Raw genomic sequence first — 226,865 nt, forward strand, 5'->3', positions numbered from 1 at the left:
CGGGCGAGCCGACGGCCGTGCAGATCCACGAGGAGAGCGGGGCCGGCAGCGGTCCGGCCGCCCGGGCCCGCACGGTCTGGGCCGGGCGGCTGCTGGTCTACGGCTCGGTGGTGCTGGTCTGCGGTCGCGGGATCGCGCCCGCGGACATCGAGTTGGACCAGCTGGACGGCGCCGGCCACGAGCGCTTCACGGTCGGCCGCACCGAGCTGCTACGCGGGGTGGCCGCGCGCCGCCGCCGGCGCCTGGCCCAGCTCCAGCGCAGCCACCTGGCGCTCAGCGGCCTGGACGCGCACCGGGCGCTGCTGGAGTTCAGCGTCGAGCGCACGCTGGCCCACCGGGCGCACCGGCTCTCCCGCGGCCGCACCCGGATGCCGCGCCGGCTGCGGGTCGCCGAGCCGCCCGAGCAGTGGGAGGCCGCGGTCCGCCAGCAGATGCACTACGCCTGTGAGAGTCGCACCGAGGCCTGCGCGGCGATCGGCTCGATGGTCGGCCACCTGCTGCTGCTCGCCGAGCGGACCGAGTGGCTGATCGGCAGCGCGCAGGGACGGGCCGCGCTGGAGGAGGTGATCCGCTACACGGCGTTCGCCAGCCAGGTGCCGAGCCTGCCCGCGCAGCGGGCCTGGGAGGAGCTGAGCCGCCGGCGGACGGGCGCGGCCGAGGAGGTGGAGTGCGCCGAGCAGGCGTGGCTGGCGGCCTGGGAGCAGTGGCGCAGGGAGCGCGGGCGCTGAGTAGACAGGGGTGCAGCCGCCCGGGCCAACGCCCCCGTCAGCTCGGCTCGTTCGGCTCCTCGGACGGCAGGCGCAGCTGGAGCATCGCCAGCAGCCGCTGCTGCGGCTGGGCCAGGTCGATCCCGGTCAACTGCTCGGCCCGCCGCACCCGGTAGCGCAGCGTGTTGGGGTGGATGTGCAGCGCCTGCGCCGCCACCCGCACCTCGCCCAGCGCGTCCAGCCAGGCCAGCACCGACTCGGCCAGCCGGGTGCCGTGCCGGGCGTCGTACGCGGTGAGCGCCGCCAGCCGCGGATCGCGCAGCGCAGGCCGCTCCTGGAGCAGCGCGAGCACCTCGCTGACCAGCACCTCCGCCTGCACGTCGATCAGCGCGGCCACCTCGGGCACCACCCCGCCGCGCCCCATCGCGTCCAGGATCCGGTCCGCCTGGGCCCGGGAGGCGGGCACCGCCGCCAGGCCGTGCACGGTGCTGCCGATCGCGGCCCGCAGCGTGATGCCCAGGTGGTCGCGGGCCGCGTCGACCACCTCCTGGGCCCAGTCCCGCACGGTGGTCATCGGCAGGTTGGCCGGCAGTTCGGGCAGCAGCACGTAGACCCGGCTGTCGATCGGCGCGAGCAGCGCGCCCCGGTGCCGGGCGGCGGTGTGCACCGAGATCAGGCCGGTCACCTCGGTGCGGCTCAGGTCGGCGCCGACCGCCGCGTAGGCGAGCACGGTGGCCGGGCGGTGCTGGTGCAGGCCCAGGTGGGTGGCCAGCGACTGGGGTCCGGTGCTGCCTTCGAGCAGGCCGGTGAGCAGGGTCCGGGTCAGCCGGACGTCGGCCGACAGCTCGCGGCGGCGCCGCATCAGTTGGGCCGCCGCCACCCGGGCCGCGCCGACCAGCGCCTGCTCGGCCTGCGGGGCGAGCGGCTGCGAGCCCTCCTGGACCCAGATCGTGCCCAACGGCTGGGCGCCGGCCCTGATCCCGATCGCCAGCCGGCGGCGCAGGCCGAGCTCGGGGTGCGGCTCGACCGCGATCACGCTGTCCGAGCTGCGCAGGTGCTGGAAGATGCCCCACTCGCGGAGCTTGGACAGGTACGGCTCGGGCCCCTGCCAGCCCAGGATGGACAGCCGCCGCAGGTCGTCCACCTCGTCCGAGTCGGCCGACCGGGAGTAGGCCAGCACCCGGCTGGAGGTGTCCTCGATCGAGACGATCCCGCCGGTCAGCACGGCGGTGGTCTGGGCCAGTGCGAAGAGGTCGCCGACGCCGCCGGCCCCCGAGCCGGCCTCGGTGCTCTCCGGCAGGTCCGGGCCGTTGATCACCGCGCGGGCCAGCGCGTCCAGTTGCTCCCAGCGGGTCTCGCTGCGCACCGAGAGCAGCGCCACGCCCGCCTCGGTGGCCGCCTCGCGCAGGGCGTCGGCCTGGCCCGGGGCGTCCAGCTTGACGGCGACGGCCGCCGCCTTGGCCCGTCCGGCGGCGCGCAGCGCGGGCAGCGCGGCGCGGCCGCGGGCGCCGATGGCCAGCACCAGCTCGCCGGGGTTGGCGGTGGCCGGGTCCTCGGGGTCGAGGATCGCCACCTCGCGCACCGGGACGTCCAGGCCGGCGGGCGCGGCCTGCAGCTCGACCAGGGGCTCGCCCAGCGACATGAGCAGTTGACGGAGCGGGAGGCCGGTGGTGCTCATCCGGGGCCTCCTCGGGTTCGTGTTGCCGGGCGTGCGGCTCGTGCTGCCGGACGTACTGCGTGATGTTCATCCACTCGGACAATGCCGTACGGATGACTTTAGCCGCCTGGCCAACCATGCGGGCCCGGCTCGAGCCTTAACGTTCCTTCATGGCCCGCGTGTGACCCCCGCACTGGCCACCCCCACGACTCGAAGGAGAGCGCGCGCTCATGGACGCTGTAACCCAGGTCCCCGCGCCGGTGAACGAGCCGGTCCACAGCTACGCCCCCGGCAGCCCGGAACGGGCCCGCCTGGAGGCCAAGCTGAAGGAGCTGGGGGGCCAGGAGCCCGTCCAGCTGACCATGACGATCAACGGTGAGCGCCGGATGGGCGCGGGCACCGAGATCCACGTCGTCCAGCCGCACAACCACGCGGCTCGGCTCGGCACCCTGCGCAACGCCACCCAGGCCGACGCGCAGGACGCCATCGACACTGCCCTGGCGGCCGCTCCCGCCTGGCAGGCGCTCTCCTTCGACTCGCGCGCCGCGATCTTCCTGCGCGCCGCCGACCTGCTGGCCGGCCCCTGGCGCGAGACGCTGGCCGCGGCCACCATGCTCGGCCAGTCCAAGACCGCGCAGCAGGCCGAGATCGACTCCTCCTGCGAGCTGATCGACTTCCTGCGCTTCAACGTGCACTTCGCCCGGCAGATCATCGCCGAGCAGCCGATCTCCTCCGACGGCGTGTGGAACCGCAGCGACCACCGCCCGCTGGAGGGCTTCGTCTACGCGATCACCCCGTTCAACTTCACCGCCATCGCGGGCAACCTGCCCACCGCTCCGGCGCTGATGGGCAACGTGGTGCTCTGGAAGCCGTCCCCCACCCAGCAGTTCTCCGCGCACCTGCTGATGGAGCTGCTGGAGGAGGCCGGGCTGCCCAAGGGCGTCATCAACATGGTGACCGGCGACGGCCTGGACGTCTCCGCCGTGGCGCTCAAGCACCCCGCGCTGGCCGGCATCCACTTCACCGGCTCCACCCCGACCTTCCAGCACCTGTGGCGCGAGGTCGGCAACAACATCGCCGGTTACCGCAGCTACCCGCGGATCGTCGGCGAGACCGGTGGCAAGGACTTCCTGGTCGCCCACCCGTCGGCCGACCCGAAGGTGCTGAAGACCGCGATGACCCGCGGCGCCTTCGAGTTCCAGGGCCAGAAGTGCTCGGCGCTCTCCCGCGCCTACGTGCCCGCCTCGATCTGGGCTGGTCTGAAGGACGAGTTCCAGGCCGAGGTCGAGGGCCTGACCATGGGCGACGTCACCGACCTCGCGAACTTCATGAGCGCCGTGATCGACGAGCGCGCCTTCGCCAAGAACAAGGCCGCGATCGACCGCGCCCAGGCCGACCCGTCGGTCGAGGTGCTGGCCGGCGGGACCTACGACGACTCGGTCGGCTACTTCGTCCGCCCGACCGTGCTGGTCTGCGCCGACCCGGCGAGCGAGTACTTCCGCGACGAGTACTTCGGCCCGATCCTGGCCGTCCACGTCTACGAGGACGACAAGTACGACGAGATGCTGGCGCAGATGGAGTCGGTCTCGCCCTACGGCCTGACCGGTTCGATCCTCGCCCAGGACCGCGCCGCCGCCCAGGACGCGATGCACAAGCTGCGCTTCGCGGCCGGCAACTTCTACATCAACGACAAGCCGACCGGCGCGGTCGTCGGCCAGCAGCCGTTCGGCGGCGGCCGGGCCTCCGGGACCAACGACAAGGCCGGCGCCAAGCAGAACCTGGCGCGCTGGACCTCGACCCGGTCGATCAAGGAGACGTTCGTCCCGCCGACGGACTACCGCTACCCGCACATGGGCTGACGGTCCATCAGATCCATCCTTCCCGGGGCGGCGGCCCACCCTCAGCCGCCGCCCCACCCCTTTCTCCCCCACGTTCTCTCTCCCCCACACCTGTGATCCAGGAGTACCGATGCTCCGTTCCGCCCTCCTCGCCGCCTCCCGCTCGCCGCAGGTGCGCACCCTCGTGGAGAAGTTCCCGCCGACCCACGCGATAGTCGAGCGCTTCGTCGCCGGCGAGCTGCTCGACCAGGGCATCACCGCCACCGACGAGCTGGTCGCCACCGGCCGCAAGGTCACCCTCGACCACCTCGGCGAGGACACCAAGGACGCCGCCCAGGCGGCCGGCACCGCCGAGGCCTACGAGCTGCTGCTGGCCGCGCTCAAGGAGACCGGCCTTGCGGCGAACGCCGAGGTCTCGGTCAAGCTCTCCGCGGTCGGCCAGTTCCTCCCGGTGGACGGCGAGAAGATCGCGCTGGAGAACGCCCGGCGGATCTGCGAGGCCGCCGCGGACGCGGGCACCACGGTCACCCTGGACATGGAGGACCACACCACCACCGACTCGACGCTGGGCATCGCTCGCGAGCTGCGCGCCGACTTCCCGTGGCTGGGCGTCGTGCTGCAGGCCTACCTGCGCCGCACCGAGGACGACTGCCGGGAGTTCGCCGCCGCCGGTTCGCGCGTGCGCCTCTGCAAGGGTGCCTACAAGGAGCCGGAGTCGGTCGCCTTCCAGGGCAAGCACGACGTCGACCTGGCCTACGTGCGCGCGCTCAAGGTCCTGATGGCGGGCGAGGGTTACCCGATGATCGCCTCGCACGACCCCAACATGATCAAGATCGCCGGCCAGCTCGCCGAGTGGAACGGCCGCACCCGCGACAGCTTCGAGTACCAGATGCTCTACGGCATCCGCCCCGAGGAGCAGCTGCGCCTGGCCGAGGCGGGCAACACCATGCGGGTGTACCTGCCGTACGGGCAGGAGTGGTACGGCTACTTCATGCGTCGCCTGGCGGAGCGTCCGGCGAACCTGACGTTCTTCCTGCGGGCGATGGCGACCCGGGGCTGACGGTCGGTCAGCTGGGCTGAGCTGTGGCGGAGTCGAATTCGGCTCCGCCACAGTCGTGTTCGTAGAGCCTGCGTAGTGATCCACTGGGAGCCGACGCTCATCCGCGCGTCCATCGCCGCAACCCTTCCGGCGGACCTGGCGCGAATGCGACATGTCATGTTCCAGCCATGCCATCGGCCTTTCCCGGGGGCGCTGGGGGCGCCAGCATCCGTCTGCCCCGTGTCGGCGGCAGCCGACACTCATCCGGTACCGCTCGGTATGTCAGGAGAGACATGTCCGGACTGGCTAGAAAAGGCTCCTTACTCCTCGCCGGTGCTCTCGCCGCCGCGACGGCGCTCACCGCTCCGGCGTTCGCCGCCTCCCAGGCCGCCTCCCACGGCCCGCGCGCGCCCCGCGCCACCGCTCCAGCCCTCACGCCCGCCCTCACGCAGATCAGCAGTGACCCGTACTCCGACTCGCAGGCCCAGCACGCCACCGAGGTCGAGCCGGACACGTTCAGTTCCGGCAGCACGATCGTCTCCGCCTTCCAGGTCGGCCGGGTCACCGGCGGCGGCGCCTCCAACATCGGATGGGCGACGTCGAGCGACGGCGGCCAGAGCTGGACGCACGGGTTCATGCCCGCCACCACCGCCAACACCGGCGGCCCCTACGGGCAGGTGAGCGACGCCTCGGTGGCCTACGACGCCAAGGACGGCGTCTGGATGGTCTCCTGGCTCGGCATCACCACCGGCAGCAACGTCGACGTCGAACTCAGCCGTTCCACCGACGGCGGCCACACCTGGGGCAACCCCGTCGCCGTGTCCACCAACGCGTCGTACGACAAGAACTGGACGGTCTGCGACGACCACGCCACCAGCCCGTACTACGGGCACTGCTACACCGAGTACGACGACGCCGGCGCCGGCGACATCGAGCACATGCGCACGTCGACCGACGGCGGAGCGACCTGGGGCAACGAGCTGGGCCCGGCCGACAACCCCAGCGGGCTGGGCGGCCAGCCGGTCGTGCAGCCCGGCGGCACCGTGGTGGTGCCGTTCTCGTCGGCCAGTTCGGACGCCGAGGACGCCTTCGTCTCGACCGACGGCGGCGCGAGCTGGGGTGCCAGCGTGCAGATCGCCACCGTCTCGCACCACACGGTCTCCGGGCTTGAGGACGCTGCGGCGGACACCGCGAAGCTGCCCCCGCGCGACACTCTGCGCGAGAGTTCGCTGCCGTCCGCCGAGATCGACGCCTCCGGCACGGTCTACGCGGTCTGGTCCGACTGCCGCTTCCGCAGCGGCTGCACGAGCAACGACATCATCATGTCGACCTCCACCGACGGCACGTCGTGGAGCACGCCGGTGCGGGTGCCGATCGACGCGGCCACCAGCACGGTGGACCACTTCACGCCGGGCATCGGCGTGGATCCGAGCAGCTCGGGCAGCACCGCCCGCCTCGGTCTGACGTACTACTACTACCCGAACGCCTCCTGCACGGACACGACCTGCCAGCTGGACGCGGGCTACGTCTCCTCCACCGACGGCGGTGCCACCTGGACCGCGCCCCTCCAGCTGGCCGGCCCGATGACGCTGGCCTGGCTGCCGAACACCAGCCAGGGCCGGATGTTCGGCGACTACATCTCCACCTCCGTCCTCGCCGGCGGCAACGCCGTCCCCGTCATCCCGGTCGCCCACGCCCCCAACGGCAGCACGTTCGACGTGGCGATGTACGCACCGACCGGCGGTCTGCCGGTCGGTCAGGCCTCGGGAAACACCGTCACCGTCGCCAGCCCGGGCAACCAGACCAGCACCGCCGGCACCGCGGTCTCGCTGCAGATCTCCGGCAGCGACTCCGCCTCCGGCCAGAGCCTGACCTACTCCGCGACGGGCCTGCCGGCGGGGCTGTCGATCTCCGCCTCCGGTCTGATCTCCGGCACCCCGACCACCGCCGGCACCTCCTCGGTGACGGTCAAGGCGACGGACGGCACGGGCGCGTCCGGCCAGATGTCGTTCACCTGGACGATCAACCCCAGCGGCGGCACCGAGACCGTCACCGTGACCGGCCCGGGTAACCAGACCAGCACCGTCGGCACCGCGGCCGCACTGCAGATCACCGGCTCGGACTCGGCGAGCAAACCACTCACCTACTCCGCCACGGGCCTGCCCGCCGGCCTGTCGATCTCCGCCTCCGGTCTGATCTCCGGCACCCCGACCACCGCCGGCACCTCCACGGTGACCGTCACCGCCTCCTCCGGCACCGCCTCCGGGTCCACCACTTTCACCTGGACCGTCAACCCCAGCAGTGGCTGCAGCAGCCCGGGCCAGAAGCTCGGCAACCCCGGCTTCGAGACCGGCACCGCCTCCCCCTGGACCGCCTCGGCCGGCGTCATCGACAACTCCAGCAGCGAACCCGCCCACTCCGGCAGTTGGAAAGCCTGGCTGGACGGCTACGGCAGCACCCACACCGACACCCTCTCGCAGACCGTCACCATCCCCGCCGGCTGCACCGCGACCCTGAACTTCTACCTCCACATCGACACCGCCGAGACCGGCACCACCGCCTACGACACCCTCAAGCTGCAGGTCGGCAGCACCACGCTGGCCACCTACTCGAACCTCAACAGCAACACCGGCTACACCCTGCACTCCTTCAACCTGTCCAGCTATGCCGGACAGACCGTGACCCTCAAGTTCACCGGCACCGAGGACGCCTCCCTGCAGACCAGCTTCGTCATCGACGACACCGCGCTCAACGCCTCCTGATCCCGAGGGGCTCCCCCCGTCACCCGAGCACAGGGGGAGCCCCTCAGCAGGCCCATCCGGCGACCGGTTCGGGAGGCAGCAGCAGCCGTCCACCGGATCGAACCGCCTCGGCCGGCCGCAGTTCCCGGGCCGCAGGCGGCCACTTATGCTGGGGTCGTGACACCGAGAGCGGGGCAGGCGACAACGCTGCGGGCGGATGCCGCGCGCAACCGCGCCCGGGTCCTGCAGGTCGCCCGCGCGCAGTTGGCCGCCGGTGACCGCTCTCTGCAGTTGAACGTCATCGCCCGGCTCGCCGGTGTGGGCGTGGGGACCGTGTACCGGCACTTCCCCAACCGCCATGCGCTGATCGAGGCGCTCTCGGCGGAGCGCTTCCGGGAGCTGGTCGAAGAGGCGCAGGCGGCAGCCGACGCCGAGGACGCGCTCGCGGGCCTGCACCGCCTCCTGCGCTTCGCGCTTGACCGCGCGCTGGACGAGCCTGGTTTCGCGGCCGTGCTGGAGTCCGCGGGCGATGCCGACGCGCAGACCTCGGAAATGAAGGCCGAGCTCGACCGAGCCGTCGCCGATCTGCTGGACCGCGCCCGCCGGGCCGGCGCCATCCGGAGCGGCATCGGGGCGGATGACGTTCGCCGCCTGCTCTGCGGCGTCGAGCATGCCGTGCGCTCCGGGCACAGCGATCCGGCGCGCCGGGAGCTCTACCTCGGCGTCCTCCTCGAGGGTCTGCGCCCTCCGCGCTGACGGCGGCACGACCCACTCCCCACTCCCCACTCCCCACTCCCCACTCCCCGTTAACCGGATAGGTATCCGGTTGTGCTAGCGTGCCCGCACAGAAACGGATAGCTATCCGAATAATCCGGCAGCAGCGAAGGGCAGAGCAATGAGTCAACGGGCAGTGGTGACAGCGGGCACCGGGGGCATCGGCCTGGAGACCGCCAAGGCACTCGCGGAGCAGGGGTTCGCCGTCACTGTGGTCGGCCGCAACGCCGAGCGCGGCACGAGCGCCGTCGAGCGGATCGCAGCGGTGGCAACCGGAGCCGCACCGCGATTCGTGGCTGCCGACCTCGCATCGCTCGACCAGGTACGAGCGCTGGCCGCGCACCTGGCGGCCGAGGGTCCGCTGAAGGTGCTGGTCAATAACGTCGGCGCCATGTTCGCGCGCAGGCAGCAGACGCTCGACGGCATCGAGGCGTCGTTCGCCGTCAACCACCTCTCGCCGTACCTGCTGACCGAGCTACTGCTCGACCAGCTCCAAGCAGACACGCCGAGCCGGATCGTCAACGTCACCTCAGGCGCGATCAAGGTCGCCAAGCGCACCTTCGACGCCGTGGAACCACCGGGCGGCTACTACGGCTTCCACTGGTACGGCCGCGCCAAGCTCGCCAACCTCGCCTACACCCTGCACCTGGCCGAGCGCCTGCACGGCACCGGCATCACCGTCTTCGCAGCCGACCCCGGCGGCGCCGCGACCGACATGACCAACGGCACCATGACCTCACCGAAGATCGTCTCCCCGGCACTGCGCCTGCTGTGGCCGCTGGTCCGCCGGACCTTCGAACGCTCCACCGCCGGCCCGGCAACCGTTGCCGCCCGGCCGTCCGTCTTCGCCGCCACCGACACTTCACTCGACGGGCGGACCGGCCTGCTCATCGGGCCCGAGGCCCGGCCTGTCCCCGCCTTCCGCGGTGCCACCGACCCCCAGGTCATCGACAACGTCCTCAGGCTCAGCCGGCAGTTGGCACCGCTGCATCGCGGTGGGCAGGCCTCAGTGAACATGTAGTCGCGACGTTCTGTGACTGCTGGAGAGACCTGGCAGCCACGACCTGGGAAGCGTGGTTGCCATGAACATCGGCGAGGATATCGCCCGGGTGCTTGCCGCCGAGGGTCTCACCGTGTACGTGTACAGGGCCTGAAGGTGCTCGACAGCGACCGTCTCGAACAGCTGGACCTGCCGGATCACGAGACTGTCGTCGAGTGGCCCGAGTACATGCCCATGTTCTTCCCGGAGGTGAGCGGTGACAGCGGTTCCGACGCTTGAGGAACTCTTCGCCGCGTGCCAACGGTCGGCCGTCCACCTGGAGATGCGCGACGGCTACATGCGTGACGATCCCAGGTTCATCGCCTGGCAGGCCGGGACGCTCAACCTCTCGGCTCTCGACGAGGCAGAGCGACCGTGGATGGCCTTGATGACCGAGACCACCAGCCGCGGCGTCCGAATTCGGCGAGCGCGGATCGTCTCGGAGCCGATCAGTGACTACGTGCGGTACGAGTACGACCTCACCCCGGGCAACGTTGCCTCCGGCGAGCTCGTCAGGTGGCTGCCGCGGCGCCAGAGCACTGACCTGGCTCTGCCGGGCAACGATTTCTGGCTGTTCGACGATGAGACGTTGTTGCTCAACCACTTCGACGGGGACGGCAGTTTTCTCGACCACGAGCTGATCACGGATCCAGCGGTCAGCAAGCTCTGCAGCACCGCGTTCGAATCGGTCTGGAACCGCGCCATCCCGCACGAGGAGTACCGGCCGGCCTGACCGACACCTGCGCGTGGGGATCACCGCCCGGGTGTACCTGCCCTACGGGCAGGAGTGGTACGGCTACTTCATGTGTCGCCTGGCGGAGCGTCCGGCGAACCTGACGTTCTTCCTGCGGGCGGTGGCGACCCGGGGCTGACGGACGGTCAGCTGGGCTGAGCTGTGGCGGAGTCGAATTCGGCTCCGCCACAGTCGCGCTCGCTAGCGCGCGTTGCTGCTCAGCAGGCGGTGCGGGCCAAGGAAGTACGAGAGCGCCGCGAGTGACGGGCCGTCCTGGACCTGACCGGTGGCCAGCAGCTTCAGCAGCTCGGACTCGGGCATCCACTCCACCCGAGTCGCCTCACTCCCGTCGATGGGCGCCCCGATCTGCTCGCAGGCGGTGGCGTGGAAACACTGGAAGCGCATCGTGCTGATGCCCGCCAGTGCGTCGTACTCCACCAGCGGCGTGACGCTTGCCGGCCGCCAGCCGGTCTCCTCCTCGATTTCCCGGCTGATCGCCACGGCCGGGTCCTCTCCGGGCTCCGCCCAACCGGCCGGGACCTCCCAGCCCCAGTGATCGGTGATGAACCGGTGCCGGTACAGCAACAGGAAACGGCCCTGCTCGTCAGTGACAACGGACGTCACGGACGCCTTCGGCATCGTGACCACGTGATGGTCGATCCGGCCGACGCCGGGGATCTCGACGTCATCCAGCCAGACCTCGACGTAGGGGCTGTCGTAGACGCGCCGCCGCCCGTAGCTCTTCCACTCCACCGGGCGGGCCTCCTCAGACGCGAACGAGCTGGTGCTTCGACTCTCTCACGCGCTCCTCAAGCTCCCTCACCGGTGCAGCCGCCCGCCGGATCAACGGCTCGACCACGCTGCTCTCCGCGACGGGGGCCACGTGCTCGCCGAGGGGGCTTGTGCGCTGGCGTGCTTCTCGGTCCTGGGGCTACTGTGCGCAGCCAGCCGGTAACGGGACCGGCATGGAGGGAGAGCAGCAGCATGAAGCTCACGTTCATCGGCTCCACGTCCGAAGAGGGCAACTGCCCGACGCTGTACGAGACCCCGACGGGCGACATCGTCGTCCAGGGCTACCGCCTGGAGGACGACGAGGCGCTCGGCCAGCTGCGGGACGTGTTGCCGGGGGAGGCATTCGTTGTGGTTCCGCGCGACCTGCTCACTCGCTTCGCGCCGAGGAACTGATATGGCCGAGGTTGTGCCCTTTGGGCACATCAAGCACCTGTTCGAGGAGTTCAGGCACACGGCCTGGCGGCTGGAGACTCGGCGCGGCTACGCGGTCGACCGGGTGACGGAGCGGTACCGCCAGTTTCAGGCTGGATCCTTGCCGCCGCAGCCCGCTGACAATCCGTGGCACCTGAACGTACGTGCTCAGACTGCGGCGGGGAAGCGCTTCGAGCGGGTTCGCCTGGTCGATGACCCGCCAACCGTGGGACAGCGTTTCCTGGCGGCCTCGGGGCTGAGTAACGTCCAGGCTGGCGAGGACATCCGGATGCTGCCTCGAGAGGTCGCGGTCGAGTTGGCACTGCCTGACTTCGACTTTTGGCTGTTCGACTCAAAGGTCATGGCTCGGTTCCACTTCGACGCCGACGACGACACGCTCGGTGTCGAGCTGACAGAGGATCCGGCCGTGGTCGTCGCGGCGTGCCAGGCTCGGGATGCTGCCTGGCACCATGCTGTCCCTCTCGCCGAGTTCGCGATGGCGGTACCGTCCATCGTGTGACAACGGACTTTCAGCGGGCGCGTGAAGCCCTCGGTGCACGGATGCGGGACATCCGCACCGAGGGCGGCGTGTCTGGCCGCACGATGGCCAAGCGGCTCGGCTGGCCACCCTCGAAAGTCTCTAAGCTGGAGACCGGCAAGCAAACTCCAACTCCTGCCGATCTCGATGCGTGGGCGACCGCTGCTGACCGGCCGGAGGCTGCGGCAGAGTTGCAGGGACGCCTGCGCGGGCTGGAGACGAATCTCCGATCATGGCGTCGGCAACTGTCCGGTGGTTACCGGCCTCGTCAGGATGAGGCCACCGCGCAGGAGCGCGTCACGGAGAGCATCAGGGCCTACGAGGCGACCGTGATACCGGGAATGCTCCAGACCCCGGACTACGCGCGGCACCTGCTCCAGCACAGCGCTGACCTGCGGCAGGCTCCGCGCGATATCGACGCCGGGGTGCTGGCCAGGATGAAGCGGCAAGAGGCCCTCTATCGACCTGGGCGCATGTTCCACGCGTTGCTGTGGGAAGCGGCCCTGCGGGTCCTGGCCTGCCCTCCAGAAGTGATGGCTGGTCAACTGGACCGTCTTGCCGGCTTGATCGGCATGCCGACAGTTCAGCTCGGCATCATCCCGCTTGGTGTCCCCATGACCATTACGCCTCGCCACGGATTCTGGATCTACGACGAACGGCTCGTCATCGTCGAGACGATCACTGCAGAGATGTGGCTCGATGATGCTGACGACATCGCGATGTACGGCAAGGTGTGGGAACGCCTGGACCGTGCGGCGGTCTATGGGTCGCGCGCGCACCGAGTGATCGCTGCTGCGGCAGCTGCTCTGCGAACGGCCTGAGGAATACCGAGAAGCCCGGGCAGCGCGATTCGAAATTCGGAGAAACAGCGCGGTCCTGGAGAAGCACGTACCTCTACCGTCGTCGGCATGGCAGATCTTGCGGCGTCCGTGCCGCAGCCCAACGGGCTGCCGCCTGCGGACCTTCGTCTCTCCTACGCGCAACTCCATGAACATGCGTGCGTCCAGTGCGGCGGTACTGAGCCGCCCTTGGTACCGGCCGGGCACCGGACCGTGGACGGTCTGGTGTGGGTCGTGGTGGCGTGCCCTGAGCATGCCGGGGTGGCGGCGTGATCGAGACCGACACTCGGTACCCGGGCCTGCACCGCGCTGCCGACCGCCTTGATCGAGAGGACGAGTTGATGAAGCCGTACCAGACCAGGGCGCTCGCCGAACTGCGCGCCCTCGGCCGCCGCCTGGACGCCGCCGCGAAGCAGGGCGCCGACGCGAGCGCGCTGGATCCGCTGCTCGCCGACATGCGGCACCTGCACGTGGGGATCGCCGACCACCTGGCCGCCGAGCTCGGCCTACCGCTCCGCCGCAGGGCGCGCCCGGCGGCGCTGCTCGTACGCGGCCGGACGGCCGGCCCGTGCCCTGGTGTCACCGGGGCACGGGCCGTCGACGTCCGTGCGGCACGCCTGACCGGCGCTCAGGCCAGCCAGTACCCGAAGTACGCCAGCCCCAGCCCGGCCAGCAGGATCAGCGGTCCGGGCAGGTAGTCCGCCGGCTTCTCGGCGACCTTCCAGGTGCCGACGATCGCCGCGACGCCGGTGCCCACCACGACGAGCGCGATGAGCTCGATCACCGCCACCACCAGGCCGATCCAGCCCGGGGTGTGGTTGGTGACGGTGAAGCTGGCCAGCGGCCGGATCTGGTACCTCACGTGCTACTGCCCTTCCGCCGCCAGTGCCTGGAGATCCGACTCGATGCCGGAGCCCGAAGCATAGACGGAGGCGTTGACGCCGATCGCCCGGCTCTGCTTGTAGATCTCGTCCTGGAGCTTGCCGGTCTCGCTGAGGTTGTCGCCGCCGGTCCGGCCCTTGGCGTCCATGTTCTCGCCGTCCTTGGCGCTGCGGTGATTGCCGAGGGCGCCGGTGGCGGCGTTGGTGAGGGCGTCCTGCCACATCGCGGAGCCGCTGGCGTCGTTCTGCCAGTCGGCGACCTCCGCGCCCGCGACGTTGCCCAGGGCGCCGTTGATCAGGTTGCCGGCCTTGCCGTTCCCGGTGAGCGCGTTGGCCACCATGTTCGGCATCTTCACCCCGCCGGCCAGCACCGCGCCGCCGCCGGCGAAGAGGGCCGTGCCGCCCGCGTCCCAGGCGCCGCCCTCCAAGTCCTTCGTGTAGGTGACCGGTTGGCCGCTCAGCGCCTGGTTCAGCATGGTGCTGCCGGAGTCGGCGACGAAGTTGGTCGCGAAGGTGGGGATCGCCTTCTCCAGGAAGGTGCCGCTGATCTTGGCGACCGTCTTCATGATCGTCTCCAGCACGGAGATGGTCTTCTCGGAGAGGCTGGTGAACTTCTCCAGCAGTTCCGCGATCTTCTCGGCGGCCGTGGTGAAGTTCTTCACCAGCTCCATGATCTTGGCCACCCGGGAGGCCACCGCCGCGTTCGCGACCAGGTCCGAGAGGAAGCCGGTGAAGAACGACAGCGCGGCGCCCGCCACCTCCATCTCGGCGATCTGGACCCCGATGTCGATGATCTCCTTGTTGATGCTGTCGATCTCATCGGCATAGGACCGCAGGCCACCGGCCACCTGGTGGAAGTTCCCGGCCACCTCGTCGACGACCTTCTTGACGCCCTGCCAGTGCTTGACGAACGCGTCGTGCGCCGGACCCGACCAGTCCTTCGCGTCGAGCGCGCTGATCGCGCTGTCGACCGCGGTGCCGAGCCCGGTCAGCTCGTTGCCCATGGTGTCCCAGGTCTGCGCGATCGAGCGCAGCGCGTCCCCGTCACCGCCCGGCAGTTCCACGCCGCACGCTTGCAGGACCTCGAGGACCTTGCCGTCGATCCATCCGTTGATGCTCATCGTGTCGCCCCCCGCTCAGACCGCGCGGCCAACGGACTTGGCCTGCGTCTCCACGGCCCGGTCCACGTCGGTGTAGCAGCCGGCGGTCGCCGTCAGCCGCTCGCCGGTGCCGTCCAGCACCTGGGAGAGCTGGCCCAGTGCCTTGCTGACGTTGGTGAGCAGCGAGGCATAGTTCTTCGCCGCGCCGTCGCAGGCGCCGAGCACTCCGAAGGCGGCGGCGGGGTTCGAGGCGCCCGACTCGAACGTCGAGATCTGTGTGGTGAGGTCATGCGCCTCGGTGTGGAACTTGGTCGCCAGGCTGGCCACCGTCGGTGGGTGCACCTGGAACTGCTGTCCGGCCATTCTCTGTTCCCCGTTCTGGGTGTTGCCTTGCCAATCCACTGGATCCCAGTAGCGCGACATGATGCCACACGGTGGGTCAGGTGCGGCCGGCGAGACCAGATGTGACGAACGGGGCGCGGGTGGTGCGGAGTTGGTGTTGGTCGTGCACGGTCGGAGTGTCGGCGGCAGGGCGGGGCGGGCGCTGCCGATGGTGCGCAGGTGGCTCGTCGGTGGCGGGCCGGCACTTCCTTGTAGGAAAACCGCACAGTTGGTATGGTTTCTCTCTCGGTCGACTCGGCGAAGGGGCGAGCAGTGCAGGTGAGGGCGGAGCGGACGCGGTCGCTGCTGGTGGTGGCGGCGGCGGAGGCCTTCGGTCGGCACGGCTTTCGTGGAGCCACGGTGGGGGAGATCGCCGCGGCGGCGGGGGTGTCGACCGGGGCGCTGCACTTTCACTTCCCCACCAAGGGGGACCTCGGAGCGGCTGTTCAGGCTGCCGGGTGCGGGAAGCTGGCGGATATCGGCGCGCGGTTGGAGTCGCGACGCTCGCACCCCGTGCAGGAGTTGATCGATCTCTCGCAGATCGTGCTGGAGTGGCTGGCCCGCGACGTCACGGTGCGGGTGGCCGTCCGGATGTGGCACCAACTGCCGCCGGCGGTCGGGGGCGCGCCGGATTTCTGCGGCGACTGGCTGGAGCGGATCGGCGCTCTGGCGCTGATGACCGAGCGGGCCGGCGTCCTGTGCGAAGGGCGGGCGGCGTCATCGGTGGCGGCGTCGGTGGCGGGGGCGATGGTGGGCGCGGAGTTGCTGGCGGGAGCCGGGGGTCCCTGTCGCAGTGTCGCGCAGGTGGCGGAGTGCTGGCGGCTGTTGCTGCCGGGACTGGTGGGTGAGGCTGCGGCTGCCGGGCTCAATCCGTACGGTTCGTTGCGGCTCGGCGCGGGTGCGGTGGGGCCGAGGGCGTAGTGAGCAGTCGGGCGGCGTACTCGAACTGGGTGCGTACCCGTTCCGGACCGCCGAGGAACGGGGCCATGGCCTGGGCCCCGAGCAGGGCGCCGAACAGCACCGTGGCGAGCGGTTCGGCGTCGGGGGCGTCGGAGGTGTCGGCGGCCTCGGAGGCATCAGCGGCCTCAGTGGCCGAGACCGGGCTGATGGCGTCGACCAGCCGTCGGCAGTGCCCGGCGGGCGGGGCCGGGGCGCGCTCGACGATCAGGCGAAGTCCGGCCCGGACCACGACGGAGCGGCGGTGCAGGCGCGACAGGGTGGCGGCGGGCGGTGCCTTGGCCTGGGCGAGTTCGGCGAGCAGCCGGGCCGCGCAGGACTCGACCACTCCGGCGGCCAGGTCCTCCTTGTGGGCGAAGTGGAACTGCACTCCGCCGCTCGTCAGGCCGGACCTTCGGACGATCTCCGCGAACCCCGCACCCGCGTAGCCGAGTTCCTCGAAGGCGGCCGCGGCGCCCTCGATGATGGCCATTCTGGAGCGCACCGCGCGCTCTTGCATCGACAGCCACCTCCGTCGCCGGCGTCCTGATCATCACCTTCGTGGGCATCTGTGCCGTGAGCCACCACCGTAAGGGCGGGCAACTCTTGTCGGCAAAAGAAACCGCATGCTAGGTTTGTTATTGCTGCGGGAGCAGCGACCCAATCGGTTGAGGGGGAACCGTTCGTGATCGTCATGGAAAGTGCCGCAAGACCGTCCAGAGTGGAACTCGCGGATCTGGAGAGCCTGTTCGCGGGATCGGTGGCGCGCCGTCTGGTGCACCGGGCGGCCATCTCGGAGGTGCTCATCACGGGATGCCGATCGGTCGAGTCGGATGTCATCACAGTAGGTGCACAACTCCCGAGGGCGCACAGCTTTTATGAATCGATCGAAGGCCGCTGGCACGACCCGATGCTGGTGGCCGAGGCCATCCGGCAGGCCGGACTGGTCATCGCCCACCAGGAGTTCGGTGTCCCGTTCGGGCACCAGTTCCTGATGCAGGACATGACCTACGACGTCGACCCGGGCGGGCTGCTCGTCGGAGGCATGCCGGCCGATCTGGTGCTGTCGGTCGAGACGGGGGAGATCGTCCGGCGCGGCTACTACATCGCGGGTGCCCGACTGGATGTGACGATTCATCGGGACGGCCACTGGATCGGCACCGGATCGGCCCGCTTCGACTGCGTGTCGCCTGCCGTCTACTCCCGGATGCGGGCGCTCGGCGGCTGCGAACCCGCGGTCCCCCGGCCGCCGGCACCGGTCCCGCCCGTCCTGGTCGGGCGGGAGCGCGCGTCCGATGTGGTGCTGTCGCCCAGCGGTCGGGCCGACTGCTGGCTGCTCCGGGCCGACCCCTCGCACCCGGTGCTCTTCGACCACCCGGTCGACCATGCGCCCGGGATGCTGCTCGCCGAGGCGGCCCGGCAGGCCGCGACCGCACTGCTCGGATCGCGGAGCATGGGCAGCGCGGCGGCGCCGCTGCCGCTGGCCTTCCACATCGGCTACTCCCGCTACGTCGAGCTGAACGCTCCCTGCCTGGTGCGGGCCGTCCTGCTGGAGCAGTTCGGCGAGCTCGCGCTGGTGCGGGTGACCATCGAGCAGGGCGGCAGGAGTGCGGTCGAGGCCAGGCTGACCATGAGGGCCGCGGTCCGTGGCTGATCGGACACGGCCGCGCAGGCTGCTGGTCACCGGTGCGACGGGGTTCGTCGGCGCTGCGGTGCTGCGGGAGTTGACGCGGCGTGCGGACCAGGGGGTGGAACTGAGGCTGCTCGCGCGACGGGTTCCGGTGGACAGCGCGAGGGTGGACGGCATGGCGGCGGACGGCACGTCCGACCGCGCTTTACGAGAGGCCTGGACAGCCGCCGATCTGACCGATCCCGCGTCGCTGGCCGGTTGTTGTGAGGGCGTGGACACGGTGCTGCACCTGGCCTCGCTGATCGGGGGCGATCCCGAGCAGTGCCGCCGGACCAACGTGGACGGCACCGAGGCGCTGCTCGCCGAAGCCGGCCGGGCGGGTGTCCGGCGCGTGATCCAGCTCAGCACCGCGGCCGTGTACGGGGACGGACCGCATCGAGGCTGCCTGGAAGGGGAGTTGATCCCGGAACCGGTGTCGCCGACCAGCCGGACCCGGCTCGCGGCGGAGCAGGCGGTGCTGGCCCGGGGTGGGCTGGTGTTGCGTCCGAACCTGATCTACGGGCGTGGCGACCGGTGGGTGGTGCCGGGCGTGGCCGACCTGCTGCGCAGGGTGCCGGCCTGGCCCGAGGGCGGACGGGCGCGCGTCTCGATGATCTCGGTGGACGGCCTGGCCGGCGCGCTGGTCGAGCTCGCGCTGGGGCGGGCCGAGTGGACGGGCGGTGTGCTGCACGCTGTGCATCCGGAGCCGGTGACGGTCCGGGAGTTGTTGGCAGGTGTCTGCCGCATCCTCGGGTTGGCGGAGCCGACCGAGGAATTGAGCCGGGACCAGCTGGCCGAGCGCCTGGTCGTGGCGGGCGGTCCGGTCGGCGACCGTAGGCCCGCGCTGCTCACCTCGGACCGTTGGTACGACGGCGGGGCGCTGTGGCGACTGCTCGGCCGATCGCCCGGACCGGGCTTCGCGGACCGGCTGGCGGGAGACGCGCGGTGGTACCGGAGCGTGTTGCGCGCGGGGTGACCTCGAAGGCCCGAAGGCGCCAGGGGGCGCTGCCCGATCAGCGGGCAGCGCCCCCTGGCGTCCGGTCAGGCGCGGGTGAGGACGGAGGCCAGTCGGGCTGTGACGTCGGAGATCGGGCCCATCGCGTCGACGCGGCGGAGCAGGCCGCGCTGCCGGTAGTGGTCGGCCAGCGGCGCGGTCTCGGCGTGGTACAGCCGTTGGCGGTGCAGGACCGTCTCGGGCTGGTCGTCGGCGCGCTGGTACAGCTCACCGCCGCAGCGATCGCAGACACCGGGCAGCACCGGCGGTGCGGAGTCCAGGTGGTGGGTGTGGGCCGGTTCGAGGCGGCAGATCCGGCGGCCGGCGATCCGGCGGACCACCTCCTGGTCCGGCAGGTCGAGCAGGAGCGCCGCGTCCAGGGCGCGCTCGCCGGCCTCCAGCAGCGAGTCGAGCGCCCGCGCCTGCTCGATGCTGCGCGGGAACCCGTCGAGCAGGAAACCCTCGGCGGCGTCGGGTTCCCCGAGCCGGGACCGGACCAGCGTGACGGTCAGGTCGGTCGGCACCAGCTCTCCGGCTGCCAGGAGTTCTCGTACCTGGTCGCCGAGCGGGGTGCGGCGGTTGATGTGGTCGCGGAACAGGTCGCCGGTGGAGATGTGCGGTACGCCCAACTCCCCGGCCAGCAGGCCTGCCTGGGTGCCTTTGCCCGCGCCTGGCGGGCCGAGCAGAACGATGCGCATGGAGAGCCTTTCTCGGTCGGCCGACTGCCTGACTGCCAACTGCCTGACTGCCAACTGCCTGACTGCCTGGCAACCTAACTGCCTAACTGCCTAACTGCTCGCGACAGTCCGGGGACGCGGGGTGGGTGCGGGCAAGCTGACGGTCTCGACGGCGACTTGACGTCGGCTCAGGATCGCGACGAGACCGGCGGACAGCAGCATCATCGCGCCGGCCAGCCAGAGGCCGGGTTCGGTCGAGCCGGTGAGGTCCTTGAGCCAGCCCGTGACGTACGGGGCGGCGAAGCCGCTGAGGCTGCCCACGGTGTTGACCACGGCGATGCCGACCACGGCCGCGTCACGGCTGAGCATCTCGGTGGGCAGCGCCCAGAACACCGGGATGGCCGACAGGACGGCGACCGCGCAGACGGTGATCGCGGCCATGGTCAGCAGCGGGCCGTGCAGGTAGAGCGCGAACGGGATCACCGCTCCGGCCACCAGGGACGGCCAGATGACGTACGGCGCCCGCGATTCGGCGCGCTGGGCGCGCCTGGCCCAGCCGACCAGGACCGCTGCGGCGACCAGATAGGGGACGGCGTTGATGAGGCCGCGCTGGATGATCGAGAAGTGGTGGCCGGCCTGGGTCTCGAAGCCGCCGATGATGGTGGGCAGGAAGAAGCCGAGCGCGTACTGGCCGTAGATGATGCCGAAGTAGGCGAACGCCAGTCCCCAGACCCGCGGCGCCGGCAGGCTGCCGGACCAGCGGCGGCTCGCGGGCGGGCTGGTCGGCGTGGCGTCCTGGTCGAGGCGCGAGCGCAGCAGCTGCCGTTCCGCTCCGGTCAACCAGCGTGCCTGTTCCGGGCCGTCGGGCAGCAGGTACCAGACCACGACCGCGAGGGCGAGGGCCGGCAGCCCCTCGAAGAGGAACATCGACCGCCAGCCCGCGAGGCCGAACAGCCCGTTGCTCCACTGGATGAGCAGCGCGGAGAGCGGTGCGCCGAGGGCCGTGGAGAGCGGGAGGGAGAGGAAGAACCAGGCGGTGAGCCTGGTGCGGACCTCGCGGGGGAACCACATCGTCAGGTAGAGCACGATGCCGGGCAGGCAGCCGGCTTCCGCCATGCCCAACAGCAGCCGGGCGACCTCCAGTTGGCCTGCTCCCTGGACGTAGGCGGTTGCGGTGGCGACCACGCCCCAGGAGACCAGGATGCGCACCAGCCACTTGCGGGCGCCGAATCGGCGCAGCGCCAGGTTGCTGGGCACCTCGAGAAGGGAGTAGCCGAGGAAGAAGATGCCCGAGGCCAACCCGAAGGCGGCCGAGCTCAGACCCAGATCGTGGTTCATGCCGTTCGGGCCGGCGAAGGCGATGTTGCTGCGGTCGAGGTAGCTCACCAGGTAGAGCAGGCCCAGCAGTGGCAGCAGCCGTACGGCCGCCTTGCGGTAGACCGCGCGCGCCGCGCCGTCCTCCGGCCGGCTCCGCTTCGGTCTGACTCCGGTCGGCGGGGTCGCGATTCGGGACATGGGTTTTCCCCCAGAGAGTGTGTGCGGACCGCGGGCGCATTTTGACATGAGCGCGGAAGCCGCGAGATCGATGGAGTTTCCGAGCAGGTCTCGGCCGATCCGGCCGGAATATCAACTGCTTTCGGATCCGGCGTGACGCTAAATGAATGCGAGTGCACAGCGCAAGCTTTTTCGAATCTGCGCAGGTCGGCCTCCCCGGTCGCGGGGCGGGCGGGATCGCGGTTGACAACCAGACCGCACGTGCGGTTTGCTTTGTCCAGTCACCGAAGCGGACCGCGTCCGCCATCCGAGACGGGATCATGAATTGGCTGGTCAGACCCTTGCCGAGAAGGTGTGGAACGCACACCTGGTGAGTCGGCAGTCCGGAGAGCCGGACATCCTCTACATCGACATGCACCTGCTGCATGAGGTGACGAGCCCACAGGCGTTCGACGGGCTCGCACTGCGCGGTCGAAAGGTCCGGCACCCGGAGCTCACGCTCGCCACCGAGGACCACAATGTGCCGACCTCGGACATCTTCCGTCCTATCGCCGATCCGGTTTCCCGGGCTCAGGTCGACGCGATCCGTGAGAACTGCAGGAAATTCGGCGTGAAAATCCACGCACTGGGAGATCCCGGTCAGGGAATCGTCCATGTCATCGGTCCCGAGACGGGTCTCACCCAGCCCGGTATGACGGTGGTCTGCGGCGACTCGCACACCTCGACGCACGGCGCGTTCGGTGCGCTCGCCTTCGGCATCGGCACCAGCGAGGTCGAGCACGTCATGGCCACCCAGACGCTGCGGCTGCGCCCGTTCCGCACCATGGCCGTCAACCTGATCGGGACCCCGCAGCCCGGGGTCACCGCGAAGGACATCATCCTCGCGGTGATCGGCCGGATCGGCACCGGCGGCGGCCAGGGCCACGTCATCGAGTACCGGGGCGAGGTGCTCGCCGGGATGTCGATGGAAGCCCGGATGACCATCTGCAACATGTCGATCGAGGCGGGCGCCAGGGCCGGCATGATCGCGCCGGACGAGACCACCTTCGGCTATCTCAAGGGCCGCACCTACGCCCCGAAGGACGAGCGGTGGGACGCCGCCGTCGAATACTGGCGCACGCTGCGCACCGACGAGGACGCGGTCTTCGACCGGGTGGTCGATGTCGACATCTCCGAGCTGACCCCGTACGTCAGTTGGGGAACCAACCCGGGGCAGGTGGCCCCGCTGGCCGCCACGGTGCCCGCGCCGGGCGACTTCGCGGATCCGGTCAAGCGCGCGGCCTGCGAGCGGGCCCTGGAGTACATGGACCTGACGCCTGGTCAGCCACTGGCCGGGATCGCGGTCGACACCGTCTTCCTGGGTTCCTGCACCAACGGCCGGCTCGAGGACCTGCGGGCGGCGGCCGAGGTGTTGCGGGGCCGCAGGGTCGCCGGAGGCGTGCGGATGCTGGTCGTCCCGGGCTCGGAGCGGGTCCGCGAGGCTGCCGAACTCGAGGGTCTGCACCAGGTGTTCCTGGACGCGGGCGCGGAGTGGCGCAACGCCGGCTGCTCGATGTGCATGGCGATGAACCCGGACTTCCTGCAGCCGGGCCAGCGTGCCGCCTCCACCTCCAACCGCAACTTCGAGGGCCGGCAGGGCGCGGGCTCCCGCACCCACCTGGTCTCACCGGCGGTCGCCGCCGCCACCGCCGTCGCCGGGGCGCTCTGCTCCCCGGGTGCGCTGCCCGCCGCCGAGTCCCTCCCCGCCCAGCACACCGCCGAGGTCTGACCATGGAAGCCTTCCGTATCCACACCGGCCGGGTCCTGCCGATGCGGCGCAGCAACATCGACACCGACCAGCTGATCCCGGTCCGCTTTCTCAAGCGCCTCACCCGTACCGGCTACGCGGACGGCCTGTTCGCCGCCTGGCGCGAGGAGCCCGGCTTCGAGCTCGACCGGCCCGAGTACCAGGGCGCGACCGTCCTGGTCGCGGGACCCGAGTTCGGCACCGGCTCGTCCCGGGAGCACGCCGTCTGGTCGCTGCTCGACCACGGCTTCCGGGTGGTGATCTCCTCCCGCTTCGCCGACATCTTCCGCGGCAACTCGCTCAAGAACGGCCTGCTGACGATCCAGTTGGACCAGGAGGTCGTGGAGGCCCTCTGGGAGCGTGCCGAGCAGGCCCCCGACCAGCCGGTCACGGTCGACCTGGAGGCCCTCCAGGTGCGCGCCGCGGACCTGACCGTCGACTTCGAGCTCGACCCCTACCACCGCATGCGCCTGCTGGAAGGCCTCGACGAGATCGACGCCACCCTGCGGTACGAGGACGCCGTCCGGGCCTTCGAGGCCACCCGGCCCAGCTGGTTGCCGACGGTCGAGGTCGCCTGAATCCACACCGACAACGGCAGAAAGGGGGGAACCATGCTCAGCGGCGTCAGGGGATTCACCGCCTACCGCATCCTGTCCCGTAGCTACTTCCACCTGACCATCCTCTTCGTCTACTTCTACGACCGGCAGCTGTCCATCCCCGCCGTCGAGGCCGTCCTGGCGGTCTACGGGGCCGCCCTGGCCCTCGCCGGACCGGTGGTCCGCCCGATCGCGGCCCGGCTCAGCCTCACCGCGACGGTCGGGCTGGGCGAGGCGCTCAAGGCGCTCGGCCTGCTGCTGCTGGCCGCGCCCGGTGGCACGCCGGTCGCGGTGGTGGCACAGATCATCGCCGCGCTCGGCTTCTCGCTGGCCAGTGGCACTGACTCGGCGCTGCTCTCGGAGCTCTGCCGCCGGGACGGCGAGGACGCCCGCGGCTGGGAGAGCCGCAGCGGCTCGCTGACCTTCATCGCGGCACTGATCGCCGGCATCGCCGGCGCGGTGCTCTACCAGGTGGGGCGTGAACTGCCCTTCATCCTCTCGGCGGTGATGTCGGCGCTGGCCGCGATCGTCGTGGTGAGCGTCGGGCGCGGGCTGGAGCACGTCGCCGCCCCGGCCGGGAAGCCCTCGCAGGCGGCCGCCGGGCGAGCGGGGTTCGGCCCGGTGCTGCGGTGGAGCGCCTTCTACACCGTGGTCCGCGGCTCGGTGCTCGCCCTCTTCATCGGGTTCCTGCCCTACTTGCTGTACGTGCGACTGCACGCCTCACTGCCGGTGTTCGGGCTGATCCTCGGCTCGTACACGCTCAGCGGCTACTTCAGCGCCCGCTTCGCCAAGCCGCTGGTCGAGCGGCTCGGGGCGCGCGGGACGGCCGTGGTGTCCGTGGGCCTGACCGGTCTCGGGCTGCTGGTGCTCCTCTGGCAAGAGAACGTCGCCGGGGCAGCCGTGGCCACGGTGGCGCTCGGCGCCGGTGTCGGTGGCGTGCGGCCCATGGTGGTCGGTGCGGTGAACGCGGCGCTGGCCGACCGTCCCGCCCTCGAGCGGGCCGCCGCGCTGCGCGGCAACGAGGCGCGGTTCGCCGCCTTCAACACGCTGCTGATCCTGCTGGCCGGCGTGGCCCTGGACCGGGTTCCGTTCTCGCACCTGGTGGCCGGCATCGCCGCCGGCTACCTGGCGGTGGCGGCGATCGTCCTGGTCGCGCTGCCCCGCCCGCACGCGGCGGCCGCTCCGGCGGCCCAGCCCGCGACGGCTTCCTGAAACCTGACGCTTCATCACTTGTCAAGAAAGGCACACATCATGGCCGACATCCGGCACCGGGCCGCGCTCAGCAACGCCCTCGCCCAGGAGATTCTCGCCGCAGCCGTGCAGGCGGCGGAGGGGCTCGGCATCCCCTCCGCCATCGCGGTGGTCGACGAGTCCGGGCACCTGAACGCCTTCGCCCGGATGGACGGGGCGGCGCTGCTCACCATCGACATCGCCCAGGACAAGGCGTACACCGCGGCCGGCTTCGGCCTCGGCACCGACTCCTGGCACGAGTTCGTCAAGGACGACGCACCGCTCGCCATGGGCGCCCCGACCGGGATCCGCCGCCTGATCGTCTTCGGCGGCGGGCTCCCGATCAGCGTGGACGGCCAGGTCGTCGGCGGCGTGGGCGTCAGCGGCGGCCACTGGTCGGACGACGTCAAGATCGCGAAGGCCGCGCTCGACGTCCTCTCCTGACTCCGTCCCCTGACGCCGTTTCCTGGCTCCGTCTCCTGACTCCGCGGGGGCTCTGCGCCTCCTGCGGTCCGGTGGTGCGGCCGGTACCCCCGGCCGGCCGCACCACCATCTCCAACCAACACACCTGTGAACAGAAGGACTTGACCATCATGACCGTCACCACGCCCGAGACCGTCACCGCCGAGGCCATCGCCGCGCACCTGAAGGAGTTCATCGTGGACTCGCTCTTCATCGACATCGACCCGAGCGAGATCGGCGACGACTCGCTGCTCGGTACCGAGATCGGTGTCGACTCGCTCGGCTTCGCCGAGCTCATGGCCCACCTGGAGGACACCTACTCGATCGCCATCTCGGACGGCGAGTTCCTGCCCGAGAACTTCGCCACCGTCCAGCGCATCGTCGGCCTGGTCCTCGGCAAGCTCGGCGGCGCGGCGCCGAACGCCGCCTGACGACACGTCACACTGAGGGGGACAGTCAAATGATCATCAATGTGGAGCATCCGGTCGAGGATGTCGAGGTGGACGAGTTCGAGGTGGTCCACTTCGCCAACTACGTGCGCTGGTACGGGGCCGCGCTGAAGGAGTTCCTGGCCCGCTACAGCGAGCCGGCCGGCTTCTTCGGCGACGGGATCGAGGTCCGCGTCGCCAGGGTCCGTGCGTCGTACAGCAGTTCCGCCCGGCGCGACGACCGGGTGTCGATCTCGATCAGCCGGGTGGACAACCAGGGCCGATCGCTGCGCCTGCACTTCCGCGCCGAGGCCCGGGGCGAGTTGCTCGCCCGCGCCGAGCTGAACCTGGTCTTCGTCCGGACCGAACCGTACGGCCTGGTCCGGGTACCGGAGGCGCTCGCCGCCCGGCTGGCCGCCGAGCAGGCCGAGTCGGCCGCCCGGCGCGACCCAGCGGGGAGAGCCGCATGAACGGCGCTACCGCTCGCACGGTCGCCGTGGCCGCCGCAGGCGCGGTCACCTGCCTCGGCGACTCGGTCGAGTCGACCTGGTCGGGCCTGCTGGCCGGCCGGACCGGTCTCGGTCCGATCGACCTCTTCTCCGTCGAGAACCGCCGCAGCGCGACCGGCGGCGTCGTCCCCGGCCACGCCGGACTGCGCGGCGGGGCCCGGCTGGCAAAGCTCTGCACCGGTGCCCTGGCGGCGGCGCTCGGCGACGCGGCCGAGGCAGGCCTGACCGCCGAGCAACTGGCCGAGGCCTGGGTGGTGCTGGGGATCAGCCTCGGCGACATCTTCGAGCAGACCGGCCTGGACGTCGAACTCGACCACTTCTGGGAGGAGGTGGCCAGGCCGCTCGGCCTCACCGGACCGGTGATCCCGCTCTCCTCCGCCTGCTCCTCGGGCACCGACGCGGTGGCCTACGGCGCCGACCTGGTCACCTCGGGCGCCGCCCGGGTGGTGCTGGCCATCGGCCTGGACTCGCTGGAGCCCGGCAAGTTCACCGGTCACTCCGGTCTCAAGACGATGTCCCCGGACCGCTGCCGCCCCTACGACGCCGAGTCCGACGGAACGACCCTCGCCGAGGGTGCCTGCTGCCTGGTGCTCACCGCCGGCGGACTGCTCCGCGAAGAGCCGCTCGGCTGGGTCCGGGGCTGGGCCGCCTCCACCGACGTGGAGTCGCTGACCTCTCCCGACATGTCGGGCCGCAACGCCTCCCGCATGATCGCCGAGGCGCTGGCCATGGCGAAGGCGGACGCCGGCCAGGTGGGCTACCTGAACGGCCACGGCTCCGGCACTCCGGTCAACGACGAGATGGAGGCGGCCGTGTACCGCGCCGTCTTCCCAGCCCTGGACGTGCCGGTCTCGGCCACCAAGGGCGCGCTGGGGCACACCCTCGGCGCCACCGGCACGGTCGAGGCGCTGGCCACCGTCCTGGCGCTGCGTGAGCGGACCGCCCCGCCGACCGCGGGTCTGCGCGAGCCGCACCCGCGCTGGGCGGGCGTGCCGCTGGTCACCGACAGCCCGGCCGAGCTGGACGACCGCGAGCTGGGCGTCAGCGTCACCTACGGCTTCGGCGGGGCCAACTCCTGCCTGGTCGTGGCCGGCGGTGCCCGATGAGCCGCGTACTGGTGATCACCGGTGCGAGTGGCCTGGTCGGCGCCGAGCTGACCGCCGCGCTGCTGCCCCGGTTCGACCGGGTGCTGGCGCTGAGCCGGGGAGCCGCCGATCTCGGCGCGCTGCGGGCCGCGGTCCGCGCGGCCCGCCCCGGCGGGGCCGAGGAGACCCGGTTGCTGGACCGTCTCGATGCCATGCCGGTGGGCGAGTTGAGCCGCGGGGCGCTCGCCGCCCGGGGCATCGACGAGATCGCCCAGGTGTGGAACGTGGCGGCGGAGCTCTCGTACGACCACGCCAGGCTGCGCGAGACGGTGGCGGCCAACACCGCTGCCCCGTTGCGGCTGCTCGACCTCTGCCGTCCGACGGAGCGGTTCTTCCAGATCTCGACCGTCGGCGTCACCGGACCCGGCCGGCGCGGCCTGCGCCGGGTGATCCGCGAGGAAGCGCTGTGGGAGGTCGACGCGGTCAACCCGTACGTCGTCGCCAAGCTGATGGCCGAACACCTGCTCGACGCACGCGGCGAGGCGACCGGACATCCCGTCAGCTCGCTGCGGATCGGCTCGGTGCTCGGACCCGCGCACCGCGCGCCGGTGCGCCGCAACCGGGCCGGCTACTTCACCCTGGCCGAGATGACGGCCCGCGCCCTGCGCTCAGGCCGACCGCTCTCCCTGGACGTCGACCCGGCGGGCACCCCGCCGCTGCTGCACGTCGACGATTTGGCCGCCGCCTGCCGCGAGCTCGCCGAGCGGGCGCGGACCGGCGCCGAGGTCCACGGCTACTACCACCTGGGCGACCAGCGGCTGACCAACCAGGCGGCCGCCGCGGCGGTCAACGCCGAGCTCGGTGCCGAGGTGCTGCGCATCGGCGAGCACCGCACCGCGCTCGACCGGGCGCACGCCGCGGTCAACGCGGACAACCTCGCCTTCATGGACTGCGCGTTCACCTTCGACCGCACGGTGCTGGAGTCCCACCTCCCGCCGCTGGCCACCCCGCGCGTCAACGCCGCCTCCTACGCCGGGTTCCTGGCGCGCGAGGTGCGTGGCGCGGGTGCTGCCACCGCCGCGAGGAGGGCCGCGTGACGCCCCGGGTGCTGGGCGCACCGCTGACCGTGACCCCGGTGGCCGACGGCCACGGCGGCTGGTCGGCCGAGCTGGAACTGGACCCGGACTGGCCGATCTTCGCGGAGCACTTCCCGGGCAACCCGATGTTCCCCGGCTCGCTCACCGTCCGGCTGATGTCCGCCCTGGCGGAGAGTGCCCTCGGCGCGGCTCGGTACGAGGTGCGGGAGGTCCGGTTCGGCACCGCCCTGGTGCCACCGGCCGTGGTCCGGCTCCGCGCGGTGCCGGACCCGGCGCGGACCGACACGCTGCGTTGCCAGGTCCTGCTGTCCACCACCGACGGAGAAACCGTCGCCGCCCGAGGGGAGGTCACCCGCCATGTCCACCGATGAAGCCGAGTCCACCGATGAAGCCGAGTCCGCCAGCGAAGCCGAGTCCACCAGTCAGTCCGGGACCCGGCCCGTCGTCATCGTGACCGGCGGTGCCCGGGGCATCGGCCGGGCCGTCGTCGAACGGCTGGCCGGCGCCGGGTACGACGTCGAGTTCACCTATCTGACGTCGCGTCAGGCCGCCGACGAAGTGGTCGCGGCCACCGAGGGCCGGGCCAGGGCCTCCCGGGTCGACGGCCGCGATCCGGTGCAGGTCGCCGATTTCGTGGCCGCTGCGGCCGGCCGGGGTGCGCTGCAGGCGCTGGTCAACAACCAGGGGCTGACCATCGACAAGCTGGTCGGGCAGGTCACCTGGACCGACCTGGAGGAGCTGCTGGTCACCAACCTGGGCAGCGCCGTCACCTTCACCCACGCGGTACTGCCGCACCTGATCCGGGGCCGCCGGGGGGACGTCGTCTTCATCTCATCCCAGGCCCGGCGCAACGCCCGGGTGGGCAACGCGATGTACGGCGTCTCCAAGGCCGCGCTGACCCGTTACGCGGCCAACATCGCGCTGGAGGGCGCCCGGTTCAACGTGCTCGCCAATGTCGTCGAGCCCGGATTCGTCGAGACCGACCTGACCCGCAGCATGCTGACCGGCAAGGCCCGGCAGAAGTACCTGCTGGAGATACCGCTGCGCCGCCTGACCCGGCCGCGTGACGTGGCCGAGGTGGTGGAGGCCCTGGTGCTGCGCCGCCCGTCCCTGGTCGGCGCGGTGCTGCCGGTCGCCGGAGGTGCCCAGCTGTGATCACCGAACGAGGGGAACGAGAGATGCTCACCGCCGAACAGCCCACGCCGGTCCGGGCGGCCGGCCTGCTCGCCGGCCGGCGCGGGCTGGTGCTGGGCGTGGTCAACCAGCGCTCCATCGCCTGGGGGATCGCCGAGCGGCTGGCCGCCGAGGGTGCCGAGCTCGGCTTCACCTACCGCAGCAGGTCGGCCGGGCAGTGGTTGGCCCGCGCCACTCCGAGGCTCGGCGGGCAGCCGTGGCTGTACCGGTGCGATGTCAACGATGACGGCGAACTGGCCTCCGTCGGCGACGAGTTCGCCAAGGCCGGCGGTGCCAGGGCCGGTAGTGCCGGAGACGGTGCTGCCGAGGCTGGTGGCGTCGAGGGCGGGAAGATCGACTTCGTGGTGCACGCCGTGGCCCACGGCGACCGCGAGGAGTTGGCCGGCGGCCTGGCTTCGACCAGCCGCAAGGGATTCACCGAGTGCATGGAGTCCTCGGTCTACTCGCTGATCGGCCTGACCGGCGCGCTGCGCCCCCACCTCTCGGACCGGGCAAGCATCCTGACGCTCTCCTACCTGGGCTCCGAGCGGGTCTGCCACGGCTACAACGTCCTCGGCGTGGCCAAGGCCGCGCTGGAGTCCGCGGCCCGCTACCTGGCGGCCGAACTGGGGCCGCAGGGCACCCGGGTGAACGTGCTCTCCGCCGGGCCGATGCGCACGCTGGCCACCTTCGGGCTGCCGAACTTCTCGGCCTCGATGTCCCAGCGTGCCGGACGCAGTCCGCTCGGCCGGGCGATCAACACGGCGGACGTCGCGGGCACCGCGCTCTACCTGCTCAGCGACCTGTCCTCGGGGGTGACCGGCGAGACCGTCTACGTCGACGCCGGCTACCACATCATGGGCACCTGGCCGGGCGAGCCGAGCCATGACTGAGCTGCTCAGTGCGCCCGCCCGCACGGCGACCGGCTGGTTCCTCGCCCTGTGCGGGCCGCTGGAGACCGCTACCGACGCGGACGGCCACATCACCGCCCGGGCCGACTACCTCCAGCCGCCCGACCTGCCGGCGCAGGCCCTGGAGGCGCTCGCCCTGGAGGCGCTGCACCAGATCAGCTGCCGGCTGGCCGCGCTGGCCAGGGGAGCGGAGCGCTGCGTACCGGCCCGGCTGGTGGAGTTCCGGGCCGTCGACGCGGTCGACGCCGTCGATGTCGGCGAGTCCGGCGCACCCGCCGAGCAGGGCGTGCTCCGGGCCCGGCTGCTGAGGTCGGGCCTGCTGTCCACCGTGGCGGCCTCGCTCGTCCACGGTTCCACCACGTACCACGCGACCGTCTGCGCCCAGGAGATCAGGGGAAGGTGAACATGAACGCAGTTGTCTTCGACGGCCTGCCCGGCCTCTACCGGCTCGGCCGGGCCGTGGTGCTCGCCACCCCAGGCCGACTGGACGCGGTCCATGCGGTGGCGACCGCGACCGCGGTGACCGAGGTGTCCCAGCGCAAGCTGCGCGGCCGGCTCGATCCGGCCTCGCTGCTGGCCGAGCTGGCCGCGACCGAGCTCGCCGCCGTGCAGCCGTCCGCCGCCGAACCGGCCAGGCGCGGGGTCTTCCTCGCCAGCCGGCGCGGCAACCAGGAGTCGGTGCGCCGATTCTCCGGGGAACTGGCCTCGGGGCGGCGCAGCCCCGCCACCTTCTCCGGCGCCGGGTACAACATCGTGGCGCAGAGCGCGGCCCGCGCGCTGCCCGCGCACGGCCCGTCCGTCGTGCTGGCCGGACGCCGGGCGAGCCTGGACGGGGCGCTCTTCCTGGCGGCCCTGCGGCTGCGGTCCGGGGCGGTCGACACCGCCTACACCGGCCTGGTCGGCTGGGTGCCGGGGGAGGGCGGGCCGGCCGGCGGTGAAGGTCTGTGCGTGCTCACCACCCTGACCAGGGCAGCTGCCCTGCCCGAGGCGGAGGAGCCGCACCGGATCGACCCGAGCGCCGCCTTCGAGGCGACCCGGGCCGGTGCCCGTCCGCTCGGGGAGCTCGGGCCCGAGGAGGTCGCGGCGCTGCGCCGGATCGACGCGGCCGCCGGAGCGCCGGTCCTGGTGGGTGCCGCATGACCGCGCCCATCCTGAGCAGCCCGGACCGGACGACCGCCTGGATCCACCCGCAGGCCGAGCTGGTCGAGCACCGGGCCGCCGGGGTCCGGGTGCTGCGCAGCGCCGATCTGCTGGAACTGGTCGAGCACCGGGCCGCGGACTGGCAGCGGCTCGGGCTCGCCCCGGGGGAGCGGGTGATCGTCGCCACCGGCAGCAGGCTCGGCACGCTGCTGGACGTCGCCTCGGCCTGGGACCTGGGGCTGGTTCCGGTGCTGCTCTCGGACAGCCTCGCACCCGAGAGTTACCGCATCCTCGCCGAGCACACCGGCGCGGCAGCCGTGCGGGCGACCCCCGCCGCCGCGCGCTCCTGGTCCGCCGGCCCGGCCCGACCACTGCCCGGACGGGACCAGGACGCGGTCCTGCTGGACCTGCGCGGCGACGGCGGACCACGGACGACCCCGGATGGCCCGGACGTCCCGGCCGAGGAGCCCACCCTGGTGCTGGCCACCTCCGGCAGTACCGGCCTCCCCAAGGCCGTGGTGCACCGCCGGTCGAGCCTGCTGCACAACGCCGCCATGCACTGGTCCAGCGTCGGGGAACCGCGACCCGGTGACCGCTATCTGCTGTCCCAGTCGCTGTTCTTCTCCTCGGCCTTCGTCTGCGGCGTGCTGGGCGTCCTGGCCCGGGGCATGCAACTCTCGCTGCTGGAGCCGCCGTTCGCGGTGACGGCGTGGGCAGAGGTGGCCGCCCGGCGGGAGATCACGCACACCGCGCTCACCCCGCACCTGCTGATGCGGCTGCTCACGGCCGGCGTGGAGCTGCCCGGCAGCCTGCGTCAGGTCACGGTCGGCGGCGACCGCCTGGGCCGTACGGCGGTCGGCGAGCTGCGCCGCAGCGGGGTCCGGGAGATCTTCACCACCTACGGCCTGACGGAGGCGGGCCCCCGGGTGGCCACCAACCGGCTGGGCGAGGACCCGACGGACTGGGACACCCTCGGGGAGCCGCTGCCCGGCGTGGAACTGCGCCTGGCCGACGGCGACGCGGGCCCCGGCGAGTTGCTGGTCCGGACGCCGACCGCGCAGGCCGGGTGCTACCGCGAGGGCAGCTTCGCGGGCTGGCCGGCCGGGACCGAGGTGCCCACCGGCGACCTCGGTGAGCTGACCTCGACGGGCCGGATCCGGCTGGTCGGCCGGGCCCGTCGGGTCGCGTCGGTCGCCGGGGAGAAGATCTACCTGGGCCTGGTGGAAAGGGTGTTGGGCGAGCACCCGGCGGTCGGTGCGGCGCTGGTCGCGCTCGACGCGGACGGTGTGCTCGCCGCCAGCATCCTGCCCCGGAGCGGCGCGGCCGTGTCGCCGCAGGACCTGCGCGGGTGGTGCCGCGGACGGCTGCGCGCGGTCGAGATCCCGCGCCGGTTCACCGCCGTCGATGCCGGCACCCGGCTGAGCAAGTAACGGCCGGCCGGCATCAATCAACTGACACAACGTCAACCGACTGACACAGATCGAAACTGACAGAGCATCAAGAGAGGCTGAAGCCATGAGCACTGCCAATCCCACCCAGGCCGTCGGGAAGGTCGTCCACCCCACCGACGACAATCTGCGGGTCGCCGCCGAGCTGATCACCAACGGTGGTGTGGTGGTGGCCCCGTCGGACACCAACCTGGCGCTGACCCTGGACCCGTGGAACCGTGCCGCGGTCGAGCGCGCCTTCGCCATCAAGCGCCGGCCGCCGACCTCGCCGCTGACCCTGTTCGTCCGTGACCCGCAGGACTGGCGGGACTACACCGTCGTCCCGCAGTCGCTGGTGACCCCGGTGGAGCGGCTGACCGCGGCCTTCTGGCCGGGCCCGTTCAACATCATCCTGCCGCGCAACACCCGGGTCCCGGACCACCTGGTCTGCGGCGGTCCGACCGTCGCGATCGGCTGCCTGTCCAACCCCACCATCCAGCGCCTGCTGGAGTTCACCCAGAAGCCGGTCGCGATGACCTCGGCCAACCTGTCCGGCCAGGCCGACGGTGTGCTGGTGGACCTGGACCTGGCGGTCACTCAGATCGGCGAGGCCGTCGACCTGGTGATCCGCGGCGGCAACCAGGGCACCACGCTGTCCTCCACCATCGTGACCCTGGTGGACGGCCGGTTCCGGATCCAGCGCGCCGGCGATGTCACCGCCGAGCAGATTCGCGCTGCCCTGGGCGACCGGGCCGATCTGCTGGCCGCCTGACGGACCGGAAGTATCCGTCAGGCGGCAGGTGCCTGGAGGGGCCGGAGGAGTCCGACGGGGTGGGAGGGTCGTCCTTCCACCCCTCGGGGCGCTCCGGCGAGCCGTCAGGCGGCGGCCGGCGACCCTTCCAGTCGCAGCTCCGGCAGGGCCTCGGGCCGGGCCAGGTTCGGCAGGACCAGTTCCCACATCGAGGTGATCCGTCGGTCCAGATCCTGGCGGCCGCTGAGCACCTCCGCGATCAGCTGGATCCCGGTGAACATGCCGACCAGGGCCTCGGCCGCGGCGTCGACGTCCACCCCGTCCCGCAGGGCGTCCTCCTCGCGGGCCACCAGCAGCAGCGCGCGCACGCCGGCGATCCACTGGAGGTAGGGCGTGGGGTCGGGGCTGGAGAAGGAGCCGTACTCGATGACCAGCCGGACGGCGCCGCGCGCGATGGGATCGGTCCGCAGGCCGTGCGCGAAGCGGTGCGACAGGTCGATCAGCCCCTGAAGCCCGGAGCCCTCGGCGCTCTCGCCGCCCGCCAGCCAGTTCGCCTGCTCCGCCACGACGGCCTTGGCGAGGTCCTCCTTGGACGAGAAGTGGAAGTAGACCGCGCCCTTGGTCACCCCGGCGGTCGCCAGGATCTGCGCCATGCTGGCGCTCGCGTAGCCGTGTTCGGCGAACACCTGGGCCGCCGCTTCGAGCACTTTCGATCGGGTCTGGACCGCTCGCTCCTGTTGTGCCATGACTCTTCTTTCCGAGGGTGTGGGGAGATTCGGTGCGAGCTCCACTGCTAGAAACCGCACGGTAGGTACTTTACTCTGCGTGGTTCAGCGTCACCAGGCCACGGAAGTCGTGCTCCGCCCCACCAGCGCGGCGGCCACCGCCACCTCGGTCCCGGCCAGGCCCACCGAACAGAACACGGTCAGCTCGTCGGCCGCGGTCCGGCCCGGGTGCGCCCCCGCCACCACCTCGCCCAGCTCCACCACGCGCCGCTGGTCGAAGAGGCTGTCCGCGGCCAGCTGCGCCCGGGAGTCCGTGCACACGGCGTCGGCCCGGGACCGCAGGTCAGGCGGGATCTCGTGCCGCTCGACGCCCTTGAGGCCGAGCGTCTGCAGATGGGTACCGGGCGAGAGCCAGGAGGTCTCGATCACCGGCACCTCGCTGCTGGTCGCCAGCACGACGATATCCCGCTCCCGCACCGCCTCCGAAGCATCGGCCGCGACCCGCACCGGGAGGCCGAACTCCCGTTCCGCCCGGGCGGCGAAGCGCGACGCGCTGGTCCGGCTGCGCGAACAGACGACTACTTCGTCAAGTTCACGGACCGTGCGGATCGCCCAGAGCTGGGCCCAGGCCTGCGGACCGGCGCCGACCAGCCCGATCGACCGGGCCTGCGGCCGGGCCCACAGATCGACCGCGACGGCCCCGATCGCCCCGGTCCGCCGGGCGCCCAGCTGATGGCCGGTGACCAGAGCCCGCAGCGATCGCCGGGGCGTGTCCCAGAGCGCGACCAGTTGCTCGGATCCGCTCAGCGTGTCGTACACCCGGAAGCCGTGCCACTCGCCGTCCAACTGCCCGGCGGTGAAGACCAGATCACCCCCGTTCAGCTCCGCGTGCACCCGCGCGGGGGCGCTGAGTCCGCCGCTGTGGTGCGCGAGCAGGGCCTGGCGGACCGCGGTGATGGCGGTGGCCGGGTCGAGCCGGGCCCGGACGTCGGCGTCCGAGAGTAGAAGGGGAGGCATCCGACGATTCTCCACCGGCTCCGTGGGGCGCGGAAGGGCGCTGCTGGTCCGCGTCCACCGGGTGCGCAGCCGGCGATCAGGCGCCCGCGGTCACGGCCTTGAGCTCGTCGAGCGACTCGCGGAGCACGGCTGACAGTTCCCGCTCGGCGTCCTGCTGGAGCCAGCGCTCGAACCCGACCTTGAAGACGGCGATCCCCGCCTCGGCCGCCAGGCTCGCGGCCGGGTCGGGGACGCCGCGCCCGCGCAACGCGTCCGCCAGGGCTGAGGCGAGTGCGGCGAGCTTGATCAGCTCGCGCTCCTGCAACTCCGGGTGCGCGGCGATGATCGTCTGACGCTGCCGGGAACCTTCACGGCCCCCCTGGAACTCGGCGCCGACCGCCTCGAGCGCTGCGCTGATCGCGTCGATCGGCGGCGCGGTGTCGGGTGCGCCGGTGACCGCGGTCGCCAGGAGTTCCTCCAGAGCGCGCGCGCCCCCGAACAGGACCTCGCGCTTGTCGGCGAAGTGCCGGAAGAACGTCCGCTCGGTGAGCCCCGCCCGCTTGGCGATCTCCGCCACCGTGGTCTGTCCGTACCCGCGCTCGACATACAGCTCGAATGCCGCCTGCTGCAGGCGGCCACGCGCGTTCGGTTCCCATCGACCCATGGCCCGATTCTATGCGATGACAGTAGATGACATCAGCTCGCATCGGAGCTAGGCTGATGACAGCGCCTGACATCGACTGTCGGGCGAGTGGTCGCGACCCGTCGGTCGCGGACCCTGTCACGAGAACAGCCGCTCATCTGGAGGTCTTCTCATGCGTGTCTTCGTCACCGGCGCGTCCGGCTGGATCGGATCCGCTGTCGTTCCCGAGCTCCTCGACGCAGGTCACCAGGTCGTTGGGCTCGCTCGTTCGGACGCCGCAGCGGCAGCCCTCACCGCGGCGGGCGTCGAGGTGCAGCGCGGCACGATCGACGACCTCGACAGCCTGCGGAACGCGGCTGCCGCGTCGGACGGCGTGATCCACCTCGCGTTCAAGCACGACATCGCCTTCAGCGGCGACTTCCAGGGCGCCGCCGACGCGGATCGCCGTGCCATCGAGACCTTCGGCGACGCCCTCGCCGGTTCCGACCGGCCGTTCGTCATCGCCTCCGGCCTGTTCGGGCTCGCCCAGGATCGGGCGTCGACCGAGCAGGACGGGCACGGTCCCGTCACCTCGACCGGCGTCGCGGAGGCCCGGCGGGCCAACGCCGAGCTGACGCTCTCCCTCGCGTCGCGCGGCGTCCGTTCGTCCATCGTGCGCCTGGCGCCGACGGTGCACGGCGAAGGTGACCACGGTTTCATGGCGACCCTGGTCGGCAACGCCCGCGAGAAGGGTGCCTCGGGCTACCTCGGCGACGGGGCCAACCGCTGGCCCGCCGTGCACCGGCTCGATGCCGCACGGCTGTTCCGCCTCGCGCTGGAGCAGGCCCCGGCGGGATCGACGCTGCACGGCGTCGGGGAAGAGGGCGTGCCGATCCGCGCCGTCGCCGAGGTGATCGGGCAGCGGCTCGGCATCCCGGTCGTCCCGGTCGCTCCCGAGCAGGCGGGCGAGTACTTCACCTGGCTGGCCGGCTTCATCGGGCTCGACATCCCCGCCTCGAACGCGCTGACCCGCGAGCTGCTGGGGTGGGAGCCCAAGCAGCCCGGACTGCTCGAGGACCTCGCCGCCCACTACGGCTGATACTGCTGACCGGCGGCGGCTGAGCGGGGCCGCCGCCGTCGTGCCGAAGCCGCGCCGCCACCGTGCCGTAGCACGGTGGCGGCGCGGCTTCGTGTCCCTGGGCGCGCCGGCCGGTGCGCCCGTCAGTGCCCGACCCGCTTCGGCAGCCGGGTCCCCAGCGCGATCACCACGAGCGTGAGCGCCAGTTGCAGCGTCAGCACCAGCGCCAGCGCGTGTTGCATCCCCATCGACGACGAGACCGACAGGAACAGCGTGCCGAGCGTCGCCACGCCCAGGGCCAGGCTGGACTGCTGGGTGGTGGCCAGGATGCCGCCGCCGACGCCGGCCCGCTCCACCGGCACCTCGGAGAGCACCAGGCGGATCAGCGGCGGCATCACCAGGCCCTGCCCGGTACCGGCGAGCGCCATGCCCGGCAGCAGCGTCAGCGGGCTCAGCCCCGACCAGTCGGTGAGGACGGTGGCCACCAGCACCCCCAGGCCGACGACTTGGACGATCGCGCCGGTCACGATCACCTTGGAGCCGAAGCGGGCCAGCAGCCGGGGCCCGGCGAGCGAGGCGGCGAAGAAGCCGACCGCCATCGGCACCATCGCGAAGCCGGAGGCGATCGGGCCCTCGCGCAGGCCGAGTTGCAGCGCGACGGCCATCACCATCATGAAGCCGCCGAAGCCGGCGAAGAACGGCACGGCCATGGTCAGCCCGGTCCGCAGCCCGTGCACCCGCAGCAGCGACATCGGCACGAGCGGGATCCGCCCGGCGCGCTCCGCCGCCCGCTCCACCGCGACGAAAGCGGCCAGCACGAACGGGAAGGCGGCCAGCAGCACCCAGGTCCACCAGGGCCAGCCGAGCGAGCGGCCCTCCATCAGCGGGACGAGCAGCGCCAGCAGCGAGGCGGCGAGCAGCACGGTGCCGGGCAGGTCGACCCGGGCCGGGTGGGCGGAGCGGGTCTCCGGCACCGCGCGCAGCGCCAGCACCGCGGCGACCACCGCGACCGGAACGTTCACCAGGAAGATGAACCGCCAGCCGGTGCCGAACAGGTCCGCCGAGAGCAGCACCCCGCCGAGCACCTGGCCGATCACCACGGCGATGCCGCCGACGGCGCCGTAGATGCCCATCGCCCGGGCCTTGCGCTCGCCCTGGGTGGCGGACTGGATGGTGGCCAGCGCCTGCGGCAGCATCAGCGCGGCCGCGGCGCCCTGCGCCACCCGCGCCGCGACCAGCGCGAGCGCGGTGGGCGCGACGCCGCAGGCCAGCGAGGTCAGCCCGAAGGCCAGCGCACCCGTGATGAACAGCCGGCGGCGCCCGTAGAGGTCGCCGAGCCGACCGCCGAGCACCAGCAGCACCGCGTAGGCGATGCCGTACCCGGCGACGAACAGCTCCAGCATGGCCGGACCGGCGGAGAGGTCGCGGTCGATGGTCGGCAGCGCGACGTTGACGATGAAGAAGTCCAGCATCGGCAGGAAAGCGCCGAGCAGGACGGTGATCAGGCCCAGCGTGCTCAGTTTCGGTTGAGCGGTGCCGGCCTTCGGCGGAGCGGTCAGGTGCTCGGGCTGCGTGGTGTCGGGCTGCGTGGTGTCGAGCCCCGGCTGCACGGGCGAGTTGCCGCCGAGGCGGGTGACGCGCGGTAGCACGTTCGCCCGGCTCGCGGTCGTGCGGAGGGAGGTGGTCTGAGTGCTCACGGGTACTAGACTCGGCCCTGTCTCAGCCTGGTACCAGAGTGTGGTTATCCAGGTATAAGAAGTACCTGGCAATGGGATCGGCGCAGGGGCATCCTAGAAGACATGGCAGCAACCACCGCACCCGCCACCACCGCACCCGCCGCTCTCGAACTGGTCCACTCGGCCTCCGGGCCCGACCAGGTCCGACGCCGCGAGCTGGCCGCGTTCCTGCGCAGCCGGCGCGAGCGCATCTCGCCCGACCAGGTCGGTCTGCCCGCCGGAGGCCGGCGCCGCACGCCGGGGCTGCGCCGCGAGGAGGTGGCGCAGCTCGCCGCCGTCGGAGTCACCTGGTACACCTGGCTGGAACAGGCCCGGGACATCCAGGTGTCCGCCCAGGTGCTGGACGCGATCGCGCGCGGACTGCTGCTGAACGCCGGGGAGCGCGAGCACCTCTTCATCCTCGCGGGCGCCGCCGACCCGTCGCCGGCCAAGGTCTGCCCGGTGGTGACACCCGCCGTGCGGGCGGTCCTGGACCAACTGGGACCGCTGCCCGCCTGCGTGGTCAACCCGCGCTACGACCTGATCGCCTACAACCGGGTGTACCGCCGGCTGGTGGGCGACCTCGACGCCGTCCCGCCCGAGGACCGGAACATCATGTGGCTGGCCTTCACCGACCCGGCCTGGCGCGAGGCGCTGATCGACTGGGAGCGCGCGACGCACTCCATGGTGGGCAAGTTCCGTGCCGCGATGGCGGATCACGTCGCCGAGCCGCCGTACAAGACCCTGCTGAAGAAGCTGCTGCTGGCCTCGCCCGAGTTCGCCGAGCTGTGGGAGCGCCATGACGTCGCCGGCACCGGCGACGGTCAGAAGCGGTTCCTCAACTCCCAAGTCGGCCTGCTGAACTTCGACTTCACCAACCTCTGGCTCGGCCCGCGCCCCGGCTACCGCATGATCACCTACGCTCCGGCCGATCCGGAGACCCGGGCCGGGCTGGAGCGGCTCGCGGCGATGTGACTGCGGGTCAGGATCTTTGGGACAGGAACGGGACACCGTCACAGCCCTGTCCTGGCACGGTGCTCAGCCTGGTTTGACCGTGCTCGGCCGTGTGACCCTGGTGGTGGTCGCGGCGGGGAGCCGCGAACCGACATCCTTGGGAGGGGTCCAGATGCGTGTTCGGCGTGCCCTGGCGGCAAGTGTGGTGGCGGTCGTGGCGGGGTTGGCGCTGACCGCCTGTCAGGACGATGTGAGCGGCAGTGTGACCACGGGCGCCGGGCAGCCGACCGCCGCGCGGACCGGCAGCGGGTCCACCGGCACCGGATCCACCGACACTGGGTCCACCGGCAGTGGCTCGTCGGGCTCGTCCGGTTCAACTGGCTCGTCCGGCGCGGCGGCGAGTGGCCACTGCACCACCGCCGACCTGGGCATCAGCACGTCCGTGGGCAAGGCGACACCGCCGGAGCCCGACCTGGCCTCGGTCAACGTCTCGTTCACCAACAAGGCAGGCGCGCGCTGCACGCTCTACGGCTTCGCCGGGGTGGACCTGACCACCGGCGAAGGCCCCACCTCGGTGCCGCGCGGCCCGCACGACGGGAGCACCGTCACCCTCGCCGCCGGGGCGAGCACCCAGTTCACCATCTGGTACCGCACCAATCCCCCCGGCCACCCCGGCACCAAGGTCACCGGTATGACGATCACCCCGCCCGGCGAGACCCACTCGGTCAAACTGGCCTGGCCCGGCGCCGAGTTCGCCACCGGCGCCGACGCGGGCGGGACGGACACCCTGTACCTGGAGCCGGTCGGCTACCACGGCTGACCTGCCGGCCCCGCACCGCTCGCGTCAACGGTGCGGGGCCTGGTCAGGGGCGGGCGGTTACTTGGCGGGACAGGGGACGACGAGCGAGTCGACCTCGCCCTGCGTGGGTGCGACGACGACGGCGTTGACGCCGAGCGCGCTCATCGCGGTGTCGGTGCCGGCGGCTTCGGTGTCCTCCGGCACGTAGACGCACTCGCCCAGCAGGCCCAGCGCGATGGTGCCCTCGGAGGCGTACTCGGGGGCGAAGCCGGTGTTGTCGACGACCTCGGCGTAGGCGCCGGCCTGGACGGTGAAGGTGGGGCTGGTGGCGTACAGCGCCTGGTTGTCGATGACGGCCGGGTCATCGCTCTGGTAGTCCGCAGTGGTCGTGTAGAGGCAGACGCTGTCGAAGGGGCAGCCGTGGTCGGAACTGGCCGGTGCGGCAAGGGGGGTGGCGGCGGGGCGGGTCACTGCGGCGGACCTGGCGGCGGTGCCGCTGAGGTTGTCGATCCAGGACCGCAAGCCGGGCTCGGCGACATCGGCGAAGACGGCGGGGTAGTCCGAGGTGCAGCCGAACTTGCCCCAGGAGACGATGCCGACCAGCACGGCCGTGCCGCCCTGGTCCTGGACGAGCGGGCCGCCGCTGTCACCGTTGCAGGAGGTCAGCCCGTCGTTGGCGCCGCCCGCGCACATCATGTTCTTGGTGATCAGGTTGATGTCGCCCCATCGGCCGTTGCAGGTGGCGCGGTCGACGACGTTCAGGCCGGCGTACTGCGCCTGCACCGGAAGGGGCGCCCCGTACGCCGTCCTGCCCCACCCGGCCACCTGAACCGCCCCGGACGCCACCGAGCCGGCAGCGGCCAGCGGGATCGCGGCGGCGTTGACGCCGTCCAGCGGGATCGGGCTCGACAGCTTGAGGACCGCGAGGTCGTTGTCGATCGTCGAGCTGCTGTAACTCGGGTGCATGATGACGCGGTTGAGGGATGCCTTCGTCCCGGCGGTCCGGTTCGCCGAGCCGTAGGAGACCTTGAGCGAGGACGTCGTGCCGCCGTCCGCGCAGTGCGCCGCCGTCAGCACCGTGGTCGCGTCCAGGATGGCGCCGCCGCAGATGTGCGAGTCGCCGAAGATGCCGGAGGACACGACGGACACCAGGTAGGGGAACTGACCCTGGGCCGCGTCACTGCCGCCGACGACCGCGCCGGCCGGTGGCGCGGCGACGAGTCCGATCAGCAGCGCGACGATCGCGACCAACCCCTGCGTAAGCCTGCTCTTGATCATCTCGGAATCCCTCCCCATCCGGCACTGGGCCCGATGCCCGTGCCGTCGGCCGGGGTTGATCATAGGGAGCTGACGCGAACATGACGGGCTGTTACGGGAAACTCGATCCCTCCGAGCGAACACCTCACCCGTCGGCGCGCCGCCGTGCCGTGATCCGCTAGGGTCTCGCTTCGCCGTGTCGCGGCGACGTGGTGAGCGTGTGGGGCAAGTTGAAGCAGCACCGCGGGCACTGACCGGCGGCTGGGGCCATCAGCTGAAGGGCGCGGCCCACAGCGGGATGCGGCGCAGATCGTCCAGCGTGCACCGCAGCCCGGCCAGCGCGCAGAGCACGCGCAGGTTGATCGCCCCGTCCGGTTCGCCCTCGTCGAGGTCCTCCTGGTCGAAGGTTCCGGCGGCCTCGACGGCGTCGCGCAGCGCGGCGGGGATCTCCTCCTCCTCGTCAGCGGTCGGGTCGAGTTCCTCGTAGACCGCGAACAGCGACTCGCCGTCGACCGCGTACTCGAGGTTCGTGTCCGCGTTGATGCTGAAGGTGCTGGTCGCCGCCTCCCTGCCGGTAGCCGACAGCAGCGTCGCCGGGGTGTCGCCGTCGAGTGTGAAGCCGGTCAGCCCGCCGTCGTCGTAGACGAACGTCCAGTCGCCCACCCGCCCGGCCAGCAGGACCGCGCCGCTGTCGGTCGGGCCGATCGCCGCCCGCGCGAGCGACGTCCACTCGTCGGGGCGTTCGGCGGGCAGCTCGCAGGAGGTGATGAGCGCGGGCTTGGCACCGAGCGCCAGCAGGGCGTCCTGCGGGCTCAGGTCGCGGACCACGTGCACGGTGTGGTTCGGGTGCTCGGACGCCAGGTCGGTGATCCAGACGGGGGTGCCGTCCTCGTCGAGCGTGTCTGCGGGGAAGCCGGGGGTCGGCATGTTCTCTCCTCGGGCGGATGGTGCTTCGCTTGAGGACACGGATGGGGAGCGCTCGGCGGATCAATTCCGGTTGCAGCAGGCCCTGGCACTTGGAGCAGGTCGACAGCCATGCGGGGGCCGAAGCCGCTGGCGGGTCAGAAGGGGCTCAGCTCGTCATTGGCCACGTCCACCGATTCCGCCACCGAACCATCCGAAAATCCGATGGCCGGATCGTGCACGCCGACCTACGCTCCGACCATCATGAAGTTCCGTGTCGAGTTCACCGAGCAGGCGGGAAGGCTCCGCGACTACCTCCCACCCGCTGACCGGCGGTCGCTGTTGAGGCTCGTCAGCAAGATCGCCGAGAATCCCTACGGCCCCGACACCCACCTCGCCTACACGAACGACGACCTCACACGGTCGAGTTGGTCCGATTCCGCCATGGTGAAGTACATCGTGGTCCCGGCTTGGAAGGTCGTCTACGTCGTGGAAGCGGACATCTACGACGCGGACCGGGGTTTCAACATCATCTGAGGCCGCGCCGCCCAACGCTGCGAACGCACCCACAACCGCAGCGAGTAGCGTCCGCTGGAGCGGCCCCCGCCGCGAAGTGCAGCCCCTGCTCCCCGCCTGGCGCGGACGAGTGAAATTCCCTCGAAGCCGCCCGCCGCCACGTGCCGGGCCGCCAGGATTGGCCGGGTGACCGCGACCACGCCCGCCCGCCCCGCCCCGGCAGACCTCTGGCACCACTACGGCCGCAACCGGGCCGCCACCGACCGCACCGTCCCCTCCTCCTTCTTCTGGACCTGGGGCCAGGACACCGGTCCGGGCGCCGAACTCCTCGGTGCCCTGGCCGGCCGGCACGTGGCCGACCTCGGCTCCGGCGCCGCTCGCCACGCCGCCCACCTCGCCGTCCAGCACAACCCCGCGCAGGTCGACGCCATCGACGCATCGCCCGCCCAGCACGCCATCGCGCTCGACCTCTACAGCCATCTCGCGCCCACGCTGCGACCCGTCCACGCCGACGTGACCCAGCACCTGATCGACCACCCCGACCACTACGACGCCGCCTACAGCGTCTTCGGCGCCGTCGACTTCGCCGACCCCCGCCGGTTGCTGCCCGCCACCGCCACGGCGCTGCGTCCCGGCGGGCTGTTCGTCGTCGCCACGCTCGGCCACTACCTGACCGGCGCGCCGGCCGAGCCGGATGTCGTCCACGCCGACATCCCGGCCAAGAACCCCGATGGCACCGCGGCGACGATGCGCCGCTGGGTCCTCCAGGAGCACGTCTGGACCAAGCTGTTGGACGAGGCAGGGTTCACCGGCATCACCGCCGACCTCCTGCCGCCGGCTACGCCGGGCCCGCGCGCGGCCGACACCCTGCTGCTGCGCGCCTGCCGCCAGCCCTGAACCTGCTCGCCCAGTAAGGGGTGTCGTTGACGGTGACCAGCAGTCCGTGGCGCGCCGTGGCTACTACTGCCCCCACTGCTCCTTGGTGATCTCGTACCGCACGCCTCCATGCTCGGAGCCCTCGATCATCTCCATGTCGGCGGGAGTAGGGATGGTGTCCGCGAGCGTCATTTCGAGCTTCTCCATGACGTTGCGCGAACCGTGGTTCACGGACATCGTGTCAGCCCAGACCATGCGCACACCGAGCTCCGTGAACGCCTTGCCCAGCAAGGCTCGCGAGCCCTCGGTGGCATAACCCTTGCCCCAAGCCGCTTGCCGCAGCCGGTAGCCGAGCTCGACTTCGTCCAGCGGGCCCTCCGGCTCGGGACGCAGGATGAACCAGCCGATGAACGCGCCGCCGTCCTTCTCGTGCGCGGCGAACAGTCCGAGGTCGCCGCCCCACTTCTCGTAGCCGGCGAGGATGTTCGGCAGGTGGCGCTCGCGGACGACCTCCGGTGCTGTCGGATTGCCGCCGGTCAGGTAGCGCATCACCGCCGGGTCGCTGTCCAGCTCGATCAGCAGGTCCGCGTCATCGGCAGTGAAGCGGCGCAGGGCCAGGCGCTCGGTCTCCAGGTAGGTGTCCACGAGTCGATCATGCCTGAAGCTGGTCGGACAGCCCAACGGTTTTCCTCGGCAACGGGGGCGCCCTGGTGCCCGCCCGAGGGTCACCGCCCAGGCCCCCGCAATGACCTGTGCAAGAGGCCACTTGGGCAGGGAAAACGCAACTTCGACATGGGGCGCGGAGGCAGCTACCTTCACCTGGTCTTCGGCTATCGCCCACGGCCGCACAGGAGTTCCTTCAGGCCGAGCCGCCCGCAGGTCCACACCAGGCACCCCCAACCAGGGAGAGACGCATGCCCCATCTTGCGCTGTACACATTCGGCGTTCTGAAGTCACCTCTCGCCGATCCCGCACCTCTCACGAACGAGTTCTACGACAGCGGCGAGGCCATCTACCGGAAGATCAGCCAGCACCCCGGGTACCTCGCTCGCGCTGAAGCGGCAGACGGCGACCGGGGCGCACTCTTCGACTTGGACTGGGGTGCATGGGGAGAGTTCGCCGTACCGACCTGGTACGGCAAGGGTCGTACGGTGGAAACCACCGCCCTGGCCGCGACCCTCTCACTCTGGACCGACCTGCACCTCGCCTTCGACGCCATCTACACCGGTCTGCACCGTGGGGCGCTGAACAGGCGTTACGACTGGTTCGAGAGGACAGGACGCCCGAATTACGTGTGCTGGTGGGTCTCTGACGGCGTGACACCCACCTGGCAGGACGGGGTTTCCAGGCTGGAACACCTCCACGACCACGGCTCCGCGCCGCACGCCTTCACCTTCCACCACTCGTTCGCCCCGGAGGGAACTCCGACCAGGATCGAAGGCATCGGGTCGAAGAGCGACCAGGTTCGCTGACAAGGAAGCCTGAACGACCAAAGGTGATGTGTCAGTACCAGGGGCGAGGGTCAGGTATCGACAGTTCGAGTACCAGGGATGGGGACACGATGCGGATCCTGTTCGACGGCGAGATCCATGTGCACTACGGCCAGTTCTATGTCGAGAGCGACGATGACTTCGAGGTCGATCTGGCCCAGGCGTTCGCCGGGCAGGTCGTCGGGCTGTGCGGTGGTGCGCGGGAGGGTGCGCTGTTCTTGCAGACCGGTCTGCACACCGGCAAGGTCGGGCTGGCCGTCGAACTGCACGACGAGCAGCCGGTGTTGGATGATGCATGGGAGGAGGCCGTGGAGGTTCCGTTCACTCCGGTCTCGCCGTCCTCCAACCTGCTCGAGTGGGCCGGTGCGGCCGAATGGTCGCTGGACCTCGAGGAGCGGTCGTATCGGGTCCGCTACTGCGCCCGGGGGATGGCGGAGGGGAGGGAGGCGGACACCCGGAAGCGGGAGGAGCCCCAACTGGATCGTTATCTGCTTCAGTTCTGGCCGTGCCCGCCCGCCCCTGATCGCGTGCTGAGGCAGACCACCGAGATAGCGGCCTACTGGCACGAGTACGCCCGCGAGCTCCCGGCGCCCCGCTCTACTCCGTGACCCCTGCCTGAGCCGGGCGACCGCCGCCGAAGGTGATTCTGTACCGGTTGTCGGGTGCTCGCGGGGGAAGGGTGCGGGGCGCGTGGGTGGGTGCGCCCCGCTGGGGGTGATGGGGGGTCAGGTGGTGGTGGCGAGGGTGAGGAAGGCGGTCCAGCTGGGGGACGGGAAGGAGAGGGCTGGGCCGGTCTTGTCCTTGGAGTCGCGGACGTGGATGGTGGTGGGGGTGGCGGCGACCTCGATGCATTCGCCGCCTTCGTTGTTGCTGTGGCTGCTCTTGACCCAGGCGACCTCGATGCACTCGCCGCCTTCGGCGTTGCTGTAGCTGCTCTTGAACCAGGTGAGTTGCGCGGTGCTCATAGTTCTCCCAGCATCTTCTCGATCAGAGCCAGGGACTCCGACGGCGTGAGTGCCTGGGCCCTGAGGCTGCCGTACTTTGCGGCCAGGATACGGACTTCCTCGGGATTCCTGGTCAGATGGCTGAAGCTCTGAACCTCGATGTAGCCGAGCTGAGGCTTCCCCTTGGGAGTGAGCAGGATGAACGGGCCGCTCATGCCGGCGTGCTCGGTGCGTTCGAGGGGCATCACCTGGATCTCGACGTTGCGCTTCCGACCAGCACGGAGGATCTTCTCCAACTGCCCGGCGTGTACGGATCGACCAGCGATCGGTCGGCGCAGTACGGATTCCTCGATGATCCAGGTCAGCTCGGGCGCAGGCCACTGGTCCAACAGGTCCTGCCGGGCCATGCGTGTCAGGATCCTTTCCTCGATGGTCTGTTCGGCGAGGAGCGGTTTGCGCATGGTCAGCAGTGCTCGGGCGTGCTCCTCGGTCTGGAGTAGCCCGGGGATGTCATGCGTGCAGTACTGGTGTCGCTCCACTGCGAGCGGTTCCAGTCGGGAGAAGACACGGAACGCGACTGGTGTCCGGAGCTGTGCCTTCGCCTTGGCCTGCTCGACGTCATCCTGGATGACCTCGAACATCCCGCCGGCGTCCAGCTTCACCTCCGCCGAGAGCAGGAACTCCTTCTGCATCACCCGCCGCCCGCGTTCCAACGAGGAGATCAGGTCCTCGCTGTAGCCGAACAGGTCCGCCGTCTGCTTCTGCGTCAGATTCGCGCGCTCGCGCAGGACTTTGAGCTGCTTCCCGATCGCGCGGAAGAACTCCGTACTGTCGTCCGAGTCCTCCGGCGCCTCCGGGCGCTCTTCGTCGTCATGCTGGTCCGCTGCCGTCATTGGTGACCACCGCCCCGCACCTGGTTACTGCCGCAGTTCCGTACTGGGTACGGAGCGTATTCGTACCGTGCACGCTCTGTACCGGCTGACCCTCTGGTCAGCGTACGCGGATCCCGCCACGCTCGATGGCATGAAGTCCGAAATCACCCTTGCCCAGCAGACCGACACCGCACTCTGCGCCGGCTGGCAGTTCCCCTCAACGAGACGCGGCGCGCGCCGGGCGCGGCAGACGGCGGCCCGTCAACTGATCTGCTGGGGCTGGACTCCCAGCGACGAGCTGTTCCAGGACGCCGAACTGATCGTGGCCGAGCTGGCGTCGAACGCGATCATGCATGGTCATGTACGAGGCGACGACTTCGAGTTGGGGATGCGGCTCGGGCCGTGTCCGGGGCTGGCGACGCTGCTGCGGATCGAGGTGTCGGACTGGCGCGGGGAGCAGGTGCCGAGCTTGCCGGAGGGCCCGGCGCTCGACGCGGAGTCGGGGCGTGGGCTGCTCCTGGTGGACGCGTTGGCCGATCGGTGGGGGGCGGTGACGCGGCCGCCCTCGCGGAAAACGCTCTGGTGTGAGCTGGATCTGACGGGAAGTCAGCAGAAATGATCAGTTGCGGACAGTGTCCGGATGTGCGCGAAGCGTGGTGTACGGTGGCCGCGAAAGCGCGGTAGCCCTGCAAGAAATGGGCGAGCCCGGCAGGTGTTAGCAGCACCAGTGCCGGGCTCTTCACCGCCCAGTGGATGCTTAGGAGTCCACGAGAGATGCTTAGGCATGTTAGCGCGCCCACGCGCGACTTCACGAGGATTCGCAACTCCCAGATCTGGGATGACGACCTGTCAGACAGCGCCTTCCGGCTGGCGGTCCGGGGGCAGGCGCTCTCGGAGGCCAAGGCTGCCCGCACCACCGTCACCGAACTGGCCGACGGCTTGACGGGCGGACGAGTCACCGCAGCGAGGGCGCGCAAGAACCTCGCGCACGCCGGTCTGCTGCACCACACGCGCTGGCGCGGCCGGAGCGGGCAGATTCGCAGCGAGTCACTGCTGTGCGATGAGCCGATGAGCGAGAAGGACGCTGAGCGGCTGTTCGCCGCGCACTTCGCGCAGCTGGAGCGGCTGGAGCGGCTGGATCAGAGCGATGACGAACCGGATGCCGGGGAACGAGAGGCCGGTGAAGCCGAGGCGCCGTCACCCGGCACCGTCCTCCCAGAGGGAGAAAGACTGGGGGAGGATGAGACTTCCCCCCTCCCGGTCCCGCCGCCCACGGAAGAACGCGTCAAAGCTGAGCGCGTGTTGCTCGCGCTGCGGCGCAGTGATCCGCGCCTGGTGCTCGGCGGCTCCGAGGTGCGGCGGTTGGCGCCGCTGGCGGCCGAGTGGCTGGCCAGGGGCGTGAGTTCGGAGTCGCTGCGGCATGTGCTCACCGCCGGGTTGCCGGGGGAGCTGAAGAGTGCGTATGCGTTGCTGAACCACCGGTTGGTGCACAAGATCCCGGACGCGCCGGAGCGATCCGCCGTGGTGGCGCTGGTGAACTGCGATGGGTGCGAGCGCCCGTTCCGGCCGGTCAGCGGCGAGGCCGCCTGCGGAGAGTGCCGACAGGCAGCGGCGGCGGCAGCGAGCGCACGCGGTGGCCCCGGACCCGTTCGGATGGGCTGGCGTGAACGGGTGGCATCCGTGACCGCCGGTACGACAGCAGCAGGCTGACTGACAGTCAGATGAGGCAGCCCGTCCCGGCAGACCTGACCAGCTGTACTCCGCGCCGTTGCGCCGGGACGTGGGCCTGGTCGAGTACGCGGTGAACGAGGACACCGATCCGCCGACCATCTACGTCTCCCGCATTCTGCGCGCCGACTGACTCCGCTACGGCCGCCGTGGGCTCAGACTGCGGCAGGGGCGGCGCTGTCGGTCGGCTGCGTGCTGCTCGGATCGCCCGGTATCCCGTTGCCCGGGTCGACCGGCTGGTTGTCTTCGGTGAGCGAGAGTGCTTTGCGGGCGATGGCCTCGGCGATCGAGGGGGCGTTGGTCCGCAGGGCTGCCTGGAAGGCCCCCACCGGGTCGGTGGTGTTGGTGCTGACCGCGTTCCAGACGGTCGCGTCGGCCTCGAAGCTGTTCACCAGCACGGCGATCTGGCCCTTGACCTCGGCGGGCCACTGCGTCTGGTCGAGAAAGACCTCGGTGTCCGCGAGTACCTGGGCGGTGCGCTCTGCCTCCCCGCCCGCCATCCCCGGGTCGGTCATCGGGTCCTGCAGAATCTCGTCCTGCAATCTGAGCTCGGTGAGGTCCTGCACGAAGGCCTGCTGAGTCGGGTTCAGATCGGCGGAGCCACCAGGGTCGCTGGGGATGTCGCTGGGCAGGGGGAAGGGCAGCGCGGGCGTTGAAGGACCAGCCCCGGTAGCGCTCGCGTGGACGTGCAGGACGCCGCTCACCATGCCCACCGTCCCCCCGATCAGCCCGAGCGTCCCGAGCACCACTCCCGCAATGGCGATCCCGAACCCCTCCTGGCGGCGACGCCGGAGCTGGACCAGCGCTGCGATCCCGAAACCCAGCGCGGCCGGCCAGAGGCAGCAGGTGACCCCGGTGACCAGCGAGGTGATGGCCAGCCCGTTGGTTCCCTCGACCACCGGGCGCCCGTCGTACGGGTAGGGGTACGGGCCGACCTGCGCGTATGGGTGGGGGTACGGGCCGACCTGCGCGTATGGGTGGGGGTACGGGCCGTTGCGGGGCGGTGGCCACGGGGCACCGGCGGGGCGGGCGTCCTGTGGTGCGTCGTCCTGCGGCGGCGCCCACGGATCAGGGGAACCGGCGTCGTGTGGAGCCGCGTCCTGCGGTTCCGCCTGAGGCTCCCCGTCGTCCGGCCGTGCTGCGTCCGTCATGCTCCCCGCCCCCAAGCCCGCTGCCCGCGCAGCCGTTCGATCGTGGCCGGACTCTAGCGGAGCTCACAGCTGGACGACGACTTTGCCCTTGGCGTGGCCCTGTTCCAGGTACGCGAAGGCGTCGGCGATCTGCTCGAAGGGGAAGACTCGGTCGGTCACCGTTTTGAGCATGCCCTTGTCGACCAGTCCGGCCAGCACCTCGAGGTCCGCTCCGCTGGGGTGCATGAACAGGTACCGGTAGCCGACACCCTTGCGTCGGGCCGCGCGGCGGATCTTGGCGCTGGCCGCCGTCAGTACGGCGGTCAGCAGCGGGCCGGCGCCCAGGTCCACGCGGGCCGTGGTCGCGTCGGGGATCCCGGCGATGGAGACGGTCCTGGCGCCGCGCTTGAGGATGGCGAAGCTGTCGAGCAGGTCCTGGCCGCCGGTCAGGTCGAATGCGCCGTCGTAGTCGCTGAGTTGGTCCTTGAACTTCTGCGTCCGGTAGTCGATGACCGTTTCGGCCCCGAGGGAGCGCACCAGTTCCTCGCCACGCGGTGATGCGGTGGTGGCCACCGTCGCGCCCAGCCAGGCGGCGAGTTGGATGGCGAGGGTGCCGACGCCGCCGGCTCCGCCGGAGATGAACACCCGGTCGCCCGCCTTGACGGCCAGTTCGTCGCGCAGTGCCTGCAGCGCGGTCAGCCCGGCGAGCGGGAGCCCGGCGGCATCGGCGAAGTCCAGCGACTGCGGCATCTTCGCCACCAAGGCCTCGTCGACGACGGCATACGGGGCGTAGGCGCCCAGCTTGTCCTTGTCCACCCTGGCGAACACCCGGTCGCCGACCGCGAAACGCGTGACGCCGTCGCCGATCGCCTCGACGACACCGGCCAGTTCACTGCCCGCCACCATGGGCAGGTCGAGGCGCTTGAGCAAGCGCATCTTGCCTTCGCGGATCTTGAAGTCGACAGGGTTCAGCCCCGCCGCGCGCACGCGGATGAGCACCTCGCCGCTGCTCGGCGCGGGCTCGGGGACGTCGCGCAGTTCCATCGCGCTCGCGTCGCCGTATCGGGTCATGACGTATGCCTGCATGAGAGTTACTCGCTTTCACTGCTGTGCTCGGTCCGAGCCCGCTGTTCGGTCCGAGGCCGGGGTGCTGCCACGCCGAGATTCGCGTGGACGGCGGCACGGACCCGGTCGGCGACGACTTCCGGCACGGAAGCGTCGAACTTGCCGTCGAGGTGCAGGAACGCGAGGCCGTGCACCAGGGCCCAGACGGCGGTGGACAGCGCCTCGACGTCAGCACCCGGGCCCGCTTCCGCTTCGCTGCTGTGCTTCCGAAAGGCCCGCCGGACGAGGCCGTCGACGTATGCGGAGATGGCGGCGGTCGCGGCGGCCCTTTCGGCGTTGCCCGGGTCGCAGGGCTCCGAGAACATGGCCCGGAACAGGGCCGGGTGCGCAAGGGCGAACTGCACATAGGCCACGGCGACGTCCGCGAGATCCTCAGGCGTCGCGGGCGCTGGGTGCGCCGCGGCGAGGCGCTCCGCAAGCTCGCGGTACCCCTGCGCGGCGACCGCGGAGACCAACGCCTCCCGGTCGGGGAAATGCCGATACGGAGCGGTCGCCGACACGCCGGCCCGCCGGGCCACAGCGCGCACCGAAAGCCCGCCGCCGTCCTCTTCCAGCAGCTCGCGCGCCGCACGTAGACACGCGGCCCGCGCGTCGCCGTGGTGGTAGGAGTCGCTCGGCTTGCCCATGGGACTCCTCTCGAGTGTGCGGTGCTTACATTGCGATCGTAGCCGCAATGTAAGCAGTGCGCACATCGACTCCTTGTCGAAGGGGTGTTTGAGGAGTCAACGGCGGCAGGCTGACGTACCGTCAGGTAGCCGTGGCCACGATCACGGTCGCCTCCAACTCCTCGTCCCTGCGGATCTCCACACCCAACCCGGCCGCGCGCACCGTGGCCACCGCGTTCGGCACCTGCCGCTCGCTGGTCTCGAAGAGCAGCGCCCCGTCCGGCGCCAGCCACTCGGGCGCCGCGAAGGCGACCCGGCGCAGCACGTCCAGACCGTCCGCGCCGCCGTCCAGCGCGACGCGGGCCTCGTGCACCCGGGCTTCGGTGGGCAGCAGCGCGATGTCCCCGGTCGGGACGTACGGGACGTTGGCGAGCAGCACGGCGACCTGGCCGCGCAGGCGGGTGGGCAGCGGGTCGAACAGGTCGCCTTCGTAGGCGTGCGCCCCGGCCGGAAGGTTGCGGCGGGCGCAGGCGACGGCAGCGGGGTCGACGTCAGCGGCGTGCAGCTCGACGCCGCCGTCGACGCTGGCGGCCAGCGCCGCGCCGAGCGCGCCGGAGCCGCAGCAGAGGTCGATGACGAGCGCGCCGGGCGCGGTGCGTTCGGCTGCGCAGTCGACCAGGAACTCGGTGCGGCGCCGAGGCACGAAGACGCCGGGGTCGAGCGAGATCCGCAGGCCGTGGAAGTCGGCCCAGCCGAGCACGTGTTCCAGCGGGAACCCGGCAACGCGCTGCTCGACCATGGCGGCGAGTTGCTCGGGCGTGGTGGCGGTGGCGACGATCAAGTCCGCCTCGTCCTCGGCGAAGACACAGCCTGCGGCGCGGAGTTGGGTGACGATGGAGGGGAGGAGCGACATGAGAGCGGTGAGTGCCTTCCGGGGTGACCGAAGGGTGCTCTCGCGGTCTGTCTCTGTCGTCTACGCCTGCGTCTACGAGTGGCGTACGGCGGGACCGCGCGGGGAGAGCACCCGGGCTGCAACAGCGGTAATGGGTCTCACCTCCTGGGTCGTGGTCCTGCGAGGCCGTGGTGCGGGCCTGCGGCGGCAAGAGTAACAGAGGGGGGCTGCGGGGCGGGGGTGGAGGAATTCTCGGCGAGGGGTGTCGAAGCCGGGTGGGCAGCGGCGTCATTCATGGTGAGGCCTCGAAGGCGCCATGCCTGCCGAAGGACCTACTGCTGAGTAACCTGCTGGTCAGTCCTGATAGCCACTCTGCCCCGCCGGGTACTCCCGGCGGGGCAGAGTGGCAGAGCCCGGATCAGCTAACAGCGTTGCGTTGCCTGCGGGTCCGGGTGTTGCTCAGGGTGAGTCGGTGCGGCTCAGCTGTTCTGGTAGATGTTCGTCACCTGCTGGTTGGTGAGGGCGTAGGGGTAGATCTGGACGTCGCTGACGGCGCCGTCCAGGGCGTTGCTGAGGCTGTATCCGGTGGCGGCCGATGCGCCGATGATGGTCGGTCCGGTGGTCTTCCAGGGGCTGGGGTTGGTGCCCGAGCCGGCGAACTGGCCGCCGACGTAGAGGGTCATGGCCTTGGTGTCGGCGTTGTACGTGGCGGTGAGGTGCGTCCAAGCCCCGACCTGTGGCGCTGTGTTGGCCGAGGCCGAGTAGTAGGTCGGGGTGTTGATGTCGTCGGCGCCGGCTGCGATGAAGGCCCAGGTGCCGAAGGACTTGGAGTACTGGAGGTAGAAGGGGCTGCGTTGGTTGCCGGCGAGGCAGAGGATGGTCTGGTTGTCGTAGGTGCTGTTGATCTTTGCCCAGGCCGAGACTGAGAAGCTCTTGGTGGTGTCGGGGGTGGGGATGTTGGCCTGGAGGTAGCTGGGGGTCGAGGCGCCATGGAACGAGGCGGCGGCGTTGGGGGTGCCGTTGTGGTCGGCCTCCCACTGGTAGGCGCCGCTGGGGCTGGCGGTCAGCGGGTTCTGGCCGTTGACGTCGAGGGGCGGGCTCGCCGAGGCCAACTTCCACTCGTAGTTGGGTGCTCCGGTGTTGAGGACGGTGTCGGGGCCGGTGGTGAAGGTGTAGCCGGGCGTGGCGGTGTCGGCACCAGTGGTGTTGCCGGTCCAGATCTGGATGTCGCCGGAGGGGGTGATTCCCCAGAGGGTGGGGTGGCCGTTGCCCGTGAGGTCGCCGTCGGAGCCGATGGTGGGCCAGTTGGCGGTGGTGACACCGCTGTTGATCTGGGTGCTGGTGGCGATGCCAGTGAGGGTGGGGAGAGTGACCGAGCCAGCGAAGGGGACGTTGACGGTGATGGTGCCAGTGCTGAAGGTGTAGGCAGTGATGTTGCCGCTGGCGTTGCTGGTGCTGGTATCGCGGGCCCACAAGCCGGGGCGGCCCTGGCCCGCCCAGTCGCCGGGTGAGATCAGCTGGAGGTTCTTCCAGCCGGTTGCGGCAAGTTTGACCGGTGAGCCGAAGACGGCGTTAGCGATTGCCGGGTAGAACCAGAGGGCCGCGTCGTTGGCGGGGTTGGTCTCCACGGTGAACAGGCCGGTGCGGTTGAGGAAGTGCTTGGTGGGGTCGAGGTTGGTGGTGCTGGGGTCGCCGCTGGCGGCGATCTGCTTCACGCTGGACCAGTCGGTGGCGTTGTAGCCGGTGCAGTCCGTGAGGGTGGGGTCACAGGCGGGCTTGGTCAGCAGGTTTGGGGTGTCGAAGGCGCCGGTGATGCTGTTGTTGTTGGGGTTCTGGTAGTAGTACAGGCTCTTGGCGCCGACCTTGTACGCGATTAGGTCGTCGACGTGATTGGCGCCGCTCAGGCTGCCGCGGTGCGTGATGAGGTAGTTGTTCCAGGAGTCAGCGCCGGGTGACTTGGCCTGAGGGGCGGCGAGGGTGGTGGCAGGCGCCTGGGCGAGCGGGTTGCCCGGGACGGTGTAGGAGCGCAGGTTGCCGGCCGAGTCCGGGGCGACGATGTCGGGGACGCTGTCGCCGGTGATGTCACCGAAGACCGGCGCGGGGCCGTTGGGGTTCCACGGGGCGTAGAAAGAGTACGGGGCGATCGGCGAGAGGTTGCCGGCGTTGTCCTCGGCCTGGACGTAGAGGATGTTGGTGCCCCAGTGGCCGGGGATGATGCCCGGGATCTGGCCGCTGGGCATGTTCGAGCCGCAGGCCCAGTTGGAGCCAGCCAGTTGTGGGTCCCAGCCCCAGCGCAGGCAGCCGACGCCGGAGGAGTTCAGGCCCGAGGGGTTCGGGTCGGTGGCGATGAACGGGACCGCGCCGGTCTTGCCGGCGTAGATCTGCGGGATCTGGCCGTTGCCCGAGGGCGGGAATGTCGTGGCGAGGTTGCTGACGGTGGACGGGAAGGTCACGGTCGGCGGAGTCAGGTCGACCTTGAAGTAGCAGGTCGGGGTGGAGGCGGACCAGGACACGCCAGGCAGTTGGTCGCTGGCCATGATGCCGTAGCCGTAGGAGTGACCGTCCTGGATGACGCTGCCAGGCACACCGAAGCTGGTGGTGCCGCCGCTGGCCGCCAGGTTCGAGTACCCGGACGCCACGTCAGGGACGCCGGAGAGCTGGTAGTCCCAGAGGTGGTCCCAGGACCACAGCTGGCCCTGGGTGGGGCTGGAGACGGTGGCGTTCAGCCAGACCGCGCCGTTCTGGTTGCTGCCGGCGCCGAGCCAGGCCCAGTCGTTGGAGTTGCCGTCTCCGCAGGACTGGTTGGTGGTCCCCGTGCTCATGGTCTTGGGGGCCGGCCAGACCACTGGGTTGGTCGGGGTGTTGGGGACGCGGTCGTACTGGATGGATATCGAGGGCTGGTAGGTGAAGCGCTTGAACGCGTTGTCGTTGCTCTCGTTGCCGTAGAGGCCGAAGGTCAGCTGGCCGTTGTTGGCGTACTGCTGCATGGTGCCGGTGATGTTGTACTGGAAAGGTATGTTCGGACCGCAGCCGGAGCCGCCGACCTTGTCCTCGCCGAGCGAGCCGCCGACCTGGCCGGGCTGGTTGGTCCAGTTGGTGCCGGTGCCGTTGGGGCCGCTGCCGGGCGGGTAGATGGCACCGGTGAGGTAGAGGTCCAGCGGGTAGGTGTCGGCGCAGGTCCAGTCGGCGGAGCTGTACTCCTGCATGTTCATCGTGGCGGAGGAGACGATCGCGCCGTTGAGCCCGCTGATGTCGAACTGGTAGAAGCTGCGGTATTTGTCGACAGGGGAGCAGCTGTTGCCGGCGGCGTAGTAGCCGCAGATGCCGACACCAGGGTGGTCGGAGTCGCCGCTGCCCGAGCGCATCCAGTTGGACAAGTTCGGGTAAGCGGACTGGACCCAGGTCCAGGAGTTGGCCGACGGTGACCACGGCACCCAGGCCGGGTCGATGTAGTAGGGCGCGGTGCCGTGCGCCAGCAGGTCCTGGTCGGGGGTGAGGTCGATGCCCGTGCCGTCAGCCTTCACCGGCATCGTGGCGACCTTGGATGCAGCACCGGGGCCGTCGGTGGTACTGGTGGGCGCGGCCGTGCCGTCGCCACCGGCGGCTGTGGTCTGGAGGGCGGCGCGTAGCTGCATACCGTTGGCGGCGGGAGCGGCGGGCGTGGTGCTGCTGTCCCACATCTGCGGAGTGGGGGCGAGGAAGCGGGGGTTGCCGTCGGCAGCGGTCGCGGTGATGTCACCGACCTGGTCACTGCTGACGGTGACGCCGTCGGCGACGGTGTCGAAGTGCAGGTCCTTCAGGACCGAATTGGCGGCTGCGGCTTGGGTCTTGACGACCAGGACGGTGGTCAGGCCACCGAGCTTGGTCGCAGTGACCTTGAGGTCGATGTCCGGGGCGACAGACGGGTAGAGAACGCTGTCGCCGCTGACGGTGGGCGCGGGAAGCGCGAACGGGGCGGTCAGGGCGAGCTTCTTGCCGTCCGTGCTGGTCATGGTGGCCAGCGGACCGTCACCGCCCTTGGACAGCACCAGGTTCGCGACCGAGGCCTTCGGCGAGTAGCTGCCATCGGGGTTGGCCGCCAGGTCGGCGTCCAAGGCTTGCCAGGTGCCGTTGCGCTTGACGCGCTGCTGGTCGGGGTGGCTGGTCAGGGACAGATGACCTGTGGGCGTCGCGACCGTCTCGCTGAACTCCGTGGTCAGCGCGTCGATCGGAACGTTCTGCTTGGTCGCCTCGGCCTGCGCGATGGCCTTGTCGGTGTCGTTGGCCGGAGGCCGCTCCTGCGAGCGCAAGGCGGTCGCGGCGTCGATCGCGGCCTGCGAGGGCAGACCCGATGGGCCTGCGGCGTGCGCGATGGGTCCGGCGAGGGCAGCCGTCAGTGCCACGACCGCGGCCGTGGTCAGGAGACGAGTGGGCGCGCCAAAGTGATGGCGCCGGCTGGTCACGGTGAAAGTCCCCCAGGAAAAAGGTGAGAGGCCTGTGTAGGCAAAAGTCGTCAACACGCTCGTGGATGTCACGAACCGTGGCAAGTCATTTACGGCTGGTGCTGTCCGGGTTTGGCGGAAAGAGCATCGGAATGCGTGCGCGTGAGAATCTTCACGCCTGTGATGATCTTGACGTGTCCTCAGTGAACACCGCTACGCTGCGCCTGGTTTGTGTCGGGAGGGTGACCCGGTCGTGCCGGGTCGGTGGGGGGAACGGTGTTCGCGTTGCGTCCTGTTGGTGGCCTGTGGCAACGAGTTGATCGACGGCGGGACCGACCACGTGGCGGCTCCAGAAGCCGCGTTGCCGCGGTCGCCGCAGTGGCTCTGCTGGGTTCGCTGGTGGCGCCGGTGTCGGTCGCGGTGGCGGCAGGGCCGGACTACTCGCGGGTGTGGTCGCCGGGCACGGCGTTGTCGAAGACGGCGTCGGTCAAGGGTCACAAGGCCGCTGCAGTTCCCGCGGCGAAGCCGGCGCACCCGGTGCCGCCGGTGTGGCAGCCACCGAAGTCCGCGCATCCGATCCCCAGCGGCCAGGTGTCGGTGCAGCTCGGCTCGGGTCCCGCGCCGCAGGCGCCGGCCGCGGCCGCGGCCCCGGCCGCCGGTGGCGAGACGGCCGCGTCAGGTCTGCCGGTCACACTCGCGCCGGTCGCGGGCTCCTCGGTCGCTGGGCAGAGCGTCCAGGTCGATGTCGCGGACCCGAAGTCGACTGCCAAGGCCGGTATATCGGGGCTGGCGGTGACGCTGACCCGGTCGGGCCAGGGCGATCCGGGCGCGGTCCAGGTCGGGATCGACGCGTCGGGTCTGGATTCCGCGTTCGGCGCGAACTGGGCGGAGCGCGCGCACCTGGTCCTGCTGCCCGGCTGCGCTGTGACGGATCCTCAGGCGGCCGGGTGTCAGAAGCAGACGCCGCTGGCTTCGCAGTACGACCCCGCCTCGAAGAAGATCACCGCTGATGTGACGTTGCCCGCCGCCAACGGCGGTGCGGCGCAACCGCGCAGCATGGCACTCAACAGCGCCGCCTCGTCCTCATCCCCATCCTCGACCACGGTCGGGGTGGTCTCCGGATCCTCCAGTGGTACAGGCACGTACTCGGCGACTTCGCTGAACCCGTCCCAGGCGTGGACGGGCGGTGGCTCCTCGGGCTCATTCACCTACTCCTACCCGGTGCAGGCCCCGCCGGCGCTGGGCGGTTCCGCTCCGACGGTGCAGCTGTCCTACGATTCGTCCTCGGTGGACGGGAAGACCTCCTCGACGAACTCGCAGGCGTCCTGGATCGGCGACGGCTGGGACTACACCCCTGGCTTCGTGGAGCGCTCCTACCAGCCGTGCTCGAAGGACGGGATCACGACCTCGGGCGACGAGTGCTGGGCAGGGGCGAACCTCACCCTGTCCCTTGGCGGCCACTCCGGGCAGCTGGTCCCCGACGACCCCTCCTGCCAGGCCAACGCGCCGGCAGCCACCGAGCAGTCCAACTGCACCTGGCGGATCAAGGGTGACGACGGCACCAAGGTCCAGTTCCTCACCGGCGCCACCAACGGCACCTGGAACGGCTCCTACATCAAGGTGACCGACACCAGCGGCACGGTCTACTACTTTGGCCTCAACCACCTGCCCGACGCGAACGGCAACCCGACCACCCTGGGCGCCGACAGCGGCTCGGCCTGGACGCTTCCGGTCTACTCGCCGAACTCCGGCGACCCGTGCTACGACCCGGCCAAGAGCCAGGCATCGTGGTGCCAGAGCGCGTGGCGCTGGAACCTGGACTACGTCGTCGACTCGCACAGCAACCTGACCACCTACAGTTACACCCCCGAGGCGAACTTCTACGCCCGGGGTGGCGGCCAGAACAACGGCACCGGCTCGAACAGCTCCTACACGCGCGGCGGCGTGCTCGCCTCCATCGGCTACGGCCAGCTGCTGTCCGACCAGCTGAACAACAACGGCGGCTACCAGCCGGCCGCGAAGATCGTGTTCAACTCCACCGAACGCTGCGTCACGTCCACCGCAGCCTGTGACCCCTCGCAGCGCACGTCCGCGAACGCGGCGAACTGGCCTGACGTCCCGCTCGACCAGCAGTGCGCACAGGGCGACAACTGCACCAACTACGGCCCCACTTTCTGGACCACCAAGTGGCTGGCCTCGATCGCCACCCAGGTCAAGATCAACGGCAGCTACCAGCCGGTGGACTCCTACGCGCTGAACCACGTGTTCCTCCAGGTGCAGAACGCCACCGAGAACACCCAGGTGCCGTGGCTGGCCAGCGTTCTTCGCACCGGCCAGGACGCCCAGGCCCCTGGGATCTCCGTCCCGCTGCCCCTTGTGTCCTTCACCTCGGAGCTGCTGCCCAACCGCGTCGACGGCACGAACCTGCTCCCCGCACCGCCGCTCTACAACCGCCCCCGCATCCAGCTGATCACCACCGAGACCGGCGCCACCATCGGCGTCACCTACGCCAGCGCCGGCGCCACCGGCACCACCAACCAGCCCACCTGCTCCCGGGTCAACAACGTGATGCCGGCCTCGGCCGACAGCGACACGATGTCCTGTTACAACGTCAAGTGGAACCCGCCGGGCTCGGTCGCGGGCGCGACTCCGGTCGACGACTGGTTCCAGCGCTACCCCGTTGCCAGCATCACGGTCAACCCGGGCACGCCGGGCTCGGCGCCGATGACCACGACCTACAGCTACGGCAAGGCCGCCTGGCACCGCAACGACTCCCCGCTCACCCCCGACAACGCGCGTACCTGGGACCAGTTCCGCGGCTACGCCTCCGTCACCGCAGTCTCCGGCAGCGGCAACGACGGCCCCCAGTCGCAGAAGACGACCACGTACTACCAAGGCATGGACGGCGACCTGCTCGCCAACAAGAACGCCCGCAGTGTCTCGGCGGCCGGTCCGATGAGTGGTCCGGTCACCGATTCCGACTGGCTCTCCGGCCAGACCCTGGAATCCGACACCTACACCCAGGCCGGCGGCAGCATCACCGGGTACACGGTCAACACCAGCAGCGGTCCCGTCGCCACCGCCACCCACAGTCAGGGCAGCCTGCCCGCCCTGATCGCCCGCTACGCGGCCACCACCACGGTCTCCATGACCAAGTTGCTGAAGGCGGACGGTACCTGGCGGGCCACCAGCACCACCACCAAGACCGACTCGGCGTACGGCAACCGGACCATCACTTCGCTTAGCAGTGCGGACGGGCTGCCAGACATCTGTACCCGCACCAACTACGCGGCAGGCGCCGACCCGCAGGTCTCGGCGCTGCCGGACGAGACGATCACCGTCAATGGCGCGAGCACCTGCACCGCCACCACCACCGCCACTGCGGCCAACACCACCACGTGGAAGCGGATCACCTACGACGGCCTGTCCTTCGGCCAACTCGGCACGGCGCACGACGCGACCAGTACGTTGACGGCCGACCACTTCGACTCCAGTGGCAACCCGCAGTTCACGGCGGCCAACGCGACGTACGACAGCTACGGCCGCATCACCAGCGCGACGGATCCCAACTCCACTGACAGCGCTCACCCGAACGGCGCCACCGTCACCACCGCCTACTCGGCCGCCGCCGCAGGTGAGCTGCCGAACAGCGAGACGGTCACCACGCCGGCCCCGGCCGGTACGAGCGACGCCGCGACGGGCCGCGCCACGACCACCACGTATGACCCGGCGCGCTCCCTGCCGCTCGCGGTGACCGATCCCAACGGCCGCGTCACCACCGAGGCCTACGATCAACTCGGTCGCGTGACCGCTGTCTGGCTGCCCGGCCGCGCCACCACCAGTAGCGCCAGCAAGACCTTCGCCTACACGGTGCCCGGCGTGGTCAACAACGCGGCCGTCCCCCCGACTGTCACTAGCTCCACCTTGCGCGCGGACGGGTCGTACAACGTCAGCATCGCGATCATGGACGGTGAGGGTCGTAGCATCCAGACCCAGTCCACCCCGGCGATCTCCGCCTACAACAACGGCCGGTTGATCACCGACACCGCCTACGACTCGCAAGGGCGGGTCATCCGCTCCAACAACACCTGGTACAACAACGACACCCCGGCCAGCACCACTCTGTACCAGACCACCACCCAGCAGGTCCCGGGCCAGACCTACACGGTGTACGACGGCCTCGGCCGTCCGCTGACCCAGCAGTTCGTCGCCTACGGCGTGGTCCAGAACACCACCACCACGGCCTACCCGGGCGCGGACCGCACGGACGTGACACCGCCGGCCGGCAGCACGCCGACCTCCACCGTCACCGACGCCCGCGGCCACACCGCCCAGCTCTGGCAGTACAAGACCCCCACTGCTACTGGGAACCCGGCCGCCGCCGATGTGACCTCGTACACCTACACGGCCGACGGCCAGCAGGCGACCCAGAAGGACGCCGCCGGCAACACCTGGAGCCACACCTACGATCTGAAGGACCGTGAGGTCAACTCGGTCGACCCGGACACCGGGACCACCGCCACGACCTACGACCCGGCCGGTCGTGTGGCCACCACCACCGATGCCCGCAACCAGACCATCGCGTACACCTACGACCTGCTCGGTCGTAAGACCGGCTCCTATCAGGGTTCGGCGTCGCCCGCCAACCAGCTGACCGGTTTCACCTACGACACGGTGGTCAAGGGCCAGCCGAGCACCTCGACCCGGTACGTGAACGGGGCCTCTGGCAACGCCTACACCACCTCGGTGCTGTCCTACGACACCGCCTACCACCCCACCCAGACCACCACCACGATCCCGGGCGCCGACATCGGCCAGGGCTCGACCCCGTTCACCTACACCTACCAGGCCCTCTACGATCCGATCACCGGAGCGTTGAAGGACGACAACCGCTCGGCGGTCGGCGACATCCCGGCCGAGACCATCGCCTACACCTATGAGGTCAACGGTGAGCTGACCAGCTTCGGCGCGTACGGCGGTGCCACCTACGACGTGTCCTCGAACTGGGATGCCTACGGGCATCCCATCCGCGCCACGGTCAACCCGTGGGGCACCCAGATCGTGGTGACCAACACCTTCGACGAGTCCACCGGGCGCCCGCTGCAGCAGTTCGTCGACAAGCAGACCGCCGCCACCGGCGCGGTCCAGCAGACCACCTACGCGTACAACGCCTCCGGTCAGGTCACCGGGGTCCGCAGCATCCCGGACAACGTCCCGTCCTCCACCGACCTGCAGTGCTTCGGCTACGACTACCTCGGCCGGCTGACCACGGCGTGGAGCGATACCGGCACCCTCACCCAAGCCCCCCAGCCCTCGGTCGGCGGACAGGGCTCGTGCGCCAACTCCAGCCCAACGAGCGGCGCGCAGGCCCCGTTGCGTACCACCGTGGGTGGACCGGCGGCGTACTGGCAGAGCTATGGCTACGACCTGACCGGCAACCGCACCCAGCTCGTCCAGCACGACCCGTCCGGCAACACCGCACAGGACACCACGGTCACCCAGACCTTCCCGACCCCGGGAACCCTCAACACCCCCACCACAGCCCAGAACACGGGCGGCGGTACGGGCGGCCCGCACGCGCTGCTCGGCGCCACCACCGCTGGACCGAGCGGGAACAGCTCGGCTGGCATGCAGTACGACGCGGTCGGCAACACCACCTCCATCACCGACCCGACCGGCACCGCGACCCTCAGCTGGAACGGCGAGGATAAGCTCGCCTCCTACAGCAAGACCGGCACCGCCGGACCCACCACCTACACCTACGACGCGTCCGGCAACCAGCTCGTCCGCCGCGACCCCGGCAAGACCACCATCACCCTCGGCAACGACGAACTCGTCTACGACTCGAACGCCAAGACCCTCACCGGGGTGCGCTACTACACGATCCCCGGCGGCGTCACCCTGGTCCGCCAGGGCGGCACCTCCACCTTCCAGATCGCCGACCCCCACGGCACCAACACCCTCGCCCTCGACGGCACCACCCTCACCGAGACCCGCCGCCCCACCGACCCGTTCGGCAATCCCCGCGGTACCCAGCCCAGCACCTGGGCCGGCGACAAGGGCTTCGTCGGCGGTACCCAGGACCAGGCCACCGGCCTGACCAACCTCGGCGCCCGCGAATACCAGCCGAGCACAGGTCGGTTCCTTAGTACGGACCCCATCTTCAACCCCGCCGACCCCCAGCAGTGGAACGGCTACGCCTACAGCAACAACAGCCCCGTCAACAGTAGCGACCCCACCGGCAAGCTCTCGAATGTTCAGGGGGGTGGCTGTGGCACCGGATGCGACGTCAATGCGGTCCTGAACGACCCCAACTACTACCCAAACGTTCCCGAGCCTGACAACAGCCCTTTCAAGCCTGCTCCCAGCACCACCGGAAATGCCAAGAGCGACCAGGGCGGCTGCGACGACAGTTGCCAGGGCGCTCTGAACTCCCTTGTCCATCACGGGCACTGGAAGGACGACTCCCAGGAGACTGGGGTTCACCAGGCCCTCGCCACCGAGCTGCAGAAGTACATACTGACTCTCGGCGGCAACACCCGGCCCTGCCAGGCAGGCGCCTCGGTGACGTCTGGGACAATTGCGGCCTGCAACCAGCTGGCCGGAACCTCGCCCCAGCTGACCTGGCAGGACCTGCTGAAGCTCTGGGCGATGGGGAAGGACGGTGCGGACATCTCGTTCGACGGGGGTAGCCCACTGACCCAGCAGATCGCCGCGAGTGAACACAGTCAGGAGATCCTCAGCAATCTGGCCGCGCAGATCAGGGCGGGTGGCTACGCGGTCCCCCTGTCCGAGTTGGGTGGGCAGAACGACTACGTGGACGGGGCGAACCTGCCCGAGAAGCTGAAGAACTTCCCCAAGGACATGCTCGGAATGGGCACGGACGGGAAACACGGAACTCCTACACCGGAAGCCTTCCTGGGTGGTTATGACGTGGTATACCAAGTAATCAATGAATCGCCGAAGACTCGTTCCTTCACCGTGGCATTCGCCGCCTACAATGACACCGGGATCGCCTCTCTGACGCACGCCTTGCCGAACACCACGTCCGGCGCCGGGGCAAGCGTCAGGCAGGAGTTCTACTGGGCCGGAGCTCTCCATGAGTGACCGGAGCGTGAGCAGCCCGCGCTTCATCGACCGGATGTTCGCAAAGCCCGTCCGATGGGCCGCGCTGCTCGTCCTGGTAGCCGGCTACCTGGCTGTGCTGGTCAGTCTGTTCCCGGTGCACAGTGAAAACTCGATGCTCGTCGACGACCTCCGGTCGCACCGCACATCTGTGGTCCGGCTGGACACTGACGGCTCGCAGGTGTTCGCCGAGTGGTCGACGGGAGTGCTCGATCACAAGGCGGAGACCTACCGATTCGCGTACGGGAATCCGGGTTCCGCCGGAGCCATCGACGCGTTCGAACAGGTCATCAATCAGGCAACAGTCGGGAGCGGTGCCACGGTCAGGTTCCAGACGTTCGACGCGAGCCACGGATTCGGCGGTCTGAGCGTGTTCGTCTCGGTGCTGTATCCGAGTGTCCTCGGTTGGTCGCTGCTCTCTGTCGGGGCCTATGCCACGGGGCTGCTGATCATCAGCCACATCCTGCTGGGGGCCGGAAGGCGCAGGGATGCGGGAGCGGGCTGGCTTTGGATCTGCCTCCTGACTGGGTTCGGTTTCTTCTCGTACCTTTGGCTCGAGCCGAGCCCGCTGCTCGCCTTCGCGATGAGGCGCCCGAAGCCCGCACGAACCAGGCCGCTGGGCGTGCTAGGGGCGCTCGGAGCCACCACCGTTGCTGCCGCGTTCCTGGCTGCGCTGGGCCTTGTCTTCATCCACCTGATCGACTCCGTACATGCCTGAGCAGAAGGCCCAGTGGATCTGTTCCCGCTGGGCCTTCTCGAGTGCCAGGCCGGGCCAGTGAGGTTCAGCCGGAATGGGAGTAACTGCAGCTGGCATGGCACAGAACTACGACATAGTTGCCGACTATGATGTCAACGGTGAGCTGAGCACCTTCGGCGCGTTCGGCGGTTCCACCTACGACCTGTCTTCGGACTGGGACGCCTACGGTCACCCCATCCGCTCCACGGTCAACCCGTGGGGCACCCAGATCGTGGTGACCAACACCTACGACGAGTCCACCGGCCGTGCGCTGCAGCAGTTCGTCGACAAGCAGACCGCGGCCACCGGCGCGGTCCAGCAGACCACCTACGCCTACAACCCTTCCGGCCAGGTCACCGGGGTCCGCAGCATCCCGGACAACGTCCCGTCCTCCACTGACCTGCAGTGCTTCAGCTACGACTACCTCGGCCGGCTGACCACGGCGTGGAGCGACACCGGCACCCTGACCCAGGCCGCCCAGCCCTCGGTCGGCGGGCAGGGCTCCTGCGCCAACTCCAGCCCCACCAGCGGCGCCCAGGCCCCGTTGCGCACCACCGTGGGCGGACTGGCGGCGTACTGGCAGAGCTACGGCTACGACCTGACCGGCAACCGCACCCAGCTCGTCCAGCACGACCCGTCCGGCAACACCGCCCAGGACACCACGGTCACGCAGACCTTCCCGACCCCGGGAACCCTCAACACCCCCACCACAGCCCAGAACACGGGCGGCGGCACCGGCGGCCCGCACGCGCTGCTCGGCTCCAGCACCGCTGGACCGAGCGGGAACAGCTCGGCCGGCATGCAGTACGACGCGGTCGGCAACACCACCTCCATCACCGACCCGACCGGCACCGCGACCCTCACCTGGGACGGCGAGGACAAGCTCACCTCCTACGCCAAGACCGGCACCGCTGGACCCACCACCTACACCTACGACGCGTCCGGCAACCAGCTCGTCCGCCGCGACCCCGGCAGGACCACCGTCACCCTCGGCAACGACGAACTCGTCTACGACTCGAACGCCAAGACCCTCACCGGGGTGCGCTACTACACGATCCCCGGCGGCGTCACCCTGGTCCGCCAGGGCGGCACCTCCACCTTCCAGATCGCCGACCCCCACGGCACCAACACCCTCGCCCTCGACGGCACCACCCTCACCGAGACCCGCCGCCCCACCGACCCGTTCGGCAATCCCCGCGGTACCCAGCCCAGCACCTGGGCCGGCGACAAGGGCTTCGTCGGCGGTACCCAGGACCAGGCCACCGGCCTGACCAACCTCGGCGCCCGTGAATACCAACCTGCCACGGGGCGCTTCCTCAACGCGGATCCCCTCCTTGCCCCTACTGACCCCCAACAGTGGAACGGCTACTCCTACGGTGACAACAAGCCGACGGACGCGTCCGACCCGACTGGTTACAGGGTCCACGACGACATCACCGGTCTCAGCTTCGGCATGGCAAGGGCCATGGAGGACAACTACGCCGCACACCCGCAGCAGATTCAGCAGGACCTCCAGGAGCAGGCCGCCTCGTACAAGAAGGCGCAGGAGGAGCATCCCACCTGCCTGCATGACTGCACGCCGCACTCGGTGAAGCCCGACTACACGTACACCTACAAGGAGGACATCGGACCGGTCGCGAAGGCGGGGCTGCCGATCGACGTGATGTCTATGTTCCTGCAGTCGCCCGCTCAGATCTTCCCCTTCCCGGTCAGTGGTTGCAGCTCGTTCTACGACGGTTCGCATTGCGAGCTGCATCCGGGGCCAGCCATGTTCAAGGGGGACGGAACTGTTGAGGTGGTACTCGATACGCCCACGAGTTTCACCTTCATCGTGGAGTCTGACCGCTACTTCGACAGGGCTGGGTCGACCATTCGGTTCTCGCTGAGCGATGAGCACAACGAGCTCTACCTGACCCAGCACGGGGAGGCCCGGAGCAACTCGGCGCTGGTTTCGGCTGGGAAGGACGCCGGGTTCATCCACACAACCTGGAAGGACATGGCGCACAACCTGCGCACCGAGCTCGGGGTAGCGCCGTCCAAGCCGCAGATTGACTGGACATCCCCGGGTGACTGGGCCGACCTCATCGGCGGCAACTGGGACCAGTTCCAGTAGTTCGCAGTCCTCGATCAGTACGGCCCCGCTGACACCCGGCGCCGACGTGGCCGCGACCACTCGGTAAGCTGCAGAGTGGTCGGCGAAGTGCAGAAGGTGATGATCCTTGGAAATTGCCCAGTTGCTGTCGTTCCTTTTCGTGGCGGCCGCATTCATCCTGTTGCTCGCTTCCCCCATGCTGGCCGTGTGGGCCGGGGGGAGGCTGGCCCGGATCTATGCGCGATCTAAGGCCCGCGCGATCGGGATTGCCGCCGCATTCCTCGTATCGCTTCCGGTCGCGGTCTACGCCTTCCTGCGATGGGCTGAAATACCGCTCATCTGAGGCAGCTTGGCTTGACCTGGTGTCCCGGCGGAACCCGTTCCGCCGGGACACTGCCAGTTGCTCACTCCCAGGCGCCGGACCATAGAGAGCACCTCCGCTGGCCCCGCCAGCAGGTCGAGGTCGATACCCACAGCACCGAACCGGGAGCGTACTCACCGCTCTCGCTGACACGAGCAGGGGGAGATCGAGACCGCACTGGACCAGTTGAAGACCCACCGGCGGCGCGCAGGCCCCGTTGCGCACCACCGTGGGCGGACTGGCGGCGTACTGGCAGAGCTACGGCTACGACCTGACCGGCAACCGCACCCAGCTCGTCCAGCACGACCCGTCCGGCAACACCCTCCAGGACACCGCGGTCACCCAGACCTTCCCGACCCCGGGAACCCTCAACACCCCCACCACAGCCCAGAACACGGGCGGCGGCACCGGTGGCCCGCACGCGCTGCTCGGCGCCACCACCACCGCACCCAGCGGGCCCAGCTCGGGCAGCATGCAGTACGACGCGGCCGGCAACACCACCTCCATCACCGACCCGACCGGCACCGCGACCCTCACCTGGGACGGCGAGGACAAGCTCACCTCCTACAGCAAGACCAGCGGCGCCGGCGCGACCACTTACACCTACGACGCGTCCGGCAACCAGCTCGTCCGCCGCGATCCCGGCAAGACCACCATCACCCTCGGCAACGACGAACTCGTCTACGACTCGAACGCCAAGACCCTCACCGGCGTGCGCTACTACACGATCCCCGGCGGCATCACCCTGGTCCGCCAGGGCGGCACCTCCACCTTCCAGATCGCCAACCCGCACGGCACCAACACCCTCGCCCTCGACGGCACCACCCTCGCCGAGAGCCGCCGCCCGACCGACCCGTTCGGTAACCCTCGAGGCAACCAGCCCAGCACCTGGGCCGGCGACAAGGGCTTCGTCGGCGGCACCCAGGACCAGGCCACCGGGTTCACCAACCTCGGAGCGCGGGAGTACCAGCCGAGCACGGGTCGGTTCCTCAGCACGGACCCGCTCCTCAACCCCGCCGACCCCCAGCAGTGGAACGGCTACGCCTACAGCAACAACAGCCCCGTCAACAGTAGCGACCCCACCGGCAAGCTCTCGAATGTTCAGGGGGGTGGCTGTGGCACCGGATGCGACGTCAATGCGGTCCTGAACGACCCCAACTACTACCCCAACGTTCCCGAGCCTCAGATTCTCGCGCCCGATGGGTTCGGCAAATACGCACAGACTGCCCCCAGCAGCAGCGGAAAGAACAAGAAGAGCGACAACGGCGGCGCGGGTAACTTCAAGGACTTCCTGTTCGGCGTGGGAACAATCCCGTGGTCCTTCGGAGCCGCGATTCACAAGGTCCTCTGGGTGGGCGACTCCCAGGACGACCCAATACCGCACCCGATGGACAGCTATTACAACTGGGCCCAGAGAAACGGCGTCGACACCGACAGCGCCAACTTTGCCTCCGGGTCGTTCTTGTTTGCCGCGCTGGGTGACAGCTACGCTACCTCCGGCGACGATCCGGCAGCGATCAGCAGCGGAGGTTGCAACAGCTTCCTCCCAGGGACGCCCGTACTGCTGGCAAACGGTGCAACCAAGGCCATCGACAAGCTGGCTGGCGACCAAGTAGCCGCCACTGACCCGCAGACCGGCCTCACCACCGCAGAGCCGATCACGCAATACATCGTCACCCCGGGCGACCAGGACTTCACTGACCTCACCCTGCTCATTACCCCGAAGCTTGCCGCGTCGAGTACTCCGCCCCGCATCACCACAATCGCTTCAACTCAGCATCACCCATACTGGGATCTCACGACCAAGCGGTGGACCGATGCTGGGGACCTCCATCAGGGTGACCAGCTGCTGGCCGCAGACGGATCCACCGTTGTCGTCCAGGCCATTCGCAACTACCAGACTCCCCCAACGACGACCTACAACCTGACGGTCGATCAGGTCCATACGTACTATGTGCTGGCAGGGGCCACGCCGGTCCTCGTGCACAACTGTGGTGGAAACGACGCGCCTTTCCTGAACGACAGAAACGGACAATATAATCTTCAGAGTGAGCTTGGTCGTGCGGATTCGCTGGGCGTGAAGCCGGTGAGGCCTGGCCAGCCTGGCTTTGACGAAGCGATCAACTCCGGTGATATCAAGTGGGTAGTGGGCAGCGATGGAAAATTGGTAGTGATGCCGAAGACTGTGGCTGGCGAGGAGATTCCTCACAGTGTTCTAACTCGCGGTCAGCCAGTTCTGGCTGCCGGCGAAGCCGATGTTGCCGGTGGGGATGGGTTCTACTTCGGGCTCCGAATATCGAATAACAGCGGTCACTATATGCCCTGCAACTGTAGTCTCGATATTGGGATACAAAATTTCCGCGAGGCTGGAATTGAATTCGATCCAGGGAGCGTGGAACGTGTTGCCCCTTGATGCTGAAAAGATCCACGATCTCCTGGAGATGGATGGCGATTCACAGCGCCGCTGGTTGGTCGCAGGTCAGCCATCCGTAGTTGGTGAGCGCCACTACTGGTGGGAAGCCGTCACTACGATCGCACTGAGTGGTCTTTATGACGCCGCCCCGGCTAGCCCCGATGAATTGAAGTATGCGCTCCTGGCTATGCGCTCAACTGAAGGGGCCATGGCGCAGCATGTCTTGGCTAGAACGGATGGACTGATTCGCATTGCCTACCTGGCGTCGCGATACGGTCGTGATGCAGGCAATGACATTCGCAGCATTCTAGACCCTGATCAATTGGCGAGCGACTGTTTGGCGTCGATTGAACTGCCGTACGAGGTCGTGCTGCAGGCTCTGGATGACTGGAGGTCATTGCCGCGCTCAGAGATACTGGCGCTCCGGAAGGTCAAGAAAGTTATCAGTGCAGTCGCGGCGCTGATCCCGCATGTTAGCGACGGTGAACTTCGGGACAACGTTCTTCGATGGCTCGAAATTCGCGACCTGTTGCCCTAGGGCCTCTGCTGTCTGGAATTAGCGAGATCTAGTCGGAAGCTCCGTTGAAAGGCGGTGGTTTCTAGGAATCGTTGCAACACGTAGTCGATTTGATCAGGCCGCGAGCAGTTTATGCAGGCGCTCGGCTGGGGTTTCCCAGCCGAGCGTTTCGCGTGGGCGGCCGTTGAGTTCGGCATTGACGGCGGCCAGGGGCTCCGCTCCGTGGACTCTCGGGCGAGTGCCCTTGTCGGCGATGTGGATCCACTTGAATTTTTACGTCAGTGCTGGCTGTTGCCGGTTGCGGGTATGATACAGACGCACCTAGGCATGATGGCGGCGTGTCAAGCGATGCGCGTGCTTATGAAGGGTCCTCCGGTCTCTCGCTTGGCGATGCATCTCAGCGAGACGCAATTACGTTCCCGCCCGCAGCGACAAGTCTACATTTTAAGACGGTTGGAGATCCGGGCGGCGGAAGTTTTTATCTGACCTTCAAGGCTCTAGGGAATTCGGCTGACGGATTTCTGGGGCAGCTCGGGACATCAATGAGAAATTGCAGTCAGCCATTCGGTGATATTGAATCTGATGTGGCCTCGCATGCGGGGTGGGCAATTGCTGGCGGCAATCGGTTTAATTTTAATGGCTGTACCGGTGGCATTGGCAATGGGAGATTCTTCGAAATTTCGTTGGATAAGATCGATTCGTCAGGCATCATAATTTACTACTTCTCGGGCGAGGATGGGGTGGGTCAAATACCGCTTTGCCATAGCAGGCGCTACTTGCATGTCGGTTCGCTAGGTGCTTCGAGCGGTTGCGGGTTTTTGGACATGAGCCCTCGCCCTGCCCATGCCCCCTTGTGGGCTATATAGTTAACTTCCTGTTAGGCGGCGCCGTAAGCCTGCAGTGAGCTTGGTGAGGTTTCCGGATATGCCATCCCGCATGAGTGGGATTCGTCATCTTGTCGAAAGAATTATTGTGAGGTCTGGCTCCTGGTGTAGTTTTTGATGTCAAGGAGGAAAAGATGTCGCACCTCTTCGATGACGACTTCGTCAGAGGCTCGCTCGAAGTCCATCTCCCCGAGGCATGTGTGCTCCTGGGGCGACTGGACATGGCTGAGCGTGCATCAGCAGAGGACTTGGGGCGGAGCCCTCGGTCCCTCGGTATGTACACGGTTTTGCCTGAAGCCTTCTATTGGGATATTCTCCGGCCGGCTCTGAACCCTGCGGAAACCAGTCTCGATCTCCTGGGAAGATGCAAGGATTTTCTTGATGAACTCACCGAGAGCCGACGCTATGGGGTATTGCAGGCGCTGCGAATTCGTGTGTGGGAACATCTAACACGTCCTGAGCGCGAGATTCTTGCGTGGAGTGGCCCCGATGCGGTCGCCCCGCCGTCCTAGCGTCGATCTTTCGTGACGGTCCGTCGGGCTTGCCCGGCGGACCGTTTCGGCTCGCGGGCCTGGGGCGGGCAGGACCTGAAGGCCAGCTTGAACAGCTTCCCGAATAGCAGCAATCCGCATTTCAGCGAGTACGTCGTCTATGCTGTCGGAGGAGATTCTGGTGGATGGGCTATGACCGGCAGGGTCGGTGGTCAGCGGAAGTGCGACGGTTGGGGATGCTGAGCCATGTCGAGTGACGCGGCCATCCTGGTCAGGCGATACACCGGACCTGCCCTGACCGCGGCTGAGATTGCCAAGGCTCTGGGGCTTCCGTTGGATCCGACATCGGTGGCTTGGCAATCTGTTGACGGTGCTGACGGATCCCGGTTCAGTCTTCGGCTGAGCACGGCCCTCGGTGACCGCTTGGGTCCGGCGGTCGGCGCTGGTGGTGACTGGCCAGCGGAGCGTGAGTATGACTGCTTCGTTCATGTCGGCATCGACCGGACGGCCCCGGACAGCGATGACAGCGTCGGTGCGCTGCGGGCCTTCTGCCGGTCCGCCGTCGTCAAGTTGCGTGCCGAATGGCGTGGCCTGGAGACGGCGTTCAATCTCGATTTAGACGGCGCGTACAGCTACGCAGTCGATCTGGCCGAGCCGCCGGGGCCCGAGGTCGCGGTGTGGTTGGCCAGTCGACAGCCGTCGGGTGCCGAGGAGTTCTCCGCTGTCGAGCTGGTCGACCGTGCGATCCGTGCTACTGGGGCCACCGTGGCCGTCGAGGCGGAGCAGCCTGGGCGTTATCTCGTCTCTGCCGATGCTGCGGCCGATGAGGTGACGGAGTCCCTTGCGCTCCGCGCTGATGAGCTCAGCTTCCAGGCAGCCGTCCTTGTACCCGAGTGGCACGCTTCAGTTCGGGAACTGGAGGCTTTCGGTGACCTGTTGGTCGCCGAAGCGGCTGAGGCCTTCGACGGGGTGGATGTCGCCTGGTGGGCCGGACGGCAGCTGGTCCGTTACGAGGTCGAGGCTCGCCCGAACCGCAGCCTTGGCCCGAGTCCGAGGTCTACCGGCTGAGCACCGCGCAGGGTTGCCGCGTGATGACGCTACGTCAGTCGCACGCGTACGGCGCCAGCATCCCCTAAACAAAGTCGGCAAGCAGCGCCGACAACGTCGTACGCCAGCACCCCCGCCCCCACCCCACGGCAGGCACCGCCCCCGCCGCGTGGCAGTGGCTCAACGGCTCGCGCACCACCTGCTGGTAGAGGTCGAAGTGGACCACCTGCCAGACGAGCCGGCGCGGGGCGCGGCGCGCGGACGGCGGCGCCGAGCGGCATCACGGTCGGTCGTCAGTACCAGTTCGGTTGCGGCCGCACGAAGAGCACGTTCTGCTGCCCCTCCGCCCGCGTCTCGTGCTCGTTGCGGCCCGAGAGGCTGACGTTGAGCCGGGGGTCGGAGTGCTGGGTGTAGCGGACGTCGCCGTCGGGGGTCACGGCGGTGACGATGGCGGTGTGGTGGATGTTGCCCTGCTGGAGGCTCGGGTCCTGGTCGTTGCCCTGCTGGAAGAACATGATGTCGCCGGGCTTCACCTGGTCCTGCGGGACCTGGGAGCCGCCGTTGCCGGTCAGGAAGTCGTGCAGGTTCTGTGCGCCGCCCCAGCTGTGGGTGTGCTCGGGGCCGGCCAGTAGGCCGCCGAGGTCCCAGCCGTTCTCGCCGGCGGTGCTCTGGTTCCAGCCGCTGTCGTCGAGCGTGTTCCAGCCCTTGTACTGCATCCCGGCCTGGTGCAGCGCGTTGGAGGTGAAGTTGGTGCAGTTGTCCTCGCCGCTCACGTCGCCGCTGCCGTCGTTCCAGTGTTGCTGGGCGTACTGCACGACCGCCACCCGGTCGTACTTGCCGTCGGTGCCGTGCAGGTCGGCCTTGACGGAGTCGGGGATGCCGGGCAGGCCGGCGATGGCGACCGGTTCGGAGAGCATGAACTGGTGCTGCTGGAGGGGGGTGAGGCCGTTCCACCAGTCGGTGACCAGTTGCGGGTTGTCGCCGCTGGGGATGTCGCCCTGGTAGGCGGCGAGTTCGACGTTGGAGGCTTCGCCCTGGATGTCGTCGAGGGCCTGGTTCAGGTCGGTCACGCAGGTGTCGTTGCCCAGCTTGGTGAGCTCGGCGGCGACTTGCTGGTCGGCCTGGGTGGCCTCGCGCAGCGCCTCCTGGAGCAGGGCGTCGACCTCGCCGACCTGGCTGGCGTTCGTCGGCTCGTTCGGGTTGCCGGCGGGGATGCTGCGGCCCTGGTCGAGGTCGACCGGCAGGTTGTACTGCTGCGCGAGGTTCAGCGCGTTGGCCAGCGTGCTCTTGGCGTACTCGATGCTGTGGGTCAGGCCGTCCAGCACCATGGCGACCCCGCGCATGATGTCGGAGGCGGCCTCCAGCGCGTCGGCCTGGTCGGAGAGCTTCTGGCCGGCCGCCTGGCCGACCGCGTCCTTCCAGTGGTCGCCGAGCGGGCCGACGCCCTGGGCGTGCAGGTCGTTGGAGGCGTTGGTGGCCTCCTGCGAGGCGCGCAGCCAGCCGTCGGCGGCGGCCTTCCACTGGGTGGGGTCGGCGTGCTGCAGGTCGGTCAGGGTCACCATGGCGATCAGCCCGCGTTCAGGTCGGTCAGGGACTGCGCGAAGCGGCGCTGGGCCTCGGCGTCGGCGGCGTCGTAGGAGTCGGCCGACTGGCTGAGCTGGGCCGAGTAGGTCTGCAACTGGCTCACGATGCCGTTCAGGTGGGCCTGCCAGTTGTCGGTGCAGGTCACCAGGGCGGCCGCGGACTGCCAGGCGGGCTGGGCCTGGGCCACCGTGAGGCTGTCGTCCAGCCAGTGGCCGGCCGCCGGCGAGCTCTGGTCGGCGATGGTGTTCACGGCGGCGGCGGTGGTGCGGACGCCGCCGGGATGGATCTGGATGTCGTTCACGTCGCTCTGCTTCCCCGTATGTTGCTTCCCCGCCACCAGTGATGCGCGGCGCGCGGCCGGTGGTGATCTTGAGTCTAGCGCGGGGCCAGGGCGGATTCTGAGGGCTGGTCAGCTCTGCGGCCCTGGTCAGCGCGGTGCCGCCGGTACCGGGAGCCCAACCGTTCGCGGCCGGTTGGCGTCTCTCATACTGAACCGATCAGCAAGCGAGAGTCAGCCGCCCGACAGGTTGCGCTGACGGCGGGAGGGTTGCCACATGGCAGTTGCAGTCATATCGGCGAGGGCGGGGGTGGACTTCGCGTGAGCAACCCGATTGTCAAGGCGCTGGAGTCGGGCGCGCAGAAGGTCGGCAAGGCCCTGACCGAGGACGGCGGCAAGGCCGTCAAGGACCTGTACCACTCGACCGGTGAGAACCTGAAGAAGGTCACCAAGAACACCGTCGACGCGGACACCAAGCACGAGGGCGAGCTCAAGAAGCTCCTCTCCTCGGGGAAGAAGGACGAGCCCAAGGACCCGCACACGCCCGGCGGCGGGGGGAAGGGGCCCGGCGGGTCGGGCAAGGGCGGCAGCGGCGACGAGAACGGCCCCAAGGCCCCGCACCAGCCCGGTGGCGAGGGGTCGGGAGGCGGCGGGTCGGGCAAGTCCGGCGGTGACGGCGGCGGTCGCGACCAGGTCAAGGACCCGCGGACGTCGGGTCGCCGGGACGACTCGATCTGCCCCGGTGGTGAGCCTGTCGACATGGCGACAGGGCGGATGTTCATCAAGCAGACGGACGCCTCGCTGCCCGGCTCGCTGCCGCTGCTCTTCACCCGCAACTTCGAGTCGGGGTACGGGGCCGGTCGGTGGATGGGCCGCCGCTGGGTCTGCACCTTCGACGAGCGGCTGGAGATCGACGCCGACGGCGTGGTCTACCTCAGCCCCGACCTGTTCTCCCAGGCCTACCCGCACCCCGAGCCCGGCGACGATCCGGTGCACGCCAGTGCCGGTCCGCGCTGGGACCTGGCGATCGACGAGGCGAGCGGCGACTACACGCTGAGCGACCCGTCGACGGGCGTGGTACGGGAGTTCAGCACGGTGCCGGGCGGGCACGAGGCGCTGCTGACCCGGGTCCGGGACCGCTTCGGCCGCCACTACGACCTCGCCTACGACGACAGCGGCACCCCGCTGTCGATCACCCACTCCGGCGGCTACCAGCTGCTGGTCACGGTCGACCACGGCCGGATCACCGCGCTGCGCCTGGCGGACGCCGTCTCGGGCGGGCGCGCCGAGCTGCTGTTGCGCTACGGCTACACCGACGGGCACCTGAGCGGCGTCTACAACTCCTCCGGCAAGGCGATGCGCTTCGCCAACGACCCGAGCGGCCGGATCCTGTCCTGGACCGACCGCAACGACAGCCACTACCGCTACACCTACGACCAGCACGACCGCGTCACCGACGAGGGCGGCGCCGACGGCACCCTGCGGTTCAGCTTCGGCTACGGCGAGCCCGACCCGGTCACCGGCATCAAGGTCCACACCGAGACCAACGCGCTCGGCCACACCAACGCCTACCAGGTCAACGAGCACGCCCAGATCGTCGCGCAGACCGACCCGCTCGGGAACACCACCCGCTACGAACGCGACGACTACGACCGCCTGCTGGCCGAGACCGACCCGCTGGGCCGCACCACCCGGTGGGAGTACGACGGCGCCGGCGACCTGATCTCCGTCACCCGACCGGACGGGGAGCGGATCACCGCGACGTACGCCGGGCGGCTGAGCCTGCCGGAGACGGTCACCTACCCCGGCGGTGCCACCTGGCGGCACACCTATGACGAGGCCGGCCGCCGCACCACGCTGACCAGTCCGACCGGCGCGGTCACCAGCTACGGATACGACGAACTCGGCCACCCCAGCTCGGTCACCGACGCCCAGGGCAACACGACCCGGGTGCGCTTCAACACCGCCGGGCTGCCGGTGGAGGTCGTCGAGTCGACCGGTGCCACCGTGCGCCTGGAGCACGACGCGTTCGGTCGCGTCGTGCAGGCCACCAACCAGGCCGGCAGCACCGCCCGGCTGACCTGGACGGTCGAGGGGCAACTGGCCTCGCGCACCGGGATGGACGGCAGCACGGAGTCGTGGACCCACGACGGCGAAGGCAACGTGCTGACCCACACCGACGGGCTCGGCCGGCTCAGCACCTTCGAGTACACGCACTTCGAGACGCTGACCGCCGCCACCGGCCCCGACGGCGCCCGCTACGCCCACACCTACGACGCGAACATGCAGCTGGTGGCGGTCACCAACCCGCTCGGCCAGACCTGGCACTACACCTACGACGCGGCCGGACGGCTCGTCGCGGAGCAGGACTTCCACGGGCGCCGCACCGGCTACCAGCGCGACGCGGCCGGCCAACTGGTCTGCCGCACCGATCCGCTGGGCCAGCAGACCCGCTTCACCTACGACCTGCCGGGCCGGGTCACCGCGAAGGACGCCGCAGGGCGCGTCACCACCTACGGCTACGACCGCGCCGGCTACCTGGTCCGGGCCACCAACCCGGACGCCGACGTGGTCCGCACCGTCGACGCGCTGGGCAACCTGCTCGCCGAGTCCACCAACGGACGCACCCTCACCCACACGCTGGACACCCAGGGACGCCGGGTGCGGCGCACCACCCCGGGTGGGCACACCAGCAGCTGGACGTACGACGCGGCCGGCCGGGCCACCGCCCTGGCCACCCCCGGCGGGAACCTCGAATTCAGCTACGACCAGGCGGGTCGCGAGCTGCAGCGCGTCTATGACGGGCACCTGACGGTGGACAGCGTCTGGGACGCCGTGCACCGGCTCACCAGCCGGACCCTGCGGACGGCCGGGCAGGCCGGGCAGGCCGGGCAAGCCGGGCCCACCGTGCTCCAGCAGCGCGACTACACCTACGGCGGCGCCGGTCTGCTGACCTCGGTCGACGACCAGTTGGCGGGTCGGCGCAGCTTCGACCTCGACGAGTCGGGCCGGGTCACCGGGGTCCGGGCGGAGGGCTGGACCGAGAGCTACACCTACGACCAGGCGGGCAACCTGACGAACGCCGACTGGCCGGCCACCGGTGCCACCAAGGCCGCCCTCGGCGCCCGTACCTACGAAGGCACCCAGCTCACCACCGCGGGCCGGGTCCGCTACGAGTACGACGCGGCCGGCCGCGTCACGCTGCGGCAGAAGGCCCGGCTGTCGAAGAAGCCGGACACCTGGCTCTACACCTGGGACGCCGAGGACCACCTCACCGAGGTCACCACCCCCGACGGCACCCGCTGGCGCTACCGCTACGACCCCTTCGGGCGACGGGTCTCCAAGCAGCGTCTGGGAGTTGACGGTGTCACCGTCGAGGAGCAGACGGACTTCGTCTGGGACGGCTTCACGCTGGCCGAGCAGACCACGCACGCGCCCTACCTGCCCGGCCCGCACACGCTGAGCTGGGACTACCAGGACCTGCACCCGCTCGCCCAGACGGAGACCATCACCACACCGGCCGGCGCCGATCCCGCCGAGAGTGCCCAGGATCTGATCGACCGTCGGTTCTTCGCCATCGTCACCGACCTGGTCGGCACCCCGACCGAGCTGGTGGACGCCGCCACCGACACCATCGCCTGGCGCGCCACCAGCACGCTCTGGGGCCAGACGACCTGGCCCACCGGCAGCACCACCTACACGCCGCTGCGCTTCCCCGGCCAGTACTTCGACCCGGAGACCCGCCTCCACTACAACGTCGGCCGCTTCTACGACCCCGAGACCGCCCGCTACACCAGCCCCGACCCGCTGGGCCTGCTCCCCGCGCCGAACCCGGACACCTACGTCCACAACCCCCACACCTGGTCCGACCCGCTGGGGCTGTCACCCCACCCGCACCAGGATCTCCTCGACTCCGTGAAGGGGAGGGCGGACCAGGCCGCGACACTGTCGAACAAGCAGCGTCCAGGTGTGGCGGAGGGGCTCAAGCTGCCCGACGGGACGATCACGACGGCCACCAGTGGCAAGGACGTCCCGACGCTGCATCCCAGCGTCCAGCAGATGCTGGACAACATCGAGGCGGACGACCGCGGCAACGGCCACGGGAAGTGCGGGATCCCCCGGCTCCTGTCCGATGCCTTGAACAATGGGCACAATCCGCAGGGAGCGGCGGCGGCCGCCATGCTCGTCACCAAGAAGGCGGAGACTCACGGCAAGGAGATCGGCCCGTGCGACAGCTGTAGGGTCCTCTCGAACCACTACGGTCTCAACTTCATCACTGACGACGGATTGACGGGTGGCACGTCGTGAACGACAACGACATGCAGAGGTTCTCGGACGAGGTCGAGCGGGTGCTCCGGGCCGCGGGCTGGCAGCCGGGACGGCAGGTCGACACCACGGCCTGGCGTCGTGATCTGGAGAGCACCGGGTTCCGCATGCACGAGGCAGCCGAGCGCTTCCTGGCCGAGTTCGGCGGCCTGAAGGTCGACATCCGCGGGCGGGGCATCTCGGTCGCCCGCGAGCCCTTCGAGTTCGACCCGATGCTGGCCGACGGGGAGGACGACCGGTTCACCGAGTGGGGCGAGGACATCGGACAGGCCCTCTTCCCGATCGGCGTGCTGGACCAGGGGCAGTTCTTCCTCGGGATCTCGGAGTCGGGCGAGGTGTACCTGGTCACGAACTGGCTCGCCTCGTTCGGGGTCGTCCCGGAGGCGCTGGAGCGGCTGATCCTCGGCATCAAGGCGGACGAGATCGCGGAGTAGCCGACGGCGTGTTGTGACGAGCACGGCCCCGACCGCCAGGCGGTCGGGGCCGTGCTCCTCGCTCTGACGATCCGTCAGAGCAGCGCGGCCGAGGGCTTGACCATGCCGCGCGCCGTCTTCGCGTCCACGTACTCGCCCAGCGCCGTCATCACCCACTCGCCCGAGAACTGGCGGACCAGCTTGCACATCACCACGCCCGTGTGGGGCTCGGCGTTGGTCAGGTCGAAGCGGACCAGCTCGTCGCCGGTGGTCAGGTCGAGCAGTCGGCAGTAGGCGTCCTTGACCTCGGTGAAGCGTTGGCCGGAGAAGGAGTTGACCACGAAGACCAGGCCGCAGACCTCCGCGGGGAGGCCCTCCAGGTGGACGTCGATGGCCTCGTCGTCGCCCTCGCCCGCGCCGGTCAGGTTGTCGCCGGTGTGCTGGATGGCGCCGTTGAAGACGTTGAGCTTCATGAACCAGACGGTCTCCAGGCGTTCGCGCTGCGCGTCGAAGGCGATGCAGGAGGCGTCCAGGTCGATGTTGCGGCCGCGCTTGGCGGGCTCCCAGCCGAGCGCCATCCGGACCGAAGTGAGCAGCGGGCGGCCGTTCTTGACCAGCGAGACCGAGCCGCCCTTGACCAGCGAGACCCGGCCCTTGTCGAGGGTGACCCGGGGCGTGCCCGGCGCGGCGGCCGGCGGGGCGCTGGGCCTCGGGGGGACGCTGGTGGGGGAGGGCGGGACGGCGGTGGGCGCGTAGTCGGGCATCGGCGGCAGCGCGCCCTGGCCCGGTTCGTCGATCGAGACGCCGAAGTCGGTGGCGATCCCGGCCAGTCCGTCGGCGTAGCCCTGGCCGACCGCGCGCACCTTCCACTCCGCGCCGCGCCGGTAGATCTCGACCACCACCAGGGCGGTCTCGCGGGTCAACCGGGGCGGGGTGAAGGTGTGCAGGACCCGGCCGCTGTCGGCGTCCCGGACGGTGGCGGTGGGCTCGGCGCCCGCGAAGCCGGTGCCCGGGGGCGTGCGCTGCTCGTCCAGGCTGGCGACGATCACCACGGTCGCGACGTCGGCCGGCACCGCCCAGGTGTCCACCGTGATCGCGTCCGGGGCGGCGCCGCTCGCCGGGCGGTGGACGACGCCCGGGCCGCGCGGGGCGTTGAAGAAGACCAGGTCGGCATCGGAGCGAACCTTGCCGGCCTTGGTGAGCAGGATGCCGGAGACGTCCACCCGCTGACGGCAGCTCACTTCCACGCTGACCCGGACAGCGGACAGCGGCGCGTTGGCACCCTGGGTCAGGGGCGTGGTCACGTGAGCCTCCTCGGCTGGGCGGGCACGGGGGTGCGAACCGGCGTGCGGTGCGAGGCCAGCCTAGCCAAGGGCAGGTCAGGGTGGAGTCAGGAGTCCGGCGGCTACCTCGTGGGCATCGCGGCGGTGGCAGTGGTGGTGGGGACCGTGGCGGCGGTGAAGGTGCCGAGCGCGGCCACCGCCTGCGGGCTGCGCAGCGCGAAGCCGGAGGCCGTCCAACTGCCGGCGGCCGGTGCGGTGTCCGGCCCGGCGGACCGGGCGTCCTGCACGGTGAAGGTGTAGGTGCCCGGCGCCAGGTCCTCGCCGGCCGCCGGGGCGAAGCGGTAGACGACCATGGCGCCGCGCTGATGGAGCGTCACCTGGGCGCCGGGCAGGGTGCTCCAGGCCATCGCGCCGGCGGTGGCGTCGGCGTCCAGCCGCAGCTCGACCTCGACGGCGGCCAGCGGCTCGGTGACGGTGAGCGTCACCGTGTGCCGGCGGCCGAGTCCGGCGGGGGCGCCGATGTCGCCCTGGCCGGTGAGGATCGGGGCGTCCGGGGCGGGGGTGGTGGCGCCGTCACCGCCGATCGGGTCCGGCGAGGGGCGGGGCGCCGGGATCAGCGGCGGCGCCGGGGAGGTGGGCGTCAGCGGGGTGGGGGCGGGCGTCGGGGTGGCCGTGTCGGGCGTGCGGGCGGGCGGGACGATGACCGGGGCCGCCGGCTGGTCGCTCGCGCCGCTGGGGGCGGGCGTGGGGGTCGCCGTGTCGGGCACCCGGCCGACTCCCGTGGTGGGGTGGGCGGTCGGCGTCCCGGCGTCGGTCCCGGAGGTGCCGGAGGTGCCGGCGGTGGCCGGTGCGCCGGCCGGTGACGACGAGGTCGGCGATGGCGCCGAGAGCGGGTCAAAGGGACCGGGCGCGGCGGGTGCGGGGCTGACGGGGGCACCCGAGAGGCGGGGGTCCGGCTGGGCGGGCGTGGCCGGGGGCGAGTACGCCGGGCGCGCGGGCCCGCCGGCGACGGGCGCGGGGCCGCCGGACACCCGGCTGCCCGCCGTGGGCCCGCTCGAGGTCCTGGCGACCGGCGCGGTGCTGGCGGGTCCACCGGTGATCGTCCCGCCCGCCACCGGCGCGGGCGCGGTGGGCCCGGCGGAACCGGCGCCCGGCGGCGTGCCGGGGGCCGTGGTCCCGGGATCCGTGGGCGTGGCGCCGACGGTGGTCATCCGCACGCCGTAGCCGATCCGCTGCTGGGAGCTGATCAGCCAGGTGGTCGCGATGCTGATGCCGACCACGGTGGACATCGCCATCGCCGCGCCGGAGACCCTGATCGCGGGCAGCCGGAACTGTCCGCCGAGCGGCTTGGGCCGGCTGTGCCGACCTTGCGCAAGCGGCCGCTGCGCCGCCGCGGGGGTGCCTTCCCGGTGAGCCACCGGACTCCTCTCCTCCCCAGCCGACCTCCCCGGTCGGCTGCCAATGCCCCGCTCGAATGCCCCGTCCCAGCCGTGACACGCGGTCCCGCTGCGATCCGGGTGCGAACCGGTTGCCCGTGGCGAACCGTTACCCCCGTGGCACCACCCGTGTCGACAGAGTGACGAGAGTACCAGCGTGGCGGCGCTGCGTGACCGGGCGGGAACGTGCGTAGTGGGTACGACGGTTGCCGGTCGACGACCTGGACCGAATGCGGGCTGAACGTGGACTGGCTGTCGGACGGCGAAAGTTGACGTACCGTCTGGTAGACCGGACCGAACGCGGGAGCGACGGGGCGGCAGCGGGCGGGCGACGGGGGAGCGGGGACGGTGCGCTGACGCCCGGTGACGCCGCCGGTGAACGTCCGGGAGTCCGTCGCCCGTTGCAACCCTCTGCAACCTTTGCGGCCCCGGCGGCGGCGGAGCAGGCTGGCCCGGTCCCGTCTCGCCCCGGAGTAGCAGCCATGCCGCGCGATCACCTGTCTCCCGCCCCCGGCGGAGTTCCGTACCGTGCCACGCAGGGAGCCCGGCCGCAGTCACCCGGCCGGCCGGCCCTGCCGGTCGAGGACGTCCTGACCCTGCGGATCGCGCTGGGCCGGGACCGGGTGGGCACCGTGCCCACCAGGTTCCGTTACCAGCCCGAGCGCCCCTACGAGGTCCTGGTCACCTTCCACCTGGGCCGACCCGACGAGGTCGACTGGGTCTTCTCCCGCGAACTGTTGCGCGAGGGCCTGCACGGCCTGACCGGCCAGGGTGACGTGCGCCTGTGGCCCGCGCACTGCCCCTGCCACGGCGCGACCCTGCACCTGGCCCTGGAGTCGCCGTACGGCAGCGCGCTGTTGGAGGCCTCCGCGCCGCGGGTGCGGGAGTGGCTGGACCGCACCTACGCCGAGGTGCCGGACGGCGCCGAGCCGGACTGCGCGCCGACCGACGAGCAGTTGACGGCGTTCCTGTTCGGCGACAGCTGAGAGTTGCGACAGCGGTGCGTGCTGCCGCCTGAAGGCCCGTCAGGAGTCCGGGCGTTCAGACGTTCAGGTGTTCAGCCGTCGGTTCTTCTGGGGCTGGGCACCTGTCTGTCCAGCGGCCCCGCCGACTGCTCGGCAGCCTCGGCGGCCTCCGCGATGCGGCAGCCCGCCAGCAGGATCGCGCCGTCGTCGAGCAGCGCCCGCAGGCGGCGGATGCCGGGGGCCGAGGAGGCCGGCAGCAGCTGGGACGGGTCGGCCGGGCGGATCACCTCCGTCTGGACGGACTCGGCGAACCGGTACGGGCGGTGCTCCAGCAGGCCGCCCAGGTAGCGGCGCAGGCGGGAGAGTTCGGCCCGGACGGTGACCGCGCGGGACGGGTCGCCGAACAGGCCCAGGGCCAGCTCGGCCGCCGTCTGGCCGCTCTGATGGGCCGCCAGCAGCAGGAGCAGCTCGGCGTGCCGCGGGCTGAGCGCGTGCGACCAGCTGCCGGCGCCGCCGCGCACCGAGACCTCGGGCCGGTCGGTGCGGCTCAGGTCGAGCACCAGCCGGGCCCCCGCGGCCTGTTCGGAGACGGCCTGCGGTGAGCCGGTGAGCGGGCGGACCAGCCAGCCGTCGGCGAGCGGCTCGACCGCGCACTCGCCGAGCGAGGGCAGCCAGTGCACCGAGGCCGAGCCCCAGCCGTCGGCGGGCAACCGCAGCCGGCTGATCGGCGGCAGGCCGGCGGTGGCGGCAGTCCAGCCGTCCCGGTCGACCACCAGCGCCGGGCCCGAGGCCTGGGCCAGCACGGGCGCGGCGACGGTGCGCAGCCGGTGCAGCGACTCCAGCTGGGCGGCGCGCAGTTCGGTCTCGGCCAGGCGGGCGGCGGTGACGGCGAGTGCCAGCAGCTGCGGGTGCACCCCGCGGGCCGGGCCGCTGAGGTCGACCACGCCGGCCACCCGGCCGGTGCGCGGGTCGCGGACCGGGGCGCCGACGCAGGTCCAGGCGTGCTGGTTGCGCACGTAGTGCTCGCTGGAGTGCACCCGCAGCGGGCGTCCGGTGCGCGCGACCGTGCCGATGCCGTTGGTGCCCACCGCCTCCTCGCCCCAGCGGCCACCTGTCATGAATCCGATCAGGTCGGCGCTGCGGCGCAGCTGGCGCGGCCCCTCGTGCCAGAGCACCGTGCCGTGCGAGTCGGCGACGGCCAGGATCAGCGGCAGGTCGGCGACCGGGTCGAGCAGGGTGTCGCGCAGGGTGGGCATCACGACGTCCAGGCCGCTGGCCCGGCGGCGGTGCTCGATCTCGGCGGTGCCGAGGTGCTCCGGCTCCCGGCCGCGCTCCGGGTCCAGCCCGAGGCGGCGCAGCCGCTCCCAGGAGTCGCCGATCTCCGGGCGTGGTGCCTGGCGGGGGATCTCACCGGTGACCACCTGCTCGTGGCTCCTGGCGGTCTTGGCCGTGGACCGGACGGCGGCCTCGTCGTTCCGGCCCGGGTGTCCCGGGTGCGCGGTCTCCCGCATGGTGGCTCCCCTCGCCGCATCGCCGGCCCCGCTCGACCGGCGCAGGGCCCGGCAAGCCCTGCCGCCCACAGCGTACGGGTGCCGCAGCTCGCGCGGTCGGGGGATCCACGCACGAGCGGCGCGGGTTGACGCGAGGTGGCAGCGGAGAGCGCCGGACCCTCTCAGCGCCCGCCGGCCGCCAGCTGCGCGCTCTCCACGGTGTGGTGCAGGTCGCGGGTGGCGGCGGCGGTGGCGGCGGTGCTGACGGTCAGGCAGGCGGCCAGGGCCAGCGCGGCGGCCACCCGGCGGCGCCTGCCGGTGCGCGGGTGCGGGCTGAGCAGGGCGGCCACCCGGCGCGGCACCGGGCCGGCCGTGGCGGCCGGCGCCAGCAGGGGGCGCGCCGGGTGCGGGGTGCGGGCGGCCGCCAGCGCGGCACGCCCGACCGCGCGCGCGGTCACGGCGCGGTCGCCGACCTCCCTGGCGGCGCACTCGTCGGCCCAGCGCTCCAGATGGAAGCCGAGCGGCGCGCGCAGCCGGCGGAGCGCCGGGTGGAGCACGGCGGCGTACTCGGCGGCGGCCAGGAAGAGGTGGTGGCGGGCGGTCAGGTGGGCGCGCTCGTGGGCGAGCAGCGCGGCCCGCTCGGGCGCGGGCAGCGCGCGCAGCATGCCCGCGGTGACCACGATCCGGCCGGGCCGCCCCGGCAGCGCGTAGGCGTCGGCGCGGTCGTCGTCCAGCACCGCGAGCGGGTGGCCGTCGTCGCCGCCGGCCTCGGTGCACGGGCCGAGGGCGGCGCGGGCCCGGCGCAGGTCGCTGTACTGCTGGTGGGCGGTGTGCAGGGTGAGGACGCCGGCCACCACCAGGGCGGTGGCCGCCAGGGTGGCCAGCACCATCGCGGTGGGCGAGGCCTCGTCGAGCCAGGGCAGCGAGATGTGGGCGAGCGCGGCGACGGCCGGGATGCGCAGCAGTCCGGCCGCGGCGAGCAGGCCGAGCGAGGCGGCGCTGGCGCCGGCCAGCACCACGCCGGTGGCGCCGAGCACCCAGGAAGCCGGGCGCGGCGGCAGCGCGTCGGCCAGCCGGCGGGCGGCCGGGGCGGCGAGGAAGGGGATCAGGAACGGGGCCCAGACCAGGAGGATCATCGCGCGCCCCCCGCTTCCTCGGCGGACGCCTGCGGGCCCTCGCCGAGCAGCTCGCGCAGCAGCCGTTCGTCGTCGTCGGAGAGGTCGGAGACGAAACGTGCCAGCACGGTGGAGCGGTCCAGCTCGCGCTCGAGTTCGGTGCGCATCCGGCGGGCGGCGAGGCCGGCCGGGTCCCGCACGGTCGGGGTGTAGGCGTAGGCGCGCCCGGCCCGGTGGCGCTCGACGGTGCCCTTGTCGTGCAGCCGGGCCAGGATCGTGGCGATCGTGGTGCGGGCCAGCTCGCCGCCGAGGGCCGACTGCACGTCCTGCGGGGTCAGCGGCTGGTCGGCGGCCCAGAGGGCGGCGAGCACCTGGGCTTCGAGCTCACCCGAGGGGCGGCGCGCGACGGGCACTTCGGTCATGTCGACGTGACCTCCAGTCGTCGTCTACAGTCGTGTAGACCGTCTACGTCACTGTAGACGGTCGAGGCGCGTTCCGCAGGACCGCCTCCACCAGTATGAGAGGTCCGCCCATCGTGCCCTTCGCCTCCTCCCTGACGGCGCTCGCCGGTCATGCCCTCGCGGGTCATGCCCTCGCGGTCAACGTGCTGGACGCCTCCTCGCTGCTGGCCGCGTTCGGCGCGCTCGGCATCGCCGTGGTGCTCTTCGCCGAGACCGGTCTGCTGGTCGGGTTCTTCCTGCCCGGCGACTCGCTGCTCTTCACCGCTGGGCTGCTCTGCGTCTCCGGTACGCACAGCGGGCCGCACCTGGTGCTCTGGCAGGTGATCCTGGCCGCGGTCGCCGGCGCGCTGATCGGTGCCCAGGTCGGCTACCTGATCGGGGCCCGGGGCGGACGGGCGCTGCTGGCCCGCAACAAGCGCAAGTCGCTGACCAAGGGCGTCGAGCGGGCCGAGGAACTGCTGTCCAAGTACGGCTACGGCAAGGCGATCGTGCTGGCCCGGTTCATCCCCGTGGTGCGCACCGTGCTCAACCCGCTGGCGGGCGTGCTGGAGGTGCCGGTCCGGACCTTCACGCTGTGGCAGGTGGTCGGCGGCACGGTGTGGGCGGTCGGCGTGGTGCTGGCCGGGTACGCGCTCGGATCGTCCGTTCCCAACATCGACAATTACTTGTTGCCCATTATTGGTCTGGTAGTAGTTGTCTCCGTGATCCCCATTGCTCTCGAATTGCTCCGCGCCCGCCGCGAGGCGCGCCAGTCCGGCTCCGACCAGCAGGACGGGGGTGCGGCCCGATGACGACCGCGCTCCTCGCCTATGACGGCAGCGGCATCGACGGTGGCCTCTACACCACCATCACCGGGTGGGCGGCCGACGCCCCGCACTGGCTCGACCAGGCGATCAGGACCTGGTCCGACCTCGGCCTCGGCCTCTTCGCCGTCTTCATGATCTGGGGCTGGTGGCAGGCCCGCCGGGCGGACTCGGTGGTGATGGCCCGAGTGCTCGCCTCGCCGCTGATCGTGGTCGCCGTCTACGTGGTCAACTCGATCCTCAAGAGCCTGGTGCACGAGGTGCGGCCCTGCCAGCAGCTGCCGAGCACGGTGACCGTGGAGACCTGCCCCGGGGTCGGGGACTGGTCGTTCCCGAGCAACCACTCGGTGATCGCCTTCGCGGCGGCCGTGGCGCTCTTCTTCGCCTACCGCAGGCTGGGCGCGATCGCGCTGGTCGCGGCCGTGCTGATGGCGGCCTCCCGGGTCTGGATCGGCGTGCACTACCCGCACGACGTGGTGGTGGGCTCGCTGGTCGGCATCCTGGTCGCGCTGCCGCTGGCGCTGCTCGCGGGCCGGGCGGCGCCGCTGGTGGACCGCCTGCGCGGCGGGGCGCTGGGCCCGGCGCTCGGCAGCGGCTGAGATCTGTCCCGTTGTGAGCTGTACCGCATGAAGCCGGGTTCCGGGCGGGGCCCGGCTTCGCGCTTTCGGGTGGGAGCGGCGGTGTCCTGGTTGACGGCCCGCGGCCGCGGGCCGGGTGGATCTTCGCCACCGCTGGCGCCACCCCCTGGCCTTTGACCTGGTGATCGTCAGCCCCTTGTGCGCCCGTGTCCGGCGGGGGCAGCATGAGATCCCGGGCCGACGCCCACCTGGCCGGCCCGGTCCCCGCACCGTGCGCCATCTGCGCTGCGCCACGCGCCGTGCGCCGCGGGCGGGGCCACTACGGTCGGTCGAAGGGACGCGCATGCCGTACCGGCTCGACAACATCCAGGGCGACTGGCCCGCCGAAGAACTGCGCAAGGGTGTCGAAGGCCTGCTGGCCGAATCCATGGTGCTCACCCTCGCCACCGCGGGCCCGGACCACGGGCCGCACGCCAACCTCGCCTTCTACGCGTTCGACGCGGAGCTGGTGCTCTACTTCGTCAGCGAGCGCTCGACCCGGCACAGCCTGCACCTGTCGGAGCAGGGCAGGGCCGCCGCCACCGTCTTCCTGCCGCCGCCGGTCTTTGGCGAGCAGCTGCGCGGGCTGCAGCTGACGGGTCGGGCGGGGGAGGCCTGGGGGCAGCACGCGCAGGCGGCGCTGACGGCCTATCAGGGGCGCTATCCGACCTTCGCCCAGGATCCGCAGGTGCGCGAGCAGTACCTGAACGGGGGCGGGGCGGCCGCGCTCTACCGGTTCGAGGTGGCGGAGCTGACCGCGGTGGACGAGCCGCACTTCGGGCGGCGCAACTACCTGCGGGCGCGCGTGGTGCGGGACTAGTTTTTGCCTGTCCTTGGTTGATGGGTTGTACAGACAACTACTGGCTGGTTGTCTGTACAACTTGACGACTATTGGCCCGCGCGTCGCTGATCGGACACCTGGCGGCCACCTGGATCACGCAGCCTGGTAGCCACCATGCAGGGCCAATAGCGCAACCGGTAAGGACACCCCCCGATGAGCATCGAGAACCCCACCGACAAGATCACCCTGGTCGTGCTCGACATGGCCGGCACCACGGTGGCCGACGACGGCCTGGTCGAGCAGGCCTTCCAGGCCGCCGCCGGCGAGCTGGGCGTGGTGGCCGGCAGCGAGCAGCACCAGGAGATGCTCGCGCACGTCCGGGCCACCATGGGCGAGTCCAAGATCTCCGTCTTCCGCCACCTGTTCGGCGACGAGGAGAAGGCCCAGCGGGCCAACGCCGCCTTCGAGCGCGCCTACCACGACCTGGTCGACGCCGGGCACTGCGCCGCCCTGCCCGGTGCCGCCGAGGCGATCGCCGAACTGCGGGCCCAGGGCCGCACCGTCGTCCTCACCACCGGCTTCTCCCGGGCCACCCAGGACCAGATCCTGGCCGCGCTCGGCTGGCAGGAGATCGCCGACCTGACCCTCTGCCCCGCCGACGCCGGCCGCGGCCGCCCCTACCCCGACCTGGCCCTCACCGCGCTGCTGCGCACCGAGACCGACTCGGTCCGCCAGATCGCGGTGGTCGGCGACACCGGCTACGACATGCTCACCGGCACCCGCGCGGGCGCGTCCGTGGTCGCGGGCGTGCTGACCGGCGCGCACGGCGCGGAGCGGCTGACGGCGGACGGGGCGACCCACGTGCTGGGCTCGATCGCCGAGCTGCCGGCGCTGCTGGCCGGCCGCTGAGGGCACTGCCGCGTGGTTGGCAGAGCTGCCGTGCTGCCAACCACGGGGCACTCAGGTCTACCGTTGCGCTATGGCTCCTACACCTGCGCAGCCTGTCGAGGCAGACACCACCGTCGGGCAGCGCGTCCCGGGGGTCGGCGCCATCGTCATCGAGACGACCAATAGCATCCTGAACCGCGTGCACCGCTGACTGCCTCGGGCTTCCGGTCCTCACCGCCGAGTTGGCCCGGGCCGACCTGCGGGACCACCTCACCGCGAAGATCGTACTGATTCGCTGATCCGCCCTGTTGGGATCCGCCCGGGAGTCAGGCCGGCCGGCCCTCCTCGTCCTGCCCGTCACCCTCACCCAGCTCCGACGCGGCCGAGGCCAGCAGCAGGTCCAGGGCGGCCGGGTACGCGCTCTCGTTCATCCGTTCGGCCAGCAGGTCTGCCGTGGCAGCGATATGAGGGTGCGTCTGTTCCGGGAGCCGCGCGTAGGTCGCCTGCCAGACGGCCTCGTCCGTGCGGCGGGCGGCCGCCGGAAGGGCGAGAGCGGCGGCGTCGAGCGCCGCGAAGGCCAGGCTCTGGTCGATGAAGACGTGGTAGATCCGGACCGCCGCCCGGTCCGGGAAGCCCGCACCGCGCAGCAGCCCCAGAACGGCCTCGTCCGCCGCGATCTCGTGGGCACGGCCGCTGACGCGGCTCGCGGCCAGGACGGCCGCTTGCGGGTGGGCGAGGTAGGAGGCGTGCACGCGCAGGCCGAGGGCGCGAAGGTCGGCCCGCCAGTCACCGGTCGGGGCCCAGCCGGTCATCGCGCGGTGCATCAACTCGTCCGCGATGGCGCGCGAGAGCTCGTCCATGCCGCGGAAGTACCGGTAGACAGTGCTCGGGTCCGCGCCGAGGGCGAGGCCGAGACGCCGCGCGGTCAGCCCCTGCGCGCCGTGCTCGCGCAGCATGCGCAGCGCGCTCTCCACGATGAGCTCGTGCGAGAGCACCGTGCCCTGCTTGGTCGGCCGTCGCCGACGCCGCTGCTCGTCCTGGACCACCGCTTTCGCCATGCCGCGAGCTTATGCCAACGCCATTGACGTGTGTGGCGGCCCCGGCGTTTGATCGGCACGCGGCCGCTCAACCGCCTGAAAGAACGCACGCCCATCCCTCAGAGGAGTCCCCCATGCGTGTCCTGCTGGTCGGCGCCGGAGGCGTCGGTACCGCGATCACCCGGATCGCCGCCCGTCGGCCCTTCCTGTCCCACCTGGTCGTTGCCGACTACGACGTCGCCCGCGCCGAGGCGGCCGTCGCCGCACTCGGCGACGAGCAGGCGCAGCGCTTCAGCGCCGCCCGCCTGGACGCGACGGACCAGGCCGCCGTCGAGGCACTGCTGCGCTCCGAGCGCTGCGAGGTGCTGCTCAACGCGACGGACCCGCGCTTCGTGCTGCCGCTCTTCGAGGCTGCCTTGGCGGCCGGCGCGCACTACCTCGACATGGCGATGTCCCTCTCCCACCCGCACCCGGAGCGTCCGCACGAGCTCTGCGGGGTCAAGCTGGGCGACGACCAGTTCGCCCGTGCCGAGGCGTACGAGAAGGCGGGCCTGCTGGCGCTGGTCGGCATGGGCGTCGAACCGGGCCTGTCGGACGTCTTCGCCCGCTACGCCGCCGACGAGCTGTTCGACGAGATCGAGGAGATCGGCATCCGCGACGGTGCGAACCTGACCGTCGAGGGCTACGACTTCGCCCCCTCCTTCAGCATCTGGACCACGATCGAAGAGTGCCTGAACCCGCCGGTCGTCTACGAGGCGAACCGGGGCTGGTTCACCACGCCGCCGTTCAGTGAGCCGGAGGTCTTCGACTTCCCCGACGGCATCGGCCCGGTGGAGTGCGTCAATGTCGAGCATGAGGAGGTGCTGCTGGTGCCCCGCTGGGTGGACGCCAAGCGGGTGACCTTCAAGTACGGGCTGGGCGACGACTTCATCGCCAAGCTGAAGACCCTGCACGCGCTCGGCCTGGACCGGACCGAACCGCTGACCGTCCCTTCGGCCAATGGCCCGGTCCAGGTCTCCCCGCGTGACGTCGTCGCGGCTGCCCTGCCGGACCCGGCGACCCTGGGCGAGCGGATGCGCGGCAAGACCTGCGCCGGCACCTGGGTGAAGGGCGTCAAGGACGGGCAGCCGCGCGAGGTCTACCTCTACCACGTGGTCGACAACCAGTGGTCGATGCGCGAGTACGGCTCACAGGCGGTCGTCTGGCAGACGGCGATCAACCCGGTCGTCGCACTGGAACTGCTCGCCACCGGCGCCTGGTCCGGCCAGGGCGTGCTGGGGCCGGAGGCGTTCCCGCCGAAGCCGTTCCTCGATCTGCTGACCGCGTACGACTCGCCGTGGGGTCTGCGCGAGCAGTAGCACCGGCGGGCCATGGGAGTTGTGAGTCAGGGAAGTTGCATGGACTTGGCATATTGCAGGGCCGGCACAGCCGTGGAGGACCTCACGGCGCAGTTGGCCGCGGTCCGCGCCGCCGCGGTCGCCGAGGAGTTCATCTACGTGGACGACAAGACCAGCCCCATCGCTCATCGCGAGGGCCTCACGACGCTGATCGCCTTCGCGCGGCCGGGCGATCGGATCACCGTGGTGACGTTGGACCGGCTCGGCTGCGGCCTGCGCGAGACGTTGAGTCTCGTCCGCTACTTCACCGAGCGTGGGATCTTCCTGCGCACGCTCGATCGCGACCTCTCCCTGGACACCAGCACTCCGGGGCCAGGCACGGACATGGCCGTCGCACTCCTGACCCGGTTGGCACACCTGGAACGGATCTACAAGTCGGAGCACGCCGCGGCCGCACGGGCTGCCAGACGGGCTCACGGGCCGACGCCCGGCCGCCGGGACCAGCCGGGCGCAGCCACCCACGTGACTTCCGCGCAGATCCAGGTCGGTGTCCTGCGGCCCCGACTCCTCTGAGGTGCTAGGCGCAGGCAAACGGCCCGAACGTGCCACGCTCCCAACGGCCCAGCCAGAAGGCCGCGGTGGACTCCGCCTCGCCCTTGGTGGAACCGTCGTGCGGCAGGTATTCGGTGGGCGCCAGGTAGCCGTCGCCGGGATCGAGGCGGATGCGCAGGCATCGAAGCGGATGACCGGCTGCGACGTACGCCCGCAGGTCGTCGGTGTGTGCGTAGCGGCTCGCGTAGCCGTGGTGCTTCGTGCGGCAGGTCGTCTGCCTGGGCAGCCTTCGCCCAGAGCGTCGCGGGCGGAGCGTTCGGCGACGTCTGAGTACCGGTCAACCACCAGGCCCCGCTCGCCGATTCTGTCCGGTCGGCGGGGTCTCGAGGTCGATCACTTCGTGGTGTGGCGACGAGGATCGCGGCCAGGTTCTCGCCCGGTTCGACTGCGACCACGTGTGCGCCGGCGGCCAGCAGCGGCCCGGTCGCCAGACCGGTGCCGGCGCCGATCTCGAGAACCCGCGTGCCCGGTCGCAGCCCGCAGCGGCCGGCCAGCAGGTCGAACACCGCAGCCGGGTACGGTGGCCGGCCTCGCTGGTAGGTGCTCGCTGCGCTGGTAGGTGCTCGCTGCGGCGTTGAACGACATCCGGCGGTCCGCAGGTGCCGAGCCAGGCGCCGTCGACTCACCGGTCATGCCGATGCCCTGACCGGTACCGCCATCGTTCAGCGCTGCATCCGACACGAACGCCCCCAGCCTCGTCGTGATGGCACGGTCAGTTAACGAGGTCCCCGGCGATGTCACGTGCTACCGGCGTCGAATGACCTGCGCCTCAGCCCGTTCCACCGTCGCTCGCCCGTAGACGTGGACCAGTGCGAGGTGGAACAGCGCCGGGGCCAGCGGAGCCCAGCGGTGGATGCGGTCCGTGTGCAGCAGGTACTTGGCCACTGTTGCCGCGCGGAACGGCACGTACTCGATGGTCTGGTGCTCCCACCTGTCGGCGACCCCTCGGCTCAGCCGCGCCTGGAGCCCCTCGCGGGTCAACTCGTCCAGGCGCGCGTAGAAGTGGGCGCTCCAATGGCGCTTCTCCACGTCCAGCACGAAGGCCAGGAGCTCGAGGGAATACTCGTGTGGCTCCAGGGACAGCTCCTCCCGCATGCCGCGCCGAGCAACCGCATGGAGGCCCGGTGCGTTCCTGCCGGATGAATCGATGTGCCGGGACATGCCCTCGTTGACGGAGGAGTTCCAGGCGCCCGGTGCCATCCGGACCCGGTCGCTGCGCTGGCTGACGACCAGCAGGTCGTCGGCGGTCACCACGGCGATGTTGACGCCCAAGCTGCACTGCAGGAACGCTGGTGCCTCAAGCGGCTGGTCGGGGTCGAGGTAGCGGGAGCGGAGAGTGGTTCCGTCGGGCAGCCGGCGGTCGAGTTGCTGGGCGGCAAGGAAGGTGTAGTAGTCCGTGGGCCGTAGCCGCAGGCGGACTTCCGGTTGCTCGTCGACGGGCGTCCGGGAGATGTCGAACGACTCGACCGCGTAGCGGAGACCGTTCCAGACCGGCGTTCGTCCTTCCGCTCGGAGCCGAGCGCTTTCGGCCTCGATCTCGCCCCACCAATGCGTGATCTCCGCCGGAAGCCTGGTCTCGCCGTCGAGTACCTGGATGTGCACGCCCTCGGCAGGGATGGGTGTTTCGCCGTCGCCCTCGACGATCAGCGCCGACGTGCGGAGTGGGCCCAGAGAGAAGGTCGTCCACGAGGGGCTGTGCTCCTCCCGGAGCCGAAGGCTTCGAACCGCAGTGAGCCAGCGTCTGCGCACCTTGAACCACGTGTCCTGCAGCGGCTGTTGGAACAGCACCGCGAACAGCATCCCGATCACGGCGCCGGCGACCCCGTTGACCACGTCTATTCCGCCCATGCCGCGGAGCCTAGCGGGGGCGGTCGAACCACGGGTCAGCTTTTCTGGTCGAGGCCGAGGCGGACGCGACCACGTGTGCGCCGGCGCCGATGTCGAGATCCAGGGCCGCGCGTTCACCAGTCCCGCGCGGCCACCAGTGCCTCGACGTCGGCGTCCTCGAACCCGTACGCCGACGCCACGAACCCGAAGTCCTCGCAGATCTCCTCGCGCGCGAAGGTCTCGATCTCGCTTCCCACTGCCTCGAATTCCGCCTCCAGCGCGTTGAACTCCTCCGTGGGCCACTTCGGTCAGCGCGTAGAGCGCTGCCAGGTCCGACGGCTGTTCGGCCTCGATCCGCGCGCACAGCCTCAGCAGGATCTCCTTCCCCTTGGTGACGACCTGGTCGGGGAAGTAGTCGTCCTCGAACAGCCCCTTCAGAAACGGATACCCTGCCACCTGCTGGTTCGTGACCGACATGGCGATCCCGCCTCCTACCGAAGATCCGATGTCCCGATCCTGGAGCACAGCACTGACAGTGGACCGGCTCGAGGGCGAGCTGCGCCACCCGGGTGCCGGTCCGACCGGTGATCACCGCTGGGACGATGGGAGTCCCGTGGCTGGGCCAACTGGCGCGTCAGCCGAAGGAGTAATTGTCAGTACCTGTGGATGAGAAAGACGGCCGGCATGGCTATTTCCTACAGTCTCGACCTGGTGACCCCGGTCCCCGCGATCGAGGTCGCGCAGAAACGTGATGAGGTCGCCCAGTCGCTGCGACTGATCGACGCCTCCGTGACCGCCGAAGCGTTGCTCAACGGCACGCTCGCGGTGTACGGCACCTGGATCAGGGTGGTGACGACGAAGCCGGTCCCGTGGGGCGACCCGCTGATCGGCGGCCGTGTCTTCACCCCGACGGTTTCGGTTGTCTTCCGCCTCGACAAGGCGGGCGACATCTCCGGGCAGCAGGACGACATGGTCCGGCTCGCGAGCGGACTGCTGTCCCAGGTGCCTGGCGACGCGGTCCTGCACTTCGACTACGAGGATGTCTGGCTGGTCCGCCAGGACGGCCAGTTGAGCCTGAAGGAGCGCTCTGACCTCTGGCCGGCGCTTCGCCTGTCGGGCGTCTCTCTTCCCTATGGTCGGCAGACCCACGAGTTCGTCTTTCCTGAGGACTGAGAGTTGTGGATCGGCTCGTTGGCCGCGATCGCCGACCAGACGTGCTGAGCGAGGTCGTCGACGGGACGATTCCCGTCGACGACCAGGTCGCAGTCGCCACGCAGGGGTTCGACGTGCCGCTCGTGCGCGGCCCGCCGGTGGTTGAGGTAGTTGAGCAGGAGGACATCGAGGGGAAAGCCGTCCCGCAGGCACTTGCGCTGGATCTTCCGGACCAGGCGCAGGTCGGCGGGCAGGTCGACGAAGACGTCGAACCGCGCGCATGCTGCAAGTGGGTTGACATGGCGGGCGAACAGGCCGTCCACGATGACGACGGGCGAGCCGGCCAGCGCGGCGTCGGTGTCGTGGGCGAGACGCGCAAGGTCCAGCGACCGGGGGTCGCCAACGTCCAACCGCGGCACTCCGGTTTCATCGGGTGCCCACACCCCCTGCTCGGGAGCGCGGAAGTAGTAGTCGTCACCGTGGAGTACCCGCACTGGGCCCCGGGGCGTCGTAGCCGCCAGCGCGGTGGCCAGCGTGGTCTTTCCAGCCCCAGCCCCGCCAGTCAGCGTGACCAGCATGTCCTCTCCTCGCTGTCGTGGTGACGCTCGGAGCATCGCATACGGCCTGTGGGTTCACGCCACCAGGTCCGAGGAGCGTTCCACTGGCGGGCCCGAGTACCGCGCGGCGCCCCCGGTCATCGACCGAAGGCGCCGCGCACCCTGCTGACCAACCGTCAGCTCCGGTGCGCCCACCCCGCGTACCGCTGGGCGAAGCGGGTGCCGGTCCCGGCGGTGACCGTGACGTCGTAGCGGCCCTGGGGGTCCAGCGGCCAGTCGAGCTTGGCGGTGCGTCCGGCGTCCACCCAGACGGTCTGCGGGGTGCCCGCGAAGTCGTTGCCGGTGGCGGTGAAACTCACCTGGCCGGCGCCGTCGTTGGCCACCTCGAAGCGGATCGAGTGCGGGTCGCGCAGGTCGGCGCTGACGATCGGCACCGCCACGTCCTCCTGCTCCAGGCGGGTCACCGTGCCGGCGAAGCGGGTGACGAAGCCGTCCGCGCCGTGGATCGTGAAGTCGTAGCGGCCGTCGGTGGTCGAGGCGTCCCAGACGTAGCTCTTGCTGGCGCCGGGAGCAACGGTGAACGGGGTGCCGGCGAAGGGGAGTTCGATATTCGGGTAGACGGTGAAGCAGTAGCCGACCGAGCCGAAGTTGGTCATCGTGCAGGTGACCTTGCCGCTCTCGCGGTCCACGTCGATGTCCGCCCAGGGCCGGTAGGGCAGGGTGCGGTGCGGGCGGTCGCCGCGCTCCGGGGCCGGCATCGACTGGGTGCCGGGTGCGGGCAGCGCGACCGGGGGCAGCGAGGAGTTCGCGTCCGCCTTGGCCATCAGTGCGGTGGTGTCGGGGAGCTTCGGGATCGAGAAGTCCGGCTTCTTGAAGTCGAAGCAGCTGGTGAGGTCGCCGCAGACGGTCCGGCGCCACTGCGAGATGTTCGGCTCCTGGACCCCGGTCACCACCTCCAGGAAGCGCAGCACCGAAGTGTGGTCGAACACCTGCGAGTTGACCCAGCCGCCGCGCGACCAGGGCGAGGCCACCCAGAGCGGCACCCGGTTGCCCAGGCCGATCGCCCGGCCCTGGGTGAACTCCTCGGGCGTGCCCGCCTCCGGGGTGGGCGGCACCTGGTGGTCGAAGTACCCGTCGTTCTCGTCGTACATCACCAGGAAGACGGTGTGCTCCCAGACGTCCGGGTTGGACATCAGCGACTGCAGCGCCATGTCGACCCAGTGCGCGCCGTAGTCCGGGCTGGCGTTGGGGTGTTCGCAGAACAGGTACGGCGCGACCAGCCAGGAGACGGTGGGCAGCGTGCCGGCCTTGCAGTCCGCGTCGAAGGCGGTGGGGTCGAACTTGGTCATCGCGTTGATGTAACGCGGGTCAGTGGTCGGGAAGTTGTGGAACTGCTTGAAGTACGACAGCGCGTTGTCGTCGTAGTCGCCGGTGCGGTCGTCCTCGCTCGGGTTGTGGTAGACCCGCCAGCTGACCTTGGCGGCCTCCAGGCGCTCGGCGTAGGTGGTCCAGTCGGCGACCGGGTTCTGGGTGACCGGGGTGTTGTCGATCCACGGCCCGGTGGTGCCGTCCTTGCCCGGGCCCGAGGTCCCGGTCCACAGGTAGAGGCGGTTGGGGTCGGTCGGTCCGGCCAGCGAGCAGAAGTAGGCGTCGCAGAGGGTGAACGCGTCGGCCAGCGCGTACTGGTAGGGGATGTCCTCGCGGGTGAAGTAGCCCATGGTGCGCTCGCCCTTGGCGGCCACCCACTTGTTCATCGCGCCGTCGTTGATCGCCTGGTGGCTGGTCGCCCAGTCGTGGGCGAGGCCGGCCGCGTTCTGCGCGTTGTACTTGGTGGTGTCCATCCGGTAGGGCAGCATGGCCCCGCCGTCGCTGCGGCCGGCGTCCGGCTGGCGGAAGACGGAGTCGCCGTTCGGGAAGGTCAGCGCCTGCTTGTCGGCGAAGCCGCGGACGCCGTTCAGGGTGCCGAAGTAGTGGTCGAAGCTGCGGTTCTCCTGCATCAGGATCACCACGTGCTTGACGTCGGTGACGTCACCGGAGTGTCGGGTCCGGCCCTGCGTGCGCTGGGTGGCGTCGGCGGCCTGAGCGGCCTGGGCGGCCTGGGGGAGGCCGACCATGGTTGCGGCGGCCGTCGCGGCGGCGGCGCCGAGGACGACGCGGCGGTTCAACTCGGTCATGGCGGTGGGCCTTTCAGAGCGCGAAGGTCGAGACGGCGGCGGCGGTGTCCGAAGGCCAGCCGTTGGCAGCCGAGTTGGGGTCGGCGGCGGGCCAACCGGTGGCGATCACGTGGGCCTCGCGCAGCTCGATCCGGCCGCTGTCGGCGTAGAGCACGTAGTCGATCCGGTCCTGCGGCTCGGGCTTGCTGCCGCGCTGCTTGCGGGTGGGCGACCAGGTGGCCCCGGGGAACGCGGCGGGGTCCGGGTGCTCCTCGCGGAAGCTGTCGGTCAGGCCGGCGGCCTGCACGGCCTCGGTGACCGGCCAGTTGAACTGCGCGCCGTGGGTGGCGGTGGTCCAGTCGAGGTGCGAGGGGGAGGAGAGCTCGGCGGCCACGATCAGCTCGGCGGGGTGCTCGCCCCGGTGCAGGGCGGCCTGCTGGGCGGCTTGCTGGGCGCTCTGCTCGGCCTTGATCGCGGCGAGAAGGGCCTGCGCCTGCTGGTAGCGGAGCGAGGCGGTCTCGGTGGCGAGCACCTGGGCCGGGGTCTGGCCGTCCTGGATCGCGTACGGGCCGTAGGAGTTCTCGTCCAGGTGCGCCGTCCACAGGCGCACCGAACGGCCGCCCGGCAGCTGCACGGTGACGGCGGCGGCGGGCAGCGCGGCGGTCACCGCGGTGACGGCGGTGAGCGGGTAGCGGCTCAACACGCCGACGCTGCCGGCGCTCTGGTAGGCGTACCAGCCGAGCACGTCGGCCAGCGCCTTGGCGTTGGTCCCGGCGGTCTCCTGGAGCGCGACCACGTCCCAGCCCTGGGTGAGGATCACCCGCAGCTGCTTCTCGAAGCCGTCGGTGCTGTGGGTGCCGGCGTCCCAGAGGTTCCAACTGGCCACCTTGAGCTGCTGCTTGCCGTTGGCCTCGACCACCGGGACCTGCACGGTGACGGTGTCGGTGGCGCCCGTGCTGTCCTTGACGCCGACGGTGACGATCGCGGGGCGGGCGCTCGGCCGGCCCGGGGCGGTGCCGGTCACCGTGCCGTCGGCGCTGACCGAGAGCCAGGAGTCGCCGCTGACCTTGCGGAAGGTGGGGGTCCCCGGTGCGTTGCCGGCCGGGCGGGCCCACAGCCCCTGGAGTTTGACCTGAACCTGACCTCCGGGCTGGACCGGTGTCGCGGTGAGCGCGTCGACCGCACTGTGCGGCGGGACGACGGCGGGCTTGGGCCTGAAGCTGAACGGCGCCGTCTGCGCGAGGATCCCGTACCCGTCCTTGGCCAGCAGATAGGCCGTGTAGGGCCCGCCGGTCAGCGCGGAGGTGTCGAGGGTGAGGTCGCCGGAGCCGCCGGGGGTGTACTTCCACAGCAGCGAGGAGCCGGTGCCGGGCTGCCGGGTGCCGTCGTAGATGCCGACCCAGTTCTTGGCGTCGGGCGCGTCGGTCGTCCAGTGGAAGGTGAGCTTGTCGCCTTCGTTCGGGCTGGGCGGCGTGCTGAGAGTGAGGGAGCTGCCTGTGGCCACGGGGATCCTGTCCATCGGGTGACGAGGGTGATGGGGGGTGATGGGGGGGCGAGCAGAGTTGGCTGCACAACTCTGCTCACATTCAGGTGATCTATGAGGGCCGGTGCATGAACGAGGTGTGACGGGTAGTCGGGAATCCGCCTAATTCGCCGATTTGACCGTCCAGTAGCGGTTACGGGGCGCAGCCGCGCGAGGAAGGCCGAAGGGGACCGCCGAGCAGGAAGGCCGAGGGGGAACGCCGAGGAGGAACGCCGAAGGGGCTGCCCGCCGTCCGGCGGGCAGCCCCAGTCACAGTCAACCTCAGTGCGTGGCCCGCAGGTTGAGCAGCACCACGCCCAGGATGATCAGCGCGATGCCGGCCAGCTGCGGCCTGCCCAGGTGCTCCCCGAAGGCGACCACGCCTATCGCGGCCACCGCCGCCGTGCCCGCGCCTGACCAGACGGCGTAGGCGACCGAGACGGGGATCTGCTTCAGGGCCTGGCCGAGCAGTACGAAGGAGAGCACGTAGCCGATGCCCACGCCCACGCTCGGCCAGAGCTTGCTGAAGCCGTCGGTCAGCTTGAGGCAGCTGGTGGCGCAGACCTCGCTCATGATGGCGAGGGCGAGTAGGAGGAAGGAGGGCATGGGCCTATTCTCGCGGGCCGGTCAGCGCGGCCAGCATCGGTAGGTCCGCCTCGGTCAGGCTGGCCAGCATCGTGATGCCGGGGCCCTGCGGGATGGGCACCGCGGAGGACGGGACGGCGAGCACCGCGCAGCCGGCCGCGTGGGCGGAGGCGACGCCGGTCGGGGTGTCCTCGACGGCGACGCAGTCGGCCGGGTCGAGGCCGAGGTGGGCGGCGGCGGCCAGGTAGGGGGCCGGGTCGGGCTTGGTGCGCGGGGTGTCCTCGGCGGCCAGGGTGATGGTGAACCAGTCCCGGCCGAGGTGGCTGAGGACCAGGTCGACCACCTGGCGCGGCGAGGCGGAGACCAGCGCGGTGGGCACCGCCGCGTCGCGCAGCTCGGCCAGCAGGGCGAGCGCGCCGGGGCGCGGGACCACCTGGGCGGCGACCCGGGTGATGAACGCCGCGTTGAGCCGGGCGGCGAGCTCGTCGACGCCCGGGGAGGCGGCGACCACGCGGTCCAGGTGGGCCGCGGTGTGCTCGACCGCGTGGCCTAGCACCTCGGGCTGATCGGCGACGGTGAGGGCGTAGCCCAGGCCGGCGGCGATCTCCTCGGTCGCCGACCACCACAGGTGCTCGGTGTCGACCAGGGTGCCGTCCATGTCGAAGAGGACGGCGCAGGGGAGCAGGGAGGTCATGGAGGTGATCACTGCCCCGCGCCGGAACGGACGTCGACCAGGACCGGGCGGTCCGGCAGCGTCACGTCGGCGTTGCCGCCGATCGGCAGCTGGGCGGCCTCCTCGGTGGGCAGGTCGGCCTTGACCGTGGTGCCGTCCGCCAGCCGGACGGTCAGCCGGGTGACCGCACCCAGGAAGCTGGCACCGACGACCACCGCCGGGCCGTCCACGGCCGGGCTCAGGCCGACGTTCTCCGGGCGGACCAGTACCTCGAGATCACCGGCGGCGGGCAGCGTCCCGTCCACCGCGTGGCGGCGGCCGAAGACCTCGACGCCCTCGCCGGCCCGCACGGCCGGGATCCGGCTCATGGTGCCGACGAACTCCGCGACGAAGGCGGTGGCCGGGCGCGCGTAGAGCTCGCTGGGGGTGGCGCACTGTTCCAGGCGGCCCGAGCGCAGCACCGCGACCCGGTCGGCCATCGACAGCGCCTCCTCCTGATCGTGCGTCACGAACAGGGTGGTGATGCCGAGTTCCTGCTGCAGCCGGCGGATCTCCTCGCGCAGGTTGAGCCGGACCTTGGCGTCCAGCGCGGAGAGCGGCTCGTCGAGCAGCAGCACCCGCGGCTGCAGGGCCAGCGCCCGGGCGAGTGCGATGCGCTGCTGCTGGCCGCCGGACATCTGGTGCGGGAAGTGGGCGGCGCGCTGCGGCAGACCGACCAGCTCCAGCAGCTCCATCGCCCGCTTGCGCCGCTCGTCCTTGCCGACGCCGCGCATCTTCAGGCCGAACGAGACGTTGTCCAGCGCGGTCAGGTGCGGGAAGAGGCTGTAGGACTGGAACACCATGCCCGCGTCACGCTTGTGCGCGGGGATCCTGGTGACGTCCTCGCCGTCGACCAGCACCTCGCCCGAGTCGTGGCTCTCGAAGCCGGCCAGGATCCGCAGCGCGGTGGTCTTGCCGCAGCCCGAGGGGCCGAGCAGTGCGAGCAACTCGCCGGGGTGCACGGTCAGGTCGAGGCCGTCGAGCGCGACGGTGCTGCCGAACGCGCGGCGCAGCGAGCGGAACTCGACGGTGGCGCTGCCGGGTGCGAGCGGCACTCCGGTGGGGACGGTGGCGGCCGTGGTCATGAGGGGAACTCCTGGAGGAAAGTGCGTGGGGGATCGTACGCGATCGACGATGCGCGTGCGATCAGTGGCGCGGGTGCGATCAGGAACGCGCGATCAGGAACGCGCGGCCTTGCGACCGCGGTTGCCGACGACGGACATCAGCAGCAGCACGACCCAGACGACCAGCAGGCTGATCATCGAGACCGCGACCGACATCTGGCCGTCGGTCTTGCCGTACGAGTTGATCCACACCGAGAAGGGCTGGAAGCCGAGGATCGAGGCGGTGGTGAACTCACCGAGCACCAGGGCGACGGTGAGCACCGAGGCGCTCAGCAGCGCGCTGCGCAGGTTGGGCAGCACCACCGAGAAGACGGCGCGCGGGTAGCTCGCACCGCAGTTGCGGGCCGCCTCGACCAGCGTCACGACGTCCACGCCGCGCAGTCCGCCGTCCAGCGCGCGGTACGCGAAGGGCAGCGCCATCAGCACGTACGCGATCAGCAGCACCGCCGGGAAGTCGGGGTTCTGGATCGCCACGAAGGTCTGGAAGAACGGCGAGTTCGCGAAGTACTCCGGCCCCCAGCGCAGCACGCCGACGATGCCGGTGGTGAGCGCGACCACGGGGACGACCAGCGGCAGCGAGCACATCACCTCGATCACCGGGCGCAGCCTGGGCGAGCCGAGCCGGGCCGCGAGCAGCGCCGGCACCAGGATCAGCAGCAGCACCACCACGGTGGCGGCGGCCAGCTCCAGGCTGAGGTACAGGGCGTCCAGGAAGCCGGGCGCCCCGAGCAGCTTGGTGTACGCGTTGAAGGTGATGCCGCCGTGGTAGTCGTCGATGCTGAACCAGATCGACGCGCCCATCGGCACGAAGAAGTAGATCGCGGCCAGCAGCAGGACGCCGGCGCGGCCGGGGCGAAGGCGGCCCAGTGCGGTCTGGGAAGTCAGCTGAGCCACTTGGCACTCCGGCGCTGGAGGGGCAGGTAGATCGCCATCACCAGACAGGCGACCACGATCATGTCGAGACCGAGCGCGAGGGCCAGGTTGCCCTGGCCGACCAGCACGTTGCCGGAGAGCGCGTCGCCGATCTGCATCGAGATCAGCGGGATCGAGCTGCCGACCATCGCCTCGGCGGTCGCGTACGCGGCGAACGAGGCGCCGAACAGCAGCACGTAGCCGCCGAGCAGCGAGGGCAGCAGCACCGGCAGCGCGACGTGGCGCCAGTACTGGAAGGTGGTGGCGCCGTTGTTCGCCGCCGCCTCGCGCCACTGCACCCGCAGACCCTCCAGGGCCGGGGTGATGGTGAGGATCATCAGCGGGATCAGGAAGTAGAGGTAGACGACCGCGAGGCCGTCGAAGGTGTAGAGGCTCCAGCCGTACTTCTTCAGGCCCAGGCCGGTGGTGACCTCGCCGGCGTTGCCGAGGGTGGCGACGAACATGAAGGCCAGCGGCACGCCGCCGAAGTTGGCCAGCACGCCGGAGCCGGACTGCACCGCCTCGCGCACGAAGCGCCAGCGGGAGGTGGCCACCGCCTGCGCCAGCGGCAGGCCGATCACGGTGCCGATCAGCGCGGTGAGCGCCGACAGCTTCACGCTGCCGAGCAGCGCCGTGAGGTAACCGCCCTGGAGGGAGGCGGTCAGGTTGGACATGGTGAAGGTGCCGCCGCCACTGGGGGCGTCGGGCGAGGTGGTGAACGCGCCGATCGCGATGGCGATCGCGGGCAGGCCGAAGCCGACGGCGAAGAACACCATCAGCGGCAGCGCGCCGAGCCAGGCGCGGTTGCCACCGGCGCGGCGGCGCCGGCTGGCCGTGGGGGCGGCCGGGGAAGCGGGAGTTGCGGTACCGGGGGTCCCGCCGCCGCCGCTGATGTCAGCGGCGGCGGAGGTCGGCACCGGGGTGGGAGCCGTAGTCATCGTGTGGGTCAGCCCCCGATGGCCTTGGACCAGTTGGCCGTGATGGCGGCCTTGGCAGCGTCCTGCTGTGCCTGGGTCGGGAAGGTGGTGAACGGCTTGGCGATGGCCGGCAGCTTGGCGACGGCGGCCGCGTCCAGGGTGCCCGCGGTCTTCATCGAGTCGAACAGCGCCGGGGTGGCGTAGCCGCCCAGGAAGCCGTTCTGGCCCTCGGCGCTGTAGAGGTACTCCTCCCACAGGCGAGCGGCGGCCGGGTGCGGCGCGTACTTGCTGACGGCCTGGTTGTAGAACTGGGCGAAGCTGCCGTCCGAGGGGATCGACACCTGCCAGTCGATGCCCTTGCTGGCGTACTGGGCGGTGTAGCCGGTGTTCAGGTACGACCAGTCGATGGTGATCGGGGTCTCACCGTTCTGCACGGTCGCGGAGGTGGCCTCGACCGGGTTGAAGTTGCCGGCCGCCTTCAGCTTGCCGAAGAAGTCGATGCCGGGCTGGATGTTGTCCAGCGAGCCGCCGTTGGCGAGCGACGCGGCCCAGACACCGCTGAGCGCGGCGTTGGCCTTGGTCGGGTTGCCGTTCAGCGCGACCATGCCCTTGTAGGCCGGGTTCAGCAGGTCGGCGAAGGTCTTGGGGCAGGGGTTGACCTTCTTGGCGTCGCAGCCGATCGAGACGTAGCCGCCGTAGTCGTTGTAGCTGGTGGCGTCCGAGGCCTTCATCGAGGCCGGGATCTGGTCGTAGCCGGCGACCTTGTACGGGGCGAAGAGGCCCTGCTGGGCGCCGGAGATGGCGAAGGCGGTGCCCACGTCGACCACGTCGGGGCCGCGGTCCTGGCCCTCGCGGGAGGTGATCGCGTTGATCTCGTCCTGGCTGGTGCCGTCGGGGTTCTCGTCCTCGATCTTGATGCCGTACTTCTTGGTGAAGCCGTCCATCAGGACGCCGTAGTTGGCCCAGTCCCGGGGAAGGGTGATGACGTGGAGGTTGCCCTCCTTCTTGGCGGCCGCGACCAGCGCGTCCATCCCCCCGAGGTCGGCGGCCGAGGTGGCGGTCTTCGCGCTCTTGCCGCCGCTGCTGCTCGCGGTGGAGGAGGTGGCGGAACCGCAGGCGGTGAGAGAGAGCGCTGCGCAGGTCAGCACCGCCGCGACGGCGGCGATACGGGCACGGTGCACGGTCACGGGAGGATCTCCTGGATCGGGGTGCGGCAAGGTCGCAAGGGCGTCGCACGGCAGGAATTCGGGGCTGCTGCTGCGACGGGGAGAGGAGCCGGGGCCAAGTTGGCCAGCCAACTTTGTCCGACGTGGGACAGTACGCCGGACCTTGGTGACCAGGAGGTGAACGGGCGCCCCAGAACAGGGGTCGGCTGCGGGAACGGTGGAGTGGGGTCGGTCGATACCCGTCCATCTGGCGTGCGAACGGTCTGCGCGAAGCCGATAGGGTCGGGACCGTCCTGAGCCGCTGGTGCGCGGGACACTGAAGTAGGAGGGGGTCCGGTGGGAGGCACGGTGACTTCGAGCGTGACGCAGCTGGACGACCAGGAGGGCCAGGACGGCCCGTCCGGCGGTGCGCTGTACCGGCAGGTCGCCGCGGATCTGCGGGAGGCGATCACCACCGGCGCGTACGGCGAGGCCGGCCGGCTGCCCGCCGAGGGCGCGCTGGCCGAGCGGTACGGCGTCTCGCGCGGCACGGTGCGCCAGGCGCTCGCGGTGCTGCGCGCCGACGGGCTGGTGACCTCGCGCCGTGGCACCCGCCGGGTGGTGCTGGGCAACGCCCGGGTGCAGAGCTTCTCGGAGCTGCTCAGCTTCACCCACTGGGCGCGCGCGCTGGGGGAGGAGCCGGGGGGCCGGCTCGAGTCGCTGGTCCGGCGGCCGGCCGACGCCGCCGAACGCGAGCAGCTGCGCCTGGAGCCGGGCGCCGAGGTGTACGTGACGCTGCGGCTGCGCACCCTGTCCGGCACCGCCGTGATGGTCGAGCGCACCGTCTACCCGCCCCATGTCGGCGTGCTGGTCGCCAAGTTGCCGCCGGACGTGGTCTCGCACACCGAGCACCTGCGGGAGCACGGCATCCTGTTCACCGACGCCGACCACACCATCGACGTGGTGGCCGCCAACGCCGAGGACGCCAAGCTGCTCGGCTGCCGGCGCGGCGCCCCGCTGCTGCGTGAGCGCCGCCGCACCACCGACCCCACCGGCCGCCCGGTGGAGTGGTCACAGGACCGCTACCTGCCCGGCACGGTCTCCTTCAGCGTGCACAACTCGATGGTGACGTCCGCGCTTTCGCGGCACGCGCGGACGTCCGACGACTAGGGCCTGTACGGCGGATCTTTTCGGATGAGCCCGCGGCGTTGGGCGCCCGGCTGGGCGTGCGCCCGAGTCGTCCTCGTACTGGACGTACTTGGGCGATTCGGGCGTGCGTCCAGCCGGGATGCCCGGCGTCGCGGGCCCGGAAAGATCCGCCGTACAGGCCCTAGGGCGTACCAGGCGTTCGACGGTCAGTGGTCCATCAGCCCGGCCAGCAGCTCGCGGAACTCGGCGAAGGTCGGCGTGGCCGCATCCGCGACCTTCGCCTGGTCGTCCCACCGCCGCAGTGCCACCGCGTCCGCCGCGCCGGGCAGTTCGGCGAAGGCCGCGGCCTGCTCGGCGCCCATCGGGCCGCCCTGCACCCGCAGCGTGTACTCGGAGGCCTCGGAGAGCTGGGCCCGGTAGGCGGGTTCGACCGTGCAGAGGTAGCGCTTGGCGGCCACGTGCAGCCTGATCGGCTCGGTGACCTCGGGGCCGAACCACTGGGCCAGCCAGTCGGCGCCGGTGTCGCTGTGCCGGTTGTCCTGACCCAGCATCAGCTGACGGCCCGTCACCACACCCTTGAAGTGGCCGATGTCGTGCAGCAGTGCGGCCGCCACCAGGTGGTCGGGGGCGCCGCTGCGCTGGGCCAGCACGGCGGCCTGCAGCATGTGCTCGGCCTGGGTGACCGCCTCGCCCAGGTACTCGCCCGCGCCCTCGACCTCGAAGAGCGTCTGCAGCTCGTCCAGCGCGGCCGCGCGCCGGTCCAGCACCGCGAGGGTGGAGGAGAGCGAGTCCAGGTCCGCGTAGCAGCCTTGCAGGTGGCGCCGCCCGTCCTGCTCGAAGGCGGTGCGGGCGTGCAGCAGCCGGGTGTTGTCGAAGATCAGGCAGTCGCCGGGAGCGAGCCGGAAGTCCAGGCGCAGCGCCGGGCGCAGGGTGATCTCGGCGAACTTCCGGTAGGCGCTGTAGAAGGCGGTCAACTCGGTCGCGGGCAGCTGGAGTCGACCGATCGAGCGGTTGTTGAGCCGCACCTCGCGGATCCGCCCGAGCGGGTCGACGTCGATCAGCGGCCGGTCGGCGTGCAGCTCGGCGCTCCGGTCGCGGAAGGTGAACGGGACCAGGGTGCGGGTCAGCACGGCGAAGTCCTCGGGTGCCTGCGCGCGCAGCAGGGCGGCCGCCCGGAAGCCGTCGACCAGGCCGGAGTCGCCGCCGGTGGCCGAGTTCTCCAGGCAGTGCAGCAGCTGCAGGGTGGGGACCGGGTCGCGGTACGGGTTGTCGGTGTGCGGGGCGATCTCCGCGCTGGTGAAGGCCAGGTTGTTCGGGTCGGGCTCGATCCGCACGTCGAACAGCTCGCCGTAGTTGGTCGTCCGGACGTAGCCGAAGCTGCCCGCCACGGCCAGCACCTGCCGGTCCACGGTGGGGACCTCGCGCAGCACCGCGAAGCCGAGCCGCTGCACGGCGCGCAGCACGGCGGCCTGCTCGGCGGGGTCGGTCGAGTAGTCCGCCCAGCGCGCCTCGGGGATCCCGGCGGCGAAGTCGGCGGCCTGCCAGAGCCGCTTGCCCGCCTCGGTGCGGCGGTCGTCCTCGACCTCCGTGGTGAACCAGTCGAGCGGGTAGCGCGAGCGGTGGCCGTCGTTCCAGAGCACCTCCAGGCGGCCGTTCAGCTCGGTGGCCGCCGCGATGGACAGCTCGGCGGGCAGGTCGGTGATCTGGAAGTACTTCTGGCCGTTGCGCGGGTCGCGGCAGTCGGGGCAGCCGCAGTTGTCGCGCAGCCAGTAGGGGGAGAGGGAGGCGGTGGCATCGGACATGGCGGGCCCTCCGGAAGGCGGTGTCCATCAGGGAGAGTGGCCAAGTTGGCTATACAACTTGACCTCGTCTGGACCCTTTCGAGCGCCGATGAGCAGCATGTGAACGGCGGGTGGCGGGCGCTGGAACAGCTGTGGGCCACCGCGGCGGCGGCGGGGTCGCGGCAATCGGGGCCGGTGGTGCGGCCGCCCGAGCCCGGCGGACCGAGGGGTGCGGTCCGCCGGGCACGGGTTGCGGCTCACCGGCGGCGACGGCGTCCGGCACGTCGGAGGGCGGTGAGCGGCCCTGGTGCGGCCGGACGAGCTGGGCCGAGAATTGCGCGCGATCGACGACTTACCGACCGTAGTCAAGCATGGCTGTCATGTCCGGTCAATCAAGTTGTCGCGATCACCGGCCGCTCCGTTCACACTCTTTGATGACGCGTCAGAATCCGGTCCCGGACCAGCGTCCCCCTGGCGGGTGATCGCGCGCCGCCGGAGTCGTAGAGTGCGGGCATGACGGAAGGCGCGGTACTGCACATCAAGGGCCGGATCCTGGTCGGCCCCGACGAGGTCCGGGACGAACTCTGGGTGCTGGACGGCCGGGTGAGCTACCAGCGGCCCGCCGGGGCCCGCGATGTGCGGACGGTCACCGGCTGGGTACTGCCCGGCCTGGTCGACGCGCACTGCCACGTCGGGCTGGACGAGCACGGCGCGGTCGACGAGGCCACCAGCGAGAAGCAGGCGCTCACCGACCGCCAGGCCGGCACGCTGCTGATCCGCGACGCCGGCTCGGCCGCCGACACCCGGTGGATCGACGACCGGGAGGACCTGCCGAAGATCATCCGGGCCGGCCGGCACATCGCCCGCACCCGCCGCTACATCCGCAACTACGCGCACGAGATCGAGCCCGGCGACCTGACCGCCTACGTGGTGCGCGAGGCCCGGCGCGGCGACGGCTGGGTCAAGCTGGTCGGCGACTGGATCGACCGGGAGCGCGGCGACCTGGCCGCCTGCTGGCCCGGCGACGCGCTGGCCGAGGCGATCGCGGCCGCGCACGCCGAGGGCGCCCGGGTCACCGCGCACTGCTTCGCCGCCGAGTCGCTGCCCGACCTGCTGGCGGCCGGCATCGACTGCGTGGAGCACGCCACCGGGCTGACCGAGGAGCTGATCCCGGCCTTCGCCGAGCGGCAGGTGGCGATCGTGCCGACGCTGGTCAACATCGCGACCTTCCCGAAGCTGGCCGACGGCGGCGAGGCGAGGTTCCCCGCCTGGGCCGCGCACATGCGCCGGCTGCACGAGCGGCGCTACGACACGGTGGGCGCCGCGCACGAGGCGGGCGTGCCGATCTACGTCGGGACGGACGCGGGCGGCTCGCTCGCGCACGGCCTGGTCGCGGCCGAGGTGGCCGAGCTGGTCAAGGCCGGCCTGAGCACCACCGAGGCACTGTCGGCGGCCAGTTGGGGAGCGCGCTCCTGGCTGGGCCGCCCCGCGCTGGCCGAGGGGGCGCCGGCCGACCTGGTGGTGTACGCGGCGGACCCGCGCGCGGACGTCCGGGTGCTGGCGGACCCGCAGCTGGTGGTGCTGCGGGGGAAGGTGACGGGCTGACCGGCTGTCCAGCTGGGCCGATAGAGTGAGGGGCATGGCACCGCGTCCCTTGCACGAGATCGTCGAACCCGGTTGGGCCCAGGCCCTGGAACCGGTGGCCCGGCGGGTCGCCGCCATGGGCGAGTTCCTGCGCGGCGAACTGGCCGCCGGGCGCACCTACCTGCCGGCCGGGCCGGACGTGCTGCGCGCCTTCCAGCAGCCGTTCGCGGACGTCCGGGTGCTGATCGTCGGTCAGGACCCCTACCCCACGCCCGGGCACGCCGTGGGCCTCAGCTTCTCGGTCGCCCCGCAGGTGCGGCCGATCCCCGGCAGCCTGATCAACATCTACCGCGAGTACGGCCAGGACCTGGGCTTCCCGCCGCCCGCCAACGGTGACCTCATGCCGTGGACCCAGCAGGGCGTGCTGCTGCTCAACCGGGCGCTGACCACCGCGCCCGGCAAGCCGGCGGCGCACCGCGGCAAGGGCTGGGAGGAGGTCACCGAGCAGGCGATCCGGGCGCTGGTGGCGCGCGGCACCCCGCTGGTGGCGATCCTCTGGGGGCGGGACGCGCGCAACCTGCGCCCGCTGCTGGGGTCGGTCCCGGCCGTCGAGTCGGCGCACCCGAGCCCGATGTCGGCGGACCGCGGCTTCTTCGGCTCGCGTCCGTTCAGCCGGGCGAACGACCTGCTCGTCCGCCAAGGCGCGCAGCCGGTCGACTGGCGACTGCCGTAGCACGCACCGGCAGTGTTCCGGCCATGCATTTTCGGCGTCTCAGGCGTTCAGATCAGGAGGTCGAAGAGCTCGAAGGCTTGGTCCCACTGCTCGGTGGCGGGACGGCGGGTTTCCGGGGCGATCGTCTTGAGGGCGCGGCCGAGGGCGATGCTGAGGCCGCCGGCGAGCAGTGGCAGCCGGGCTTCGGTCTCCTCGGAGGCGTCCATCCCGAGGGCGGGGCGGGCGGCGATCTGGTCGAGCAGGGGGCGCAGCTCGATCTCCTCGTCCAGTTTCTTGAAGGCGTGGATGCTCTCCTGCAGGCCCTTGGTGACGGGGAGGTCCTGAGGCTGGATGACGTCCCGGTCGTTGGCCTTGGCGTTGGCCGTGCCGATGACGAAGAGGTCGTAGAGTTTGGCGTCCACGAAGTCGCTGTAGCGCTTGAGGTCGTTCTTGCTGACGTCGAGGCCGGCTGCGGCTCTGAAGAAGTGTTCGAACTTGGCAACTCCCATGACGGGCATGCGATTCACCTTCTCCTGCGGTGGGTGAGCGGGTGTCAGTGGATTCCGGGTGATCCCACCTCCCTGAGGTGTTCGTGGACCAGGCGGACGGCCATCGAGCCTTCGCCGACCGCCGAGGCCACCCGCTTGACCGAGCCGCTGCGGACGTCGCCGGCGGCGAAGATTCCGGGGCGGTCGGTCTCCAGGGCGAACGGGGTGCGAGCGAGGTGGCGCCAGAGTGCTGCGGGGGCAGCGCCGGCCAGGTCCTGTCCGGTGGGGATCGAGCCGTGCGGGTCGAGGCGGATGGTGCCGACGAGCCAGGAGGTGCGGGGGCGCGCGCCGATGAAGACGAACAGGGCGTGCACCTCCAGCACACGCTGTCCGCCGGAGCGGTTGTCCCGGACCACGACTGACTCGACCCGATCGGTGCCGGTGACTTCCTGGACTTCGGTGTGCAGCATGACCTCGATCCTGGGGTGCTGGGTGATCCGGTCGACCAGGTAGCGGGACATGCCGGCAGTGAGGTCGCCGCCGCGGACCAACAGGTGGACGCTGGGCGACTGGGCTGCCAGGAAGAGCGCGGCCTGGCCGGCGGAGTTGCCGCCGCCGACGACGGCCACCGGGTCCAGGCGGCAGGTCCTGGCCTCCCAGAGCGTGGCGGCGTAGTGCACCCCGACGCCCTCCAGCCGGTCGACTCCCGGTGCGGGCAGGCGTCGGTAGCGGGCGCCGGTGGCCACCACGACCGCGTGGGTGGAGATCGCGGTTCCGTCGGCCAGCCGGATCAGATGGTGCCCGCTCTCCTGTTCCAGGCCGACGGCCTCGGCGGGGACGGTGATCCGGGCGCCGAACCGCCCGGCCTGGAGGACCGCGCGTTCGGTGAGCTCGACCCCCGAGATGCCGGCCGGGAAGCCGAGGTAGTTCTCGATCCGGGAGGAGGTGCCGGCCTGGCCGCCGGTGGCCACCGCGTCCAGCACGACGGTGGCCAGCCCCTCGCTGGCTCCGTAGACGGCGGCGGCCAGACCGGCCGGTCCTGCGCCGACCACCAGAAGGTCGCAGACCGTCGCCACCGCAGTGTCGGTGCGCAGGCCGATCACCCGGGCCAGGTCGGCGTTGGAGGGATTGCGGAGCACCCGGTCGCCGCGCCACACCACCACCGGCGTCTCCTCGGGCGTGATGCCGAGACGGCGCAGCAGTGTCTCGGCCTCGGCGTCCTTCTCCAGATCGACCCAGCGGTGCGGGAGCCGGTTGCGGGCGGTGAACTCCAGCAGTCGGCGGGTGTCCGGTGAGAAGGCGGAACCGATGATGCGAAAGCCGGTCCCCTGCCCGGCGAGCAGGATGCGGCGCCGCAGATAGGCGCGCAGGATGAGGTCGCCGAGCACGGGTTCACGGGCGAGCAGGTCGGGCAGGTTCGACCAGGGCACCGCCAGGACTTCGCCCCGTTCGCGGACCACGGCGGTGAGGACGGCGGCCTGGCCTTCCAGCAGGCCGAGCTCGCCGAGGAAGGACCCGGGGCCGTGCAGTTGGAGGGTTCTCTCCTGCTCGCCGTGACCCTCGACCACGGCGACCGTGCCACTCAGGACCACGAAGAACTCCCTGCTGGGCTCGCCCTCCCGGAAGAGCAGCTCACCTTCGCGGACCCGCCGCCGTTGCCCGCTGGCGCTCAGGACAGCGATCTGATCGTCCGTCAATCGCGGGAAGGCGCCGTAGGGGTCCGGTGTCGGCGCGGGCGTGGGTCGGTCGGTGGTCACGTGACTCCCTCAGTCAGGCGGCTTGGGCGCTGTCCACCAGGGCCTTCTCCACCCACTGGCGCAGCGCCGGGGCGGGGGCGGCTCCGGCCTGGCGGGCGACGGGCCGGCCGTGGTCGAGGACCAGCAGGGTGGGCACGGCCTGGACCTCGAAGCGCTGGGCCAGGGCGGGCGACCTGTCGATGTCGACCTTGACGAGTTTGATCCGCCCGGCCAGTTCGGTCGCGACCTGTTCCAGGGCGGGGCTGACCATCCGGCAGGGGCCGCACCAGGTCGCCCAGAGGTCCACCAGGACGGGCAGTGCGGCCTGCTCGACGACGGCGGCGAAGTCGTTGTCGCCGGCTTCGGTGATCCAGGGCAGCGGGGTCTGGCAGTTGCCGCACCTGGGGCGCCCCTGTGCGGCGGCGGGGAGGCGGTTGGCCTTTCCGCAGTTGGTGCAGCGGACGGTGGTCGTGGCACTCATGGCTACTCCTGCGGCTCGTCCTGGAAGCTGACGACCAGCTCGCCGTCCCGGGCGTCGACGACGATGGTCACGCCCTCGTGGACGTCGCCGGCGAGCAGTGCCCGTCCGATCTTCGTCTCGACCTCGTGCGAGATGAAGCGGCGCAGCGGCCGGGCGCCGTAGACCGGGTCGTAGCCCTCCGCGGCGATCAGGTGGCGCGCCTCCTCGGTGAGGACGAGGGAGATCCGCTGCTCGCCGAGGCGCTTGCGCAGGTCTTCCAGCAGCAGGTCGACGATGCGCTCGATCTCGGCGAGGCCGAGCGGGTGGAAGAGCACGATGTCGTCGACGCGGTTGAGGAACTCGGGGCGGAAGTGCCGGCTGAGTTCACCCATCACGAGATCCCGCACCTCGGGTTTGATCTCGCCGCCGGCGGTGGCGTCCTGGATCAGGTACTGCGACCCGATGTTGGAGGTCATGATGACGACGGTGTTGCGGAAGTCGACGGTGCGGCCCTGGGCGTCGGTGATCCGACCGTCGTCCAACACCTGGAGCAGGGTGTTGAAGACATCGGCGTGGGCCTTTTCGATCTCGTCGAAGAGGACGACGGAGTAGGGCTTGCGGCGTACGGCCTCGGTGAGCTGGCCACCCTCCTCGTACCCGACGTATCCGGGGGGTGCCCCGACGAGACGGCTGACGGTGTGCCGCTCCTGGTACTCGCTCATGTCGAGGCGGACCATGTTGTTCTCGCTGTCGAACAGCGCGGTGGCGAGGGTCTTGGCGAGTTCGGTCTTCCCGACGCCGGTGGGGCCGAGGAAGATGAAGGAGCCGATCGGCCGGCGCGGGTCGCGCACGCCCGAGCGGGCCCGGATCACCGCGTCGGCGACCAGTTGGACGGCCTCGTCCTGTCCGATCACCCGCTGGCGCAGGATCTCGTCCAGGCGGAGCAGCTTCTGCCGTTCGCCTTCCTGCAACCGGCTGACCGGGATGCCGGTCCAGGCGGAGACGATCTCGGCGATCTCGTCGGCCGTGACCACCTCGCGCAGCAGTCGGTTCTCGCCCTGCTTGGCGGCGAGTTGCTCCTCCTCGGCGTCCAGGCGGCGCTCCAGTTCGCTGATGGTGCCGTAGCGCAGCTGGGCGGCGCGATTGAGGTCGTAGGCGCGTTCGGCCTCCTCGGCATCCTGCCGGGCGCGTTCCAGATCCTGGCGCAGTTCCTGGACGCGGCGGATGGCCTGGCGTTCGGCCTCCCACTGGGCGTGCTTGGAGTCCAACTCGCCTCGCAGGTCGGCGAGTTCGCGCCGCAGGTCGGCCAGGCGGGCGCGGCTGGCCGGGTCGGTCTCCTGGGCGAGCGCCGCCTCCTCGATCTCCAACCGGGTTGCCCGGCGGGTGAGTTCGTCGAGCTCGGCGGGCATCGAGTCGATCTCGGTGCGCAACCTTGCGCAGGCCTCGTCCACCAGGTCGATGGCCTTGTCGGGGAGGAAGCGGTCGCTGATGTAGCGATGACTGAGGGTCGCGGCGGCGACCAGGGCGCCGTCCTGGATCTTGACGCCGTGGAAGACCTCCAGGCGCTCGCGGATGCCACGCAGGATGGAGATCGTGTCCTCCACGCTCGGCTCGTCGACCAGGACGATCTGGAACCGGCGTTCGAGGGCGGCGTCGGACTCGATGTGTTTGCGGTACTCGTCCAGGGTGGTGGCGCCGATCATGTGCAACTCGCCGCGGGCCAGCATCGGCTTGAGCATGTTGCCGGCGTCCATCGCGCCCTCGGCGGCGCCCGCGCCGACGACGGTGTGCAGCTCGTCCACGAAGAGCAGGATGCGTCCCTCGGCTCCCTTGACCTCGGCCAGTACGGCCTTGAGCCGTTCCTCGAACTCGCCGCGGTACTTGGCGCCGGCGACCAGCGATCCCATGTCCAGGGCGAACACGGTCTTGTCGCGCAGCCCTTCGGGGACGTCGCCGCGCACGATCCGCTGGGCCAGGCCCTCGACGATGGCGGTCTTGCCGACGCCGGGTTCGCCGATCAGCACCGGGTTGTTCTTGGTCTTGCGGCTGAGGATCTGGATCACCCGGCGGATCTCGGCGTCGCGGCCGATCACCGGGTCGAGGCGGCCGGTGCGGGCGTCGGCCACGAGGTCGCGGCCGTACTTCTCCAGCGCCTCGTAGGCGGCCTCCGGGTTGGCGGAGGTGACCCGCTGGTTGCCGCGCACCCGGGTGAGGGCGCTCAGGAAGGCGTCCTTGGTGATCCCGTGCTCCGCCAGTCGGCGCCCGGCGGCGGTGGCCGAGCCCTCCTCCACCAGGGCGAGCACCAGGTGCTCGGTCGAGACGTACTCGTCCTTGAGTCGTCTGGCCTCCTGCTCGGCCGTGTCGAGGAGCCGGGCGAGGCGCTGGGTGACCGTCACCTGGCCGGGTGCGGCGCCGGGACCGGTGGTGCGCGGGCGTTTGGCAAGGTCGGCCTGGACGGCGGTGCGCAACGCGGCCGGGTCGGCGCCGGCCTGCTCGAACAGCCGGGGCGTCAGGCCGTCCTGCTGGTCGAGCAGGGCCAGCAGCAGGTGTTCGCCGTCGACCTGGTTCTGGCCCAGGCGCACCGCGACGCTCTGCGCTTCCTGGAGGGCTTCCTGGGACTTCTGGGTGAGGCGGTTCATGTCCATGGGATTCGCTCCTTGGCGGCCCGCTCGCGGTGGCGCAGCGCGCTCTCCAACTCGTCGATGCGGTCGAGCAGGTCGAGGACGAGCCCGATGGCGGCGTAGTTGAGGGACAGTCCGGTCCGCAGCCGCTGGGCCCGGGCGATGGTCGCCGGGGCGCTGGTGCGGAACCAGAACCGGCCGAGGCGGTCCCGCTCGGCGTCCACCAGCCCCAGGGCGACGAAACGGCGGACCAGGTCGGGTGACAGGCCGCTGTGGTGGGCGACGCTGTCCAGGGACAGCCGGTACGGGTCGGGGCGGTAGATCCGCACGAGCGGGTAGCGAGCACCGGTGTCGGCCGGTCCGATGCCGTCGGCGGGAGGACGCTGCTGGGCTCTCATGTCTGCTTCCTCGGGTCAAACGTCGACACTGCGGCCAGTTCCTCCAACAACTCGCGCTCGCGCGGGCTCAGCGAGGGTGGCACCATCACCCGGATCTCGGCGTAGAGGTCACCGGGGGAACCCTTGGGGTTGGGCATCCCCTCGCCCCGCAGTCGTAGCCGGCGGCCGGTGGAGGTGCCCGGTGGGACGTGGACCTTCGCGGTGCCGCCCGGCCCGCTGACCGGGATGGTCGCCCCGAGCGCGGCCTCCCACGGGGTGACGGGCAGGTCGACATGGATGTCGCGACCCGAGAGGCGGTAGCGCGGGTGCGGCGCGATCCGCACCACCAGGTAGAGGTCCCCGGCGGCGCCCTGGCCGCGGCCCCGGCCGCCCTCCCCCGCGAGCCGGATCCGCTGTCCGTTGACCACGCCGGCCGGGACGTTCACGTCATAGCTGCGCCCGCCGCCCGGCCCGTCGAGGGTGATCTTCCGTCTGCCGCCCCGGTAGGCCTCTTCCACGGTGAGCGTGAGTTCGGCCTCCTGGTCGGCGCCGGGGACCGGCCCGGCACGCGCTCGGCCGGCCGGGCCCGCTCGGCCACCGAAGATACCGCCGAAGAGCTCCTCGAAGTCGACGTCGGACGTGTCGTACTGCCCTCCCGTCGTCCAGACCCGCGCGCCCCCTCGGCCACCCGCCCCGGCGTACCCGCCCCTTCCCCCGAAGCCCTGGGCGGCGGCCGCCCGTTCGTCGTAGTCCTCGGGGATCTGCCGGAAGTCGGGGCCGAAGCGGTCGTACCGGGCCCGGGTGTCGGGGTCGGAGAGCACGCTGTATGCCTCGTTGAGCTCCTTGAAGCGGTCCTCGGCGGCCGGGTCCTTGTTCACGTCCGGGTGGTAGCGGCGGGCCAGGGTACGGAACGCCTGCTGGATCTGGGCCGCGTCGGCGGTCCTCGGGACGCCCAGCACCTCGTAGTAGTCGCGGGCCATGGCGTCTCACTCCGGCTTGCGGCTGACCGCCACCGCCGCAGGGCGCAACTGCCGCCCGGGCTCACCGTACCCGGGGCGCAGCACCTGGACGACGGTGCCCGGAGCGGTGTCCGGGGCGTCGACCACGGTGACCACGTCGTGCAGGGCGGGGTCGAAGGGGACGCCGGTCTCGTCGTGGCGGGGGTAGCCGAGGCTTCTCAGCACCTCGACGGCCTGGTCGCGGACCGCCCGGACGCCCTCGACGATCGACCCGGGGTCGGCGGCCGCGTGGGCGAGGGCCAGTTCGAGGTTGTCGAGCACCGGGAGCCAGGCAGCGGTGACCCTGGCCCGTTCGGCCTCCAGTTCGCGGGGCCGCTCACGGGCGTGCCGCTTGCGGAGGTTGTCCAGATCGGCGAGCGCCCGCCGCCACCGGTCCTCCAACTCCTCGATCTCGGACATCTCCCGTGCCGGAGCCGCCTCCTGCGAGAGTTCCGGCGCCTCCTGCGGAGGACGGTCCTGGTCCTGTTCCGACATGACGCCGCCTCAGCTCCGGTCGAAGTCGGCGTCGATGACGTCGTCGTCGCCCGCGCCACCACCCGAGGCGTCGCCCGAGGGTCCGCCACCGGCGGCCTGGCCGGACGCGCCCGAGGGCCCGGCCGGGTGGGCGGCCAGTCCGGCGTAGACCTGCTGGAGCTCGGAGGTGAGGCTGCGGGCGCGGTCCGCGGGTGCCTCCTCCTTGATGGCCGCGCGTGCCTGATCGATCAACAGCTCGGCGCGGGCCCGCTCGTGCTGCGGCGCGGCGTCGCCGAGTTCGCTCAGCCGGCGTTCGACCTGGTAGGCGACCGCGTCCAGCTCGTTGCGGGCGTCGACTGCCTCGCGCAGCGCTCTGTCGGCGGAGCGGTTCTGCTCGGCCTCGGCGATCATCCGCTCGACCTCGGCCTGGTCGAGGTTGGAGCCCTCGCTGATGGTGATCGACTGTTCGGCGCCGGTGTCCTTGTCCTTGGCGCTGACCTTGAGGATGCCGTTGGCGTCGATGTCGAAGGTGACCTCGATCTGGGTCTGCCCGCGTGGCGCGGGCTTGAGGTTCTCCAGCCGGAAGCGGCCCAGCACCCGGTTGTCGGCGGCCAGTTCACGCTCGCCCTGGAGCACCACGATGTCCACGGCCGGCTGGTTGTCCTCGGCGGTCGAGAAGGTCTCGGAGCGGCGGGCGGGGATGGTGGTGTTCCGTTCGATGATCTTGGTCATCACACCGCCCGCTGTCTCCACGCCCAGCGAGAGCGGGGTGACGTCGAGCAGCAGCACATCCTTGACCTCACCCTTGAGCACTCCGGCCTGGACGGCGGCGCCCAGCGCCACCACCTCGTCCGGGTTGACGGTCATGTTGGGGTCCTTGCCACCGGTCAGGCGCCGCACCAGCGCCTGCACCGCGGGGATGCGGGTCGAACCACCGACCAGGATGACCTCGTCGATGTCGTTGTCGGTGACCTTCGCGTCGGCCATCGCCTGCTTCACCGGGCCCAGGCAGCGCTCGACCAGGTCCGCGGTGATCTGCTCGAAGGTGGAGCGGCGGACGGTCTCGGTCAGGTGCTTCGGCCCGGAGGCGTCCGCGGTGACGAACGGCAGGCTCACCTGGGTCTGGGTGACCGAACTCAGCTCGGTCTTGGCCTTCTCGGCGGCCTCGAACAGCCGCTGCAGGGCTTGCGGGTCCTTGCGCAGGTCGATGCCCTCGGTCTTCTGGAAGTCGTCCGCCAGGTGGTCCACCAGCCGGCGGTCGAAGTCGTCGCCGCCCAGGTGGGAGTCACCTGCGGTGGCGCGGACCTCCACCACGCCGTCGCCGACGTCCAGGATGCTGACGTCGAAGGTGCCGCCGCCGAGGTCGAAGACCAGGACGGTCTCGTGACCCTTCTTGTCCAGCCCGTAGGCCAGCGCCGCCGCGGTCGGCTCGTTGATGATCCGCAGGACCTCGAGGCCGGCGATCTTCCCGGCGTCCTTGGTGGCCTGCCGCTGGGCGTCGTTGAAGTAGGCGGGCACCGTGATGACCGCCTCGGTCACCCGCTCGCCGAGCGACTTCCCGCCGTCGTCGGCGAGCTTGCGCAGCACCTGCGCGCTGATCTCCTCGGGCGCGTACTGCTTGCCGTTCACCTCGAATCGGGCCACCCCGCCCGGTCCCTCCACCACGTCGAAGGAGACCGCCTTGGCCTCCTCCACGACCTCGTCGTAGCGACGGCCGATGAACCGCTTCGCGGACGTGACGGTGCCCTTCGGGTTGAGGATCGCCTGCCGCCGGGCCAGCTGCCCCACCAGCCGCTCGCCGGTGTCGGAGAAAGCCACCACCGAGGGCGTCGTCCTGGATCCCTCGGCGTTCGGTATCACGGTGGGCTCACCGCCCTCCCAGACCGCGATGACCGAGTTGGTCGTACCGAGATCGATGCCGACTGCCTTCGCCATGGGAACCTCCTCCGTCGTGACACGGACCGGTCGTGACCGTGACGCGGGCCCCGGCGAGACCGCCGACGACAGCCGCGCGTTCGCGCCCACGCCAGCCGCCAGCCTCGCGCGACAGTCCTCGGGATTCCTCGCCCTGGCAGGACGAACCCGCGACGGCCCGCTCGTCCGCCAGGACGGGTGCCAAGCCCGCGGCCTGCCGCTGAGGGCCCGCCTCGGGCGGCGTAGCGTGGTAGCAGCGGCTGATGTCCCGAGCCCCGAAGGGGGCCTGTCATGGATGACGCTGTCCCGCCCGCGATGACGGCCTCACCACCGCATGCGGTCCCGCCAACGGCTGGGGTAGCGCACACCCTGCTTCGCCACACCACGGCGATGTTCGAGGGAGCCGACGAGTTCGCGGTACTGGGGGCTGCCAGGGCCGCGATGGCGGCGCTCGGCCCGTTCGACGCGGCCCACCTGCTGCACAACGGCCTGCCGGTGCGCCGCGCACCGTTCACTCCCGCCGTATCCGGCGCGCGGCCGCACACCGCAGCCACAGCCACCGGCCACCCGGACGGCGCCGGCTGCTGCTGGATGCGGGTCTACGCCCTACGTGACGGCGACCGCTGTCTCGGCCACCTCGTCGTCCGAGCCCGCACCGCGCCCTCGGCCGACGAGAGCGCCCTCGCCGACCTGCTCGTCCGGCAGGCCGGCATCGCCCTCGCATGGATGGCGCGGCGCCGGCTGGAACGCGCCACTGCCGTGGAAAACGACCGGCTGAGGGCTGCGGAGGTCCGGCGCGACGCCGACCCCGGCGCTACCGTCGCGGTCCTGGAACGCACCGGCGCCTGCCACGAAGCGCTTGCCCGCGCGGCGGCCTCCGGCCGGGGCGAGAAGGGCATAGTCCGGGCTCTCCACGAACTCACCGGGCTCCCGGCGCTGACCGAGGACCTCTTCGGCAACCTGCGGGTCTGGGCAGGCCCCGGTCCGCCCCCGCCCCCTCGCGGACCTGACCTCGGACCCCGAGAAGAGCTGCTGCAGCACGCACGGCACCAGCCGGGCGCCGTCCGTGACCGGGACCGGCTGATCGCCCCCATCGCCATGGCCGGCGACCTGCTCGGCCTGGTAGCCCTGGTCGACCCGGACCGGCGAGCCGGGAAGCCGGACACCTGCGCCCTCGACCAGGCCGGCCTGGTCCTGGCCCCGGAACTCTCCCACGCGCGCAGGCTCGCCCTGTTGGAACCACAACTGCGTCGTGATCTCGTCGACAGGCTGATCTCGGGCCGGGCGACCGAGGACATGTTCGCCTGTGCGGCCACCTTCGGCCACGATCTGCACCGGCCGCACCGGGTCGCCGTACTGCAGTGGCCCGGACCCGCCGACCAGGCGGCGCTCGGCGACGCGGTCGCCCGCGCGGCCGCTCGCCTGCGCGTGGACGTGCTCATCGGCGCCCGCCGGGAGACCACGGTCGTGCTGGCAGCGGGGCTCGACTCCGGGGACGCGCTGTACCGGGCCGTCTCCGAGGACCTCGACACCCGGGCCGGGGCCATCGGAGTCGGCGGCCGCTGTGACAGCCCCGCAGACCTCCCGCACTCCTACGACGAGGCCGCCCGAGCCCTCACCGTGCGGCGCAGATCCCACGACCCGCACGGCAGCACCAACTTCGAGGAGCTCGGCCTCTACCGCATGATGGGCACCGGCGACGGCGAACGGGAAGCCGACCGCTTCGTCCGCGAATGGCTCGGCGCCCTGCTGGACTACGACGCGCGCCACCACACCGACCTCGTCACCACGCTCTCGCGCTACCTCGAGAGCGGCGGAAGCTACGACGCGACCTCTGAGATCCTGCTCATCCATCGGAGCACCGTGCGCTACCGCCTCCAGCGCATCCGCGAGATCACCGGCCACGACCTCAGCGACGTCGAGGCCCGGCTCAACCTCCATGTCGCCACCCGCATCTGCAACGTGTTCTACGAACCCCGTTGACGACCGGGGCTGCGCCACCTGCCGTCAGATCTGCTCCCGGTAGCCACTGAATCACCCAAATGCCCCTCTGTCGGATGACTGTCGCGCAGGCTTTCATGACTTAGCGTCACCTGGACTGATGACCTGTCAGATGGCGGTCTTCGCAGTGATCGGCGGCAGGGGGGACAGATGCGCGGCGATGCGGACGGACGAGCTCATCGGCGTCGCCACAGCGGCGCCCGCCGGCTGCACGCGCTCGCCGCGCTGCCACTGCTCGCCTCGGTGCTCGCCGGGTGCGGCGGGACGGCGTCGGCAGGCCCGGCCGTCCTGAACTGGTATCAGTTCCCGGACGACTCCGGCGCCCTCCAGCAGGCGGCGGACAGCTGCGGCAAGGCCTCGGGCGGCCGGTACGTCATCCACTACAACAAGCTGCCACGGACGGCGGACGGCCAGCGCCAGCAGCTCGTCCGCCGGTTGGCGGCGCACGACTCCTCGATGGACATCCTCGGGCTCGACGTCACCTGGGCGCCGGAGTTCGCCGAGGCCGGCTGGGCCCGCGAGTGGACGGGGGTGACCAAGGAGCAGGCCACCGAGGACACCCTGCCGGTGCCGCTCCAGACCACGACCTGGAAGGGCAAGCTGTACGGCGTCCCGTACAACGCCAATACGCAGCTGCTGTGGTACCGCGACGACCTGGTCCCCACGCCGCCGAAGACGTGGGCCGAGATGCTGGCGCAGGCCGAGGCGCTGGCCAAGGCCGGCAAGCCGCACTTCGTCGAGATCCAGGGCGCCCAGTACGAGGGCCTGACCGTCTGGTTCAACACCCTGATCACCAGCGCCGGCGGTGCCGTCCTGACACCCGATGCCACCGCGCCGTCCCTCGGCCCGCCGGGGGTCACCGCAGCCGGCATCATGCACGACCTGGCGACCTCCGCCGCCGCCGACCCGTCGCTGCCGAACCAGATGGAGGACCAGAACCGGCTGGCGATGGAGTCCGGCACGGCCGCCTTCGAGATCAACTACCCGTTCGTCTACCCCTCCATGAAGGCCGACCAGCCCGAGCTCTTCAAGCACTTCAAATGGGCGCCCTACCCGGGCGTCGAGCCCGGCAAGCCGGCCAGCGTGACCATCGGCGGCATCGACCTCGCCATCGGTGCGTACACCCGCCACGCCGACCTCGCCTACGAGGCCGCGCTGTGCCTGCGCAACAGCGACAACCAGAAGGTCGCCGCGCTCAAGGGCGGTCTGCCGCCCACCCTGCGCAGTCTCTACTCCGATCCGGATCTCGGCGCCAGTTACCCGTTCGCCGCCGAGATCCTGGCCTCCCTGGAAGCAGCGAGCGTGCGGCCGCAGACCCCGGCGTACCAGAACGTGTCCATCGCCATCTCGCACACGCTCTCGCCTCCCGCCTCGATCAGGCCGCGGAGCTCGATCGCCGGCCTGCGCAGCCAGATCAGCGACGCGCTGAGTTCCAAGGGGCTGATTCCATGACCGGGCCTGATCGCGCAGCACCCGACCCCGCCACCCCGAAGGGCCCCAACGCCCTGTCCGTGGCCGCCCGGCAGGAGCGCAATCTCGGCTACATGCTCTGTGCACCCGCGGTGATCGTGATGGCCGCCGTCACCGCCTACCCCATCGGGTATGCCGTCTACCTGTCGCTGCAGCGCTACGACCTGCGGTTCCCGCAGCTGGCCCACTGGGTCGGGCTCAGCAACTACGGTGCGGTGCTCACCTCTCCGTTCTGGTGGGACGCGCTCTGGGTGACGGTGGTGATCACGGTGGTCTCGGTCGCCATCGAGCTGGTCCTCGGCATGCTGCTGGCGCTGGTCATGCACCGCGCCCTCTTCGGACGCGGGGTGGTCCGTACCGCGATCCTGATCCCGTACGGGATCGTCACCGTGGTCGCTGCCTTCTCCTGGCAGTACGCCTGGACTCCGGGCACCGGCTATCTGGCCGCGCTGCTCCCGGCCGGCAGCGCGCCGTTGACCGACCACTGGCAGGCGATCGGGCTGATCATCCTCGCCGAGGTCTGGAAGACCACGCCGTTCATGGCGCTGTTGCTGCTCGCCGGGCTGGCCCTGGTGCCGGAGGAGACCGTCCGCGCGGCGATGGTGGACGGTGCCACCGCCTGGCAGCGGCTCGTCCTGGTGATCCTGCCGCTGATGAAGCCGGCCATCCTGGTGGCACTGCTCTTCCGGACCCTGGACGCCTTTCGGATCTTCGACAACATCTATGTGCTGACGTCGGGTTCCAACAACACCGCCTCGGTCTCGATCCTCGGCTACGACAACCTCTTCACCGCCCTGAACCTCGGCATCGGATCGGCGATCTCGGTGCTGATCTTCGTCTGTGTCGCGCTCATCGCGTTCGTGTTCATCAAGCTGTTCGGCACCGCTGCGCCCGGTTCGGAGATGGAACGCCGATGACCACCACCCACCCGACTGCCGCCCACCAGCCGGCCGCGCCCGGCGCCCGCCCGCGCCGCTCCACCGCACAGACCAGGCGGGTGGTCGGCTGGAGCGTCGCCAACGTGGTGGTCGTGGCCTACGCCCTCTTCCCCGTCTGGTGGATCGCCGCGCTGTCCTTCAAGGACCCGAGCACCCTGACCGACGGCGACTTCATCCCCAGCAAGTGGACCACGCAGAACTACCGGGGCATCTTCCAGACCTCCGAGTTCACCCGCGCCCTGATCAACTCGATCGGCATCGCACTGATCGCCACCGTGATCGCCGTCGTCCTCGGGACCATGGCCGCCTACGCGGTCGCCCGGCTGCGCTTCCCGGGAAAGCGACTGCTGATCGGCATGTCACTGCTGATCGCGATGTTCCCTCCGATCTCGCTGGTGTCGCCGCTGTTCAACATCGAACGGCTGCTGGGGATCTTCGACACCTGGCCGGGGCTGATCATCCCTTACATGACCTTCTCGCTGCCGCTGGCCATCTACACCCTGTCGGCGTTCTTCCGCGAGATCCCCTGGGACCTGGAGAAGGCGGCCAAGGTCGACGGCGCGACCCCGGCGCAGGCGTTCCGGCTGGTGATCGCCCCGCTCGCGGCACCCGGCGTGTTCACGACGGCGATCCTGGTCTTCATCTTCTGCTGGAACGACTTCCTCTTCGCCATCTCGCTGACCTCCACCACCAGGGCCCGCACCGTACCGGCCGCGATCGCCTTCTTCACCGGCAGTTCGCAGTTCCAACAGCCCACCGGATCCATCGCGGCGGCGGCCGTGGTGATCACCGTTCCGATCATCGTGTTCGTGCTGCTCTTCCAGCGCCACATCGTCGCCGGGCTCACCTCCGGCGCCGTCAAGGGCTAGCGCACCGCGCCACGCCGCCCAAGGCTGACACACCGTCAAGAAGAAGGAAGGCAGGACTGTGGCTGAGATCGTCCTCGAGGGGATCACCAAGCGCTACCCGGACGGCGCTGTCGCTGTCAGGGACGTCAACCTCGCCATCGCCGACGGTGAGTTCGTCATCCTGGTCGGCCCCTCGGGCTGCGGCAAGTCCACCACCCTCAACATGATCGCGGGTCTGGAGGACATCACCGAGGGCACCCTGCGGATCGGCGACCAGGTGGTCAACGACAAGCCACCGAAGGAACGCGACATCGCGATGGTCTTCCAGAGCTATGCCCTCTATCCGCACATGACGGTCCGCGCCAACATGGGCTTCGCGCTGCGGCTGGCGAAGGTGGACAAGGCGACCAGCGACGCCAAGGTGGAGGAGGCGGCCCGGATCCTCGACCTGACCGAGCACCTGGACCGCAAGCCCGCCAACCTCTCCGGCGGCCAGCGCCAGCGCGTGGCCATGGGGCGCGCCATCGTCCGCAACCCCAAGGCCTTCCTGATGGACGAGCCGCTGTCGAACCTGGACGCCAAACTCCGGGTCCAGATGCGCACCCAGATCTCCCGCCTGCAGCGCCGGCTGGGCACCACCACCGTCTACGTCACGCACGACCAGGTCGAGGCGATGACGCTGGGCGACAAGGTGGTGGTGATGCGCAGCGGAGTCGTCCAGCAGGTCGGTGCGCCGCAGCACCTGTACGACTCCCCGCGCAACCTCTTCGTCGCGGGGTTCATCGGTTCGCCCGGCATGAACTTCCTGAACGCCACGCTTGAGGAGAACGCGCTGCGCACCTCGGTCGGCGATCTCCCGCTGGACGACCGCACCCGCCAGGTGCTGACCCGCGCGGACGCGCCACGCGAGCTGATCGTCGGCATTCGCCCCGAGGACTTCGAGGAGGCCTCGCTGATGGACGGTCGGCACGGCGGCCATACCTTCACCGTCACCGTGGACGTGCTGGAGTCCGTCGGTTCGGACGTCTACCTCCACTTCACCGAGGAGGGGCCGGCACGGACCTCCGAACTGGAGGAACTCGCAGTCGACTCCGGCCTCGCGGACACCGGCGTACAGGAGCACCAACTCGTCGCCCGCCTCAGCGCCGCCACCCGCGCCGCCGAGGGCGAGCAACTGGAGCTGTGGATGAACACCTCCCGCCTCCACGTCTTCGACCCCGCCACCGGCGCCAACCTGGTCCACCCCGAGCCCACCGCCTGACCCGGACCCACGGCCGGGGTCGGCGCCCCGATGGCCCGACGGCCGCCGACCGCGGCTTCTTCGGGTCGCGTCCGTTCAGCCGGGCGAACGAGCTGCTGGCACGTCAGGGTGCGCAACCGGTGGACTTGGCGACTGTCGTAGCGCTTTGCTGGGCCCGCGCAGTCCATTCGTCGAACCCTGGAACCCTGGAGATCAGATGGTCACACCAGCCACCGGTATCAAGCCCGCGCCGCCCGCCCAGCCCGCGCCGCCCGCCCAGCCCGCGCAGACCGTCCAGCCCGCGCCACCCGCCCAGAGCGGCCCCACCGCCAACCTCGCGGTCGCCGCCTTCGCGCTGCTCATGCTGTTCCTCGGGGTGATCGCCTGGGACGGCGACACCGCGCTGCCCGACCTGATGCAGGTCGCCTCGGGCCTGGTCACCGCGCTGCTCGGCGCCGTCATCAACCCCGACCACACGGTCACCCGCCGGGCCTGGAACGGCCTGGGCGGCTGTGCGCTGCTGGCCGCCGTGGCGGCCGCCGTCGCGCTGCTGGTCTACCCCAGGCACGTCGACGCGATCCCGGCGCTGACCTCCGCGGTCGCCGCCTTCGCGGGCCTCTACATCGACACCAGCAAGATCACCCATGCCAGCACCCCGTCGCCCGCGGCATCGGACTCAGGATCCTGATTCACTCCAACGAGTGAAGAAGGGACGGGAGTTGCTCCCGGTGTGCGGTGTGGCCCGGAGGATGGCGCACTCGGAGCGCAGCAGGCGCTCTCGCATCACCGTCCACCCGTGGGGGTTCCTCCGTGCTGTCCGCTGCCCGTCCTGTCCATCGCGCCGCCGTTCACCGTGTCGCCGTTCACCGTGCTGCCGTCCACCGCGCTGCCCTCCGCCGGGCCGCCGCTCTGCTGGCCGTCACCGCGCTCACGGCGCTGCCGGTGGCGGCGCCCGCCCGGGCCGACACCCCCGAGGCCGGGCGGGCCGACGCGGTCACCGCCGAACTCGCGCTGGACGTCAGCCTGTTGAACAGCACGGTGGCCGTCCCGGTGGACATCGCGCTGAACAAGGTCGAGTCGCCGGCCGAGCAGCACGGTTCGGTGCTGAGCGCGAACGTGGCCGGCGTGGCGCAGCCGGGCCCGGTCACCCTGGTCAAGGCCGACGTGGGCAGCTCGGTGACCCACCTGGACGCCCGAGGGGCGTCCGCCGCCGTCCAGTTGCTCAACGCCGACGTGCACGCGCCGGGCCTGCCCGCCAGCACGCTGCTGGGGCTGCGGGCGCTCAGCGCCTCGGTCAGCTGCCCGGTGGACGGCTCGCCGACCGCCACCGTGAACATGCCCGCCACGCTCTCGGTGCTCGGGCACCAGGTGAGCCTGCGGGCGACCGGGCCGACCCACGTGGACGTCCCGGCGATCGGCTCGGTGGACATCGAGTTCGCGCCGCGGAGCACCACCTCCAGCACGGCCGCGGCGGCCGCGCTCTCGGTCCACGTCGCGTTGAATCCGCTGAACCTCAACGTCGCCAAGGTGGACGGCACCATCACGGTGGCGTCGGTGAGTTGCGTCACACCCGGTGCTGCCGCGGCTCCGTCGATGCCGGCGTCGGCGCCGGCGTCCGCCGGCTCGACCGTTCCGGGGCCGCCCGCTTCCGGCCCGGCTGCTCCCGGCCCGGTGCCCGTCGCCCAGGTTGCCGCCGCCGCGAGCCCGACCCCCGGCGCCGCCACGCCGACCCCCAGCCGGCGCCCCGCCGCCCCAGCCGCCGCACTCGCGTTCACTGGTAACACCAGCGTCATCCCGCTCCTCGCCGGAGCGGCCGCGCTGATGACTTTCGGTGCCGCCGCGATCATGGTCTCCCGCCGCCGGCGCGCCACGCACCGGCGCTGACCTGCGCGGATACCGGTCGACGCGGACCGCGGGCGGACGCTGGCACTCTCGGAGCGTGAGGGTGCAACTTCGCATAGTCGGTTCACATGCTGGTTACACAAGAGGAACAGTGGGGAAACGGCGACTTGCAACGCTACGCAGGCACCCACCGAGACATTGCGAGGTAAACCGCCGTGGCTATCAAGGCCGAGTACATCTGGATCGACGGCACCAAGCCGACCGCCAAGCTCCGTTCCAAGACTCGGATCCTGGCCAACGCCGATTCGCTGCCGACCTGGGGCTTCGATGGTTCCTCCACCAACCAGGCCGAGGGCCACGCCTCGGACCGCGTGCTGGCCCCGGTCGCCTCGTTCCCGGACCCGATCCGCGGCGGCGACAACGTCCTGGTGCTGTGCGAGGTCAACGAGACGGACGGCACCCCGCACGTCTCCAACACCCGCGCGCTGCTGCGTCCGATCGCCGAGCGGTTCGCCGGCCAGGAGGCGATCTTCGGCATCGAGCAGGAGTACACCTTCTTCAAGGGCTCGCGTCCGCTGGGCTTCCCCGACGCCGGCTTCCCGGCCCCGCAGGGCGGTTACTACTGCGGCATCGGCGCGGAGGAGGTCTTCGGCCGCGAGATCGTCGAGCTGCACCTGGACCGCTGCCTGGCCGCGGGCCTGGCGATCTGCGGCATCAACGCCGAGGTCATGCCCGGCCAGTGGGAGTTCCAGATCGGCCCGGTCGACGCGCTGACCGTCTCCGACCACCTGTGGGTGGCCCGCTACCTGCTCTACCGCACCGCCGAGGAGTTCGGCATCGACGCCACCCTGGACGCCAAGCCGGTGCGCGGCGACTGGAACGGCGCGGGCGCGCACACCAACTTCTCCACCAAGGCGATGCGTGAGGGCTACGACGCCATCATCGCCGCCTGCGAGTCGCTGGGCGCCTCCCAGGAGATCGTCCTGGAGCACGTCAGCCAGTACGGCGACGAGATCCAGTCCCGCCTGACCGGCAAGCACGAGACCGCCCCGTGGAACGTCTACTCCTACGGCGTCTCCGACCGCGGCGCCTCGGTGCGCATCCCGTGGCAGGTCGAGGTGGAGAAGAAGGGCTACATCGAGGACCGTCGCCCCAACGCCAACGTCGACCCGTACGTGGTGACCCGCCTGCTGGTCAACACCTGCTGCTCCGCGCTGGAGAAGGCCGACCTGGTCTGACCCACCGTCAGCACCCCGCTGCCCGCCTGCCCTTGCGAGGGCCGGCGGGCAGTGCTGTGTCCACCGGGCGCCCGGCTAGCCGGTCGACTCCCGGCAGCGTTCGAGGGCCTCGACGAAGGCGTCCGTGGTCGCCCGGTCCCGCACCGCCACCCGCAGCCAGTCGGCGCCCAGGCCGGGGAAGGTGTCGCCGCGGCGCGCCGCGAAGCCCGCGGCGCGCAGTCGCGCCCGCACCCGGTCGGCGCCCGCCAGCTCGATCAGCACGAAGGACGCGGCCGGTTCGCCGTGCACCCGCAGCCAGGGGAGTTCGCCCAGCCGGGTCAGCAGGTGCGCCCGGTCCGTGCAGAGCTGCCGGGCCGCCGCCTCGGCCTGCGCCAACGCGGCTTCGGCGCTGCACAGTTCGGCAGCGATCAGGCCCAAGGAGGAGACCGGCCAGAGCGGTTGGGCCCGGCTCAGCTCGGCGACCAGCGAGGCCGGGGCCAGCAGGTAGCCGATCCGCAGCCCGGCCAGCCCCCAGGTCTTCGTCAGGCTGCGCAACACCACGACCTGGCCCGGGAGTTCCCGCAGCTCCGCGAGCGACTCGGGCTCGCCGGGGACGGTGTCCATGAACGCCTCGTCGACCACCAGGGTGCGCCCGGGCCTGGCCAGCGCGGCCAGCGCGGCGGCGGGGTGCAGGATCGAGGTCGGATTGGTCGGGTTGCCGATCACCACCAGGTCGGCCTGCTCGGGCACCGCCCCGGCGGTCAGCCGGAAGCCGTCCGCCGCGCCGAGCAGCACCCGGTGCACCGGGATCCCGGCATCGCGCAGCGCCGCCTCCGGCTCGGTGAACTGCGGGTGCACCACCACCGCGTGGCGCGGGCGCAGGGTGCGGGCCAGCAGCACGTAGGCCTCGGCGGCCCCGGCGGTCAGCAGCACCTCGGCGACCGGCCGGCCGTGCCGGGCGGCGACGGCGGCCCGGGCCGCGCTCTGCTCGGGGTAGGCGGCCAGCTCACCGAGGGCGGCGGCGAGCGCCTCGCGCAGCCAGCCGGGCGGGGTACCGGTGCGCACGTTCACCGCGAGGTCGACCAGGCCGGCGGCTCGGACCTCGGCGTCGCCGTGGTGGCGCAGATCCGGCTCGGCGGCCGGCAGGGTGGCGACCGCCACCGTCGAGCGGGCCGACTTCCGCTTCCCGACCAGCAGTTCGCCGCCGCCGAGCAGCGCGGCCGCCTCCGCCACGCTCGCCGTCCCGGCGGCCGCCAGCACCGCCGCCGACGGGTTCGGCACCGCGACGGCGGCCAACTCGCCCGCCGGGTGGCCGACCAGCGGCACGCCCAGCGCTCGGGCCGCGCCCAGCAGCCCGGGCTCGGCGCTCCGCTGCTCGGCGGTGGCCAGCCGCCGCACGGCCGCCGTTGCCAGACCGGCCTCGGCCAGCGCGGCGCCGATCAGGTCGAGCACCTCGCCCTCGGCCACTCCGGCGCTCGCCCCGACGCCGACCACCACGCCGTCCTCAGTACCGTTCACCTGTGATTTCTCCCTCCGCGCCCCGGAATCATGTCACGCTGCCGGTGCGGCGCCCGAGCCGCGTCGCGCCCGGGTGGCAGGCTGTCGGCATGCTCCGCCGCCCGCACCTGCTGGTCGCGCTCGCGTCCGCCGCCGTCCTCGCCACCGGCTGCCTGGACAGCGCGCCGCCCCCGTCGGGCGCCACCACCGCTACCACTGCCACCGCTACTGCGACGGTCGCCGAACTGCCCCGGCCCGATCACGTGCTGGTGGTGGTGCTGGAGAACCACGCGTACGGCCAGATCGTCGGCAACCCCGACGCCCCGTACCTGAACGGCACGCTCAAGGCCGGCGGTGCCGACCTCACCGACTCGCACGCCCTCACCCACCCGAGCGAGCCCAACTACTACGCGCTCTTCTCCGGCAGCACCCAGGGCCGCACCGACGACAGCTGCGTCGCCGTCGGCTCGCTCGGCGCGCCCAACCTCGGCGCCGAGCTACTGGCCGCCGGAGAGCGCTGGGCCAGCTACAACGAGTCGCTGCCGAACCAGGGTTCGACACTCTGCGCCGGCGGCGAGTACGCGCAGAAGCACAACCCGTGGTTCGGCTTCGGCAACGTCCCGCTCGACACCGCCCACACCTTCGCCCAGTTCCCGGCCGACTACAGCACCCTGCCCAAGGTCGGCTTCGTGATCCCCAACCTCTGCGACGACCTGCACGACTGCCCGGTCGCGACCGGTGACGCCTGGCTGAAGAACAACCTCGGCGGCTACGCGAGTTGGGCGCAGAGCCACAACAGCATGCTGGTCGTCACCTTCGACGAGGACGACAACGGCCCCACCAACCAGATCCCCACCCTGCTCTACGGGCAGCACGTGACCCCCGGCAGCACCGCCGGGGCCCGCTACACCCACCTCGACCTGCTGCGGACCCTGGAGGACCTGGCCGGCCTGACCAGCCACGCCGGGGGTGCCGCGACGGCCGGGGACATCACGGGCATCTGGAACTGACGCTTACTTCAGCCGAGTTGTCGTCGGGGTGGGGTGTGCACGTCGAACAGGACGCTGTGCTGCAGGCCCGCGTGGCACGGGGGCTGGTCCTCGGCGATCAGGCCCAGGGCGGTGAGGGCCTGGCTGCGCGCGCCGGTCACCTCGGCCTGCCGCAGGGCGAGCGGCTGGTGCCAGACCGAGTAGCGGCCGATCCCCGTGCCGTCGCGGCGGGGGTACCAGCCGAGCGCCGGGTCGAGCAGGATCCGGCTGGCCTCACCCTGGTCCGCGAAGCCCGCCGGGGTGGGCAGCGCCCGCCCGGTGCCGCGCAGGTCCACGGCGGCCGAGCCCCAACCGCCCACCGTCCGCAGCCGCCACTGGGTCAGGCCGGCCTCGCCCAGCCGGGAGGCCACCCGCACCGACTCGTGGTGCCAGGGCATCTGCCAGGCGGTGCGCGCCACTTGGACCAGCCGGCTGCTGAGCGAGGTGCCGAAGAACCAGACGCCGCGTTCGCCCCCGCGCCGCACGTACGCCCGGTAGTTCACCTGCCCCGCCGAGAACCGCACCGGCGGTGCCAGCCGGAAGTGGAAGTGCCGGTCGCGGAACGCCACCAGCGAGACCAGTGCGGCCCCGTCCCGGATGTCCGGCTCGAACCCGGCGGGCAGCAGCGCCGCCACTCGCTCCGGGTCCGCTGCCCAAGTCACCAACGCGAAGTCGGTCAGCTCGGCCACCGCGTGATGCCAGCGCACCTTCGGTCGTCCGTCCACAGCGCCCCCCTCGGCCGTTCGATGGCAGAAATGCTAGCCCCGGGGCAGCGCGGCCAGCAGCTTGGCCAGCAGTCCGGCCAGTTCCGCCTGCTCCGGCCCGTCCAACGCCCCGTCCACCAGCCCCTGTTCGTGCCGAAGCAGGTCGCCCACCGCCGCCTCGACGGCCGCGTGCCCGCCGGCGGTCAGCTCCACCGGCACCGCCCGGCTCCCCGGTTCGGTGGGCAACCGGCGGACCAGGCCGGCCTGTTCGGCCCGGTCGACCCGCTGGGTGACGGCGCCGGCGGTGATCATCGAGCGGGCGGCCAGCTCCCGGGTGGTCAGGCGGTAGGGTGCACCGGCCCGGCGGAGCGTGCTGAGCAGGTCGAGGGTGGCGTCGTCCATCGCCACCCGGGCCAGGGTGCGCCGCCGGTCGTCGGTGAGCAGCTTGGCGGCCTGCCGGATCCGGGTCAGGATCGGGATCGAGCCGACCGGCAGGTCCGGCTGCTCGCGCTGCCAGGCCCGGGCGATCGCGGCGGCGAGGTCGTCTTCGGGTGCGGTCATGGTGCTAGTGTGCCAGCTACGTTTAGGTCTAAACGAGGGGAGCATCGCACGATGCGTCAGATCATCGTCTCCGGGGGCGGCACCGGCATCGGACGGGCGGTCGCCGCCGCCTTCGCCGACCAGGGCGACCAGGTGGTGATCACCGGCCGCCGCCAGGAGGTACTGGACCGGACCGCCGCCGAACTGGGCCCGGCCGTCCGCCCGGTCGCCTTCGACGCCGCCGACCCGGCCCAGGTGACGGCCGCGCTGGCCGAACTCCCGGACCGGGTCGACGTGCTGGTCAACAACGCCGGCGGCAACACCGACATCGGCGCCGAGCCCGGACCGGGCCTGGCCGGCCTGGCCGCCGCCTGGCGGGCCAACCTCGACGCCAACCTGCTCTCCGCCGTGCTGCTCACCACGGCCCTGCGCGAGCGCCTGCGCCCCGGCGGCACGGTGGTCAACCTCAGTTCGATCGCCGCCCACCGTGGCGGCTCCGGCTCCTACGGCGCCGCCAAGGCTGCCGTCGAGGCCTGGACCCTCACGCTGGCCCAGCAGCTCGGCCCCGAGGGGATCACCGCCAACGTGATCGCCCCCGGCTACATCGAGGACACCGAGTTCTTCGGCGCCGGCATCGCACCCGAGCGCCGCGCCTGGAACATCGAGAGCGCCCTGAACCGCCGCGCCGGCACCCCCGCCGACATCGCCGGCACTGCGCTCTACCTGGCCTCGCCGGCCGCCACACACCTGACCGGCCAGACGCTGCACCTCAACGGGGGCACCTTCAGCGGACGTTGACCGCTACGGGAGGCTCCAGTGCTGCGCCGGGGTCCCGTTGCAGGACCAGATCTGCAGCCGCGTGCCGTCCGTCGTGCTGGACGACGGATCGTCCAGGCACAGCCCCGACTGGGAACTCACCAGCGCACCGCTGCCGTTCGCGCTCCACTGCTGGTTCGCCCCGCCGTTGCACGGCCACAGCTCGACCAGGGTGCCCGGGCTGGTGGCCGCGCCGGTGACGTCCAGGCACTGGCCGTTGATCCGCAGCGTGCCGTCGGTGGCCGGGCGCCACTGCTGGGCGGCGGTGCCGTTGCAGCTGTACAGGTCGACGGTGGCGCCGTTCGCGGTCGAGTCGTAGTAGTCGTCCAGGCACTTGCCCGCGATGCCCGAACTCACCGGCCCGGTCCGCCAGATGCCGGGGTTGCGGTCGATCAGGCCCGCGATCACCGCCCACCCGGGGAAGTCCATCCGCAGCACGCCGGTCTTCCCCGGGCCGCCGGCGTTCAGGTAGTCGAGCAGGTGCTGGTTCTCGCCCTCGCCCCCGAGGTAGCCGCCCGCCATGTCGGCCGGATCCGCGCCCAGCGGTGCGCAGTTGGCCGAGGTGTAGGTGACGTACAGGCCACCGGAGGTGTCGTTCGCCGCGTTCGTCAGGTTGCTCTGCGCCTCGCCCCACTTCTTGCCGAGGTCGCACTGCGTCCAGTCGTTCTCCACCGTGCTGCCCGAGTCGCCGCCGGGCAGCTGGGACAGTCCGAAGCCCGGGTACACCTCGCCGCTCGGGCCGGTGAAGTCGGCCAGCACGATGTGACCCCGCGCCTGGCCGAGCGTCGGCGTGGCGGCGGTGCTGCTGCCGGTCACGGTGGGCGCGTAGAACAGCCCCGGGTAGCGGGCCAGATAGCCGTCGAAGATGTTGATCCGGTCGGCCGCGGTGGTGTTCGACGGGTCGTCGGCGCAGTGGCCGATCGAGGCCGTGCCGCTGCCGCCCTCGGTGGTGTCCGCGTCGCACTCGCCGTGCAGGTTCATCACGACCGTCTCGCCGGGATGCGCGCTCAGGAAGGCCTGGGCGTGCGTCAGCACGTCGTCGAAGTTCGCGTTCTGGTAGACGTCGGTGTGGTGGATGGTGAACGCGCCGCCGATCACCCGCACCCGGATGTCGATCGCGCGGATCCCGGCGTCCAGCTGCGCGGTCAGAGTGGCGGCGCTGTCGCCGTGGTCCTCCTGCGCCTCGTAGGCCCAGGGCGCGAGGCCGCCGTGGATGGCCAGCGTGTCGTGCGTGCCGGGGATGGACATCGCGCCCAGGCCGGTGCCGTCCGGCACCTGGGCCATCCAGTCGGGGTGGCTCTGGCCGGTCAGGCTGTTGAAGGCTTCCGAGGAAGAGCTCGGCTGGGCGACGGCCGTCACCGGTGCCGCCAGCAGCGCCCCGCTCGCGGCAGCGAGTGTGGCGGCGACGGCAACGGCGGCTCTGACGGCACGCGGCGGAAATAACGAGGGGATGTGCACGGGGATCCTCCATAGGTGCGGGAGAGGTCAGTCGCCTGCCCGTCGGTCGGGCGGCCGTGCGATTCTCCGCCCAGGAGGCCAGCGGCGGAAGGCCGCCGTCAGTCGCCGCAGGGCACGAGACCAGCCGGCTCCGGCACGGACCCGAACGGCACCGGGATCCGCACGCGGCCGCCGAACTTCCCATCGCTGCGCGTGTGGTACTGGTCGTGATCGGGCTCCGAGAAGAGCGTTACCGTCTGCTGACGCGGGTCGGTGATCAGGTAGAAGCTCACGGTGTCCCTCCGACCGACTGCGCCACCGGGCGAAGCAGGTCGAGCACGTGGGTCCAGTTGTAGTGGTCACGACCGCCGCCGGCCTTGGGCTTGTGGGGCACGTAGTCGCCGATCAGGACGTCCATGGACCGGAGTCGGGCCAGGCTCTCGTCGTAGGCAGGGTGTGCCGCCTGGGCGGAGTTGACGTACGGCTGGACGGCCACCGGGATGCCGAGCCCGTACGCCTCGCAGAGGATGCCGAGCGCGAGCGTGTCCGAGATGCCGGCGGCCCACTTGTTGATCGTGTTGAACGTCGCGGGGGCGACCGCGATGGCGTCGGCCGGAGGGAGTGGCTGCGGGATGCTGGGCGTGCGCCACGCCGAACGGATCGGGTAGCCCGTCTGAGCCTCGATGGCTTCCTGGTCTATGAAACCGAGCCCGTTCGGGGTGGCGATCACGCCGACCTTCCAGCCCTCGGCATGGGCAGCGGTGATCAGCTCACTCACCCCGTCCGCGATGCCAGAAGCGCAGACGATGACATACAGGAACGGCTCGCGGTGCTCGGTCAAACCTGGACTCCCAACTCCTGGCAGAAACGGCGAAGCTCCGGGACAGCGCCGCGCCGGTCGCGAGCAGCCATGTCACCGGCCAGCTCCAGCACGCTGGGCCGTCGGTGGATGTCCTCCGAGGCACAGCTCTCCGCGACCCTGAGCGCTTTGTATCCCTCGGCCAGTCTGCCTTGCTGGCTGTACGCCCGTGCAGCCTCCACCCATAGTGCCGCCCGACGCTCGGGGACCGGGATGCGTCTGCGCATCAGAGGCCGGGCGGCTTCCAGCGCCGTCCCAGCGTCGCCCAGCACTACCGAGGCGCTCACCGAATGGAGCGCGACGTTGGTCGGACTGAAGTTCGCCCAGGCCTCGGGGCTGTCGAGATCGACGTAGCGCGCGACCTCTTGGGCCTCGGCGAGGAACTCGGCGGTCGTGGCGCGGTCGCCACCGGCGCTTGCGGCCGTAACCCCGCGAAGGAGCATGAGCCCCAGCGCGGCAAGGTACTCAGGTGGGCGCCGGCGCGAGCTGTTCGACACCTACCCCGACCTGGCCGAGGACCGCCGACTACGGAAGCACGTCTGGACCGCCCCCGGCGGCGGCGAATCGCTTGCTGAGGGCGTGATCAAGAGGGCCTCCGAGTTCGCCACACTGGCCCAGGCCGAACTGCGTTCGCCCCGCACGGTTATCGCCTTCACCCACCAGACCGCTGCCGTGGCGCTCCGGTCGCTCCTCGAATGTCGGCCCCTGCCCGACCTACTCGCTGAGGAGCGGAAGGGCAAGCTGCCCAATGCCGCGATCCTGCACTACGAGCTGCAGGACGGCCAGTTCACTGGAACGGGGATGACCATCCCGCCGATCTAGGAGGAGCCCGTGCCACACCTGTTCCTCAACGGGCCTGTCCAGAACGGGCCCTTCACCTTCGAGACCAACCCAGGCAAAGCAGTCGGCATCCGCCTCGCCGAGGCCCTGAACGCCATCCTGGGCATGCCACCCGTTCTGCATCTCTGGAACACCGTGGCCCTGACAGGCGATCTGCGGTACCGGCAGACCAGTCGGGAGGGCGTCTCCCGCCAGACGTTCGAGACCGATCTCATCGCGGGCAAGTACCCGCTTGGACACTTACCGGTTGCCGGCATCGTCACCGATACGGACGCCGAGGTCACGAGCCTCGCTCTGGAGATGATCGAGAACAACCTCCGCGCCAGCACTCTGGAGATCAGCCGGGAGACCGTTCCCACTTGTCGAGCCTGCGGTCAAATGGTCGGCGGTGGCACCCATCCTTGCAACGCCTGCGGCAACACCGACACCCAGGACATCACCAGGCTGCACCTTGTTTCCTGCCCGGTGAAGGACCACCCGGTGCTCGATCGCACGGACATTCACGCGAGCCACCGCCAGCAGCCCAAGCACCTACGGAACACCGTCGGCAATGGCGGCCAGCGCCTCATCCTCTCCCGAACCCGGGACCACGGCGTGGACCTGTCGCCCGTCGGACTCCCCGGCCTCGTGCTGGATCCGAGGACCGGCATCCACGCCACCGTTCTCGCCGCAGCTCGAAGGCAGCAGGCGGACATAGCCGTCATGACCACCACCCAGAACGCTGCCAACCACATCGCGGCCCATGGCCAGCACTTCCGCGAATATGACGGCACCCGCCTGCAGTACACCCTGCACGGCCATCTCCCCTATGACCACACAGCAGGCCTTCGGCCCGTGCACGACGCATACCGAGCCACCGAGGCGGTCAGGGTCGCCTTCGAAGCCTGGTTCCTCCCGCTCTTCGCCCTGAAGGCCAAGACCACAACTCGATCGGACCAGCTTCCCGCACTCTTCAAGCACTTCATTCGGGCGCATATGGCCCGGCCAGACGAGGCCCACGAGGCTGCCATCAGGGATGTACGGCGCTCGGTCGAGGCCGGCGACCCCGAATGGATCACGGACAAGCGGGCCCTGGCCAACGTCATGGCTGCTTCTGGCGCCTTCTTGGAGTGAGGGCGAGCTATTCCACGGCTGAGGGCGGTCAGCCGTACCAGCAACGCGCCCGGTCTCCCCGGCGCGCTGCTGGTAGGGCTCAGCATCGCTCGAACGGGTGAGCGTGACCCGAGCACCTCCCTGCGGAGAGCGCGTGGGCGGACGATTGCCTGATGGCGACGAGTGGGGCGGGTGGGGACTTGAACAGGGTGAGGCATTGTGATCGGTGGGTCGACGTCACCGTCCTGGTCCGCGATGACCAGATCTGTTACGACCGGGCGGCAGCGGCGTTCTCGGCTCGCGGGTGGAGCATGACCGACTGTTCCGCGGTCGGGCGGGGCGTATCGTACCGGGCGGGGCACCGGCGGTATGTCGTCTCCCTCGGCCGGGACGGCGGCCCGTGGCGGGCCCGAAGCGCCGCAGTCTGCGAGGTCGCCGAGGTTGTCCGCGCGGCTGGGCTGCACGGTGTGGAAGTCAGGGATGCCGACTTTCCACAACAGGCCAAGGGTTACGTCTACCGCCTGCACCGCCGATGGCAGTACACCCACTCCGCGCCCATGCGATGGGTCGGGAGATGCGTCCGGGCTCTTGGTCTCTTGGACACCGGTGACATCGTCAGGCTGCTGCCCGGAGCCAACGTAAGGGCGGAGGCCGATCGCCTCGAACGACGACTGGGCTACCAGGTCGGCGATCACACGCTCCGAGAGACCTGGCTCGATCAACCGCCGAAGCCGCGCGACCCCGCTGCCCCGAGCCACGAACCGGCCGACGGATCGCTGGGAATCAGCGACGATGCGGCGGCCGTCGTGGTGGCCACCGGGTTCACGATCTCCCTCTTCCTCGGTTCCGAGTTGCCCCTGGTCCGCTCAGCGGAGGCGCGTGCCCTGCTGACGGCGGCGTTCCTGCTGACGCTGCTCGGAGCCCTGGCCCTGGTCCACTCAGGTATGCGCCGCCGCGACGAGCTGTCCCCGCTACGGCGGTTCGCCCGGGTGTGCCTCGCAGCCGCGGCCACGACGGTCGTTCCCGCCGTGCTGGGCGCCGTCATGAGCAGCAGGGTCCCGCACCTCGAACCGAGGGTGCCGGTCGAAATCGCCCTGGTCGTGCTCGGCGCCAGCGGAACGGCCCTGCTCGCTCGCCGGTCCTGGCTTGTCCAAGCCGGGCTGGTCGCGGTGCCCGTGGCGCTGACGCTGCTGCGGCCGGTACTGCCCATCGGCGCCAACACGCTCTACGAGGTGTACCTGGAGGACTTCGACCTGAGGCCGGCCGAGCTGCCGGTCTCCACGCTCTGGCACGCGCTGGCGGGGCTGAGCGTGGTCTTCCTCGTCCTCAAGGTGTTGCTGGTGCCGCTGGGCGTGCTCGGCTGGCTGCGCTACTTCCATGTCAGGTTCCGACCGGCCATGGTGGCCTACCCCATGGTGGTCATCGTCCTCGCCACGTGGATGCTCGGGACCGTCCAGGTCACCATGACCCGACCGGCGCACGCCGCGGACAGACTCCGCTCGCAGGCCGTGGCCGGCCGGCCACCTGCCGCGTACTTCGGAATCCAGCCCCGTCTGGTCTGTGTCAGGGCGCTGTCCTCGAACATCCCGATCGACGGCGAGCCGCTTCCTCCAGGTCGGCCGCTGCTCTGGTTCGGCACGGTCACCGACCGTGCGCCGCTCTGGGATCCCCGGACGGGGGCGACCACCCGCCCGTTCGCGCGAGACGTGGCGATCGTTCCTGCGCACCCCGACGCGACCACCGGAGTGCTCGGCTGCTGAGCGCCTCAGCGCCCCGCAGCCGCCCCGGTGAAGCGCTCGGCGATGCCCGGCGCTCCCGCCCAGTGCAGGTGCAGGTAGCTCGCGTGCACGTTGCCCGCCGCGAAGCCCTCGGTGTGCGCGGCGCCGGCCGGGGTGCGCCAGGCCCAGGCGGGGGTGGGGCCGGCGGCCGGGTCGCAGGTGGTGCGGTGGAACTCGTGGCCGCGCACCCGGGTGCCGGTCACCGCCAGCGGGCTGTCGTGGAGGGCGACGGCCTCGCGGTAGCCGAGGGTGAGGCGTTCGGTCATCCGGGCGGTGGTGTCGAGCACGCCGCACATCGGGCGGCCGTCCAACTCGCGGCCCAGGTAGAGCAGTCCGGCGCATTCGGCGGCGATCGGGGCGCCGGTGGCGGCGAGCGCGGTGATCGCGCGGCGCAGCGGGGCGTTGTCGCTCAGCTCGGCGGCGTAGACCTCCGGAAAGCCGCCGCCGATCACCAGGCCTGACGTACCGTCAGGCAGCGCGGCGTCGTGCAGCGGGTCGAACGGGAGCACCTCGGCCCCGGCGGCGGTGAGGAGTTCGGCGTTCTCGGCGTACGAGAAGGAGAACGCGGCGCCGGCGGCCAGCGCGATCCGGGGGCGACCCGGCACGGCGCGGACCTCGGCGGCCGGGTCCCAGGCGGCGGCGGTCAGCGGCGGGGCGGAGCGGGCCAGCGCCAGCACCGCGTCCAGGTCGACCGAGGCGGCGATCAGTTCGCCCATGTCGGCGACCGCCCGCACGGCCTGTGTCGAGCGCTCCACCACCGGCACCAGGCCCAGGTGCCGCGAGGGCGTGGCGACCGAGGCGGTGCGCCGCACCGCGCCCAGCACCGGCACGCCCGCGCCCTCCTCCAGGGCCTCGCGCAGCAACTCCTCGTGCCGGTCGGAGGCGACCCGGTTGAGGATCACCCCGGCCAGGCGCACCTGCGGATCCCAGGAGGCGAAGCCGTGCACCAGCGCGGCCACCGACCGTGACTGCGAGGAGCCGTCGACCACCAGCACCACCGGGGCCCGCAGCAGCTTGGCGACATGCGCGGTGGAGGCCAACTCCCCGCGCCCCGAGGCCCCGTCGAACATCCCCATGACGCCCTCGACCACCGCCAGGTCCGCCCCGGCCGCGCCGTGCCGCAGCAGCGGCTCGATCAGCCCGGGCCCGCACAGGAAGGCGTCCAGGTTGCGCCCGGGCCGACCGGTGGCCAGGCCGTGGTAGCCCGGGTCGATGTAGTCCGGGCCGACCTTGTGCGGGGAGACCCTCAGGCCGCGCGCGGTGAGCGCGGCCATCAGGCCGGTGGCGACGGTGGTCTTGCCCGCGCCCGAGGAGGGCGCGGCGATCACGAGGCGGGGCAGCTGCATCAGGTGGGGCCTACCACTCGATCCCGCGCTGGCCCTTGCGGCCCGCGTCCATCGGGTGCTTCACCTTGGTCATCTCGGTGACCAGGTCGGCGAGTTCGAGCAGCGGTTCGGGTGCGTACCGGCCGGTGATCACCACGTGCTGCGAGCCCGGGCGGTCCCGCAGCACCTCGACCACCTCGGCCACGTCGATCCAGCCCCAGTGCATCGGGTAGGTGAACTCGTCCAGTACGTAGAGCCGGTAGGTCTCGGCGGCCAGGTCGCGCTTGACCTGCTGCCAACCCTCCTTGGCCGCCTCCTCGCTGGACTCCAGATCCCGCTGCACCCAGGACCAGCCCTCGCCCATCTTGTGCCAGGTGACGCTGCCGCCCTCGCCGGAGGCACCCAGCACCTTGAGCGCGTTCTCCTCGCCGACCTTCCACTTGGCGGACTTGACGAACTGGAACACCCCGATCGGCCAGCCCTGGTTCCAGGCCCGCAGCGCGAGCCCGAAGGCGGCCGTCGACTTGCCCTTGCCCGGGCCGGTGTGCACGGCGGTGATCGGCTGGGTGCGACGCTGACGGGTGGTCAGGCCGTCCTGGGGGACGATCTCGGGCTTGCCCTGCGGCATCGGGTCACGCTGCCTTTCGCGTAGCGGGGGAACGGTGGGCGTGCACCAGGGCGGCCACGCCCTCGGCGCGGAGTTCGTCCAGGGTGACGGTGGTGGCCCGCAGTCGGGCCGCCAGGGTGCGGGCCAGACCGAGCCGGACCGGGCCCGACTCGCAGTCGAGCACCACGGCGGCGGTGCCCTGCCCGGCCAGCAGCGCGGCGGCCTGCTCGGCCTGGGCCAGCGCACCGCGCCCGCCGGTGGCCCGGCCGTCGGTGACCAGCACCAGCAGCGGGCGGCGCAGCGGGTCGCGCAGCCGCTCCAGGCGCAGCACCTCGTGCGCGCGCAGCAGGCCGGCCGCCAGCGGCGTGCGGCCGCCGGTGGGCAGCTGCTCCAGGCGGGCCGCGCCGACCTCGACCGAGGAGGTGGGCGGCAGCGCCAGCTCGGCACCGGCGCCGCGGAAGGTGATCATGCCGATCTTGTCCCGGCGTTGGTAGGCGTCCATCAGCAGCGAGAGGACCGCGCCCTTGACGGCGGTCATTCGCTGCCGGGCCGCCATCGAGCCGGAGGCGTCGACCACGAAGAGCACCAGGTTGGACTCCCGGCCCCGGCGCACCTGCTCGCGGAAATCGTCCGTGCGCAGCTCCAGCGCCCGCCCGGCCCGGCCCCTGGCCAGCTGGTGGGGGGCGGCGGCCTGGAGGGTGGCGGACAGGTGCAGCCGGGTCAGCCGGCCCTGCGGGCGGCGGGACCTGATGGTGTGTCCGCCGTCGGTCTCGGCGGGGGAGCGGCGGCCCTGGGTGCCCTGCCCGGTGCCGGGGACCTTGAAGAGCCGAGTCCGGTAGGGCTCACCGGCCGCCACGGGGGCGGATTCGGGGGCGGGGGCGCCGCCGGGCCTGGGCAGCCGGGGCGGGGCGCTCTCGGCGGGCGCGTCCTGGGTGGGCGCGTCCTGGCTCGTGCCGGGGTCGGTGGACTCAGGTTCGGCGGGCTCAGGTCCGGTGGACTCAGGGCCGGCGGGCTCGGACGGCTCGGGCGCACCGCCACCGCCGTCCGGCCCACCGCCGGGACCGTCGTCGTCGCCGTCACCGTCGCCGTCCGGGTTGTCGTCCGCCGGCTCCTCGGCGTGCTCGCTCAGCGTCCGGTCCAGCTGCTCCTCGTCCAGCCCCGGCGCGTCGAACGGGTTGCGCCGCCGCCGGTGCGGCAGCGCGAGGCGCGCGGCCTGCCGCACGTCCTCCTCGTTCACCGCCGTCCGCCCGTCCCAGGCGGCCAGCGCGACCGCGGTGCGCGCCATCACGATGTCCGCGCGCAGCCCGTCCACCTCGAAGGCCGCGCAGACGGCGGTGATCTGACGCAGCGCCGGATCCCCGAGCAGCACGGACGGCAGCAGCGCCCGCGCGGTGGTGATCCGCTCGGCCAGCGCCCGCTCCTGGGCCGCGCACGCCGTCGCGAAGGCCGCCGGATCCGCGTCGTAGGCCAGCCGCCGCCGGACCACCTCGGCCCGCTCCGCCGGGTCCCGGGTGGCCGCGATCTCCACGGTCAGCCCGAACCGGTCGAGCAACTGCGGCCGCAGCTCGCCCTCTTCCGGGTTCATCGTGCCGACCAGCAGGAACCGCGCCGCGTGCCGCACCGAGACGCCCTCGCGCTCCACGTAGGAGCGGCCCATCGCCGCCGCGTCGAGCAGCAGGTCCACCACGTGGTCCTGGAGCAGGTTGACCTCGTCGATGTAGAGCACGCCCCGGTGCGCCTGGGCCAGCAGGCCTGGCTCGTAGGCCTTGACGCCCTCGGCCAGCGCCCGTTCCAGGTCCAGCGAGCCGACGATCCGGTCCTCGGTCACGCCGACCGGCAGCTCCACCAGGCGTGCGGCCCGGTCCGCCACCGGGCCGGCCGCGTGCGGCCCATCCGGGCACTGCGGGTCCGGCGAGGCGGGGTCGCAGGCGAACCGGCACCCCTCGACCACCGCGATCGACGGCAGCAGCCCGGCCAGCGCCCGCACCATGGTCGACTTCGCGGTGCCTTTCTCGCCGCGCACCAGCACCCCGCCCACGGCCGGCGAGACCGCGTTGAGCAGCAGGCCGAGCCGCAGGTCCGCCATCCCGACGATGGCGGTGAACGGGTATCGGACGTCACTCACAGGCTCTCCTCCATTGCGCGCGCCGCCGGCGCTCCCGGCGGCACGAACGGCAGCGTGCCGCCCACCCCGCCCTCGATCAGCCGCCACAGCGCGTCCGTGTCGGCGTGCTCCTCGATCAGATCCCCGAGCCGGTCCAGCCGCTCCTCGCGGGCGGCGGCGAACGAGGTGTCGGGCGCCGGGACGAAGTCCCGCCCCGCCACCGCCGCGACCTCGCGCAGGAACGCCCGGCGGAAGCCGTCGTTCTCCAGCGCCCCGTGCCAGGTGGTGCCCCAGACCGCGCCCTCGCGGCAGCCGTCCAGGAAGGGGGCGCCACCCTCCACCGTCACCACACCGTGGTGGATCTCGTAGCCCACGACCCGCTCGCCGTAGGCCTCGCCGACCGGCCGTCCGAGCACCTTCTCCCGCCCGAACTCGACCGCGGTGGGCAGCAGTCCGAGCCCGGCCACCGCACCGGCGCCCGACTCGACGGCGTCCACGATCCGCCGCCCGAGCATCTGGTAGCCGCCGCAGATCCCGAGCACCGGCCGCCCGGCCGCCGCCCGCTCGCGCAGCGGCTTCTCCAGGCCGCGCTCGCGCAGCCAGGCCAGGTCGGCGACGGTGGCCCGGGTGCCGGGCAGCACCACCAGGTCGGCGTCGGCCAGTTCCTCGGGGCGGGTGGCCCAGCGGACCAGCACCCCCGGCTCCTGGGCCAGCGCGTCCAGGTCGGTGAAGTTGGAGAGCCTGGGCAGCCGCGGCACGGCCACCCGCAACACCTCGGCGCCGTACGGCCCCGCCGAGCAGCGGTCCACCACCGCGCCGAGATCCAGCGAATCCTCGGCGTCCAGCCACAGACCGGGCAGCATCGGCAGGGTGCCGAGCACCGGGCGCCCCGTCATCTCGTGCAGCATGTCGAGGCCCGGGCGCAACAGCCGGGCGTCGCCGCGGAACTTGTTGACCAGCCAGCCCGCCACCAGCCGCTGGTCCTCGGGCGAGAGCAGCGCCAGGGTGCCGAACATCGCGGCGAAGACCCCGCCGCGGTCGATGTCGCCGACCACCACCACCGGCAGCTCGGCGGCCCGGGCCAGGCCCATGTTGGCGATGTCGCGGTCCCGCAGGTTGATCTCGGCCGGCGAGCCCGCCCCTTCGCAGATCACCACGTCGAACCGGCGGCGCAGGTCGGCCAGGCACTCCAACGAGCGCTCCAGCAGGTAGGGCTTGCGCTCGCGGTAGTCGAGCGCGCCCACCTCCGCGATCGGCCGGCCCAGCAGCACCACCTGGCTGCGGCCGTCGGCGCCGGGCTTGAGCAGCACCGGGTTCATCGCGGCCTCCGGCTCCACCCGGGCGGCCTGCGCCTGCATCACCTGGGCCCGGCCGATCTCCGCGCCGTCCAGGGTGACCATCGAGTTGAGCGACATGTTCTGCGCCTTGAACGGCGCCACCTTGACGCCCCGGCGGGCCAGCCAGCGGCAGATCCCGGCGGTCACCACGCTCTTCCCGGCGTCCGAGGTGGTGCCCGCGACCAGCAGTGCGTTGCTCATGTCCGTCCCCTCCCAGGGCCGCGGCCCAGCACGGCGGCACGCAGTGCCACCGTGGTCCCCAGCGCCAGCAGGCCCACCCGGCGGGACAGCCGGCAGGCCCGTTCGATGTCCGCCACCGCCACCGGGCGCAGCTCGGCGCCCAGCACCGGCCGCTCCTCGACGCGCTGGCGTGACTCCCCACCCGCCTCCGGGCGCTCCTGAGCCGGTGCCGACGTTCCTCGCTCCGGCGCTCCCTCGTTCCTCGGTCGCTTGTCGTTCGTCTCTTTCGACACCGGCGCGCCCTTCGGCTCGTAGGCATAGCGCAAGGTGCCACCGAGCCGCACGCCGAGCGCGCCCGCGAAGGCCGACTCGGCCTGCCCGGCGTTCGGGCTCGGGTGCGCGCCGCCGTCCCGCCGCCACACCCGCCAGGCGGTACCCCGGTGCTCGGCCGCCGCCACCGTGAGCAGCGCGGTCAGCCGGGCGCCGGGCCAGCCGGCCAGGTCGTCGAGCCGGGCAGCCGCCCAGCCGAACCGGCGGTACCGCGGTGACTTGTGGCCGACCATCGCGTCCAGCGTGTTGACGGCGCGAAAGCCCAGCAGGCCGGGCGCGCCCGCCAGCGCGCCCCAGACCAAGGCGTTCACCACGGCGTCGGCGGTGTTCTCGGCCACCGACTCGACCACGGCGCGGGCGATCTGCTGCTGGTCAAGACCGCTCGGGTCGCGCCCGCACAGGTGCGGCAGGCGCTGCCGCGCGGCGGCCAGGTCACCGGCCGTCAGCGCGGCGCCGATGGTGCGTGCCTCGCGGGTGAGCGAGCTGCCGCCGAGCACGGTCCAGGTGGCAGCGGCGGTCAGCAGCGCGCCGTCCCGGCGCGGGCCGTGGTCCAGCAGCCGGGCGAGCCCCGCCGCGCCGCCTGCCACCGCGCCCACGCAGAGGGCGGTGTGCAGGGCTCCGGCGCCGCGGTGGTCGCGCCAGAGCGTGTGTTCGAGCCGGGTGGCCGCGCGGCCGAAGGCGGCCACCGGATGGCCGCGTCGCGGATCGCCGAACCGGGCGTCGGCGGCATAGCCGGCCAGGGCGCCGAGGGCGTACGGAAGCGCGCGGTGGAAAACCCCCGCCATGTGTCGCGTGTCCTCACTCAGGGTCCGCGCCCTGGATCGACGTACCGGCGGCGAGAGTCTCCTGGCTCCCGGGTGGCTGACACACGCCCGGGCCTTCCAACGACCCTGTGGCGGGTTGCCGTGACCATGCGTCGGGCGTGCTCCCCGGTGACAGTGGCGGGACCGCGCCGGATTCGCACCGGCTTCCTCTCCTTGCCTCCGTTTGGCCCATGGATCCCATCACGCGTGCGAACGGGGAGTCAACCAGGCCTCGGGACTGGTTGATCACACGAGCGGATGGTGCGGCGAAACCGTTATTACCTCCGAGTAGTGGTGCGGGTGGGGCGCCGGCCGTTGGTGAATCGTCCAAGGGCGGTTGACGGCCCGTCGCGTGGCTTCGTGCGTTCGGCGACTGGGGGTGCGCGGACCCCGGCCCTAGCGTTCGGCTCATGCGAAGAAGCCGGCCGCCGGCCCCCACCCCGGTCCCGTTCTCCCCGCAGGCCGCCCGGGCGCACCGCGTCGGCCTCGGCCTGACCTCCGAGCAGCTGACCGGGGCGCTGGCCGCGCACGGCGTGCGCCTGCTCCCCACCCACGTGCTCGGCTGGGAGAGCGGCGAGCTGCACCCCACCGAGGAGGAGCTGATCGCGCTGGCCCGCGCGCTCTGGTGCCCGGCGGTGCAGCTGATGGGCGTGGCGCCGGCCACGCTGCGCGACTTCCGGGTGGCCCGCGAGCTCAGCCAGGAGCAGGCCGCGACCCGGATCGGCATCGGCCTGCGCAGCTACGCCGACGCCGAGCTGACCGGGCGGTGGACCGGGAACGAGGAGCAGAGCGCCGCGCTGGCCGAGGCGCTCGGCCTGACCCTGCGCGACCTGGTCCGGGTCCAGGGCGCCGAGCAGGAGCTGGAGCAGCGGCTGCGCCAGTGCGTGGACGGCCGCTGGCAGGCCCAGTCGAAGGCGATCGGCAAGCTGGTTCCGGTGCCCCGGGAGACCCTGGGCCGGGTGCTGGCCGCGCTGCAGAGCGAACGCCAGGCGACCGCCGGCCACTGGGGCGCGGGCAGCTGGGGCTCGTCGACCCCCGCCGCGCCCGCGCCGCAGCAGCCGGAGCAGGCGCCGATCGACCGGTTCTGGACCCTGCTGGCGGCCCAGGACATCGGCGGCCTGCGGGTCTGAGCCACGGCTCGCGGCGCTCTGCCCGGTGTCCCCGGCCGAGCCCGGACGGCGCCCCAGCGGTGGCCGCGAGGCGAGGCTCGCGATGGACTGGAAACGTCGTGTCCGCGCCGCCGCCACCACTCCAGGGAGAAACCCATGCGTTGGAGAACCGCCGTCGCCGCAGCCACCGCCGTCGCCGCCGGAGCGGGTGTGGCCGCCCTGCTGATCGGGCGTCGGGTCTCCGACCTGAGCCTGCGCCCCGAGCTCGCCGAGGACGGCGACCGCAAGGGCGAGCCCGCGCTGCGGGTGCACGAGATCGGCCCCGAGGAGGTCACCCTGACCCGGACGGTGGCCGCCTCCCGGCGCGGCCGCTACGCGCTGGACTGGCCCGGCGGTCACGCGGTGGTCGGTGCGGTCCTGCGCACCGGCCCGCAGACCGTCACCCGCCGCCTGGAGCTGACCGCCGGCAGCCCGCCCGCGGCCGGCGCCGAGGTCGAGCTGAGCCCCTGGGTGCTGCGCGGCGACCCGGGCTCGGCCTGCGGCCTGGACTACATGGACGTGCTGGTCGACGGCGAGCTCGGCGCGCTGCCCGCCTGGTACGTCCCGGCGGTGCGCGGTACCTGGGTGATCCTGGTGCACGGGCGGCTGGCCGAGCGCCGCCAGGCGCTGCCGGTGCTGCCGCTGCTCCAGCGGCTCAACCTGCCCGCCCTGGTGATCAGCTACCGGGGCGACCAGGGCGCGCCGGCCTCGCCGGATGGGATCGGCCACTTCGGCGAGACCGAGTGGCGCGACGTCGAGGCGGCGATCCGGTTCGCCAAGGAGGCCGGCGCCGGGCGGATCGTGCTCTACGGCTGGTCGGTCGGCGCGGCCATGGTGCTGCGCACCGCCGCCGAATCGGAGTACCGCCCCCAGCTGGCCGGGCTGATCCTGGACTCGCCGGTGCTCGACTGGTCGGCCTCGGTGCGCGGCGTCGCGGCCCGGGCCGGGATGCCCGGCGCGCTGGCCGGGCGGTTGGGCGCGCTGGCCGCCGAGGGGCGCACCGGGGTGGATCCGGCGGGATTCGCCAAGCTCGCCGACGGCGTCGAACTGGACGTCCCGGCCCTGCTGCTGCACAGCCCGCAGGACGCCGTCGCCCCGTTCGACGCCGCCCGGCGGCTGGCCGACCAGCGACCGGACCTGGTGAGCCTGCGCCGCATCCCCGACGCCGGGCACGCGGCGCTCTGGAACGCCGACCCGCACGGGTACGAGGAGGCGCTGCGCCGCTTCCTGACCCCGCTGCTCTGAATCTCGTCCTGGGGCCTCGTCCCACAGGGTGCGTTCGGTCACCTCTTGACCACGGTCCGTGCCCCCGCTACTGTCGTGCACAGGTCACCGCACTGTCCCTGGGCCCGGTTTGGCCGCTCTTGCCCCGAGTCGGCCACCCCGGCAACCTCGATCTGCCGAAGACGCGCCGAACTCGATGTGACAGAAGCCCCGTACACGGGGAAGACTGCACGGCGTGACGTCTCGGAATCCGCGCGACCGTGATGCCCCGCTCCCGCCGACCACGGGTACCGGCGCGACGGTGACCCGTCTACCCGGTACGGCCCGCCGCGCCGACAGTGCGCAGCCGGGCCGCCCTGCCGCCACCCGTCGACGCACCCCCAAGCCGGCTCCGGGCCGCGGTCGCGTGCCGCTGCCCGACGGCTTCCCCGGACCCGCCGAGCTGGCCCCGCCGGCCCGCCGGATGCTCGCCGACGCGGTCCGCATCGCGCGCTGGGCCGGCGAGCTGGCGGCCGTCGACAAGCGCGGCGAACTGCTCCCCGACGACGCCCGGGCGGCCGGCCGAGCGCTGGCGATGACGGTGGGCGCCGCCGCGAAGGCATGGGGCCAGGCGCTGCTGGTCGGCCTGGTCGAGCCCCGGGACGGCGGCGCGGCCCCCGGCTGGCGGCTGCACGCCTGGGAGCACGACGACGAGGCCGTGCTGCGCGGCTGGTCCGCGCTCTTCGACGCCTGGACGCTGCTCGCGCCGGTCCCGCCGGCCGCGCTGCGCGGGGTCTTCGCGGTGCTCGCCGGCCAGGCCGTCGACCAGGCGCCGCAGCTGCTCTCCTTCCTCCACCTGGTGGACGGCCCGGTCGCCGAGAGCGAGTTGATGGAGCTGCTCCGCCGCGGCCTGGACGAGCGCCGGCACGGCTCCGGTACGGGCTTCGCGACGCTGTCGCCGGTCCCGCACGCGGCCTCCGCCGTCTCGGCCGTCCGCGGCACCTGCCGCGAGCCGCAGATCGACACCCCGCCCGCGCCCTCGGACATCGCCGCCGTGCTGGACTGGATGCTCGACGGCCTGGCCGCCGTCGGCGCCGTGGTCCGCGCGGACGCCGCCGCCGAGCTCTCGCCGCTCGGCCACTGGGCGGTGCGCGCCAAGCTGGAGGACATCTGCACGGTCGCCCAGACCGAGGCCGGCCACATCGAGCAGAGCGCCCTGGAACTCCTCGACGCCTGCGCGAACTACTCGCCCGGCCCGGCCCGCGCCGAGTACCGGGCCTGGGTCGCGGCCCGTCCGGTGGACCGCGCGGTGGCCGAGCTGCTGGAGGCCGCCCAGGGCGAGGACGCGCTGCTGCGCGGGCTCGCCTTCGAGGCGCTGCGGGTGGCCGGCGGCACCGCCGAGCAGGCGGTCCGGGCGACCGTCGACAACCCGGTGCTGCGCCCCTACGCCCTGCTCTGGCTGGCCGAGCAGCTGGACGAGGGCGGCGTGGTCCCGTCCGACGTGCTGAGCGCCGAGGACGCCGCCTGGCTCTGGGTGGACACCGCCGCCGCCGTCCTCGACCACGGTGAGACCGAACTGCTGGTCGGCCACGTCGAGGGCGCGAGCGCCGGCGACCCGGTCCGCCTCTTCGCCCGCGCCCGCCAGTCCGGCCACGCCCGCGCGGCCTCCGTGCTGACCGCGGTGGCCGGCGTGCACCCCGACCCGGCGGTGGCCCGCGCGGCCCGGCGCTCGGCGTTCAGCGTGCACACCGGCGGGGCCTGACGGGTCGTCACGCCGGTGCCGGCCACCCGGATCGAACTGACCAGGGACAGCGTCGCGGCGGGCGACGACACCGACGCCCCGCACCAGCGGGTGCTGGAGCCCCCCGAGCGGACCGTCCTCGACGCGGCGGCGGTGGCCGACCTCGCGGCCGGCTACCTCGCGCGGATCGGCGGCGGGCGGGCCACCTGGGTGCTGCGCGCCGCCGGCGGGACCGCTCTCGCGGTGCTGGCCCAGCAGTGGCCGCAGCCGCGCCTGCTGAGCAGCCGTCAGGTCCCCTTCGCGAGCCTCGCCGAGCCGGACGGTACCGTCCGGCTGCACTTCGAGTACCTCGCCCAGCAGGACCCCGAGGAGCTGTTCGCCCGTCTCGGCAGGACCCCGGACGCCTCCTGACGCCAAACACCGGACGCCAGACGCCCGCGGCCCCGGACCAGGAGGTCCGGGGCCGCGGGCGTCTGCTCGGTGTGCGGTCAGCAGCCGCGCGACTCCGCGCGGCGGGCGCGCACGTCGCCGACCTTCTGGCCGACCTTGCGGCGGATCACCAGGAGCGGGGCCATGGCGGCCAGCGCGATCTGGGCGATGGCGCCGATGTGCATCAGCACGTCGCCGCCGGGCAGACCGGCCGCCCAGGCGGCCAGGCAGCCGATCGAGACGACGATCCAGCCGAGGGTGGCGGTGGCCAGTAGGCCCTGCGGCTTGGGGTACTCGACCTGGCTGACCATCAGGTAGGCCACGCCGAAGATGGCCAGCAGGCCGGCCAGGAACGGCGGGTCGAGCAGCACGATGGCGATCACCGTCATGGCACCCATCGGGCAGGGCATGCCCTGGAAGACCCCGGGCCGCATCTTCACCGCGGAGAACCGGGCCAGCCGCAGCACGACCGCCAGCAGCACGGTGATCGCGATGAAGGCGGAGAGCCCCTGGCTGGTGCCCGGGCCGCCGACGATGCCCCAGACGGCGACGAAGTAGGCGGGCGCGATGCCGAAGCTGATCAGGTCGGCCAGGTTGTCCAGCTCCGCGCCCAGCGCCGAGGAGCGCAGCTTGCGGGCCACCAGGCCGTCGAAGAGGTCGCACATCGAGCCGAGCAGCAGCAGGGTCACCGCGGTGGCCGCGCCGTGCCGGATCATGCCGCCGGTGCCGTCACCGGTGCCGCTGATGTGCGGGATGAGCATGTTGGTGGTGATCGAGTAGATCGCCAGGAAGCCGCAGACGGCGTTGCCCAGGGTCAGGAAGTCCGCCGTGGACAGGGCCTGCGGTGAGCGCGGCGCGCGCAGCTCGCGGTCGCGTGCCCAGCGGCGCCTGCGCAACTCGGTCTCCTCCGAGTCGCCGAGGCCCACCAGGGTCTCGGGATCAGTCACGGTCAAGGCGTGTCACCCCCGCGGTCGTCTTCTGTCCGACCTCGACGCCGACCTCGACGCCGGCCGGCAGGTAGGTGTCGACGCGGGAGCCGAACCGGATCAGGCCGATCCGTTCGCCCTGCTCGACCTTGGTGCCGGCGGGCACGTACGGCACGATGCGGCGCGCCACGGCGCCCGCGATCTGCACCATCTCGATGTCGCCGAGCTCGGTGTCGAAGTGCCAGACGACGCGCTCGTTGCGGTCGCTGTCCTTGTTGAACGCGGGCACGAAGCCGCCGGCGATGTGCTCGACGGAGCTGACGGTGCCCGGCAGCGGAGCCCGGTTGACGTGCACATTGAGCGGGCTCATGAAGATCGCGACGCGGGTCCGGCCGTCCGGCCAGGCGTCGATGCTCTGCACCACGCCGTCGGCCGGCGAGATCACTCTGCCGACGCCGATCTCACGCTCGGGGTCGCGGAAGAACCACAGCATGCCCGCGCTGAGCGCGCAGGTCGGTACCGCCGCCAGAGCCCACTTGCCGTTCCGCTTGGTGAGAGCGGTGGTCAGGGCCGCGGTGGCCAGGGTCGGGACGAACCAGGGGGTGGCTCCGCGCGCGATGGTCACGCGGGGTCGCCGGCCGGCCGTCTCGGGAGCGAAGGCATCGCGCTCCGTGACGGAGGTGTGAGGGGACGAGCTGATGGGCATCGAAGACCTTTGTCGCGGGGGATCTTGGCCTGCACGGGGGCCAACCGCGGGGATCGGGTGATAAAGGGGACAGCTGCTGTCCCGGTGGATGCTATCGGGAGCAGGCGGTAGGTGGGCAACCCGCCTGCACGTTCAACTGTCTCCAGCCGTGCCGGAGCACACGCGCTATGTGTACGACCGTAGCGGGCGCGCCCCCGGTTCCCAAGGGCCCGCTCAAGATCCGTGAGTCATCTCTCAGCGCTGCGGGTGGGCCCTGGGGCCGGGTCGGGCCCACCCGCTTCGAGCCCTATTCGGCGATCTTGTACTCCTCCAGCAAGCGTCGCCCGACGATCATCTTCTGGATCTCCGCAGTGCCTTCACCGATGAGCAGCATCGGCGCCTCGCGGTAGAGGCGCTCGATCTCGTACTCCTTGGAGAAGCCGTAGCCGCCGTGGATCCGGAAGGCGTCCTCGACGACCTCCTTGCAGTACTCGGAGGCGAGGTACTTGGCCATCCCGGCCTCCAGGTCGTTGCGCTCGCCGCTGTCCTTCTTGCGGGCGGCCATCACCATCATCTGGTGCGCGGCCTCGACCTTGGTGGCCATCTCGGCGAGCTTGAACTGGATCGCCTGGTGCTCGGAGATCTTCTTGCCGAAGGTCGAGCGCTGCTGGGCGTAGGAGATGCCGAGTTCGAAGGCGCGCCGGGCCACTCCGCAGCCGCGCGCGGCCACGTTGACCCGGCCGACCTCGACGCCGTCCATCATCTGGTAGAAGCCCTTGCCGGGCACGCCGCCCAGGACCCGGTTCGCCGGGATCCGGACGTCCTGGAGCACCAGCTCGGTCGTGTCGACGCCCTTGTAGCCCATCTTCTCGATCTTGCCGGGCACGGTCAGGCCCGGCACCGTCGGGTTCGGGCCGAACCCGGGGGTCTTCTCGATCAGGAAGGTGGTCATGTTGCGGTAGGGGGTGCTCGCGCCCTCGTCGGTCTTGCAGAGCACCGCGACCAGGGTGGAGGTGCCACCGTTGGTCAGCCACATCTTCTGCCCGTTGATGACGTAGTCGTCGCCGTCCCGGACGCCCTTGGTGCTGATCGCCGACACGTCCGAGCCCAGGCCCGGCTCCGACATCGAGAAGGCACCGCGGATCTCGCCGGCCGCCATCCTGGGCAGGAAGTAGTCCTTCTGCTCCTGGGTGCCGTGCGCGTTGATCATGTGCGCCACGATGAAGTGGGTGTTGACGATGCCGGAGACCGACATCCAGCCGCGGGCGATCTCCTCGACCACCAGGGCGTAGGTGAGCAGCGACTCGCCGAGGCCGCCGTACTCCTCGGGGATGGTCAGGCCGAACAGGCCGAGCTGCTTCATGCCCTCGACGATCGCGGTCGGGTACTCGTCCCGGTGCTCCAGCTCGGTGGCGACCGGGATGATCTCCTTGTCGACGAAGTCCCGCACGGTGGCGAGGATGTCCCGCTGGATCTCGGTGAGGCCGTCGGTCTGTGCGAGGCGTCCCATCGTGCGGCTCCCTATCTGTAAGGCGGTGAGGGTGGGGTGCGGGGCCCCGCGGAGCGTGACTTCCGCGGGGCCCCTGACCGGAGAGCGACCGATGACGGCGGCCGCTCGGTCCGGGGTCCGGTGGGGGCGGGGATCAGCTGAGCGGCGTCGGCCGGCCGGGCTGCTCGCCGCCGCGCTCCTTGATGTACGTCGCGGTCGGCACCATCACCTTGCGGCGGAAGACGCAGACGACCGTGCCGTCCTGCTTGTAGCCCTTGGTCTCGACGTGGACGATGCCGCGGTCGTCCTTGGACTTGGACGGCCACTTGTCGAGCACCGTGGTCTCGCCGTAGAGGGTGTCGCCGTGGAAGGTCGGCGCGATGTGCCGCAGCGACTCGATCTCCAGGTTGGCGATCGCCTTGCCGGAGACGTCCGGGACGGACATGCCGAGCAGCAGCGAGTAGATGTAGTTGCCGACCACGACGTTGCGGCCGAAGTCCGTCGTCTTCTCCGCATAGTTGGTGTCCATGTGGAGCGGGTGGTGGTTCATGGTCAGCAGGCAGAAGAGGTGGTCGTCGTACTCGGTGACGGTCTTCCCGGGCCAGTGCTTGTAGACCGCGCCGACCTCGAACTCCTCGTAGGTGCGTCCGAACTGCATGATCAGGCCTCCGGGGCTTCGAACTTGGACAGCCGGGTCATGCCGGCCGCCCGGCCCTTGCCGGAGACGACCAGCGCCATCTTGCGGCTGGCCTCGTCGATCATCTCGTCGCCGAGCATCGCCGAGCCCTTGAAGCCGCCGGCCTCCGAGGTGCACCAGTCGTAGGCGTCCAGGATCAGCTCGGCGTGGTCGTAGTCCTCCTGCGAGGGCGAGTAGATCTCGTTCGCGGCGGCGACCTGGTCCGGGTGCAGCACCCACTTGCCGTCGAAGCCCAGCGCGGCGGACCGGCCGGCCACCTCGCGGTACCCCTCCTGGTTGCGGATCTGAAGGTAGGGGCCGTCGATCGCCTGCAGATCGTTGGCACGGGCCGCCATCAGGATGCGCATCAGGATGTAGTGGTAGGCGTCGGCCGGGTAGCCGGGCGGCTGCTCGCCGACCACCAGGGACTTCATGTTGATCGAGGCCATGAAGTCGGCCGGGCCGAAGATGATGGTCTCCAGGCGCGGCGAGGCGGTGGCGATCGCGTCGACGTTGATCAGGCCCTTGGCGTTCTCGATCTGCGCCTCGATGCCGATCCTGCCGACCTCGAAGCCCATCGTCTTCTCGATCTGGGTGAGCAGCAGGTCCAGCGCCCGCACCTGCTCGGCGTCCTGCACCTTGGGCAGCATGATGCAGTCCAGGTTCTGGCCCGCGCCCTCGACCACCGTGATCACGTCACGGTAGGTCCAGTGCGTGGTCCAGTCGTTGACCCGGACCGTCCTGGTCTTGTTGCCCCAGTCGCCGTTGTTCAGGAAGTCGACGATGGTGTGCCGCGCGCTCTCCTTGACCAGCGGGGCACAGGCGTCCTCCAGGTCGAGGAAGACCTGGTCGGCCGGCAGGCCCTGGGCCTTCTCCAGGAAACGCGGGTTGCTGCCGGGCACGGCGAGGCAGGAACGGCGCGGGCGCAGGCGATTGGCAGTCATGCGAGAGTCTCTTCCTTCGTGGGGACGAGGATCGGGTCCAGCCGGTTGGCCAGCCGGATCTCGTCCACGATCCGGCCGATGATGGTGGTGATGCCGAAGTCCTTCGGGGTGAACACGGCGGCGACGCCGGCGGCCTTGAGGGCCTCGCCGTCCGCAGCCGGGATGATGCCACCCACGATCACGGGCACATCCTCCACCCCTGCCCGGTGCAGCCGCCGCAGCACGTCCGGGACGAGCTCGGTGTGCGCGCCCGAGAGGATCGACAGCCCCACGCAGTGCACGTCCTCGGCGACCGCCGCCGCGACGATCTGCTCCGGCGTCAGACGGATACCCTGGTACACCACTTCGAAGCCCGCGTCCCGGGCCCGTACCGCGATCTGCTCGGCGCCGTTGGAGTGCCCGTCCAGACCCGGCTTGCCCACCAGCAGCCGCAGCTTGCCGGCGCCCAGCTCGGCCGCCGTGGCCGCGACCGCCGCCCGCACCGCGGCCAGCTCGCCGCCCGGCTCGGCCGCCACCGCCACCGGCGCGCCGCCGACCCCGGTGGGGGCCCGGTACTCGCCGAAGACCTCGCGCAGTGCGAAGGCCCACTCGCCGGTGGTCACCCCGGCCCGCACGCAGGCCAGGGTGGCGGCCATCAGGTTGGCCTCGGTCGCGGCGACCGCCTTCAGCTCGGTCAGCGCGGCCTGGGCCGCCGCCTCCTCGCGCTGCGCCTTCCAGGCCGCCAGGCCGTCGAGCACGGCCTGCTCCGCGGCCGGGTCGACCACCATGATCGCGGTGTCCAGGTCGGCGGTGAGCGGGCTCGGCTCGGTGGTGTCGAAGCAGTTCACGCCGATGATCTTGTCTTCGCCGGCCTCGATCCGGGCCCGCCGCTCGGCGTGCGAGGCGACCAGCGCCGACTTCAGGTAGCCGGACTCGACGGCCGGGATCACCCCGCCCATCCCCAGCACCTTGGCGATCTCCGCCTCGGCGCCGGCCAGCAGTTCGGCGGTCTTCGCCTCGACCACGTGCGAGCCGGCGAACAGGTCGCCGTACTCCAGCAGGTCCGACTCGTAGGCGAGCACCTGCTGGATCCGCAGCGACCACTGCTGGTCCCAGGGCCGGGGCAGGCCCAGCGCCTCGTTCCAGGCGGGCAGTTGGACCGCCCGCGCGCGGGCGTCCTTGGAGAGGGTGACGGCGAGCATCTCCAGCACGATCCGCTGGACGTTGTTCTCCGGCTGCGCCTCGGTCAGGCCGAGCGAGTTGACCTGCACGCCGTAGCGGAACCGGCGCTGCTTGGGGTCCTCGATGCCGTAGCGCTCCAGGGTGATCTTCTCCCAGAGCCGCCCGAAGGCGCGCAGCTTGCACATCTCCTCGATGAACCGCACACCGGCGTTGACGAAGAAGGAGATCCGCCCGACCACCTCGCCCATCCGCTCGGCCGGCACCTGGCCGGAGTCGCGCACCGCGTCCAGCACGGCGATCGCGGTGCCCATCGCGAAGGCGATCTCCTGCACCGGCGTGGCCCCGGCCTCCTGCAGGTGGTAGCTGCAGATGTTGATCGGGTTCCACTTGGGGATGGTGGAGACCGTGTAGGCGATCATGTCGGTGATCAGCCGGACCGACGGTCCCGGCGGGAAGACGTGCGTCCCGCGCGACAGGTACTCCTTGACGATGTCGTTCTGGGTGGTGCCGGTGAGCTTGGTGATGTCGGCGCCCTGCTCCTCGGCGACCACCTGGTACATGGCCAGCAGCCACATCGCGGTGGCGTTGATGGTCATCGAGGTGTTGGTGCGCTCCAGCGGGATGCCGTCGAAGAGGGTCCGCATGTCGCCCAGGTGCCCGACCGGGACGCCGACCCGGCCGACCTCGCCGCGGGCCAGGATGTGGTCCGCGTCGTAGCCGGTCTGGGTGGGCAGGTCGAAGGCGACCGAGAGGCCGGTCTGGCCCTTGGCGAGGTTGCGCCGGTAGAGGGCGTTGGAGTCACTCGCGGTGGAGTGGCCCGCGTACGTCCGCATCAGCCACGGCCGGTCCTTCTGACGCTCTGTCATGTCAGATGTCCCTGAAGCGGTTGATGGCGTCCAGGTGGGTGGCCCGCAGCTCGTGGTCGCGCACGCCCAGGCCCTCCTCGGGGGCCAGGCAGAGCACGCCGACCTTGCCCTGGTGCTTGTTGTGGTGCACGTCGAGGGCGGCCTGGCCGGTCTGGTCGAGCGAGTAGACCTTGGAGAGGGTGGGGTGGATCTTGCCCTTGGCGATCAGGCGGTTGGCCTCCCACGCCTCGCGGTAGTTGGCGAAGTGCGAGCCGACGATCCGCTTGAGCGACATCCACAGGTAGCGGTTGTCGTACTGGTGCATGTAGCCGGAGGTGGAGGCGCAGGTGACGATGGTGCCGCCCTTGCGGGTGACGTAGACGCTGGCGCCGAAGGTCTCGCGGCCCGGGTGCTCGAAGACGATGTCCACGTCCTCGCCGCCGGTCAGCTCGCGGATCCTGCTGCCCAGGCGCTTCCACTCGCGCGGGTCCTGGTTGTGCTCGTCCTTCCAGAACTTGTAGCCCTCGGCGCTGCGGTCGATGATCGCCTCGGCGCCCATCTTCCGGCAGATCTCGGCCTTCTGGTCGTTGGAGACCACGCAGATCGGGGTGGCGCCGCCGGCCAGCGCGTACTGGGTGGCGTACGAGCCGAGGCCCCCGCTGGCGCCCCAGATCAGCACGTTGTCGCCCTGCTTCATGCCGGCACCGTTCTGGCTGACCAGCTGGCGGTAGGCGGTGGAGTTGACCAGGCCGGGGGAGGCGGCCTCCTCCCAGCTCAGGTGCGCGGGCTTGGGCATCAGCTGGTTGGTCTTCACCAGGGCCAGCTGGGCCAGGCCGCCGAAGTTGGTCTCGAAGCCCCAGATCCGCTGCTCCGGGTCCATCATCGTGTCGTTGTGCCCGTCGGAGCTCTCCAGCTCCACCGACAGGCAGTGCGCGACCACCTCGTCGCCCGGCTTCCAGGCGTTGACGCCGACGCCGGTGCGCAGCACCACGCCCGCGAGGTCGGAGCCGAGCACGTGGTAGGGCAGGTCGTGCCGCTTGGTCAGCGGCGACAGGCGGCCGTAGCGCTCCAGGAAGCCGAAGGTGGAGACCGGCTCGAAGATCGAGGACCAGACGGTGTTGTAGTTGACGGCGCTGGCCATCACCGCCACCAGGGCCTCGCCCGGGCCGAGTTCGGGCAGCGCCACGTCGTCGAGGTGGAGCGACTGGCGCGGGTCCTTGTCGCGGCTGTCGAGGCCGGCGAACATCTGTTCCTCGTCCTTGTGGAGCGTGACCGCCCGGTAGGACTCCGGCAGCTTCAGGGCGGCGAAGTCCGCCGTGGTGCTGTCGGCGCTGAGGATCGCGTCGAGGATTTCCTTCATGGCTGCCTCCGAAGGCGTACCTGTGTGAGGGCCGCACAGGGCGTCTGGGGGAGCCGGGAGCGGACACCGGCTTCGCAGGGTCTTTGGGTGGATTGGCTCGCCCCCTGGGTGTGGGGACGCCGGACTACGACGCGCCGAGGTGGGGAGCCGCGGCGCCGCGACTGGTGGGTAACAAGCTACTGGCACCCTGTGCCACTCGTAAAGACACTCGGTGCCACGATTTTCCGCCTATTCCCGAGCCCCTGCCAGGCGGTCGGAAAGGGCAGTCGAAAACCGCCGAAGGCCCACCCCTTGCTGCTCGGGATGGGCCTTCTGACCTGCGATTTCAAGGCGGTTCAGCGATTGAGCGCGGCCCTGATCCTGTCCAGGACCAGGTCCAGCGGGGCGTCGGTGCGAGCCACTGTGATGAGCACCTCACCGCCCGGGGTGGCACTCAGTGCGCTCGTTGCGGCCAGTTCCACCGGCGTCCCGATGTCATCAGTGGCACCGGGTGTCACGACAGTGCCACGGCGTCTCACCCCGCGCGGCGGGGTGGCCCAGAAGGTGCCCCGGATCACCTCGAAGGAGTGGTCCAGCTGCGCCTCCACGTCGCCGTGGCCGCCGGCCCGCAGCCAGCGGCGCAGGACGTGGTTGTGCGCCGCGACCACCGCCGCCGCCGAGACCTCGGCGAGCATCGAGTCGTCGTCCCCGCCGTGCTGCCAGCCCGGCGGGATGGCCGCGCCCGTCGTCCCGGTGTCGACCGCGGCGTCGAACCGGCCCAGCAGGTAGCGGGTGAAGAGCCGCTCGTAGCGGGCCACCACCGCGATCTCCCGCTCGCGCAGCGCCGGGACCTGACGGATCAGCTGGTAGCGGGCCACCGAGACGCCGGGGGTGGAGGCGTACATGTGCAGCACCTCCTTGATCCCCCGGCAGACCACGTCCAGCGGGTGCTCCTCCGGCTCGGCGCTGGCCAGCAGGTCGGCCACCCGGACCAGGGTGTCGTCGTGGTCCGGGAAGATCGCCTCCTCCTTGGAGCGGAAGTAGCGGAAGAAGGTCCGCCGGGCCACGCCGGCGGCGGCGGCGATCTGATCGACCGTCGTCTCCTCGTACCCCTGGGTGGCGAACAGCTCCATCGCGGCCGCCGCCAGGTCCTGGCGCATCTGCAGGCGTTGGGCCGCGGCCCGGCGGCTGCCGGGTCCCGGCTCCGCGACGGTACGCACGTCCTGCTCGGCGGATGACTGTTCCCGATCCATGGCTGGAACGCTACACGCCTGGGTGAGCTGCCCCGGCGCCGTGCGCGGCAACGGGCGGCGAACCGGGGCTGCCGGCGGGCTGACCGCCGGGCGCGGCCAGCGGGCCGCGACCGCGCCGTCGCCCCAGACCGGGCGCAGCGGACGTGATTCGCCACGCCGGTCGGCCCGTTGCTGCCCGGCTGGCCCGGGGCCGTTGGGCACGGGGCCGCTGGGCGCGGAGCTGCCGGGCACGGGGCCGCTGGGCGCGGAGCTGCCGGGCACCGGGCCGCTGGGCGCGGGATTGCCGGGCTGGGGGCCGCCGGACGGCTGGCCGGCGGTCATCGGCGCGCGTGGTCGCGGAAGCCGCGGCCGGTCTTGCGGCCCAGGCAGCCGGCCGCCACCAGGTGCTCCAGCAGCGGCGCGGCCGCCAGACCCGGCTCGCGGAACTCCTGGTGCAGCACCCGCTCGATGGTCAGCGAGACGTCCAGGCCCACCACGTCGAGCAGTTCGAACGGCCCCATCGGGTAGCCGCAGCCCAGCTTCATCGCGGTGTCGATGTCGTCCACCGTCGCGTAGTGCTCCTCCAGCATCCGCACCGCGTCGTTCAGGTAGGGGAAGAGCAGCGCGTTCACGATGAACCCGGCCCGGTCGCCGCACTCCACCGGGTGCTTGCGCACCTTGGCGCAGACCTCCAGGACGGTCGCGGTGACCTCGGGGTCGGTCAGCACCGTGGAGACCACCTCGACCAGCTTCATCGCGGGCGCCGGGTTGAAGAAGTGCATCCCGATCACGTCGCGCGGCCGCCCGGTGGCGCTCGCGCAGCTGATCACCGGCAGCGAGGAGGTGGTGGTGGCCAGCACCGCGCCCGGCTTGCAGACCTTGTCCAGCGCGGCGAACAGCTCGCGCTTGACCGCCAGGTCCTCGGCCACCGCCTCCAGCACCAGGTCGGCACCGGCCAGGTCGCTCTGCTGCCCGCTCGGGGTGACCAGGGCGAGCGCGGCGTCGCGCTGCTCGGCGGAGAGCCGGCCCTTCTCCACCGAGCGGTCCAGCGAGCGGGTGAGCTGGGCCTTGGCCTTCGCCGCCTTCTCCTGGCTGCGGGCGACCAGGGTCACCGGGTAGCCGGCCTTGGCGAAGACCTCGACGATGCCGGTGGCCATGGTGCCCGAGCCGCAGACGCCGACGCTCGTGATCGGCCGGCCGGCCACCCGCGCGGCGGCCGCGGCGCCGGCCTCGGCCACCACCTTGGAGGAGCCGGGCGCCTCGTAGGTGTAGAAGCCGCGGCCGGTCTTGCGGCCGAGCAGCCCGGCGGCGACCAGCTGGCCGAGGATCGGCGCGGGGGCGTGCAGCCGGTCCCTGGACTGCTCGTACATCGCCTCGAGCACGGTGCGCGCGGTGTCCACGCCGATCAGGTCGAGCAGCGCCAGCGGGCCCATCGGCAGGCCGCAGCCCAGCCGCATCGCGGCGTCGATGTCCTCCCGGGTGGCGTACCTGGACTCGAACATCGCCGCGGCCTGGTTGAGGTAGGCGAAGAGCAGGCCGTTCACCACGAAGCCGGCCCGGTCACCGGCCGCCACCGGCTCCTTGCCCAGCGATCGGGCGAACTCGGCCGCCTGCAGGGCGACCTGAGGGGTGGTCAGGACGGTGCGGACCACCTCGACCAGCTTCATCGCGTGCACCGGGTTGAAGAAGTGCAGGCCGAGCACCCGCTCCGGGCGGGCGGTGGCGGCGGCGATCCGGGTCACCGAGAGCGAGGTGGTGCCGGTGGCCAGCACCGTCTCGGGCGGGCAGATCCGGTCCAGCTCGGCGAAGATCTCCCGCTTGAGTTCGAGCTGCTCGGGGACCTCCTCGATCACCAGGTCGGCCGTGGCGGCGGCGTCCAGCTGCTCGCCGACGGTGATCAGGGTGAGCAGCGCGGTGCGCTCCTCGGGGGTGAGCCGCTCGCGCTCGACGGCGTGCGCGGTGGCCTCCTCGATCCGGGCCAGCGCCCGGGCGGCGGACGCGCCGTCGGCCTCGATGCCGATCACCCGGCGCCCGCTGCGGGCGATCGCGACGGCGATGCCCGCGCCCATGGTGCCGAGACCCACCACGGCGACGGTGGGGAAGGGGTGCAGCGGGGCGGCGGCGGTGGTGCTGCTGTCGGGAGCCTGCATCGTTGCTGGTCCTTTCGGGTGGCCCGACCGGGCTGCCGAGGCATGGCCGGGGGAGGGCGGGGCGGCCCGTGAGCGGGGGCCGTCGCGCGGCCTGGGGCGCGGTACGGCGTACGAGGGGCGGGTACGGCGTACGAACGCGGCGCACGGCTACGCGGGGCGGCGAGCGCTGGGCGTCGGGCTGAGGCGTGAGGTGTGGGGCTGGTGACGGCGACCGGCGGTGGCTGGTGATGGTCGCGGCTCTCGTGGTCGGGCCGGTCCGCTCCGGGCCGTACCGCGAGATGTCCGCGCCAGGGAGGTGACTCCCCGAACCAGCTGAAAATGCCGGGTGAAGTGAAGGAAGCGGCACCCCGGCCGCACGTGTGACGCGCGGCGCCTCGCCGGTGCGGCTCCCGAAGCCCGGCGGTGGTGCGTGCGGTCACTGTAGCGAAGTTACCGCGAGGTAGGAAGGGTGCCGGCGAGGGCAGATCGTGGCATTCGGCGGGCCGTCAGCTTCGGGGTGCCGGAACCACTCGTCCGGGTAATACCGGGGCCATCGCCCGCGCGGGAGCATGGGTCGTATGGGCACCACCATGGCTGAGCAGGACGGATCGCCGCTCGAATCACCGGATGCGTCGCCGTTCGGATCATCGTTCGGATCACCGTTCGGGTCGCCCGCCGACGAGCCGCTCGGCGCCGAGCTGCGCGCCGAGCGCGCCGCCCGGGCTCGGATCGCCGCCGCCCGGCTCGCCGCCGAGGGCGTCGAAGGCGTGATCCTCAGCTGGGTGGACAACGCCGGTCTCACCCGGGTGAAGACCGTCCCGGTCCGCCGCCTGGAGCACGCGGCCGCCTGGGGCGTCGGCGCCGCCCCCTGCTTCGACGTCTTCCTCGTCGACGACTCGGTCACCACCAGCCGCCACATCGGCGGCCCGGCCGGCGACCTGCGGCTGATCCCCGATCTGCACCGGCTCACCCGGCTGTCCGCCCAGCCCGGTTGGGCCTGGGCCCCCGCCGACCGCTACGCCCAGGACGGCTCGGTGCACCCCGGCTGCCAGCGCCGCTTCGCCCGCCGGCTGACCGGGGCGGTCTCGGCGCGCGGGATCGAGCTGCGGGCCGGGATCGAGATCGAGTGGGTGGTGGCGCTGGCCGGCGCCCCCGGCGAGCCGCCCTGCTACCCCACCTTCGGCCCCGCCTACGGCCTGCACCGCCTGGTCGACCTCTCCGACTACCTGCGCGACCTGCTGCACGCGCTGGACGAGCAGGGCCTGAGCGTCCTGCAGCTCCACCCCGAGTACGCCCCCGGCCAGTTCGAGGTCTCGCTGGCCCCCGAGGGCCCGCTCGGCGCAGCCGACACCACCGTGCTGGTCCGCCAGACCATCCGCGCGGTCGGCGTCCGGCACGGCCTGCGCACCTCGTACGCCCCGGCCGTCGAGCCAGGCACCGTCGGCAACGGCGGCCACCTGCACCTCTCGCTCTGGCGCGGCGAGCACAACCTCGGCCAGGGCGGCCCCGGCCGCTACGGCCTGACCGGCGAGGCCGAGTCCTTCCTGGCCGGCGTGCTGGCCGAACTGCCCGCACTGCTCGCGCTCGGCGCGCCCAGCCCCGCGAGCTACCTGCGCCTGGTCCCGCAACAGTGGGCCGGCGCCTACCAGTGCTGGGGCCTGGAGAACCGCGAGGCCGCCCTGCGGCTGATCCCCGGGCCGCCCGGCGAGGGCCCGGCCGGTGCCAACGCCGAGCTCAAGTGCTTCGACGCGGCAGCCAACCCCTACCTCCTGGTCGGCAGCGTGCTCGCGGCCGGCCTCGCCGGTCTGGACGCCCGCCGCTCGCTGCCCGCCGAGGTCCCCGGCGACCCGGCCGCCCTGCCCGAAGGCGAGATCCCCCGGCTGCCGAGCAGCCTGGCGCAGGCCCTCGCCGAGTACCGCACCTCCGGCATCCTGCGCGAGGCACTCGGCGATCCGCTCTACGAGGCGGTGCTGGCGGTGCGGTTGGGCGAGCTGGCGCTCTTCGACGGGCGCTCGCCCGAGGAGCTGGCGGCGGCGACCCGCTGGCGGTACTGAGGGCCGAGCCGGCCGCCGAGACCTGTCCCGCGCCTGGGCCGGCGCAGGAAGCGAGATCGATGGCCACCCTGTTCCCCCGTTGCTCATGAACCGTGCTCGGCCGCTCAGCCGTGCCACCCCGGGGCGGAGGTCGTCCGCAGTCACCGGGCCTGCCCCGCTGAGTGGGCCTGACCAGGGGATCCTCTAGCTTTGGATCATGATGCAGAAGGGCGCGACTTTCCCAAGTCGCTGCTTTCAACCACAGGGGGAATCTGATAGTGCGTAACAACATTGGTCGCCGGATCGCCGGGGCCGCCATGGTCGTCGGCCTGCTCAGTGCCGGTGCTCCCGTCCTCGCGGCGCCCGCGTTCGCGGACTCGACCACCGGCACCACCCAGGCCCAGGACGCCCAGGGCATCCCCTCGTTCAGCGACCTGCTGCGCGGCGTCGAGGTCGACTGGGCCGAGAGCCACTGGAACTGGACCGCCTGGAACGACAGCACCCCGGTCGCCTTCGGCGCCGACCAGGAGAAGTACCAGTGCGCCGAGTACGTCGCCCGGGCGCTGGCGGCGGCCGGTCTGGTCCCCGGGCTCGGCCCGGACGACTCGCAGGACGCCTACTTCAACTACACGGCGCCCAACGGCAAGACCTACGACCTGCTGCTGATCGGTGACCTGCCGCAGTACCACAACCTGTACGACTACCTGATGGACAGCGGCCTCGGCACCGACATCGGTGACCACCCCGAGGACGCCCGCCCCGGCGACGTGGTGGTCACCTACGCCGGGCCCGGCGTGACCAAGAGCCACACCGGCCTGGTGGCCACCGCCGCCGACGGCTCGAACGAGCCGACCGTCGACGCCCACAACCGGGCGCGCCTGCACTACGGCTACCACTTCTACGCGCCCTCGCACCTGGTGCGGATCGAGCCGCTGGGCCTGCTGACCGGCTTCCTGCCGAGCGGCACGCAGCTCGCCGCGCCGAAGACCGCCATGCAGAAGCTGGCAGTCACCCCGCGTGCGACCGCCCCGCAGGCCCCGACCGCCCCGGCGCTCCCGACCGTGGGACGTCAGGACCCGGCGGGCCCGCAGGTCTGACCCACCGAACGGGGTGCCGCCGCCGCGCAGATCACGGCGGCGGCACCCCGCCCCGAGGTCATTGACAATGACCCGTACGGCAGTTGGGGCCTCGTCGGGGTCAGCGGCTCTCGATCACGACCGACTCGATGACCACGTCCTTGGCCGGCCGGTCGTTGCGGCCGGTCTTCGTCCCCGCGATGTCGTCGACCACCTTCCTGCCGGCGTCGGTCGTCACCTCGCCGAAGATGGTGTGCTTACCGGTCAGCCAGGCGGTCGGCACCACCGTGATGAAGAACTGCGAACCGTTGGTGCCAGGACCGGCGTTGGCCATCGCGAGCAGGTAGGGCTTGGTGAACGCCAGGTCGGGGTGGAACTCGTCGGCGAACTCGTAGCCCGGGCCGCCGGTGCCGGTGCCCAGCGGGTCCCCGCCCTGGATCATGAAGTCCTTGATCACGCGGTGGAAGACGGTGCCGTCGTAGAGCTTGTCGGTCGACTTCTTGCCGGTCGCCGGGTGGGTCCACTCCCGCTCGCCCTTGGCGAGTTCCACGAAGTTCCGGACCGTTTTCGGCGCGTGGTCCGGCAGCAGCCGGATCTCGATGTCGCCCTGGTTGGTCTTCAACGTCGCGTACAGCTGCTCGGCCATGGGTGCCTGCGCCTCTCACTGGTCGTCATGCGGGCACTAGACGCTACCTCTGGGGGACGCCGACGGGTGGCGCGCCACGCACTCAGAGCGTGCCGGCGTCCTGCTCGACGGGCGCGGCCTCGGTGTCCGCGCCTTCTGCGGCGGGTTCGACGGCCGCAGGCGCGTCCGCCCGTCCCCGCCGGTTCAGCGCCGCGAACCAGGCCAGCCCGGCCAGGGCCACCAGCGAGGCGATGTAGAAGTTCAGCCGGAGGCCGAGGAAGTACTGCGAGTAGTCGACCCGCAGCGACTCCTCGAAGATCCGGAAGGCCGAGTACCCGGCCACGTACAGCGCGAACAGGCTGCCCGGCTTGACCTTCCCGCGCCGGCCGAGCCAGATCAGGAATCCGGCCAGCGCCAGGTCCCAGACGAGCTCGTAGAGGAAGGTGGGCTGGAAGGTGGTGTCCTGGAGGTACCCGGCGGGCCGGAAGGCGGGGGCGATCTCCAGGCCCCAGGGCAGCTTGGTCGGTCCGCCGAACAGCTCCTGGTTGAAGTAGTTGCCGATCCGCCCGATCGCCTGGGCCACCAGCAGGCAGGGCGCCAGCGCGTCCATCATGCCCGTGACGCTGGCGCCGGCCTTCCGCAGCCGCCAGACGCAGACCAGCGTGGCCAGCAACACACCGCCCCAGATCCCGAGGCCGCCGTCCCAGACCGCCAGCGGGCCCCACCAGTGGTGCGGGATGCCGGCGGGCGTGGTCACGTCGAAGTAGAGGCGCCCGCCGAGGATGCCGAACGGCACGCCCCAGGTCGCCATGTCGTCCACCAGCTCGGGGTTGCCACCCTTGGCCGCCCAGCGGCGGCGGCCGACGAGGACGGCGATCGCGATGCCCACGATGTACATCAGCGCGTAGAAGTGGATGAACAGCGGGCCCAGGTGGAAGCCGTTCACCGACGGCGAGGGGATGGCGGCAAGCAGCATGCTGCGAGGGTACGCGAGCTGGGCGAACAGCCGGGTGTCGGGATATCGGATGACCGCGCCCCGGCCGTCCCCTACGGTGGCCGGATGACCCCTCGGATGATCATCCTCAACGGCGGCTCCAGCTCCGGAAAGTCCGGCCTGGCCCGGTGCCTGCAGGCGGTGCTGCCCGACCCGTGGCTGACCTTCGGGTGCGACACCTTCGTCGAGGGCCTGCCCGCCGCGCTCCGCACCTCGGACGCGGGGATCGAGTTCGCCCCGGACGGCGCGGTGGCGGTCGGCGAGGTGTTCCGGGAGCTGGAGGCCGCCTGGATCGCGGGCGTCGCGGCGATGGCCCGGGCGGGCGCGCGGGTGATCGTGGACGAGGTGTTCCTCGGCGGCGCGCAGTCGCAGCAGCGCTGGGAGCGGGCCCTCGACGGGCTGGAGGTGCTCTGGGTCGGCGTGCGCTGCGAGGCGGCGGTCGCGGCGGGACGCGAGCTGGCACGCGGGGACCGGGTCGGCGGGATGGCGGCGACGCAGGCCGAGCTGGTGCACCGCGGGGTGCGGTACGACCTCGAGGTGGACACCGCCCACGCCGAGTCGATCGAGTGCGCGCGGCAGATCGCGGCCCGGCTGTCCTAGGGTCTGTCGCTGGTACGGGCCGCCCGCCCCCCGTCAGTGCCCGTGCAGGTCCGGCACCTGTTGCAGCCAGGCCGGCCGCCCCGCCGCCGTCCGCTTCGCCCGGGCGGCCTCGGCGACCCGCAACTCCGCCTCGGTGGCGAAGTGCTGCGGCAGCCAGCGCTCGGAGACCGCCGCCCGCGCGGCCAACTGCCGGACGTAGGCCTCGCGCAGCTCGGCGACGTCGGCGAAGCCCTCCTCGACCTCCAGCCACTGCGCCGGCACCAGGGCCACCACCTCGCGCAGCAACTCCTCGGTCACCTGCGGCGCCAGCTCGGCATCGGCCGCCGCCACGTCGGGGTGCTGGTCGCCCAGCGCGTGGCCGCTGAGGTCGTAGGCGCGGTCCACGGCGGCGGCCGCGCCGGACCAGCGGTGGTGGAAGACCAGCGCCGCGCCGTTGTCGATCAGCCAGAGGCGGCGGTGCCAGACCATCAGGTTGGGGTTGGCCCTGGTGCGGTCGACGTTGCCGGTGAGCGCGTCCAGCCAGACCACCCGCCCGGCTTCCAGCGGGTCGATCGTCGGCCCGTCAGTGGCTCCGGGCCTGAAGTCGTGTGCCCCCGGCAGGTAGTCCATCCCGAGGTTGAGCCCGGCGCTGGCCCGCAGCAGGTCCTGGATCTCGGCGTCGGGCTCGTGCTCGGCCACCGCCGGATCGAAGTCGACCAGCACCAGCTCGGGCACCCGCAGGCCGAGCCGCCGGGCCAGCTCGCCGACGATCACCTCGGCCACCAGCGCCTTGCGGCCCTGCGCGGCGCCGGTGAACTTGACCACGTAGGTGCCCAGGTCGTCGGTCTCGACGATGGCGGGCACCGAACCGCCGGCCCGCAGCGGGGCGAGGTAGTGCAGGGCGTTCACCCGGGTCAGGTCAGCAGACACCCGCCCAGCCTAAACGGAGCCCCGCGGCGGCGTCCCGGGCCTGCGACGATCCCACCCACCAGGTGTGGTTGGCTGTCCGCGACGTACCAGACGTACCACCCGAGCAGTACCCCCCGAAGGAGCCCAGCCATGGCCCAGGTCCACGCCCACACCGAGCGGACCTACCCCGCCACCGCCGAGCAGGCGTACGAGGCGATCGCCGACTACACCACCGTGCGGCCCACCCTGCTGCCCGCGCAGTACAGCGAGTACGAGGTCCGCGCGGGCGGTGTCGGCGCCGGCACGCAGGTGCACTGGCGGCTGCAGGCCACCGAGAAGCGGGTTCGCGACTGCCTCTTCACCGTCTCCGCGCCGTCCGCCGGGAAGCTGGTGGAGACCGACGCCAACTCCTCGATGGTGATCACCTGGACGGTCTCCTCGGTGGCCGGTGGCCAGACCACCGTGGCGATCGACACCACCTGGCAGGGCGCGGGCGGCATCGGCGGCTTCTTCGAGCGCACCTTCGCCCCCAAGGGCCTGAACCGGATCCACGACGAGGTGCTGAACCGCCTCGCCCAGCACCTCGGCAAGTAGCACCTCGGCACGTAGCACCATCGGCCGGACACCCGTACGACTGACAGCTCGTACGGGTGGACCGCGGCCCCGGGGGAGTGACGGCACGCGAACCGGCCTGCCGCGTCACCCTAGGCTCGCGGCCGTGCATCTGACGATCCTTCACGTTTCCCAGCCGGTGGACGGCGGGGTGGCCCAGGTGGTCACCGATCTGGTCCGCGGTCAGCGCGCGGCCGGCCACCGGGTGCTGGTCGCCTGCCCACCCGGCGGCCGGCTCGGCCCCCGGGTCGGCGCCGCCGGGGGCGAGCTGCTGGAGTGGCCGGCCCGCCGCTCGCCCGGGGCGAGCGTGCCCGGCGAGGCCGCCCGGCTGCGCCGGCTGGTGCACGCGGCGGCGCCCGATCTGGTCCACCTGCACAGCGCCAAGGCCGGCCTGGCCGGCCGCCTCGCGCTGCGCGGCCGGTTGCCCACCGTCTTCCAGCCGCACGCCTGGTCCTTCGCCGCCGCGACCGGCGTGCTCGCCACCGCCAGCACCCGCTGGGAGCGGTACGCGACCCGCTGGGCGGCCGCCGTGCTCTGCGTCAGCGAGCAGGAGCGGCTGGACGGCGAGGCGGTCGGGATCAGCGCCCCGTTCGCCGTGGTCCCCAACGGGGTCGACCTGGCGCACCACACGCCCGCCGAACGCCGCGCCGCGCGGCTCTCGCTGGGGCTCGACCTGTCCGAGCCGCTGGCGGTCTGCGTCGGGCGGCTCTGCCGGCAGAAGGGGCAGGACCTGCTGCTCGCCTGCTGGCCCGCGGTGCTGCGGCGGGTGCCGACTGCCCGGCTGGCGCTGGTCGGCGGCGGCCCGGACGCGCAGGCGCTGGCCGCGCAGGCCCGGGCGCTGCCGGAGCCGTACCGGGTGCGGCTGGCGGGCGAGGTGACGGACCCGCGGCCCTGGCTGGCGGCGGCCGACCTGGTGGTGCTGCCTTCGCGCTGGGAGGGAATGGCGCTGGCGCCGCTGGAGGCGATGGCGATGGCCCGCCCGGTCATCCTGACGGAGGTGCCGGGGGCCCGCGAGCAGCTGCCGCCGGAGCAGCGGGAGACCGGACTGGTGCCGGCCGGGGACCCGGCGGCGCTGACGAACGCGCTGGCCGAGGCGCTGGCGGATCCGCTGGAGTGCGCCCGGCGCGGAATGGCGGCGCGTGCCTGGGTGGCGAGCCGGCATGACGTGCGCACGATGGTCGCTCGCGTGTCGGAGCTCTACCAGAAGACGATCAGCGAGGGCTAGTCGACTCCCCGTGTCTCCGCGCGGATCTGATCGTTTCTCAGGCAGTGACGTGCATGTTGTTCGGTAGGGGCGACTTGGTCGATCACCTGTTCAGGCCGTGCCCAGCGGCTAAATCGGAAATTCCGATTAATGGGCGGGTGGAATGAAACGGCAAGTCAACTCCCCATCAACGTCCGGGAATTTAGCCGTCGCTCGGTAATGTCTGATTTTGCTCACTTCGTTACAAAATGTACGAGATCCTGACGACCTCTTGTACGACTCTGTGCGAATTCGGGCGATTGAGGACGAACGGTACCGCGAAATCCGCCACCAAGGGCACACTGCAGGGGAGTTCGTGCGCGATGACCATTGACCACGAGAGTGTGCCGCGGCCTGGGCGACCCGCGGCGGGCGGTCGGCGGCTCGCGACCGAGCTGCTCGACCGGCCGACCCGGCGGCCGCCGCAGACCCGCAGCGCCGCCCAGCTCGGCCGGCACCGCCGAGCTCTGCGCGTCGCCGGGCTGCTGCCCGTGGCACTGCTCGTGGTCGACCTGCTGGCCGTCGGCGCGGGTTCGATCGGCTGCGCCTCCGCCCGCGCCCAGCCGCTGGGGGCCGCCGCGGCGCTGCTGCCGATCCTGCTGCCGCTGAACCTGGCCGGCGGCCTCTACCGCACCCGGATGAGCCCCTCGGCGCTGGACGAACTGCCCGCGCTGATCGGCCGGGTCGCCGTCGCGCTGGCCTTCGCGATCACCCTCTCCGACTGCCTCGGCGGTGCCTGGCCGTCCGGCGGCCCGGCCGGCTGGGCCCGGCTGCTCGCCCTGCTCACCGCGCTGGTGACGCTGGCCGCGCTCGGCCGCGCGGTGGTCTACGGACTGCTGCGCCGGCTGCGCCGCCGCCGTCCGGTGCCGGTCCTGGTGCTCGGCGCCGGCCCGCTCGGCCAGCGGATCGCGAGCACCCTGCGGGAACACCCCGAGTACGGGATGCGCCCGATCGGCTACCTGGACCAGGACCCGGTGCTGCTGCCCGCCGACTCCCCGCTGCCGGTGCTCGGCGGTCGCGACGCGCTGGAGCGGGAGCTGCGCCGGCACGGCGTGGTGCGGTTGATCGCCACCGCGGGCGCCGCCGACGAGCAGGAGGCGGCCGGCGCGATGCGCGAGGCGATCCGGCTCGGCTGCCAGGTCTGGCTGGTCCCCGGGCTGCGCGAGCACGGCGGCCTCGGCAGCGCGGGCCGGGCGGCCGACCACCTGTGGGGCTACCCCTGCCTGCGGCTGTCCCGCCCGCCGCTGCGCCGGCCCGGCTGGCTGGTCAAGCGGGCCGTCGACATCCTCGCCGCCGGCCTCGGGCTGCTCGCCATCTCCCCGCTGCTGGCCGCCTGCGCGCTCGCGGTGCGCCTGGACACCGGCCCGGGCGTGCTCTTCCGCCAGCAGCGCACGGGGCTGGACGGCCGGGTCTTCACCCTGCTCAAGTTCCGCACCCTGCGCCCGAGCAACGAGCACGAGTCGGCCACCCACTGGAACATCGCCCAGGACCACCGGATGAGCGCGGTCGGCCGGCTGCTGCGCCGCAGCTCGCTGGACGAGCTGCCGCAGCTGTGGAACGTGTTGCGCGGCGACATGACCCTGGTCGGCCCGCGCCCCGAACGCCCTTACTTCGTCATGCGGTTCAGCCAGGCCTACCCGGAGTACGCCGACCGGCACCGGGTCCCGGTCGGGCTGACCGGCCTGGCCCAGGTGAACGGGCTGCGCGGGGACACCTCGATCGAGGACCGGGCCCGCTTCGACAACCACTACATCGAGAGCTGGAGCCTCTGGCAGGACGTCAAGATCCTGCTGCGCACCGCCGCGCTGATGCTCCGTCCGGACGGGAGCTGACCCAACCGTGGCCCTGAGCCTGCCCCTCGACCCCGCGTTACGCTTCGGCCGGCCCTGGCCCGAGCTGCTCCGCGCGCTGGCCACCGCGCCGCTGCGCCGTCCCAGCCTGCTGGCCGCCGCCACCATCCTGCTGGTCTGCGTACCGACGGGTGAGAAGGACGTGACGGCCGCCGTCCACATCACCCCCGCCGACCTCGCCTCGCTGGCCCTGGTCGCGCTGCTCGCCCTCGACCTGCTGCGCGGCCGCCCGCTCGGCCTGAGCCGCCAGGCCTGCCTGGTCTTCAGCGGTGTGGTCTGCGCGGCCGGCGCCGCCACCGTGACCTCGATCGACCCGTCCGCCAGCCTGACCGGCTTCATCCGCCTGGTGCAGATCTTCGTGCTGGTCCCGGCCGCCGTGCTGGCCGCGCTGCGCGACCGCACCGATCTGCGCCTGGTGCTCGGCGCCTTCGTGCTGGCCGCGCTGATCGAGGGCGGCGTCGGCGCGGAGCAGTACCTCACGCACACCGGCGCCTCCTACGCCGGGGAGTCGATCCGGGCGGTCGGCACCTTCGGCGCGCTCGACATCATGGCGATGTCCGGGGTGGTCAGCTTCGGCCTGCTGGCCGCCCTGGCCCTCGGTCTGACGATGCGTCAGGGAGCTTGGGCGCGGCGCTGGCTGCTCGCCTCGGCGGCGTTCCTGGTGTTCCCGCTCGCGGTCTCGTTCAGCCGGGGCAGCTGGATCGCCACGGCGGTCGCCGCCACCGTGCTGCTGCTCAAGGCCGACGCCCGGCTCGCGCTGCGCTGGGCGGCGCTGGGGCTGGCGGCGGCGATCGTGGCGGTCGGCGGGCTCGGTGCGGGCGGCGGCGGGGTGACCGAGCGGCTGGACAGCATCGGCACGGTCTCCGGCGGCAACGAGGACCACTCGGTCAGCGACCGCTACGACCTGTGGGCCACCGCCCGGGCGATCTGGGCCGACCACCCGGTCACCGGCGCCGGGCCGAAGAGCTTCCCGCAACTGCGCGACTCGCACGCCCCGCTGCGGCTCTCCTCCGGCAGCGACGCGGCCGACTCCACCATCGGCTTCGAGCGCGAACCGCTGCTCTCGCCGCACAACATGTACTTCCTGGTGCTCTGCGAGCAGGGCCTGGTCGGCATCGTCGCCTACGGCGGGCTCTTCCTCGCGCTGCTGCTCGGCTGCCTGCGCCGCCGGGGCACCGGCGGCCCGGCGGCGATCGGACTGCTCTGCTGGGTACTGGTCGACTTCCTCTACGCCGACATCGGCGGCACCACCACCGTGCTCACCTCGGTGATCCTGGGCGTGGCGGCCTGGTGGGCGCTGCCGGAGCCGGAGCCCGCGCCATGACGCTGAGCCAGGAGGTCCGCCCCGCGCCCCCGGCGGCGCCGCCGGTGGAGCGCGGGCCGTCCTTCCTCGCCAAGGCCTTCGGCATCACCGCGGTGCTCAGCGCGGCCGGCTCCGCGCTGGGCCTGCTGCGCGACCTGCTGCTGGCCAGGTTCTTCGGCGCCGACTCCGGCACCGACGCCTTCCTGGTCTCCTGGACCGTGCCCGAGACGGCCGCGCCGCTGCTGATCGAGGACGCGATGGCCTTCCTGATGGTCCCGGCCTTCAGCCTGGCCCTGGTGCTGCGCGAGGAGCGTCCGGAAGGACCGGACCCGGTGCGGCAGTTGACCGCCGACACGCTGCCCTGGCTGCTCGCCGGGCTGTGCGCGCTGTCCGGGGCCACCATGCTCTGGGCGCCCGAGGTGGTGCACGCGCTGGCGCCGGGCCTGGCCGACCCGGCGCTCGCGATCACCTGCACCCGGATCACCGCCGTGACCATCCTGCCGTTCGGCGTGGCCGGGTACCTGGGCGCCGCGCTGCGCGCCCACCACCGGTTCACCGCCCCCGCCGCCATCTACGTGGCCTACAACCTGGGCATCCTCGGGATCCTGACGACCTGTCACCTGCTGCTCGGGGTGCGGGCGGCGGCGCTCGGGGTGGCCTTCGGCAGCCTGCTGATGGCCGGGGTGCTGGTCGGCCCGTTCGTCCGCGCCCTGCGCGGCGGCCTGCACGGGCGCCGGCGGTGCGCCGCCGACGGGCGCGGGCTGCTGCTCAGCCCGCTCGCGCTGCTGCCGGTGGCCGTCTTCACGCTCACCCGGCAGTCCCAGGTCTTCATCGAGCGCTACCTCGGCTCGACGCTGCCGGCCGGCACCATCTCGCACCTCAACTACGCGGCCAAGGTCTCCCAGCTGGCGATGACCACCGCGATCCTGATCTGCACGGTCACCTTCCCGCTGGTCGCCAGGGCGCTGGCGGCCGGCGACCTGGTGGCGGCCCGCGACCGGGTGGAGAAGGACCTCGGCCAGGCGGCGGCGGTGGTGCTGGCCGGCACGGCGTTCCTGATCGCCTGCGCGCCCGCCGTGGTCTCGCTGCTCTTCCAGCGCGGCGCGTTCGACGCGGCCGACACCGCCGCCACCGCGCAGGTGATCCAGGTCTACAGCTTCGGACTGCTCGCCCAGGCGCTGATCGGGGTCATGGTGCGGCCGTTCTTCTCGATGCGCCCGGCCGTCCGGCGGGCCGACGACCCGCGCCCGGACACGGCGGCGGGACGGGGGCTGCTCGACTGGTACCCGGTCGCCGCGATGGCCGTCGGGCTGCTGGTCACCACCGTGGTGGGCCTGTCGACCGCCCGGCACTTCGGCGCGCTGGGGCTGGCGGCGGGCAACGCGGCGGGCATCACCACCACCGCCGTGCTGCTGCTGCGCGGGCTCGCGCTGCGCGGCATCGTGCTGCGGATGCCGCAGGTGCTGGGCGGTCAGGGCCGGCTGCTGCTGGCCGGGGCCGGCGCGGCGGCCGTCGGCGGCTGCGCGGCCCGCGCGGTGCACCCGGCGGGGCTGTCGCTGCTGGCCGGCGGCGTGAGCGTGCTCGGGGTCTACCTGGGGCTGGGCACGCTGCTCGGGGCCCGCGAGCTGGCCGGGCCCCTCGCCCGGCTGGCGGCCCTGCTCCGGGAGAACCGAGCGCCGGCCGAGGGTTCGGCAGTGGGGGATGACCTGTTGGAGGAAGGAACCTTGCCCGATGGTCGCTGAACTCACCCGCCGTCCCCACCTGCCGCAGCAGGCGATCGACGTCCGCCGCCGGTCCGGTCGGCCGTGGATCCTGATGTACCACTCGGTGGCCGAGGAGGAGGAGGATCCTTACCTGCTCACGGTCAGCCCCGCCCGGTTCGCCGCCCAGATGCGCTGGCTGGCCGTGCGCGGCTGGCGTGGGGTGAGCATGCGCGAACTGCTGGCCGCCCGGGCCGCCGGCCGCCGCGACCGGCTGGTCGGCCTGACCTTCGACGACGGCTACGCCGACTTTGCCCGTCACGTGGTCCCGGTGCTGCGCGGCTACGGGTTCACCGCCACCGCCTACGTGGTGGCCGACCGCCTGGGCGGCGACAACTTCTGGGACGTCAAGGGCCCGCGCAAGGCGCTGCTCACGGTCGAGCAGGTGCGCGAACTCGCCGACACCGGTTGGGAGATCGGCTCGCACGGGATGAGCCACCTGGCGCTGCCCGGGCTGCCCGGACAGCTGCTCGCCGCCGAGGTCGGGGACAGCCGGCTGGCCCTGGCCGAGCTGCTCGGGGGCCCGGTGGGCGGCTTCTGCTACCCGTACGGCGCGGTGGACGAGCCGGCCGCCAGGGCCGTGCAGGAGGCCGGCTACGACTACGCGGTGGCGATCGACCACAGCCTGCTGGCCAGCCGCTTCGCGCTGCCCCGCTGCTACGTCGGCGACCGCGACGGCGCCTGGCGGCTGCGGGCCAAACGCGGCAGGCACGGCCTGCGGGACGTGGTCACCGAGCTGCGGCGGCTGGCGGCGACGCGATGAGGGTGCTGCATGTGATCACCGGCCTGGCCGCGGGCGGCGCCGAGCAGCAGCTGCTGCTGACGATCCGTCACCTGCCGTCCTCGGTCGACTGCGAGGTGGCCACCCTGACCAATCCGGGCAGCGTGGCGGCGGCACTGCGCGCGGACGGCGTCACGGTGCACGACCTGGCGATGCGCGGCAACCGGGACCTGGCGGTGCTGCCCCGGCTCATCCGGCTGATCCGGCACGGACGCTACGACGTGGTGCACACCCACCTCTACCGGGCCGGCCTGTACGGGCGGTTGGCGGCCCGGCTGGCCGGGGTGCGCACGGTCCTGGCGACCGAACACTCGCTGCACGCCGGGACGATCGAGGGGCGCCCGGTCGGCGCCGGCGTCAAGTCCCTCTACCTGGCCGCCGAACGGCTCGGCGTCGCCACGGTGGCGGTCTCCGGGCGGGTGGCCGGGACGCTGGCCGACTGGGGCGTGCCAGGTCGGCGGGTGGCGGTGCTGCCGAACGGTATCGAGGCGGCCGGCTTCGCCGTGCCTTGGGCTCAACGGGTGGAGATCCGGCGGAAGTTGGGCCTGGCCGGGGATGCCTTCGTGGTCGGCGCGGTGGGTCGCCTGGTGCCCGGCAAGCGGTTCGACGTGCTGGTCTCGGCACTGACCGTGCTGCCGGGTGCGGTGCTGCTGCTGGTCGGTGAGGGGCCCGAGCGGGCGGCGCTGACCGAGCTGGCCCGCGAGCTCGGGATCGGCTCGCGGGTCCTGCTGATCGGCGAACGCACCGATGTACCGGAGCTGTTGAGCGCGATGGACGTGCTGGCCGCGCCGTCGGTCGAGGAGACCTTCGGCCTGGCGGTGCTGGAGGGCCTGGCGGCGGGGCTGCCGGTGCTGCACAGCGGCTGCCCGGCGCTGGAGGAGCTGCCCGCCGAGGCGGCGCCCGCGGCCCGCAAGCTGCCCTCGACGGTGGCGGCCTACCAGGAGGCGCTGCTGGCGCTCGGCCCGGCCCCGCTCGCCGTCCCGCTGCCCAGGCCACCCGCCGTGGCGCACTACGACATTGTCCGCACAGCCGGCCAACTGGCCGAGCTGTACGAGCGGTTGGGACGGGCCACCGAGCCGGTCCCGGCCGGGAGGGAGAACCGAGCATGAACGGCACCGAGCGAGGGACCGACCAAGGCGACAACCGGGGCGGCGACCGGGCGGCCGGCGTCCGCGCGCTGGCTCGCCGCTGGTGGCCGCTGGCCGCCGCGATCCCGCTGGGCGCGGTCGCCGGGGCGGGTTACGCGGTGGCCGCGCCCCCGGTCTACACGGCCAACTCCTACGTGGTGGTGGTCCCGGACAGCAGCAGCGAGGCCGGCCTGGCGGTGAACTTCGCCCAGGCGTACGGACGGCTGGCGGCCCAGCCCCAGGTCCTCGCGCTGGCGGCCCCCGACGCCGGCCGCAGCGGCGCCGAGCTGGCCGGCCTGGTCGCCGGGACCACCTCGCCGGACGCCCCGGTGATCGAGATCGCGGGCAGCGGCGGCCACCCGGTCGACGCGGTGAAGGCGGCGGACGCGGTGGCCAAGGCCCTGATCTCGTTCGCGAACACCAGCAGCAAGGAGACCGGAGTGAAGCTGGTCCCGCTGGCGGCGGCCGCGGAACCGGACAAGCCGACCACCCCGAGCCGTCAGCTCGACGTCGCGGTGGGCGGCGCGGCGGGCGTGCTGGTGGGTGCGCTGGCGATGATGGCGCGCCGGAAGCCGAGCGCTGCGGGCCCGGTCGCGACTCCGGTCGCGACTCCGAGCGCGGCGCCCGAGCCCCTGCCCGTGCCGACGCCCGCGGCCGCCGTCCCGGCGCCGCAGCAGGCCGAACCCGCGCGGAGCAAGAAATGACGGCCCCCCAACCGATCCGGGAGCCCACCCCGGCACCTCGTCCGCCAGCACCTCGTCCCCCGGCGCCGACCGCCGCTGCCGGCTGGACCACCGAGCTGCACCGTGCGGACGACACGCTGACCCGGTTCGCGGCGGAGTGGGACGCGCTCGCCGCGCGCTGCCGCACCGCGACCCCGTTCCAGTCCGCCGCCTGGCAGGCGTCCTGGTGGCGCGCCTACGGGCGCCCCGGGCGGTTGCGGGTGCTGCTGGTCCGCCGGGACGGCGAGCTGGTGGCGGCCGCCGCCCTCGCCGCCGGCCGGACCGGCACCCTCACCGCCCTCGGTGGGCAGCTGATCGACTTCACCGACGTGCTGCTGGACGACTCCTGCGCCGCCGAGGCCGCCGCCGAGCTGGCCCGCGCGCTGCCGCTGCGCCGTCCCTGGCAGGCGCTGGACCTGCGGGAGGTGCGGCCCGGGTCGGCCGCCCACCAGGTCTACGCGTGCTGGGACGGGCGGCGCCATCAGCTGTTCGACTCGGTCTGCCAGCACCTGCCCGCCGTCCCGATGGAGCAGCTGCTCGCCCGGCTGCCGGGCCGGACCGCGCAACGCAGCCGGGCCAAGCAGCGCAAGCTGCTGGAGGCCGGCGTGGTGGCCCGCCGGGTGCCGGTCGACGAGGTCGAGGCCGCGATGGGCGACCTGTTGTGGCTGCACGCCCTGCAGTGGGAGAGCCGCGCGGTCACCGCCGAGCACGTCAGCGAGCGCTTCGCGGCCCACCTGCGCGAGTCCACGGCGGGGCTCGCGCGGCACGGCCAGGCGGTGGTCTACCGCTACTACCTGGACGAGGAGCTGGTGGCGGTCGACCTGCTGCTGCTCTGCCCGTCCTTCGCCGGCCTCTACCTCTACGGCGCGCATCCGAGGCTGCGGGAGCGGATCGACATCGCGGGCCTGCTCTTCGGCACCTCGCTGGAGGAGACGGTCCGCGCGGGCATCCCGGAGCTGAGCCTGATGCGCGGTGAGGAGCCGTACAAGGAGCGCTGGCGCCCCGAGCACGAACGCAACCACCGCCTGCTGCTCGGGCCCGCCCACCTCGCCGGCGTGCTGAGCCTGCGCCTCGCCCTGGTCCGGGCCCGCGCGGCGGCCGTCCCGCACCTGCGCGGACCGGTCACCCGCCTGCGGGCGCTCGCCGGCCGCCGCTGACCGAGGCCGACGCGGACGGCGACCCGCTCGCGGACGGGGTCGCCGACACCGATGCTGCCGCCGACGGGGACGGCGACATGGACGCGGACGGGGACGGCACCGCCGCCGCGGACGTCGGCGCACTGGCCGACGCACCGGGAGACCCCACCCCCGCGCACCCGGGCAGCAGCGGAATCAGCGGCGGCCGCATCCAGGGCAGGTTGCCGAACAGCCCCTGCGGCAGCGGACACGGCGGCGCGGTCGGAGCCGTCGGCGCGGTCGGCCGGTTCGGAGCCGCCGACGCCTCGCCCTTGGAGCCGCTCAGCAACTGCTGGTAGACCGCGCTGGAGCGCGGATTGCTGCGGCACTCCCAGAAGCCGTGCGGGCAGTAGTCCGTGACGGTCTGGTAGAGCGTGTCGTGGGTGCGCATCCACTCGACCATCCGGCGCACGAACTCCGGGTTGTCGCCGTTGCGGAACAGCCCCCACTCCGGGTAGGAGACCGGCTTGCCGCGCTTGGCGGCGAACTCCACCTGGTCCTCCAGGCCGTACGGCTCACGCACGTAGTCGTCGAAGGTCGCGCCGGCCGGCTGGTCGTAGCTGTCGGTGCCGATGATGTCCACCACGTCGTCACCCGGGTAGCACTTGGTCCAGGCGATCGCGTCCAGCCCCCGGTTGGGGGTGAAGTCGAAGCGGAACCGCTGCCCGGGCACCGAGCGCATCACGTCGACGATCCGCCGCCAGTCCGCCTTCCACGCGGCCGGGTCGGGCCGGCAGCGGCTGGTGTAGGTGGTGCCGTTCATCTCCCAGCCGAGCACGATCACCGTGTCACCGCCGCCGAGCGCCACCAGCTTCCGGGCGAGCCTGCGGAAGTGCTGGTCGTACGCGCCCTGCGCACCCTGCCCGAGCAGTTGCGCCACCTTCTCGTCGGGCACGTCGCCCTCGTTGGGGACCAGCATCGGCACGTTGAGCACCAGCGTCCGGCCGTGTTGGCCGAGTCGCCACTGCGACCAGAGGGCCAGCATCTTGGTGTCGCCGTCGATGTCGCCCCAGCTGTTTCCGGCCAGATAGGTGTGGCCGACCTGGAGGTTGGCGCCGCTCAGCCAGTTGGAGAACCTGGCGATCTGCGGGATGTAGTCGTCCCAGGAGCCGACGAAGGCGCCGAACGGCACCTCGTGGTCGGCCCGCCGGGTGCTCGGCTTGGGCGCCGGCCCGCGCGGCTGCGTGTTCGACGCGATCGCGCCGTCCACGGCGGCGGGACCGCGGTCGGCGCTGGTCAGCGGGCTGCCACCGGAGGAGATGCCGGCCGTGCTGAGCAGCAGCAGCGCGGAGGCGGCCAGGGCCAGGCGGCCGATTCGCATGGTCTCTCCTCCAGCACGGGAGCGGTCCAGCACGACGCTGGGCACGGGGGCCGGGCGTTCTGCACGCGGCTGCCCACCGACCGTAAGCTGATGCGCTGTCAGAAAAGCCGAATGTCACCCCAAAGTGGACAGTTATCGCGAGCCTGGCCGATCTCGACTGGCCCCGATCGCCGTCCTGATCGATCCTCAGCGGTTTCTGCCGCGTCAACCGTCGCCGATCCGCGCGGCCCGGTGCCGAGCCGGTCCGCCGACCCCCGTCGAATGTCCGGTTCTGCGTCTGTGGGACCGCAGGGGGGCACCACCATGCTGACGCCCAAGCGCCCACCAGGTACCCTCCCGAAGTGTCCTGGAAGCCGCTTCGTACTCTGACCCCCCGGTCGGCCCTGCCCGCCATGGCCGTCCTGCTGGTGCTCGGCGCCGGCGCCGCCGCGCACGCCAACCGCCCGGTTCCGTTCGGCGACCAGGTGTCGGCACCCGGCAACGCCCAGGCCAGCCCGGTGGTCGCGCAGTCCGCCGCACCGGTCGTCCCGGACTTCCGGGTGGGCCCGGGCCTGGAGGCGTACGACCCGTCCAGCGGCGCGCTGCTCTGGTCCTACCGCCGGGACGGCGCCACCGCGCTGCACGTCACGCCGCTCGGCCAGAGCGCCGTGGTGGTCTGGGACGACGGCATGGTCACCTCGGTGGAGATCGACAATCACCAGGTCCGCTGGCACCGCTCCGTGCCGGGCCTGTCCGACTGGCTGCAGGGCGTCGGCGAGCCGGGCGCCGACCAGCGCACCGATGCCCAGCGCGAGCAGCTCGAACTGCAGCGGGCCGCCGCCGCCGTGCAGGTGGCCAGCGAGCCCGAGCCCTGGGTCCAGGTGCTCACCCCGGGCCTGACCATGGGCTTCCGCGACCGTGACGGAGATCTCAGGTTCAACGCCCGCCCGCAGGACGGTTGCACCTACGACCCGTTGCGCGCGGTGGACACCGACATCGCGGTGCTGGTCCCGCGCAGCTGCACCGCCACCACCGGCGCGGGCCACCAGGTGCTGCCCGGGTCGATCACCGGCTTCCGACTGGACGGTCACGGCTACGTGCTCAACGCCGGCCCCAAGGTGAAGATCACCAGGCTGGACGCCAAGCGGGTGCAGATCGACGACGGCCCGCTGGTCGGCACCCGGGTCTTCGACACCGACCAGGGCGCCTCGGCGATCCCGTGCGACAGCCCCGAGGCACCCTTCGCGGCGGTCAAGCCGCAGGACGGCTGCCCGGTGGCGGTACCGGCCGCCGACCACTGACGGCCCCGGCCGGCCGGGCACCCGCGTCATACCGCCGAGCATGCTCGGGGCGCCCGGTAGACTGGCCCGCATGGCTGTTCTCCTCGGGCATTAGCGGCGGCAGCCGGTGAGGCTCCCGGTCCGTGCCCGTGCGTGCGGTCGGGTGCCGGCGCCGGACCGTCCAGCACGCCCTGACCCCCGCCGCACCCCCGTGCCCGGCCGCTCCGCGCGCCCCGGGCCGCCCAGCTTCAGGAGTTCTCGCAGCCATGATTTCCGCCAACGCCCTCGAACTGCGCGCCGGCGCCCGCATCCTGATCGAGTCCGCCAGCTTCCGGGTCGCCCCCGGCGACCGGATCGGTCTGGTCGGCCGCAACGGCGCGGGCAAGACCACGCTGACCAAGGTGCTGGCCGGCGAGGGCCTGCCGGCCGGCGGCACCGTGACCCGCTCCGGCGAGGTCGGCTACCTGCCGCAGGACCCGCGCACCGGCGATCTGGACGTGCTCGCCAGCGACCGGATCCTCTCCGCCCGTGGCCTCGACACCGTGCTGAAGAAGATGCGCGAGAACGAGGAGCGGATGGCCAACGGCAAGGGCGCCACCCGCGACAACGCGATGAAGAAGTACGCCCGCCTGGAGACCGAGTTCCTCACCAAGGGCGGTTACGCCGCCGAGGCCGAGGCCGCCACCATCGCCGCCGCGCTCGGCCTGCCCGACCGGATCCTCGGCCAGGAGCTGCACACCCTCTCCGGCGGTCAGCGCCGCCGGGTGGAGCTGGCCCGGATCCTCTTCTCGGACTCCGACATCCTGCTGCTCGACGAGCCGACCAACCACCTGGACGCCGACTCGATCGCCTGGCTGCGCGACTTCCTGAAGACCTACAAGGGCGGCTTCATCGTCATCTCGCACGATGTCGAGCTGGTCGAGACGGTCGTCAACAAGGTGTTCTACCTGGACGCCAACCGCTCCGCGATCGACATCTACAACATGGGCTGGAAGCAGTACAAGCAGCAGCGCGAGGACGACGAGAAGCGCCGCAAGCGCGAGCGCGCCAACGCCGAGAAGAAGGCCGCGACCCTCAACTCGCAGGCCGACAAGATGCGTGCGAAGGCCACCAAGACCGTCGCCGCCCAGAACATGGCCCGCCGCGCCGAGAAGTTGCTGGCCGGTCTCGACCAGGTCCGGGTCTCGGACAAGGTCGCCAAGCTGCGCTTCCCGGACCCGGCGCCGTGCGGCAAGACGCCGTTGATGGCCGAGGGCCTGTCCAAGTCCTACGGCTCGCTGGAGATCTTCACCGACGTCGGCCTGGCGATCGACCGTGGGTCGCGGGTGGTCATCCTCGGGCTCAACGGCGCGGGCAAGACCACCCTGCTGCGGATGCTCGCGGGCGTGGAGAAGCCGGATACCGGTGAGATCATCCCGGGGCACGGCCTGAAGATCGGCTACTACGCCCAGGAGCACGAGACGCTCGACCCCGAGCGCACCGTGCTGGAGAACATGCGCTCCGCGGCGCCGGACACCGACCTGGTGCAGATCCGCAAGATCCTCGGCTCCTTCCTCTTCTCGGGCGACGATGTCGACAAGCCGGCCGGGGTGCTCTCCGGCGGTGAGAAGACCCGGCTCGCGCTGGCCTCGCTGGTGGTCTCCAGCGCCAACGTGCTGCTGCTCGACGAGCCCACCAACAACCTCGACCCGGCCAGCCGCGAGGAGATCCTCGGCGCGCTGCACTCCTTCAGCGGCGCGGTGGTGCTGGTCACCCACGACGAGGGCGCGGTCGAGGCGCTTCAGCCGGAGCGGATCATCCTGCTGCCGGACGGCGTCGAGGACCTGTGGAGCCCGGCGTACCACGACCTGGTCTCGCTGGCCTGAGCCCGCTGCTCATTTCGCCTTTCTGTCGCCCGTGATCGGTTCGCCGGTCGCGGGCGCTCGACTTCGGTAGACGCGCGCTCCTGCATCCAGCCGATGCCGTCTCATCAGGTGGACCCATTCGGGAATGTCGGCGGGAGAGATTCCGTTTTATTCGGATCCGTTCGTGTCGCCGCCCGGGCGGCCCTGCTGATCAGCTCTTTCGCCCCGCCAGGCCGGATTCCGCCGGGGGCGCACACCCAGGGTGAGCGGCCCGACGCGCTCGGATCACGCCCCTGCTGGGCCCTTTTCGCCGGATGGACCTTGTCGAATGGGTGGCCAGGACGCTGGGGATGGGTGATCATGGGAATCTGACCGAGCACAGCTACGAGGAGGCACGGGTGGCCGAGACTCTGAAAAAGGGCAGCCGGGTGACTGGTGCCGCGCGTGAGAAGCTCGCGGCCGAGTTGAAGAAGAAGTACGACTCCGGAGCGAGCATTCGCGCGCTGGCGGAGGAGACCGGCCGCTCGTACGGCTTCGTGCACCGCATGCTGAGCGAGTCCGGAGTGAACCTCCGGGGTCGCGGTGGCGCCACGCGTGGAAAGGCCAAGGCTGCTGCGGCAGCCGGTTCCTGACTGGCCGTCAGGTCAGGTGCCGCGTTCTCTCCGGTCAGCCGGTGGCCGGGTGGCATCAGGTTCCGACAGTCCGTCAGTACGCCCCTATCAGTACCCCCGACGCATCGGCGACCGTGACAGGTACCTTCCCCCAGCCTCCGGCCGGGAGGGGCCCCATGGCCGCCGATCGTCATGTCCGCACGCAGGGTGAAGCTCGGCCGGAGCCACGGCGGTACCCAAGGCTCGGACAATAAGTTACTCTCCGGTAGACCCAGTGGGCAGTGCGCTGGAGCCTGTCCCGACCCTCGCCGGAGGTGCCCATGACCGCGCCCGTCCCCACCCCTGACCACTCGGCCGCGTGGCAGGAGGCCGGCGTCCGACTCGACGTCGAGGGCGAGTTCGCGACGGTCACGCTCTGCCACCCCGGGCGCCGCAATGCGCAGACGCCCGCGATGTGGCGGGCGCTGGCCGCCATCGGCCGTGAGCTGCCCGCGACGGTCCGGGTGGTGGTGCTGCGGGCCGAGGGCGTCTCCTTCTCGGCCGGCCTCGACCGGGCCATGTTCACTCCGGAGGGGATCCCCGGAGAGCCGAACTTCCTGTCGCTGGCCGCCTCTTCGGACAAGGAGCTGGACGAGGCGATCGCCGGCTACCAGGAGGCGTTCACCTGGTGGCGGCGTCCCGACCTGATCAGCATCGCGCTGGTGCAGGGCCACGCGGTCGGCGCCGGGTTCCAGCTCGCGCTCTCCTGCGACCTGCGGATCTGCGCCGAGGACGCCCAGTTCGCGATGCGCGAGACCTCGCTCGGCCTGGTCCCCGACCTGACCGGCACCAAGCCGCTGACCGACCTGGTCGGCTACGCCCGCGCGCTGGAGATCTGCGCCACCGGCCGCTGGGTGCACGCGGCGGAGGCCGCCGCGACCGGGCTGGCCAACCTGGTGGTGCCCAGTGCCGAGCAGCTGGACGAGGCCGCCCGCGATCTGGCCGCCGCGCTGCTCGCCGCGCCGCGCGCCGCGGTGATCGAGACCAAGGCCCTGCTGGCCGGCGCCGGCGACCGCTCGTACGAGGAGCAGCGCGCCGCCGAGCGGGGCGCCCAGGCGCGCCGGCTGCGGGACCTGGCGGGGATCGGCGACTGACGCGCCTAGGCGGCACGGTCCGGGCGGGGTCCGGCTCTCGGAGGGGGAGAGCCGGACCCCGCCTTTTCCACGTCCGTGACCAGGGGGACTCCAGGGGCGAGTTTCGTGGCGGAATGTCACAGTTGGGGCAGATTGCGGTATAGCTGGAGACGTCCTTCAGGAGGCACCCCCATGCCCGAGACCCCCAAGCCGTCCGACCTGAGCAAGTCCGGCCCACCGCACGGCGAGGCGCACAGCGGCCCGCCCCTCGAGGAGCGCGGGCGAACCGCACTGGCCGATGGTGTGGTGGAGAAGATCGCCGGGATGGCGGCCCGTGAGGTCCCCGGCATCCACGCGCTCGGCTCAGGTCTGGCCAGGACCTTCGGCGCGATGCGGGACCGGGTGCCCGGCGGACGGTCCAGCATCTCGCGCGGCATCAAGGCCGAGGTCGGCGAGAAGCAGACCGCGATCGACATCGCGCTGGTGGTCGAGTACGGGGTGGTGATCCCGGAGCTCGCGGCGACCGTGCGGCGCAACATCATCCTCTCGGTCGAGCGGATGACCGGCCTGGAGGTGGTCGAGGTGAACATCGCCGTCAACGACGTGCACCTGCCCGACGAACCGGACGAGGAGGAGGAGCTGTCCTCCTCCTCGGACCGGCGCTCCCGGGTCCAGTAGTCCCCACCGAGTCCGCAGCGAACTGCGCAGCGCGGCCCGCATCGCACTCCGCCTGGAGTTACTCCGTTTGGGAGCTCAACGATGAATCTCGCCCTGATCGGCATGGTGGCCGGGATGGCCCTGGGCTTCGCCGGCTACTTCGGCGGGTTCGCGGCCTTCCTGCTGGTCGCGGTGCTCGGCGTGGTCGGCTTCGTGGCCGGCCGGGTCCTCGAGGGCGACATCGATCTGCGCGATCTCGGTGACCTGCTGCGCGGCCGCGACCGGCGCCGGTGAGGGGCGGCGGCGCGGCCCGGGGCTTCGCGGCGGAGCCGGGCTGGGGGCGGGACACCGGGCGCGGCACGCCGCCCGCGCAGCGCGGGCGGCTGCGGATCGCCGATCGGGTGCTGGTCCGGATCGCCGAGCTGGCCGCGCGCGACGCGCTGGGGCCCGACCGGGTCGGTGAGCTGCCCCGGGTGGAGGTGGCCGTCACCCAGGGGGTCGCCCAGGTGCGGGTGGGGGTGGAGCTGCCGTTCCCGGCCGACCTCGGCCGGTGGGCGGCGGCGGTGCGGGCGGCGGTGGCCGAGCGGGTCGGTGGGCTGACCGGGATCCCGGTGCGCGAGGTGCTGGTGGTGGTGGAGCGGCTGCACCCGGTGGGGCTCGGGGACGAGGCGCCGTCGGACGGAGCCGCTGATGAGTGAGGCCGGACAGGTGAGCCCGGGCGGGCCCGGCTTCCGGGTGCCCCGCTCGCCGCGGACCAGGGCGGCGGCGCTGGTGGCGGGCGTGCTGCTGGCCGGGGCGGGACTGCTGTTCTACGACGCCGCCTCGCGCTGGGCCGGGCACCGGACCGGCAGTTGGCGCCGCTGGCTGGCCGATCAGCTCGACTCGCGGCAACTGGACACCGGGTGGGTGCTGGCCGGGGCGGTGCTGGTGGGACTGCTCGGCTGCTGGCTCTGCGTGCTCGCCGTCGCCTCGGGCGCGGGGCGTTGGCTGGTGCTGCGGCAGGCTCCCGGGACGGTGGTGGACCGGCACGGGGTGGCCGCGCTGCTGGAGACCAGGGCGCTGGAGCTGCCGATGGTGGCGTCCGCCCGGGTGCGGGTCGGGCGGCGGCGGGCACGGGTGACCATCCACGGCAGCGCCGATCTGGCGCGGGCCGAAGCGGTGCTGGGGGCGGAGCTGGCCCGGCTGGGTCTGCTGCGCGCACCTGTGCTGCGGGTGCGCGGGCGGCCGGCCAAGCACCGTCCGCCGATGCACTGACCGGCACCTGACCCCCGGACCGAGGCTGAGAGGAGGTGACCCGCGGTGAGTCGAGCCACCGTCAACCGGCTGCTGCTCGGGCTGATCGGGGTGCTGCTGGTGCTGGGCGCGCTGCTGGTGCTGGCCGGCGGGCTGGACGTGTACCGGCACCTGGGCGTGACGCCGCCCGGCTGGTGGCCGCTGACCTCGCCCCACCAGCCCGTGCTGAGCACCGCCTCGCGCACCCGCTGGCGGGATCGGGGTTGGTGGTGGCCGGCGGTCGTCGCGGGGCTGGCGGCGCTGGTGCTGCTGGCACTCTGGTGGCTGCTCGCCCAGCTGCGGCGGCCGACCCCGACCGAGCTGGAGCTGCCCGCGGTGGCCGGTCCTGGCCTGCGGGTGCGGCTGCGCGGGACGGCGCTGGCGGAGGCCGTCCAGGGTGCCTCGCTGGGGCTGCCCGAGGTCGCGGCGGCTCGGGTGCTGCTGCTCGGCCGGGGCCGGCGGTTGCGGCTGCAGGCGATCCTGCTGCTGGAGCCGGGCGCGGGGGTGGCGGCCGCGGTCGAGGCCTTCCGGGCCGGCCCGGCCGCGCACGCGGCGGCGGCCGTGGGGCGCACCGGGGAGCAGTTGCCGCTGGACCTGCGGGTGCAGGTCGCCCGGAGCCCGGCCCCGCAGCACCCCCGGCAGCAGCGCCGCCGCGCCCGCCGGGCGGGCCGGGGTCCGCGGCCCGGGGCCGCCCGGCGGCCGGAGCAGCCGTCAGAAGGTGTGCAGGGCACCGCCGTCGACGGGGATCATCAGGCCGGTGAGGTAGGAGGCGGCCGGGGAGAGAGCGAAGGCGGCGACCTTGCCGAACTCCTCGGGGGTGCCGTAGCGGCCGAGCGGGATCCGGGCGCCCGCGGCGGCCCGGGCGGCCTCGGGGTCGGGGGCGAGCGCGTCGAGTTCGCGCACCCGGTCGGTGTCGATCCGGGCGGGCAGCAGGCCCAGCACCCGGATGCCACGCGGGCCGAGCTCGCCGGCCAGCGCCTTGGCGGCCATCGCGAGGCCCGGGCGCAGGCCGTTGGAGATGCCCAGTCCCGGGATCGGCTCGCGCACCGAGCTGGAGAGCACGAAGGCGATCACGCCGCCCTCGGTGAACGCCGCGGCCGCCGCGCGGGCCAGCCGCAGCGCGCCGAGGAAGACCGTCTCGAAGGAGTCGCGCCAGTCCTGGTCGTCCGTCCCGAGCACCGATCCGGCGGGCGGGCCGCCGACGCTGATCAGGATGCCGTCCAGGCGGCCGAAGCGGGTGACGGCGGTGGTGACGATCCGTTCGGCGGCCTCGGCGTCGGCGTTGTCGCCGACCAAGCCGACGGCGGCCGGCTCGCCGCCGAGGGAGTCGACGGCGGCGTCCAGGCTCTGCTGCTGACGGCCGGTCAGCAACACCTTGGCGCCGTCGGCGGTCAGCTCACGGGCGGCGGCGAAGCCGAGTCCGCGGCTGGCGCCGGTGACCACGTACACCTTGTCGTGCAATCCGAGATCCATGGGGCCATCCTGCCGCAGCGGCGGGCGGGGCGGCTCAGCTGCCCGGGTGCACTGCTACGTCGGCGAGCAGCTGCAGGAACGCGTCCTCGCCCATCGTCGGGGTGCTCAGCTCGCGGGCCTTGCGGGCCTTGCCGCTCCAGCTGCCCGGCTCGTTGGTGACCAGCAGGCTGGTGAGCCGGCTGACCGAGCTCGCGATGTGCAGGCCCGCCGCGATCGCGCGGTCCTCCAGCAACTCCCGGTCGGTGGCGGTGTCGCCGGTGATCGCCACCCGCATGCCCTGGACCAGCGGGCCGCCCTCCCGCCAGCGCCCCGGGTTCGGGTACGGGCAGGCCGGGCGCTTGCGGCCGGGCCGGTAGGAGGTGGCGCCCCAGGAGCCGCGGGCGGGCGAGGCGGACACGGTCTGGCCGTCCTCGCCGAGGTCGGTGACCGCCACGCAGGTGGTCAGCGGGAGCGGCACGCCGCCGCTGCGGGCCAGGTGCAGGCTGGGGCGGAACGCCTCGGCGAGCACCCGGGCGTCGTCCAGCGCGTTGTGCGCGTGGCGCTGCTGGACGCCGAAGTAGTCGGCCAGCGTGGAGAGCTTGCCGTTGGCCAGCGGCAGGCCGAGGTCGCGGGAGAGGACCATGGTGCACAGCCGCTGCTCCACCGGCGCGCGAAGCCCGGCGCGGGAGAACTCACGGGAGATCATGTTCCAGTCGAAGAGCGCGTTGTGGGCCACCATCACCCGGTCGCGCAGCCGTTCGGCCAGCTCCTCGGCGATCTGCGGGAAGGTCGGCGCGTCGGCCAGCATCACGCTGGTCAGGCCGTGGATCCAGACCGGCCCTGGATCGCGCTCGGGGTTGACCAGGGTGTACCAGTGGTCGACCATCTCGCCGTCGGCGTCCAGCCGGTAGACGCCCGCCGAGATCACCCGGTCGGTGCGGCCCAGGCCCGTGGTCTCCACGTCGACCACCGCATAGCCCGCGGAGCCTTCGGATGCACCGGTGCGCTGCGTGGGGATCGGGCGAGCCGTGGGCTGGAGCGCATGCATGGTGCACCAGCTTAAGGGGCGGTGCCCTCGACGGATGACGGAACTCCTCGGCACGCCGGGCGATGCGGCGTGGATCACGTTGAAGCGGACCGCGGAATAGAGTGGCAGGTGGGGCGGGTCGTACAGCTGGACGAATTTCCATCAGGTACCCGAAGGGCATCACCATGCGCGCCACCGTGATTCACGGCCCCAATGACATCCGGATCGAAGAGGTCCCCGACCCGGTGATCCAGCAGCCCACCGACGCGGTGGTCCGGGTGGTGAACGCCTGTATCTGCGGCAGCGACCTGTGGGCCTACCGGGGCGTGGCGGACCGCGAGGTCGGCCAGCGGATCGGGCACGAGTTCCTCGGCATCGTCGAGGAGGTGGGCCCGGCGGTCGACGGATTCAAGGTCGGCGACTTCGTGGTCGCCCCGTTCGTCTGGTCGGACGGCACCTGCGACTTCTGCCGGGACGGCCTGCAGACCTCCTGCCCGCATGGTGGCTTCTGGGGCAGCGTGGGCTCGGACGGCGGCCAGGGCGAGGCGGTCCGGGTCCCGTTCGCCGACGGCACGCTGGTCAAGCTGCCCCACGACGCGGCCACCGACCCGGCGCTGCTGCCCAGCCTGCTCGCCCTCTCCGACGTGATGGCCACCGGTCACCACGCCGCCGTCGCCGCCCGGGTCCGGCCCGGCTCGACGGTCGCCGTGGTCGGTGACGGCGCGGTGGGGCTCTGCGGCGTGCTGGCCGCGCACCGGCTGGGTGCCGGTCGGATCATCGCGCTGGGCCGGCACGAGGCCCGCACCGAGATCGCCCGGAAGTTCGGCGCCACCGATGTGGTGGCCGAGCGCGGCGAAGCGGCGATCGAGGCGGTCCGCGAGCTGACCGGCGGTCAGGGCGCGCACGCGGTGCTGGAGGCGGTGGGCACCGAGGAGTCGATGCGCACCGCGATCTCGATCGCCCGCGACGGCGGCGCGGTCGGTTACGTCGGCGTGCCGCACGGCGGCAGCGCGGGCGTGGACATCGGCCAGATGTTCGGCCGGAACGTGGCGCTCGGCGGCGGCGTCGCGCCGGCCCGCGCGTACATCCCGGAGCTGCTGGCCGACGTGCTGGCCGGTGACATCAACCCCGGGCTGGTCTTCGACCGCACGGTCGAGCTGGACGGCGTCCCGGCCGGATACCAGGCGATGAACGACCGCACCGCGCTGAAGGTGCGGATCGCCTTCTAGGCCCTGAGCGAGCCAGGCGGTCGCCTCGCAGGGCCGCCGCGCCGGCGGGCCGGCGACGTAGGCTGACTTTGGAGGTTCGCTCCCGTACCGGGATCGGCGCGCACCCGGGCCCAAGATCCCTCTGGTCTAAGCTGGCGCCCGGTCCGCCCCCGGTGGGTCGGGCGCCGGTCCGTGACAGGGAAGAGGTGGGCACCGTGCTGTTGGATAGCTTCGGCCGACAGGCCGTTGATCTGCGGGTTTCGCTCACCGACCGGTGCAATCTGCGCTGCACCTACTGCATGCCCGAGCAGGGTCTGCAGTGGCTCGCCAAGCCCGAGCTGCTGACCGACGAGGAGATCGTGCGGCTGGTCGCGCTGGCCGTCCGGGACCTCGGGGTGCGCGAGGTGCGGTTCACCGGCGGTGAGCCGCTGCTGCGCCCGGGTGTGGTGTCGATCATCGCGGCCTGCGCCGAGCTGGCGCCGCGCCCCGAACTGTCCCTCACCACCAACGGCGTGGGTCTGGCGCGCACCGCGCGGGCGCTGCGCGAGGCCGGCCTGGACCGGGTCAACGTGTCGCTGGACACGCTGGACGAGGAGACCTTCCACACCCTGACCCGCCGGCACCGCCACCAGGACGTGCTGGACGGTCTGGCCGCCGCCGAGGCCGCCGGGCTGACCCCGGTCAAGCTCAACACGGTGCTGATGCGCGGGGTCAACGACCACGAAGCACCCGAACTGCTCGCCTGGTGCCTGGAGCGCGGCTACCAGCTGCGGTTCATCGAGCAGATGCCGCTGGACGCCCAGCACGGCTGGACCCGCTCGCAGATGGTCACCGCCGAGGAGATCCTGGAACTGCTCGCGACCCGCTTCACCCTCACCCCCGAGCCCAGCGCCGCGCGCGGGGCGGCACCCGCCGAGCGCTGGCTGGTGGACGGCGGCCCCGCGACGGTCGGGGTGATCGCCTCGGTCACCCGGCCGTTCTGCCGGGCCTGCGACCGCACCCGGCTGACCGCCGACGGCCAGGTCCGCAACTGCCTCTTCGCCACCGGTGAGACCGATCTGCGCACCGCCCTGCGCTCCGGTGCCTCGGACGCCGAGCTGGGCGCGCTGTGGCGGGCGGCGATGTGGGGCAAGAAGGCGGGCGCGGGGATCGACGACCCGCAGTTCCACCAGCCGGACCGCCCGATGTCGGCGATCGGCGGCTGACGGGACGTCAGGACTCGTCCTGGTCCTGCGCCTGGTCCCGCGCCTGCTGTTGTGGCCGGTCGGCCAGCGCCACGGTCTCGCGCAGGAAGCCGCGCACGCTCAGGAACTGGCTCAGGTGCTCGCGGTGTTCGCCGCAGGCCAGCCAGGTCTTGCGGCGGTCCGGGGTGTGCAGTTTCGGGTTGTTCCAGACCAGTACCCACTCGGCGGCCGCCTTGCAGCCCTTGGCCGAGCACTTGGGGGGACCGTCGGGGCCGTCGGGAGCGCCGCCCGCCGCGCCGAAGAAGTCGATGCTCATGATCGACAGTTTCTCACCCGGGCCGGTTTCCCACCTCGGCCGGTGGAGCAGGATCCCTGCGCACCACCCTGATGCGGACATGGCGACGCCGGGCAGCCACGGGGGGAGCCGCCCGGCGTCGGTCCGTCACTCCGACGGGGGATGCGGAGCGCGTACGCAGTATGTCACGGAAAGGTGGGCCTTTGGCTAGCCCTCTCAAGACTAATTTGAGCTTCTCCTGAGGTTCAGAGCTGACAAAAGGCATGAAAAACGGGCAAGTTGGTCACAGCTGATATGAAACCTCAGCTGTCGCCCTGACTTGCCCGTATACGGAGAGTCAGCTTTTGCCGGGTGGCTCCGGGGCGGCCTCGCCCCGGCCGCCGCCACCCGTACCGCCGGGGCCGAGCATCAGCGGGGTGTCGGCCGGCATGTCGAAGGTGCTCGGCAGGCCCGGGGCCCGCTCCCGGCCGGCGTTGGCGATGATCACCGCGAAGTACGGCAGCAGGACGGCGCCGGCCAGCGCGCCGAAGGCGACGTAGCGCTGCACGTTCCACAGCGCCACCGCCAGCAGCACGCAGGCGGTGCGGACCAGCATCGAGATGATGTAGCGGCGCTGCCGCCCGCGGACGTCCTCGGAGAGGCTGGTCCGGGCTCCGGTGATCCGGAAGACCCGACCGTCGTCCGACTGCCTGCCGCCCATCTGCATCGCCGCCCTTGGCTCCACCCGCGCGACACCGATTCCGCCCGGTTTGCTCCACCGTACGCTCCCTCGATCCCCGGTCGGAGAGCGGGGGAGCGGCCGCTCATCCGGCGCTGTGCCGGGTGAGGCGGTCGGGTGGCACGGTGTCGGTGAGCCAGACGCCGTTCGCGCTGATCCGGAACTCGTGGCCGGCCGCGGCCAGGCCCGCCGCGTCCACCCGCAGCACCACTGGACGGCCGTGCCGGGCGCCGACCTTGAGTGCCGTCTCGACGTCGGCGGAGAGGTGCACGTCCTGCCGGCTCATCGGGCGCAGGCCCTCGGCGAAGATGACCGGCAGGGTGCGTTCGGCGGTGCCGTGGTAGAGCACCGGCGGGGGCTGGGTGGCGGCCAGGCCCAGGTCGACCGCCACCGTGTGGCCCTGGCTGGCCCGGATCCGGCTGCCGTCCGCCGAGTAGGCGAAGCGTTGCTTGTTGTTGTTCGCCACCACCAGGTCCAGGTCGGCCCGGCTGAGCCGGTTCCCGGACCGGGCGAAGGCGGCGAGCAGCGTGTCGACCGGGACCCAGCCGCCCTCGTCGAGGGTCAGGCCGACGGCGCCCGGGTCGTGGCGGAGTATGCGGGAGAGCCGCTTGGAGGTCTTGACCAGGCGTTTTTCGTCCAAAGGGGGGTTCCTCACTAGGAAGCTTGACTGACCGAGCTCATGTTGAAGTCCGAGACCCGCACCGGCGGCATCGCGGCGCGGCTGAACCAGTCGCTCCACTCGCGCGGCAGGCAGCGCTCGGTGCGGCCGGCCTCGGTGATCCGGCCGAGCAGGTCGACCGGCGATTCGTTGAAGCGGAAGTTGTTGACCTCGCCGACCACTTGGCCGTTCTCGACCAGGTAGACGCCGTCCCGGGTGAGGCCGGTGAGCAGCAGGGTGGCCGGGTCGACCTCGCGGATGTACCAGAGGCAGGTGAGCAGCAGTCCGCGTTCGGTGCGGGCGACCATGTCGGCCAGCGTCGGAGCCGCGCTCTGGTCGGCCAGCTCCAGCAGCAGGTTGTCGCCGGCCGGGCGGACCGGCAGCCCGGTGAGGGCGGCGGTGTGCCGGGTGGTCTGCAGCTCGGCCAGCTCGCCGCCCCTGATCCACTCGGTGGCACCCACCGGCAGGCCGTTGTCGAAGACCGAGTGCGAGTCGGTGGAGGAGTGCGCCAGCACGAACGGCGCGCTCTCCAGGCCGGCGGCGGCCGGGTCCGAACGGAGCGTCAGCGGCAGCTGCGCCAGCCGTTCGCCGAGCCTGGTGCCGCCGCCGGGCCGGCTGAAGACGGTGCGGCCCTCGACGGCGTCCCGGGCGTTCATCGACCAGCTCAGCGAGATCATCAGGTCGGCCAGCGCGCTCGGTGGCAGCAGCGTCTCGTAGCGTCCGGCCGGCAGGTCGATCCGGCGCTTGCCCCAGCCGAGCCGCTCGCCGAGGGTGGACTGCAGCTCGGCCACGTCCACGTCGGCGAAGTCGCGGGTGGCGGCGCCGGCCCAGGCGGAGGCGGCGCCGGCCTTGGCGTTCAGCTCCACGGTGCCGGTGGGCTGGTCGTGGCGCAGCCGCAGGCCGGTGGAGCTGCCCAGGTAGCTGCTGATCAGCTCGTGCCGGGCGAAGCCGTAGAGCGCCTGGCCCGCCGTGCGGGCCCGGGCGAAGGCGGCGCCGAGCTGCGGGGCGAACTCGGCGAAGACGTCGATCGAGGTCTCGGCGGGCGGCTCGGTGAAGCCGGCGCTCGCGGGGGCGGCGTCGGGGCCGAGCAGCGGCTGGGCGTCCTCGGCCGGGCCGGCCGCGCGGGCGGCGGCCTCGGCGGCCCGGACCAGCTCCTCGATGTCGGCTGCGGTGACCGCCTCGCGGGCCAGCACGCCCGAGGCGGTGCCCTCGGTGCCGTGCACGGTGGAGATCACGGTCAGCCGGCGGCCTCGGGTGACGCCGTTGGTGGTCAGCGCGCCGCCCGGCCGGTTGTCGGGGGCGGCCCAGCGCAGGTTGGCGCTGGTCTCCTCGTCGACCAGGACCACGCAGCCGTCGGCCCGGGAGAGTTCCAGGGCCCGCTCGACCAGCTCGTGCGGAGAGTTGTGCTGACCGGCCATCAGTGCGCCGCCTCCTGCTGCGTGTTGAGGATGTTGACCTGCTCGAAGAGGGCGGAAGGGCAGCCGTGGCTGACCGCCGCGATCTGGCCCGGTTGGGCCTTGCCGCAGTTGAAGGCGCCGGCCAGCAGGTAGGTCTGCGGCCCGCCGACCGCCTTCATCGAGCGCCAGAAGTCGGTGGTGGTCGCCTGGTAGGCGAAGTCCTTGACCTGGCCGGCCAGCTCGCCGTTCTTGATGGCGTAGGCGCGCTGGGCGGTGAACTGGAAGTTGTACCGCTGCATGTCGATCGACCAGGACCGGTCGCCGACCAGGTACAGGCCGTTCTCGACGCCGGCCCAGAGCTCGGCGGTGTCCGGCCCCGCGGCGGCGGGTTGCAGCGAGACATTGGCCATCCGCTGCACCGGGACGTGTCCGGGGGAGTCCGCGAAGGCGCAGCCGTTGGACCGGCCTAGGCCCTTCGACTTCGCCATCCGGCGGTCGAGTTGGTAGCCGGTCAGGATGCCGTCGCGGATCAGGTCCCAGGACTGGGTGGCCACCCCCTCGTCGTCGTAGCCGATGGTGGCCAGGCCGTGCTCGGCGGTGCGGTCGCCGGTGACGTGCATCGAGTCCGAGCCGTAGCGCAGCACGCCCAGCTGGTCGAAGGTGGCGAACGAGGTGCCGGCGTAGGCGGCTTCGTAGCCGAGCGCGCGGTCGAGTTCGGTGGCGTGGCCGATCGACTCGTGGATGGTGAGCCAGAGGTTGGTGGGGTCGATCACGAGGTCGTAGCGACCCGGCTGGACGCTGGGCGCCTTGACCTTCTCGGCCAGGTACTCGGGGATCCGTGCCAGCTCGCCCGCCCAGTCCCAGCCGGTGCCGCCGAGGTACTCCCAGCCGCGCCCGGCCGGCGGGGCCAGGGTGCGCATCGACTCGAAGGCGCCGGTGCGGTCGTCCACCGCGACGGCCTCCAAGGAGGGGAGCAGGCGGATCCGTTGCTGGGTGGTCATGGTGCCGGCGGTGTCGGCGTAGAACTTGTTCTCCTGCACGGTCAGCAGGGTGGCGTCCACGTGCGAGACGCCGTCGGCGGCCAGCAGGCGGCTGCTCCAGTCGGCCAGCAGGCCGGTCTTCTCCGCGTCCGGCACGTCGAAGGGGTTGATCTCGTAGGCGGAGATCCAGGTGGCGTCCTGGTGCACCGGCTCGTCGGCCAGCTCCACCAGGTCGCCGCCGCCGGCGGCCTTGCTGATCCGGGCCGACAGCCTGGCCACCGCCACCGCCTGCTCGGCCACCTGGGCGGCGGCCTGTTCGGTCAGGTCCACGCCGGCCGCGAATCCCCAGGCGCCGTCCAGCACCACCCGCACCGCGAAGCCGAGCTGGAGGCTGTCGGAGCTGCCGGCCGGCTTGGCGTCGCGCAGCCGCCAGGACGCGCTGCGCACCCGCTCCATGCGGAAGTCCGCGTGGCTGACGCCGAGTTGGCGGGCCCGGTCGAGCGCGGCGGCGGCCAGCCGGCGCAGCGGCAGGGCGAGGAAGAGCGGATCGACCTGGCGGCCGGCTGAGCTGCTGGCGGTCGGCGGCATCGGACTCCCTGGTGGTGACGGGCCGGCGGGCGGCGAGCGGTGCGGGCCCGCCCGGGTCAAGGGGGTCCCGCACCGCATCATGGCCTGCCAGCGCCCTTTCAGCCAGGAAATAACGGTCCGCGTGGCTGACGATCCGTCAGTTCCGTTCTGCTCAGGCCAGATCGGCCCACCAGGGGTCCAGCTCCGGCGGGTCGGACACCTCCACCCGCTCGCCCGGGCGCGGGACCGCGACCGGCACGCCCTGCGCCTTGGCCTCGGTGAGCAGCCGCTCGATGGGCTCGGACCACGGGTGCAGGCCCAGGTTGAAGGTGCACCAGTGCACCGGGACCAGCAGCCCGCCGGTCAGCTCCCGGTGGGCCAGCACCGCGTCCTCGGGGCTGAGATGGATGTCCGCCCAGTACCGGTCGTACGCGCCGATCTGCACCAGTGCGGCGTCGAACGGGCCGTGTTCGGCGCCGATCGCCGCGTAGCCCTCGAAGTAGCCGGAGTCGCCGGTGTAGAAGACCTTGCGGCTCTGCCCGGCGATCACCCAGGAGCCCCAGAGCGTGGTGTTGCGGGTCAGCGAGCGGCCGGAGAAGTGGTGCGCCGCGGTCAGCGTGACGGTCAGCTCGCCCAGCGTGCAGGTCTCGTCCCAGTCGAGCTCGATGATCCGGTGCTCCGGCACGCCCCAGCGGCGCAGGTGGCCGCCGATGCCCAGCGGCACCGCGAACGGTGCGGACTGGCTGCGCAGCAGGCGCTTGACGGTCGGCATGTCCAGGTGGTCGTAGTGGTCGTGCGAGATCAGCACCACGTCCACCGCGGGCAGCTCCTCCAGCTCCATCGGCACCGGGTGCAGCCGCTTGGGGCCCAGGTGCGCGGAGGGCGAGCAGCGTTCGCTCCACATCGGGTCGAGCAGCACCCGGGCGCCCTCGATCTCCACCAGTGCGGAGGCGTGCCCGTACCAGGTGATCGCCACGCCCTCGGCGGCCGGCCGGTCGGCGGGGGCCGGCTCGCGGACCAGCGGGACCGGGCGGCGCGGGGTGCCCCCGCCGCGCTCGGTCAGGAAGCGGCGCAGCACGGTCGGGTCGGTCGGCGAGAAGCGCTGCGGGGAGCGGGCCACCGTGGAGGGCGCGTTGTGGAAGGTGCCGTCCGCGTACTGGGGAGAGTTGCGGATCCGGTCACCCGGCTCGGCGTCGGGGTCGCGCCCGAAGGCGGCGGGGACCTCGCGCAAGGCCCAGGCCGCGGCGCCGAGCCCGACGGCCGCGGTGGTCAGGGTGAGCAGTCGGCCCCGGCGGCTGCCGCCCTGGGGGTTTGCCTCGCTCATCGGGATGCCGCCCTTTACTGGAGTGTTCTCGGCAGTCGGTCGGGCCACAGGCTACGACTCCACCCGCCCGCACGGACAGGCCAACGGGTATCCGCCGCTTGGCGTTCCCGACAGCTCGACCCGGTCAGGTCAGGGCAGTCTTTGTCGGAAGGCGACAGATCCGACCCGAATCACCTGTTGAGCCCTGATTCGTCGCGATGCGGAGGCAACCGATAGCGTCACACTGCGTACGCTGCCCGTGCGTCGCGCAACCACGAAAGGGAGAGGTGGATCGTTGAGCCGCTCGGTTCTCGTCACCGGAGGTAACCGGGGCATCGGCCTCGCCATCGCCCAGGCCTTCGCCGAGGCGGGCGACAAGGTCGCCATCACCAGCCGTTCCGGCGAGCTGCCCGAGGAGCTGGCCAAGTTCGGCGTCCTCGCGGTGCGCTGCGACATCAACGACACCGCGCAGGTGGATGCCGCCTTCACCGAGGTGGAGAAGGAGCACGGCCCCGTCGAGGTGCTGGTCGCCAACGCCGGCATCACCAAGGACGTGCTGATGCTGCGGATGACCGAGGACGACTTCACCTCGGTGGTCGACACCAACCTGACCGGCACCTTCCGCGTGGTCAAGCGCGCCTCGGCCAAGATGCTGCGGGCGAGGAAGGGCCGGATCGTGCTGGTCTCGTCGGTGGTGGGCCTGCTGGGCTCGCCCGGCCAGGCCAACTACGCGGCCTCCAAGGCCGGCCTGGTCGGCTTCGCCCGCTCGCTGGCCCGCGAGTACGGCCCGCGCAGCATCACCGTCAACGTGGTCTCGCCCGGGTTCGTCGACACGGCCATGACCGCGGTGCTCAGCGAGGAGCGCCGCCAGGAGATCGTCTCGGGGGTGCCGCTGGGCCGGTACGCCGCGCCCGCCGAGGTCGCCTCCACCGTGCGGTTCCTCGCCTCCGACGAGGCCGCGTACATCACTGGAGCCGTCATTCCCGTGGACGGCGGATTGGGCATGGGTCACTGAGAACATGAGCGGAATTCTCGAAGGCAAGCGGATCCTGATCACCGGCGTGCTGATGGAGTCCTCCATCGCCTTCCACACCGCGAAGCTGGCCCAGGAGCAGGGTGCCGAGATCATCCTGACCGCCTTCCCGCGGCCCACCCTGACCGAGCGGATCGCCAAGAAGCTGCCCCGGCCCGAGAACGTCAAGGTGCTGGAGCTGGACGTCAGCAACACCGAGCAGCTGGACGGCCTGGCCGACCAGGTGCGCGAGCACCTCGGCAGCCTGGACGGCGTGGTGCACTCGATCGGGTTCGCGCCGCAGGACGCGCTGGGCGGCAACTTCCTGAACACGCCGTGGGAGTCGGTCGCCACCGCGATGCAGATCTCGGCGTACTCGCTGAAGTCGCTGACCATGGCCTGCCTGCCGCTGATGGCCGAGGGCGGCTCGGTGGTCGGCCTGACCTTCGACGCCCAGGTGGCCTGGCCGCAGTACGACTGGATGGGCCCGGCCAAGGCGGCGCTGGAGGCGACCTCCCGCTACCTGGCCCGCGACCTGGGCAAGCAGGGCATCCGCTGCAACCTGGTCTCGGCCGGCCCGCTCAAGTCGATGGCCGCCAAGTCGATCCCGGGCTTCGAGCTGCTGGCCGACACCTGGAACCACCGCTCGCCGCTGAACTGGGACGTCACCGACATGGACCCGGCGGGCCGCGGTGTGGTCGCGCTGCTCTCGGACTGGTTCCCGAAGACCACGGGCGAGATCATCCACGTGGACGGCGGGCTGCACGCGATCGGCGCCTGAGCGCTGCACTTTCAGCGGCGACCCTCGTCGCGGCCGGTCGACCGGTCGTGGCGGGGGTCGCCGCTGTTGGTCGCGACAGACCCTACGACTCGGCGTCCATCCGGCCGCAGGCCCCGATCACGGCCGAGGACTCCGTCGCGGCGGCCGCCGGATCGCCACTGCTGATCGCGGCGAGGATCCGGTCGTGGCCCACGTAGCGCTCGGGCGAGAGCACCGGGCCGATGTCCTGGCGCAGATGGGCACGGGTCACCTCGCCGAGGTCGGCGTAGACCTCGGCCAGCACGTCGTTGTGCGCGGCGGCCACCACCGCCTGGTGGAAGGCCGCGTCGGCCTGCACGAAGACCTCGGCGTCGCCGCCGAACCAGGCCTCCTCGCGCCGGGCCAGCGCGCCGCGCAGCAGCGTCAGGTCGCGTTCGGTGCGCCGGGTCGCGGCCAGCGCCGCCGCGCCCGCCTCCAGCACCGAGCGGAGCTCGGCGATCTCCTGCTGCTCGGCGTCGGCGAACCGCCGGTGCATCACCCCGGCCAGTTCGCTGGTGGCCAGCACGTAGGTGCCCGAACCCTGGCGGATGTCCAGCAGGCCGTTGTGGGCGAGCGCGCGGACCGCCTCGCGCACGGTGTTGCGGGCCACGCCCAGCTGTTCGACCAGCGCGGCCTCGGTGGGGATCCGTGAGCCGACCGGCCACTCACCCGAGGTGATCTGGGCCCGCAGCTGGGCGATCACCTGATCGGCCAGCGGGGTGCGCCTGGGCGAGGACAGCGTCATGGTGCTCCTTCGGAGGCTCGGCTGGGACCATCTTCTCTCGATGATGGCTCGCTAATTCATCCCATCATTCTATGATGGTGCCTATGCTCTCAGCGTCCTCCGAAGCCGCGTCCCGCGAAGCCGACTCCGACACCACCGCCCGAACGACTCCCGCGCCGGCCCCTGCGCCGACCCCTGCTCCGGCCGTGGGCCACCGCTCCGGCCGGCTCGGCTGGCTGCTGGCCGCCGCCGTCGCGCTCGCCGCGTTCAACCTGCGGCCCGTGGTGACCAGCCTCGGCCCGCTGCTCCACCAGGTCCGCGACGACCTGCACATGAGCGCCACGGTGGCCGGGCTGCTCACCGCCGTGCCGTCCTTCTGCTTCGCGATCTTCGGCTTCGCCGCCCCGGCGCTGGCCCGCCGGTTCGGGCCCACGGTGGTGGTGACCGCGGGGCTGGGCGCGATCACCGCCGGCGTCGCCGCCCGCGCCTTCTCCGGCAGCACCGCCGTCTTCCTGCTGCTGACCGCCCTCGCGCTGGCCGGGGTGGCGGTGGCCAACGTGCTGATCCCGGTGGTGATCAAGCGCTACTTCCCGGACCGGGTCGGGCCGATGATCGGGCTGTACTCGATGGCACTGTCGGCCGGCACCGCGCTGGCCGCCGCCGTCACCGTGCCGCTGACCAGCGCGCTGGGCGGCAGCTGGCGGCAGGGCCTGGGCATCTGGGCGGTGCTCGGCGGGCTCGCGGTGCTGGTCTGGCTGGTCACCCTGGCGGTGCGCCGGGACGGGCGGCCGGCGCGGGACGGGGGTGCCGCCGCCGGGAGGCTGGCGATCACCCGCAGCCGCACCGCCTGGGCGCTGGCGGTCTTCTTCGGCTGCCAGGCCACCGGCGCGTACGCCGTGATGGGCTGGCTCTCGCAGATCTTCCAGGACGCGGGCGTCAGCGCCGGCACCTCGGGCATGCTGCTCGCCCTGACCATGGCGATCGGCGTGCCGATCTCCTTCGTGCTGCCCAGTTGGGCGGCCCGCCGTGGTGATCAGCGGATCTTCGTGGTGGTGCTGGCCGGCTGCGGCCTGGCCGCCTACCTCGGGCTGGCCCTCGCCCCGGCCGGCGGGCAGTGGCTCTGGGCCGTGCTGCTCGGCCTGTCCAACTGCGCCTTCCCGCTCACCCTGACGATGATCGGACTGCGCGCCCGGACCAGCGGTGGGGTGGCCCAGCTGTCCGCCTTCGCCCAGGGTGTCGGCTACCTGATCTCGATCCCTGGCCCGATCCTGGTCGGCACCCTCTACCAGCGCACCGGCGGCTGGGACCTGCCGCTCGGCTTCCTGGCCGTGCTGCTCGTGCCGCAGCTGCTGATCGGTCTGCGGGCGGCCCGGGCCCGGCACATCGAGGACGAGGTGACGGCGCCCCCGGCGGCCGGCTGACCCGGAATCGTGGACGAGGTGACGGCGACCCCGGCGGCCGGCCGACCCGGAAAGGATGCGAGACTCGGGCCATGCCCGTTCTCGAACCCAACCCGCCCGACAGCCGCCGCAAGCTGCTCCAGGTCTTCGGCGCGATCCTCGGAATCGTCGTGTTGATCTCGATCGTGGCGACGATCGCCCAGTCGATGGGCTGATCCCGACCGGCGGGCCGTCTGGCCCGGTAGCGAGCACGGTTTTCTGCGAAGCTTTCTCGTATGAGCCTCAACGCGCCTCGCAGGATCACCGTGCTCCGCCATGCCAAGGCCGACTGGCCGGAGGTCGCCGACCATGAGCGCCCGCTCGCCGACCGCGGTCGCCACCAGGCGCCGGCCGCCGGGCAGTGGCTGGCCGACTCGGGGATCAACCCCGACTTCGTGCTCTGCTCCAGCTCGGTGCGCACCCGGGAGACCTGGAAGCTCGCCTCGCACGAGCTGCCCAAGCGCAGCCGCAAGACGGTCTTCGAGGATCGGGTCTACGACGCGACCGCGGGCGAGATCATCGCGGTGCTGCAGGAGACCCCGGACCAGTTCGCCGACCTGATCCTGATCGGGCACAACCCGGGGGTGCAGAACCTGGTCGAGGTGCTGGCCGGGGACGAGAGCATGGGCGACGAGCTCGCCCGGCTGCGCCAGGGCGGGTTTCCGACCGCCGGGATCGCGGTGTTCTCCCTCGACGGTTCCTGGAAGTCGGTCGAACCCGGGGCGGCCAAGCTGGTCTCGTTCTACGTGCCGCCGCAGGACTGACGCCGCAGTGCCGCAGTACTGACATCGCAGCCGGTGTGGTGGGCCCGGTACGTGGTGCGCGTACCGGGCCCACCACCCGCGCGTCGAGAAGGGGCTCCTACTCCGGCGGCGTCCCGTGCAGCTCGTCCGCCGCCTCCACCTCTTCGCGGGTGATCCCCAGCAGGTAGAGCACGGTGTCCAGGAACGGCACGTTGACCGCGGTGTCGGCGGCCTCGCGGACCACCGGCTTGGCGTTGAAGGCCACGCCGAGTCCGGCCGCGTTCAGCATGTCCAGGTCGTTGGCACCGTCGCCGATCGCCACGGTCTGCTCCAGCGGCACCTTGGCCTGGTCGGCGAAGCGGGCCAGCCAGCGGGCCTTGCCGGCCCGGTCGACGATCTCCCCGGTGACCCGCCCGGTGAACCGGCCGTCCTCGACCTCCAGCGTGTTCGCCGCCGCGAAGTCCAGCCCGAGCAACTCCACCAGGTAGTCGGTGACCTGGGTGAACCCGCCGGAGACGATGCCCACCTGGTAGCCGAGCCGCTGCAAGGTGCGGATCAGGGTGCGCGCCCCCGGTGTGAGCCGCACCTCCGAGCGCACCTTCTCCACCACCCCCGCGTCCAGCCCGGCGAGCAGCGCCACCCGGGCCCGCAGGGATTCGGCGAAGTCCAGCTCGCCGCGCATCGCCGCCGCGGTCACCTCGGCGACCTCGGCCTCGCAGCCCGCGTGGGCCGCGAACAGCTCGATCACCTCGTCCTGGATCAGGGTGGAGTCCACGTCCATCACCACCAGGCGCTTGGCCCGCCGCTCCAGGCCCGCCGAGACCACCGCGATGTCCACCCGCTGCGCGGCCGCCTCCACCGCGAGCGCGGCCCGCAGCCGCTCGGTGGCCACGCCGGAGACGGCCAGCTCGACCGCGGTCACCGGGTACTTGGCCAGCCGGAAGACGCGGTCGATGTTGCCGCCCTCGCAGGTCACCTGCCGGGTCAGCGCCGAGACGGCCGCCGCGGTGAGCGGGTGGCCGAGCACCGTGACGTGTGAACGGCCCTCGGCGCGCGGCCGGTTGTCGCCGGTGCCGGAGATGATCTCGGCCTGGAGCCTGGTGTCCTCGGCCCACCGGTGCACGGTGGCGCGCAGCGCACCCTCGGCCCCCAGCGCCCCGCCGGCCGGCGGGGTGATCAGAGCACAGAGCGTTATCCGGCCACGGGTGACCACCTGCTCGATGTCGATCACGTCGACGTCGAACGCGGCCAGCGTGGCGAAGAGTCCGGTGGTGATGCCCGGACGGTCCTTGCCGAACACCTTGACCAGCAGAGTGCGCTCGTCGTCGGCAGTCCGGGGCTGCGGGGGAGTGCTGTTCATGGTGCTGCCCACGCTACCTGGCCGCACCCCGCGCACTCGGGCGCGTCCGTCCTCTGGACGTCCGTTGTTCACCGGCGATTCGCCGCGCGATCCGGCACGAGATCCGCACGAGATCCGCACGAGCTCGGGCGCGTGATCCGGCTCGTCGTCCGGCACCCGGGGCGGCGGGGAGCAGCCGCTGTCACCGCGCGGGCGGCGGATGGTTGCCGCCAGGTCACAGTCCACGGGGCTGGCTTTTCGCCATCGGGACCGAGCTGGAATGATTACCCCCCGTCAGACGCGATATTCCTCACTCCCCGTCTGCGGGGAAGCCATCGGGGGACCGAGAGAGCGGGGCAGGCGGACAGTGCCGCAACTCGTACTAGAGATCAACGGCCAGCAGCGGACCCTGGAGCCGGGGCGGGCCTACACCATCGGACGGGATCCCCAGGCGGACTTCCCGTTCGACGACGCCAGGGTCTCCTGGCGGCACGCCACCATCTCGTTCAACGGCGCCGCTTGGCAGCTGGAGGACCATGGCAGCACCAACGGCACCTACCTCGGTGGCGGCCGGACCCTGCACGCGCAGTTGGTGCCCGGCACGGTGCTGAACCTGGGCAACGCCGAGAACGGGCCGCGCCTGGCCTTCTCGGCCCCGGCCGCGATGCAGGCCGGCGTGCCCGCGCAGGCCGCGCCGGTCCAGGCCGCGCCGGTCGCCGCGGTGCAGCCCGGCCCCGCGGCGGGCTGGCACGACGCCGAGACCAACCGGCACGCGGCCTCGCCGCAGGCGCCGTTCCAGCAGCAGGCCCCGGCCCAGGCGCCGTACCAGCCGCAGCCGTTCCCGTCGCAGCAGCAGGGCCAGCCCTACCCGCCGCAGCCCTACCAGCAGCAGGGCCAGCCGTACCAGGGCCAGCCGCAGCACGGGCAGCCGCAGCAGGGCCAGCCGTACCAGGGTCAGCCACAGCCCGGTCAGGCGCAGCACGGACGGGCCCAGCACGGACAGCCGCCGTACCAGCAGCCGTTCGTGCCGGCCCAGGCCGGCGGCGAGCGCAACCCCACGATGATCCGCAACCTCACCGCGGGCATGCGGACCATCCGGATCGGTCGGGCGCTCGAGAACGACATCGTCGTCTCCGACCTCCAGGTCTCCCGCCACCACGCGGAGCTGCGCCAACTGCCCGACGGCCGCTACGAGATCGTCGACCTCGGTTCGCACAACGGGATCTTCGTCAACGGTATTCCGGCGCAGCGTCAGCTGCTCGGCCCACAGGACCGCCTGACGGTCGGGCACTCCTCGTTCCAACTGGTCGGCGACCAGCTGCAGGAGTTCATCGACAACGGCCCGGTCTCCTTCTCCGCCCACCACCTGACCGTCGAGGTCGAGCACAAGGGCGCCAAGAAGATCCTGCTCAACGACGTCAGCTTCGGGGTGCCGGAGAAGTCGCTGGTCGCGGTGATCGGCCCGTCCGGTTCCGGCAAGTCCACCCTGCTGCGCGCGCTCACCGGCTACCGTCCGGCCGACCGCGGCGAGGTGCTCTACGACGGCCGCAACCTCTACAAGCAGTTCGCCGAACTGCGCCAGCGCATCGGTCTGGTGCCGCAGTCGGAGATCCTGCACAAGCAGCTGACCGTCCGCACCGGCCTCAAGTACGCGGCCCAGCTGCGCTTCCCCGGTGACACCGAGGCGGCCGAGCGCGAGCGCCGGATCGACGAGGTGCTCTACGAGCTGCGCCTGGACAAGCGTGCCGACAACCGGATCACCGCACTCTCCGGTGGCCAGCAGAAGCGCGTCTCGGTCGCGTTGGAGCTGCTCACCAAGCCCTCGCTGATCTTCCTGGACGAGCCCACCTCGGGCCTGGACCCGGGCATGGACCGCGAGGTCATGCAGATGCTGCGTGGCCTGGCCGACGACGGCCGGACCGTCCTGGTGGTCACCCACTCGGTGGCCGAACTCGCGCTCTGCGACCGGCTGCTGGTGATGGCCCCCGGCGGCTCGGTGGCCTACTTCGGTCCGCCGGCCGAGGCCCTGCACTTCTTCGGCTACGAGACCTGGGCGGACGTCTTCCAGGCCTTCGAGAACTACCCGGACCACGACTGGGCCGGCCGCTACAAGGGCTCGGTGCACTACCAGCAGTACTCGGCGGACGTGGACGCGGTCGCCGTGCAGCAGGCGCCGGTCAACCACCAGCCGCTGAGCAGCCCGCCCAAGCCGCAGAGCTGGGGCTCGCAGTTGTGGACGCTGATCCGCCGCTACCTGTCGGTGATCGCCTCCGACCGCGTCTTCCTGGGCCTGTCGGTGCTGCTGCCGCTGGTGCTCGGCCTGGTCTCCACAGTGGTCCCGGCCACCCACGGCCTGGCCCCCAACCCGCTGGGCGGCTCCAACAACGCGGCCGGCACCATCATGCTGGTGCTCGCCATCGGGGCCTGCTTCTCCGGGGCGGCCAACTCGGTCCGTGAGTTGATCAAGGAACGGGCGATCTACGAACGAGAACGCGCCACCGGTCTGTCCCGGTCGGCGTACCTGGTCTCGAAGATCATCGTGCTCGGCGCGTTCAGCCTGCTGCAGGGCACGATCATCGCAGCGGTCGGCTTCTTCCCCCGCAAGCTGCCGGCCCACGGCCTGATCTTCAGCAACTCGCCGGCCATCGAGATGGCGATCGGCATCATCCTGCTGAGCTTCACCTCGATGATGTTCGGCCTGGTGATCTCCTCGCTGGTGAAGACCGCCGAGACGACCATGCCGCTGCTGGTGATGTTCGCGATCATCCAGGTGGTCTTCACCGGCTGCCTCTTCCAGCTGTTCGACAAGGTCGGACTGGCCCAGTTCGCCTGGCTGATGCCGGCCCGCTGGGGCGTCGCCGTGGTCGGCACCACGCTGGACCTGGGCCACATCATGGTGCTCGACCCCACTCACATGAGCGCGCATGACGGACTGTGGGCGCACAGCGCGCTGCAGTGGTTCATCGACTCGTTCATGCTGCTGGTCCTCTCCACCGCGATGGCCTTCCTGGTGCTGCGGCTGCTGCGCCGCCATGAGCCGGAGGTCATGCAGAAGGGCTGACGATCCTTCATCAGGGCTGACGGGTCAGGGCTGACGGCGCCCTCGTCGCAGGCCAGTGCGGGCGGTCCCCCGAACGGGGGTACCGCCCGCACTCGTATCTCATCCATGAGATATCGTCTCGCCCATGGCAGATGACTACCTTTCGCGCATCGGCAAGCTCATCCGTGACGCCCGCAAGCACCGCGGCTGGACCCAGGCGGAGCTGGGCACGGCACTCGGCACCAGCCAGAGCGCGGTCAACCGGATCGAGAACGGCGGGCAGAACATCAGCCTTGAGATGATCGCCCGGATCAGTGAGGCGCTGGACAGCGAGATCGTCTCGCTCGGCTACGCCGGACCGATGCACCTGCGGGTGGTCGGCGGCCGTCGCCTGTCCGGCAGCATCGACGTCAAGACCAGCAAGAACGCCTGCGTCGCGCTGCTCTGCGCCTCGCTGCTGACCACCGGCCGCACCACCCTGCGCCGGGTGGCCCGGATCGAGGAGGTCTACCGCCTGCTGGAGGTGCTGAACAGCATCGGCGTGAAGACCCGCTGGATCAACGACGGCGCCGACCTGGAGATCACCCCGCCCGCCGAGCTGGACCTGGACGCCATGGACCAGGCCGCGGCCCGCCGCACCCGCTCGATCATCATGTTCCTCGGCCCGCTGATGCACCGGGTGGACCGCTTCAAGCTCCCCTACGCCGGCGGCTGCGACCTCGGCACCCGCACCGTCGAGCCGCACATGGCAGCGCTGCGCCGCTTCGGCCTCGAGGTCACCGCCACCACCGGCGTCTACCACGCCGAGGTCGACCGCCAGGTCGGTCCCGACCGCCCGATCGTGCTGACCGAGCGCGGCGACACCGTGACCGAGAACGCGCTGCTGGCCGCCGCCCGGCACGACGGCGTCTCGGTGATCCGCAACGCCAGCCCCAACTACATGGTCCAGGACCTCTGCTTCTTCCTGGAGCGACTCGGCGTCGAGATCGAGGGCATCGGCACCACCACCCTCACCGTGCGCGGCCGGCCCGTGATCGACTGCGACGTCGACTACGCGCCCTCCGAGGACCCGGTCGAGGCGATGAGCCTGCTGGCCGCCGCCGTCGTCACCGAGTCCGAACTGACGGTCCGCCGGGCGCCGGTGGAGTTCCTGGAGATCGAGCTCGCCGTCCTGGAGGAGATGGGCCTGGACTACGACCGCAGTCCCGAGTACGCCGCCGACAACGGCCGCACCCGGCTGGTCGACCTGACGGTCCGCCCGTCCAAGCTGCGCGCGCCGATCGACAAGATCCACCCGATGCCCTTCCCCGGCATCAACATCGACAACGTCCCGTTCTTCGCGGCCATCGCCGCCACCGCGCAGGGCTCCACACTGATCCACGACTGGGTCTACGACAACCGGGCCATCTACCTGACCGAGCTGACCCGGCTCGGCGCCCACGTCCAGCTGATGGACCCGCACCGGGTCCTGGTCGAAGGCCCGACCCGCTGGCGCGCCGCCGAGATGATGTGCCCGCCCGCGCTGCGCCCGGCCGTGGTGGTGCTGCTGGCGATGCTGGCGACCGAGGGGACGTCGGTGCTGCGCAACGTGTACGTGATCAACCGCGGTTACGAGGACCTGGCGGACCGGCTGAACTCGATCGGGGCGCAGATCGAGACGTTCCGCGACATCTGAGCGGCGCTCCGCGTCGCGGGCCCGGCCGATCCTCATGGCGATCGGCCGGGCCGCGGTGTTTTCGGGGCAGACGGATATCAGCGGCGGGCCGTCGCGCGCAGGCTCTACGCTGCTGACGATCCGTTCCTGTTCGTCCGATCTCCTGAGGTCACTTGCCCATGCGCTGGTCCCAGATGCACATCCCCACCCTCCGCGAGACCCCCGCGGACGCTGACGCGCCGAGTCACCGCCTGCTGCTGCGCGCCGGGTACGTCAAGCAGCTGATGGCGGGTCACTACTCGCTGCTGCCGCTCGCGGTGCGGGTGCGGGCCAAGGTGATGGGGATCATCCGCGAGGAGATGAACGCGATCGGCGCGCAGGAGTTCCTGCTCCCGACCTTGCATCCGGCGGAGGTCTGGCAGCGCAGCGGGCGTTGGACGATCATGGGCGAGGAGATGTTCCGGCTCAAGGACCGCAAGGGCGCCCAGCTCGCCCTCGGCATGACGCACGAGGAGATCTTCGCCACGCTCGCCGCCGACCTCAGCTCCTACCGCCAACTGCCGCAGATCTGGTACCAGTTCCAGACCAAGTTCCGCGATGAGCCGCGCCCCAAGGCCGGTCTGCTGCGGACCCGCGAGTTCACCATGAAGGACGCCTACTCCTTCGACCTCGCGAGCGACGGCCTGGACACCGCCTTCGAACGCCAACGTGCCGCCTACCTGCGGATCTTCGCCCGGCTCGGCATTCCCGCGATCCCGGTCGAGGCGTCCAGCGGCACCATGGGCGGGTCGACCTCGACGGAGTTCATGTGCCCGGCGGAGGTGGGTGAGGACCTCGTCGTCCACTGTCCCGCCTGCGGGTACGCGGCGAACATCGAGAAGGCGACTTCTCGACTGTCGGCGCTGGAGGACGCCTCGGGCGCGGCGGAGCTCGAGCGCTTCGACACCCCGGGCGTGCGGACCATCGAGGACCTGGCGACCGGTTTCGGTGCGGCGGCGGAGCGGCAGATCAAGACGCTGGTGTACGTGCTGGACGAGCGGCTCACGTTGGTGCTGTTGCGCGGCGACCACGCGCTGGCCGAGCAGAAGTTGATCGACGCCACCGGCGCGAACGCGGTGCGGCCGGCCCGCCCCGAGGAGATCCAGGCTGCGCTCGGCGCGCTGCCCGGGAGCCTCGGCGCCGTCGGTGTCTCCTCGCTTCCGGTGCTCGCCGACGAGGCACTGCGCGGACGGCGGGCGATGTTCACGGGCGCGAACGTCGACGGCGTGCACCTGCGGGGCGTGGACGTCGAGCGGGACATCACGGTCGGGCAGTGGGCCGAGCTGCGCGAGGTGGCGGCCGGCGAGCCGTGCGTCTCGTGCGGTGCGCCCTTGCAGGTGCGGAAGGCGATCGAGGTCGGCCACATCTTCAAGCTCGGCTACAAGTACAGCGAGGCGTTCGGCCTGATCGTCCAGGATGCGGCCGGCGCCCCCGTCAACCTCATCATGGGCAGCTACGGCATCGGCGTCGAGCGCGCGATGGCCGCTGCCATCGAGTGCCACCACGACGAGAAGGGCATCACCTGGCCGCTCTCGATCGCCCCGTTCGCGGTGGCGGTGGTGATCGCCCAGCCCAAGGACGCGGAGACGGCGAAGGCGGGCGAGGACGTCTACCGGCAGTTGCTCGCGGCCGGCGTCGAGGTGATCGTGGACGACCGCGACGAGCGGCTCGGCGTGAAGTTCGCCGATGTCGAGCTGGTCGGCATCCCGCTGCGGGTGACGGTCGGCAAGCGCGGGCTGGCCGAGGGCGTCGTGGAACTGACCTCCCGGGCGACGGGGGAGACGGAGCGGGTGCCGGTGGGCGAGATCGCGGAGCGGGTGCGGAAGGCGGTGACGTCCGCAACCGAGTTGGGCGCGACCTTCGTCGGCGGCACCATGCTGGGCGGCCGGGCCTTCCCCGCGTACTGAGCGCATCACAGGTCGCGTCGCCGCACCAGCAGCAGTGGCAGCAGCACCGCGACCAGCGGCCAGATCAGGTACGTCAGCCAGGAGCCGGTGATCGTCGCCGGATAGGGGCCGAACAGCTGCTGGCGGCCGCCGATGAAGGCCAGGCGCTCCCAGGCGGCGATCGGCATCAGGTTGTGGAGGTCGCAGATCCAGCGCTTGTCGGGGGAGTTGAAGAGGTTCGGCAGGAGCAGCAGAACCCCGACGGTGGCGATCACCGTGGTTGCGCTGTGCTTGATCAGGGCGCCCAGGCCGAAGCCGATCAGCGCGCAGACCACCGGGAAGAGGGCGGAGGCGATGACGCAGCGCAGCGCGCCCGGTTGGCTGATCGAGATCCCGATGTGACGGTGCGACAGGATCGCCTGGGTCAGCCAGAACGAGCCGAAGGCCATCACCGCCCCCGCGACCAGCATCAGCCCGGTCAGCACCGCCACCTTGGCCGCGAGCACCGAGCGGCGGGCCGGGACGGCGGCGAAGGTGGTTCTGATCATGCCCGTGCTGTACTCGCCGACGATCGCGATGGCGCCGATGCCGCCGGCCGCGAGGGCCACGATCCAGGCGGAGTTGTTGGTGAAGGCGTCCCGCATGGCCCAGTACGGGACGAACCAGTAGTTCTTCACCTCCGCCGAGTAGTTGGGGTAGTTGGCCAGGTCCGACCGGGCGGCGTTGGCGTTGGCGGCCAGGATGGCCAGCACGGTGGCGGCCAGCGCCCAGTGGATCGAGCGCAGCGACCAGAGCTTGGTCCACTCGGCGGCCAGCAGGTCGCGGAAGCGGGCACGCGGCTCGGCGACAGCGGCTGCAGCTGTGGCGGCGGGGGACAGGGAGTCAACGGTGATGGTCATGTGCGGTCTCCGGCGAGGTATTCGACACTGTCGGCGGTGAGTTCCATGAAGGCCTGTTCCAACGAGGCGGTGCGGGTGGCGAGTTCGGTGAGCCGGATCCGGTGCTGGAAGGCGAGCTCGCCCACCCGCTCGGCGTCCAGTCCGGTGATGGTCAACTGGTCGGGGCCGCCGTCCGGCCGGACCACCGCCCCGGCGGCGGTGAGCAGCGCGGTCAGCGCGTCGGCCTCGGGCGTCCGGACGGCCACGCCCGGCGCAGTGCCGCGCGCCGCGAACTCCGCGATGCTGGCGTCCGCGAGCAGCGCACCGCGGCCGATCACGATCAGCCGGTCGGCGGTGCTCTGCATCTCGCTCATCAGATGGCTGGAGACGAAGACCGTGCGGCCCTCGGCGGCCAGCCGCCGGCAGAGCCCGCGCACCCAGAGCACGCCCTCCGGGTCGAGGCCGTTGAACGGTTCGTCGAAGAGCAGCACCGGCGGGTCGCCGAGCAGTGCGGCGGCGATCCCGAGCCGCTGGCGCATGCCCAGCGAGAAGCCGCCGATCCGCCGGTTCGCCGCGCTGCCCAACCCCACCTCCCGCAGCACCTCGTCGACCCGCCCGCGCGGGATCCGGTTGCTCTGGGCGAGCGCCGTGAGGTGAGCCCGGGCGCTGCGGCCGCCGTGCACGTCGCCCGCGTCGAGCAGCGCGCCGACCTGTCGCAGGCCGCGCGGATTGCCGGCGAACGGGCGGCCGTTGACGGTGGCGGTGCCGCTGGTCGGCGCGTTCAGGCCGAGCAGCAGGCGCAGCGTGGTGCTCTTGCCGGCGCCGTTGGGGCCGAGGAAGCCGGTCACGTGGCCGGGGCGCACGGTGAAGGTCAGGCCGTTGACGGCGGTGGTGCCGCCGTAACGCTTCGTCAGTTCGTTGATTTCGATCACGTTGAGAACAGTGCCGGGCGGCAGGCCCGTCGCACATGCGGCTGCGGGCTAGAGTCGGTGCCGCCGACCTGGCCCCGAGGATTACGCCCGTGGGCCGATGCCCGGGCCGGCCGGAACTGAATACGATCACCGCGTGGACGACACTCCCGCTCTCCCGTTGCTCAAGCGTGTGCCTCCGGCGGTCCGGACGGCCCTCGTCTGGACGGCCGTGGCCCTGTACCCGCTGGTGCTGGTCGCCGCGGTGCGCCTGGCCCAGACGGCGCACGGCGCGCCGCACTCGTTCGGACCGGTGCCGGCACCGGTCGGCGGCGCGAGTGTCCAGGCCGCCTACCCCGTCCTCGCCACGCTGCTGCCCGTCGGCCTGCTGGGCCGACGGCCGCTGCTCGCCCTGGCGTCGATGACGGCGGGCGCCTTCCTCGCGGAGGTGTCGCTGGCGGACTGGCCCTTCCTGATAGTGGCGGAGAGCCTGCTGTTGGGCGCCGCGGTCTGCTTCGTCGCGTTCCGCCACCCGCGCCGGACCTCCGCCGTGGCTGCCGGGTTGACCTGTGCCGGGCTGCTGAGTGCCGCTCCGATCTGGCTGCGCCAGTTCGCGCTGGGCGTGCCCGCCGCCGCGGTCCTGGTCCTGCTGATCCTCACCGCCTGGCTGATCGGCAACTCGGTTCGCCAGCACCGCGAGTACGCCGATTCGCTGCGCGCGCGCAACGCCGCCCAGGCGGTGACGGCCGAACGGCTGGAGATCGCCCGCGAGTTGCACGACCTGGTGGCGCACAGCATCGGCATCATCGCGATCCAGGCCGGGGTGGGCAGCCGGGTGATGGACACCCAGCCGGAGGAGGCGCGCAACGCCCTGCGCGCGATCGAGGCGACCAGCCGCGAGACGCTGGCCGGGCTGCGGCGCACGCTCGGCTCGCTCCGCCGCCCGGTGACCGGCCTGGAGCCGGGCCTGGAGCCGGCGGCGCAGGCCGCGCCGCGCGGGCCGGCCCCGATGCTGGCGGACGTCGAGCGGCTGGCCGAGGCAACGGGCGCCACCGGGCTCGCGGTCGAAGTGCGCTGGCGGGGGGAGCGGCGTGTGCTCGCGTCCGAGATCGAGCTCTCCGCCTTCCGGATCATCCAGGAGGCGGTGACCAACGTGGTGCGGCATGCCGGGACGCGGCGGTGCGAGGTGCTGATCGACTATCAGGAGGCGCTGCTGTCGATCGAGATCGGCGACCGGGGGCGGGGCGGGGACGCGCTGGGAGCTGGCGGCGGCAGCGGGTTCGGCCTGATCGGGATGCGCGAGCGGGTGGCGCTGCTGCACGGCGAGTTCAGTGCCGGGCCGCGCCCCGGAGGTGGCTTCCGGGTGGCGGCGCGGCTGCCGGTCCCGGTGACGGCGGCGGAGGTGGTGGTCCGATGACGGTGCGCGTGCTGCTGGTCGACGACCAGCCCCTGGTGCGGGCCGGCCTGCGGGTGCTCGCGGCCGACACCCCCGACCTCGTGGTGGTCGGTGAGGCGGGCAACGGCACCGAGGCGGTGCGGCTGACCCGCGAGGAGCAACCCGACGTGGTGGTGATGGACATCCGGATGCCCGGGATGGACGGCATCGAGGCCACCCGGATCATCACCGGAGACGGCGGCCCGGTGCGGGTCCTGATGCTGACCACCTTCGATGACGACGACTACGTGTACGCCGCACTGCGCGCCGGCGCGAGCGGCTTCCTGGTCAAGGACATGGCGCTGGAGGACATCCTCGGCGGCATCCGGGTGGTCGCCGCCGGGGACGCGCTGATCGCCCCCGCGGTCACCCGGCGGCTGATCGAGGAGTTCGTCAGCCGCCCGGAGCACCGCCCTGCCCCACCCCCGCGCCCGCAGGCGGTCGAGGGCATCACCGAGCGGGAACTGGAGGTGCTGGCCCTGGTCGGGCGGGGCCGGTCCAACAGCGAGATCGCGATCGAGCTCTACATCAGTGTGGCGACCGTCAAGGCCCATGTGGCGCGGCTGCTCAGCAAACTGGCGGCCAGGGACCGGGTGCAGCTGGTGATCACGGCGTACGAGCTGGGGGTGGTCAGGACGGGTCGCCCGGAGGCCTGAAACCCGCGTCCGCGCACCGCCGATTCGCGGTTCGCGGCAGCCGTGGCCACCAGGCGCGGTGCCCCCGGTGCCCCGACCCCGGACCTACGCCCCCCGCCCTACCCCCGCCCCGCCCTGGGCCCCACGCCGGCGGCGGGGCGCGGCGCTACCGTGGGCCCATGGGGACCACGCAGCACCAGCCCGCCGTCGGCGGCGCCACCGCCCACCCGCTCGATGACGCCTGCGTCGATGGCCTGGAGGCCCTCAGCGAAGCCGTCCTCGCCATGAGCGGCCACCTGGAGGTGCGCGAGGTGCTCCGGCGGATCACCGCCTCCGCGCGTTCGCTCCTCGGCGCCGAGTACGCGGCGCTCGGCGTCCCCGACGACCACGGGGGCTTCGCGCAGTTCGTGGTGGACGGGGTGAGCGACGAGCAGTGGAAGGCGATCGGACCGCTGCCGCGCCAGCACGGGGTGCTCGCCACGATGCTGCACGACCCGGCGCCCACCCGGCTCGCCGATGTCCGCAAGGCGCCCGCGTTCGAGGGGTGGCCCGACGCGCATCCGGAGCTGGGCGACTTCCTCGGGATGCCGATCCGCGACGACGACGAGATCCTCGGCGCGATCTTCCTGGCCAACAAGGCGGGCGGCTTCACCGACCACGACGAGCGGCTGCTGCGGATCCTGGCCGCGCACGCCTCGATCGCGCTCGCCAACGCCCGCCTCTACGAGCGCAGCCGCGAACTCACCCTGGCCGGCGAGCGGGCCCGGATCGCACACGACCTGCACGATGCCGTCTCGCAGAAGCTGTTCAGCCTGCGCCTGACCGCCAAGGCCGCCGCCAAGCTGCTCGACCGCGACCCGGCCCGGGCCCGCGTCGAGCTCACCGAGGTGGCGAAGCTGGCCGCCGAGGCGGCGGACGAACTGCGCGACGTGGTCGTGGAGCTGAGGCCGGCGGCGCTCGACGAGGACGGGCTGGTGGCAACCCTGGCCTCCCAGGCACAGGTGCTGGACCGGGCGCACACCGCCACCGTCGCCTTCGACACCGACGGCGGGGTGCGCACCCTGCCGCCCGCCCAGGAGGCGGCAGTGCTGCGGATCGCCCAGGAGGCGCTGCACAACGCGCTGCGCCACGCCGAGCCGACGAAGGTGTCGGTGACACTGCGCGGCACCGAGACCCGAGGAGCCGTGCTCACCGTCGCCGACGACGGGCGCGGCTTCGACCCGGACGCGGTCCGCGAGGCCGGGCGCCACCTCGGGCTGGTCTCGATGCGTGACCGCGCGCAGAGTGTCGGCGGACGGCTCACCCTCACCTCGGCCGCGGGACGCGGTACGGTCATCGAACTGGAGGTCCCCGGTGCCTGAGAGTCCGTCAACACCCATCCGCGTCCTGCTGGTCGACGACCACCAGGTGGTCCGCCGCGGCCTGCGCACCTTCCTGGAGGTCCAGGACGACATCGAGGTGGTCGGCGAGGCCGCGGACGGCGCCGAGGGCGTGACAAAGGCCCAGGAACTGGCCCCGCACGTGGTCCTGATGGACCTCAAGATGCCCGGCGTGGACGGCCTCGAGGCGCTCAAGCGACTCAAGGCCGAGGGCAACCCGGCCCGGGTGCTGATCGTCACCAGCTTCACCGAACACCGCACCGTGGTCCCGGCGCTGCGCGCGGGCGCCGCCGGCTACGTGTACAAGGACGTCGACCCCGAGGCGCTGGCCGGCGCGATCCGCTCGGTGCACGCCGGACACGTGCTCCTCCAGCCCGAGCTGGCCGGCGCCCTGCTCGCCGACGACGCCCCACGCGCCCCACAGGGCCGGGGCGGGACCCTGACGGAGCGCGAGCGCGAGGTGCTCGGCCACATCGCCGACGGCCGCTCCAACCGGGAGATCGCCCGCAGCCTCAACCTCTCCGAGAAGACGGTCAAGACACACGTCTCCAACATCCTCATGAAACTCGACCTCGCCGACCGCACCCAGGCCGCCCTCTGGGCCGTCCGCCACGGCGACCTGGCGTAGGTCAGTGACAGGCGGACGGCGCCCTACGCCGCGCCGCGCTCACTGCTGCGCGACGTTCGCGCCTGTGATGACTCCGTTCTGGACGGTGTAGCTGCCCACGAAGAGGTGGTGGCTGCCGTCCGTCTGCGTGGCGTCGAGCTGGACGGTCACCGTGCCGCCTTGGACGCCGGTGACGGTCAGGGTGTCGAGAGAGGTCGTCGAGAAGCCGGCGACGAAGGACTGGTAGTCGTGGGCCAGGTTCTTGCCGCCGAGCGCCCACGCCGTGGCGAAGTCGTGTGCGTTGACGGCGGCGAAGTAGTTCGTCACCACCTGCTGGGGGTCCGTTGCTGACGACGTGCCGGGTGTGGCGGCTGCGCCGGGTGAGCCCGGAGCCGTCGCGGGCGGGGCGCTGCTCGGGACGGAGGTCGCGGTCGCGCCGGAGGAAGCGGGAACGTTCCACTGCCCGGTCTGCTGGGCGAAGCCGGAGGCCAGCGTGAACTGGACCTTCGCCACGGTGGAGGTGTCCGGGACCTGGAAGGTGATGAAGCCCAATGCGGTGCCGCCGGGGGCGATGTGAACGCCGGCCGGGAACGCGGGCCCTGCCGTGGTGGTGTCCGTGATCGCTGCGTTGAAGCCCTGCCCGCTCGTGTCGATCAACTGGGCGCCGTTGGACGGGCTGTCCGAGTAGCCGGTCGTCCCGATGTTGTTCAGCCGGAACTGGACCGCCACGAAGTGCTGCCCGGGGCTCGGGCTGGAGAACTGGTCCGCCGGCTGGGCCGGGTCCACCACCTGGGTCACCGTCACCGCCATCCGCGCGCCGGCCTCCGTCCCCGCCAGCTCCAGGGTGTCACCCACCTGCGCCTGCGCGGCCGCGCTCGACGTCGACGTCGAACCGGGTGCGGAGGCCGAGGCTGTGGCGCGGGCGGAGGAGACCGGTGTGGTGGTGACCGTTCCGGAGGAGCAGCCGGCGGCGACCGCGCCTAACGCGGCCGCGCACAGCGACGCGGCGATCACGGCAGGGCAGTGGCGCACGGCCATCGCCTCCTGAGTTGGGCTGGACCCACCCCTTCAGTACCAGGCTATGGGGCGTGCACCCCGCCCGCTCTCCCAATCAGGCGAGGCGCACGAGCCCATGGCAGGACGGGCCGACGGGCCTACTCCCGCTCGTCCACCAGCGCGTTGTACGCCGCCACCTGCGCCCGGCGCGCCGTGCGGCGCAGGGGTGTCAGTACCGCCGCCCGGGCCGCCATCTCGGCGGCGCTCACCGCCGCGCCGTGGCTCTCGGCGGCGATCGCCAGGAGTGCCGACACTTGCCGCGCCGACTCCAGCACCCGCACCGCGCGCGGTGGGTAGCCGGGGGCCAGCAGCTTGCTGTGCCCGCGTCGGCGGTACTGCTCCAGGGCCTTCAGCGCTTCCGGGCCGGCTCCGGCCACGTCCAGCCGCGAGAGCAGGACGGTCGCCTCGCGCAGCCCGTCGGCCAGTTCGCGCTCGGCCTCGGACAGCGAGGGGACGTCGGCCGGCGGTGCCTCGTGCACCTCGTGGCAGCGCCAGAGCACGGTGGCCGACTGGTCGCCGGGCGGGCCGTACACCTCGATCTCGGGGACGAAGCCGACCGGCACCCCGACCGCCAGCACCGCCTCGCCCACCGTCAGCGCCGCGACGTTGAACGCGGCGGGCCCGGTCAGCCCCAGCGGGTGCCCCTCGGACGGCAGTGCCAGGCGCAGCCCCTTGACGCCGAGCACCCGTAGCCGTCCGAGCGCCCAGCTCAGCGCGTGCTGCTCGCCCTCGACATCGCCGGGCAGCCCGACCACCCGGTGCCGCTCGTCCTCGCCGACCACCTCCTCCACCACGTGGTCCGGTGGCGCGAAGCCGGCCAGCAGCGAGTTGCCCCAGGCGGTCAGCCGCGCGGATCGCGGCTCGGCGAAGGGATCGACGGACGGATTCTGGGCAGGAGTCAGCGGCATCCCGCCAGCCTACGGACAACGCGGCCACCCGCGTGGCGTAGGTTTGCCCTGTGCTGCGAGCAGCCGCACCCCCTCCCTGCCCACCCGGCCGGCGGAGTAGGCTGCCCGCCGGCACCGACTTGTCGACATGAGTGGACCGCACCCCGAGGTCTCCTACGCGCAGGACCCCGCTGCGCAGGGCCCCGGACGGCCGAAGAAACTGTAATGGGGAAGGCGTTGGGCATGAGCGACGTGCTGGAGCTGGTTGACGTTTCCGTGGTCCGTGATGGCCGCGCACTGATCAGCCAGGTCTCCTGGTCGATCGCCGAGGGCGAGCGCTGGGTGATCCTCGGGCCCAACGGTGCCGGCAAGACCACGCTGCTCCAGGTCGCCGCCAGCTACCTGCACCCCACCAGCGGCACGGTCGCGGTGCTCGGCGAGAAGCTCGGCTCGGTCGACGTCTTCGAGCTGCGCCAGCGGATCGGCCTGGCCGGCGCCTCGATGCTGGAGCGGATCCCGCGCGAGCAGACCGTACTGCAGACGGTGCTGACCGCCGCCTACGGCATGACGGCCACCTGGCAGGAGACCTACGAGACCACCGACACGTCACGGGCCCTGCTGCTGCTCGACCGGCTCGGCATGGGCGGCTACGACGACCGCCGCTTCGGCACCCTCTCCGAGGGCGAGCGCAAGCGAACCCTGATCGCCCGCGCCCTGATGATCGACCCCGAGCTGCTGCTGCTCGACGAGCCCGCGGCCGGCCTGGACCTCGGCGGCCGCGAGGACCTGGTGCGCCGGCTCGGCGCGCTGGCCCAGGACGAGTACGCGCCCGCGATGGCGATGGTCACCCATCACGTCGAGGAGATCGCGCCCGGCTTCACCCACGTGCTGATGATCCGTCAGGGCAAGGTGCTCACGGCCGGCCCGATCGACACCGAGCTGACGGCGCGCAACCTCTCGCTCTGCTTCGGCCTGCCGCTCACCCTGGAGCGCCACGGTGACCGCTGGTCGGCCCAGGGCCTGCCGCTCGGCTGACCCCGGCGCGACCCCCTCGCCCGACCCGGGTGCCCGATCGCGTGGGCGACCACGGGGAATTGGTCAGAACGACTGACCGGTTTCCGCCCATCCACCTGCGGGAACCCACCCTCAGGACTTCGTTTCCTCCCTAGGATGGGCCTGTGGACAGCTGGTTGTGGTGGCTCCTGGTCGCCGTCGGTCTGGGCATACCGCTGGCGATCACGGTGCTGCCGGAGTTCGGGCTGTTCGCGCTCGGCGCCGTCGGCGCCGCGATCGTCGCCGGGGTCGGGGCGGGTGTGGTCTGGCAGTTCGTCACCTTCCTCGTCGTCTCGGTCGCCATGCTGGTGGTGGTCAGGCCGATCGCCTACCGCAAGCTCGACCGGGGGCCGCGGGTCCGGATGGGGATCGAGGCGCTGCCGGGAGCCCGGGCGACGGTGCAGGAGCGGGTGGACCACGAGGGCGGGCGGATCAAGCTCAACGGCGAGATCTGGTCGGCCCGGGCGCTGCACCCGGACCGGGTCTACGAGCCCGGCCAACAGGTGGATGTCGTCGAAATCCAGGGCGCTACCGCCCTGGTCGACTAGTCGGCCGTCCCGGCCCACCAGTCGTCCGAGTCATGCAGGTTGTCCAGGGGAGACACTGTGGAACCCGTCCTCATCGTGTTGATCGTTCTGGTTGTGGTGGCGTTCATCGCGCTGATCCGGACGATCCAGGTGATCCCGCAGGCGAGTGCGGCGATCGTGGAGCGGTTCGGCCGATACACCCGCACGCTCAACGCGGGCCTGAACATCGTGGTGCCGTTCATCGACACCATCCGCAACCGGATCGACCTGCGCGAGCAGGTCGTGCCGTTCCCGCCGCAGCCGGTGATCACCCAGGACAACCTGGTGGTGAACATCGACACCGTCATCTACTACCAGGTGACCGACGCCCGAGCGGCCACCTACGAGGTGGCCAGCTTCATCCAGGCCATCGAGCAGCTCACGGTCACCACGCTGCGCAACATCATCGGCTCGATGGACCTGGAGTCCACCCTGACCTCCCGTGAGGTGATCAACGCGGGGCTGCGCGGGGTGCTGGACGAGGCCACCGGCAAGTGGGGGATCCGGGTCAACCGGGTCGAGCTGAAGGCGATCGAGCCGCCGACCTCCATCCAGGACTCGATGGAGAAGCAGATGCGCGCAGAGCGGGACAAGCGCGCGGCCGTGCTCACCGCCGAGGGCCAGCGGCAGGCGGCGATCCTGCGCGCCGAAGGTGAGAAGCAGGCCGCGGTGCTCAGTGCCGAAGGTGAGGCGCAGGCCGCGGTGCTCAAGGCCGACGGTGAGGCGGCGGCGATCCGCACCGTCTTCGAGGCGATCCACGACGGCGACGCGGACCAGAAGCTGCTCGCCTACCAGTACCTGCAGACGCTGCCGCAGCTGGCCCAGGGCGACGCCAACAAGCTCTGGATCATCCCCAGCGAGGTGGGCGACGCGCTCAAGGGCATCGGCGGCGCCTTCGGCGGGATGGGCGGGCAGGGCGGCGGCCAGGGCGCGGGGTCGAGCGTCGGCCCGAACCTGACCAAGCAGCCGGTGGCGGACGGCAACGGCAGCCGTTCGGTCGGTCCGGCCAACGGCCCGCGCCCGGTGGACACCGACCAGACCGGCTCGGCCCGCCCCCGGGTCACCCCGCCTCGGGAGTACCCGCAGATCGACCCGGAGTGATCGGCTCGGACTGACCGGCCGGAGTCATCGGCCTGGAGTCATCGGCTCGGACTGACCGGCCCAGGTTGATCGGTCCGGGCCGCGAGGTGCCCAAGTCGTCTCAGGTCTCGTCTCTCATCATGGAACCGGCTGGGCGCTCGGCCCACCGTCCGGCATGATCGCGAGCGCCGCCACCCTGACGGGGGCGGACACGCGAGAGTAGGGACGAGTCAATGACTCCATGGGAAGGACTGGCGGTCTTCGCGGCCGGCATGGGCGCGGGAACCATCAACGTCATCGTGGGGTCGGGAACGCTGATCACGTTCCCGGTCCTGCTGGCGATCGGGTTGCCCCCGGTCACCGCCAATGTCTCCAACACGCTGGGCCTGGTGCCCGGTTCGGTCAGTGGTGCGATCGGCTACCGGCGCGAACTCGCGGACCAGAAGGGGCGGCTGATCCGGCTCGGTGCCGCCGCACTGCTCGGCGGCCTGCTCGGTGCCTTCCTGCTCACCAAGCTGCCCAGCAAGGCCTTCGACGCGATCGTGCCGGTGCTGATCCTGCTGGCCCTGGTCCTGGTGGTGATCCAGCCGCGGGTGGCCCGCGCGGTGGCGGCGCGCGGCGGCGAGGTCACGCACCCGGACGGCAGCCCGCTGCTCGTGGCCGGGATCTTCTGCTCCGCCGTCTACGGCGGCTACTTCGGCGCCGCGCAGGGTGTGCTGATGCTCGCGCTGATGGGCATGCTGCTCCGCGACGACCTGCAGCGGATGAACGCGGTCAAGAACGTGCTCGCGCTGATCGTCAACGCCGTCGCCGCGATCTTCTTCATGTTCACCGCCTCGATGGACTGGCTGGCGGCCCTGCTGATCGCGGTCGGCTCGGCGCTCGGTGGCGTGATCGGCGCCAAGGTCGGCCGCAGACTGCCGCCGGCCGCGCTGCGCGGGCTGATCGTGGTGGTCGGTCTCGCCGCCGTGACCAAGCTGCTGCTGACCTGACGCAGCGTCAGTCGCTAGCATCGGTTGCTCCGGGGGGACCCATCCGAGCTGGAGCGACGCGATGAGCAGCAGCCCCCTCCTCACCGAGGACGAGATCACCACCGGACTGGCCCGACTGACCGGCTGGCGCCGCCAGGGCGAGGCGATCACCCGGACCGCCGACGCCACCGACTTCCCGGCCGCGATCCGCGTGGTCGTGGCGGTCGCCGAGGCCGCCGAGGCGATGAACCACCACCCCGACATCGACATCCGCTGGCGCACCCTGACCTTCACGCTCGCCACCCACAGCGCGGGCGGCGTGACCGACCTGGACCTCCAACTGGCGGCCAGGATCGACCAGGCGCTCACCCAGCAGGGCTGACGGTTCGGTCGACGGACCCGACGGTTCGGTCACCGCACCTGAGAGTTCGGTCACCAGACCTGACGGTTCGTCGACCGAACTGACCGAGCCGACCGAACCGACCGATCTGACCGAGCTGAACCGACCGAACTGAACCGACCCAACTGACCGAACCGCGCCCCCCGGTCGGCCATGGCGGCCCCCGTGACCGCCTTGGCCGACCGGTGCGCGCGGGCGGCGTGAGATGCTGGCCGTTCGGTGTACGCAGTCGGGACGGACGGAACGCATGGCTCAGGACTACCCCCCAGCCTCCGACCAGGGGTACCCCCAGGAGGGCGGCGGGACCGATCCCGGCGGCTACGACTACCAGCAGACCTGGTACCCGACCGAGCAACAGCCCTACGGCACGCCCCAGCAGCAACCGCAGCAGCACACCTACCCGCAGCAGCAGCCGTACCCGGGCGAGCAGGTGTACGCCACGGAGCAGACGTACGCGACGGACCAGGCGTACCCCGCCGAGCAGACGTACCCGGCCGAGCAACCCTGGCAGTGGCCGGACCAGCAGCAGTACCAGCCGACCGCAGAGTTCGGCTACCAGACCGACGCCACAGGGGCGTATCCGGCGGCCCCTGAGGAACCGCCCTACGCCGACCCGTTCGCCACGGCCACCATGCCGCCGGTGCCCGCTCTCGACGGCGAGCCCGACGTCGCCGCACTCGACGCCGCCGCAGCCGAGAGCGCCTCAGGCTCCGCCGGCGCCGTGTCCGACGCCGCCGCCGGCGGCTCGCTGCTCGACCGCGCCCGCACCGCCGCCCAGGGCGCCCTCGGTACGGTGCTCGCCACCGAGGGCGCCCCGGGCGGCCGGACCCTGTTGATCCGGGTCGCCGCCGGCGTCGCCGCCCTCGGCGTCCTGGTCACCGCCGGTGTGGTCGCCACCAGCGGCGGCAGCACGCATCACGCCGCCCCCTCGGCCCCCGTCGCCGACCCGGGATTCGCGGTCGCCCACAACAAGATCTGGGCCGCCCAGCCCGCCACCGCCCCGCCGGCCGGCACCGACGACACGCTGGTCGGCAGCTGGCTGCTCCCCACCGCCATGGTCCGCGCCGACGGCAGCGGCGTGCACGCCTACGACCTGGCGACCGGCAAGCCCACCTGGAACCTCGACGCCCCCACCGCCGGCGTCACCCCGTGCGATCTTTCGCCCACCGTCAACTCCGCCGGCATCGGCGGCGTGCTCTTCCACACCCAGGCCGACCCGAAGAGCCCCTGCGCCCTGCTCGCCGCCGTCGACACCAAGGCCGGCAAGGTCGCCTGGACCAAGCCGCTCTCCGGCACCAACCCGTACACGGCCCAGGTCGCCGTCACCGACGACAAGGTGATCGCGGTCGGTGACGACAAGGTGAGCGCCTGGTCGGCCGCCAACGGCCAGGACGCCTGGCAGTACGCCGGGCAGGGCAAGTTCTGCACGCTCTCCGGCAGCGCCGCCGGCGCCACCGTGCTGGTGCACAGCGCCTGCGTCGACAGCAGCCCCACCGACCAGGCCGTCGCCCTGGGCGCGGCCGACGGCAAGGTGCTCTGGGCCAAGGGCCTGCCCAGCCAGCCCAAGACCGCCACCGTGCTCTCCGCCGAGCCGGCCGTGATGCTCACCACCGGCGACCAGCCGACCGACGACAAGCTGCTCGCCTGGGGCCAGACCGGCGACCCGGCCGTCACCATCCCGGTCACCGACCCGAACGGCGGTGGCCGGCTGAACGTTGCCCAGGGCACCTTCGACCCGCTGCCGGGTGTCTTCTTCCAGGGCCACACCATGGTCACGACCGTGGCCGTGCCCGGCGGTGCGACCTCGGTGGTCGCCTACGACCTGAGCAGCGGAAAGCAGCTCTGGCACACCGGTGTCAGCGAGAAGGGCTCGGTGGCCGCGGTCGGCCTGGACGGCGGCTCGCTGGTGTTGGCGGCCGAGGAGCGCCTGGACCAGCCCGCCCACCTGAGCCGCTTCGCCCTGACGAGCGGTCAGGAGAGCGTCGGCGGCGGCTTCCCGCACAACACCGGTTCGCTGCTCACCTCGGGCCGGGTGCTGATCGGCGACGACCGGGTGATCGCCGTACCCGGCCACTCGGCCACCTTCGGCACCGCGAGCGCCTACCAGGCCAAGGGCTGACCCGGGGCGCACCGCCCGTGATCAACCCGGTGGGCCGGCCTGTCCCCCGATCAGGCCGGCCCACCGGACCGCTCAGCCGAGCCCCCAGCGCGATCCCCCAGCGCGCTCGCCTCGGCCCGCTCCGCTCAGGCGACGGCGACCGCCCCGCCGGCCGCCAGAGCGCCGCTCACCGAGCCGCCGCTCAGCTGTGCCGCGCGCGGCAGCCAGGCGGCCAATTCGCCGGCCTCCCCGGCCCGCAGGCCCAGCGCCAGCATCAGCGAGGCCTCCGGCGTCGGCTCGAAGGGCCGACGCAGCAGGGTCATCCCGGCCTGCTCCGGCGTCCGGTCGGCCTTGCGCTGGTTGTCCTCGGCGCACGCGGCCACCGTGTTCAGCCAGCTGTCGGCACCGCCGCGCGACCTCGGCACCAGGTGGTCCACCGTGGTCGCCCGCCGCCCGCAGTAGGCGCACACGTGCTGGTCCCGGACCAGCACGCCCCGCCGCGACCACGGCGCCCGTTGTCGGAACGGCACCCGCACGTACCGTTGGAGTCTGATCACCCGCGGCACCGGCACGGACACACCGGTGGCCCGCATCACGCGCAGCGGATGTGCCTGCTCCACCACGGCCTTGTCCTGGAGTACCAGCACCACCGCACGCTGCAGGGACACCGTCGACAGCGGCTCGTAGCTCGCGTTCAGCACCAGTGTGTTGCGCATTCCGGACACCTTCCAGGCCGTCGCCGCCGCCGTGGCGGACCCAACCACTCTGACCGCCAAGCCCCTTGCCCGACAACGCAATTTCCCCGCTCAGCGGCCACCCCGTGGCCGCGCGTGGGGCGCCGGCGACACCCCGGGCTACGCTCGGCATCGTGCCTACCGATGCGCCCATGAACGCGCCGACCGCCGCGCCCGACCACGCAGCCACCGCGCCCGCCGCGCCGGGGGAGCGTCCCGCACCGCTGCCGCGCTCGTTCTTCGACCGACCCGCCAGCGAGGTCGCCCCCGAACTGCTCGGCCGGCGGCTGAGCTGCACCCTCCCCACCGGCACCGTCGAACTCCGGCTGACCGAGGTCGAGGCCTACACGGGACCCGACGACCCCGCCTCGCACGCCTTCCGCGGGCCGACCGCGCGCAACGCCGTGATGTTCGGCCCGCCCGGCCACGCGTACGTCTACTTCACCTACGGCATGCACTACTGCCTCAACCTGGTCTGCGGTCCTGCCCTGCACCCCGGCGGAGTCCTGCTGCGGGCCGGCGAGGTGACCGGGGGAGTGGAGCAGGCCCGCAGGCGCCGCCCCACCAGCCGCCGGGACCACGATCTCGCCCAGGGACCGGCCCGCCTCGCCATGGCCCTCGGCGTCGACCGGAGCCAGGACGGCGAGGATGTGGTCGACGGCCCCGTAATCCGCCTACTGCCCGGCACGCCGCCACCGGCCGAACTGATCCGCAGCGGACCGCGCACGGGCGTCTCCACCGCCGGCGACATCCCCTGGCGGTTCTGGATCCACGGCGATCCGTCCGTCAGCCCGTACCGGGCACACACCCCGCGCCGCCGGTCCGCGAGTAAAACCGGCTAGCGCGAACCGCGTACCCTCAGACACGCTGGGAGCCTCACGAACCTGATCGCCGGACCCGTCACCAGCAGCGGCCCGGCCCGACCGAGGAGAAGCGTGACCGTGACGGACATCGTCGACGAGCTGCGGTGGCGTGGGCTGATCGCCCTGTCCACCGACGAGGACGCATTGCGCAAGGCGTTCGCGGACGGCCCGGTCACCTTCTATTGCGGGTTCGACCCGACCGCGCCGAGCCTGCACCTCGGCAACCTGGTGCAGCTGCTCACCATGCGCCGGATCCAGAACGCCGGGAACTTCCCGCTCGGCCTGGTCGGCGGCGCGACGGGTCTGATCGGCGATCCCAAGCCGACCGCCGAGCGGGTGCTGAACGCCCCTGAGACGGTAGCCGGCTGGGTGGACCGGGTCCGCAGCCAGGTCGAGCGCTTCCTCGACTTCGAGGGCGAGTTCGCGGCCCGGATCGTCAACAACCTCGACTGGACCTCCGAGCTGTCCGCGATCAGCCTGCTGCGCGACATCGGCAAGTACTTCCGGGTCAACAGCATGATCGCCAAGGAGGCCGTCGCCCGGCGGCTCAACTCCGACGCGGGCATCAGCTACACCGAGTTCAGCTACCAGATCCTCCAGGGCAACGACTTCCTGGAGCTCAACCGCCGCTACGGCTGCACCTTGCAGACCGGCGGCAGTGACCAGTGGGGCAACCTCACGGCCGGCACCGAGCTGATCCGCAAGGCGGACGGCAACTCCGTGCACGCGGTG

At 71.6% G+C, this 226,865-nt stretch carries 208 protein-coding genes, 5 pseudogenes and 1 riboswitch (2 of these 214 cut by a window edge); of the genes and pseudogenes, 122 read left to right on the forward strand and 91 right to left on the reverse strand.

Annotation, left to right across the window (positions count from 1 at the left end; genetic code table 11):
* Nucleotides 1–728, forward strand: the 3' portion of a protein-coding gene (locus tag ABH937_RS05440) for a hypothetical protein (RefSeq protein ID WP_280688832.1). The gene continues 439 nt to the left of window position 1, outside the view; the window shows 728 of its 1,167 coding nt (coding positions 440–1,167); the start codon falls outside the window, past its left edge; its stop codon occupies nt 726–728.
* Nucleotides 729–765: 37 nt separating this feature from the next.
* Here the strand turns inward: ABH937_RS05440 and ABH937_RS05445 are convergent, their stop codons facing one another.
* Nucleotides 766–2,385 (reverse strand): PucR family transcriptional regulator, encoded by a 1,620-nt coding sequence (locus tag ABH937_RS05445; RefSeq protein WP_370217370.1) that lies wholly within the window; start codon nt 2,383–2,385, stop codon nt 766–768.
* A 209-nt stretch (nt 2,386–2,594) separates the two neighbouring features.
* Here ABH937_RS05445 and pruA point away from each other — a divergent pair, with 209 nt between their 5' ends.
* The 8 genes and pseudogenes from pruA to ABH937_RS05485 form a co-directional block, all read left to right on the forward strand.
* Entirely contained in the window at nt 2,595–4,223 is a 1,629-nt protein-coding gene (pruA, locus tag ABH937_RS05450) for an L-glutamate gamma-semialdehyde dehydrogenase (protein WP_280688834.1), read from the forward strand.
* A 109-nt stretch (nt 4,224–4,332) separates the two neighbouring features.
* Nucleotides 4,333–5,262: a proline dehydrogenase family protein gene (locus tag ABH937_RS05455; protein WP_280688835.1), complete on the forward strand. Its 930-nt coding sequence runs from the start codon at nt 4,333–4,335 to the stop codon at nt 5,260–5,262.
* Nucleotides 5,263–5,534: 272 nt separating this feature from the next.
* Entirely contained in the window at nt 5,535–8,003 is a 2,469-nt protein-coding gene (locus ABH937_RS05460; protein ID WP_370217371.1) for a putative Ig domain-containing protein, read from the forward strand.
* Between the two features lie 156 nt (nt 8,004–8,159).
* Nucleotides 8,160–8,738 (forward strand): helix-turn-helix domain-containing protein, encoded by a 579-nt coding sequence (locus ABH937_RS05465; RefSeq protein WP_280688837.1) that lies wholly within the window; start codon nt 8,160–8,162, stop codon nt 8,736–8,738.
* A gap of 139 nt (nt 8,739–8,877) precedes the next feature.
* Entirely contained in the window at nt 8,878–9,777 is a 900-nt protein-coding gene (locus ABH937_RS05470; protein WP_280688838.1) for an SDR family NAD(P)-dependent oxidoreductase, read from the forward strand.
* A 135-nt stretch (nt 9,778–9,912) separates the two neighbouring features.
* Nucleotides 9,913–10,035, forward strand: coding sequence for a hypothetical protein (locus ABH937_RS05475; protein ID WP_280688839.1), 123 nt, complete (start codon nt 9,913–9,915; stop codon nt 10,033–10,035).
* The gene (locus tag ABH937_RS05480; protein WP_280688840.1) at nt 10,013–10,528 is read left to right on the forward strand and encodes a DUF6879 family protein; all 516 of its coding nucleotides are present in this window, start codon (nt 10,013–10,015) and stop codon (nt 10,526–10,528) included. Before ABH937_RS05475 ends, ABH937_RS05480 begins: the two co-directional genes overlap by 23 nt.
* 22 nt (nt 10,529–10,550) lie before the next feature.
* Nucleotides 10,551–10,667: pseudogene (locus ABH937_RS05485) on the forward strand (proline dehydrogenase); the annotation flags it as partial.
* Between the two features lie 62 nt (nt 10,668–10,729).
* Here ABH937_RS05485 and ABH937_RS05490 read toward each other — a convergent pair.
* On the reverse strand, nt 10,730–11,281 hold the full coding sequence (locus ABH937_RS05490) for an NUDIX hydrolase (RefSeq protein ID WP_280688841.1): 552 nt from the start codon (nt 11,279–11,281) through the stop codon (nt 10,730–10,732).
* Nucleotides 11,282–11,512: 231 nt separating this feature from the next.
* On the opposite strand from ABH937_RS05490, the gene ABH937_RS05495 reads away from it, so the two are divergent.
* The 4 genes from ABH937_RS05495 (at nt 11,513) to ABH937_RS05510 (ending at nt 13,806) form a co-directional block, all read left to right on the forward strand.
* The gene (locus ABH937_RS05495; protein WP_370217372.1) at nt 11,513–11,713 is read left to right on the forward strand and encodes a hypothetical protein; all 201 of its coding nucleotides are present in this window, start codon (nt 11,513–11,515) and stop codon (nt 11,711–11,713) included.
* Nucleotide 11,714: 1 nt separating this feature from the next.
* Nucleotides 11,715–12,251: a DUF6879 family protein gene (locus tag ABH937_RS05500; protein ID WP_370217373.1), complete on the forward strand. Its 537-nt coding sequence runs from the start codon at nt 11,715–11,717 to the stop codon at nt 12,249–12,251.
* Nucleotides 12,248–13,090, forward strand: a complete 843-nt coding sequence (locus tag ABH937_RS05505) for a helix-turn-helix domain-containing protein (RefSeq protein WP_370217374.1) — start codon at nt 12,248–12,250, stop codon at nt 13,088–13,090. The genes ABH937_RS05500 and ABH937_RS05505 overlap by 4 nt, the downstream gene beginning before the upstream one ends.
* Before the next feature lie 287 nt (nt 13,091–13,377).
* Nucleotides 13,378–13,806: a hypothetical protein gene (locus ABH937_RS05510; RefSeq protein WP_370217375.1), complete on the forward strand. Its 429-nt coding sequence runs from the start codon at nt 13,378–13,380 to the stop codon at nt 13,804–13,806.
* Here ABH937_RS05510 and ABH937_RS05515 read toward each other — a convergent pair.
* From ABH937_RS05515 to ABH937_RS05525, 3 genes are read right to left on the reverse strand one after another with little or no spacing between them, the layout of a single operon-like run.
* Nucleotides 13,737–13,970 (reverse strand): hypothetical protein, encoded by a 234-nt coding sequence (locus tag ABH937_RS05515; protein ID WP_280688845.1) that lies wholly within the window; start codon nt 13,968–13,970, stop codon nt 13,737–13,739. The genes ABH937_RS05510 and ABH937_RS05515 overlap by 70 nt on opposite strands.
* Nucleotides 13,971–13,973: 3 nt before the next feature.
* Nucleotides 13,974–15,110: a WXG100 family type VII secretion target gene (locus ABH937_RS05520; protein WP_280688846.1), complete on the reverse strand. Its 1,137-nt coding sequence runs from the start codon at nt 15,108–15,110 to the stop codon at nt 13,974–13,976.
* Nucleotides 15,111–15,125: 15 nt separating this feature from the next.
* Nucleotides 15,126–15,452: a WXG100 family type VII secretion target gene (locus ABH937_RS05525; protein WP_280688847.1), complete on the reverse strand. Its 327-nt coding sequence runs from the start codon at nt 15,450–15,452 to the stop codon at nt 15,126–15,128.
* Between the two features lie 252 nt (nt 15,453–15,704).
* Here ABH937_RS05525 and ABH937_RS05530 point away from each other — a divergent pair, with 252 nt between their 5' ends.
* Entirely contained in the window at nt 15,705–16,391 is a 687-nt protein-coding gene (locus ABH937_RS05530) for a TetR family transcriptional regulator (protein WP_370217376.1), read from the forward strand.
* Here the strand turns inward: ABH937_RS05530 and ABH937_RS05535 are convergent.
* Nucleotides 16,336–16,899, reverse strand: a complete 564-nt coding sequence (locus ABH937_RS05535; RefSeq protein ID WP_370217377.1) for a TetR family transcriptional regulator — start codon at nt 16,897–16,899, stop codon at nt 16,336–16,338. The two genes, ABH937_RS05530 and ABH937_RS05535, sit on opposite strands and share 56 nt — an antisense overlap.
* 201 nt (nt 16,900–17,100) lie before the next feature.
* On the opposite strand from ABH937_RS05535, the gene ABH937_RS05540 reads away from it, so the two are divergent.
* Both ABH937_RS05540 and ABH937_RS05545 read left to right on the forward strand, forming a co-directional pair.
* A complete protein-coding gene (locus tag ABH937_RS05540) occupies nt 17,101–18,060 on the forward strand; it encodes a ScbA/BarX family gamma-butyrolactone biosynthesis protein (RefSeq protein ID WP_370217506.1) in 960 nt (319 codons plus the stop codon).
* The gene (locus tag ABH937_RS05545; RefSeq protein ID WP_370217379.1) at nt 18,053–19,051 is read left to right on the forward strand and encodes an NAD-dependent epimerase/dehydratase family protein; all 999 of its coding nucleotides are present in this window, start codon (nt 18,053–18,055) and stop codon (nt 19,049–19,051) included. The genes ABH937_RS05540 and ABH937_RS05545 overlap by 8 nt, the downstream gene beginning before the upstream one ends.
* A 65-nt stretch (nt 19,052–19,116) precedes the next feature.
* Here the strand turns inward: ABH937_RS05545 and ABH937_RS05550 are convergent, their stop codons facing one another.
* Both ABH937_RS05550 and ABH937_RS05555 read right to left on the reverse strand, forming a co-directional pair.
* Nucleotides 19,117–19,767, reverse strand: a complete 651-nt coding sequence (locus ABH937_RS05550; RefSeq protein ID WP_280688851.1) for an adenylate kinase — start codon at nt 19,765–19,767, stop codon at nt 19,117–19,119.
* 90 nt (nt 19,768–19,857) lie between these two features.
* Nucleotides 19,858–21,261: an MFS transporter gene (locus ABH937_RS05555; RefSeq protein WP_280688852.1), complete on the reverse strand. Its 1,404-nt coding sequence runs from the start codon at nt 21,259–21,261 to the stop codon at nt 19,858–19,860.
* Nucleotides 21,262–21,565: 304 nt separating this feature from the next.
* On the opposite strand from ABH937_RS05555, the gene leuC reads away from it, so the two are divergent.
* The 15 genes from leuC to ABH937_RS05630 all read left to right on the forward strand — a co-directional run bounded on the left by leuC (nt 21,566) and on the right by ABH937_RS05630 (nt 33,856).
* Nucleotides 21,566–23,008: a 3-isopropylmalate dehydratase large subunit gene (leuC, locus tag ABH937_RS05560; RefSeq protein ID WP_280688853.1), complete on the forward strand. Its 1,443-nt coding sequence runs from the start codon at nt 21,566–21,568 to the stop codon at nt 23,006–23,008.
* A gap of 2 nt (nt 23,009–23,010) precedes the next feature.
* Entirely contained in the window at nt 23,011–23,604 is a 594-nt protein-coding gene (gene leuD / locus ABH937_RS05565) for a 3-isopropylmalate dehydratase small subunit (protein WP_280688854.1), read from the forward strand.
* A gap of 33 nt (nt 23,605–23,637) precedes the next feature.
* A complete protein-coding gene (locus tag ABH937_RS05570; RefSeq protein WP_280688855.1) occupies nt 23,638–24,834 on the forward strand; it encodes a hypothetical protein in 1,197 nt (398 codons plus the stop codon).
* Nucleotides 24,835–24,873: 39 nt separating this feature from the next.
* On the forward strand, nt 24,874–25,296 hold the full coding sequence (locus ABH937_RS05575) for a heme-binding protein (RefSeq protein WP_280688856.1): 423 nt from the start codon (nt 24,874–24,876) through the stop codon (nt 25,294–25,296).
* A 149-nt stretch (nt 25,297–25,445) separates the two neighbouring features.
* Complete coding sequence (locus ABH937_RS05580; RefSeq protein ID WP_280688857.1) at nt 25,446–25,745, forward strand: acyl carrier protein; 300 nt, start codon at nt 25,446–25,448, stop codon at nt 25,743–25,745.
* A gap of 29 nt (nt 25,746–25,774) precedes the next feature.
* Entirely contained in the window at nt 25,775–26,212 is a 438-nt protein-coding gene (locus ABH937_RS05585; protein WP_370217381.1) for an acyl-CoA thioesterase, read from the forward strand.
* Nucleotides 26,209–27,357: a beta-ketoacyl synthase N-terminal-like domain-containing protein gene (locus tag ABH937_RS05590; protein WP_280688859.1), complete on the forward strand. Its 1,149-nt coding sequence runs from the start codon at nt 26,209–26,211 to the stop codon at nt 27,355–27,357. The genes ABH937_RS05585 and ABH937_RS05590 overlap by 4 nt, the downstream gene beginning before the upstream one ends.
* Nucleotides 27,354–28,433, forward strand: a complete 1,080-nt coding sequence (locus tag ABH937_RS05595) for an NAD(P)-dependent oxidoreductase (RefSeq protein WP_280688860.1) — start codon at nt 27,354–27,356, stop codon at nt 28,431–28,433. Before ABH937_RS05590 ends, ABH937_RS05595 begins: the two co-directional genes overlap by 4 nt.
* Entirely contained in the window at nt 28,430–28,804 is a 375-nt protein-coding gene (locus ABH937_RS05600; protein ID WP_280688861.1) for a hypothetical protein, read from the forward strand. Before ABH937_RS05595 ends, ABH937_RS05600 begins: the two co-directional genes overlap by 4 nt.
* Nucleotides 28,791–29,588: an SDR family oxidoreductase gene (locus ABH937_RS05605; RefSeq protein ID WP_280688862.1), complete on the forward strand. Its 798-nt coding sequence runs from the start codon at nt 28,791–28,793 to the stop codon at nt 29,586–29,588. The genes ABH937_RS05600 and ABH937_RS05605 overlap by 14 nt, the downstream gene beginning before the upstream one ends.
* Nucleotides 29,585–30,499, forward strand: a complete 915-nt coding sequence (locus ABH937_RS05610; RefSeq protein WP_280688863.1) for an enoyl-ACP reductase — start codon at nt 29,585–29,587, stop codon at nt 30,497–30,499. Before ABH937_RS05605 ends, ABH937_RS05610 begins: the two co-directional genes overlap by 4 nt.
* Complete coding sequence (locus tag ABH937_RS05615) at nt 30,492–30,920, forward strand: hypothetical protein (RefSeq protein ID WP_280688864.1); 429 nt, start codon at nt 30,492–30,494, stop codon at nt 30,918–30,920. The genes ABH937_RS05610 and ABH937_RS05615 overlap by 8 nt, the downstream gene beginning before the upstream one ends.
* Nucleotides 30,921–30,922: 2 nt before the next feature.
* Nucleotides 30,923–31,657, forward strand: a complete 735-nt coding sequence (locus tag ABH937_RS05620; protein ID WP_280688865.1) for a beta-ketoacyl synthase N-terminal-like domain-containing protein — start codon at nt 30,923–30,925, stop codon at nt 31,655–31,657.
* Entirely contained in the window at nt 31,654–33,087 is a 1,434-nt protein-coding gene (locus ABH937_RS05625; protein WP_280688866.1) for a class I adenylate-forming enzyme family protein, read from the forward strand. The genes ABH937_RS05620 and ABH937_RS05625 overlap by 4 nt, the downstream gene beginning before the upstream one ends.
* An 85-nt stretch (nt 33,088–33,172) precedes the next feature.
* Nucleotides 33,173–33,856 (forward strand): L-threonylcarbamoyladenylate synthase, encoded by a 684-nt coding sequence (locus ABH937_RS05630; RefSeq protein WP_280688867.1) that lies wholly within the window; start codon nt 33,173–33,175, stop codon nt 33,854–33,856.
* Between the two features lie 104 nt (nt 33,857–33,960).
* Here ABH937_RS05630 and ABH937_RS05635 read toward each other — a convergent pair whose 3' ends face one another.
* The 3 genes from ABH937_RS05635 to ABH937_RS05645 form a co-directional block, all read right to left on the reverse strand.
* A complete protein-coding gene (locus tag ABH937_RS05635) occupies nt 33,961–34,581 on the reverse strand; it encodes a ScbR family autoregulator-binding transcription factor (RefSeq protein WP_280688868.1) in 621 nt (206 codons plus the stop codon).
* A gap of 90 nt (nt 34,582–34,671) precedes the next feature.
* Nucleotides 34,672–35,577 carry an ornithine cyclodeaminase family protein gene (locus ABH937_RS05640; RefSeq protein ID WP_280688869.1) on the reverse strand — a complete coding sequence of 302 codons (906 nt, stop codon included), beginning with the start codon at nt 35,575–35,577 and terminating at the stop codon, nt 34,672–34,674.
* A gap of 76 nt (nt 35,578–35,653) precedes the next feature.
* Nucleotides 35,654–36,220 carry a helix-turn-helix domain-containing protein gene (locus ABH937_RS05645; protein WP_280688870.1) on the reverse strand — a complete coding sequence of 189 codons (567 nt, stop codon included), beginning with the start codon at nt 36,218–36,220 and terminating at the stop codon, nt 35,654–35,656.
* A 151-nt stretch (nt 36,221–36,371) separates the two neighbouring features.
* Between ABH937_RS05645 and ABH937_RS05650 the strand changes: the two genes are divergently transcribed.
* On the forward strand, nt 36,372–37,277 hold the full coding sequence (locus tag ABH937_RS05650) for an SDR family oxidoreductase (protein ID WP_280688871.1): 906 nt from the start codon (nt 36,372–36,374) through the stop codon (nt 37,275–37,277).
* A 122-nt stretch (nt 37,278–37,399) separates the two neighbouring features.
* Here the strand turns inward: ABH937_RS05650 and ABH937_RS05655 are convergent, their stop codons facing one another.
* Complete coding sequence (locus tag ABH937_RS05655; RefSeq protein ID WP_370146260.1) at nt 37,400–38,953, reverse strand: MFS transporter; 1,554 nt, start codon at nt 38,951–38,953, stop codon at nt 37,400–37,402.
* Nucleotides 38,954–39,055: 102 nt separating this feature from the next.
* On the opposite strand from ABH937_RS05655, the gene ABH937_RS05660 reads away from it, so the two are divergent.
* Nucleotides 39,056–39,946, forward strand: coding sequence for a helix-turn-helix transcriptional regulator (locus ABH937_RS05660; RefSeq protein ID WP_280688872.1), 891 nt, complete (start codon nt 39,056–39,058; stop codon nt 39,944–39,946).
* 151 nt (nt 39,947–40,097) lie between these two features.
* Nucleotides 40,098–40,745: a DUF4232 domain-containing protein gene (locus tag ABH937_RS05665; RefSeq protein WP_280688873.1), complete on the forward strand. Its 648-nt coding sequence runs from the start codon at nt 40,098–40,100 to the stop codon at nt 40,743–40,745.
* Between the two features lie 57 nt (nt 40,746–40,802).
* Here the strand turns inward: ABH937_RS05665 and ABH937_RS05670 are convergent, their stop codons facing one another.
* Nucleotides 40,803–42,002, reverse strand: a complete 1,200-nt coding sequence (locus tag ABH937_RS05670) for a serine protease (RefSeq protein WP_370217386.1) — start codon at nt 42,000–42,002, stop codon at nt 40,803–40,805.
* Nucleotides 42,003–42,251: 249 nt separating this feature from the next.
* Nucleotides 42,252–42,908, reverse strand: coding sequence for a DUF6461 domain-containing protein (locus ABH937_RS05675; RefSeq protein ID WP_280688875.1), 657 nt, complete (start codon nt 42,906–42,908; stop codon nt 42,252–42,254).
* A gap of 240 nt (nt 42,909–43,148) precedes the next feature.
* Here ABH937_RS05675 and ABH937_RS05680 point away from each other — a divergent pair, with 240 nt between their 5' ends.
* Nucleotides 43,149–43,421: a hypothetical protein gene (locus tag ABH937_RS05680; protein WP_280688876.1), complete on the forward strand. Its 273-nt coding sequence runs from the start codon at nt 43,149–43,151 to the stop codon at nt 43,419–43,421.
* A gap of 165 nt (nt 43,422–43,586) precedes the next feature.
* Nucleotides 43,587–44,297, forward strand: coding sequence for a class I SAM-dependent methyltransferase (locus tag ABH937_RS05685; protein ID WP_280688877.1), 711 nt, complete (start codon nt 43,587–43,589; stop codon nt 44,295–44,297).
* Between the two features lie 63 nt (nt 44,298–44,360).
* Here ABH937_RS05685 and ABH937_RS05690 read toward each other — a convergent pair whose 3' ends face one another.
* Nucleotides 44,361–44,921 carry a GNAT family N-acetyltransferase gene (locus ABH937_RS05690; protein ID WP_280688878.1) on the reverse strand — a complete coding sequence of 187 codons (561 nt, stop codon included), beginning with the start codon at nt 44,919–44,921 and terminating at the stop codon, nt 44,361–44,363.
* A 269-nt stretch (nt 44,922–45,190) separates the two neighbouring features.
* Here ABH937_RS05690 and ABH937_RS05695 point away from each other — a divergent pair, with 269 nt between their 5' ends.
* Nucleotides 45,191–45,748: a DUF3291 domain-containing protein gene (locus tag ABH937_RS05695; protein WP_280688879.1), complete on the forward strand. Its 558-nt coding sequence runs from the start codon at nt 45,191–45,193 to the stop codon at nt 45,746–45,748.
* An 89-nt stretch (nt 45,749–45,837) separates the two neighbouring features.
* Nucleotides 45,838–46,374, forward strand: coding sequence for a hypothetical protein (locus ABH937_RS05700; protein WP_280688880.1), 537 nt, complete (start codon nt 45,838–45,840; stop codon nt 46,372–46,374).
* Between the two features lie 117 nt (nt 46,375–46,491).
* On the opposite strand, the gene ABH937_RS05705 is transcribed toward ABH937_RS05700, so the two are convergent.
* Both ABH937_RS05705 and ABH937_RS05710 read right to left on the reverse strand, forming a co-directional pair.
* On the reverse strand, nt 46,492–46,731 hold the full coding sequence (locus ABH937_RS05705) for a DUF397 domain-containing protein (RefSeq protein WP_370217389.1): 240 nt from the start codon (nt 46,729–46,731) through the stop codon (nt 46,492–46,494).
* Nucleotides 46,728–47,603, reverse strand: coding sequence for a helix-turn-helix domain-containing protein (locus tag ABH937_RS05710; RefSeq protein ID WP_370217391.1), 876 nt, complete (start codon nt 47,601–47,603; stop codon nt 46,728–46,730). The genes ABH937_RS05705 and ABH937_RS05710 overlap by 4 nt, the downstream gene beginning before the upstream one ends.
* 130 nt (nt 47,604–47,733) lie before the next feature.
* Between ABH937_RS05710 and ABH937_RS05715 the strand changes: the two genes are divergently transcribed.
* Nucleotides 47,734–48,201: an ATP-binding protein gene (locus tag ABH937_RS05715; protein WP_370217393.1), complete on the forward strand. Its 468-nt coding sequence runs from the start codon at nt 47,734–47,736 to the stop codon at nt 48,199–48,201.
* Nucleotides 48,202–48,356: 155 nt separating this feature from the next.
* Nucleotides 48,357–49,292 carry a hypothetical protein gene (locus ABH937_RS05720; protein ID WP_370217394.1) on the forward strand — a complete coding sequence of 312 codons (936 nt, stop codon included), beginning with the start codon at nt 48,357–48,359 and terminating at the stop codon, nt 49,290–49,292.
* Nucleotides 49,293–49,465: 173 nt separating this feature from the next.
* Here ABH937_RS05720 and ABH937_RS05725 read toward each other — a convergent pair whose 3' ends face one another.
* From ABH937_RS05725 to ABH937_RS05745, 5 genes are all read right to left on the reverse strand, one after another.
* Nucleotides 49,466–50,461, reverse strand: a complete 996-nt coding sequence (locus ABH937_RS05725; protein ID WP_370217396.1) for a DUF4190 domain-containing protein — start codon at nt 50,459–50,461, stop codon at nt 49,466–49,468.
* A 63-nt stretch (nt 50,462–50,524) separates the two neighbouring features.
* Nucleotides 50,525–51,511 carry an NADP-dependent oxidoreductase gene (locus ABH937_RS05730; RefSeq protein ID WP_370217397.1) on the reverse strand — a complete coding sequence of 329 codons (987 nt, stop codon included), beginning with the start codon at nt 51,509–51,511 and terminating at the stop codon, nt 50,525–50,527.
* A 20-nt stretch (nt 51,512–51,531) separates the two neighbouring features.
* Entirely contained in the window at nt 51,532–52,191 is a 660-nt protein-coding gene (locus tag ABH937_RS05735) for a TetR/AcrR family transcriptional regulator (protein ID WP_370217399.1), read from the reverse strand.
* 121 nt (nt 52,192–52,312) lie between these two features.
* Nucleotides 52,313–53,083, reverse strand: coding sequence for a putative protein N(5)-glutamine methyltransferase (locus ABH937_RS05740; protein WP_370217400.1), 771 nt, complete (start codon nt 53,081–53,083; stop codon nt 52,313–52,315).
* Nucleotides 53,084–53,541: 458 nt separating this feature from the next.
* A complete protein-coding gene (locus ABH937_RS05745; protein WP_370217401.1) occupies nt 53,542–57,444 on the reverse strand; it encodes a LamG-like jellyroll fold domain-containing protein in 3,903 nt (1,300 codons plus the stop codon).
* 417 nt (nt 57,445–57,861) lie between these two features.
* On the opposite strand from ABH937_RS05745, the gene ABH937_RS05750 reads away from it, so the two are divergent.
* The 6 genes from ABH937_RS05750 to ABH937_RS05775 all read left to right on the forward strand — a co-directional run bounded on the left by ABH937_RS05750 (nt 57,862) and on the right by ABH937_RS05775 (nt 70,748).
* A complete protein-coding gene (locus tag ABH937_RS05750; RefSeq protein ID WP_370217402.1) occupies nt 57,862–64,590 on the forward strand; it encodes an RHS repeat-associated core domain-containing protein in 6,729 nt (2,242 codons plus the stop codon).
* On the forward strand, nt 64,583–65,326 hold the full coding sequence (locus tag ABH937_RS05755; RefSeq protein ID WP_280688892.1) for a hypothetical protein: 744 nt from the start codon (nt 64,583–64,585) through the stop codon (nt 65,324–65,326). Before ABH937_RS05750 ends, ABH937_RS05755 begins: the two co-directional genes overlap by 8 nt.
* A gap of 94 nt (nt 65,327–65,420) precedes the next feature.
* On the forward strand, nt 65,421–67,457 hold the full coding sequence (locus tag ABH937_RS05760; RefSeq protein WP_280688893.1) for an RHS repeat-associated core domain-containing protein: 2,037 nt from the start codon (nt 65,421–65,423) through the stop codon (nt 67,455–67,457).
* 106 nt (nt 67,458–67,563) lie between these two features.
* Nucleotides 67,564–67,779, forward strand: a complete 216-nt coding sequence (locus ABH937_RS05765; RefSeq protein WP_280688894.1) for a hypothetical protein — start codon at nt 67,564–67,566, stop codon at nt 67,777–67,779.
* A gap of 235 nt (nt 67,780–68,014) precedes the next feature.
* Nucleotides 68,015–70,210, forward strand: a complete 2,196-nt coding sequence (locus tag ABH937_RS05770) for a polymorphic toxin-type HINT domain-containing protein (protein ID WP_370217404.1) — start codon at nt 68,015–68,017, stop codon at nt 70,208–70,210.
* Nucleotides 70,197–70,748 carry a hypothetical protein gene (locus ABH937_RS05775; RefSeq protein ID WP_370217406.1) on the forward strand — a complete coding sequence of 184 codons (552 nt, stop codon included), beginning with the start codon at nt 70,197–70,199 and terminating at the stop codon, nt 70,746–70,748. The genes ABH937_RS05770 and ABH937_RS05775 overlap by 14 nt, the downstream gene beginning before the upstream one ends.
* Nucleotides 70,749–70,841: 93 nt before the next feature.
* Here the strand turns inward: ABH937_RS05775 and ABH937_RS05780 are convergent.
* Nucleotides 70,842–70,973: pseudogene (locus ABH937_RS05780) on the reverse strand (IS30 family transposase); the annotation flags it as partial.
* Nucleotides 70,974–71,745: 772 nt separating this feature from the next.
* Between ABH937_RS05780 and ABH937_RS05785 the strand changes: the two are divergent.
* Both ABH937_RS05785 and ABH937_RS05790 read left to right on the forward strand, forming a co-directional pair.
* The gene (locus tag ABH937_RS05785) at nt 71,746–72,123 is read left to right on the forward strand and encodes a hypothetical protein (protein ID WP_370217407.1); all 378 of its coding nucleotides are present in this window, start codon (nt 71,746–71,748) and stop codon (nt 72,121–72,123) included.
* A gap of 225 nt (nt 72,124–72,348) precedes the next feature.
* Nucleotides 72,349–73,170 carry a hypothetical protein gene (locus tag ABH937_RS05790; protein WP_370217409.1) on the forward strand — a complete coding sequence of 274 codons (822 nt, stop codon included), beginning with the start codon at nt 72,349–72,351 and terminating at the stop codon, nt 73,168–73,170.
* Between the two features lie 272 nt (nt 73,171–73,442).
* Here ABH937_RS05790 and ABH937_RS05795 read toward each other — a convergent pair whose 3' ends face one another.
* Together ABH937_RS05795 and ABH937_RS05800 are read right to left on the reverse strand one after the other, a co-directional pair.
* Nucleotides 73,443–74,711: an amidase domain-containing protein gene (locus ABH937_RS05795; RefSeq protein WP_370217410.1), complete on the reverse strand. Its 1,269-nt coding sequence runs from the start codon at nt 74,709–74,711 to the stop codon at nt 73,443–73,445.
* Between the two features lie 5 nt (nt 74,712–74,716).
* Nucleotides 74,717–75,034 (reverse strand): hypothetical protein, encoded by a 318-nt coding sequence (locus ABH937_RS05800; protein ID WP_370217411.1) that lies wholly within the window; start codon nt 75,032–75,034, stop codon nt 74,717–74,719.
* Between the two features lie 297 nt (nt 75,035–75,331).
* Between ABH937_RS05800 and ABH937_RS05805 the strand changes: the two genes are divergently transcribed.
* Both ABH937_RS05805 and ABH937_RS05810 read left to right on the forward strand, forming a co-directional pair.
* Nucleotides 75,332–79,318, forward strand: coding sequence for a DUF6531 domain-containing protein (locus ABH937_RS05805; RefSeq protein WP_370217413.1), 3,987 nt, complete (start codon nt 75,332–75,334; stop codon nt 79,316–79,318).
* A complete protein-coding gene (locus ABH937_RS05810; protein WP_280688903.1) occupies nt 79,315–79,770 on the forward strand; it encodes an SUKH-3 domain-containing protein in 456 nt (151 codons plus the stop codon). Before ABH937_RS05805 ends, ABH937_RS05810 begins: the two co-directional genes overlap by 4 nt.
* Nucleotides 79,771–79,844: 74 nt before the next feature.
* Here the strand turns inward: ABH937_RS05810 and ABH937_RS05815 are convergent, their stop codons facing one another.
* Both ABH937_RS05815 and ABH937_RS05820 read right to left on the reverse strand, forming a co-directional pair.
* Nucleotides 79,845–81,041 (reverse strand): TerD family protein, encoded by a 1,197-nt coding sequence (locus ABH937_RS05815; RefSeq protein WP_370217507.1) that lies wholly within the window; start codon nt 81,039–81,041, stop codon nt 79,845–79,847.
* A gap of 113 nt (nt 81,042–81,154) precedes the next feature.
* Nucleotides 81,155–82,450 carry a hypothetical protein gene (locus ABH937_RS05820; protein WP_370217414.1) on the reverse strand — a complete coding sequence of 432 codons (1,296 nt, stop codon included), beginning with the start codon at nt 82,448–82,450 and terminating at the stop codon, nt 81,155–81,157.
* A gap of 500 nt (nt 82,451–82,950) precedes the next feature.
* Between ABH937_RS05820 and ABH937_RS05825 the strand changes: the two genes are divergently transcribed.
* On the forward strand, nt 82,951–83,454 hold the full coding sequence (locus ABH937_RS05825) for an SsgA family sporulation/cell division regulator (protein ID WP_280688905.1): 504 nt from the start codon (nt 82,951–82,953) through the stop codon (nt 83,452–83,454).
* Between the two features lie 71 nt (nt 83,455–83,525).
* On the opposite strand, the gene ABH937_RS05830 is transcribed toward ABH937_RS05825, so the two are convergent.
* The 3 genes from ABH937_RS05830 to ABH937_RS05840 form a co-directional block, all read right to left on the reverse strand.
* Nucleotides 83,526–84,944 (reverse strand): GAF domain-containing protein, encoded by a 1,419-nt coding sequence (locus tag ABH937_RS05830; protein WP_370217415.1) that lies wholly within the window; start codon nt 84,942–84,944, stop codon nt 83,526–83,528.
* Nucleotides 84,945–85,105: 161 nt separating this feature from the next.
* A complete protein-coding gene (locus ABH937_RS05835; protein WP_370217416.1) occupies nt 85,106–86,059 on the reverse strand; it encodes a M56 family metallopeptidase in 954 nt (317 codons plus the stop codon).
* Nucleotides 86,056–86,460, reverse strand: a complete 405-nt coding sequence (locus ABH937_RS05840; protein WP_280688908.1) for a BlaI/MecI/CopY family transcriptional regulator — start codon at nt 86,458–86,460, stop codon at nt 86,056–86,058. Before ABH937_RS05840 ends, ABH937_RS05835 begins: the two co-directional genes overlap by 4 nt.
* A 95-nt stretch (nt 86,461–86,555) precedes the next feature.
* On the opposite strand from ABH937_RS05840, the gene ABH937_RS05845 reads away from it, so the two are divergent.
* From ABH937_RS05845 to ABH937_RS05860, 4 genes are all read left to right on the forward strand, one after another.
* Nucleotides 86,556–87,290 (forward strand): DedA family protein, encoded by a 735-nt coding sequence (locus ABH937_RS05845; protein WP_370217417.1) that lies wholly within the window; start codon nt 86,556–86,558, stop codon nt 87,288–87,290.
* Nucleotides 87,287–87,901, forward strand: a complete 615-nt coding sequence (locus ABH937_RS05850) for a phosphatase PAP2 family protein (protein WP_370217418.1) — start codon at nt 87,287–87,289, stop codon at nt 87,899–87,901. Before ABH937_RS05845 ends, ABH937_RS05850 begins: the two co-directional genes overlap by 4 nt.
* Before the next feature lie 322 nt (nt 87,902–88,223).
* Nucleotides 88,224–88,739 (forward strand): pyridoxamine 5'-phosphate oxidase family protein, encoded by a 516-nt coding sequence (locus ABH937_RS05855; protein WP_370217419.1) that lies wholly within the window; start codon nt 88,224–88,226, stop codon nt 88,737–88,739.
* Between the two features lie 174 nt (nt 88,740–88,913).
* A complete protein-coding gene (locus ABH937_RS05860; RefSeq protein ID WP_370217421.1) occupies nt 88,914–89,609 on the forward strand; it encodes a phosphonatase-like hydrolase in 696 nt (231 codons plus the stop codon).
* A gap of 305 nt (nt 89,610–89,914) precedes the next feature.
* Here the strand turns inward: ABH937_RS05860 and ABH937_RS05865 are convergent, their stop codons facing one another.
* Nucleotides 89,915–90,646 carry a TetR/AcrR family transcriptional regulator gene (locus ABH937_RS05865; RefSeq protein WP_280688914.1) on the reverse strand — a complete coding sequence of 244 codons (732 nt, stop codon included), beginning with the start codon at nt 90,644–90,646 and terminating at the stop codon, nt 89,915–89,917.
* Nucleotides 90,647–90,759: 113 nt separating this feature from the next.
* Here ABH937_RS05865 and ABH937_RS05870 point away from each other — a divergent pair, with 113 nt between their 5' ends.
* Nucleotides 90,760–91,983 carry a saccharopine dehydrogenase family protein gene (locus ABH937_RS05870; RefSeq protein ID WP_280688915.1) on the forward strand — a complete coding sequence of 408 codons (1,224 nt, stop codon included), beginning with the start codon at nt 90,760–90,762 and terminating at the stop codon, nt 91,981–91,983.
* A gap of 39 nt (nt 91,984–92,022) precedes the next feature.
* The gene (locus tag ABH937_RS05875) at nt 92,023–92,535 is read left to right on the forward strand and encodes a recombinase family protein (RefSeq protein WP_280688916.1); all 513 of its coding nucleotides are present in this window, start codon (nt 92,023–92,025) and stop codon (nt 92,533–92,535) included.
* 783 nt (nt 92,536–93,318) lie between these two features.
* On the opposite strand, the gene ABH937_RS05880 is transcribed toward ABH937_RS05875, so the two are convergent.
* Both ABH937_RS05880 and ABH937_RS05885 read right to left on the reverse strand, forming a co-directional pair.
* Nucleotides 93,319–94,422 (reverse strand): hypothetical protein, encoded by a 1,104-nt coding sequence (locus tag ABH937_RS05880; protein WP_370217422.1) that lies wholly within the window; start codon nt 94,420–94,422, stop codon nt 93,319–93,321.
* A gap of 113 nt (nt 94,423–94,535) precedes the next feature.
* Nucleotides 94,536–94,878: pseudogene (locus ABH937_RS05885) on the reverse strand (DUF5713 family protein).
* Between the two features lie 189 nt (nt 94,879–95,067).
* On the opposite strand from ABH937_RS05885, the gene ABH937_RS05890 reads away from it, so the two are divergent.
* Entirely contained in the window at nt 95,068–95,574 is a 507-nt protein-coding gene (locus ABH937_RS05890) for a SitI3 family protein (protein ID WP_370217423.1), read from the forward strand.
* On the opposite strand, the gene ABH937_RS05895 is transcribed toward ABH937_RS05890, so the two are convergent.
* The 9 genes from ABH937_RS05895 to ABH937_RS05935 form a co-directional block, all read right to left on the reverse strand.
* Complete coding sequence (locus tag ABH937_RS05895) at nt 95,532–96,131, reverse strand: hypothetical protein (protein ID WP_280688920.1); 600 nt, start codon at nt 96,129–96,131, stop codon at nt 95,532–95,534. The genes ABH937_RS05890 and ABH937_RS05895 overlap by 43 nt on opposite strands.
* A gap of 155 nt (nt 96,132–96,286) precedes the next feature.
* A complete protein-coding gene (locus ABH937_RS05900) occupies nt 96,287–98,284 on the reverse strand; it encodes a phosphocholine-specific phospholipase C (RefSeq protein WP_370217425.1) in 1,998 nt (665 codons plus the stop codon).
* A 13-nt stretch (nt 98,285–98,297) separates the two neighbouring features.
* Entirely contained in the window at nt 98,298–99,767 is a 1,470-nt protein-coding gene (locus ABH937_RS05905; protein ID WP_370217427.1) for a hypothetical protein, read from the reverse strand.
* Between the two features lie 300 nt (nt 99,768–100,067).
* Nucleotides 100,068–100,391: a multidrug efflux SMR transporter gene (locus tag ABH937_RS05910; RefSeq protein WP_280688923.1), complete on the reverse strand. Its 324-nt coding sequence runs from the start codon at nt 100,389–100,391 to the stop codon at nt 100,068–100,070.
* Between the two features lie 4 nt (nt 100,392–100,395).
* Nucleotides 100,396–101,064 carry an HAD family hydrolase gene (locus tag ABH937_RS05915; protein ID WP_370217429.1) on the reverse strand — a complete coding sequence of 223 codons (669 nt, stop codon included), beginning with the start codon at nt 101,062–101,064 and terminating at the stop codon, nt 100,396–100,398.
* Between the two features lie 8 nt (nt 101,065–101,072).
* Nucleotides 101,073–102,167, reverse strand: a complete 1,095-nt coding sequence (locus ABH937_RS05920; protein ID WP_370217430.1) for an ABC transporter ATP-binding protein — start codon at nt 102,165–102,167, stop codon at nt 101,073–101,075.
* A 93-nt stretch (nt 102,168–102,260) separates the two neighbouring features.
* Nucleotides 102,261–103,073, reverse strand: coding sequence for an ABC transporter permease (locus tag ABH937_RS05925; RefSeq protein ID WP_370217509.1), 813 nt, complete (start codon nt 103,071–103,073; stop codon nt 102,261–102,263).
* Between the two features lie 14 nt (nt 103,074–103,087).
* On the reverse strand, nt 103,088–104,056 hold the full coding sequence (locus ABH937_RS05930; RefSeq protein ID WP_280688926.1) for an ABC transporter permease subunit: 969 nt from the start codon (nt 104,054–104,056) through the stop codon (nt 103,088–103,090).
* A gap of 8 nt (nt 104,057–104,064) precedes the next feature.
* On the reverse strand, nt 104,065–105,222 hold the full coding sequence (locus tag ABH937_RS05935) for an ABC transporter substrate-binding protein (RefSeq protein WP_280688927.1): 1,158 nt from the start codon (nt 105,220–105,222) through the stop codon (nt 104,065–104,067).
* Nucleotides 105,223–105,549: 327 nt separating this feature from the next.
* Here ABH937_RS05935 and ABH937_RS05940 point away from each other — a divergent pair, with 327 nt between their 5' ends.
* Nucleotides 105,550–106,350: a GntR family transcriptional regulator gene (locus tag ABH937_RS05940; protein WP_280688928.1), complete on the forward strand. Its 801-nt coding sequence runs from the start codon at nt 105,550–105,552 to the stop codon at nt 106,348–106,350.
* A 185-nt stretch (nt 106,351–106,535) separates the two neighbouring features.
* Here the strand turns inward: ABH937_RS05940 and ABH937_RS05945 are convergent, their stop codons facing one another.
* Complete coding sequence (locus ABH937_RS05945) at nt 106,536–108,131, reverse strand: phosphonate degradation HD-domain oxygenase (protein ID WP_370217431.1); 1,596 nt, start codon at nt 108,129–108,131, stop codon at nt 106,536–106,538.
* A 492-nt stretch (nt 108,132–108,623) separates the two neighbouring features.
* Here ABH937_RS05945 and ABH937_RS05950 point away from each other — a divergent pair, with 492 nt between their 5' ends.
* On the forward strand, nt 108,624–109,715 hold the full coding sequence (locus tag ABH937_RS05950; protein WP_280688930.1) for an amidohydrolase family protein: 1,092 nt from the start codon (nt 108,624–108,626) through the stop codon (nt 109,713–109,715).
* Between the two features lie 34 nt (nt 109,716–109,749).
* Complete coding sequence (locus ABH937_RS05955; RefSeq protein ID WP_370217432.1) at nt 109,750–110,427, forward strand: uracil-DNA glycosylase; 678 nt, start codon at nt 109,750–109,752, stop codon at nt 110,425–110,427.
* A gap of 47 nt (nt 110,428–110,474) precedes the next feature.
* Here ABH937_RS05955 and ABH937_RS05960 read toward each other — a convergent pair whose 3' ends face one another.
* The 8 genes from ABH937_RS05960 to dnaK are packed head-to-tail and all read right to left on the reverse strand — an operon-like array spanning nt 110,475 to nt 119,495.
* Nucleotides 110,475–110,924 carry a DUF1931 family protein gene (locus ABH937_RS05960; RefSeq protein ID WP_370217433.1) on the reverse strand — a complete coding sequence of 150 codons (450 nt, stop codon included), beginning with the start codon at nt 110,922–110,924 and terminating at the stop codon, nt 110,475–110,477.
* A 35-nt stretch (nt 110,925–110,959) separates the two neighbouring features.
* Nucleotides 110,960–112,651, reverse strand: a complete 1,692-nt coding sequence (locus ABH937_RS05965; RefSeq protein ID WP_370217434.1) for an FAD-dependent oxidoreductase — start codon at nt 112,649–112,651, stop codon at nt 110,960–110,962.
* Nucleotides 112,652–112,664: 13 nt separating this feature from the next.
* Nucleotides 112,665–113,111, reverse strand: a complete 447-nt coding sequence (gene trxA, locus ABH937_RS05970) for a thioredoxin (RefSeq protein WP_370217435.1) — start codon at nt 113,109–113,111, stop codon at nt 112,665–112,667.
* A gap of 2 nt (nt 113,112–113,113) precedes the next feature.
* On the reverse strand, nt 113,114–115,735 hold the full coding sequence (gene clpB, locus ABH937_RS05975) for an ATP-dependent chaperone ClpB (RefSeq protein ID WP_370217436.1): 2,622 nt from the start codon (nt 115,733–115,735) through the stop codon (nt 113,114–113,116).
* Nucleotides 115,726–116,109: a chaperone modulator CbpM gene (locus tag ABH937_RS05980; RefSeq protein ID WP_370217438.1), complete on the reverse strand. Its 384-nt coding sequence runs from the start codon at nt 116,107–116,109 to the stop codon at nt 115,726–115,728. Before ABH937_RS05980 ends, clpB begins: the two co-directional genes overlap by 10 nt.
* Nucleotides 116,106–117,068 (reverse strand): DnaJ C-terminal domain-containing protein, encoded by a 963-nt coding sequence (locus ABH937_RS05985; protein ID WP_370217439.1) that lies wholly within the window; start codon nt 117,066–117,068, stop codon nt 116,106–116,108. The genes ABH937_RS05980 and ABH937_RS05985 overlap by 4 nt, the downstream gene beginning before the upstream one ends.
* Before the next feature lie 6 nt (nt 117,069–117,074).
* Entirely contained in the window at nt 117,075–117,581 is a 507-nt protein-coding gene (locus tag ABH937_RS05990) for a nucleotide exchange factor GrpE (RefSeq protein WP_370217440.1), read from the reverse strand.
* Nucleotides 117,582–117,590: 9 nt separating this feature from the next.
* Nucleotides 117,591–119,495, reverse strand: a complete 1,905-nt coding sequence (gene dnaK / locus ABH937_RS05995) for a molecular chaperone DnaK (protein WP_370217441.1) — start codon at nt 119,493–119,495, stop codon at nt 117,591–117,593.
* A gap of 369 nt (nt 119,496–119,864) precedes the next feature.
* Between dnaK and ABH937_RS06000 the strand changes: the two genes are divergently transcribed.
* The 9 genes and pseudogenes from ABH937_RS06000 to glnII all read left to right on the forward strand — a co-directional run bounded on the left by ABH937_RS06000 (nt 119,865) and on the right by glnII (nt 129,051).
* On the forward strand, nt 119,865–121,457 hold the full coding sequence (locus ABH937_RS06000; protein WP_370217442.1) for a PucR family transcriptional regulator: 1,593 nt from the start codon (nt 119,865–119,867) through the stop codon (nt 121,455–121,457).
* Nucleotides 121,458–121,625: 168 nt separating this feature from the next.
* Nucleotides 121,626–122,927, forward strand: a complete 1,302-nt coding sequence (locus ABH937_RS06005) for an ABC transporter substrate-binding protein (RefSeq protein ID WP_370217444.1) — start codon at nt 121,626–121,628, stop codon at nt 122,925–122,927.
* Nucleotides 122,924–123,862 carry a carbohydrate ABC transporter permease gene (locus tag ABH937_RS06010; protein ID WP_370217445.1) on the forward strand — a complete coding sequence of 313 codons (939 nt, stop codon included), beginning with the start codon at nt 122,924–122,926 and terminating at the stop codon, nt 123,860–123,862. Before ABH937_RS06005 ends, ABH937_RS06010 begins: the two co-directional genes overlap by 4 nt.
* Nucleotides 123,859–124,752, forward strand: a complete 894-nt coding sequence (locus ABH937_RS06015; protein WP_370217447.1) for a carbohydrate ABC transporter permease — start codon at nt 123,859–123,861, stop codon at nt 124,750–124,752. The genes ABH937_RS06010 and ABH937_RS06015 overlap by 4 nt, the downstream gene beginning before the upstream one ends.
* A gap of 58 nt (nt 124,753–124,810) precedes the next feature.
* On the forward strand, nt 124,811–125,992 hold the full coding sequence (locus tag ABH937_RS06020) for an ABC transporter ATP-binding protein (RefSeq protein WP_370217448.1): 1,182 nt from the start codon (nt 124,811–124,813) through the stop codon (nt 125,990–125,992).
* Nucleotides 125,993–126,027: 35 nt separating this feature from the next.
* Nucleotides 126,028–126,133 (forward strand): annotated as a pseudogene (locus ABH937_RS06025) (uracil-DNA glycosylase); the annotation flags it as partial.
* 55 nt (nt 126,134–126,188) lie between these two features.
* The gene (locus tag ABH937_RS06030) at nt 126,189–126,659 is read left to right on the forward strand and encodes a hypothetical protein (protein ID WP_280688945.1); all 471 of its coding nucleotides are present in this window, start codon (nt 126,189–126,191) and stop codon (nt 126,657–126,659) included.
* A 122-nt stretch (nt 126,660–126,781) separates the two neighbouring features.
* Nucleotides 126,782–127,855, forward strand: a complete 1,074-nt coding sequence (locus tag ABH937_RS06035) for a hypothetical protein (RefSeq protein ID WP_370217450.1) — start codon at nt 126,782–126,784, stop codon at nt 127,853–127,855.
* Between the two features lie 173 nt (nt 127,856–128,028).
* Nucleotides 128,029–129,051: a glutamine synthetase gene (gene glnII / locus ABH937_RS06040; RefSeq protein WP_280688947.1), complete on the forward strand. Its 1,023-nt coding sequence runs from the start codon at nt 128,029–128,031 to the stop codon at nt 129,049–129,051.
* Between the two features lie 75 nt (nt 129,052–129,126).
* Here glnII and cobC read toward each other — a convergent pair whose 3' ends face one another.
* Nucleotides 129,127–130,548 (reverse strand): Rv2231c family pyridoxal phosphate-dependent protein CobC, encoded by a 1,422-nt coding sequence (gene cobC, locus ABH937_RS06045; protein WP_370217452.1) that lies wholly within the window; start codon nt 130,546–130,548, stop codon nt 129,127–129,129.
* 89 nt (nt 130,549–130,637) lie between these two features.
* Here cobC and ABH937_RS06050 point away from each other — a divergent pair, with 89 nt between their 5' ends.
* Nucleotides 130,638–131,537, forward strand: coding sequence for an alkaline phosphatase family protein (locus ABH937_RS06050; protein WP_370217453.1), 900 nt, complete (start codon nt 130,638–130,640; stop codon nt 131,535–131,537).
* Between the two features lie 8 nt (nt 131,538–131,545).
* Here ABH937_RS06050 and ABH937_RS06055 read toward each other — a convergent pair whose 3' ends face one another.
* Together ABH937_RS06055 and ABH937_RS06060 are read right to left on the reverse strand one after the other, a co-directional pair.
* Nucleotides 131,546–132,280 (reverse strand): DUF2071 domain-containing protein, encoded by a 735-nt coding sequence (locus tag ABH937_RS06055; protein ID WP_370217454.1) that lies wholly within the window; start codon nt 132,278–132,280, stop codon nt 131,546–131,548.
* Between the two features lie 33 nt (nt 132,281–132,313).
* The gene (locus ABH937_RS06060) at nt 132,314–132,820 is read right to left on the reverse strand and encodes a MarR family winged helix-turn-helix transcriptional regulator (RefSeq protein ID WP_280688951.1); all 507 of its coding nucleotides are present in this window, start codon (nt 132,818–132,820) and stop codon (nt 132,314–132,316) included.
* A 51-nt stretch (nt 132,821–132,871) separates the two neighbouring features.
* On the opposite strand from ABH937_RS06060, the gene ABH937_RS06065 reads away from it, so the two are divergent.
* Complete coding sequence (locus ABH937_RS06065) at nt 132,872–133,597, forward strand: SDR family oxidoreductase (protein ID WP_280688952.1); 726 nt, start codon at nt 132,872–132,874, stop codon at nt 133,595–133,597.
* 3 nt (nt 133,598–133,600) lie between these two features.
* Here ABH937_RS06065 and ABH937_RS06070 read toward each other — a convergent pair whose 3' ends face one another.
* The 4 genes and pseudogenes from ABH937_RS06070 to ABH937_RS06085 form a co-directional block, all read right to left on the reverse strand.
* A complete protein-coding gene (locus tag ABH937_RS06070; RefSeq protein WP_280688953.1) occupies nt 133,601–135,073 on the reverse strand; it encodes a phosphatidylinositol-specific phospholipase C domain-containing protein in 1,473 nt (490 codons plus the stop codon).
* Between the two features lie 98 nt (nt 135,074–135,171).
* Nucleotides 135,172–135,345 carry a hypothetical protein gene (locus ABH937_RS06075; RefSeq protein WP_280688954.1) on the reverse strand — a complete coding sequence of 58 codons (174 nt, stop codon included), beginning with the start codon at nt 135,343–135,345 and terminating at the stop codon, nt 135,172–135,174.
* Nucleotides 135,342–135,893 (reverse strand): flavoprotein, encoded by a 552-nt coding sequence (locus tag ABH937_RS06080; protein ID WP_280688955.1) that lies wholly within the window; start codon nt 135,891–135,893, stop codon nt 135,342–135,344. The genes ABH937_RS06075 and ABH937_RS06080 overlap by 4 nt, the downstream gene beginning before the upstream one ends.
* A pseudogene (locus ABH937_RS06085) lies at nt 135,890–136,408 on the reverse strand (hypothetical protein); the annotation flags it as partial. The gene ABH937_RS06080 and the pseudogene ABH937_RS06085, both read right to left, overlap by 4 nt.
* Between ABH937_RS06085 and ABH937_RS06090 the strand changes: the two are divergent.
* The 3 genes from ABH937_RS06090 (at nt 136,353) to ABH937_RS06100 (ending at nt 139,603) form a co-directional block, all read left to right on the forward strand.
* Nucleotides 136,353–136,733, forward strand: a complete 381-nt coding sequence (locus tag ABH937_RS06090; protein ID WP_280689058.1) for a hypothetical protein — start codon at nt 136,353–136,355, stop codon at nt 136,731–136,733. The pseudogene ABH937_RS06085 and the gene ABH937_RS06090 overlap by 56 nt on opposite strands.
* A 9-nt stretch (nt 136,734–136,742) precedes the next feature.
* Nucleotides 136,743–137,864 (forward strand): hypothetical protein, encoded by a 1,122-nt coding sequence (locus tag ABH937_RS06095; RefSeq protein WP_370217456.1) that lies wholly within the window; start codon nt 136,743–136,745, stop codon nt 137,862–137,864.
* A gap of 575 nt (nt 137,865–138,439) precedes the next feature.
* Nucleotides 138,440–139,603 carry a hypothetical protein gene (locus tag ABH937_RS06100; RefSeq protein ID WP_370217457.1) on the forward strand — a complete coding sequence of 388 codons (1,164 nt, stop codon included), beginning with the start codon at nt 138,440–138,442 and terminating at the stop codon, nt 139,601–139,603.
* A 5-nt stretch (nt 139,604–139,608) separates the two neighbouring features.
* Here the strand turns inward: ABH937_RS06100 and ABH937_RS06105 are convergent, their stop codons facing one another.
* From ABH937_RS06105 to ABH937_RS06125, 5 genes are read right to left on the reverse strand one after another with little or no spacing between them, the layout of a single operon-like run.
* Nucleotides 139,609–140,967, reverse strand: coding sequence for a cobyrinate a,c-diamide synthase (locus ABH937_RS06105; protein WP_370217458.1), 1,359 nt, complete (start codon nt 140,965–140,967; stop codon nt 139,609–139,611).
* 10 nt (nt 140,968–140,977) lie between these two features.
* A complete protein-coding gene (gene cobO / locus ABH937_RS06110; RefSeq protein WP_370217460.1) occupies nt 140,978–141,574 on the reverse strand; it encodes a cob(I)yrinic acid a,c-diamide adenosyltransferase in 597 nt (198 codons plus the stop codon).
* Nucleotides 141,575–141,578: 4 nt separating this feature from the next.
* A complete protein-coding gene (locus ABH937_RS06115) occupies nt 141,579–143,639 on the reverse strand; it encodes a putative cobaltochelatase (RefSeq protein ID WP_370217510.1) in 2,061 nt (686 codons plus the stop codon).
* A gap of 35 nt (nt 143,640–143,674) precedes the next feature.
* Nucleotides 143,675–145,195: a cobyric acid synthase gene (locus ABH937_RS06120; protein ID WP_370217461.1), complete on the reverse strand. Its 1,521-nt coding sequence runs from the start codon at nt 145,193–145,195 to the stop codon at nt 143,675–143,677.
* On the reverse strand, nt 145,192–146,289 hold the full coding sequence (locus ABH937_RS06125) for a cobalamin biosynthesis protein (protein WP_370217462.1): 1,098 nt from the start codon (nt 146,287–146,289) through the stop codon (nt 145,192–145,194). Before ABH937_RS06125 ends, ABH937_RS06120 begins: the two co-directional genes overlap by 4 nt.
* A 54-nt stretch (nt 146,290–146,343) precedes the next feature.
* Nucleotides 146,344–146,479: riboswitch (cobalamin riboswitch) on the reverse strand.
* Between the two features lie 238 nt (nt 146,480–146,717).
* Here ABH937_RS06125 and ABH937_RS06130 point away from each other — a divergent pair.
* The 4 genes from ABH937_RS06130 to ABH937_RS06145 all read left to right on the forward strand — a co-directional run bounded on the left by ABH937_RS06130 (nt 146,718) and on the right by ABH937_RS06145 (nt 150,810).
* Complete coding sequence (locus ABH937_RS06130) at nt 146,718–147,437, forward strand: XRE family transcriptional regulator (protein ID WP_280688963.1); 720 nt, start codon at nt 146,718–146,720, stop codon at nt 147,435–147,437.
* A 135-nt stretch (nt 147,438–147,572) separates the two neighbouring features.
* Nucleotides 147,573–148,700 carry a hypothetical protein gene (locus ABH937_RS06135; RefSeq protein WP_280688964.1) on the forward strand — a complete coding sequence of 376 codons (1,128 nt, stop codon included), beginning with the start codon at nt 147,573–147,575 and terminating at the stop codon, nt 148,698–148,700.
* Nucleotides 148,701–148,914: 214 nt separating this feature from the next.
* Nucleotides 148,915–150,420, forward strand: a complete 1,506-nt coding sequence (locus ABH937_RS06140) for a hypothetical protein (RefSeq protein ID WP_280688965.1) — start codon at nt 148,915–148,917, stop codon at nt 150,418–150,420.
* 15 nt (nt 150,421–150,435) lie between these two features.
* Nucleotides 150,436–150,810: a hypothetical protein gene (locus tag ABH937_RS06145; RefSeq protein WP_370217463.1), complete on the forward strand. Its 375-nt coding sequence runs from the start codon at nt 150,436–150,438 to the stop codon at nt 150,808–150,810.
* Between the two features lie 77 nt (nt 150,811–150,887).
* On the opposite strand, the gene ABH937_RS06150 is transcribed toward ABH937_RS06145, so the two are convergent.
* The 9 genes from ABH937_RS06150 to ABH937_RS06190 form a co-directional block, all read right to left on the reverse strand.
* Nucleotides 150,888–151,781 (reverse strand): phosphatidylcholine/phosphatidylserine synthase, encoded by an 894-nt coding sequence (locus ABH937_RS06150; RefSeq protein WP_370146270.1) that lies wholly within the window; start codon nt 151,779–151,781, stop codon nt 150,888–150,890.
* A complete protein-coding gene (locus ABH937_RS06155) occupies nt 151,768–152,460 on the reverse strand; it encodes a phosphatidylserine decarboxylase (protein WP_280688967.1) in 693 nt (230 codons plus the stop codon). The genes ABH937_RS06150 and ABH937_RS06155 overlap by 14 nt, the downstream gene beginning before the upstream one ends.
* Nucleotides 152,461–152,746: 286 nt before the next feature.
* Nucleotides 152,747–153,949, reverse strand: coding sequence for an acyl-CoA dehydrogenase family protein (locus tag ABH937_RS06160; protein ID WP_280688968.1), 1,203 nt, complete (start codon nt 153,947–153,949; stop codon nt 152,747–152,749).
* 133 nt (nt 153,950–154,082) lie between these two features.
* Nucleotides 154,083–154,586, reverse strand: a complete 504-nt coding sequence (locus ABH937_RS06165; RefSeq protein WP_280688969.1) for a MaoC family dehydratase — start codon at nt 154,584–154,586, stop codon at nt 154,083–154,085.
* Between the two features lie 2 nt (nt 154,587–154,588).
* Entirely contained in the window at nt 154,589–155,548 is a 960-nt protein-coding gene (locus ABH937_RS06170) for a CoA ester lyase (RefSeq protein WP_280688970.1), read from the reverse strand.
* On the reverse strand, nt 155,545–157,575 hold the full coding sequence (locus ABH937_RS06175; protein ID WP_370217464.1) for a protein meaA: 2,031 nt from the start codon (nt 157,573–157,575) through the stop codon (nt 155,545–155,547). The genes ABH937_RS06170 and ABH937_RS06175 overlap by 4 nt, the downstream gene beginning before the upstream one ends.
* A gap of 1 nt (nt 157,576) precedes the next feature.
* Nucleotides 157,577–158,914, reverse strand: a complete 1,338-nt coding sequence (gene ccrA / locus ABH937_RS06180; RefSeq protein ID WP_280688972.1) for a crotonyl-CoA carboxylase/reductase — start codon at nt 158,912–158,914, stop codon at nt 157,577–157,579.
* A 335-nt stretch (nt 158,915–159,249) separates the two neighbouring features.
* Nucleotides 159,250–160,146, reverse strand: coding sequence for a TetR family transcriptional regulator (locus ABH937_RS06185; RefSeq protein WP_370217465.1), 897 nt, complete (start codon nt 160,144–160,146; stop codon nt 159,250–159,252).
* 317 nt (nt 160,147–160,463) lie between these two features.
* Nucleotides 160,464–162,275 carry a 3-hydroxybutyryl-CoA dehydrogenase gene (locus tag ABH937_RS06190; RefSeq protein WP_280688974.1) on the reverse strand — a complete coding sequence of 604 codons (1,812 nt, stop codon included), beginning with the start codon at nt 162,273–162,275 and terminating at the stop codon, nt 160,464–160,466.
* Between the two features lie 557 nt (nt 162,276–162,832).
* Between ABH937_RS06190 and ABH937_RS06195 the strand changes: the two genes are divergently transcribed.
* Entirely contained in the window at nt 162,833–164,308 is a 1,476-nt protein-coding gene (locus ABH937_RS06195) for a glutamine synthetase (protein ID WP_370217466.1), read from the forward strand.
* Nucleotides 164,309–164,565: 257 nt separating this feature from the next.
* Nucleotides 164,566–165,384 (forward strand): hypothetical protein, encoded by an 819-nt coding sequence (locus ABH937_RS06200; RefSeq protein WP_370217468.1) that lies wholly within the window; start codon nt 164,566–164,568, stop codon nt 165,382–165,384.
* A gap of 100 nt (nt 165,385–165,484) precedes the next feature.
* Here the strand turns inward: ABH937_RS06200 and ABH937_RS06205 are convergent, their stop codons facing one another.
* Both ABH937_RS06205 and lgt read right to left on the reverse strand, forming a co-directional pair.
* Nucleotides 165,485–166,009, reverse strand: coding sequence for a peptidylprolyl isomerase (locus tag ABH937_RS06205; protein ID WP_280688978.1), 525 nt, complete (start codon nt 166,007–166,009; stop codon nt 165,485–165,487).
* Nucleotides 166,010–166,091: 82 nt separating this feature from the next.
* Nucleotides 166,092–166,964 carry a prolipoprotein diacylglyceryl transferase gene (gene lgt / locus ABH937_RS06210; protein WP_280688979.1) on the reverse strand — a complete coding sequence of 291 codons (873 nt, stop codon included), beginning with the start codon at nt 166,962–166,964 and terminating at the stop codon, nt 166,092–166,094.
* A gap of 84 nt (nt 166,965–167,048) precedes the next feature.
* Between lgt and cpt the strand changes: the two genes are divergently transcribed.
* Nucleotides 167,049–167,582, forward strand: a complete 534-nt coding sequence (gene cpt / locus ABH937_RS06215) for a chloramphenicol phosphotransferase CPT (RefSeq protein WP_280688980.1) — start codon at nt 167,049–167,051, stop codon at nt 167,580–167,582.
* A gap of 33 nt (nt 167,583–167,615) precedes the next feature.
* On the opposite strand, the gene ABH937_RS06220 is transcribed toward cpt, so the two are convergent.
* Nucleotides 167,616–168,491 (reverse strand): HipA family kinase, encoded by an 876-nt coding sequence (locus ABH937_RS06220; protein WP_280688981.1) that lies wholly within the window; start codon nt 168,489–168,491, stop codon nt 167,616–167,618.
* Between the two features lie 129 nt (nt 168,492–168,620).
* Between ABH937_RS06220 and ABH937_RS06225 the strand changes: the two genes are divergently transcribed.
* The 9 genes from ABH937_RS06225 (at nt 168,621) to ABH937_RS06265 (ending at nt 179,025) form a co-directional block, all read left to right on the forward strand.
* Nucleotides 168,621–169,064: an SRPBCC family protein gene (locus tag ABH937_RS06225; RefSeq protein ID WP_280688982.1), complete on the forward strand. Its 444-nt coding sequence runs from the start codon at nt 168,621–168,623 to the stop codon at nt 169,062–169,064.
* 124 nt (nt 169,065–169,188) lie between these two features.
* Entirely contained in the window at nt 169,189–170,307 is a 1,119-nt protein-coding gene (locus tag ABH937_RS06230; RefSeq protein WP_370217469.1) for a glycosyltransferase family 4 protein, read from the forward strand.
* Nucleotides 170,308–170,648: 341 nt separating this feature from the next.
* Entirely contained in the window at nt 170,649–172,157 is a 1,509-nt protein-coding gene (locus tag ABH937_RS06235; RefSeq protein WP_370217471.1) for a sugar transferase, read from the forward strand.
* Between the two features lie 7 nt (nt 172,158–172,164).
* Nucleotides 172,165–173,499 carry an O-antigen ligase family protein gene (locus ABH937_RS06240; RefSeq protein WP_370217472.1) on the forward strand — a complete coding sequence of 445 codons (1,335 nt, stop codon included), beginning with the start codon at nt 172,165–172,167 and terminating at the stop codon, nt 173,497–173,499.
* A complete protein-coding gene (locus ABH937_RS06245; RefSeq protein WP_370217473.1) occupies nt 173,496–175,220 on the forward strand; it encodes a lipid II flippase MurJ in 1,725 nt (574 codons plus the stop codon). The genes ABH937_RS06240 and ABH937_RS06245 overlap by 4 nt, the downstream gene beginning before the upstream one ends.
* The gene (locus ABH937_RS06250; protein WP_370217475.1) at nt 175,210–176,001 is read left to right on the forward strand and encodes a polysaccharide deacetylase family protein; all 792 of its coding nucleotides are present in this window, start codon (nt 175,210–175,212) and stop codon (nt 175,999–176,001) included. The genes ABH937_RS06245 and ABH937_RS06250 overlap by 11 nt, the downstream gene beginning before the upstream one ends.
* Nucleotides 175,998–177,128 (forward strand): glycosyltransferase, encoded by a 1,131-nt coding sequence (locus ABH937_RS06255; RefSeq protein WP_370217476.1) that lies wholly within the window; start codon nt 175,998–176,000, stop codon nt 177,126–177,128. The genes ABH937_RS06250 and ABH937_RS06255 overlap by 4 nt, the downstream gene beginning before the upstream one ends.
* Nucleotides 177,125–177,850 carry a Wzz/FepE/Etk N-terminal domain-containing protein gene (locus tag ABH937_RS06260; protein ID WP_370217477.1) on the forward strand — a complete coding sequence of 242 codons (726 nt, stop codon included), beginning with the start codon at nt 177,125–177,127 and terminating at the stop codon, nt 177,848–177,850. Before ABH937_RS06255 ends, ABH937_RS06260 begins: the two co-directional genes overlap by 4 nt.
* A complete protein-coding gene (locus ABH937_RS06265; protein ID WP_370217478.1) occupies nt 177,847–179,025 on the forward strand; it encodes a GNAT family N-acetyltransferase in 1,179 nt (392 codons plus the stop codon). The genes ABH937_RS06260 and ABH937_RS06265 overlap by 4 nt, the downstream gene beginning before the upstream one ends.
* Here the strand turns inward: ABH937_RS06265 and ABH937_RS06270 are convergent.
* Nucleotides 178,991–180,364 (reverse strand): glycoside hydrolase family 26 protein, encoded by a 1,374-nt coding sequence (locus ABH937_RS06270; protein ID WP_370217479.1) that lies wholly within the window; start codon nt 180,362–180,364, stop codon nt 178,991–178,993. The genes ABH937_RS06265 and ABH937_RS06270 overlap by 35 nt on opposite strands.
* A gap of 341 nt (nt 180,365–180,705) precedes the next feature.
* On the opposite strand from ABH937_RS06270, the gene ABH937_RS06275 reads away from it, so the two are divergent.
* The 8 genes from ABH937_RS06275 to ABH937_RS06310 all read left to right on the forward strand — a co-directional run bounded on the left by ABH937_RS06275 (nt 180,706) and on the right by ABH937_RS06310 (nt 187,101).
* On the forward strand, nt 180,706–181,644 hold the full coding sequence (locus tag ABH937_RS06275; RefSeq protein WP_370217480.1) for a hypothetical protein: 939 nt from the start codon (nt 180,706–180,708) through the stop codon (nt 181,642–181,644).
* Nucleotides 181,645–181,889: 245 nt separating this feature from the next.
* A complete protein-coding gene (locus tag ABH937_RS06280; protein ID WP_280688992.1) occupies nt 181,890–183,488 on the forward strand; it encodes an ABC-F family ATP-binding cassette domain-containing protein in 1,599 nt (532 codons plus the stop codon).
* Nucleotides 183,489–183,865: 377 nt separating this feature from the next.
* Nucleotides 183,866–184,099, forward strand: a complete 234-nt coding sequence (locus tag ABH937_RS06285) for a helix-turn-helix domain-containing protein (protein WP_035843861.1) — start codon at nt 183,866–183,868, stop codon at nt 184,097–184,099.
* Between the two features lie 299 nt (nt 184,100–184,398).
* On the forward strand, nt 184,399–185,211 hold the full coding sequence (locus ABH937_RS06290; protein ID WP_370217481.1) for an enoyl-CoA hydratase/isomerase family protein: 813 nt from the start codon (nt 184,399–184,401) through the stop codon (nt 185,209–185,211).
* 171 nt (nt 185,212–185,382) lie between these two features.
* Nucleotides 185,383–185,868, forward strand: coding sequence for an Asp23/Gls24 family envelope stress response protein (locus ABH937_RS06295; protein ID WP_370217482.1), 486 nt, complete (start codon nt 185,383–185,385; stop codon nt 185,866–185,868).
* 81 nt (nt 185,869–185,949) lie between these two features.
* Entirely contained in the window at nt 185,950–186,141 is a 192-nt protein-coding gene (locus ABH937_RS06300) for a hypothetical protein (protein ID WP_280688995.1), read from the forward strand.
* The gene (locus ABH937_RS06305) at nt 186,138–186,545 is read left to right on the forward strand and encodes a hypothetical protein (protein ID WP_370217483.1); all 408 of its coding nucleotides are present in this window, start codon (nt 186,138–186,140) and stop codon (nt 186,543–186,545) included. The genes ABH937_RS06300 and ABH937_RS06305 overlap by 4 nt, the downstream gene beginning before the upstream one ends.
* On the forward strand, nt 186,538–187,101 hold the full coding sequence (locus ABH937_RS06310; RefSeq protein ID WP_280688998.1) for a DUF6286 domain-containing protein: 564 nt from the start codon (nt 186,538–186,540) through the stop codon (nt 187,099–187,101). Before ABH937_RS06305 ends, ABH937_RS06310 begins: the two co-directional genes overlap by 8 nt.
* A 729-nt stretch (nt 187,102–187,830) precedes the next feature.
* On the opposite strand, the gene ABH937_RS06315 is transcribed toward ABH937_RS06310, so the two are convergent.
* Both ABH937_RS06315 and ABH937_RS06320 read right to left on the reverse strand, forming a co-directional pair.
* Nucleotides 187,831–188,592, reverse strand: a complete 762-nt coding sequence (locus ABH937_RS06315; RefSeq protein ID WP_280689000.1) for an SDR family oxidoreductase — start codon at nt 188,590–188,592, stop codon at nt 187,831–187,833.
* Nucleotides 188,593–188,626: 34 nt separating this feature from the next.
* Entirely contained in the window at nt 188,627–189,619 is a 993-nt protein-coding gene (locus tag ABH937_RS06320) for a DEDDh family exonuclease (RefSeq protein WP_370217485.1), read from the reverse strand.
* A gap of 164 nt (nt 189,620–189,783) precedes the next feature.
* Between ABH937_RS06320 and ABH937_RS06325 the strand changes: the two genes are divergently transcribed.
* Nucleotides 189,784–190,827 (forward strand): zinc-dependent alcohol dehydrogenase family protein, encoded by a 1,044-nt coding sequence (locus ABH937_RS06325; RefSeq protein ID WP_280689002.1) that lies wholly within the window; start codon nt 189,784–189,786, stop codon nt 190,825–190,827.
* Nucleotides 190,828–191,021: 194 nt separating this feature from the next.
* Nucleotides 191,022–192,011 carry a GTP 3',8-cyclase MoaA gene (gene moaA / locus ABH937_RS06330; RefSeq protein ID WP_280689003.1) on the forward strand — a complete coding sequence of 330 codons (990 nt, stop codon included), beginning with the start codon at nt 191,022–191,024 and terminating at the stop codon, nt 192,009–192,011.
* Nucleotides 192,012–192,018: 7 nt separating this feature from the next.
* On the opposite strand, the gene ABH937_RS06335 is transcribed toward moaA, so the two are convergent.
* The 6 genes from ABH937_RS06335 to ABH937_RS06360 all read right to left on the reverse strand — a co-directional run bounded on the left by ABH937_RS06335 (nt 192,019) and on the right by ABH937_RS06360 (nt 197,929).
* Nucleotides 192,019–192,306 (reverse strand): hypothetical protein, encoded by a 288-nt coding sequence (locus ABH937_RS06335; RefSeq protein ID WP_280689004.1) that lies wholly within the window; start codon nt 192,304–192,306, stop codon nt 192,019–192,021.
* A 316-nt stretch (nt 192,307–192,622) separates the two neighbouring features.
* Entirely contained in the window at nt 192,623–192,985 is a 363-nt protein-coding gene (locus tag ABH937_RS06340) for a DUF3099 domain-containing protein (RefSeq protein WP_280689005.1), read from the reverse strand.
* A 103-nt stretch (nt 192,986–193,088) separates the two neighbouring features.
* Nucleotides 193,089–193,643, reverse strand: a complete 555-nt coding sequence (locus ABH937_RS06345) for an RNA 2'-phosphotransferase (protein WP_280689006.1) — start codon at nt 193,641–193,643, stop codon at nt 193,089–193,091.
* A gap of 14 nt (nt 193,644–193,657) precedes the next feature.
* Nucleotides 193,658–195,079 carry a metallopeptidase TldD-related protein gene (locus tag ABH937_RS06350; protein WP_280689007.1) on the reverse strand — a complete coding sequence of 474 codons (1,422 nt, stop codon included), beginning with the start codon at nt 195,077–195,079 and terminating at the stop codon, nt 193,658–193,660.
* Nucleotides 195,079–196,626 carry a TldD/PmbA family protein gene (locus tag ABH937_RS06355; RefSeq protein WP_370217487.1) on the reverse strand — a complete coding sequence of 516 codons (1,548 nt, stop codon included), beginning with the start codon at nt 196,624–196,626 and terminating at the stop codon, nt 195,079–195,081. Before ABH937_RS06355 ends, ABH937_RS06350 begins: the two co-directional genes overlap by 1 nt.
* Before the next feature lie 151 nt (nt 196,627–196,777).
* Nucleotides 196,778–197,929, reverse strand: a complete 1,152-nt coding sequence (locus ABH937_RS06360) for an MBL fold metallo-hydrolase (RefSeq protein ID WP_280689008.1) — start codon at nt 197,927–197,929, stop codon at nt 196,778–196,780.
* Nucleotides 197,930–198,203: 274 nt separating this feature from the next.
* Between ABH937_RS06360 and fabG the strand changes: the two genes are divergently transcribed.
* Entirely contained in the window at nt 198,204–198,923 is a 720-nt protein-coding gene (gene fabG / locus ABH937_RS06365) for a 3-oxoacyl-[acyl-carrier-protein] reductase (RefSeq protein ID WP_280689009.1), read from the forward strand.
* A gap of 4 nt (nt 198,924–198,927) precedes the next feature.
* Entirely contained in the window at nt 198,928–199,701 is a 774-nt protein-coding gene (gene fabI, locus ABH937_RS06370) for an enoyl-ACP reductase FabI (RefSeq protein WP_280689010.1), read from the forward strand.
* Between the two features lie 82 nt (nt 199,702–199,783).
* Here the strand turns inward: fabI and ABH937_RS06375 are convergent, their stop codons facing one another.
* Complete coding sequence (locus ABH937_RS06375; protein ID WP_280689011.1) at nt 199,784–200,464, reverse strand: FadR/GntR family transcriptional regulator; 681 nt, start codon at nt 200,462–200,464, stop codon at nt 199,784–199,786.
* A gap of 83 nt (nt 200,465–200,547) precedes the next feature.
* Between ABH937_RS06375 and ABH937_RS06380 the strand changes: the two genes are divergently transcribed.
* From ABH937_RS06380 to ABH937_RS06390, 3 genes are all read left to right on the forward strand, one after another.
* Nucleotides 200,548–201,864 carry an MFS transporter gene (locus ABH937_RS06380; protein WP_280689012.1) on the forward strand — a complete coding sequence of 439 codons (1,317 nt, stop codon included), beginning with the start codon at nt 200,548–200,550 and terminating at the stop codon, nt 201,862–201,864.
* A 71-nt stretch (nt 201,865–201,935) separates the two neighbouring features.
* Entirely contained in the window at nt 201,936–202,058 is a 123-nt protein-coding gene (locus ABH937_RS06385) for an SGM_5486 family transporter-associated protein (RefSeq protein ID WP_280689013.1), read from the forward strand.
* A 60-nt stretch (nt 202,059–202,118) separates the two neighbouring features.
* Nucleotides 202,119–202,646: a histidine phosphatase family protein gene (locus ABH937_RS06390; RefSeq protein WP_280689014.1), complete on the forward strand. Its 528-nt coding sequence runs from the start codon at nt 202,119–202,121 to the stop codon at nt 202,644–202,646.
* 97 nt (nt 202,647–202,743) lie between these two features.
* Here ABH937_RS06390 and serB read toward each other — a convergent pair whose 3' ends face one another.
* Nucleotides 202,744–203,985, reverse strand: coding sequence for a phosphoserine phosphatase SerB (serB, locus tag ABH937_RS06395; RefSeq protein WP_280689015.1), 1,242 nt, complete (start codon nt 203,983–203,985; stop codon nt 202,744–202,746).
* A gap of 346 nt (nt 203,986–204,331) precedes the next feature.
* Here serB and ABH937_RS06400 point away from each other — a divergent pair, with 346 nt between their 5' ends.
* From ABH937_RS06400 to ABH937_RS06410, 3 genes are all read left to right on the forward strand, one after another.
* Complete coding sequence (locus ABH937_RS06400) at nt 204,332–207,025, forward strand: FHA domain-containing protein (RefSeq protein WP_280689016.1); 2,694 nt, start codon at nt 204,332–204,334, stop codon at nt 207,023–207,025.
* Between the two features lie 124 nt (nt 207,026–207,149).
* Complete coding sequence (locus ABH937_RS06405; protein ID WP_370217489.1) at nt 207,150–208,679, forward strand: helix-turn-helix domain-containing protein; 1,530 nt, start codon at nt 207,150–207,152, stop codon at nt 208,677–208,679.
* 158 nt (nt 208,680–208,837) lie between these two features.
* Nucleotides 208,838–210,604 carry a proline--tRNA ligase gene (locus tag ABH937_RS06410; RefSeq protein ID WP_370217490.1) on the forward strand — a complete coding sequence of 589 codons (1,767 nt, stop codon included), beginning with the start codon at nt 208,838–208,840 and terminating at the stop codon, nt 210,602–210,604.
* 5 nt (nt 210,605–210,609) lie between these two features.
* Here the strand turns inward: ABH937_RS06410 and ABH937_RS06415 are convergent, their stop codons facing one another.
* Both ABH937_RS06415 and ABH937_RS06420 read right to left on the reverse strand, forming a co-directional pair.
* Nucleotides 210,610–211,482, reverse strand: a complete 873-nt coding sequence (locus ABH937_RS06415; protein WP_370217491.1) for an ABC transporter permease — start codon at nt 211,480–211,482, stop codon at nt 210,610–210,612.
* Nucleotides 211,479–212,393, reverse strand: a complete 915-nt coding sequence (locus ABH937_RS06420; protein WP_370217492.1) for an ABC transporter ATP-binding protein — start codon at nt 212,391–212,393, stop codon at nt 211,479–211,481. The genes ABH937_RS06415 and ABH937_RS06420 overlap by 4 nt, the downstream gene beginning before the upstream one ends.
* Nucleotides 212,394–212,526: 133 nt before the next feature.
* On the opposite strand from ABH937_RS06420, the gene ABH937_RS06425 reads away from it, so the two are divergent.
* The 4 genes from ABH937_RS06425 (at nt 212,527) to ABH937_RS06440 (ending at nt 216,446) form a co-directional block, all read left to right on the forward strand.
* Nucleotides 212,527–213,786, forward strand: coding sequence for a sensor histidine kinase (locus tag ABH937_RS06425; RefSeq protein WP_280689021.1), 1,260 nt, complete (start codon nt 212,527–212,529; stop codon nt 213,784–213,786).
* The gene (locus ABH937_RS06430) at nt 213,783–214,460 is read left to right on the forward strand and encodes a response regulator (RefSeq protein ID WP_370217494.1); all 678 of its coding nucleotides are present in this window, start codon (nt 213,783–213,785) and stop codon (nt 214,458–214,460) included. Before ABH937_RS06425 ends, ABH937_RS06430 begins: the two co-directional genes overlap by 4 nt.
* 263 nt (nt 214,461–214,723) lie before the next feature.
* A complete protein-coding gene (locus ABH937_RS06435) occupies nt 214,724–215,800 on the forward strand; it encodes a GAF domain-containing sensor histidine kinase (protein ID WP_370217511.1) in 1,077 nt (358 codons plus the stop codon).
* Nucleotides 215,793–216,446 carry a response regulator transcription factor gene (locus ABH937_RS06440; protein WP_280689023.1) on the forward strand — a complete coding sequence of 218 codons (654 nt, stop codon included), beginning with the start codon at nt 215,793–215,795 and terminating at the stop codon, nt 216,444–216,446. Before ABH937_RS06435 ends, ABH937_RS06440 begins: the two co-directional genes overlap by 8 nt.
* Nucleotides 216,447–216,485: 39 nt before the next feature.
* Here ABH937_RS06440 and ABH937_RS06445 read toward each other — a convergent pair whose 3' ends face one another.
* Nucleotides 216,486–217,280, reverse strand: a complete 795-nt coding sequence (locus ABH937_RS06445; RefSeq protein WP_370217495.1) for a DUF4352 domain-containing protein — start codon at nt 217,278–217,280, stop codon at nt 216,486–216,488.
* On the opposite strand from ABH937_RS06445, the gene ABH937_RS06450 reads away from it, so the two are divergent.
* Nucleotides 217,270–217,473, forward strand: a complete 204-nt coding sequence (locus ABH937_RS06450; protein WP_370217496.1) for a hypothetical protein — start codon at nt 217,270–217,272, stop codon at nt 217,471–217,473. The two genes, ABH937_RS06445 and ABH937_RS06450, sit on opposite strands and share 11 nt — an antisense overlap.
* Before the next feature lie 106 nt (nt 217,474–217,579).
* Here the strand turns inward: ABH937_RS06450 and ABH937_RS06455 are convergent, their stop codons facing one another.
* On the reverse strand, nt 217,580–218,389 hold the full coding sequence (locus ABH937_RS06455; protein ID WP_280689025.1) for a hypothetical protein: 810 nt from the start codon (nt 218,387–218,389) through the stop codon (nt 217,580–217,582).
* A gap of 222 nt (nt 218,390–218,611) precedes the next feature.
* Here ABH937_RS06455 and ABH937_RS06460 point away from each other — a divergent pair, with 222 nt between their 5' ends.
* The 6 genes from ABH937_RS06460 (at nt 218,612) to ABH937_RS06485 (ending at nt 224,557) form a co-directional block, all read left to right on the forward strand.
* Nucleotides 218,612–219,403 carry an ABC transporter ATP-binding protein gene (locus tag ABH937_RS06460; RefSeq protein ID WP_280689026.1) on the forward strand — a complete coding sequence of 264 codons (792 nt, stop codon included), beginning with the start codon at nt 218,612–218,614 and terminating at the stop codon, nt 219,401–219,403.
* A gap of 143 nt (nt 219,404–219,546) precedes the next feature.
* A complete protein-coding gene (locus ABH937_RS06465) occupies nt 219,547–219,969 on the forward strand; it encodes an NfeD family protein (RefSeq protein WP_370217497.1) in 423 nt (140 codons plus the stop codon).
* Between the two features lie 57 nt (nt 219,970–220,026).
* Nucleotides 220,027–221,088, forward strand: coding sequence for an SPFH domain-containing protein (locus tag ABH937_RS06470; protein WP_370217498.1), 1,062 nt, complete (start codon nt 220,027–220,029; stop codon nt 221,086–221,088).
* Between the two features lie 212 nt (nt 221,089–221,300).
* On the forward strand, nt 221,301–222,059 hold the full coding sequence (locus tag ABH937_RS06475; protein ID WP_280689029.1) for a sulfite exporter TauE/SafE family protein: 759 nt from the start codon (nt 221,301–221,303) through the stop codon (nt 222,057–222,059).
* Between the two features lie 61 nt (nt 222,060–222,120).
* Complete coding sequence (locus ABH937_RS06480) at nt 222,121–222,420, forward strand: 4a-hydroxytetrahydrobiopterin dehydratase (RefSeq protein ID WP_370217499.1); 300 nt, start codon at nt 222,121–222,123, stop codon at nt 222,418–222,420.
* A 265-nt stretch (nt 222,421–222,685) separates the two neighbouring features.
* Nucleotides 222,686–224,557, forward strand: a complete 1,872-nt coding sequence (locus ABH937_RS06485) for a PQQ-binding-like beta-propeller repeat protein (RefSeq protein WP_370217500.1) — start codon at nt 222,686–222,688, stop codon at nt 224,555–224,557.
* A gap of 125 nt (nt 224,558–224,682) precedes the next feature.
* Here the strand turns inward: ABH937_RS06485 and ABH937_RS06490 are convergent, their stop codons facing one another.
* Nucleotides 224,683–225,252 (reverse strand): HNH endonuclease, encoded by a 570-nt coding sequence (locus ABH937_RS06490; RefSeq protein WP_280689032.1) that lies wholly within the window; start codon nt 225,250–225,252, stop codon nt 224,683–224,685.
* 170 nt (nt 225,253–225,422) lie between these two features.
* On the opposite strand from ABH937_RS06490, the gene ABH937_RS06495 reads away from it, so the two are divergent.
* On the forward strand, nt 225,423–226,112 hold the full coding sequence (locus ABH937_RS06495) for a DNA-3-methyladenine glycosylase (protein ID WP_280689033.1): 690 nt from the start codon (nt 225,423–225,425) through the stop codon (nt 226,110–226,112).
* 99 nt (nt 226,113–226,211) lie between these two features.
* A protein-coding gene (gene tyrS / locus ABH937_RS06500; RefSeq protein WP_370217512.1) for a tyrosine--tRNA ligase crosses the window boundary here: on the forward strand, nt 226,212–226,865 show its 5' portion. It continues 609 nt past the right edge of the window; the window shows 654 of its 1,263 coding nt (coding positions 1–654); its start codon is at nt 226,212–226,214; the stop codon falls past the right edge of the window.

The organism is Kitasatospora sp. GAS1066B (assembly GCF_041262605.1).
GTDB lineage: Bacteria > Actinomycetota > Actinomycetes > Streptomycetales > Streptomycetaceae > Kitasatospora.

Bases quoted from the DNA above. Each gene is read 5' to 3' on its own strand.
- ccrA (WP_280688972.1), bottom strand. From the start codon at position 158,914: ATGAAGGAAATCCTCGACGCGATCCTCAGCGCCGACAGCACCACGGCG.
- ABH937_RS06350 (WP_280689007.1), bottom strand. From the start codon at position 195,079: ATGGCCGGTCAGCACAACTCTCCGCACGAGCTGGTCGAGCGGGCCCTG.
- fabI (WP_280689010.1), top strand. From the start codon at position 198,928: ATGAGCGGAATTCTCGAAGGCAAGCGGATCCTGATCACCGGCGTGCTG.
- ABH937_RS06060 (WP_280688951.1), bottom strand. From the start codon at position 132,820: ATGACCGCACCCGAAGACGACCTCGCCGCCGCGATCGCCCGGGCCTGG.
- leuD (WP_280688854.1), top strand. From the start codon at position 23,011: ATGGAAGCCTTCCGTATCCACACCGGCCGGGTCCTGCCGATGCGGCGC.
- ABH937_RS05640 (WP_280688869.1), bottom strand. From the start codon at position 35,577: ATGCCTCCCCTTCTACTCTCGGACGCCGACGTCCGGGCCCGGCTCGAC.
- ABH937_RS06360 (WP_280689008.1), bottom strand. From the start codon at position 197,929: ATGAGCGAGGCAAACCCCCAGGGCGGCAGCCGCCGGGGCCGACTGCTC.
- ABH937_RS06160 (WP_280688968.1), bottom strand. From the start codon at position 153,949: ATGGGACGCCTCGCACAGACCGACGGCCTCACCGAGATCCAGCGGGAC.
- ABH937_RS05520 (WP_280688846.1), bottom strand. From the start codon at position 15,110: ATGAGCATCAACGGATGGATCGACGGCAAGGTCCTCGAGGTCCTGCAA.
- ABH937_RS05730 (WP_370217397.1), bottom strand. From the start codon at position 51,511: ATGACCCGATACGGCGACGCGAGCGCGATGGAACTGCGCGACGTCCCC.
- ABH937_RS05555 (WP_280688852.1), bottom strand. From the start codon at position 21,261: ATGTCCCGAATCGCGACCCCGCCGACCGGAGTCAGACCGAAGCGGAGC.
- ABH937_RS05625 (WP_280688866.1), top strand. From the start codon at position 31,654: ATGACCGCGCCCATCCTGAGCAGCCCGGACCGGACGACCGCCTGGATC.
- ABH937_RS06185 (WP_370217465.1), bottom strand. From the start codon at position 160,146: ATGGATCGGGAACAGTCATCCGCCGAGCAGGACGTGCGTACCGTCGCG.
- ABH937_RS06195 (WP_370217466.1), top strand. From the start codon at position 162,833: ATGGGCACCACCATGGCTGAGCAGGACGGATCGCCGCTCGAATCACCG.
- ABH937_RS05595 (WP_280688860.1), top strand. From the start codon at position 27,354: ATGAGCCGCGTACTGGTGATCACCGGTGCGAGTGGCCTGGTCGGCGCC.
- ABH937_RS06405 (WP_370217489.1), top strand. From the start codon at position 207,150: ATGGCAGATGACTACCTTTCGCGCATCGGCAAGCTCATCCGTGACGCC.
- ABH937_RS05675 (WP_280688875.1), bottom strand. From the start codon at position 42,908: ATGCCGACCCCCGGCTTCCCCGCAGACACGCTCGACGAGGACGGCACC.
- ABH937_RS06105 (WP_370217458.1), bottom strand. From the start codon at position 140,967: ATGCAGCTGCCCCGCCTCGTGATCGCCGCGCCCTCCTCGGGCGCGGGC.
- ABH937_RS06155 (WP_280688967.1), bottom strand. From the start codon at position 152,460: ATGCCCATCAGCTCGTCCCCTCACACCTCCGTCACGGAGCGCGATGCC.
- ABH937_RS05720 (WP_370217394.1), top strand. From the start codon at position 48,357: ATGCTTAGGCATGTTAGCGCGCCCACGCGCGACTTCACGAGGATTCGC.
- ABH937_RS06265 (WP_370217478.1), top strand. From the start codon at position 177,847: ATGACGGCCCCCCAACCGATCCGGGAGCCCACCCCGGCACCTCGTCCG.
- ABH937_RS06175 (WP_370217464.1), bottom strand. From the start codon at position 157,575: ATGACAGAGCGTCAGAAGGACCGGCCGTGGCTGATGCGGACGTACGCG.
- ABH937_RS06480 (WP_370217499.1), top strand. From the start codon at position 222,121: ATGAGCAGCAGCCCCCTCCTCACCGAGGACGAGATCACCACCGGACTG.
- ABH937_RS05495 (WP_370217372.1), top strand. From the start codon at position 11,513: ATGAAGCTCACGTTCATCGGCTCCACGTCCGAAGAGGGCAACTGCCCG.
- ABH937_RS05985 (WP_370217439.1), bottom strand. From the start codon at position 117,068: ATGGCCCGCGACTACTACGAGGTGCTGGGCGTCCCGAGGACCGCCGAC.
- ABH937_RS05645 (WP_280688870.1), bottom strand. From the start codon at position 36,220: ATGGGTCGATGGGAACCGAACGCGCGTGGCCGCCTGCAGCAGGCGGCA.
- ABH937_RS06290 (WP_370217481.1), top strand. From the start codon at position 184,399: ATGACCGCGCCCGTCCCCACCCCTGACCACTCGGCCGCGTGGCAGGAG.
- ABH937_RS06315 (WP_280689000.1), bottom strand. From the start codon at position 188,592: ATGGATCTCGGATTGCACGACAAGGTGTACGTGGTCACCGGCGCCAGC.
- ABH937_RS05955 (WP_370217432.1), top strand. From the start codon at position 109,750: ATGGCACCGCGTCCCTTGCACGAGATCGTCGAACCCGGTTGGGCCCAG.
- ABH937_RS05500 (WP_370217373.1), top strand. From the start codon at position 11,715: ATGGCCGAGGTTGTGCCCTTTGGGCACATCAAGCACCTGTTCGAGGAG.
- ABH937_RS05870 (WP_280688915.1), top strand. From the start codon at position 90,760: ATGCGTGTCCTGCTGGTCGGCGCCGGAGGCGTCGGTACCGCGATCACC.
- ABH937_RS05460 (WP_370217371.1), top strand. From the start codon at position 5,535: ATGTCCGGACTGGCTAGAAAAGGCTCCTTACTCCTCGCCGGTGCTCTC.
- ABH937_RS06340 (WP_280689005.1), bottom strand. From the start codon at position 192,985: ATGGGCGGCAGGCAGTCGGACGACGGTCGGGTCTTCCGGATCACCGGA.
- ABH937_RS06170 (WP_280688970.1), bottom strand. From the start codon at position 155,548: ATGACTGCCAATCGCCTGCGCCCGCGCCGTTCCTGCCTCGCCGTGCCC.
- ABH937_RS05605 (WP_280688862.1), top strand. From the start codon at position 28,791: ATGTCCACCGATGAAGCCGAGTCCACCGATGAAGCCGAGTCCGCCAGC.
- ABH937_RS05990 (WP_370217440.1), bottom strand. From the start codon at position 117,581: ATGTCGGAACAGGACCAGGACCGTCCTCCGCAGGAGGCGCCGGAACTC.
- ABH937_RS06270 (WP_370217479.1), bottom strand. From the start codon at position 180,364: ATGCGAATCGGCCGCCTGGCCCTGGCCGCCTCCGCGCTGCTGCTGCTC.
- ABH937_RS05890 (WP_370217423.1), top strand. From the start codon at position 95,068: ATGAGAAAGACGGCCGGCATGGCTATTTCCTACAGTCTCGACCTGGTG.
- ABH937_RS05695 (WP_280688879.1), top strand. From the start codon at position 45,191: ATGCCCCATCTTGCGCTGTACACATTCGGCGTTCTGAAGTCACCTCTC.
- dnaK (WP_370217441.1), bottom strand. From the start codon at position 119,495: ATGGCGAAGGCAGTCGGCATCGATCTCGGTACGACCAACTCGGTCATC.
- ABH937_RS05530 (WP_370217376.1), top strand. From the start codon at position 15,705: ATGGTTTCTCTCTCGGTCGACTCGGCGAAGGGGCGAGCAGTGCAGGTG.
- ABH937_RS06050 (WP_370217453.1), top strand. From the start codon at position 130,638: ATGCTCCGCCGCCCGCACCTGCTGGTCGCGCTCGCGTCCGCCGCCGTC.
- ABH937_RS05725 (WP_370217396.1), bottom strand. From the start codon at position 50,461: ATGACGGACGCAGCACGGCCGGACGACGGGGAGCCTCAGGCGGAACCG.
- ABH937_RS05575 (WP_280688856.1), top strand. From the start codon at position 24,874: ATGGCCGACATCCGGCACCGGGCCGCGCTCAGCAACGCCCTCGCCCAG.
- ABH937_RS05740 (WP_370217400.1), bottom strand. From the start codon at position 53,083: ATGTCGCTCCTCCCCTCCATCGTCACCCAACTCCGCGCCGCAGGCTGT.
- ABH937_RS05835 (WP_370217416.1), bottom strand. From the start codon at position 86,059: ATGATCCTCCTGGTCTGGGCCCCGTTCCTGATCCCCTTCCTCGCCGCC.
- ABH937_RS06310 (WP_280688998.1), top strand. From the start codon at position 186,538: ATGAGTGAGGCCGGACAGGTGAGCCCGGGCGGGCCCGGCTTCCGGGTG.
- ABH937_RS05825 (WP_280688905.1), top strand. From the start codon at position 82,951: ATGCCGCGCGATCACCTGTCTCCCGCCCCCGGCGGAGTTCCGTACCGT.
- ABH937_RS06015 (WP_370217447.1), top strand. From the start codon at position 123,859: ATGACCACCACCCACCCGACTGCCGCCCACCAGCCGGCCGCGCCCGGC.
- pruA (WP_280688834.1), top strand. From the start codon at position 2,595: ATGGACGCTGTAACCCAGGTCCCCGCGCCGGTGAACGAGCCGGTCCAC.
- ABH937_RS06255 (WP_370217476.1), top strand. From the start codon at position 175,998: ATGAGGGTGCTGCATGTGATCACCGGCCTGGCCGCGGGCGGCGCCGAG.
- ABH937_RS06485 (WP_370217500.1), top strand. From the start codon at position 222,686: ATGGCTCAGGACTACCCCCCAGCCTCCGACCAGGGGTACCCCCAGGAG.
- ABH937_RS05930 (WP_280688926.1), bottom strand. From the start codon at position 104,056: ATGACTACGGCTCCCACCCCGGTGCCGACCTCCGCCGCCGCTGACATC.
- ABH937_RS05830 (WP_370217415.1), bottom strand. From the start codon at position 84,944: ATGCGGGAGACCGCGCACCCGGGACACCCGGGCCGGAACGACGAGGCC.
- ABH937_RS05630 (WP_280688867.1), top strand. From the start codon at position 33,173: ATGAGCACTGCCAATCCCACCCAGGCCGTCGGGAAGGTCGTCCACCCC.
- ABH937_RS05585 (WP_370217381.1), top strand. From the start codon at position 25,775: ATGATCATCAATGTGGAGCATCCGGTCGAGGATGTCGAGGTGGACGAG.
- ABH937_RS06295 (WP_370217482.1), top strand. From the start codon at position 185,383: ATGCCCGAGACCCCCAAGCCGTCCGACCTGAGCAAGTCCGGCCCACCG.
- ABH937_RS05895 (WP_280688920.1), bottom strand. From the start codon at position 96,131: ATGCTGGTCACGCTGACTGGCGGGGCTGGGGCTGGAAAGACCACGCTG.
- ABH937_RS05580 (WP_280688857.1), top strand. From the start codon at position 25,446: ATGACCGTCACCACGCCCGAGACCGTCACCGCCGAGGCCATCGCCGCG.
- ABH937_RS05650 (WP_280688871.1), top strand. From the start codon at position 36,372: ATGCGTGTCTTCGTCACCGGCGCGTCCGGCTGGATCGGATCCGCTGTC.
- ABH937_RS05785 (WP_370217407.1), top strand. From the start codon at position 71,746: ATGTCGCACCTCTTCGATGACGACTTCGTCAGAGGCTCGCTCGAAGTC.
- ABH937_RS06010 (WP_370217445.1), top strand. From the start codon at position 122,924: ATGACCGGGCCTGATCGCGCAGCACCCGACCCCGCCACCCCGAAGGGC.
- ABH937_RS06135 (WP_280688964.1), top strand. From the start codon at position 147,573: ATGCGTTGGAGAACCGCCGTCGCCGCAGCCACCGCCGTCGCCGCCGGA.
- ABH937_RS06165 (WP_280688969.1), bottom strand. From the start codon at position 154,586: ATGCAGTTCGGACGCACCTACGAGGAGTTCGAGGTCGGCGCGGTCTAC.
- ABH937_RS06205 (WP_280688978.1), bottom strand. From the start codon at position 166,009: ATGGCCGAGCAGCTGTACGCGACGTTGAAGACCAACCAGGGCGACATC.
- ABH937_RS05850 (WP_370217418.1), top strand. From the start codon at position 87,287: ATGACGACCGCGCTCCTCGCCTATGACGGCAGCGGCATCGACGGTGGC.
- ABH937_RS05535 (WP_370217377.1), bottom strand. From the start codon at position 16,899: ATGGCCATCATCGAGGGCGCCGCGGCCGCCTTCGAGGAACTCGGCTAC.
- ABH937_RS05445 (WP_370217370.1), bottom strand. From the start codon at position 2,385: ATGAGCACCACCGGCCTCCCGCTCCGTCAACTGCTCATGTCGCTGGGC.
- ABH937_RS05700 (WP_280688880.1), top strand. From the start codon at position 45,838: ATGCGGATCCTGTTCGACGGCGAGATCCATGTGCACTACGGCCAGTTC.
- ABH937_RS06000 (WP_370217442.1), top strand. From the start codon at position 119,865: ATGTTCGAGGGAGCCGACGAGTTCGCGGTACTGGGGGCTGCCAGGGCC.
- ABH937_RS05760 (WP_280688893.1), top strand. From the start codon at position 65,421: ATGGCACAGAACTACGACATAGTTGCCGACTATGATGTCAACGGTGAG.
- ABH937_RS05455 (WP_280688835.1), top strand. From the start codon at position 4,333: ATGCTCCGTTCCGCCCTCCTCGCCGCCTCCCGCTCGCCGCAGGTGCGC.
- ABH937_RS05680 (WP_280688876.1), top strand. From the start codon at position 43,149: ATGAAGTTCCGTGTCGAGTTCACCGAGCAGGCGGGAAGGCTCCGCGAC.
- ABH937_RS06320 (WP_370217485.1), bottom strand. From the start codon at position 189,619: ATGCATGCGCTCCAGCCCACGGCTCGCCCGATCCCCACGCAGCGCACC.
- ABH937_RS05670 (WP_370217386.1), bottom strand. From the start codon at position 42,002: ATGATCAAGAGCAGGCTTACGCAGGGGTTGGTCGCGATCGTCGCGCTG.
- ABH937_RS06455 (WP_280689025.1), bottom strand. From the start codon at position 218,389: ATGCCGCTGACTCCTGCCCAGAATCCGTCCGTCGATCCCTTCGCCGAG.
- ABH937_RS06410 (WP_370217490.1), top strand. From the start codon at position 208,838: ATGCGCTGGTCCCAGATGCACATCCCCACCCTCCGCGAGACCCCCGCG.
- ABH937_RS06300 (WP_280688995.1), top strand. From the start codon at position 185,950: ATGAATCTCGCCCTGATCGGCATGGTGGCCGGGATGGCCCTGGGCTTC.
- ABH937_RS06325 (WP_280689002.1), top strand. From the start codon at position 189,784: ATGCGCGCCACCGTGATTCACGGCCCCAATGACATCCGGATCGAAGAG.
- ABH937_RS06415 (WP_370217491.1), bottom strand. From the start codon at position 211,482: ATGACCATCACCGTTGACTCCCTGTCCCCCGCCGCCACAGCTGCAGCC.
- ABH937_RS05665 (WP_280688873.1), top strand. From the start codon at position 40,098: ATGCGTGTTCGGCGTGCCCTGGCGGCAAGTGTGGTGGCGGTCGTGGCG.
- ABH937_RS06030 (WP_280688945.1), top strand. From the start codon at position 126,189: ATGGTCACACCAGCCACCGGTATCAAGCCCGCGCCGCCCGCCCAGCCC.
- ABH937_RS05525 (WP_280688847.1), bottom strand. From the start codon at position 15,452: ATGGCCGGACAGCAGTTCCAGGTGCACCCACCGACGGTGGCCAGCCTG.
- ABH937_RS05840 (WP_280688908.1), bottom strand. From the start codon at position 86,460: ATGACCGAAGTGCCCGTCGCGCGCCGCCCCTCGGGTGAGCTCGAAGCC.
- ABH937_RS05845 (WP_370217417.1), top strand. From the start codon at position 86,556: ATGAGAGGTCCGCCCATCGTGCCCTTCGCCTCCTCCCTGACGGCGCTC.
- ABH937_RS06005 (WP_370217444.1), top strand. From the start codon at position 121,626: ATGCGCGGCGATGCGGACGGACGAGCTCATCGGCGTCGCCACAGCGGC.
- ABH937_RS05920 (WP_370217430.1), bottom strand. From the start codon at position 102,167: ATGACCACGGCCGCCACCGTCCCCACCGGAGTGCCGCTCGCACCCGGC.
- ABH937_RS05795 (WP_370217410.1), bottom strand. From the start codon at position 74,711: ATGGTGACCCTGACCGACCTGCAGCACGCCGACCCCACCCAGTGGAAG.
- ABH937_RS06335 (WP_280689004.1), bottom strand. From the start codon at position 192,306: ATGAGCATCGACTTCTTCGGCGCGGCGGGCGGCGCTCCCGACGGCCCC.
- ABH937_RS06375 (WP_280689011.1), bottom strand. From the start codon at position 200,464: ATGACGCTGTCCTCGCCCAGGCGCACCCCGCTGGCCGATCAGGTGATC.
- ABH937_RS06120 (WP_370217461.1), bottom strand. From the start codon at position 145,195: ATGAGCAACGCACTGCTGGTCGCGGGCACCACCTCGGACGCCGGGAAG.
- ABH937_RS06495 (WP_280689033.1), top strand. From the start codon at position 225,423: ATGAACGCGCCGACCGCCGCGCCCGACCACGCAGCCACCGCGCCCGCC.
- ABH937_RS05860 (WP_370217421.1), top strand. From the start codon at position 88,914: ATGAGCATCGAGAACCCCACCGACAAGATCACCCTGGTCGTGCTCGAC.
- ABH937_RS05470 (WP_280688838.1), top strand. From the start codon at position 8,878: ATGAGTCAACGGGCAGTGGTGACAGCGGGCACCGGGGGCATCGGCCTG.
- ABH937_RS06260 (WP_370217477.1), top strand. From the start codon at position 177,125: ATGAACGGCACCGAGCGAGGGACCGACCAAGGCGACAACCGGGGCGGC.
- ABH937_RS05950 (WP_280688930.1), top strand. From the start codon at position 108,624: ATGACGGAAGGCGCGGTACTGCACATCAAGGGCCGGATCCTGGTCGGC.
- ABH937_RS06250 (WP_370217475.1), top strand. From the start codon at position 175,210: ATGGTCGCTGAACTCACCCGCCGTCCCCACCTGCCGCAGCAGGCGATC.
- ABH937_RS05855 (WP_370217419.1), top strand. From the start codon at position 88,224: ATGCCGTACCGGCTCGACAACATCCAGGGCGACTGGCCCGCCGAAGAA.
- ABH937_RS06355 (WP_370217487.1), bottom strand. From the start codon at position 196,626: ATGCCGCCGACCGCCAGCAGCTCAGCCGGCCGCCAGGTCGATCCGCTC.
- lgt (WP_280688979.1), bottom strand. From the start codon at position 166,964: ATGCTGCTTGCCGCCATCCCCTCGCCGTCGGTGAACGGCTTCCACCTG.
- ABH937_RS06475 (WP_280689029.1), top strand. From the start codon at position 221,301: ATGACTCCATGGGAAGGACTGGCGGTCTTCGCGGCCGGCATGGGCGCG.
- ABH937_RS05900 (WP_370217425.1), bottom strand. From the start codon at position 98,284: ATGACCGAGTTGAACCGCCGCGTCGTCCTCGGCGCCGCCGCCGCGACG.
- ABH937_RS06115 (WP_370217510.1), bottom strand. From the start codon at position 143,639: ATGGCGGACCTGCGGCTCGGCCTGCTGCTCAACGCGGTCTCGCCGGCC.
- ABH937_RS05615 (WP_280688864.1), top strand. From the start codon at position 30,492: ATGACTGAGCTGCTCAGTGCGCCCGCCCGCACGGCGACCGGCTGGTTC.
- ABH937_RS05660 (WP_280688872.1), top strand. From the start codon at position 39,056: ATGGCAGCAACCACCGCACCCGCCACCACCGCACCCGCCGCTCTCGAA.
- ABH937_RS06225 (WP_280688982.1), top strand. From the start codon at position 168,621: ATGGCCCAGGTCCACGCCCACACCGAGCGGACCTACCCCGCCACCGCC.
- ABH937_RS05620 (WP_280688865.1), top strand. From the start codon at position 30,923: ATGAACGCAGTTGTCTTCGACGGCCTGCCCGGCCTCTACCGGCTCGGC.
- cobO (WP_370217460.1), bottom strand. From the start codon at position 141,574: ATGCCGCAGGGCAAGCCCGAGATCGTCCCCCAGGACGGCCTGACCACC.
- ABH937_RS06430 (WP_370217494.1), top strand. From the start codon at position 213,783: ATGACGGTGCGCGTGCTGCTGGTCGACGACCAGCCCCTGGTGCGGGCC.
- ABH937_RS06435 (WP_370217511.1), top strand. From the start codon at position 214,724: ATGAGCGGCCACCTGGAGGTGCGCGAGGTGCTCCGGCGGATCACCGCC.
- ABH937_RS05540 (WP_370217506.1), top strand. From the start codon at position 17,101: ATGGAAAGTGCCGCAAGACCGTCCAGAGTGGAACTCGCGGATCTGGAG.
- ABH937_RS06380 (WP_280689012.1), top strand. From the start codon at position 200,548: ATGCTCTCAGCGTCCTCCGAAGCCGCGTCCCGCGAAGCCGACTCCGAC.
- ABH937_RS05790 (WP_370217409.1), top strand. From the start codon at position 72,349: ATGTCGAGTGACGCGGCCATCCTGGTCAGGCGATACACCGGACCTGCC.
- ABH937_RS05570 (WP_280688855.1), top strand. From the start codon at position 23,638: ATGCTCAGCGGCGTCAGGGGATTCACCGCCTACCGCATCCTGTCCCGT.
- ABH937_RS06125 (WP_370217462.1), bottom strand. From the start codon at position 146,289: ATGGCGGGGGTTTTCCACCGCGCGCTTCCGTACGCCCTCGGCGCCCTG.
- ABH937_RS05875 (WP_280688916.1), top strand. From the start codon at position 92,023: ATGGACTTGGCATATTGCAGGGCCGGCACAGCCGTGGAGGACCTCACG.
- serB (WP_280689015.1), bottom strand. From the start codon at position 203,985: ATGAACAGCACTCCCCCGCAGCCCCGGACTGCCGACGACGAGCGCACT.
- ABH937_RS05735 (WP_370217399.1), bottom strand. From the start codon at position 52,191: ATGGGCAAGCCGAGCGACTCCTACCACCACGGCGACGCGCGGGCCGCG.
- ABH937_RS06235 (WP_370217471.1), top strand. From the start codon at position 170,649: ATGACCATTGACCACGAGAGTGTGCCGCGGCCTGGGCGACCCGCGGCG.
- ABH937_RS06385 (WP_280689013.1), top strand. From the start codon at position 201,936: ATGCCCGTTCTCGAACCCAACCCGCCCGACAGCCGCCGCAAGCTGCTC.
- ABH937_RS05715 (WP_370217393.1), top strand. From the start codon at position 47,734: ATGAAGTCCGAAATCACCCTTGCCCAGCAGACCGACACCGCACTCTGC.
- ABH937_RS06130 (WP_280688963.1), top strand. From the start codon at position 146,718: ATGCGAAGAAGCCGGCCGCCGGCCCCCACCCCGGTCCCGTTCTCCCCG.
- trxA (WP_370217435.1), bottom strand. From the start codon at position 113,111: ATGAGTGCCACGACCACCGTCCGCTGCACCAACTGCGGAAAGGCCAAC.
- ABH937_RS05705 (WP_370217389.1), bottom strand. From the start codon at position 46,731: ATGAGCACCGCGCAACTCACCTGGTTCAAGAGCAGCTACAGCAACGCC.
- ABH937_RS06190 (WP_280688974.1), bottom strand. From the start codon at position 162,275: ATGCAGGCTCCCGACAGCAGCACCACCGCCGCCGCCCCGCTGCACCCC.
- ABH937_RS06090 (WP_280689058.1), top strand. From the start codon at position 136,353: ATGAGCCCCAGCGCGGCAAGGTACTCAGGTGGGCGCCGGCGCGAGCTG.
- ABH937_RS05635 (WP_280688868.1), bottom strand. From the start codon at position 34,581: ATGGCACAACAGGAGCGAGCGGTCCAGACCCGATCGAAAGTGCTCGAA.
- ABH937_RS05755 (WP_280688892.1), top strand. From the start codon at position 64,583: ATGAGTGACCGGAGCGTGAGCAGCCCGCGCTTCATCGACCGGATGTTC.
- ABH937_RS06460 (WP_280689026.1), top strand. From the start codon at position 218,612: ATGAGCGACGTGCTGGAGCTGGTTGACGTTTCCGTGGTCCGTGATGGC.
- clpB (WP_370217436.1), bottom strand. From the start codon at position 115,735: ATGGACATGAACCGCCTCACCCAGAAGTCCCAGGAAGCCCTCCAGGAA.
- ABH937_RS05915 (WP_370217429.1), bottom strand. From the start codon at position 101,064: ATGACCTCCCTGCTCCCCTGCGCCGTCCTCTTCGACATGGACGGCACC.
- ABH937_RS05880 (WP_370217422.1), bottom strand. From the start codon at position 94,422: ATGGGCGGAATAGACGTGGTCAACGGGGTCGCCGGCGCCGTGATCGGG.
- ABH937_RS06065 (WP_280688952.1), top strand. From the start codon at position 132,872: ATGCGTCAGATCATCGTCTCCGGGGGCGGCACCGGCATCGGACGGGCG.
- ABH937_RS05590 (WP_280688859.1), top strand. From the start codon at position 26,209: ATGAACGGCGCTACCGCTCGCACGGTCGCCGTGGCCGCCGCAGGCGCG.
- ABH937_RS06280 (WP_280688992.1), top strand. From the start codon at position 181,890: ATGATTTCCGCCAACGCCCTCGAACTGCGCGCCGGCGCCCGCATCCTG.
- ABH937_RS05550 (WP_280688851.1), bottom strand. From the start codon at position 19,767: ATGCGCATCGTTCTGCTCGGCCCGCCAGGCGCGGGCAAAGGCACCCAG.
- ABH937_RS05945 (WP_370217431.1), bottom strand. From the start codon at position 108,131: ATGTCCGATGCCACCGCCTCCCTCTCCCCCTACTGGCTGCGCGACAAC.
- cpt (WP_280688980.1), top strand. From the start codon at position 167,049: ATGACCCCTCGGATGATCATCCTCAACGGCGGCTCCAGCTCCGGAAAG.
- ABH937_RS05910 (WP_280688923.1), bottom strand. From the start codon at position 100,391: ATGCCCTCCTTCCTCCTACTCGCCCTCGCCATCATGAGCGAGGTCTGC.
- ABH937_RS06390 (WP_280689014.1), top strand. From the start codon at position 202,119: ATGAGCCTCAACGCGCCTCGCAGGATCACCGTGCTCCGCCATGCCAAG.
- ABH937_RS05710 (WP_370217391.1), bottom strand. From the start codon at position 47,603: ATGACGGCAGCGGACCAGCATGACGACGAAGAGCGCCCGGAGGCGCCG.
- ABH937_RS05960 (WP_370217433.1), bottom strand. From the start codon at position 110,924: ATGCCCGTCATGGGAGTTGCCAAGTTCGAACACTTCTTCAGAGCCGCA.
- ABH937_RS06490 (WP_280689032.1), bottom strand. From the start codon at position 225,252: ATGCGCAACACACTGGTGCTGAACGCGAGCTACGAGCCGCTGTCGACG.
- ABH937_RS06245 (WP_370217473.1), top strand. From the start codon at position 173,496: ATGACGCTGAGCCAGGAGGTCCGCCCCGCGCCCCCGGCGGCGCCGCCG.
- ABH937_RS05865 (WP_280688914.1), bottom strand. From the start codon at position 90,646: ATGGCGAAAGCGGTGGTCCAGGACGAGCAGCGGCGTCGGCGACGGCCG.
- ABH937_RS05980 (WP_370217438.1), bottom strand. From the start codon at position 116,109: ATGAGAGCCCAGCAGCGTCCTCCCGCCGACGGCATCGGACCGGCCGAC.